Origin of the sequence: Methyloversatilis discipulorum (assembly GCF_000527135.1) — a bacterium.
In the GTDB taxonomy this organism is placed as follows: Bacteria; Pseudomonadota; Gammaproteobacteria; order Burkholderiales; family Rhodocyclaceae; genus Methyloversatilis; species Methyloversatilis discipulorum.
Genome location: NZ_AZUP01000001.1, coordinates 2,536,473 through 2,763,307, shown reverse-complemented (window position 1 = coordinate 2,763,307; position 226,835 = coordinate 2,536,473). Strand labels below are relative to the sequence as shown.

Sequence of the window (226,835 nt, the reverse complement as noted above, 5' to 3'; positions counted from 1 at the left end):
GCGCTGCAGCGTGCCCGGGCCGCCGACCTCGACCACGTGATTCACGCCTGCGCCGCCGGTGGCGGTGCGCACTTCCTGATCCCACTCCGGGTGGCTGCGGTAGTTGATCAGCGTGGTCGCGCCCAGCGACTTTGCCTTTTCCAGCTTGGCGTCGCTCGACGAGGTGGCGATCACCTCGGCGCCGGCCGCCTTCGCCAACTGCAGCGCGAACATCGACACGCCGCCGGTGCCCAGCACCAGCACACGCTCGCCGGCACGCAGCGGGGCCGGGCCTTCGAACAGGGCGTTCCACGCGGTCAGCGCGGCGCAGGGCAGGGTCGCCGCCTCCTCGAAGCTCAGGTGAGCCGGTTTGGCGACCAACGATTCCTGCGGGAACAGGCGGTACTCGGTGAGCACGCCGGGTGCGGTGCCGCCCAGGGTCTTGCCGAAATACGCCGGCTGCAGTCGACCGGCGATCCATGTTTCGAAGAAGGTGCCGATCACGTGGTCGCCAGCGGCAAAGCGGTCGACGCCCGCGCCGATCTCGACCACCTCGCCGGCGCCGTCGGACAGCGGGATCAGATCCTTCGAATCGACGCCGGGATACAGTCCCTGCAGGATGAACAGGTCGCGGTAGTTCAGCGACGCCGCACGCATCTTGACCAGCACCTGACCGGGACCGGGACGCGGGACTTCGGCGTCGATCATCGTCAGGCTGTCTGCATTGCACTGCTCACGATAGGCTTGATAACGCATTCGAGTGAACCTCCGTTGGATAGTGTCGTGGGCGCAGGGCTGGATCTGCGCCCGGATGGTGCCATGCCCGTGCGCGGACAGGTGTCTCGCAGGCGTCTGCCTATATAGACTGTCGGCCTGACCGATATGCCCTCCGGACGTCACATGCCGAAACTCCTGATCTGTCTCCGTGCCCTGCTGCTGGTTCTGTCGCTGCCTCTGGTCGAGGTGGCGCACGCGCTGGGACCGGGCGAACTGGCGGTCATCGTCAATGTGTCCGATCCGGCCAGCGTCGATGCCGGTACCTACTACCGCATCCGCCGCGGCATACCGGAAGCGAATCTGATCGAGGTACGGCTGCCGCACGACCGCGCGGCGCTGACACGCGCCGAGTTCGAAGCGCTGCAGGCGGAAGTCGAGCAGAAGCTGCCGCCCGGCATCCAGGCCTTTGCGCTGGCATGGACCAAGCCGTGGCGCGCCGGTTGCATGAGCATCACCTCGGCCTTCGCCTTCGGCTACGACGAACGCTTCTGCTCGGCCAGTTGCGGGCCGACGCAGACCAGCCGGATGTTCAATGGCGGCCGCGGCATGGCCGAGGACATGCCGATGCCGCGACCGGCCATGCTGCTGGCCGGCGATTCGGTCGAGCAGGTGCGCCAGCTGATCGACCGCGGCATCGCGGCGGACTACAGCTATCCGAAGGGCAGCGTCTATCTGGTCCGTACCGAAGACGCCGCACGCAACGTGCGCGCCGGCATGTTCGACGAAATCGTGCAGCAGGTGCGCGGCCTGCATTTCGAGACGCCGACCGCAGCCGAGGCGGGCGGGCGGCGCGACGTGATCGGCTATTTCACCGGTGCGGTCAGGGTGCCGGCGCTCGACACGCTCACCTTCCTGCCCGGCGCGCCGGCCGATCATCTGACCTCCTTCGGTGGCCAGCTGACCGGCAACCAGACGCAGATGAGCGCGCTCGAGTGGCTGCGGGCCGGCGCCACCGGCAGTTACGGCACCGTGGTCGAGCCGTGCAACCACCTCGGCAAGTTCCCGCACCCCGGCATCCTGATGACCTTCTACGCCGAGGGCGAAACGCTGATCGAAGCCTACTGGAAGAGCGTCGCCTGGCCCGGCGAAGGCGTGTTCGTCGGCGAGCCGCTGGCGCGGCCCTTCGGCATGCGCACCACGCGCGACGACAAAGGCTGGTGGCTGGAAAGCCATTCGGCCGCCGGGCGCCGCGCCGTGGTCGAAGTGGCGCCGAGCGTGGTCGGTCCGTATCGCCTGGCCGGCACCGTGCAGATTCCGGCCGGACACGGGCGACAGCGGCTGAAGGTGGAGGCGGGGGCGGTGAGGGTCAGGTAGCCTGACAGGTGAAATCCCGATAGGCGTCTGCCAGACCGCTACGCAGGGCGGTCGCGGCTCGCCAGCCCATTCCATTCAGGCGCGATACATCCATCAACTTGCGTGGCGTGCCATCGGGTTTGGTCGTGTCGAATACCAGCTCGCCGTCGAAACCAACCACATTGCCAACCAGTCCGGCCAGTTCCTTGATGGTCACGTCTTCGCCCACACCGACGTTCACCAGCGGCGGCTCGAAGCGGCCGGTCTTCGATTCGTCGCTGCCCAGCAGGCTCGTGTAGCGGTCATCCGGCAGGTTCATCAGGAAGACGCAGGCGTCAGCCATGTCGTCGCTGTACAGGAATTCGCGCCGGGGCGTGCCAGTACCCCAGATGGTGACCGTCCGGTCTCCCCGCTGCTTCGCCTCGTGAAACTTGCGCAGCAGCGCCGGAATGACGTGGCTGTTCTCCGGGTGGTAGTTGTCGCCCGGCCCGTACAGATTGGTTGGCATCACCGCCAGGTACTTGGTGCCGTACTGGCGGTTGTAGCTCCAGCACATTTCGATGCCGGCGATCTTGGCCAGCGCATACGGCCGGTTGGTCGGTTCCAGCGGCCCCGTCAGCAGACAGTCCTCGCGCATCGGCTGCGGCGCCATCTTCGGGTAGATGCAGCTCGACCCGAGGAACATCAGCCGTGTCACGCCATGCTTCCACGCGCTGTGGATCACATTGGCCTGGATCACCAGATTGTCGCGGATGAACTCAGCCGGGTAGCTGTTGTTGGCGACGATGCCGCCGACCTTGGCGGCGGCGAGGAACACGTATTCCGGCTTGTGTTCGGCGAAGAAGGCGTCGGTCGCGGCGGCATCGGTCAGATCGAGTTCGGCGTGCGTCCGCTTGAGGACGTTCGTGTAGCCCTTCGCCTCGAGATTGCGGACGATGGCCGAGCCGACCAGACCGCGATGGCCGGCGACATAGATGCGCGCGTGCTTGTCCATGGAATGGTTCGCCCGCTCACTCGTGGTAATCGTAGGCCTGGAAGCCGGCCATCTTCACCAGCGCATCGCGCTTGGCGCTGGTGTAGTCGGATTCGACCATTTCCTTGACCAGTTCCTGCAGCGTGGTCTTCGGCGTCCAGCCCAGCTTCTCGCGCGCCTTGGTCGGGTCGCCGAGCAGGGTTTCCACTTCGGTCGGGCGGTAGTAACGCGGATCGACCTTCACGATCACGTCGCCCACCTTCACCTTGGCGCGGTCACCGGTGACAGCGGCCACGATGCCCACTTCCTTCTCGCCTTCACCCTCGAAGCGCACCGTGATGCCCAGCTCGGCAGCGGCAAACTCGACGAACTGGCGCACGCTGTACTGCACGCCGGTGGCGATGACAAAGTCCTCCGCATGATCCTGCTGCAGCATGAGCCACTGCATCTCGACGTAGTCGCGGGCATGACCCCAGTCGCGCAGCGCGCTCATATTGCCGAGGTAGAGGCAGTCCTGCAGGCCGAGGGCGATGCGTGCGATGGCGCGCGTGATCTTGCGCGTGACGAAGGTTTCGCCGCGCACCGGCGACTCGTGGTTGAACAGCACGCCATTGCAGGCGTACATGCCATAGGCCTCGCGGTAATTGACGGTGATCCAGTAGGCGTAGAGCTTGGCCACCGCGTACGGGCTGCGCGGGTAGAAGGGCGTGGTTTCCTTCTGCGGGATTTCCTGCACCAGACCATAAAGCTCGGAGGTCGACGCCTGGTAGAAACGGGTCTTCTTTTCCAGACCGAGGATGCGGATGGCTTCCAGGATGCGCAGCGCGCCGATGCCGTCGGCGTTGGCGGTGTATTCCGGTTCTTCGAAGCTCACCGCCACGTGCGACTGGGCGGCCAGGTTGTAGATTTCGTCCGGCTGCACCTTCTGGATGATGCGCACCAGAGAGGTCGAATCGGTCAGGTCACCGTAGTGCAGGATGAACTTGCGGTTGTCGACGTGCGGGTCTTCGTACAGGTGGTCGATGCGGTCGGTGTTGAACAGCGACGAGCGACGCTTGATGCCGTGGACCTCGTAGCCCTTCTTGAGCAGGAATTCGGCGAGGTAAGCGCCGTCCTGGCCGGTAACGCCGGTGATGAGTGCGATTTTGGGCATGATTCTCTGGGGGCCGGAAGTCAGGGGCGAATTATCGCCCATGTGTGTCAATCGTTCCCGCTTGAGGGAAGCAGCGCTTCCAGCGCCTGCAGCGTACGTACGGTTGCTCCCCGGTGCGCGCGGGCGAATGTGTGTGCAGCGGTCGCCATGCACTGCCGCCGCTCGGGGTCGTTCAGCAGCGCGCGAGCGATGGCTGCGGCATTCGCCTCGTCAGTCGCTCTGATCGCGGCACCCGCGTCGATGGCGTCAAGGGTTGCCGTCGTAAAATTGAATGTGTGCGGCCCGATAACGACCGGGCAACCCACGGCGCACGCTTCGATCAGGTTCTGTCCGCCCAGCGGTTGCCAGCTCCCGCCGATAAGTGCGAGGTCGGCCAGCGTATACCAAGCGAACATTTCACCCATCGCGTCACCCAGCCATATGCGGGTGTTCGTGTCAGGAAACGCGCCGGAGCTGCGCCGACATAGCGTCAGGCCGCGAGAGAGGATGTCGTCGGCGACCTCGTCGAAGCGCTGCGGGTGACGCGGAACCAGAGCGATCAGAACGTCGGACGGAAGCGCCGGCAGCAGGGCGTCCAGCAGCGGCGCTTCCTCGTCCTCGCGGGTGCTTGCCAGCAGCAGTACCCGGCGCGGGCCCACGCCTGCGCGCCAAGCTCTGCCGAGGTCGAGCTGGCTGGCCGGCGGTTCGATGTCGAACTTCAGATTGCCGGCGACAGCAACTCGCGGTGCGCCGAGCGCGGACAACCGCGCCGCGTCCTCGGCGGTTTGCGCGACAAGTGCGGAGAAATCGCGCAACACCGCGTGTACGAAGCCGCCCAGCCGTGCGTAACGTGCGGCCGAGCGCGCCGACATTCGGGCGTTTGCCAGCACGGTCGGCACGCCGGCGCGGCGGCATTCGCGCACTAGATTCGGCCAGATCTCGGTTTCCATCACGATGCCCAGGGCGGGTCGCCAGCGACGCAGGAAGGCGCGCTGTGCCCAGGGCAGATCCCACGGCAGCCACGCGAACTCGGCGAAGTCGCCGTACAGCGCGCGAGCCGTGGCTCGGCCGGTGGCGGTCATTTGCGTGATCAGGATCCGATGTTCCGGATAGCGGAAACGAAGGGCGGCCAGCAGTGGTGCCGCCGCGCGGGTCTCTCCGACTGATACGGCATGCAGCCATAAGGTCGGACGCGAGGGCGGACGAGGGCCCAAGCCCAGACGCCCGCGGATGTCCTCCAGATAGCCTGGTTCGCGTTGGCCGCGCAGCCGCGTGCGCAGCAGCGCGAAGGGCAGGCCGAGCAGCCAGATCAGGGTATAGAGGGCGCGCATCATGAGGGCGCGAGCATAGCAGGCGGATGTCGGCCGAATTGACAGTGAAGGCGGCTACGTGTGTAATTCGCGCGTTCAATCAATGAACGCACGATGCTCGACGAACAGACCCGATACCGCCTGCTGAAATTGCTGGAAGCGAAGCCCGAACTGTCGCAACGACAGCTCGCGCAGGCGCTGGGTATGAGCGTCGGCAAGGTCAATTTCTGCCTCAACGCGCTGATCGAGCGTGGCTTGGTCAAGGCGCGCAACTTCCGAAACAGCCGCAACAAGCTCGCCTACATGTATTTCCTGACGCCCGCCGGCTTCGAGGAGAAGGCGCGGGTGTCGCTGCGCTATCTGAAGCACAAACTGCAGGAGTACGAAACGCTGCGTTCGGAGATCGAGGAGTTGCAGGTCGAGGCGCGCCGCATGAGCGCGCAGGCCGGCGAAGCTTTTCGGGACGAGGGGCGGCAATGAGCGAAATCAGGCCTCGGCTCTCCGTGGCGCGGAAGGTGTTCGCGGTGCTCGACCCTGACCAGCGCGGAGTTGCAGGCGGGCTGTTCCTGTTGATGCTGGTCGGCATGGCGTTGGAAACATTGGGCGTGGGTCTGGTGGTGCCGGTGATGGTGGTGCTGATGCAGGACGATCCCGCCAGCTATAGCCCCGGGCTTGCCGCCGTGCTGGAGTTCTTCGGGCATCCGTCCAGATCGATGTTGTTGCTGGGCGCAGTAATTGCAATGGCGACCATCTATTTCCTGAAGAACGTCTTTCTGGCATTTCTAGCGTGGAGGCAAGCGGCGTTCGCTTTTGCCGTGCAGGCGCGAGTCGCGAAGAAGTTGTTCTCCCGTTATCTGAACCAACCTTATATTTTTCATCTTCAGAACAACTCGGCGCAACTGATCCGGAATGTCACGACAGAAGCTTCCTTTTTCTGTAGCCATGCTCTTGTTCCTGGTCTGTTGCTCATCACCGAGACGATTGTGCTCGTTGGCATTTCCTGTCTGCTTTTCTACCTGGAGCCCTTGGGCGCATTGCTTGTGACGATGGTCACGGGAATTCCGTCACTGCTCTTCCTGCGCTACTCACGTCAGCGGGTGGCCCGCTGGGGCAAGGAGAGACAGTCTCACGATGGCAAGCGCCTGCAACTGATCCAGGAGGGGTTGTCAGGGATCAAGGACGTTCTCATGCTCGGGAGGTCGCCGACCTTTTTGCAACAGTTCGCGTTTCATAACGAAGTCATGGCGCGTGTCGGGGGGAGGCAGCTCGTCTTGCAGCAATTGCCGCGACTCTGGTTGGAGTTCGTAGGTGTGCTGGGTGTTGCCGTTCTCGTTGCTGTGCTGCTCTTACAAGGGAAGACTCCTCCGGAAATTGCGGCAGCGGTCGGCCTCTTTGCGAGCGCCGCGTTCCGGCTGATGCCTTCTGTCAATCGGGTGCTGACTTCCCTGAACGGCTTGCGTTATGGGCGTGTGGTGCTGGATCTCATGTACGCGGAACTCGCGAAAGCGGCTGTCGTCACGCGCAGCGGTGGGGATGTAGCCGATGCGTGCGTACGTTTCACAAGGTCATTTAGGCTCCGAAATCTCAGTTACAGCTATCCGGGGACTTCAACCGGTGCGCTTTCCTCCGTGAATCTGGAGGTCAGTGCCGGGGAAATGTTCGGTATTGTCGGAAGCAGTGGATCGGGAAAAAGCACGCTCGTGGATTTGCTGCTCGGACTGCTTGAACCGACCAGCGGATGGGTGGAAACGGACGGGCAGGACATCCATGCCGATCTCCAGAGTTGGCGCCGACAGATCGGCTATGTTCCGCAATCGATCTATCTGACTGACGACTCTCTGCGCCGTAACGTGGCCTTCGGGGTGCCGGAGGACGAGATCGACGACGCGGCAGTTGCGCGTGCGATAAGGTTTGCGCAACTGGACGCGCTGGTCTCTTCGCTGCCAGCAGGGCTGGAAACCTTTGTGGGTGAGCGCGGCGTGCGACTGTCCGGGGGGCAGCGGCAACGTATCGGTATCGCACGGGCGCTATACAGGGATCCACCCATCCTCGTGCTCGACGAGGCCACCAGTGCCCTGGATGTGGGTACCGAGGCGGAGGTGATGAAGGCGATTACCGCGCTGCAGGGCCAGAAGACCATCTTGATCGTCGCACATCGGCTCAGTACGGTAGAACATTGCGACCGGCTCTGCCAACTCGAACATGGCCGTGTGGTGCAGATCGGTATCCCTGCTGAAGTGCTCGCTAATCTTGTCCGTACGGCCGACGAGGCCGTCCCCTCTTTGGACTGACTCCATGTTGACCAACGCATCCATCCTGGTGACCGGCGGAACCGGTTCCTTCGCCTATACCTTCGTGCCGATGACGCTGGCTCGCTACAACCCGCGACGTCTGGTTATCTTCTCGCGTGACGAGATGAAGCAGTGGGAAATGGCCAAGCTCTATGGCGACGATCCGCGGGTGCGCTTCTTCATCGGTGACGTCCGCGACAAGGACCGCCTCTCCCGTGCGCTGCATGGTGTCGACTACGTCGTGCATGCCGCTGCCACCAAGATCGTGCCGACCGCGGAGTACAACCCCTTCGAGTGCGTCAAGACCAATGTGATCGGCGCGATGAATCTGATCGACGCCTGCATCGACCAGAACGTCAAGCGTGTCGTGGCCTTGTCGACCGACAAGGCGAGCAGCCCGGCCAACCTTTACGGCGCCACCAAGTTGGCGTCGGACAAGCTGTTCGTGGCTGGCAACTCCTACGCTGCCGGTAACGACACCCGCTTTGCGGTGGTGCGTTACGGCAATGTGATGGGTTCGCGCGGCTCGGTCATTCCCTACTTCCTGTCGATCGCCGACAAGGGTGTTCTACCGATCACCGATCCGCGCATGACGCGCTTCATGATCACGCTTGAGCAGGGCGTGGATTTGGTCTGGCATGCCTTTGACGACATGGTGGGCGGCGAGATCTACGTGAAGAAGATTCCGTCGATGAACATCACCGACATCGCGCATGCGGTCGCGCCCGAGGCGCGGCACGACATCGTGGGCATCCGCCCGGGCGAAAAGCTGCATGAACAGATGATCGGCCCCGAGGATGCGCCGCACACCTATGAGTACGACGATCATTACAAGATACTCCCCGCCATTCACAAGTGGAGCGAAGACCCGGGGCGTATCAACGATGGCGTGAAGGTGGCGCCTGATTTCACGTATTCGTCGGACAATAACGGCGATTGGATGAGCGTGGATGCCCTGCGCGCGTGGATTCATGCGAACCGGGAAAAAGTGGGGCGGATATGAGCAGCTTCATTCCGTATGGTCGGCAGGAGGTCAGTGAGGACGATATCGAAGAGGTCGTTCGAGTGCTCCGCTCCGACTTCCTGACCCAGGGGCCCGCCGTTCCGGCCTTCGAGCGGGACATGGCCGAGTACTGCGGCGTCGAGCATGCGGTGGCGGTCAACAGTGCCACGTCAGCGCTCCACATCGCCTGTCTTGCACTGGGTGTCGGTGCAGGTGATCTCGTCTGGACCAGCCCCATCAGCTTCGTGGCGAGTGCGAACTGCGCACGCTATTGCGGCGCGGACGTCGATTTCGTCGACATCGATCCCAAGACCTACAACCTTAGCGTCGACGCGCTGGCTGAGAAGCTCTCGGCCGCCGAGCGAAACGGTCGACTGCCCCAGGTCGTGATTCCGGTCCATCTGTGCGGGCAGCCCTGTGACATGGCTGCAATACGGATGCTCAGTGACCGATACGGATTCAAGGTCATCGAGGACGCATCGCACGCGGTAGGCGGAAGATACCGTGACGAGTCGATCGGGAACTGCCGGTACAGCGACATCACCGTATTCAGCTTCCACCCGGTAAAGATCATCACGACCGGTGAGGGGGGTATGGCGCTGACCGCGAATCCTGAACTGGCGGAGCGAATGCAGATGCTGCGCAGTCACGGCATCACGCGTGAGTCTGAACAGATGATCGGGGAATCCCACGGCGCGTGGTACTACCAGCAGAAAGTTCTGGGCTTCAACTACCGCATGACGGACATGCAGGCCGCACTGGGAAAGAGCCAGTTACGTCGCCTGGACGGTTTCGTCGCAGCGCGGCATCACCGCGCCCGGAGATACGATGCGATGCTTGCCGATCTGCCGGTCGTGACGCCTTGGCTGCACCCGGATGGATACTCGGCGTTCCATCTCTACGTTATTCGGATTGATCCCACGAGAACGAATGCCTCGCGCCGGTCCGTTTTTGATGGTCTGCGGGCTGCCGGAATCGGGGTCAATGTGCATTACATCCCAATCCATACTCAGCCATATTACCGGCAACTCGGTTTTGTGGACGGTGACTGCCCCTCTGCAGAGCGCTATTACGCGGAGGCGCTTTCTCTCCCGATGTTCCCGGGCCTGAAAGACGAAGAGCAGGACACCGTGGTGCGCGTCCTGCAAGAGTGTTTGACCTGATACAGAGAGGATTCACCACCATGGAAGAACGCGCTACCCGCGTAGAGATCAACGGCATGGGCATCGGCGGTGACGAGCCCTGCTTCGTGACCTTTGAAGCAGGTCCTACGCATCAGGGTCTCGAGTCGGCGAAGCGGCTGGCACGCCATGCCAAGGCCGCTGGCGGCAACGCCATCAAGTTTCAGGTCTTCGACCCCATGCGACTGGTGGCGGATCCGTCGCTGCCGTTCACTTACGATGTGCTGACCGATCGCGTCAGCGGTGCGACCGAGACGGTCACCGAACCGCTGCGCGATATCCTCATGCGCCGGGCGCTGAGTCGCGACGAGTGGCGCGCCCTGAAGCTGCACTGTGACGAACTGGGGCTCGCGTTCTTCGCCACCGCATGCTTCTACGATGATGTCGATTTCCTGGTGGAGATCGGGTGTCAGTCGATCAAGATCGCCTCGGCAGACGTGAATCATCTGCCCTTCATCCGTTATGCGGCACGCACGGGTCTGTGCATCCAGCTGGATACAGGGATGGCGTCGCTCGGAGAAATTGAGATCGCGGTTGATGCGATCCGGGCGGAGGGCAATGACCAGATCGTCATTCATCACTGTCCGTCGGGCTATCCTGCACGGGTCGAGAGCATCAATCTGCGCACCATCCCGACGATCAAGCGGCTTTTCGGCTGTCCGGTTGCCTTCTCGGATCACAGCCCCGGTTGGGATATGGACATTGCGGCGCTCACCATAGGCGCCGACATGCTCGAGAAGACCATTACCGAAGACCGGACCACGCGGTCAGTCGAGCACATCATGTCGCTGGAGCCGCAGGACATGGGGCGTTTCGTAGAGATCGTGCGGGAGATTGAGGTGGCTCTTGGAAGCACGCGTCGCATTCTGTCCGATGTGGAGAAACGCAAGCGCGATGCGATCAGGCGCAGCCTGCATCTTGCGCATGACCTGCCCGAGGGGCATGTGCTAAGCGAAGCGGATATTGACTACCGTCGCCCGGGAACCGGAATTCCTCCCGACCGCCTGGCCGAGGTGCTCTCGAGGCCGCTCGTCCGTGCCAAGGCGGCGGGGCAGCGGTTGGAATGGAGCGACCTCGGCGCATGACGTCCGCTACCGCAGCTGTCGTGGACTACGGCATGGGCAACCTGCGCTCGGTGCAAAACGCCATCGAGCACGTAGGTGGTCGTGTCGTCGTGGTCAGCGAGCCTGAAGCGCTGGCTGCGTACGACAAGATCATCCTGCCCGGCGTCGGGGCGTTCAGCGAGGCGATTGATTGCCTCCGCAATACCGGGTTGGCGGATTCATTGAATGAGTGCCGGCGGTCGGGTACGCAGATTCTCGGCATCTGTCTGGGCATGCAGCTGATGTGTGCACGCTCGAAGGAGGGTGGCGACTGGGAAGGACTTGGCTGGTTTGATGCGGAGGTACGGCCTTTCGTGCCCGCCGAAGGCTTGCCGGTGCCGCACATGGGTTGGAATGGGGTGGATTTCGGACATCAGGATCCACTGCTCACCGGGCTGGTCTCTGGAAGTGATGCGTATTTCGTACACGGCTACCACGTGCATTGCAGTGATCCCGCCGATGTTCTCGCCACGACGGAGTATGGCGTCCGCTTCCATTCGATGATCCAGCGCGACAACCTGCGTGGCATCCAATTTCATCCGGAAAAAAGTCAGGAGTTCGGACTTGCCATTCTGAAGAACTATCTGGAGATGGCATGCTGAAAAAGCGCCTGATAGCTGTTCTCATCCTGCGTGACGGTCAGGTGGTGCAGAGCGTTCGGTTCAAGCATACGAACGTCATTCACTACGATCCGGTGCATGCGATGGAAGCTTTCAACAAATGGGCGGTCGACGAGATCGTGATGATCAACGTGAGTCGCGACGCGGACAGCGTCGATCAGTTTGCGCAGATCGTCGAGCGGGTGTCACGGCAGTGCTTCGTACCTCTGACTGCGGGGGGATGGATCACGACCGAGGCATATGCGCAGCGCCTGTTGCGAAGTGGTGCCGACAAGCTCACGGTGAATACCCTGCTCGCGGATGATCCGGAACTGGTGACGCGCCTGGCGAGGCGCTACGGCAGTCAGTGCATCGTCGCCTCGATGGACGTGAAGCGGGACGAATCGGGTCGGCCTTTCGTTGCGGTTGACCGTGGCTCCCGCGTAATCCACGAGACGCCCGAAGAATGGGCGCAGAGGGCCGTAGCGCTCGGCGCCGGAGAGATACTGTTCAATTCGGTGGACCACGACGGCGCCCGCCGGGGATATGACCTCGACTCCATCAGGAAGGTCTGCGCCGCGGTCTCCGTGCCGGTCATCGCCTTTGGCGGCGTATTCACATGGGATCACCTGGTCGAGGGCATTGACGCAGGAGCGTCGGCCGTCGCCGTGGCCAATCTGTTCCATTACACCGAGCAAAGTACGCGTAAAGCCAAAACCCACCTCGCCAAGGCAGGTGTTCCGGTCCGGCAGCAGGGCCAGTCTCTGGCGACGGCAAAGACGCCTGCCCCGACCAGCCGCCCACAGGGCTGATCCCGTCGCCGGTCGTACCTGCTCCTTCCCACATTGCAATCTGAGAGAAAGCCCGTGAAATACTGCGCCCGATGTCTGTATCCCGAGAATGCACGCCCGACCATCATCTTCGACGAAGAGGGTGTGTGCAGCGGCTGTCGTTACCATGAGAGCCGCAGCAAGCAGCTGGATATCGACTGGGCCGAACGCGAGGCCATGCTGGTCCGGATTCTCGATGAAGCGAAGCGGATGGCCAGGGAACGGGGCAACAGCCACGACTGCATCATTCCCGTCTCCGGCGGCAAGGACTCGCACTATCAGGTCTGGTTGCTGAAGGAAAAGTACGGCATGAATCCCCTGCTCGTGACCTTCAACCACGCCTTCAACACGCCGGCGGGCAACCGGAATCTCTACAACCTCGTCGAGAAGTCCGGGTGCGATTTCGTCCGCTATACCGCGGGCCTGGATTCAGTCCGCCGCATTTCGCGCTACATGCTTGAGAAAGTCGGTGACCTGACCTGGCACTACCACGCCGGTATCCGGACTTACCCTTTCCAGGTTGCCGTTGAGCGCAATATTCCGCTGATCGTATGGGGTGAACACGGATTCGCGGAGCTGACGGGCATCGTGTCACTCGAGGACTTCGTCGAGTTCACGCGCTGGACCCGTAAGGAGCACGACATGCGGGGGTATGAACCGCATGATCTGGTGGGTCACGGGGGCATCACGGAACAGGATATCGCGCCGTACATCTACCCCTCTGACGAAGATATTGCGCGGGTCGAGGTGCGCGGCATCTACCTCTCGAACTTCATCTACTGGAACGCAAAGGCGCAGGCCGACATCGTGATGAAAGAGTGGGGGTTCGAACCCATCGCATACGAACGGGAGCGCTCCTTCAATCTTCACAGCAAGATCGAAGACCACGCCAATGATGTTCACGACTTTCTCAAGTATCTGAAGTTCGGGTACGGGCGCGCAACCGATGATGGGAGCATGGAAATCCGCCACGGTCGGATGACCCGTGAGGAGGGTATCGAGATGGTCAAGCGATATGACGCCAGAGAGCCCTCCACCCTCCAGACCTATTGCGACTTTCTGGGCATCACCAAGAGCCAGTTCTATGACTGGGTAGAACCCATGCGCGACGCGCGTATCTGGAAGAAGAGCGAGACCGGCGAGTGGCAGGTTCTCGACGCCGTCTCCCGGCACCCCGCTGGAGAGGCGGAAGAGAAAGCCCGCGTGGCGCCTGCACCCGAGGCGGACCGGACTTTCTCGGACGAGAACCGGCGCATGTACTACAACCCGGCCAACCCGCCGGAAAAGACCGGTGACCCGGCGCTGGATGAGCCCAGCCTGACCTTCCGGGTGATCTGACGCCGATGTCCACGGTAGCGGTCATTCCGGCGCGCGGTGGCTCGAAGCGCCTGCCCAGAAAAAACATTCTGGATCTCGCTGGCAAGCCGATGCTGGCGTATGCGATCGAGACCGCCCATGCGTCCCGGCTGTTCGACCAGGTCTGCGTATCGACCGAGGATGCTGATATCGCCCGTGTCGCACGGGAGTTCGGAGCGGCGGTCATCGAGCGTCCGGATTCGATCGCCGGCGACCGGTCGACCGTCGCGCAGGTGTGTCTGCATGCCCTGGAGGCACTTCCTTCGATCGATGTCTTCTGTTGCATCTACGCAACGGCTGTGTTGCTGAAACCGGAGACGCTGCAGGCCTCACATGCGCTGCTGGAGGCAGAACCCAAGGCGGATTACGTCATGGGCGTCTCCCGCTACGAACATCCGCCGGTTCAGGCGCTCAAGGCAGATGAAGCCGGTTATCTCACCTACATGTGGCCGGAGTGGAGGGGGGTGCAGTCGCAGTTCCAGCCTGATCTCGTGGTGAGCAACGGTACGTTTTACTGGGGGCGCCGGCAGCCGTTTCTTGCTGACCGGACTTTCTATGGGTCACGGCTCCGGGGAGCCGTGGTGCCTGACGATCAGGTTTCCGATATCGATACTGAAGCAGACTTTAGGAAGGTTTTCGATTTGATTTCCGGTGTGGAGGGGAGACTTAAGTGATGGCCCGTACAAAAACCGAGCAGGAAGATTTCTGGGCGAACAAATACGCCGAGGACTACATCAGAAACAACCAGGCGTTCGACCATGAGCTCGGAGCTCAGGCATGGCGGACCATGCTGTCGAAGGTCAGTGCTGACGTCGGCAATTATCTCGAGTGCGGCTGCAATATCGGTCGTAACGTCGATCAGCTCAAGACCGCTCTGCCGGACGCCACGCCGTCCGTCATTGAAATCAGCGAGCCGGCATTCAGCTCAGTGACGGCACGGCATCGATTTGATCATGCATTCAACGGGGCAATCCTCGATTCAGGTTTCGAGCCAGCTTCGTTCGATCTGGTCTTCACCATGGGGGTGCTGATTCACATCAACCCGGATCAGCTTCTGGATCACATGCGTCGGATGTTCCATTACTCCCGACGCTACATATTGATGGGCGAGTACTTCAACAGGACGCCTGTTTCAATTGAGTACCGCGGTCAGATGAACATGCTCTTCAAGCGTGATTTCGGAAAGCTGTTCATCGAGAACTTCGATGTGACGCTTGTTGATTATGGGTTCCTTTGGGGCCACCTGTATGACAAGGCCGGGTTCGACGACATCACTTGGTGGTTGTTTGAAAAGCGCTGACTCCTTTAGCGTCGCCTTCCGGACTGATGCATCCTTGTTGATTGGGACGGGGCACGTGATGAGATGTCTCGCGCTTGCGGATGCGCTGAGAGCACGCGGAGCACAGACCACATTCATTGCACGGCAGCAGCCGGGAGACCTCATTGATCATCTGGCCCGAGAAGGCCATGAAGTGATTCGACTTCCGGAGCTTTCACCACGGATCACGGATGACGATGGCGAGCGCACGGCTCACGCAGATTGGCTTGGAACCGGGTGGCGAAAGGATGTTTCAGACGTCAGGGTTGCGGTGGGCGTGCGGAGCTTTGACTGGCTTATAGTTGATCACTACGCGCTCGATGCGCGCTGCGAGCGCGTGTTGCGTGAGTTGGCTCCTCGCATCATGGTGATCGATGATCTGGCGGACCGCGATCACGACTGCGATCTGCTGCTCGACCAGAACCTATACCCGGACATGGCGCTCCGGTACGCGCGACGGGTGCCCGAAGTGACTCGTCAGCTGCTCGGTCCGCGTTATGCGCTGCTGCGTCCGGGGTTCGCCGCTGTGCGCGGCCGATCACGTGACGGCTCAGTGCGGCGGTTGCTGGTCTTCTTTGGTGGAGTCGATGCGGCCAACCAGACCGGCCGCGTGATCGGGCTACTTCCGCGCGCGCTGCCCGCGCGGGTAGAGGTGGATGTGGTGATCGGTGCCGCACATCCGCATCGCGCCGGCATCGAGGCGGCCTGCACGCAGGCAGGCTATAGTTGTTATGTTCAGACGGGCCGTATGGCGGAGCTGATGGCGGCGGCCGATCTGGCCATCGGCGCTGGCGGCACTGCGGTCTGGGAACGAGCCTGCACCGGGCTGCCGGCGCTAGTGTGGCCGCTGGCCGAGAACCAGCGCGAGCAGGTCGCGACCGCCGCCGATGCGGGTCTGTTGCATGCACCATCGCAGGTTAGTCACGACGACGAGGTGCTGGTGCGACACATCGCTGCGCTGTGCGACAGCCCCCATCTGCTGCGCGCGCTGTCCGCCGTCGGCGCGGCTGCGGTCGATGGTGCCGGTGTCGCAAGAGTATGCCGTGCGCTCGGTTGCTCCGGTGTCACCCTGCGTCGCGTCTCCGCAGACGATGCAGATGCTCTCTTCGCGTGGCGCAACTGCGAGACGGTGCGCAAGGTGTCACGTAACAGCGACCCGATTCCGCGGCCGGTGCATGACGCGTGGCTGGCCGACACATTGGCGCGCGCCGACCGAAGGCTGCTGGTCGGCGAGCGCAACGGTGTTTCGGTCGGTGTGGTGCGTTTCGACTTGACCGGTGACGAGGCCGAGGTGTCAATCTATCTCGCCCCAGGCGAACACGCCGCCGGGGCGGGCGGCGACTTGCTCGCCGCCGCCGAACGCTGGCTGGCGCTCGACCGGTCGGCCGGGGTGTGTAAGATTCGCGCCGAAGTGGCTGGTGACAACGCGCCGTCCCGTCACATGTTCCTGTCTGCGGGCTATCGCCCGGACGCCGCGCGCTTTCTCAAGCGAATCCATCCAGATGACTGATGCCTTCCAAATCGCCGGCCGTACCATAGGCGCCGGCGCCGCCCCTTTCGTGATCGCCGAAATGTCCGGCAATCACAACCAGTCGCTCGACCGGGCGCTGGCCATCGTCGAAGCCGCGGCAAAGTCGGGCGCGCACGCGCTGAAGATCCAGACCTATACGCCGGACACGATGACGCTGGATCTGGACGAACGCGAGTTCCACATCGCCGATCCGAACAGCCTGTGGGCCGGTACCTCGCTCTACAAGCTCTACGGCGAGGCCTACACGCCGTGGGAGTGGCATGCGCCCATCTTCGAGCGCGCGCAAGCTCTGGGCATGATTCCGTTCAGCACGCCGTTCGATGACAGCGCGGTCGATTTTCTCGAATCGCTGGATGTGCCGTGCTACAAGATCGCCTCGTTCGAGAATACAGATCTCCCGCTGATCCGTCGCGTGGCGGCCACCGGCAAGCCGCTCATCATTTCCACCGGCATGGCCACGCTGGCCGAACTGGACGAGACCGTGCGCGCCGCCCGCGAAGTCGGCTGCCGTCATCTGGTACTGCTTAAATGCACCAGCACCTATCCGGCCACGCCGGCCAATACCCATATCCGCACCATTCCGCACCTGCGCGAAATGTTCGGCTGCGAGGTGGGGCTGTCCGATCACACCATGGGTGTGGGCGTGTCGGTGGCCAGCGTCGCGCTGGGCGCAACCGTGATCGAGAAGCACTTCACGCTGGATCGCAGCGAAGGCGGCGTGGACGCCACTTTCTCGATGGAACCGCATGAAATGGCGCAGCTGGTAGTTGAGACCGAGCGCGCTTGGCAGGCGCTGGGCGAGGTGCGTTACGGGCCGACCGAAGCCGAGCGCAAGTCGCTGCAGTTCAGGCGCTCGCTCTATATCACCGCAGACCTGAAGGCGGGCGACGTCCTGACCCCGGACAACGTGCGTGCGATCCGGCCTGGACTAGGACTTCCTCCCGGAATTCTCGATCAGGTCTTGGGTAAGGCCGTGAATCGCGCGGTCGCGCGAGGCACACCGCTCTCATGGCTGTTGATAGGATGAGTTGATTTCCTTCCGTCTGTTTCGGTTCCGAATAACGGGTTCCGAGCTAGGGTCGGACCGGGTTAGATGTTGGGGACACAGAGCGGATATCTGATCGGTGAAATGATTCGCGCTCGCTGTCGCTTCGTAGGCGCGGAAGAGATCCCGCAGCTTTCCGGTCCAAGGCCGCAAAGACGTTTTTCTTTAGAGATCGCTAGGGCACTATTCTGATGCCGGTTTTCATAAAAAGAGATAAGACATGCCTTTTCATTCATATTCCGAAGGCAGGAGGATCAAGCGTCGAGGCGGGGGCTAGGCGGCTTGGCTGGAAGGAATATCTGTCTATTCGAGGAGTGAGTGCAGAAAGGCTTTCGATGTTGAAGTCGTCCCCTCAGCATTTACATGCTTCGGTGCTCGCGGGGTTCATGAATTTCGAACTGTTTGATCTGGTGCTTATGATATGCAGACACCCGCTCGAACGGTTCAAGTCCGAATACTATTGGCAGTCAAGACAGGGGATTACTGATCTCGCGCCTGCTGCTTGGGCGAATGCTGTGCTTGATCGTGTTCGAGCCGATCCATGGATGCATGACAATCACTTTCGACCACAGGTTGAATTTATTCCTGATGGAGGTGGCGAGAGAGTGTACAAGATTGAGGAAAACGGAGTCGGCAAGGCGCTTGCTGCCTTGGAGGACTTGGGTGGGAAAGGGGGGCTTGGGAATATTCTCTCCTTCTACAGCGGCCGTTTTGCAAGCAAGTCTTCAAGGAAGATCCCTTCTGTAGAGGATGCGCTAAATAGTTTTTCGACGAGGGTCTATGAGTATTATCGCGAAGATTATGAACGTTTTGGATACAGGCGATGATATCCATGGTCCAAGTTTTTCGCATTTGGTATACATCGGGCGTCGATGGTTAAGGGAATTCTTCCGCCTTCTGCTCAGGTCGATGATTCAGGCTTTTCGACGAGCACGTTCAGGTCATCGGGGGAAAGGTCGAGTATATCCCCCTCTTGCAGACTGGATGCGCGAACATTCAGGAAAGCATGTTGTGCTGCTTGGTGCATCGACCAGCGCTAGAGCGTTAGAAGCGGTGTTGAAGTCGAAGGGGAAGCCTTCCGATCTCGTGGTTATAGGGTGTAATTGGACAAATTACCTCGATATTGATCTGGATTTGTACATCTCTGCGCACTTGGTAATGTGCAGACTTGCTCAGGTGTCGAAAAGTCCGCCGTCGATGGTGATTAACCCAACCTTGGATGGTCGATCTGCCGGCTACGGGTTGGAGCCAATAATGCGCAAGAATTTTGGCGATGCGCCAGAAAAATTGTTTTCTGCGGAAGTTGGACCGAAAAAGGTGGTTCTCTATACAAACCAGAATGTCCTCTTTCTCATGATTAATGCGGCCTTGGCGATGAATCCTTGCTCTATTACTTTCTGTGGATTCGAGCGTACGTCGGACATTGCCAAGCGGATACATTTTTTCGCACGAGATATTCCTTTGATGAAACGGATCCTCGATGATTTTGTATCGATCCCTGATATGGATTTGATGGCGCATCAGAAGGGTTCTGTTGCCACTGAAATGCTCCAGGTTGTCTATGCGTATTTCTGGGCCTCACTGTTTGAGTGCCTGAGTGAAAACGATACGAGGGCATACATGGTGGTCAAACAGGATCAGGACCGATTGGCAGATAAGCGAGAAAGGTACATATCCGAGTTCGTGCGCATCGCCGAGGAGAGATCCATTCCGCTGTATCGGTTGGGTGACACGACGTTGTTTTCGGATCTTCCGGTTTCGCCAACCCTGGGCGCTCCGAGCGAGGGACTCTAAGTGGAAGCCCGTGCGGGCAAAATTTCGGTCGCTCTTGCGACTTGGAACGGCGCTGCATATCTCGGATGCCAACTGGAAAGTATTTTTTCACAGACCACGCCGCCAGATGAAGTGGTGTGTTCGGACGACGCCTCAACGGATGGGACTGTTGAGGTTATTGAGTCATTTTCAAGGGATGGGCGTTTGCTCGTCCGAATTCTGCGGAATGAAAGTAATTCTGGCTATATTGAGAATTTTTCGCGGGCCCTGGCCCACTGTTCTGGGGATTATGTTTTTCTAAGCGATCAGGATGATTGGTGGTGCCCAAATAAGATTTTGACGGTGATTGATTTTTTCGGGAGTCATCCAGAAGCGGTGCTCGTAATTCACGACCTGCTTTTCTGCGATGAAGAACTTCGTTCGAGTGGTCAAAAGAAACTTGACAGGCTTCGATCCTGCGGGATTTCGGATAAGAGCTACGTCAATGGAATGGCGACGGCCGTCCGCGGTAAATTCTTGAAGCTCTGCTTGCCGATTCCTATGCGCGAAGCGCTTACGCATGATCAATGGCTGCATTGTTGTGCGAATTTCGTTGATGGGCGTGTGGTGCTCCCGGTTGTTCTGGCGCACTATCGTCGACACGAGGGTGCCGTCACACGCGAGGGGGCATTGAACGAGACTTCAGTTTCAAGGTTCAGGTTTTTGCTCAGCATGTTCGTTCTATCGCGGAAGAGTGTTGCGCTCTCGCACTCTTATATTGAGCCTCTATTTTTCTGGGCCGAGAAAAATAGGAACGCCCTTGTAGAGGAAGGGTTTGTAACTTCCGAAGCTTTTGATCGGTCATTCTCAGATCTTTCCAAGATGGTCAAGATTGTTCGTGAGAGACGGGGTATTCTTGAGGCTCGGAGGGTTTCCAGGATTCTGAAGGTGGTGGTCTTTTATTTCCGGGGAGGGTATTCAGCGTTCAGCGGCTGGCGAAGTGCGGTCCTGGATATTGTGGCGCCGTAATCATGGTGTCTTCCGCATGCGGCAATGGGCTCCGCGCCCCGGTTGCCCTTTTCGTCTACAACCGGCCGGAGCATACAAGGCAGGCACTGGCGGCGCTCCGCGCGAACACGCTGGCGACCGAGACGCCGCTTTTTATTTTCGCCGACGCACCGCGAGACGGGGCGGCGCGGGCCGCCCATGCTGAGGTGCTGGAATGCATCCGCGACGTGCAAGGCTTCGCATCGGTCACGGTAATCCGGAGAGAGCGCAATCTCGGGCTCGCACGCTCCATCATCGATGGCGCCGGCATGCTGTGCGCGCGGCATGGCCGGGTGATCGTGCTGGAGGACGACCTGATTACCTCGCCACACTTCCTATGCTACATGAACGATGCGCTGGACCATTATGCGGACGACGAGGCGGTGGGCTGCATTTCCGCCTACATGTATCCGGTGAAGGTGCCGGCGGGCATGCCGGATACCCTGCTGCTGCCGTTTCCGATGAGTTGGGGCTGGGCGACCTGGTCGCGTGCTTGGCAACTTTTCGAGCCGGACGGCCGCAAGCTAGTGCAGAAACTGGAGGCGCGTGGCCTGACCACCGGTTTCGACCGGGTGGGGCCGGGCAATTTCATGCGCATGCTGAATGACCAGATCGCGGGCCGGAACAATTCGTGGTTCATCCGCTGGCATGCCTCACTTTTCCTTGCAGGCAAGCTGTCGCTGGCGCCGGTGCGTTCGACCATCCACAACATCGGGCTGGATGGCACCGGGGTGCACTGTTCGTCCTGGCGTTTCGATCCTTACCGCGTGCAGCCGTCGCTCGCGCCGCTCAAGGTGAGTGATGTGCCGCACCGGCCGATACCGGAGTTCGACCGCGCACTGCGCCGCTTCTTCATCAAAAGTAAAATACTGCGTTACGTCAATGCACTGGATCGGTTGCTGTCCCGCACCCTGATTCGCGTGGGCATCAGAACCGGGGAATCGAATGGCAAGCGCTGAGCCGATCAACTATCACTACGAGAAGCTCTACGGACAGGGCGAGAACGCGGCAGACATCGTACTGGCGATGGTGCCCCCGAATGCGCGCGTGCTCGAACTGGGCGCCGGGCCGGGCTCGATTACCCGCCGCCTAAAAGCCGAGCGTGCGAGCCGTGTCACCGCGGTGGAATTGGAAAGCTCCTTCCTGCCCCACCTCGCGCCTCACTGCGAGCGGGTAATGCGGGTGAACCTGAACGAAACGAATTGGGTTGGCGAGATCAGAGGCGAGAGTTTCGACGCGCTGGTCGCGGCTGATGTGCTGGAACACCTGAATCGACCGCAGGATCTGCTGCGCGCCTGCGAGGCGCTGCTGGCGCCTGAAGGTTGCGTGGTGATTTCCCTGCCCCACATCGGTCACGCGGTCATCCACGCCTGCCTGATGGACGAGGATTTCGAGTATCGCGATGCTGGCCTGCTGGACAGCACCCACATCCGCTTCTTCGGACTGAAGAATATGCAGACTCTGGTCGAGGTCGCCGGTTTCAAGGTGGTGGATGCCGGTTTTGTCAGCCGTGCGCCGGAGGACACCGAGTACGCGGATCGCTGGCGCAGGGCGCCGGACGACCTCAAGGCGGCGGTGCTGCGCAACCCGCATGCCACGGTCTATCAGTGCGTGCTGCGTGCGGTACGCATATCAGCGTCCGGCAAGGCGCTCGATCTGATGTCGCTGGCGGGACATGCGCCGCGGGTGACGCCGCTGATGCGGGTTAACCGCGTGCTCAAGCGCATGCTGCCGATGGGCCTTTATCGCCTCTGCCGCCGCGCCTACGCAGCCGTTTCGAGGACATGATTTCGGTCTGCATGGCCACCTGCAATGGCGAACCCTATCTGCAGGCACAGCTGGATTCGGTGCTGGCGCAGCTCGATGTCGGTGACGAACTGGTGATCGCCGATGACTGCTCGACCGACGGCACTCTGGCCTTGATCGAACAGCGCGACGATCCACGCATCCGCCTGCTGCCGGGCAAGCAGAGGCTCGGCGTGGTGGCCAACTTCGAACGCGCGTTGTGCGCCGCTCGGGGCGAGTACGTGTTTCTGTGCGACCAGGACGATGTCTGGCTGCCGAACAAGCGCACACTGCTGATCGAGGCGCTGGCGTCGGCGGACTTGGTCGTATCCGACTGCCTGGTTACAGATGGCATGCTGGCAGTAACCGACCCCTCCTTCTTCGCCCAGCGACGATCCGGGCCTGGCTTGTTGCGAAACCTATGGCGCAACAGCTTTCTCGGCTGCTGCATGGCGTTCCGTCGATCGCTGCTGGCCCGTGCCCTGCCATTTCCACCAGGGCTGCCGATGCACGACACCTGGCTCGGCCTTGTCGCCAGCGCGACCGGGCGGGTCCGTTTCGTCGGCACGCCAACGCTGCTATATCGTCGCCACGCCGCCAGTGCTTCGCCGACCGGTGGGCGCAGCCATTACGGGCTGATCGCGCAGATCGCGCACCGCGCCCGTTTCGCGGCGGCGCTCGGCGCACGGCTGATTTTGCTCAAGACATCGCCCAGGACCGGGCAGGCATGATGCCGCCCCCCGCTGGTTTCGCATTCCGGATGCCCGTATGAAGATTTCCATCATCACCGTCTGCTACAACTCGGTCGCCACGTTGGGCGATACCCTCGCGTCGGTGGCCGCTCAGGACCACCCGGATGTCGAGCACATCGTGGTCGATGGCGGCTCGACCGACGGCACCCAGGCCCTGGTTGAGCAGGCGGGGCAGCATGTAAAGGTGTTCGTGTCGGAGCCGGACAAGGGTATCTACGACGCGATGAACAAGGGCATACGGCGGGCGACCGGCGACGTCGTCGGCTTCATCAACGCAGACGATTTCTATCCGTCGCACGACGTACTGTCGGCGGTAGCAAAGGTGTTCGAGGACCCCGGTGTAGAGGTGTGCTACGGCGATCTGTGCTATGTCCGTCAGGACGACACGTCACGCATCGTGCGCTACTGGCAGTCGAGCGATTTCCAGCCCGGGCTCTTTCTGCGCGGCTGGTGTCCGCCGCACCCGACTTTCTTTGCGCGTCGCGAGGTCTATCTGCGGCATGGTCTGTTCGACCTGCGCTACCGCATCGCAGCTGACGTGGAAATCATGTCGCGCTTCCTCGAAGTGGTCCGCCTGCGTGCTCGCTACCTGCCCAAGCTGCTGGTCAAGATGCGTATGGGCGGCACCACCAACCGCAGCCTGCGCAACATCTGGCAACAGAACCGGGAGATCGCCGACGCGCTGAAGTCGCACGGTCTGCCCTTCTCGCTGCCGCGCTTCGCGCTTTCCAAGGTGCTGTCGCGCGGTCGCCAATTCGTGGCGCGTCCGGACTGATGGCGGGCCTTTCGGGCGGCCCGGTTGTGGTGACCGGAGCCAGCGGTTTCGTCGGTGGCGCCGTGGTCGGTCGCCTGCGCGCGGACGGCATTGCGGTGCGCGCGGTCGTGCGCACCCCGGGCAAGGGCGGGCCGGACACGGTGTGCGGTCCGACGCTGGGGCCGGAGGCCGATTGGATGCCGGTACTCGCCGACGCTGCGGCCGTCGTGCATGCGGCTGCACATGTCCACGTCGAGTCAGCAGGCAGCGACGCTGCCCAGGCGGATTTCCACCGGATCAATGTCGACGGCACCCGGCGCCTCGCCGAACAGGCCGCAGCAGCCGGCGTGCGCCGTTTCCTGTTCGTCAGCTCGATCGGCGTGAATGGACGGCGCGCCGATCGTCCGTTCACTGAGGACGACAGGCCGGCGCCGGAGGGGCCGTATGCAAACTCGAAGCTCGAGGCTGAGCGGACGCTGCGCGAGGTCTGCGGGGGCACCGGCATGGAGTGGGTCGTGATCCGACCGCCGCTGGTCTATGGCCCGCACGCGCCCGGCAACTTCGCGCGTTTGGTGCGCTGGACGGCGCGTGGCGTGCCGCTGCCGCTGGGTGCGGTGCATAACCGGCGCACGTTGGTGGCCATCGACAATCTGGTCGATCTCATCGTGACCTGCCTGCGCAGCGATGCGGCCGCCGGCCAACTCTTTCTGGCCGGCGATGGCGAAAGCCTGTCCACGCCTGAACTGCTGCACACGGTCGCGCACGCTCGCGGTCGGCACGCCCGGCTGCTGCCAGTGCCGGTCGCACTGTTGCGGGTCGCAGCGGCCCTGATCGGCCGTTCTGCCGACGCCGAGCGCCTGTGCGGCAGTCTAGAGGTCGATATCAGCAAGGCGCGACGGCTGCTCGGTTGGGAGCCGCCAGTGAGCGCATGCGATGCGCTGCGCCGCGCCGTCGCGGAGTGCGCTTCATGACTGTCGCGCTGTCTTCATGGCTGGCTGCTCTCGTGTCGGCGGCCGGGGCGGCAGGCCTGCTCTGGCTGCTGCTGCGCACCGGCTGGGCCTGGCGTCTGGCCACCGACGAACCCAATCACCGCTCGCTGCACACGCGCGCGACGCCGCGGGTGGGCGGCTGGGGCATCGTGGCCGGAAGCGTGCTCGCGCTGGCGGTCAGCTGTGTGGCGCCGCCGTGGGTGCTGCCCGCTGCCGTGCTTGTGCTGGTGTCTTTTGCCGACGACCGCCACGGCCTGCCCACCGGCCTGCGCTTCGGAATCCATTTCATGGCCGCGGCGGCGCTGGTGGTGCTGGCCGGTCTGTCCTGGCCGTTGGCGCTGACGGTGGCGGTGCTCACGGTGTGGATGACCAATCTGTACAACTTCATGGACGGTTCTGACGGGCTTGCCGGCGGCATGGCGCTGTCCGGCTTCGGTGCCTGCGCGCTGGCGGCCGCTGTCGCGGGAGAGGCCGAACTTGCCGTGCCAGCCGCGGCGCTGGCCGGCGGTGCCGCGGGCTTTCTGGTGTTCAACCTGCATCCGGCGCGGGTGTTCATGGGCGACGCCGGCTCCATCCCGCTCGGCTTCCTGGCCGCCGCGCTCGGGCTGGAAGGCGTGCTGCGCGGCGTGTGGCCGGCCTGGTTCGTGCCGGTGGTTTTCGCGCCCTTCATCGTGGACGCCAGCGTGACGCTGGCGCGTCGAATGCTGCGGGGCGAACGCTTCTGGGAGGCCCATCGCGAACATTTCTACCAACGGCTGGTACGCTCCGGATTTGGGCATGCGCGCACGGCGTGGTTCGCCTACGCGCTGATGGCGGCATGTGCCTCCTGCGCCCTGCTGGCCCGTGCGCTGGACAGCGCGTGGACGCCCGCTCTGCTGGCGCTGCCGTCGGCGGCGCTGCTGGCTGCCGGCTGCTGGATAGACCGCCGCTGGCGCGCTTGGAACGTCGCTCAGGAAACTCGATGAATCGCAATATCCGTTCGCTGATGGTGTATGCATTCGACCTGCTGGCGATGGTGATCGCCTGGGTCGGCGGCTACCTGCTGCGCTTCAACTTCGTTTGGCCGCACCAGTACACCGATCTCATCGTCAGTGGCGGCATCATCCTGCTGCCGCTGCACGCCATCATCTGCCGATGGGCCGGCCTCTATCTGGGCATGTGGGTATTCGCCAGCCTGCCGGATCTGCGCCGCGTCCTGAAGGCGGTAGGTGTGTCGACGTTGATGCTTGGGTTGATGATGCTGCTCTACAGGCCGGGACCGCTGCTGATTCCGCGCTCGCTCTTGGTGCTCTACCCGCTGCTGCTGCTCATCGTGATGGGCGGTGGGCGTGTGGCATACCGGATGTGGAAGGAGCATCGGCTGTATGGCGGGCTAATCGCGCAAGGCAAGCCCGTGGTCATCGTGGGTGCGGGACGCGGGGGGGCGATCCTGGTCAAGGAGCTCGAGCGCAGTCCTGATTGGCGCGTGGTTGGCCTGGTCGATGATGACCCACTGAAGTGGGGGCGCGAACTCGCAGGACATACTGTGCATGGTCCAGTGTCCGGCCTCCCTGATGTGCTTCAAGCCGAGAAGGCGAGGCATGTGATTCTTGCCATGCCGTCAGCTGCCCGTACCAGCATTCGGGCAGCTACCGACCTTGCAGCGTCTGCCGGCGCTGAGGTGTTTACCGTGCCTGGGATTGAGGACGTGATGTCCGGCAAGGTGTCGATCGAGGCGCTACGCAAGGTTGAGATCGAGGACTTGCTGGGTCGCGAGGCCATACAGCTGGATAACGAGGGTTTGCAGCACCTGATTGCCAGGCGCACGGTGTTCGTTAGTGGCGCCGGTGGCTCCATTGGCAGCGAGTTGTGCGTACAGATTGCACGCCTTCGACCTGCTTCGCTGGTGCTGTTCGAGGCCTCTGAATTCGCGCTTTACCGGATCGAGGAGAAGTTGCGGGCGCTGCATCCGCAGCTTGCGCTCGTGTGCCTCATCGGTGATGTGAAGGATGACGAAAGGATTCGCACTGTACTGAAGAGGTCAGCTCCGCAGGTGGTGTTCCATGCGGCCGCCTACAAGCACGTTCCGCTGATGGAGAGCGAAAATGCTGCGGAGGCGTTACGCAACAACACGATGGGCACATTGGTGATCGCGCGTGCGGCGGTTGCCGCAGGGGTCGAGCGCTTCGTCATGGTGTCCACCGATAAAGCTGTGAATCCGACCAACGTGATGGGCGCGAGCAAACGACTTGCGGAGATGGTCTGCCAAGCCATGCAAGGTGCGGGTGAAACCCACTTCGTCTGCGTGCGTTTCGGAAATGTGCTCGGTTCCTCCGGCAGCGTGATTCCGCGCTTCCAGGAACAGATCGCCCGTGGCGGTCCGGTCACGGTCACTCACCCGGACATCATCCGTTACTTCATGTCCATCCCCGAGGCGGCACAGCTGGTGCTGCAGGCGGCGCTGATGGGCGAGGGCGGGGAGATTTTCGTGCTCGACATGGGCGAGCCGGTGCGCATTGCCGACCTGGCGCGCGACATGATCCGTCTGTCCGGCGCGTCGGAATCCGAGGTGAAGATCGAGTTCACAGGGCTGCGCCCGGGCGAAAAGTTGTACGAGGAGCTGTTGGCCAGCGACGAGACGACGCGGCCGACCCATCACCCGAAGGTGCGTATCGCGCGTGCGCGGGCGATCGATGACGCGCTGTGGCTGGGCCGGCTCGAGCGCTGGCTGACCGGCCCCTTGCCGGCCGAGCCGGCCGCCGTCCGAGCCGAACTGGCGCAGTGGGTACCGGAATACATTCCGCAAGGTGACGGCCCGGCACCGTCGCCGGCTCCGTCCGCCGAAGTTCGCAGCGGTACCGGCGCATGAGCACCTGGGCGATTGGCGATCTGCAGGGCTGTTTCGACCCGCTCGAAACGCTGCTCGAGCGCTGCGGCTTCGATCGCGGTCGTGATCGGCTGTGGTTTGTCGGCGATCTGGTCAATCGTGGTCCGAAGTCGCTGGAAACCCTGCGTTTCGTGCGCGACCTCGGCGACGCCGCGGTGACCGTGCTGGGCAATCACGACCTGTCGCTGCTGATGATCGCTGCCGGTCACGGCAAGCAGCACCGGCTGGACACCTTCCACCACGTACTCGACGCGCCGGACCGCGACGAGTTGCTGGCCTGGCTGCGCGAGCGGCCGATGATGCATGTCGAGGGCGGATTCGCGATGGTGCATGCGGGCCTGCTGCCGCAGTGGGACGTGGTGCAGGCGATGCTGCTGGCGCGCGAGGTCGAGGACGCGCTGCGCGGGCCGCAGCACGACGAGTTCATGCACCGCATGTGGGGCAGCGAGCCGGCCGCCTGGAGCGACACGCTGACCGGCTGGGACCGCCTGCGCGTCATCGTCAATGCGCTCACGCGGATGCGCTTCTGCACGCCGGCCGGTCACATGGAGTTCTTCAGCAAGGGTTCGCCGGACGAGCCGCCGCCCGGACACCGGCCATGGTTCGACATCAAGGCCGCGCGCTGGCGCACGCACACCGTCGTCTGCGGCCACTGGTCCGCGCTGGGTTACCGCCGGGCGCCCAATCTGGTCGCGCTGGACTCGGGTTGCCTGTGGGGGGGCGAGCTTACCGCGGTGCGGCTTGAGGACCATGCCGTGGTGCAGGTGCCCTGCGAGCGCTGCGCCCGCTTCTGATTCGCGCTGTCCGGCAACCGGTCCCCACCGGTTGCAGCGCTTAGAATGCAGCCAAGGGAGAATTCAAACGATGATCGGCCTGTTTCTGATTACGCACAGCAGCTACGGCGAGTCGCTGATCCAGTGCGCCTGCCACGTGCTCAATACGCGGCCGGCGCAGATCGCGCAGCTCGGCGTGTCAGGGCAGGACGATCCGCTGGACCTGCTGCCGCTGGCGCGGCGGATGATGTCGGTGGTCGACAGCGGTGAAGGCGTGCTGCTGCTGACCGACATCTTCGGCGCCACGCCATCCAATCTGGCGCTCAAGCTGTGCGTGCCGGACAAGGTCGAGGCGGTGTCCGGCGTCAATCTGCCCATGCTGCTGCGCACGCTGACCTATCGCGAGCGCGAGACGTTGCACGGGCTGGTCAACAAGGCGGTCAGCGGTGGCCGCGACGGAGTGATGGCGATGAAGGTGGGGCGCGATGCCAAGACGTGAGATCGAGATCACCAACAAGCTGGGCCTGCACGCGCGCGCCTCGGCCAAGCTGACGCAGATCGCCAGCCGCCACGGCTGCGAGGTGTGGCTGGAGCGCAACGGTCGCCGCATCAATGCGAAAAGCATCATGGGCGTCATGATGCTGGCGGCTGCCAAGGGCTCGGTCATCGTCATCGAGACCGAAGGCGCCGACGCCGACGCTGCCATGGCTGCACTGGTCGCGCTGATCGAGGACAAGTTCGGCGAGGGCGAGTAAGTGACCTTCACGCTGCACGGTCTCGCCGTTTCCGGCGGCATCGCGATCGGCCACGCCTATCTGGTGTCGCACGCGACGCTCGAGGTGGCCCACTACTCGCTGCCGCCGCGCAAGGTCGATGACGAGGTGGTCCGGCTGGGCCGCGCCTTCGACGCGGTGCGCGCCGAACTGGCCGAGCTGCGCAGCGGTCTGATGAACGACGGTACCGAGGCGCGCGGCGAACTGCTCGCTTTCGTCGACCTGCACAGCATGATCCTCGACGATCCGCTGCTGCTCGACGAGGCCGGCGAGTACATCCGCAGCCGGCGCTGCAACGCCGAGTGGGCGATCAAGCGACAGATGGACCGCCTGGTCGAACAGTTCGAGCAGATCGACGACGCCTACCTGCGCAGCCGCAGCGCCGACGTGGTGCAGGTGGTCGAGCGCGTGATCAAGGCGCTGGCCGGCAAGCGCAACCGGGTGAGCACCCGCCGGCGCGACACTGACAGCATCGTCGTTGCGCACGACCTGTCGCCGGCCGACACCATACAATTCAAGGCACAGCGCATCGCCGCCTTCGTCACTGACCTCGGCGGCGCCACCTCGCACACCGCCATCGTCGCCCGCAGCCTGGCGATTCCGGCGCTGGTCGGCATGCACCAGGCGCGCCGGCTGATCCAGGACGACGACATGCTCATCGTCGACGGCGTGCGTGGCGTGCTCATCATCAATCCGGACGAGCGCATCCTCGACGAGTACCGGCTGCGCGCGCGCGAGATCGAGATCGAGCGCTCGAAGCTGAAGCGCCTGACCGGCGCCGTCGCCACTACGCTCGATGGCGAGGCGGTGCAGCTGTTCGCCAACATCGAACTGCCGCAGGACGTCGAGCAGGTGCGCGAAGTAGAGGCCGACGGCATCGGCCTGTTCCGCACCGAGTTCATGTTCCTGAACCGCGACGACCTGCCGGACGAGGACGAACAGTTCGAGGCCTACCGTAGCGTGGTGCAGGCGATGAAGGGCAAGCCGGTCACCATGCGCACGCTGGACATCGGCGCCGACAAGGCGCTGCGCGGCGCCGAGCGGAGCGAAGCCAACCCGGCGCTCGGCCTGCGCGCGATCCGCTACTGCCTGGCCGAGCCGCGCATGTTCGTCACCCAGCTGCGCGCCATCCTGCGCGCCGCGCACTACGGCAAGGTGCGCATCATGCTGCCCATGGTGGCCTTCCAGCACGAGATCGAATCGGCGTTGGCGATAATCGCGCTGGCCAAGCAGCAGTTGCGCGAGGCGAACCGCAAGTTCGACGACCGCGTCGAAGTCGGTGCCATGGTCGAAATCCCGGCGGCGGCGATGGCGCTCGGCACGCTGATGAACCACTTCAGCTTCCTGTCCATCGGCACCAACGATCTGATCCAGTACACGCTGGCGATCGACCGCGCCGACGAGGCGGTGGCGCATCTTTACGATCCACTGCATCCGGCCGTGCTGCGACTGGTGCAGCAGGTGATCGCGCAGGCGAAGCGGGCCGGCATGCCGGTCGCGGTGTGCGGCGAAATGGCGGGCGAACCGCAGTTCGCACGCCTGCTGCTGGGCATGGGCCTGCGCCAGTTCTCGATGCATCCGTCGCAGTTGCTCGAAGTGAAGCGCGAAGTACTGCGCTGCGATTGCGGCGACATCGCGCCGCGCGTGATCAAACTGCTGCGTTCTGACGACCCGATCCGCATCCGCGAGCAACTCGAGCGCATCAACGTCGGCAGCGGCATCGTGCAGTGAGCGGCATGCGCATCCTGGGCATCGATCCCGGCCTGCGCATCACCGGCTTCGGCGTGCTCGAAGCCGAGGGGGCGAAGCTGCGTTACGTCGCCAGCGGCCGCATCACCTCGAACGAACGCGAGCCCTTGCCGTCGCGCATCGCCACGCTGTTCGCCGGCATCCGCGAGGTGGTCGACACCTGGCAGCCAACGCACGCGGCGGTGGAAATCGTCTTCGTAAACGTCAATCCGCAATCGACGCTGCTGCTCGGCCAGGCGCGCGGCGCAGCGCTGTCGGCGCTGACCGCCACCGGCCTGCCGGTGGCCGAATACACCGCGCTGCAGGTGAAGCAGGCGGTGGTCGGCCACGGCAAGGCGAACAAGGAACAGGTGCAGTACATGGTGGCTCGCCTGCTGGCGCTCGCGGCAGCGCCCGGCACCGACGCCGCCGACGCGCTGGCCTGCGCCATCTGCCACGCGCACGCCGCACGCGGTATGGGCGCCATCGGCGGCCCCGGCGCGCGCCGTCGCGGCGGGCGTATCATCGCGCGTCGCCCGGCCTGAGCGCGTCCGCCGCACCACAGGCCTTTCAGTCTCCCGGAGTTTTCATGATCGGTCGCCTCACCGGCTCGCTGCTGGAAAAGAATCCGCCGCGCATCCTGCTCGATGTGCAGGGCGTGGGCTATGAAGTCGATGTGCCGATGAGCACCTTCTACAACCTGCCCGCCATCGGCGAGCGGGTGACGCTGCACACGCATTTCGTCGTGCGCGAGGACGGACATTTTCTGTTCGGTTTCGGGGCACCGGCCGAGCTGGCGGCTTTCCGCCAACTGGTGAAGATCAGCGGCATCGGCCCGCGCATGGCGCTGGCCGTGCTGTCCGGCATGTCGGTCGACGAACTTGCGCGCGTGGTGGCGATGCAGGAGGCGGGGCGGCTGACGAAGATTCCGGGCATCGGCAAGAAGACGGCCGAGCGGCTGCTGCTGGAGCTGCGCGACAAGCTGATGCCCACCGTATCGCTGGCCGCCGCGGTCGCGCCCGATGCCGGCGCCGACATCCTGAACGCGCTGATGGCGCTCGGCTACAGCGATCGCGAGGCGCAGGCGGCGCTGAAGACGCTGCCGGAAGGGGTGAGTGTGTCCGATGGCATCCGCCAGGCGCTGAAGGCGCTGTCGAAGGCCTGATACGACAGGGATTCACCCGTGGCAGTGGCGGGGCGCCCGCTTCGATCAGGGCTGCTATCGCGAGCAAGCTCGCTCCCACCGGGAAAAGACCGGCTCCGACGGCAGGTCGGCGAGTTATTGCCGGAACGCTGTCGGCCGAGCGGCCTTTGAAGCCGGAACTCAGAACTCCAGCGTGTCGGCGAACTTCAGCGCCGACAGCTGGGCGCGGTTGACGGCGTCGGCGCTGAGGCCGAGCGCGTGCGTCAGTTCCGACAGCGCGTCGGCCGAAGCGTCTTCGCAGGCGCGGGCCAGTTTCAGGAAGGGCGTATAGGCGCCGTCCTGGCCGAGCAGGGCGTCGCTGATGCGGTCCGGCAGCGACATTTCTTCCAGCACCTTGTCCATCGGCGCGCCGAGCAGGCGGTCGAGCAGCGAGAAGGCGCCGGTGATGAACAGGTTGTCGTGTTCCTCGCGCGGGAAGAACTCGGCGCCGAGCACCTCCATCAGCCGGCCGCGGGCGATCGCCGCCTGCATCAGCGCTGGCGCCGACGGGTCCTTGCCGGCGGTCACCAGCAGCAGCGACAGCCACTTGTTCAGCTTTTCGTAGCCGAGGATGACCACGGCGTGGCGGAAGGACTGCACCTGGCACATCAGGCCGAAACCGGCCGAATTGATGTAGCGCAGCAGCTTGAAGGACAGCGCCACGTCCTGCTTCATCGCGTCCTCGATCTGCTTCGGGTCGGCGTTGCGACGGACCAGATTCAGCACGCGCACGATCTGTGCGTGCGCCGGGGCGAGCTTCTTCGCCGTGGTCTGCCCAGCCTTGAAGAACCAGCCGGCGGCGCCGCCGTAACCAGCCTTGATCGCGGCATCGAAAGCGGCCGGTTCGTCGATGCCGGTGGCGATCAGGATGCCCGGCACGCGGATGGTGACCGGCTGCACGCGGGCGTCGGCCATCACGAAGCGGAAGGCGAGGCCGGCTGGAATTTCTGTCCCGGCCTTGTAATCGGACAGCACCAGCGGCAGGCCGGACTGTGCCAGCTGCGACACCGCGGCCGCGGTGACCGGGTCGGACAGCGAGGGCGCTGCGACTTCCAGCATGGCCCCTTCGGGCGCGATCCAGTCGGCCAGCGTGGCGTCGGGCCGGCAACCGGCGAGCCCGACGAAGACCGGGCGCGCCAGCGGCCAGTCATCGCCGATCGATTCGAGTGCGGCCACCGCGGCCGCGCAGTCCGGTGCGTGCACGCGCAGCCGCGTGGCGGTGATCGCCCGCTGCTTGTTGACCACCGGTTCCCGGGTGAAGAAAACGTCCTGATCCATTGCGTCGATTACGTTGAATAGGTGAAGGAGTCAGCGTGAAAGTGTTCTATCGGCAACCCGCACTGGCGGGTGAAGTCCTCCTTCGCCGCATCGATCATCGCCGGGCCGCCGCAGGCATAGACCTGGTGGCCTGACAGGTCGGGCAGATCGGCCATGACGACCTGGTGGACGAAGCCGGTGCGGCCATCCCATTCGTCGCCGGCGGCTGGCTCCGACAGTACCGGCACGTAGCGGAAGCCGGGCAGGGCACCGACCCAGCTCTGCGCCAGTTCGTGCATGTACAGGTCCTGTTTCGTGCGCGCGCCCCAGTACAGCGTGATCGGCTGCGTGTAGCCGATCTTGATCGCGTGCTCGATCACCGCCTTGATCGGAGCAAAGCCGGTGCCGCCGGCCACCATGACCACCGGCCGCTCGACGTCCTCGCGCAGGAAGAAGCTGCCGTGCGGGCCTTCGAAACGCAGGATGTCGCGCTCTTTCATCGCGCCGAACACGTGGCCGGTGAAATGGCCGCCCGGCACTTCGCGGATGTGCAGCGTGATGAATTCGTCGTCGTGCGGCGCGTTGGCGATCGAGAAGCTGCGGCGCTTGCCCTCCTTCAGCAGGAAGTCGATGTACTGGCCGGCCAGGAACTGCAGCCTTTCGTTGGCCGGCAGCTTGAGCTTGAGCAGCATCACGTCGGGCGCGAGCTTCTGCATCTCCTGCACGCGGGTGGGCAGGGTGCGGACCGCGATGTCCTTCAGGCCGCCCACTTCGCGGCATTCCAGCACCAGATCGGAACAGGCCTTGGCGACGCAGAACAGTGCGTAGCCCTGGGTCTTCTCCTGTTCGGTCAGCTTGGCGGCCTGGTACTGGCCGTAGTCGACGGTGCCGGACAGGATCTTGCCCTTGCATGAACCGCAGGCGCCGTTGCGGCAACCATAGGGCAGGTTGAAGCCGGCGGCGAGCGCGGCGTCGAGCAGGCGGGTTTCGGAATCGGTGGCGAACTGGTGCTGGCTGGGCTGGAGCGTGACCTGATAGGACATGGCTGCGTGAGACAATCCGGTAATGAAGATGACGAGCAGACCGCGACGCGCCACCCCTGCAAACTGGTGCGGCGCCCGGTCAAGACTGCTGATTGTAGGCTGTGGCGACGTTGCGCGTCGCGCCCTGCCCTGGCTCGCCCGCCGGATACGCGTGCTGGCGCTGGTGCGCAGCGACGCCGCGGCGACCGGTTTGCGCCCGCTGGGCGTGCGCTGCGTGCGCGCCGACCTTGATGACCGGCGCAGCCTGCGGCGCGTCGCGGCACTCGCCGGCTGGGTGTGGCATTTCGCGCCGCCGCCGAATGCCGGCGCGGCGACCGACCCGCGCAGTCGCGCGCTGGTCGATGCGCTGGCGCGTGCCGGCCGCGTGCGCCGGCTCTGCTACATCAGCACCAGCGGCGTGTACGGCGACTGCGGCGGCGCCCTCGTGCCGGAAAGCCGGCCGTTGCGGCCGGCCAGTGCGCGCGGCAAGCGACGGGTCGATGCCGAGCGCGCCGTGCGCACGCTGGCGCGGCGCGGCGTCGCCGTGTCCATCCTGCGCGCGCCCGGCATCTACGGCCCGGACCGCCTGCCGCTGGAACGCCTGCAGCGCGGCGACCCGGTGCTGCGCGCCGACGAGGACGTGCACACCAATCACATCGATGCCGACGACCTGGCCCGTCTGGCCTGGGCCGCGCTGCATCGCGCGCGCGGCGGCCGCACCTTCAACGCCAGCGACGACACCCGACTGAAGATGGCCGACTATTTCGACCGAGTGGCCGACGCCTTCGCGCAGCCGCGCCCGCCGCGCGTCACGCGTGCCGAGGCGGCGCAGAAGCTGTCGCCGATGACGCTTTCCTTCATGGCTGAGTCGCGCGTGCTCGACAACTGCCGCATGAAGCGCGAACTGCGCCTGCGCCTTGCGCGGCCCGACGTCGATGCCGTGCTCGCCGCCGCACTGAATCCTCCTTCCACGACCTCCTGACCCTGTCGACCATGCAAAGCAGTTACCTCTGGGCCAAGGCCCTGCACATCGTTTTCGTCACCAGCTGGTTTGCCGGCCTGTTCTATCTGCCGCGCCTCTTCGTCAATCTGGCCATGCTCGGGCCGGAGGAGGGCGCCGTGCGCGACCGCCTGCTGCTGATGTCGCGCAAGCTGCTGCGCTTCATGGGCCCGCTGGCCGGGCTGGCGGTCGGCTTTGGCCTCTGGCTGTGGCTGGGCGAAGGCATTTCCGGCGGCTGGATGCACGCCAAGCTCACGCTGGTGGTGCTGCTGGTCGGCTACCACCACTACTGCGCCCGCCTGCTGCGCGACTTCGAAGCCGGGCGCAATACGCGCAGCCACGTCTGGTACCGCTGGTTCAACGAAGCGCCGGTGCTGGTGCTGTTCCTGGTCGTCATCCTCGTCGTGCTGAAGCCTTTCTGAACCATGAACACTCCGAATTCTCCGAAGCCCGGCGTGCGCGCCGTCCGTCGCGTCGTGCGCGAAGAGCCTGAGCTGCAGTCGGGCCAGCATTTTTTCTCGCCCTGTCCGCGCGGTCTCGAACCGGTGCTGGCCGACGAACTGGCTGCGCTCGGCGCGGCAGACGTCAAGGTGGTGCCCGGCGGCGTCGGCTTCACCGGTGACTGGAAGCTGGCCTACACCGTCAATCTGGAAAGCCGCATCGCCACCCGTGTGCTGTGGCGCGTCGGCCAGGGGCCGTACCGCAAGGAAGACGACATCTTCAAGCTGGCCTACGGCCTGCCCTGGGAGCGCTGGTTCAGCCCGAAACGCACGCTGCGCGTCTACACGACCGCGGTGCGCTCGCCGCTGAAGAGCGTCGATTTCGTGACGCTGCGGGTGAAGGACGCGATCTGCGACCGCATGCGCGAACAGACCCGGCAGCGGCCCAGCATCGACACCGCCAATCCGGACGTGCGCGCCCACGTCTTCCTGACCGACCGCGAAGCCACGCTCTACCTCGATACCTCGGGCGAGCCGCTGTACAAGCGCGGCTTCAAGGTGGCCGCGGTCGAGGCGCCGATCAAGGAAAACCTCGCCGCCGGCATCATCATGCTGTCCGGCTGGGACCGGGTGGAGCCCTTCTTCGACCCGATGTGCGGCAGCGGCACCTTCCTGATCGAAGCGGCGCAGATGGCGCTCGACATCGCGCCAGGCCTCGGTCGCAGCTTCGCTTTCGAAAAGCTGACGCCGTTCAGCGCCGCGGTATGGACGACCATCCGTGACGCCGCCGCCGCGCGCGCCCAGCCACCGCGCGAGCTGCCCATCTTCGGCTCCGACATTTCCGGCCGCGAACTGGCGCGCACCAAGGAAAACCTGCAGGCGGCCAAGCTGCCCTGGGTGGTGAAGGTCGAGGGCGCCGACCTGCTGGACCGCGAACCGCCGGCCGACCACGGCGTCATGGTGACCAACCCGCCCTACGGCGTGCGGCTGGAAGACAAACCGGCGCTCGACGCTTTCTATCCGAAGCTGGGCGACCTGCTGAAGCAGCGCTACGCCGGCTGGCGCTGCCATTTCATCACCGCCGACCCGGACTTCCCCAAGCTGATCAAACTGAAGGCGAGCCGGCGCACGCCGCTGTTCAATGGCGCGCTCGAATGCCGGCTGTTCGAGTACCGCATGGTCGAGGGCAGCCTGCGCACGCGCCGCGCCGGCACCGACGACGAACCGGGCAGCGCCGGGCCGGTCTGACCGGCAAGCGGCGCGCTTGCGCCGATCCGGAGGAGAAGCCATGAAACGCATGCTGTGCGCGCTGTTCTGCGCGCTCACGCTGCCAGCCGGCGCGAATGCCGGACAGGCGCCGGCCAACACGCAGGACTGGATCGTCGCCGGCCGGCTCGGCCTGATGCAGTTCATCGTCGTGCCCGAAGCGTCGGCGCGCGATCGCGCCTACTACAACCGCGTGATCGAACAGAGTTGCGACAAGGAAGAAACCTGCTTCCTGCGCTTCTTCACCAACAGCAGCGGTGCCGTCCCGGCTGTGCCGCTGCCGGATGCCATCCTGGCTGAGCCGACGGCGATGTTCCAGCGCTCGATCAAGCAGGCGCGCGAACAGTTCCAGTGGAGCTGCCGGCTCGGCCTGGCCGAGGCGAACTGCTTCTGAACGGGTCGTTCTTTCGCGTGCGAAGCGATAGTTTTTGCATCGCAGCACGCCCTTGATGCACGTCAATCCCATACGACGAGTGGGGGATTAGCGTGGCGACATGAGATGCCGCAACGGTTTCACGAGGACCGTCACGGCACCGGACGCTTACATCCATCAGGGAGAAAGACCATGAACACCTTCCGTTACGCACTTGCAGCAGGCGCCATGTCGCTCGCGCTCGGCAGTTCCGCCGCCTTCGCCGATGCGAGCACCGACGCCGCCATGCTCAAGCTCGCCGGCAGCAGCGGCTGTACCGTCTGTCACAGCGTCGAACCAGCCAAGAATGCCGACGGCCGCACGCCGGTCGGCCCCCCGTGGCGCGACGTGGCTGCGCGCTACTACGGTGTCAAGGACGCGCAGAAGCAGCTGGTGCAGATCGTGATGAAGGGCTCCAACCCCTACGACAGCCACTGGAAGGGCAAGGCGGCAGGTCTGGCGATGCCGCCCAATGCGGTGGCGATCAACGAAGCCGACGCCAACAGGCTGGTTGGCTGGATCCTGTCGATGGACGTCCGCTGAAACTTGACTTGAACCCCGCACCCCCTTAAGGTGCGGGTCCGCGCCGATTTGAGCCTCCAGCTTGCGGGCGCGTTATAAATGCCGCTAAAGCGAGCTGCCCACGACCCGTCAGCGCGCTTTCCGCGTTCGGCGGGTTTTTCGCTTTTGTGTCCGCCATTCGATGATCACGGGTCGCCGCTCCACGGAGAGACCGATGATTCGTCCAGACTGCACCGAACAGCTCAAGGCCCTGATGGCCCGCCGCATCCTGATTCTGGATGGCGCGATGGGCACCATGGTGCAGAAGCACCGGCTGGTCGAGGCTGACTACCGCGGCACGCGCTTCGCCGATCACCCGAAGGACCTCAAGGGCAACAACGACCTGCTGCTGCTGACGCGGCCGGACGTGATCCGTGGCATCCACGCGGCCTACCTCGAGGCCGGCGCGGACATCATCGAAACCAATACCTTCAACGCGACGGTGATTTCGCAGGCCGAGTACGGCCTGGAAGCCATCGTGCACGAGCTGAACGTCGAAGGTGCGCGCATCGCGCGCGAGGCCTGCGACGAGTACACCGCGAAGAACCCGGACAAGCCGCGCTTCGTCGCCGGCGTGCTCGGCCCGACTTCGCGCACCTGTTCGCTGTCGCCGGACGTGAACGATCCGGGCTTCCGCAACGTGAGCTTCGACCAGCTGGTCGATGACTACGTCGCCGCCGCGCGCGGCCTGACCGAAGGCGGCGCCGACCTGCTGCTGATCGAGACGGTGTTCGACACGCTGAACGCGAAGGCGGCGGTGTTCGCGGTCGAGAAGTTCTTCGACGAGGTCGGCCGCCGCTGGCCGGTCATGATTTCCGGCACCATCACCGACGCCTCCGGCCGCACCTTGTCCGGCCAGACCGCCGAGGCGTTCTGGAATTCGCTGCGCCACGCCAATCCGATCTCCTTCGGCTTCAACTGCGCGCTCGGTCCGAAGGACATGCGCCAGCACGTCGAGGAACTGGCGCATCTGGCCGATACCCACGTGTCCGCCCACCCGAACGCCGGCCTGCCGAACGCCTTCGGCGAGTACGACGAAACGCCGGCCGACATGGTGAATCACCTGCGCGAATGGGCGCAGTCCGGCTTCCTGAACATCGTCGGCGGCTGTTGCGGCACCACGCCCGACCACATCCGCGCCTTCGCCGAGGCGATGGAAGGCATGCCGCCGCGTGCAGTGCCGGAGATCGAGCGCAAGCTGCGCCTGTCCGGGCTGGAAGCGTTCAATGTCGGCGCCGACTCGCTGTTCGTGAACGTTGGCGAGCGCACCAACGTGACCGGCTCGCGCGCCTTCGCGAAAATGATTCTGGAATCGCGCTTCGACGACGCGCTGGCGGTGGCCCGCCAGCAGGTCGAGAACGGCGCCCAGGTCATCGACATCAATATGGACGAGGCAATGCTGGATTCGGTCGCCGCGATGGAGCGCTTCCTCAAGCTCATCGCCTCCGAGCCGGACATTTCGCGCGTGCCCATCATGCTCGACTCGTCGAAGTGGAGCGTGATCGAAGCCGGCCTGAAGTGCATCCAGGGCAAGGGCGTCATCAACTCGATCTCGATGAAGGAAGGCGAGGCCGAATTCCTGCGCCAGGCGAAGCTCGCACGCCGCTACGGCGCGGCGGTCATCGTGATGGCTTTCGACGAGAAGGGCCAGGCCGACACCTATCAGCGCAAGACGGAAATCTGCCAGCGCGCCTACACGCTGCTGACCGAACAGGTGGGCTTCCCGCCGGAAGACATCATCTTCGATCCGAACATCTTCGCGATCGCCACCGGCATCGCCGAGCACGACAACTACGCGGTCGATTACATCGAAGCGGTGGGCTGGATACACAAGAATCTGCCGTACGCGAAGACTTCGGGCGGCGTGTCCAACGTGAGCTTCTCCTTCCGCGGCAACGACCCGGTGCGCGAGGCCATCCACACCGTGTTCCTGTACCACGCGATCCGCAACGGCCTGTCGATGGGCATCGTGAACGCCGGCCAGCTCGGCGTGTACGAAGACATCCCGCAGCCGCTGCGCGACAAGGTCGAGGACGTGGTGCTGAACCGCCACCCCGGTGCCGGCGACGCGCTGGTCGAGTTCGCGATCACGGTGAAGGGACAGGCCAAGGAATCGACGCAGGATCTGGCCTGGCGCGAATGGCCGGTCGAGAAACGACTCGAGCACGCGCTGGTCAAGGGCATCACCGAATTCGTCGTCGAGGACACCGAAGAGGTGCGCGCGCGGCTGGAAGCCGAGGGCAAGCCGCCGCTGGCGGTGATCGAAGGTCCGCTGATGGCCGGCATGAACCACGTCGGCGACCTGTTCGGCGCCGGCAAGATGTTTCTGCCGCAGGTGGTGAAGTCGGCGCGCGTGATGAAGCAGGCGGTGGCCCATCTGCAGCCCTATATCGAGGCGTCGAAGAAGGTCGGCGAAACCAAGGGCCGCGTCGTCATGGCCACGGTGAAGGGTGACGTGCACGACATCGGCAAGAACATCGTCGGCGTGGTGCTCGGCTGCAACGGCTATGACGTGATCGATCTCGGCGTCATGGTGTCGTGCGACCGCATCCTGCAGACCGCGCGCGAACAGAAGGCCGACATCATCGGTCTGTCAGGCCTGATCACGCCCTCGCTGGAAGAAATGAGCCACGTCGCGTCGGAAATGACGCGCGAGGGCTTCGACATTCCGCTGCTGATCGGCGGCGCCACCACCTCGCGTGCGCACACCGCGATCAAGATCGCGCCGCATTACGCGTCGCCGGTGGTGTACGTTCCGGACGCCTCGCGCGCGGTCGGCGTGGCGACCAGCCTGCTGTCGAAGGATCAGCGCGCGGCCTATGCCGAAGAAGTGGCGGCCGACTACGCAAAGATCCGCGAACAGCACGCCGCCAAGAAGGGGCAGAAGCTGGTGTCGCTGAACGACGCGCGCGACAACGCCTACTGCTGCGGCTGGGGCAGCGAAGTCATTCCCGAGAAGCCGGCGCACATCGGCCGTCAGGTGATCGAGGACCAGGACCTCGCGGCGCTGGTCGATTACATCGACTGGGGCCCCTTCTTCCAGACCTGGGAACTGTCGGGCCCCTACCCGGCCATTCTCGACGACGAAATCGTCGGCGAGGAGGCGCGCAAGCTGCTCGCCGACGCGCAGGCCATGCTGCAGCAGGTGATCGATGGCAAGTGGCTCACTGCGCGCGCCGTGTATGGCATCTGGCCGGCCAACAGCCGCGGCGACGACATCGAGTTCTATGCCGACGAAACGCGCCTGAACACCGCGATGACCTGGCACAACCTGCGCCAGCAGCACGAGCGCCCGGCCGGCAAGCCGCACTACTGCCTGTCCGATTTCGTTGCGCCCCGTGCCAGTGGCGTGGCCGACTGGGCGGGTGCTTTCGTGGTGACTGCCGGCATCGGCATCGAGACGAAGCTGGCCGAGTTCGAGAAGACGCACGACGACTACAGCAGCATCATGCTGAAGGCGCTGGCAGACCGTCTGGCCGAAGCTTTCGCCGAGTACCTGCACGCCAGGGTGCGGCGCGAGGACTGGGGCTATGCGCGCGACGAACAGCTCGACAACGCCGCACTGATCGCCGAGAAGTACCGCGGCATCCGTCCGGCGCCCGGTTATCCGGCCTGCCCGGACCACACCGAGAAGGGCGAGCTGTTCCGTCTGCTCGACGCGGAAGCCGCGATCGGCGTGTCGCTGACCGAGAGCTACGCCATGCTGCCGACGGCGGCGGTGAGCGGCTTCTACCTCGCCCACCCGGACGCGCAGTACTTCGCGATCACCAAGGTCGGTGCCGATCAGGTGGCCGATCTGGCCGCGCGCAAGGGTATGCCCGAGCCCATCATGAAGCGCTGGCTGGCGCCGGTGATCTGACGCGGGCGGGGCCAGCCCCCGCCTTGCGGAACCCCTGCCGTGGGCGGCTGTCGGTCCAGCATGCCGACAGAGCCGGCGCGTCTTCGCGGCGCCGCCGCCATCGGCCATTCACAGGGAGACAACAATGACGAGCTACCTCGAGCTCATGGAGGCCTTCGACCATTACCCGCCGGAGCTGCGCGCGCTGATCGGCATCGCGCTGATCGCGCTGCTGGCCTGGGTGGCCAACTGGGTGGTCAAGAAGGTACTGCTGCGCCTCCTGTCGCGCGCGCTGCGCATGCTGCCGGTGGCCGAGGGGCAGACGGCTTTCGATGACACGGTCGTGCGCCGCCTGTCCAATGTCGTGCCGGCGCTGATCGTGCACAACGGCATCGCGCTGCTGCCCGACATGCCGCCGACCGCGGTCACCGTGGTGCAGAACGTCGCCGGCGCCTTCATGGTGCTCACCGTCGCGCTCGCGATCGGTGCGCTGCTCAGCTGGCTGAACGCGCTGTACGAGCGGCGGCCCGGTGCCCACCTGAAGCCGATCAAGGGCTATATCCAGGTGGTGAAAATATTGCTGTACGCGGTCGCCGCCATCCTGATGGTGGCAGCGCTGATCGACCGCTCGCCGCTCATCCTGCTGTCCGGTCTCGGCGCGATGGCGGCCGTGCTGATGCTGGTGTTCCAGGACACGCTGCTGTCGCTGGTGGCCAGTGTGCAGATCTCGTCGAACGACATCGTGCGCGTCGGCGACTGGGTCGAAATGCCGCAGCTCAACGCCGACGGCGACGTGATCGACATCGCGCTGCACACGGTGAAGGTGCAGAACTGGGACAAGACCATCACCACGATCCCGACCAAGCGCTTCATTACCGACCCGTTCAAGAACTGGCGCGGCATGCAGGAGGCCGGCGGCCGCCGCATCAAGCGCAGTCTGCTGCTCGACCAGCAGAGCGTGCGCTTCCTGTCGGATGACGAGCGACGCGGCCTGGCGCGCTTTGCGCTGCTCGAGGACTACCTGGGCGAGAAGCAGCGCGAGATCGACGACTGGAACCGTCAGCTCGAAGCGCGTGGCAAGGCGCCGGTCAACCACCGGCGCGTCACCAACATCGGCTGTTTCCGCGCCTACGTCGAGCGCATGCTGTGCGCACATCCCGGCATACACCGCGACATGACCTTGCTGGTGCGTCAGCTCGCGCCGACGCCGGACGGCCTGCCGCTGGAGATCTACTGTTTCACCCGCACCACCGCCTGGGCGGAGTACGAGGGCATACAGTCCGACATCTTCGACCACCTGCTGGCCATCCTGCCGGAGTTCGACCTGCGCGTGAGCCAGCACCCGATCGGCGTCGACCTGCGCGAGATGGGACGTGGTCTCGCGGCCGGTCAGCGTGCCGAACTGCGCGCGGCGTCGTGACACGGCGCGCAGGTGTCACCATGCCCCAAGGTGCCGACGCGCATTTCACTTTCTGAGGCTTTGCAGCACTGATGCATCCGATCATCCGCACCATGCGCGCCGGCGATGTCGACGCCGTACTCGCGCTGCAGGCAATCGCCTATGCCGATGCGGCCTTCGCGCCCGAGCGCGCCGCGGTCTATCTGAACCGCATGAGCCTGGCGCCGGATCTTTGCCTGGTGGCGCAGTCAGCGGCCGGCGATCTGCTCGGCTATCTGGTGTCGCATCCGTGGCACGACGGCAAGCCACCGGCGCTGGACACCGAACTTGCCGCGCTGCCGGTGCCGGCGACGCGCTGGTATCTGCACGACTGTGCAGTGGCTAGGTCGGCCCGCGGCAGCGGCGTGGCGGCCGCGCTGTACGAGGCGGCGCACGATGCGGCGGTATGCCGCGGACTTCGCTGCGCCGCCCTGGTCGCGGTCGGCGATGCCGCCGGCTACTGGGTGCAGCGCGGCTATCGACCGGCGCTTGGGACTGTGCCTGTGCAGGCGCTGGCCAGCTATGGCGAAGATGCCTGCTACATGACCCGCGTGCTTGGCTGAGGCGCAGCACAGACAAGCTTCTCGGGTTTCTGTGGCAGGGGCCTTCCGGCCCCGACAGTGACCAGTGCCGGAGCCTGCGGTCCGCCGAGGCCGCATCGCGACCGGAGGTCGCTCCCACAGGGGGAGCGCCAGACTCGGGATCGGTGGCCCGAGCCGGGTTTGTGTGGGAGGGGTCTTCTGACCCCCGACTGCGGCCTGTGTCGAAGCCTGAGGACTGCAGTGGCTGTGTCGCGGCCACGGCCGCTCACACAGGGGGAAGCGCCAGACTTGCGGTCCGTGCCGGGCGGGGGGCTTTGCAGGAGCGCTCTTCCGACCGCGACAAGACCCGCTCAGCGCTCCGGCAGCAGCGCCTGTCTTTCCTGCGGCGTCAGCGTGAGCGCGAGGTATACGCGCAGCGCCGCGTAGGCGTCGTTGGCGGCATAGAGCTTCTGCGCATCGCTGAGGCGCGGCAGCGACCAGTTGGTGGTGGTCACCGATTTCGACTTGCGGAAATTGCGGTCCAGCACCAGGCCGACGGCGGCGCGCGCCCCCAGCGAGTTGTTGTAGCCGCGACGGCGGAACAGGTGGTCGAGGTCGAGTACCGCCTGCAGCGTGGCGCCGAGTTTCGCGTGGATCTGGCTGCGGTCGGCGCTGAGGCCGAAGCCGATCTTCAGAACCGCCGGATCCTCCAGCAGCAGGGACGCCGCATCGCGACTGGCGCTGTCGTGCATCTGGAACAGGAAGGCGCGGTCGGGCAGCGCGAACTGCACGAGGTGCGGCCCGCTGCTCACTTCACCCGGTTTGAAGGTCGGCTTCGATTCGGTGTCGAAGCCGGCTTCGCCGGCGGCGCGGATTTCGGCGACTGCGGCGGCGACGGCTTCCGCCGTGTCGGGAATGACGATGCGCTCCAGCGTCAACCCGTCGAACGGCGGCATCAGATCGGTTTCGGCCTTGTTCGGCCCGGTCTTTCTCATCGCGCAGGCAGGATGTCGAGCACCCGTTCAGGTGGCCGGCACAGCCGGGTACCCAGCGGGGTGGCGACGATGGGCCGGTTCAGCAGCACCGGGTGTTCGACCATTGCAGCGATCAGCGTGTCGTCGTCGAGCGTCGGGTCATCGAGGCCCAGTTCGCCGAAAACAGCTTCCTTGCTGCGCATCAGTTCGCGCACCGGCACGCCGCAGGCGGCGACCAGCGCGCGCAGCGCATCGGCCGACAGCGGGGTTTTCAGGTACTCGACGACCTGGGGCTCGAAGCCGCGTTCGCGTATCAGCTCAAGCGCGCCGCGCGAGTTGCTGCATTTCGGGTTGTGATAGACGGTGATGACGCTCATGAGACCTGCCGTGATGTCGGAGCGTCGGGACGATAGCAGACTGCGTTCCGCGGCGCGCCGCGGAACGGCGGTCGCTCAGTTCGCTGGCAGCACCACCGGCACGCCCTGCTTCTTCACCATGAACACGGCGAAGCGGGCGGGCGCCGTGCTGCTGAGGTTGCGCGCCTGCGTGTGGATGTCGTCCGGTTTCTCCTCGAATACGTCGCCCGGCTTGAGTCGGCGCTCGGGTCCGCCTGCGACCTGCATCAGCACTTCTCCCTCCAGCATGTAGACGAATGCATGCGCCTGGTGACGATGCGGCGGGCTGGCTTCGCCCGGTGCCAGCGTGACCACCAGCAGCACGCCTTCGTCCAGGCCCGGCTTGAGCGGCTGACTGAGCCGCTGCACAACGCCGCCGCCGTGACCGGCTTCGTGCGCGGGGGCAGGCGTGGTGACGAAGGCCAGCGACAGCAGCGCCGCGAGCAATGGTGCACGGCGCATCATGACGCCCTCCGTTCGATCGGCTGTTGCATCGACACGGCGATGCGGTTCCACGCGTTGATGGTGGCGACGGCGAAGGTCAGTTCGGAGATCTGAGCGTCGCTGAAATGCTGTTTCAGTGCGTCGAACTGCGCGTCTTCGGGGGCGCCTTCGCCGATGCGGGTGAGCGTTTCCGCCCAGTCCAGCGCGGCGCGTTCGGCCTCGCTGAAGAAGCTGCATTCGCGCCAGCCGGCAACGACGTCCATGCGCTGCGCATTCTCGCCGAGACCGCGCAGCGCGGTGGCGTGCATGTCCAGGCAGAAGGCGCAGCCGTTCATCTGCGACACGCGCAGATAGACCAGCTCGACCAGCTTCTTGTCGAGCGCGCCGCGGCCGATCTGGTCGGACAGTGCGTACAGGGTTTTGTAGGCTTCCGGTGCCAGGCGGAAGTAGGGCAGTCGCAGGCCGTGCATGAGGTCTTCTCCACGTGGGTGCGCAGCGGAATCGATGCGCTCATGGACAAGACGACGAGCGGCAGCCCGGTGTGACAGCCGCCTGCGTCAGTCGATGTGGAAGCTGCCCAGCTTGTCCGGGTTCAACACGCCGTACATGGCGAGCACGCGTTCGCCGTCGGTCACGATGGACAGCGTCGAGTGCAGCACGCCGTTGCGATAGCGCAGGATGGCCGGTTCGCCGTTGACCACGCCTTCGCGCCATTCGAGTGCGATGTCCTGATTGCGTGCAACGGCGTAGTAGAGCCAGGCGATGCGCGAAGCGCCGTGCAGCGGCTTGAGCGTTGCCCAGGTCTTGCCGCCGCCGTCGGATACGGCGATCGCGTCGTCCGCCAGCAGGCTTTCGATGTCGTCGCGCTTGCCCGACTGGGCGGCGGCCATGAAACGGCGCAGCACGCGCAGATGGGCCTCGCGGTCGACGGTGAAGCGTGGCTGCTGTTCACCCACCCGCGTCTTCGCACGATGCACCAGCTGGCGGCAGGCCGCCTCGCTCTTGTCCAGCGCCTGCGCAACCTCAGGGTAGTCGTAGTCGAACACTTCGCGCAGCAGGAAGGCGGCGCGCTCGTCCGGGCTCAGGCGTTCGAGTACCGCGATGAAGGCGAAGGACAGGTCGCTGGCCCGTTCCAGCTGCCATTCAGGGGTGATCGGGTCGTGCTCGGCCAGCGGTTCCGGCAGCCAGGGGCCGACGTAGTGCGCGGCTTCGGCCTTGCGCGCGCGCAGACGGTCGATGCTGAGCCGGGTCACCGTGGTCACCAGCCAGGCTTCGGCGGAACGCAGATCGGCCGGCGCCGACTCGTGCCAGCGCAGCCAGGCGTCCTGCAGCACGTCGTCGGCGTCGGCGCGCGAGCCGAGCATGCGGTAGGCGATGCCGGTCAGGCGCCGGCGGTGCTGGTCGAAGGTGTGGGTGGTCAAGGTCATGTGCAGAAGCCGCAACGGAAGTGGATACGCGTCGAAGACGCGCGGGCTCCCGCCCTTGTGACAAGCCGGCTGGAATTGTCCTCCCATCGCCTCGCGGTACTCAATCCTCTTCCGGCGGCAGCGTCCGGAGACGCCGCAGCTCAAGGCGCAGCAGCATTTCGGTGACAGAAGTTCGTCATCATTGGCGTGACACCCGGCGGCCGCATAATCGGGCGGATGAAAAGACGCAGTCGCAAGTCCGTCCTGGCGAAAAGCCTCGAACGCAGTCTGCTGGCCTTCACCCGCAGCGCGGTGAAGTCGGGCGCCCGCGCGCTGGGGCAGGCCATGAAGCCGGTGCGCGACCGCCGCGCGCCGCCGCCGGGTGACGGCGCGTGGACGCTCGGCATTGCCAGCGGTCTCGCTGGCGCCCGCCGCTTCAGGCTTTACCGTCCGCCGGGCGTCGCGATCGGCGAGCGGCTTCCGTTGATGGTGATGCTGCATGGCTGCGCGCAGGACGCGAACACCTTTGCCCGCAGTACGCGGATGAACAAGGTGGCGCTGCGCGAGCACTTCATGGTGCTCTACCCGGAACAGGACAGGCTGGCCAATGCGCAAGGGTGCTGGAACTGGTTCGACTCGACCGCAGGTCGCGCCGGCGGCGAGGCGGCGCTGATCATGAAGATGATCGACCAGGTCTGCCTGCTGCACTCCGCGGACCCGACGCGGGTGGCGATCGCCGGTCTGTCGGCCGGCGCCAGCATGGCGGCGCTGCTGGCAACCCGCCACCCGGCGCGCTTTCGTGCCGTCGTGATGCACTCGGGCGTGCCGCCGGGTACCGCTCATTCGACCCTGTCCGCGCTCGGCGCGATGCACGGCCGTCGCGCGACGAAACCGCTGGAGGCGACGCCGCTGGAAGTGGAAAGCGGCTGGCCGCCGCTGCTGGTCATCCACGGCGATGCCGACAGGGTGGTGGCGCTGCAGAACGCCCACGCCGCCGCGCAGCAGTGGGCCGAAGGCCTGGGCGCTCGCGCCCGGCCGCCTCGCAGCGTGCAGCGCGGCCAGCGCCACGCGATGACGGTGACCGACTTCCGCCGCGCCGGGCGCATCGTGTCGCGGCTGGTTCAGGTCCACGGGCTGGCGCATGCGTGGAGCGGCGGTGCTGCGCAAATGCCCTTCAGCGACCCGCTCGGGCCCGATGCATCACGGATGGTCTGGGCTTTCGTGGCGGCGCAGTTCCGGAGCTGAACCGAGACCCTTGCGGGTGGCTGCGAGCCCGATCAGCGCACGCCACGAATCGGCCGTGCGCGCTGGCGGCGCCGCCAGGTGGCGAGCGCCCAGGCGCAGATCGCCAGTTCGAGCGCGAACGACCAGTGCAGGAAGAAGTTGAGCCACCAGGGCTTGTACAGCGCGGGCACGGTGAACAGCGCGAACGGGCGGTCGACGAAGGGCGCGAACCACCAGATGTCGCCGACCACGCTGTCCAGCACCATGTGCAGCAGGCCGCCCGCGGCAAAGAGACCGAGCACGACGGCGCTGGCGCTCGATGGCCTCACCTGTCGCCACAGCAGCGCAAGCATCAGCAGCGACAGCCACAGGACAGGCCAGTGGCTGATGTACTTGTGATGGTGGGTTTGCCGCGCATCGACCAGGTAGAACCACAGCATGTCGAAGTCCGGTGCGAGACCGCCGATCACGCCGGCCGCCACGGCGAGGCTTGCCCGGACGGGCAGCGAACGCGCACGCTCGACGAAATGCGTGGCAAGAAGATAGCCCGATGGGGCATGGGCGATGAACATGGGCGGCGAGTATCGGGCGAGTCAGGGCGTGCCGATGATATCGCCGGACATGACGATGGCAGGTCATCCTTCCGGACGACCCGCCCTCCTTCCTTCGGGCTTCAGCCCTTCAGCGCGTTGTAGCTGGTGATCAGGTTGCGGTAGTCCGGGATGTGGTTGGACAGCAGCGTGGCCAGGCCTTCAACGTCGTTGCGCCAGTCGCGGTGCAGTTCGCACGCCACGCCGAACCAGTTGATCAGCTGCGCGCCGGCCTGCGACATGCGGTCCCAGGCCGAATGGCGGGCGATGTCGTTGAAGGTGCCGGAGGCGTCGGTCACGACGAACACGTCGAACCCTTCTTCGATCGCCGACAGGGCCGGGAAGGCGACGCACACTTCGGTCACCACGCCGGCGATGATGAGCTGCTTGCGGCCGGTGGCCTTGATCGCCTTGACGAAGTCCTCGTTGTCCCAGGCATTGATCTGGCCGGGGCGGGCGACGTAGGGCGCGTCCGGGAACAGTTCCTTCAGCTCCGGCATCAGCGGGCCGTTCGGGCCCTGTTCGAAGCTGGTGGTCAGGATGGCGGGCAGCTTGAAGTACTTGGCCAGATCGGCGGTGGCCAGCACGTTGTTGCGGAATTTGTCCGGATCGATGTCGCGCACCAGCGACAGCAGGCCTGCCTGGTGGTCCACCAGCAGCATCACGGCGTCGTCCTTGTTCAGCTTCTTGTAGGTCTTCGTGGTCATGGCAATTCTCCTTGCAGTTGAGGTTGGGTGCCGAGTGGGTGGCTTTGGCCTTTGTGGCGCCCGGCGGAGTGATCCCTGCGCGCCCCGGTGCGCGCAGGGGGTGAAACGGATCAGGTGGTCGCGGCTTCGAAACGCCCGCGAGGTCGTCCGAATTGCGCTTTCTTACGGTGCGCGGCAATCAGCATGCTCGCAGGGCAAGGCGCGCCGACGCTGACGGACTGGCTGTCCGTCGAGGAGGTGCAACGCAGCCATGCGAGCATGCTGATCGCCGCCCAACGGGTTGACCGTGAGCCCCCTGCGCTCTGCGTTGTACTTCTTGCAGAGACAGCCAGTCTCAGCGGCGGCGTACGCCTTGATCGCACGGGGCTCACGATCAACGCACCGCAAGAAAGCGCGATTCGGACGACCTGAAGTCGTCGATCGCCTCGCGGATTTCGTCCTTCGTGTTCATCACGAAGGGGCCGTAGCCGGCGATCGGTTCGTCTATCGGTTCGCCGGCCAGCAGCAGCACGGTGGCGTCGGTTTCGGCGGCGATCGAGAAACGGCTGCCTTCGCGATGGTAGAGCGCCATCTGCGCCTCGCGCACCGGCTGGCTGCCGTTGGCGTGGATCAGACCGTGCAGTACCACCAGCGCCAGCGTATGGCCCTCCGGCACCGTCAGTTCGAGGTCGGCACCGGCCTTCAGCTTCAGGTCCCACACATCGACCGGCGTGAAGGTGCGGGCCGGCCCACTGCGCCCAGCGTATTCGCCGGCGATGACGCGCAGATGTCCGGCGCCGCCCGGCAGGTCGACCACCGGAATGTCGGTCTTCGCCAGATGCTGGTAGCCGGGCGCTGCACGCTTGTCGCGCGCCGGCAGGTTCACCCACAGCTGCACCATTTCCAGCGGGCCGCCGCGGCGGGTGAAGTCCGGCGAATGGAATTCCTCGTGGATGATGCCCGCACCGGCGGTCATCCACTGCACGTCGCCCGGGCCGATGACGCCGCCGGCGCCGGTCGAGTCCTGGTGGGCGACTTCCCCGTCATAGACGATGGTGACCGTTTCGAAGCCACGGTGCGGGTGGCGGCCGACGCCGCGCGGCGTGTCCGACGGCTCGAAGTTCGCCGGGCCGGCATAGTCCAGCAGCAGGAAGGGGCTGACGTGGCGGCCCATCGAATCGTAGGAAAACAGCGAACGCACCGGAAAGCCGTCGCCAACCCAGTGCTGGCGAGGGGCGCTGTACAGACCTGCAATCTTTTTCATGGCGTTTCTCCTGTTCGTTCGCACCGTTCCGTCTGAACCGTGCTGCGTTGGGGTGAATACTAGATTCGCGACAATCGACGCACTAGACGGCAAAATCGCTATTCAGTGTTCTATTGATGGAACGATGGGGGCGGTGTGGCAACTGAGATGCAGGACCTGAACGACCTCTACTTCTTTGCCCGCGTGGTCGAGCACGGCGGCTTCGCGCCTGCCGCGCGCGCGCTGGACATGCACAAGTCCAAGCTCAGCCGGCGCATCGCGCTGCTGGAAGAGAATCTGGGCGTGCGGCTGATCCAGCGCTCGACTCGCCGTTTCGCGGTGACCGAGATCGGCCAGGCTTATTACGGCCACTGCGTCGCCATGCTGGTCGAAGCCGAGGCGGCGCAGGAGGCGGTCGAGCGCACGCGCGCCGAGCCGCAGGGCATCGTACGGCTGGCCTGTCCGACCGCGCTGCTCGAATACCAGGTGGCCGACATGCTGAGCCGCTACATGGCAGCCTGTCCGCGCGTGCAGATTCACCTGGAGAGCACCAACCGGCGCGTCGACGTGATCCGTGAAGGTTTCGACCTGGCGATCCGCGTGCGCTTTCCGCCGCTGGAGGACACCGACCTCGTGATGAAGGTGCTGGGCGACAGTCTGCAGCGCCTGGTCGCCCACCCGGACCTGATCACGCCGCTGGGCGAGGTGCGCGTGCCGGCCGATCTCGCAACACTGCCCAGCGTGGCCTGGGGGCCGGCGCAGCGCGACCACGCGTGGATGCTGGAAGGCCCGGACGGCGCCAGCGCGCAGGTGCGCCACGCGCCGCGACTGGTGACCGACGATCTGGCCGCCTTGCGCAGCGCGGCGCTGCACGGCGTCGGCGTCGCCCAGCTGCCGACCATGATGGTGCGCGACGACCTCGCCAGCGGCCGTCTGATCGACGTACTGCCGAACTGGGCGCCACGCTGCGGCATCGCCCACGTCGTGTTCCCGTCGCGCCGCGGCCTGCTGCCGGCGGTACGCGGGCTGGTCGATCATCTGGCAAGCGAGTTTGCGCAACTGCCGGCGTGATCGTCCGACGTCCGATACGGCGCGGGCGGGAACACGCAGACCGATGCACACTCTGCATAACACGGCCGGCGACCTGCGCCGGCCCGAACGAGGATGAATGGATGTTCCGTACCCTGAAAGACCTGTTCGACAGCTTCGCCGCACCGGCAGCCGATCCGGTCGCCAACGAACACCAATTGCAGCTGGCCACCGCCGTGCTGCTGGTCGAAGTGATGCGCGCCGACCCGGACATTGGCGACGACGAGCGCGCCGCCGCGATGCGGGCGCTGCGCGACAAGTTCGCGTTGGCCGACGACGAGATCGAACGGCTGATCGAACTGGCCACCACCGCGGCGGCCGAGGCCTACGACTACCAGCGCTTCACCGGTCAGCTGAACCGCGCCTTCGACGCCGCACGCAAGCTGCGTGTGATCGAGCTGATGTGGCAGGTGGCCTATGCCGACGGCCACCTGCACGCGCACGAGGCGCACGTGATGAAGAAGGTGGCCGACCTGCTCTACATTCCGCACGCCGACTACATCACCGCCAAGCTGGCGGCGCGCGACGGCGTCGGTGCGCGCTGACGTCGCACTGCAGGCGCACCGGCAGCGGCCACGTTGCGTGGGGGAGCAGCGGCCCGCACAATCGCCGCTGATTCCAAGGTAATGCCCATGTCCCACGCGCATCCCACGCTGCCTGCCCAGACCATCGCCTGCCACGAGTGCGATCTGCTGCAGACCGAGCCCGAACTGGCGCCCGGGCAGACGGCGCGCTGCGTGCGCTGCGGTGCCTTCCTCGCGCGCAATCCGCCGGACAGCCTGGACCGCACGCTGGCGCTGACCCTGACCGCCGCCATCCTGTACGTGATCGCCAACGTCTATCCGCTGGTCGGCCTCGAACTGCAGGGCCGGCGCGTCGAGGTGACACTGATCGGCGCGGTGCAGGTGCTGTGGCAGGACGGCATGACGCCGGTCGCCGCGCTGGTGTTCGGTACCGCGCTGCTGTTCCCGCTGCTCGAACTGCTGATGATCCTGATGGTGCTGCTGCCGCTGCGTCTGGGCCGCGTGTCGCCGCGGCTGGCGCCCTTCTTCCGGCTGGTGCGTTCGGTGCAGCCCTGGGGCATGGTCGAGGTGTTCCTGCTCGGCATGCTGGTGTCGCTGGTGAAGCTGTCGCACATGGCGACCGTGCTGCTCGGCACCGCCTTCTGGGCGATGGCGACGCTGATCGTCGCGCTGACGCTGGCCGGGCGCGCCTTCGACACGCGGCTGCTGTGGCAGGTGCCGCCCGAGGGCGCCAACGCATGAAGCGCCACCTGACCGCACGCGAAGCCGGGCTGATGAGCTGCCATGTGTGCGGCCAGCTTGCGCACATTCCGGCCGATCGCGCGGCACTGCTGCGCTGCCCGCGCTGCCGGGCGCCGATGCACCTGCGCAAGCCGGCCAGCGTATCGACCACCTGGGCACTCATCATCGCCGCCGCCGTGCTGTTCGTGCCGGCCAACCTGCTGCCGATGATGACCACCTCGTCGCTGCTCGGTCGACAGCAGGATACGATCATGAGCGGCGTCGTGTTCCTGTGGCAGAGCGGTTCGTGGCCGCTGGCGGCGGTGGTGTTCTTCGCCAGCATCATGGTGCCGCTGCTGAAGATCATCGCGCTCGCCTGGCTCACCGTGACGGTGCAGCGCCGTTCGCGCCGCAGCGTCATGCAGCGCACGCGGCTCTACCGCATCGTCGAATTCGTCGGCCGCTGGTCCATGCTCGACATCTACGTCATCACCATACTGGTGGCGCTGGTCAATTTCCGCGGCCTGGCCACCATCGAGGCCGGGCCGGCGGCGATCGCCTTCGGCGCCGTCGTCGTGCTGACGATGTTCGCAGCGATGAGCTTCGACCCGCGCCTGATCTGGGACCCCCTTACCGAATCCGGGAAACCTGCCACCCATGTCTGACCCGACTCCGCCCGCGCTGCCCACCGCAGTGGTCGACCCGCCGCGCCGCTTCCGCATCCCGCTGGTATGGGTCATCCCCATTGTTGCCGCGCTGATCGGGCTCTTCCTTGCCGGCCGCACCTGGTACGAGCAGGGGCCGGTGGTGACGCTGCAGTTCCGCACCGGCGCCGGCCTCGAGCCGGGCAAGACGCGCATCAAGTACAAGGACGTCGACGTCGGGCAGATCAGCACCGTGCGGCTGGCCAAGGACGGCAGTCATGTCGTCGCCACCGCGCAGATGGCGCGCGAGGCCGCGCCGCTGCTGGTCGAGGACACCCGCTTCTGGGTGGTCAGCGCCAAGGTGTCGGGCAGCGCGGTGTCGGGGCTCGATACGCTGCTGTCAGGCACCTATGTCGGCATGGACGCCGGCAAGTCGAGCGAGGCGCGCCGCGACTTCGTCGGTCTGGAGGACGCACCCGTGGTGTCGCTCGGCGTGCCCGGCCGCAGCTTCGCGCTGCACGCCGACACGCTGGGTTCGATCGACGTCGGTACGCCGGTCTATTTCCGGCGTATCCAGGCCGGGCAGGTCACCGCCTTCAAGCTTGACGACGCCGGCCAGCACCTCGATATCCAGGTGTTCATCAAGGCGCCCTACGACCGCTTCGTCACGATAGACACGCGCTTCTGGAACGCCAGCGGCATCGACCTCAAGTTAGGTGCCGAAGGTCTGCAGCTCAACACCGAATCGGCGACCGCGATACTGGCTGGCGGCCTCGCTTTCGAAACGCCGCCCGGCGGCGACACCGAGGCAGCGCCCGCGGGCCAGGACTTCCGTCTGTTCCCGACCCGCGCCGAGGCGCTCAAGCAGCCCAGTTCGAACGCGCAGATCTGGCAGCTGCGCTTCACCGAAACCTTGCGTGGCCTGTCGGTCGGCGCGCCGGTCGACTTCCGCGGCATCCAGATCGGCGAGGTGATCTCGATTTCGCCCGACGTCGATGTCGACGCCGCCGACGTCGGCCTGCAGGTCGACATCGCGGTGTTCCCGGAGCGCATGCAGTCGCGCAGGGACGCGACGCAGGACATGAGCGAAGCCGATTTCCGCGCCTTCGTCGACCGCCTGATCAAGCGTGGCCTGCGCGCCCAGTTGCGCAACGGCAATCTGGTTACCGGTCAGCTTTACGTGGCGATGGACTTCTTCCCCAACGCCGGCACGGCGAAGATCGACTGGGCCGGGCAGCCGCCACAGCTGCCAACGCAGCGCGGCAGCCTGGACGAGCTGCAGGCGACGCTGAGCCGCATCGCTGCCAAGCTTGATCGCCTGCCGCTGGACGACATCGCCGCCGAAACGCGCCGTGCCATCGCCGGCCTGGCCAGCGCGGTCGAGCGCACCGAGGCGCTGATGCAGCGACTGGACGGACTGGCATCGAACGAAGTGCGCGCCGCCGTCGCCGAAACGCAGCAGACCATGGCCGAGGCGCGCGCCGCCGTCGCCGACGGCCGCCGCCTGCTGGCCAGCGACGCGCCGCTGCAACAGGACCTGCGCGACAGCCTGCAGGAACTGTCGCGCGCCGCACAGTCGCTGCGCCACCTCACCGACATGCTGGAACGCAATCCGGAAGCGCTGCTGCGCGGCAAGCCCGAGGAGAAACCGTGAGCCGTCTTCGTCTGATTCCGGTCGCCATCGTCGCACTGCTGCTTGGTGGCTGCGGCAGTTCGCCCACCGTGCGTCACTACACGCTGACCACCGGACAAGCGCCGGTCGCAGCCGGTGCGCCTTCACCGACTGTCGTCGTCGGCCCGGTCAGTCTGCCGGAAGCGGTGGACCGCCTGCAGATCGTGCAGCGAGTCGCCGGTTCGCGCGCCGAGCCGGCACAGGGTCACCGCTGGGCCGGCTCGCTGAAAGCCGAACTGGCGCGCCGGATCGCTGCGTCGATCGCGCGTGAACGCGGTCTGGCGCGCGTCGTGGCTGCCCCGCAGAACAGCGTCACCCGGCCCGATCTGGCGGTGCCGATCGATGTGCTGCGCCTCGATGCCGACGGCTTCTCGTCGGTCACACTGGAAGCCGTGTGGGCCGTCCGTCGCGACGGCGCCGATATCGGCAGCGGCCGCTTCAGCCGCAGCGAGCCGGTCAGCGCGCCGACCTACGAAGCGCTGGTCGAGGCGCACGGCCGACTGGCCGATGCGCTGGCGGCGGAGATTGCAGCCGCGATTCGCTGAGTGCCTGCATGACTGGCGAGCCGAGCAGGGCTCCGCCGGCTTCGATTCATGCCGCCGTCGGGGTTAGAAGACCCCTCCCACAAAACCCCGGTCCAGGCTCCGGCCGTGGCTTGGGCGCACCACCGCTGTGGGAGCGGTCTTCTGACCGCGACGGGGCCGCTGCAGTCCGCAGGCGTCGATTCATGCTGCTGTCGGGGTCAGAAGACCCCTCCCACAGATCCCGGGCCCGGGCTCCAGTCGCCGGTCACGCGCCTCCTCCTGTGAGAGCGACCCTTGCCGCGACGCCGGGAGCCGCGCCCTACACGTGCCAACGCCTGCACACCGCCGTTGTCGGCCCGCCGCTGACGGCGATTGCTGCGACGTGGCCCGGCGGTGCCGGCAGGTCGCGGCAGTGCAGCGAAGGTAAGGAAGTGCCGGCCGGAGCGGCGACGTCGTCGTGTGCGGCCATGTGCACGCTGAACTGCTGCAGCGGGCCGTCGAGGCCGCAGCCCCAGGCTTTCAGGCAGGCTTCCTTGCGCGTCCACAGCGTGTAGAAAAGATCGGTGCGTGCGGCTGTCGGACAGGCGTCGAGTGCCGCCCTTTCGTCGGCCGAGTAGACCTGCTCCGCCACCGCGCGCAGGTCGTCGTGCGCGATCACGGCTTCGATGTCGACGCCGAGTTCGCGGTCACGGGCGATGCCGATCAGCACCGCCCGGCCGGCGTGCGCGAGATTGAAGCGCAGGTCGCAGGCGTGGCCGGGCGCGAGTCGTGGCTTGCCGTGCGCGTCGTGGTCGATCTGCACGCTGCGCGCGGCGATGCCCAGGCTGCGTGCCAGCACGTCGCGCAGCGCTGCGTGTGCGAGTGCGAACAGTGCGCGATCCTCCGCGCGCTGCAGGCGGACGAGGCGGGCGCGCTCGCTCTCGTCCAGCCAGCTGGCGAGGGTGTCGGTCGGCGGTGCGTCGTCTACCCGCGCCAGCCACAGGTGGACTTCTCCGGCCGCCAGTGCGGGTGCGCTCTCAGTCGCCGGCGGCATCGAGTTCATCCAGTCTTCGCTGCAGCATCTGTGCGATTTCGTGCACGCGCGGCGGCTTCACCATCAGACCGTGGCTGCCTTCCACCGGGTGCTGTACCAGCGGCCCGGCGACGCGGCTCGACCAGCCGAGACAGGGTGCGCTCGCCTCCAGCCGCGACGCGTCGGCGACGTACAGGTCGACGCGGCCCGGATAGGTGGTCGGCCGGTAGCTCCAGTGCGCCCACCAGTGTGCCGACGCCGCGTCGGGAAAGCGGCGCGGCGACAGACCGGTGAGCGAACAGACCAGGTGCTGCAGGCGTCGCCGGTCGGTGTAGGGACGCAGCGGCGCCATGAGGCGATCGATCAGACTCCCGTCCGGCGCGCGCAGGTAGGTGCCCGGCGCCCAGGTGTCGAGCAGGCCGAGGAAGTCGACCTGCTCGCCGGCGGCGCGCAGTTGCTGCGCCATTTCGTAGGCGACGGTTCCGCCGCTGGAGAAGCCGAGCAGGCGGTATGGACCCGCCGGCTGCGCGCAGCGCATCGCACTGACGCAGTCGGCGGCGATGTCGGCGATACGGCTGCGCGCCGGCTCGGCGCCGCCGACACCGACCGCGTTCAGTCCCATTACCGGTTGTCCGTCCGGCAGTGCCTTCGCCAGTTCGTAGTAGTGGAACAGATTGCCGCCTATCGTATGCACGCAGAACAGCGGACGGCGTGCGCTGCCAGGCCGGATCGGCACCAGCAGCGGCCAGCGCAGCGGTGTGCCGGCGCCGCGCAGCAGGCCGGCGACGTCGCGGATGGTGTTGCCGCGGAACCAGAACGTATCCAGCGGCAGGCGTACGCCGAAGGTGCGTTCGATCGCGTCCACCAGGCGCACCGCCAGCAGCGAATGGCCGCCGATGGCGAAGAAGTCGTCGTCTGTCGACAGCCCGTCGCGGCCGAACAGCGATTCCCAGATCGCCAGCAGGTGGCGTTCGGCCGCGTCGGTGGGCGCCCGCTTTGTGCGTGGCGCAGTGACCGCGTCGGGCGCGGGCAGCGCGGCGCGATCGAGCTTGCCGTTGGCGGTTACCGGCATGCGTTCGAGCGCGATCACGGCGGACGGCAGCATGAATTCCGGCAGCGTCTGCGCGAGCTGTACGCGCAGCGCAGCGCCGTCCAAGCGCTCTCCGCTCGCCCAGGCGAACAGGCGGCGCTCGCCGTCGGCTGCGGTGCGCAACATGACGGCGGCCTGATTCACGCCGGGCAGGGCGGCGAGCGCGGCTTCGATCTCGCCCGGTTCGATGCGGAAACCGCGCAGCTTGATCTGCTGGTCGGTGCGGCCGACAAAGGCGATGCTGCCATCGTGGCGCCAGCGCACGCGGTCGCCAGTGCGGTACAGGCGTGCGTCCGGGCAATCCGCGAAGGCGGGCGCGACGAAGCGCTCGGCGCTCAGCGTGGGCGCGCCGATGTAGCCGCGGGCGAGACCGGCGCCGCCGATATACAGCTCGCCTTCTAGGCCGTCCGGTACAGGCTGGCCCCGCGCGTCGAGGATGTAGACCGTGGTGTTGGCGATCGGCCGGCCGATCGGAATGGTGGCCCAGTCTTCCGGCAGCGGGTTCGGAATGCGCTGGCAGCAGGTGAAGGTGGTGCTTTCGGTCGGCCCGTAGCCGTTGATCAGCGCGACGCCCGGCAGGGCGGCCAGCGCGCGTTTCACGTGCGGCAGCGACAGCGCCTCGCCGCCGGTCAGCAGCTGGCGCAATCCGCGCAGCGCCGTCGGCCGTTCGTCGATCACCGCGTTGAACAGCGCCGCGGTAAGCCACAGCGTGCTGACGCCGTGCCGTTCGATCGTCGCTTCGAGACCGGCGGCCGTCGCCGCTGCCTCCGGATGGATGACGCAGCGCGCGCCATGCAGCAGCGCGCCCCACAGTTCGAAGGTCGATGCATCGAAGGCCATCGGCGCCAGCAGCAGGAAGGTTTCGTCCGGGCCGAAGTGCGCGTAGTCGCAACCGAACACGAGCCGCGCGACGCTGCGCTGTTCGACCATGACGCCCTTGGGCTGGCCCGTCGAACCGGAGGTGTAGATGACGTAGGCCAGGCTGCGACTGTTGCCCAGCGGCGGCGGATCGGAGGCCGGTTCGGCCTGCAATGTCGCGTCGTCGGCGTGCAGCACCTGCACCGCCAGGCCATTGAGGGGCACGCCGCCCTCGCGCCCGGCGACCACCCAGGCGGACTGTGTGTCGCCCAGCAGTCGGGCGATGCGCGCCGCGGGCCAGGCCGGGTCCAGCGGCACGTAGGCGCCGCCCGCCTTGACGATGGCCAGCGCGCCGACCACCAGATCGATGCTGCGCGCCATGCACAGACCGACGCAACAGTCCGGCCCGACGCCGAGCGCGCGCAGCCGGTGGGCGAGCCGGTTGGCGCGCGCGTTCAGTTCGCCGTAGCTCAGCACCTGTTCGCCACTGATCAGCGCCGGCGCGTCTGGCGCCAGCCTGACGCGGGCTTCGAACAGCGACGCCAGCGTGGCCTCCGCCGGGTAGTCGGTGGCGGTGTCGTTACGGTCGACCATCAGGCTCTGGCGTTCGGCCGGCGTCAGCAGTGGCAGGCGGCCGACGGCGCTGCATTCGTCGGCCACCATGGCGGTGAGCAGCTGGCGGTAATGACCGGCCATGCGCTCCAGCGTGCCGCGATCGAACAGCGCCGTCGCGTAGGCGAATTGCGCGGCGAGACCGTCAGCGGTTTCTGTCAGATCCAGCGTCAGGTCGAACTTCGCCACCGGCCGTGCCGCCGGCAGCGTATGGGTCGAGGCGCCGGCCAGCGTCAGCGTTTCGGCCGGCGCGTTCTGCAGCACGAACATGACCTGGAACAGTGGATTGCGGCCGCCTTCGCGCTGCGGTCGCAGCGCCTCGACCAGACGGTCGAAGGGCAGTTCGGCGTGCTCGAAGGCGCCGAGCGAGGTCGCCCTGACCTGCTCCAGCAGTGCGCGCACATCGGCGTCGACATCGATGCGGGTACGCAGCACCAGCGTGTCGGTGAAGAAGCCGATCAGGTGGTCGAGTTCGGGCTGGGCGCGGCCGGCGACCGGCGTGCCGACGGCGATGTCGTCCTGTCCGCTCCAGCGTGCGAGCAGCAGCTGGAAGGCGGCCAGCAGCACCATGTAGAGCGTGCAGCCGGTGCGCCGCGCGAGCGCCCGCAGGGCGGCAGTGAGTGATGCGTCGAGTGCGAAGTCGACGCTGCCGCCACGGTGATCCGCGTGCTTCGGCCGCGGCCGGTCGGTCGGCAGTTCGAGCGTGCCGAGGCCGTCCAGCTGCTGGCGCCAGTAGCCGAGCAGGCGCTCGCCGGCCGGGCCGTCCAGCAGCGCGCGTTGCCAGCGTGCGTAGTCGCTGTACTGCAGCGGCAGCGCAGGCAGCGTGGCGTGACCGCCGTGGCGCGCCGCGGCATACAGCGCACCCAGTTCGCGGTTCAGCACGGCCTGCGACCAGCCGTCGGAAATGATGTGATGGATGACTGTCTGCAGTACCTCGGCGCCCTCGCCGTCCCGCCACAGCGCTACGCGCAGCAGCGGCGGCTGCGCCAGGTTGAAGGGGCGTTCGGCGTGCGCGTCGGCGTCTGCCGCGGCGATCCGCTCGACGACGCAGCGCGCGTCGGCTTCGATGTGCAGATGCAGTCGGCCCTCGCGTTCGACGAAACCGGTGCGCAGCGCCGATTGTCGGGCAAGCAGCGCGTCGAGCGCCCGCTGCAGCGCATCGACGTCGAGTTCGCCGGCGATGCGCCAGCGGTTGACGATGTGATAAAGCCCGCCGCGTGTGCCCATCCGCTCGATGAACCACAGGCCCGCCTGCGCATGTGCGCAGGCTGTTTCGAGCCCGCTGGTCGGCGGCTGCACGATCATCTGTGCGGGCGAGGCGTCGGCGCGCAGCGCTTCGAGACGGGCGGCCATCGCCGCCACGGTGGGTGCTTCGAATAGCGCGCGCAGCGGCAGCGGCCGGTCGAGCAGCTTGCGCAGCCGGCTGACCAGACGCGTCGCCAGCAGCGAGTGGCCGCCGAGTGCGAAGAAGTCGTCGTCGATACCCACGCTGCGCCGGCCCAGCACGTCTGCCCACAGCTCGACCAGCGTCTGCTGCAGCGGTGTGCGCGCGACGGCGTGAATGCCCGCTGTGGCGTGGTCTTCGGGTGGCGGCAGCGCATCGCGATCGATCTTGCCGTTGGCGGTCAGCGGCAGCTGTTCGAGTACGACGATGGCGCTCGGCAGCATGCTGGCGGGCAGCACGCGCGCGAGTGCTGCGCGCAGTGCGGCGGCATCCAGATCGCGGCCGCCGGCCCAGGCGACCAGGCGCTGCCCTTTGTCGAGCGCCATGACCGCGGCCTGACGCACGCCGGGCAGGGCCGCCAGCGCGGCCTCGATCTCGCCTGGTTCGATGCGCACGCCATTCAGCTTGATCTGGTGATCGGCACGCCCGGTGAACAGCAGCGCGCCGTCGGCGCGCCGGCGCACACGGTCGCCGGTGCGGTACAGGCGCGCACCGGGCGTCGGGTCGAAAGGGTGCGGCAGGAAGCGTTCGGCCGTCAGTTCGGGGCGGCCGATGTAGCCGCGGGCCAGGCCGGCACCGCCGATGTAGAGCTCGCCTTCGACACCGACTGGCAGCGGACGCATGCGCGCATCGAGCACCCAGACGCTCGCGTTGGCGATCGGGTGGCCGATCGGCGGTGGTCCGTCGCCGTCGCCGTCGGTGCAGGTCCAGAAGGTGGCGTCGATGGCCGCCTCGGTCGGGCCGTACATATTGTGAAGTGCGGCACCGCATCGCGCGCGGAAGGTGCGCGCCAGCGTGGCGTCCATCGCCTCGCCGCCGCAAAAAACGTGGCGCAGCGCGCGGCATTCCGGCATCGCCGGTTCGTCGAGCAGCAGGCGCAGCAGCGCCGGTGTGAAATCCCACAGCGTCACCCGCTCATGCCGGCTCAGCTCGACCAGTGCGGCGGTATCGCTGCGCAGCGCGTCGCCGGCCAGCACGCAGCGGCCGCCGGCGATCAGACAGGCGAACAGCTGGCCGACGGACACGTCGAAGCCGATCGAGGCATGCGCCAGCATGGCGTCGTCGGCGCCGATGCCGAAGTGCCCGACCAGCCAGCGCATGCGGTTGCCGATCGCCGTGTGACCGACCATGACGCCTTTGGGCGTGCCGGTCGAGCCGGAGGTGTAGAGCACATAGGCCAGGGTGTCGGCCGTGCCGTCGTGCTCAGGGGCGTGCTCAGGGGCGTGCTCAGGGTCGTGCATGGGCTCGTCGAGCAGCCAGTCTTCGTCCTCGAGCTGGAGCGTGGTGACGCCCGGGGCTTCCGACAATGCCGCGGTGCGCGTGGTGAGCAGCACCGTCGCCCCGGCGTCGGCCAGCATCCACAGCGTGCGCGCCGGTGGGTTGCGCGTGTCCAGTGGCAGGTAGGCGCCGCCCGCCTTCAATACGCCGAGCACCGCGGCCACCAGGTCGCACGACAGTTCGAAGTGCACGCCGACCGGCGTGTCGGCGCCGACGCCGCGCCGGCGCAAGGCGTGCGCGATGCGGTTGGCGCGCGCATTCAGTTCGCCGTAACGCAGCGTGCGTCCCGCGTGCACCAGCGCCACCGCGTCCGGTGTGCGCGCGGCCTGTGCTTCGAACAGCGCGTGCAGCGTCGCCGTGTCGTTCGCTTTCACTGTGGTCCGGCCGTCCAGCCAGCGAGCCATCGCCTGCACGCTCGGTGCGTCGAGCAAGGCGCCGAGCGGCACGTCGATGCCAAAGCGGGCGCGCAGCCTCGCCGCCAGTCGCGCGGCGAGCAGCGAGTGGCCGCCCAGGTCGAAGAAGCTGTCGCGCGTGCCGACTGCGGGCAGGCTCAGTACCTCGGCCCACAGCGCCGCCAGTTCGGCCTCCAGCGGCGTGCGCGGCGCGTCGTCACCGATCGCGGCGGAGTCGGGCGCAGGCAATGCGTTACGGTCGAGCTTGCCGTGCGGTGTCAGCGGCAGCGCGTCGAGCACGACAATGGACGCCGGCACCAGATGCGCCGGCAGCGAGCGCTGCAGCCGCTGACGCAGCGCGGCGGCGTCCGGTCGCTGCGCACCGCGGGTGACGTAGGCGACCAGACGTTCCTCGCGCGCGACGACGACCGCCTGATCGACCGACGCGTCGGCGCACAGCGCCGCTTCGATCTCGCCCGGCTCGATGCGGAAGCCGCGCAGCTTGATCTGGTGATCGACGCGGCCGACGAACACCAGTGCGCCGTCGGCGCGCCGGATGACGCTGTCGCCGGTGCGGTAGAGGCGGGCACCGTCGCGCGGGTCGAAGGGATCGGTGACGAAGCGTTCGGCGGTCAGCGCCGGCTTGCTCAGGTAGGCGCGCGCGAGGCCGATGCCGCCCAGATACAGTTCGCCGGCGACACCTGCCGGCACGGGCTGCATCGCTTCGTCCAGCACGTAAGCCAGCATGTTGCTGATCGGCCGGCCGATCGGCACCTGCGCGCCGGGCGCGGCATCACAGGTCCACCAGGTGGCGTCGATGGCCGCCTCGGTCGGGCCGTACAGATTGTGCAGACGCGCCGTGCTGCGCGCGAAGAAGGCGGCGACCACCGGCGCTTCCAGCGCTTCGCCGCCGCAGAACATCTGCCGCAGCGCCGTACAGGCGGCGAAGCCGGGCTCGGCCAGCAGCGCGCGCAGCAGCGAGGGCACCACCTGCATGACGGTGATGCGCTGCGCCTGCATCTGCCGCACCAGGGCCGCCGGATCGCGTTGGCTGCCCGGCTCGGCCAGCACCATGCAGGCGCCGCAGAACAGCGGCGCGAGCAGTTCCCACACCGAGGCGTCGGCCGAAATGCCGGTCTTCTGCAGCACGCGGTCGGACGCGTCGAAGCCGAAGGTGGCGAGCATCCAGTGCATGTGATTGCAGATGGCCACGTGCTCGATCATCACGCCCTTGGGCTGGCCGGTCGAACCCGAGGTGTAGATGACGTAGGCGAGGTCGCGCGGCCCGGCCAGCGGCACCGGGTCGTGCACCGGCATGTCGGTGCAGTCGTCGCTGTCGAGGCAGATCACCGTGGCAGCGCGTGCGGCGAAGCGCGCACCCAGCGCGCGCTGGGTCAGCAGCACCGCCGCAGCGGCGTCGTCCAGCATGTAGTCGATGCGCGCGTCCGGGTAGTCAGGATCGATCGGCAGATAGGCGCCGCCCGCCTTCTGGATGGCGACCAGCGCGATCACCAGTTCGAAGCTGCGCGTCATGCAGACCGCGACGCAGCGGTCCGGCCCGATGCCGAGCGTGCGCAGCCGGTGGGCGAGGCGGTTGGCACGCGCATTCAGTTCGGCGTAGCCGAGCACCGCGTCGCCACACGCCAGCGCAATGGCGTCAGGTGTGCGCGCGACCTGCTGCGCGAACATCGACGCCAGCGTGACGTGCGCCGGGTCGTCGACGGCACTGACTTCGCCGTCGGCGTACATCGGCAGTCGGCCCGCCGGCAGGCCGTCGTCCGTCGTCATGCTTTCGAGCAGGCGACGGTAGTGGTCCGCCATGCGTGCCGCGGTGGTGGCGTCGAACAGCGCGCAGGCGTACTCGATCTGCGCGTCGATGCCGTCGTCGCGCTCGCTCAGTTCCAGTGTCAGGTCGAACTTGGCGATGTCGCTGCGCAATGCCTGCGGCTGCACGTCGACCCCCGGCAGTCGCAGATCGGCCCGCGGCGCGTTGCGCAGCGCGAACATGACCTGGAACAGCGGGTTGCGACCCGGGTCGCGCGGCGGCTTCAGTTCTTCGACCAGCTTCTCGAACGGCATCGCAGCATGGTCGAAGGCGCCGAGCGCGGTCGTGCGCACGCGGTCGAGCAGATCGGCGACGCCGGCCTGCAGGTCGAGCCGGCTGCGCAGCACCAGCGTGTTGGCGAAGAAACCGATCAGGTGGTCGAGCTCGGGCTGACCGCGGCCGGCCACCGGCGTGCCGACGACGACGTCGTCCTGACCACTCCAGCGCGCCAGCAGCAGCTTGAAGGCGGCCAGCAGCACCATGTAGAGCGAGCAGCCGTGGCGGAGGGCGAGCGTGCGCACCTTGCCGGTGAGTGCGGCGTCGAGACGGAAGTCCAGCGTGGCGCCGCGGTAGTCCGGCTGTGCCGGGCGCGGTCGGTCGGTCGACAGTGCAAGCTGAGGCAGTGCGGCCAGCGCGTCGCGCCAGTAGCCGAGCAGCGCGTCGTAGGCGCTGCCGTGCAGACGCGCGCGCTGCCAGTGCGCGAAATCGGCGTACTGCAGCGGCAGCGGTGGCAACGCAGCGTCACCTCCGCGCAGTGCGGCGGCGTACAGCGCACCCAGTTCGCGTTGCAGCACGCTCTGCGACCAGCCGTCGGACACGATGTGATGGGTCACCAGCTGCAGCAGGGTCGCGCCGTCGTCGGCGCGCCACAGCGCGGCGCGCAGCAGCGGCGGCTGTTCGAGATCGAAGGGGCGCTGTGCGTGCGCGTCGGCCTCGGCGGCGGCGATCCGTTCGAGCGGACAGTGCGCGTGTGCGGCGATGCGCTGCACCGGTTCGCCGTCGATGGCCGGGAAGCCGGTGCGCAGCGATTCATGCCGCGCCACCAGCGCGTCGAGCGCCTGCTGCAGCACCGCCTCGTCGAGTGCGCCGTCGAGTCGCCAGCGACTCACCACGTGGTAGAGCGCGCTCGACCCTTCCCACTGTTCGAGGAACCAGGCGCGCGCCTGTTCGCAGGAACAGGGTTCGCCATCGGCTGCGCGCGGATAAGCACGCAGCTGCGATGGCGCCGCCGAGGCCGCCTGCATGCGCGCACGCAAGGCTTCGAAGCGCGCGCTGTCCAGCCGCCCGACCCGCGCGAGCGGCCCGCCGGTCAGGGCGTCCTGTCTGCCGAAATCACCCACGACGCATCCTCATGCGCTCCCCCTCCCGATCAGCTTGCCAGCGGATCGACCTGTAGTTGTATGAATGCCGGTCCGGCACTGTCCAGCGCCCGCGCGAGTGCCGCCGGCAGCGTCGCCGGACCGTCCGCCTGCTCGATGCGCACGCCGAGCTGCTGTGCCATCAGGTCGTAGCGCAGACCTTCGCGGTAGGCCAGCAGCCGTTCGCCGTGGCCGGCCGGAAAGGCCTTGCGCTGACGACGCTCGCCCGACGGACCGTCGTTGTTCATCAGGATGACGACGAGGCGCAGACCGTGCCGCACCGCGGTTTCGAGTTCGAAGAAATTGAGCCCCAGTGCCATGTCGCCGGTGACCAGCACGACCGGCCGGCCATTGCCCGCACGCGCGGCGGCGATGGCGAACGGCAGGCCGCTGCCCATGCAGCCGCTGGTGCCCGGCGTCAGTCGCGACAGCGGTTGGCGGGCGACGATGTGTTTCTGCGCCGCCAGCAAGGTCACGTTGCCGTCGAGCACGGTGATCACGTCGACGGGCAGCGCCGCGGCGAGCGCGGCGGCGACCTCGTCCGGTGTCGGCCGGTCGGTGGCCGCGGCCGGCGGTGCTGCGACGAAGCCGCGGGTGCTTTCCGGCGCTGGTGCAGCAAGGGGCCGGCGCTGCCGGATCCGGTCGAGCAGGGCCGGCAGCAGCGTACCGGCTCGACCGTGCAACGTCAGCGCGCGCTGCGGGCCTTCGGCGAAAGCCGCCGCGTTGCAGTCGATCTGCACGATGGGGGTGCCGGGCTGGATCTCGGCGCCGTAGCGGAAAGTCCAGTTCAGTCGGGCGCCGACCAGCAGCACGCAGTCGGCGGCGGCCAGCGCGCGACCCTGATCGGCGGTGCGCGACAGCGGGTGATCGTCCGGCAGCAGGCCGCGGCCCATCGGCGAGGCGACGAAGGGCAGTTGCAGATGATCGACCAGCGCGCGCAGCGGGCGGTAGGCGTCGTCCCAGCGCACGCCTTTGCCGAACACCAGCAATGGTGCGCGCGCGGCGAGCAGCAGATCGGCGGCGCGATCGAGGGCAGCGGTGTCCAGCGGCATATCGGCGGGTAGTGCGCCGATGTCGACAGGCGCCGGGACGGCGAAGCCGCTCAGGCTGTCCTCCGGCAGGTCGACATGGACGGCGCCCGGTCGTCCGTCGCAGGCGACGCGGGCGGCGGCGGCGAGCGTGCGACCGATGTCGGCGGTAGTGCGCGCGCACAGACAGTCCTTGGCCAGCGGACGCATCGCGTGCATGCCGTCCAGTTCGGTGAAGGCGCCCATGCCGGCGGCGGCCTGTTCGACCGCTCCGGCGAGCAGCAGCACCGGCCAGCCATTGTCCTGCGCCACCTGCACGCCGGTCATCGCATTGGTCACCGCGACGCCGCTCGACACCATGGCCGCTGCGGCGAGGCGACCGGCGAGGTAGTTGTGGGCGGCGGCCATCATCACCGTCGCCTGCTGGTGACGGGCGACGGTGATGGTCAGGCCGGCACGGGTGCAGGCGCCTATCGTCTCGTCGATCGGCAGGCCGGGCATTGCGTACAGATGGGTGATGCCGAGTGCGGCCAGCGCCTGTGCGACCGCGTCGTGACCGCGCACGCGGCGCGCCCGCAGCGCGTCGCGCACGGCGTCGCGATGTGCCGGCGCGAGCGCGGCCAGGCGGCCGAGTACCGCGGCGGTCCGGCGATTCCGGTCAGACGGGGCGCGCATCCTGTTCGTCGCTGGCTGCGGGCAGTGGCGCCAGTTCATCGAGGATGCGTTCGATCTCGGCAATCACGGACGGGTCTAGTGTCTGCCGCACCGCGTCGGCGAGTGTCGCCACCGTCGGATGGCGGAACAGCAGCGCGGTCGGCAGTTCGACCGGCAGCACCGACACGATGCGGGCGGTCACCCGCGTGGCCTTCAGCGAATCGCCGCCGAGCGCGAAGAAGTTGTCGTGCACGCCGATTTCGCCGCCCAGCACCTCCTGCCAGGACTGGACGATGATGTCTTCGACCACGTCGCGTGGCGCAACGAAGTCCGGCGTGCGCAGCGCCTGCAGCTTGTCCGCCAGACCGATGCGCTGCACCTTGCCGGTCGGCCCCTTCGGAATCTCGGTCAGCAGCAGCACCTCGCTCGGCACCTTGAAGTCGGCCAGTCGGCCGAACAGGAATGCGCGCAGCGCCTCCGGCCCGATGGCGCTGCCGGGTCGCGGCACGACGGCGGCGGCGACGTCTTCGCCCAGCGTCGGGTGCGGCACGGCGAAGGCGACCGCCTGCGCGACGTCGGGGTGGGTCAGCAGCGCTTCGTCGATTTCGCGTGGCGTGATCTTCTCGCCACCGCGGTTGATCATTTCCTTCAGTCGTCCGGTGATGTGCAGATAGCCGTCGGCGTCGAGGTAGCCCTCGTCGCCGGTGCGGAACCAGCCCGCGGTGAAGGCGCTGCGGTTGGCCTCCGGATGGGCGTGGTAGGCACGCATCACGTTGGCGCCGCGGATGGCGATCTCGCCGCGCGCGCCGGCGGCCAGCGGCGCACCGGCGGCGTCGATGACGGCGATTTCCGGGCCGGCTGGCAGGCCGACCGAACCGGGCTTGCGCACGGCCGGTGGCAGCGGATTGCTGGCCATCTGGTGCGCCGCCTCGGTCATGCCGTAGGCCTCGATCACCGGACAGCCGAAGTGCGCTTCGAGTGCGGCCAGCGTGGGCGGCGCCAGCGCGGCCGACGACGAGCGCACGAAGCGCAGCGGGCGTTGCGGCCGGCGACCGTCGGCGGCAGCGAGCACGGCCTGGTGCATGGTTGGCACCGCCGAATACCAGGTGGCGCCGCAGGCATCGAGCCAGTCGAAGAAGTCGGGCAGGCGCAGTGCCGGTGCGCATACGGTGCGGCCGCCGGCGGCCAGCGGCGCCAGCAGGCCGGCGACCAGGCCGTGGATGTGGAACAGCGGCATCGCGTTCAGTGCGCAGTCGTCAGCGCCGAGTTGCAGCGCGGCGACGATGTGGGCCATCGACGCGGCGAGGTTGGCGTGGCTCAGCGGAACCTGCTTCGGACGCGAGGTGGTGCCCGAGGTGTGCAGCACCAGCGCGATGTCGTCGGCCGCCGGTGTCGGCGGCAGCGGCGCGTCGCCGGTCGCCCACAGCGCTTCGCCCGCCTCGATCACCGGCAGACCGCGCTGCGCCGCGATCTCGCGCGCCAGCGCCGGGCTGTCGCCGGTGACGACCAGCGCACGTGCCGCGAGGTCGTCGAGGTAAAAGGCCAGTTCGGCCGGCCCGTACTGCGGATTGAGTGGTGCGCAGGCGGCGACGCGCATTGTGCCCAGCACCGCCAGCGCCATGTCGATGCCATTGGGCGCGAGCACCGCCACCCGGTCGGTCGGCGTGATGGCGAGCGCGCGGAGCCGCTGCGCCAGCAGGCGGGTGCGTCGGGCGAGCTCGGCGCGCGACAGGCTCCTGCCGTCGCTGCGCATCAGCGCCGCGCGGTCACCGGCATCGGCCGCCAGTGCCTCGATCAGCACTGCGACGGACGGCGGTCCAGCTTCGGTGGGTGATTCGGGCATCGTGGCCTCTCTCCTCGGTACGGCGTCGACGGACCTTCGCGCTCGTATCGCCGTGATGGTAGGGGTGTGCAGCGAATTGCCGAGTAAATATTTGGGAACCCGGCGTGGTCACCGATGCCGCGAGCGGTCAGTCGTGAGGTATTGCGCGGATCGGCGCGCCTTCGGGTACGCTGCGCGGCTTGTCGCACCGCCGTATCCACCATGAGCGCGCCCGCTTCCTCGACCCCGTCGCCCCGTGTGCTGTCCGTCATTCCGCCGATGACGCAGCTGAACACGCCCTATCCGTCCACCGCCTATCTGACCGGTTTCCTGCGCTCGCGCGGCGTCGATGCGGTGCAGGAGGATCTGGCGCTGACGCTGGTGCTGGACCTGCTGTCGCGCGAGGGTCTGGTGGCGCTGCGCGAGGCCTGCGACGCGCTGCCGCAGAAGAAGCGCCCGCGCGCCGCCGCCAGTTTCGCGGCGCAGCATGCGCGCTACGCGGCGACCATGGCGCCGGTGCTCGCTTTCCTGCAGGGGCGCGATCCGACGCTGGCGCACCGCATCGTGTCGCGCGGCTTTCTGCCCGAAGGGCCGCGCTTCGAATCGCTGGAGGCCTACATCGACCCGGACGGCGGCGATCCGCTGGCCTGGGCCTTCGGCGCACTGGGCGTGCAAGACCGTGCGCGCCATTTCGCGACGCTCTACCTGAACGACGTCGCCGATGCGATACGCGAAGCCGTCGACCCGCGCTTCGAATTCGTCCGCTACGCCGAATCGCTGGCGCAGAGCCAGCCCAGCTTCGACCCGCTGGCGCAGGCGCTGGCCGCTCCGCCCACGCTGGTCGATCGCGCGCTCGACCGGCTGACGCACGAAGCGCTGGCGCGCCACACGCCGCGCGTGGTGCTGCTGTCGGTGCCTTTCCCTGGCGCGGTGTATGCGGCCTTCCGCATCGCGCAGACGATACGGGCGGTCGATCCGTCCATCGTCACCGTGCTGGGCGGCGGTTTCGTGAACACCGAACTGCGCGAGCTGGCCGAGCCGCGCGTGTTCGACTTCTTCGATTACGTCACGCTGGACGCCGGCGAGCGGCCACTGCTGGCGCTGCTCGACCTCCTCGCCGGCGGCCGTTCCCGACAGCGACTGGTGCGCACCTTCCTGCGTGAGGACGGTGTGGTGAAGTACGTGAACTTCGTCGAGCCGGACATTCCGTTCGACGAGGTCGGCACGCCGACCTGGGCCGGCCTGCCGCTGGACCGCTACCTGTCGCTGCTCGACATGCTCAATCCGATGCACCGGCTGTGGTCGGACGGGCGCTGGAACAAGCTCACCGTGGCGCACGGCTGTTACTGGAAGAAGTGCAGCTTCTGCGACGTGAGCCTGGACTACATTTCGCGCTACGACGCGGCGAGCGCGGCCACGCTGGTCGATCGCGTCGAAGCCATCGTCGCCGAGACCGGGCAGAGCGGCTTCCATCTGGTCGACGAGGCGGCGCCGCCGAAATCGCTGCGCGCCTTCGCCGCCGAACTGAAGCGGCGCGACGTGAGCATTTCGTGGTGGGGCAATATCCGCTTCGAAAAGTCGTTCACGCCGGAGCTGTGCCTGGAACTGGCCGACAGCGGCTGCATCGCCATTTCCGGCGGGCTGGAGGTCGCCAGCGACCGGCTGCTGCAGCTGATGAAGAAGGGCGTGTCGGTCGAGCAGGTGGCGCGTGTCACGCGCGGCTTCGCCGACGCCGGCATCCTGGTGCACGCCTATCTGATGTACGGCTTCCCGACACAGACCGTGCAGGACACGGTCGACGCACTGGAATACGTGCGTCAGCTGTTCGAGCACGGCTGCATCCAGAGCGGCTTCTTCCATCGCTTCGCCTGTACCGTGCATTCACCGGTCGGCATGAACCCGGAGGACTACGGCGTGACGCTGCTGCCTCTGCCGCCGGTCACTTTCGCGAAGAACGACGTCGGCTTCATCGACCCGGTCGGCACCGACCACGACGCGATGGGCGCGGCGCTGAACAAGGCGCTGTACAACTACATGCACGGCATCGGTCTGGACGAGGACGTGCGCGCGTGGTTCGGCGGCCGTGTGCCGAAGACCCGCGTGCCGCGCCATTTCATCGAGCGCGCGCTGGCCGGCTGACCCCGTCCGCACAGACACGCCGGCATCTGGACGCGTTACGGCGTGCTGGGTATGCTGATTCACGACTGCCGGCCACGAGCCGGTCCGTCCATCTGCGTAACCGGAGCAAAGCCGTGTCGTCCGCATCCTTCGCCACCATCCCCCTCAGTTCCCGCCTGCTGCGCACCATCCGTGACGTGGCTATCGACAACGCCCGCCAGCTGCTGCACGAAGCGCCGCTGCTGCTGCGTCACCATCACCACGCGCGTGCCGCGCTGCTGGCCCGGGTGGCCATCGAGGAAGTGGGGCGCGCGGTACAGGCTTTCGACGCGTTGGGCCGCAACGTGACCGACGAGGCGGTGGCGATGCGGGTGAAGCTCAACTTCGAGGACTACTCGAAACGCCTCAATGCCGCGGTGTTTCCGCTGCTGCTCGAAGAGCCGCAGCGGCGCGACGAGGTGATGGCGCAGATCGACGACCTGATCGAAGCCGGCCAGAACCCGCGCGATCCGGCGCTCTACACCGGCGTCGATTCCTTGACCGGCCGCGTCACCACGCCCAATGGTTCGATCGGCCCGGCGGCCGCGTCGCGGCGCGTTGCGCTGGCGAAAGAAATTTTCGCGCGCGGAGAGATGCTGGTGCTGTTCACGCCGCCCAAGCTGCGCACCCGCGCCGAGGACCGCGCGTTCGCGCTGCGGCCGGGCGAACTGATCGCCGCCCGCCAGGGCGTCGAGGCGTGGGAGGTCTATATCGAGAATATCCGCGCCGGCGACGCACGCTTCGATTCCGCGCTCGACGAGATGCGCCGACGCGCGACCGACGGCGACCGCTGAGCGGCGTCAGCCCTCCGGACGTTCGTCCCACAGCGAGGCGATGGCCGGCCCCGGCGCATTGAAACCGAGGTGGCGATAGATGGCTGCGGTGGCGATGCGACCACGCGGCGTGCGCTGCAGATAGCCCTGCTGGATCAGGTAGGGTTCGAGCACGTCCTCGATGGTGTCGCGCGATTCGCCGATCGCGGCGGCGAGGTTGTCGACGCCGACCGGGCCGCCGTCGAACTTGTCGATCACCGCTTCGAGCAGCTTGCGGTCCATCAGGTCGAGGCCGACGCTGTCCACGTCCAGCATGATCAGTGCGGCGTCGGCCACTTCGCGCGTGATCTCGCCGTTCGCCTTCACCTGCGCGTAGTCGCGGCAGCGGCGCAGCAGCCGGTTGGCGATGCGCGGCGTGCCGCGCGAGCGGCGGGCGATTTCGAGGCTGCCGGCGTCGTCGATCACACAGTCGAGCAGGCGCGCCGAGCGGCGCACGATGAGCGCCAGTTCGTCGGCCGAATAGAATTCCAGCCGGGCGACGATGCCGAAGCGGTCGCGCAGCGGGTTGGTGAGCATGCCGGCGCGCGTGGTGGCGCCGACCAGCGTGAAGGGCGGCAGGTCGAGCTTGATCGAGCGCGCGGCCGGGCCTTCGCCGATCATGATGTCGATCTGGAAATCCTCCAGCGCCGGGTAGAGGATTTCCTCCACCACCGGGCTCAGGCGATGGATTTCGTCGATGAACAGGACGTCGTTCGGTTCGAGGTTGCTCAGTATCGCCGCCAGGTCGCCGGCGCGCTCCAGCACCGGGCCCGAGGTCTGGCGCAGATTGACGCCCATCTCCGCGGCGACGATGTGCGCCAGCGTCGTCTTGCCCAGACCCGGCGGGCCGAACAGCAGCACGTGGTCCAGCGGCTCGCTGCGACCGCGCGCGGCGGCGACGAAGATGTCGAGCTGGTCGCGTATCTTCTGCTGGCCGATGTATTCGTCCAGCCGCTTCGGCCGCAGCGCGCGCTCCAGCGCGTCTTCCTGCGGGCTGGCGGGTGCTGCCGACACGATGCGTGGGCCGCTGGGCAGGGAATCGGTCTGGATGGCCATGCGCTCACACCTCCGACGGATCGATCCAGCGCCACTCGCCGGGCGCCAGATCGGCCGGCAGTTCGAGCTTGCCGACCGCAACCCGGTGCAGCGCCTCGCAGCGGTTGCCGGCGGCAGCCACCATGCGTTTGACTTGGTGGTACTTGCCTTCGCCTATCGTGATCGACAGGTGGTTCGCGTCGATCTGGTCGACCGCGTGCGCGGCCACCGATACGCCGGGCGCGTCGTTCAGTTCGACGCCACCGCGCAGCGCGGCGAGCTGGGCGTCGTCGACGGGGTGCTTGGTGGTCGCCACATAGCGCTTCAGCACGCCGTGCTTGGGCGAGGTGAGCTTGTGGATGAACTGGCCGTCGTCGGTCAGCAGCAAGAGGCCGGTGGTGTCCTCGTCCAGCCGTCCGACGCACTGCACCGCGCGCACCACCAGCGGTGACGGCAGCAGCGTGAACACCGCCGGGTGGTGCTTGGGCTTCTGCGAGCACTCATAGCCGGCCGGCTTGTGCAGCATCACGTAGGCCTTCTCGTGATAGCGCCAGGGCTGACCGTTCACGGTGAATTCCAGACCTTCGGGGTCGAGTTCGACGAAGGGGTCGTCGATCATTTCACCGCCGACGGTGACGCGTTCGAGGCGCACCAGCGCGCGGCATTCGCGGCGGGTGCCGAAGCCCTGGCTCTGCAGGATGCGTTCGAGTTGCATATCAGTGGTTTCCGCCCACGTAGGGGTTGTATTTGCGTTCTTCGCCGAAGGTGGACATCGGGCCGTGGCCGGGGATGAAGCGGATGTCGTCACCAAGCGGGAACAGCTTTTCGCGGATGGAACGGATCAGGTCGGCGTGGTTGCCGCGCGGAAAGTCGGTGCGGCCGATCGAGCCGGCGAACAGCACGTCGCCGACCTGGGCAAGACGGCCGGCGCGGTCGACGAACACCACGTGACCCGGCGTGTGGCCGGGGCAATGCACCACGTCCAGCGTTACCTTGCCCACCGTCACGGTGTCGCCGTCTGCCAGCCAGCGGGTCGGCACGAAGGGGCGGCAGGGCGGAAAGCCGAACATCTGCGCCTGCACCGGGAAGCCGTCTATCCAGAACCTGTCGTCCGGATGCGGGCCTTCGATCGGCAGACCGAACTGCTCCGCCAGGTCCTGCGTCGCGCCGGCGTGATCCAGGTGGCCGTGGGTGATCAGGATCTTTTCCAGCGTGATGCCGTGCCGCTTCACCTCGGCCAGCACGCGCTCTAGATCGCCGCCCGGGTCGACGACGGCGCCCTTCATCGTTTCGTCGCACCACAGCAGGGTGCAGTTCTGGGCGAACGGGGTGACCGGGATGATGGCGTGCTGGAGCATGGGCGAGGCAGTTGCGAGAAAGCGACATTGTACGTGGCGGCGGTGCGCCATCCGACACGGCGGCTTACAGCTCGGGCAGACAGAAACCGCGGCGGCAGGGTAGGCTGGACGCGACGGCATTCATTCCGAGGCAGCGCATCGTGATCGATCTTCATTTCTGGCCGACCCCGAACGGTTACAAGGTATTGATGTTCCTCGAAGAAGCGAACATCGAACACCGCATCGTGCCGGTCAATATCGGCGCCGGCGAGCAGTTCCGGCCCGAATTCCTCGCCATCTCGCCGAATAACCGGATGCCGGCCATCGTCGACCACGCGCCGGCCGACGGCGGCGCGCCGCTGTCGGTGTTCGAGTCCGGCGCCATCCTGATCTATCTCGCGGAAAAGACGGGAAAATTCATGCCGGCCGATCTGCGTGCCCGGGTTCAGGTGCTCGAATGGCTGTTCTGGCAGGTCGGCGGCCTCGGGCCGATGGCCGGGCAGAACCACCATTTCGTCCAGTACGCGCCGGAAGCGATCGCCTATGCGATCAAGCGCTACGTCGACGAAACCGGCCGTCTGTACGGCGTGTTGAACAAGCACCTGGCGAACCGCGCCTTCATCGCCGGCGACGACTACACGATTGCCGACATGGCGAGCTACCCGTGGGTGGTGCCGCACAAGCGCCAGCAGATGGATCTGGACGATTTCCCGCACCTGAAGCGCTGGTTCGAATCGATACGTGCCCGCACCGCCACCGTGCGCGCCTACGAGCGCGGCGCCCAGGTCAGCGACAAGCCGGTCGTGGACGAGCAGTCGCGCAAGCTGCTGTTCGGCCAGAACGCCGATACGGTGGCGAAGCAATGAGGCTGTGCTAGGCTGCAAAAGCCGTTCTTACCCTCGTCAGTGTTCCTTCGGGAGAAAGACAATGAGCACCGAAAAGCTGATCCACGACGCCGCCGACCAGTGCGACTGGGACCCCGACATGGTGGTCAGCGTCCTCGCCGATTTCATCGACGAGTTCTGTGACCCGGACGATTTCAAGGCCTTCCTAGAAGCCCGCGTCGCCGAAGAGGCCGACGACGAGTACGAGGAAGACGAAGAGGACGAAGTCGCGAACGACGACGACTACTGAGTCGTTTCCGAAGGGCTTCGGTGCAAGACCTTGTGGGAGTGCTCGTCCCGCGACGGCGCCCGTCATCATCTGCGGTGCCCGTTTATCCGCACTGACGCGGTCAGAGGACCGTCCCGCTGCCGGCAGCGGGGCCTCTGAAACCGAATCTCCGGCCGTCAGTCGCGCTCAGCGCGCGAAATCCCCATCGACGTAGTACCAGCGGCCGTCTTCCCGCACGAAACGGCTGTTCTCGTGCAGGCGATGTGCCCGTCCGCCCAGCTTGCTGCGGGCGACGAATTCGACCGTGCCGTGATCGGCGTCCTGCAGTGCGCTGCGCTTCACCTCCAGCCCGAGCCATTTCAGGCCCGGCTCAGGCGGCGGCAGCGCGGGCGGACGCGTCGTCGGGTGCCAGGTCGCCAGCAGGTAGTCGCGCAGATCGAGCACGAAGGCGCTGTAGCGGGAGCGCATCAGCGCTTCCGGCGTCGGCGCCGCTTCGCCGGCATGGAAGCGCGCGCAGCAGGCGTCTGCATCGCGGCCGCTGCCGCACATGCAGACGGACATCAGTAGCGGCTGACGCGCGTGTTGCCGCTGGAGCCGACCAGTTTCACGCGGTCGCCGGGATTGAACTTCTCGTCGCCTTCCTGCACCACGGCGATCACGTTGCCGCTGTCCAGACGTATCGTGATTTCCTGACCGGAACGGCGGGTCGCGCCTTCCTCGATCAATGCACCGGCGACACCGCCGACCACCGCGCCGGCGATGGCGCCTGCGGTCGAACCGCGTCCGCCGGCCAGACCGCCGATGGCGGCACCGCTGGCGGTACCGACGTGCGACTTGGTCCCTTCGATGGTGACCGCGCGCACGGCTTCGACCGTGCCCATGCGCACAGACATTTCGCGCCGCGCCTGATCGCGCGAATAGGTGTCACCGGACAGGCTGGACTGGCAGCCGGCCAGCACCAGGCCGGCCATCATCAGCGCGGCAAGCGCCAAGCGATTCATTTCATCTCTCCGTCGGATCATTGCCGGCACGATGCCGGCAAACCGTTCCATTTAACGCGCCGGCAATGAACCGGCGGTGCTGCAATCGTGAGCAGTTGTTTCCGTGCTCTCGTTCAGAAATCGAGCGCGCTGCCATAGGTGGCGCGGAAGCGGCGCTCGATCTCGGTACGCGTCGGCGCGTGGTTCTGACCGCCGCGGCTGGCGATCTTGATCGCACCCATCACCGACGCCAGGCGGGCCGACGATACGACATCGGCGCCGCGCGACAGGCCGTACAGCAGGCCGCCGCGATAGGCGTCGCCGCAGCCGGTCGGATCGAGCAACTCGTCGGCTGGCACGCAGGCCACTTCGGTCACCGAGCTGCCGTGATACACGCGTGAACCTTCCCCGCCGCGGGTGACGATCAGCGCGTCGACGCGCTCGGCGATCTGCGCTTCGCTGAGGCCGGTGCGGTCGCACAGCATGCGCGCCTCGTAATCATTGACCGTGCACCAGGTCGCCAGTTCGAGGAAGTGCAGCAGGTCGTCGCCGTTGAACATCGGCATGCCCTGACCCGGATCGAACACGAAGGGGATGCCGGCGTCGGCGAACTGCTGCGCGTGCGTCAGCATGCCGTCGCGGCCGTCGGGGGCGACGATGCCCAGTTTCACGCCCTGTGCGTCGCCGACCCGGTTCTCGTGCGAAAAGCTCATCGCACCCGGATGGAAGGCGGTGATCTGGTTGTCGTCGAGGTCGGTGGTGATGAAGCACTGCGCGGTGAAGGCGTCATCGACGCGGCGCACGTGGGTGACCGGGATGCCGAGCGCGGCGAAGCGCTCGAAATAGGGGCCGGCGTCCTGACCGACGGTGGCCATCATCAGCGGTTCGCCGCCCAGCAGCTTCAGGTTGTAGGCGATGTTGCCGGCGCAGCCGCCGAACTCGCGCCGCATGTCCGGCACCAGGAAGGACACGTTCAGGATGTGGATCTGGTCCGGCAGGATGTGGTGCTTGAAGCGGTCCGGAAAGACCATGATGTTGTCGTAGGCGATGGAGCCGCAGATGAGGACGGACATGGAGGGCGTGCCGGTAGCGGGAAAACCGCGAGTATACGGCGCCCGGAGCGGCACCGGCAGGCCTTCAGAAGGCGTCGTCGCGTGCCCGGCGCAGGGTTTCGGCGCTGCTGACGGCGTTGCGCAGCCGGCGGGCGAAGGTTTCCGCCACGCTGTTCCAGTCCAGCTGCTCGACGCTGCGTCGCGCGCCGGTCGCCATCGCCGTGCGCAGGCCGTCGTCGCGGCCGGCGCGCAGGGTTTGTTCGATGAAGGCCGCTTCGTCCGCCGGCGGCGCCAGCAGGCCGTTGCGGCCCGGTTCTATCAGTTCGGCGGCGGCCGCCTGGGCGTAGCTCACCACCGGCAGTCCGCTGGCCAGCGCCTCGGTCAGCACGTTGCCGAAGGTTTCGGTCAGGCTGCCGAACAGGAACAGATCGGCGCTGGCGTAGTGCGTGGCCAGGTCCTCGCCGCTGCGCATGCCGGCAAACAGGTGGTGCGGATACTGCTGCGCCAGCGTTTCGCGCGCCGGGCCGTCGCCGACCCACAACATGCGCGCATCCGGCCGCTCGCGGCGCAGCGCCTCGAAAGCGCGGGCGACCAGATCGAGGTTCTTTTCCGGTGCAAGGCGGCTGACGAAGGCCACCACCAGATCGTCCGGCGCGGCGCCCCAGGCGGCGCGCAGTGCCTGGCTGCGGCGTGCCGGCGAGAACAGCGCGGTATCGACGCCGCGCGACACGACTTCGATGTTGCGGTAGCCGCAGTCAGTCAGCTGCGCCTGCAGCGCCTGCGTCGGCACGAAGGTGGCGTGCCCGAGGTTGTGGAAGCGGCGCAGGTAGGCGGCGATCGGCCGTTTCAGCCAGCGGATGCCGTAGTGCGCGCTGTAGGCGTCGAAATTGGTGCGGAAGTCGCTGGTCACCGGCAGCTTGAGCTTGCGCGCCGCCGCCATCGCCGACCAGCCGAGCGGGCCTTCAGTGACCAGGTGCACGAGGTCGGGTCGCTCCAGCGTCCATAGCCGGGCCAGCTTCTGCTTGGCCGGCAGACCGACGCGCAGGCTGCCGTATTTCGGGATCGGCACGCCGCGTGCCAGCACCTCGCGCAGCGGGCCGTCGCGCAGTGGCGCGTCGGTCGCGTGCTGCTTCGGCCGGATCAGCTGCACCCGATGCCCGCGCGCGAGCAAGCCGTCCACCATGCGTTTCAGGCTCATCGCCACGCCATTGACCTCGGGCGGCCAGGTCTCGGTCACGACGGCAATGCGCAATGCCTCGTCCGCCGCCTGCAGGCGTTCGACGGTGAAGGCGATGTCGGTGCGGGGATCGTCGCGACGCATGTGGACAGTGTCATCGCCGCCCAATGCAGGCTGGTGACGGGGTGGTGACAGGGGCGTGACAGCAGGGACTGCGGTGCCCAGCGGGTGAAATGCGCGCTGGCTGCCACTACACTGCGCGCTTCGACACACCCTTCGTGCGCACATGTTCCCGTCCGTTCTGCGTGCCGGTCGCCTGGTCGCCTGCCTGCTGGCGCTGTGCTCGGCGCCGTTCTGTGCGGCCGCCTTGACGCCGGTCGAGCCGGCGGCGCTGCCTCAGGGCGGCGACGCGAACCTTGCGGCACGGCTCGCGTCTTACGCCGGTCGTCCGGTGCTGGTGAATTTCTGGGCGTCGTGGTGCGAACCCTGTCGCGAGGAAATGCCGGCGCTGCAGGCGCTCGCCGACCGCGGAGTCGCAGTGCTGACCATCGCCGTCGCCGACCGCGACGCCGATGCGCGCCGTTTCCTCGATCAGGCCGGTGTCGCGCTGCCGCTGCTGTTCGACCGCGAGCAGCGCATCAGCAAGGCTTGGGGCGCGCGCCTGCTGCCCTACACCGTGGTGCTCGACAGCCGGCATCGCGTGGTGGCGCGGGCGCAGGGTGTGGTCGACTGGAACGCATCGGCGGTGCGCGAACAGCTGCAGCGCCTGATGCGCTGATTGAATTTCGTCTGGAGAATGTCCATGGATCGTCGTCGTTTCATTCACGCCAGTGCGCTGGCCGGCCTGTCTGCCTCACTGCCCGGCGCACTGCGCGCCGCCCCGGCCGGCTTCGATCCGTCGCCGGCAAGTGGCTGGCGCACCTTTGAGGTGGTGACCCGGGTGACGCCAGCGACCAGCGATCAGGCGGTGACGGTGTGGATTCCGCTGCCGTCGCTGAACAACGACGACTGGATCCGTACGCTGGGCAACGAATGGAGCGGCAACGCCGCGCGCGCCGGTGTGGCCGAGGACACGGTCTATGGCGCACGCATGCTGGTCGCGCAGTGGAGCGCCGGGCAGGCGGCGCCGGAAATCGAGGTGGTCAGCCGCTTCGCCACCCGCGACCGCGCGATCGATTTCGCTGCGCCGGGTGCGGTACCCCCGCTCGACGCGGCCGAGCGGCGCCTGTTCACGCAGGCGACCGAACTGCTGCCGACCGACGGCATCGTGCTCGACACCGCGCAGAAGGCGACGCGCGGCGCGAAGACTGACGTCGAGCGCGCCCGTGCGCTGTACGAGTGGATCTGCGACAACACCGAACGCAATCCGAAGACGCGTGGTTGCGGGCTGGGCGACATCCGCAGCATGCTGGAAAGCGGCAACCTGTCGGGTAAGTGCGCCGACCTGAATGCGTTGTTCGTCGGCCTCGCACGTTCGGTCGGACTGCCGGCGCGCGATGTCTATGGCATCCGCGTGGCCGATTCGAAATTCGGCTACAAGAGCCTGGGCAAGAGCGGCGACATCACGAAGGCGCAGCACTGCCGCGCCGAGGTGTGGCTGGCCGGCTACGGCTGGGTGCCGGTCGATCCGGCCGACGTGCGCAAGGTGGTTCTGGAAGAGCGTCCGGGGCTGACGTTGAAGGACGACGTCGTCGTCGCCGCGCGCAAGAAGCTTTTCGGCGCGTGGGAAATGAACTGGCTGGCCTACAACGTCGCTCACGACATCGCACTGCCGGGGTCGAACGGCGCCGCCGTGCCCTTCCTGATGTACCCGCAGGGCGAAACCGCCGCCGGCCGCCTGGACAGCCTCGATCCCGCCGGCTTCAGCTACACCATTACATCAAGAGAAATCGTCGCCTGAGCTCAGAGGAGCAGGTCAGGGCGCTCTCCAGCCCCTGACCCCTAGCCTCCAGCCCCCGCCACACTCACTCATGCCCCGCTTCCGGGTAGATCGTGATCGACAGGAAGCGGATGGGCACCTTGGTCAGCTTTTCCGGGCCGTGCGGCACGTTGCCGTCGAAGGTGAGCGCGTCGCCCGGCTGCAGGTCGTACACCGTCTTGCCGTGGCGGTATTCGATGCGGCCTTCCAGCATGTAGATGAATTCCGTTCCCGGGTGTTCGAACACCGGGAAGGTTTCGCTTTCCTGCTCGATCGTGATCAGGAAAGGCTCGAACAGCTTGGTCGGGCCCTGGTGGTAGGACAGCAGGTGGTAGGTGTGACCGCTGCGCGTGCCGCGGCGGGCCACTTCCATGCTCTCGCCGGCCTTGATCAGCTGCGCGCCGCCGCCCTCCGTCTCGTAGTTCTTGAACAGCGCCGACAGTGACACGCCGAGCGCGCGTGCAATGCGTGACAGCGCGTCGAGGCTGGTCGCGGTCTGACCGTTCTCGATGCGCGACAGCATGCCGCGGCTGATGTCGGCCCGCTCCGAAATGTCGGCAATCGTCAGGCCGTGCGCCCGGCGCAGCTCCCGGATGGTGTTTCCGAGGTAGCGCTCCAGCTCGCCTTCCATGACGCTGTCTTGTGTACTCATTGCTTTTCCGCCTCCAGACTGGGCCTCTACCTGTCCCTTGTGACCGTTATCTTACACGCGGGGTTTCATAAGAAGAATTTAAGTTGACTTGGGTACAAAAAGGTTCATGATTCGAAAAAAAGTTGCTTCACCCGAAACACGCTGCATTGCAGCAGAAGCGACACCCTTTCAGTCTGGACTACAGGAAAGCACATGCCCTGGCGCCTATTGCGATTCGGTCTGTCGAAGTCCCATCCGGAACCGCGGATGTTCACGGCTCACGACAAGCTCAAGCCCTCGTACGACGTGGTGATCATCGGCGGGGGTGGCCACGGCCTCTCCAGCGCCTACTACCTCGCCCGTGATCACGGCATCACCAACGTGGCGGTGCTCGAAAAGGGCTATATCGGTGGCGGCAACACCGGCCGCAACACCACCATCATCCGCTCGAACTACCTGACGCCCGAAGGCGTCAAGTTCTACGACAAGTCGGTCCAGCTGTGGCAGGACTTGTCTACCGAGTTCGATCTCAACCTCTTCTACTCGACGCGCGGCCACTTCACGCTGGCCCACACCGACTCCGCGATGCGCACGATGCGTTGGCGTGCAGAGGTGAACAAGCACTACGGCATCGCGTCCGAAGTGGTCGGCCCGGAAGAGGTGAAGCGCCAGACCCCGCAGATCGATCTGTCCTGTGGCGGCCACGCGCCGATCCAGGGCGCGCTGTATCACGCGCCAGGTGCGGTGGCCCGTCACGACGCGGTGGCCTGGGGTTACGGCCGCGGCGCCGACATGCGCGGCGCCGAAATCCACCAGCAGACCGCAGTGACCGGCATCGAGGTCAAGGGCGGCAAGGTGGTCGGTGTACACACCACCAAGGGTTTCATCTCGACCAACAAGGTCATCTGTGCGGTCGCCGGCTTCACGCCGCGCATCACCGACATGGTGGGCTTCAAGACGCCGATCTTCGTGCATCCGCTGCAGGCCATGGTGAGCGAGCCGATGAAGCCCTGGCTCGACACCATCCTGGTGTCCGGCAGCCTGCACATCTATGTCAGCCAGAGCGCCCGCGGCGAACTGGTGATGGGCGCCTCGCTCGATCCGTACGAAGTGCAATCGACGCGGTCGACGCTGGACTTCCCGGAAGGCCTCGCCGCTCACCTGCTCGACATGTTCCCCTTCCTGTCGCACTCCAAGGTGGTGCGCCAGTGGGCCGGCATGGCCGACATGACACCGGACTTCGCGCCCATCATGGGTCTGACCCCGGTCGAAGGCTTCTACCTCGATTCCGGCTGGGGTACCTGGGGCTTCAAGGCGACGCCGGTCTGCGGCAAGACCATGGCCTGGACCGCCGTCAATGACAAGCCGCACGAGCTGATCACCGGCTTCTCGCTCGACCGCTTCCGCAACTACTCGCTGACCGGCGAGAAGGGTGCGGCGAGCGTGGGTCACTGAGCGCCGAACAGAGAGCGGAGACGACGACATGAAACTGATGACCTGTCCGATGAACGGCACGCGTCCGATTTCGGAGTTCGCCTACTGGGGCGAAATCCGTCCGGCACCCGACGCCGACACCTGCACCGACGAGCAGTGGGCCGACTACGTGTTCAACCGCAACGGCGCACCCGGCGTGAAGAAGGAGTGGTGGTGTCACACGCCGTCGAACACCTGGTTCATCGCTGAGCGCGATACCGAAAAGGACAAGGTGCTGCGCACCTATCTGCATGGAGAAGACAAGTGATGCGCCTGCCCGCAATGCCCGACGAGTGGCTCGATCGCAGCCGCACTGTCCGGTTCCGTTTTGAAGGTCGCGCCTTTGAAGGTGTCGCCGGCGACAGCATCGCCAGCGCGCTGTGGGCGGCCGGTCAGCGCAGCCAGGGCCGCAGCTTCAAGTATCACCGTGTGCGCGGCATCCTGTCCGCCGCCAACCATGACGTGAACGTGATGGTGCAGGACGGCCAGAAGCTGAACACCCGCGGCGACGTGGTCGCCGTGCGCGAAGGCATGGACCTGACCGCGGTGAACACCTTCGGCGGTCTGGCCAAGGACCGCGCGCGTCACCTGGGCATGTTCGCCCGTTTCCTGCCGGTCGGTTTCTATTACAAGGCCTTCCACAACAAGCGCCTGTTCCCGATGTGGGAGCGCGTGTTCCGCCGCATCACCGGCCTCGGCGTGGTCGACTTCTCGACGCCGCACATCCGCACTGCCAAGCGTTACGACTTTTGCGACGTGCTGGTGATCGGCGCCGGTCCGTCCGGCCTGTCCGCCGCGCTGTCGGCCGCCGATGCCGGTGCCCGCGTGGTGATCTGTGATGAAAACGCACGCGCCGGTGGCAGCGGCCTCTATCAGCTCGGCGGCGACGCCATCCGTCGTCAGCAGACCCGCGCGCTGCTCGACAAGGTGAAGGCGCACGCCAACATCCGTCTGCTCGAAGGTACCTACGCCGGTGCCTATTACGCCGACCAGTGGGTGCCGCTGATCGACGCCGACAAGATGACCAAGATGCGCGCCAAGGCGGTCATCGTTGCCAGCGGTGCCTTCGAACAGCCGGCGGTGTTCCGCAACAACGATCTGCCGGGCGTCATGAACGGCTCGGCGATGCAGCGCCTGATCTATCGTTACGCCGTCAAGCCGGCGGGCAACGCGGTGGTGCTGGCGGCCAATGCCGACGGCTACCGCGTTGCGCTCGACCTGATCGCCGCCGGCGCCAGCGTCGCTGCCGTGCTCGACATGCGCGCCAGCGTGCCGCCGTCGGCACAGGCCGACGCACTGCGCGCCAAGGGTGTCGAAATCCTCGCCGGCCACGCCGTCTATGAAGCACACGCCGACGGCAAGGGCGAACTGGCTGGCATCACCGCCTGCCGCATCGACGGCTCGGGCCGCGTGGTGTCCGGTTCGCAGCGTCGCATAGCCTGTGATGGCCTGGCCATGAGCACCGGCTGGGCGCCGGCTGCCAACCTGCTGTACCAGGCCGGCACCAAGATGCGTTTCGACGAGCTGCTGCAGCAGTTCGTGCCCGACCAGCTGCCGGAAGGCGTGTTCGCCTGTGGTCGCGTCAATGGCGTGTTCAAGCTGGAATCGCGCGTCGCCGACGGCCAGCGCGCCGGTCTGGCCGCCGCGGCGCACGCCGGTCACGGCGCAGCCGGCAGTGTCGACGTGCCGGCCGAGACCGAGTCGCCGTCGCATGCCTGGCCCATCGTCGCTCACCCGGATGGCAAGAACTTCGTCGATTTCGACGAAGACCTGCAGGTGAAGGACTTCGAGAACGCGGTGCAGGAAGGCTATGACAACATCGAGCTGCTGAAGCGCTTCTCGACCGTCGGCATGGGCCCCAGCCAGGGCAAGCACTCGAACATGACGGCGCTGCGCATCCTCGCTCGCCTGACCGGCAAGTCGCCGCAGCAGGTCGGTACCACGACCGCGCGCCCCTTCTTCCACCCGGTGCCGCTGTCGCATCTGGCCGGTCGCGGCTTCAGCCCGCAGCGTCATTCGCCGCTGCACGGCCGCCACGCCGCGCTCGGTGCGGTGTTCATGCAGGCCGGCGCGTGGGAGCGTCCGGAGTACTACGCGGTCGAGGGCAAGTCGCGCATCGACTGCATCCGCGAAGAAGCGCGCCGCGTGCGCACCGCTGTCGCGCTGATCGACGTCGGCACGCTGGGCAAGCTGGAAATCCGCGGTCCGCAGGCGGCCGAGTTCCTGAACCGCTGCTACACCGGCCGCTACGACAACATGAAGGTGGGCGCCACGCGCTACGCCGTCATGTGCGACGAGTCCGGCGTGCTGAGCGACGAAGGCGTGGTGGCCCGGGTGGCCGAGGACGTCTTCTACTTCACCACCACCAGCTCGGGTGCGGCCACTGTCTATCGCGAACTGTCGCGACTGAACATCGAGTGGAAGCTGGACTGCGGCCTGATCAACCTGACCGGCTCGTACTCGGCGATGAACCTCGCCGGCCCGGCGTCGCGCAAGGTACTGGCCCAGCTGACCGACATGGACCTGTCGTCGGCGGCCTTCCCCTACCTGGCGGTGCGCAGCGGCAGCGTCGCCGGCATTCCGGTGCGCATGATGCGGGTCGGTTTCGTCGGCGAGTGGGGCTACGAAATCCACGTGCCGGCCGAATACGGCCCGACGCTGTGGGACGCGCTGATGAAGGCCGGGGAATCGGCGGGCATCGGCCCCTTCGGTGTCGAGGCCCAGCGTCTGCTGCGCCTGGAGAAGGGCCACCTGATCGTGAGCCAGGACACCGACGGCCTGACCAATCCGTTCGAGGTCGGCATGGACTGGGCGGTCAAGCTCGACAAGCCCTTCTTCACCGGCAAGCGCTCGCTGCAGATCGTCAAGAAGATGCCGCTCAAGCGCAAGCTGGTCGGCTTCCGCCTGGCCGAGAACTACAGCGGCGAAGTGCCCAAGGAATGCCACCTGATCATCGAGAACGGTGACATCGCCGGCCGCGTGACCAGCATTTCGTGGAGCCCGCACGTCGGTCGCTACATCGGTCTGGCCTTCGTGCTGCCCAGCATGACCGAGCCGGGTACGCCGTTCTCGATCCGCATCACGGACGGCAGCATGGTCGCGGCCGAGGTCTGCAGCACGCCCTTCTTCGACCCGAAAGACGAACGCCAGAAGGAAATCGAATGAACGCCCCCTTCGCCCCTACTCGCATCAGTCCGCTGTTCGACGAACAGGCGCCGCACGCGGCGAAGTGGACCCAGGTCGAAACGATGCAGAGCGTCGCCGCCTACGGTTCGGCCGACGCTGCACGTGTGCCGCTGGCCGGCATCGGCGACCTGTCGTTCCGCCGCCGTGCCGGCGTCAAGGGACCGGGCGCCGCCGCCTGGCTCAACGCGCTCGGCATCGCCACGCCGGAACGGCCGAACAGCTATCTGCGACTCGATGACGGCACGCTGGTGCTGCGCATGGGCAATACCGAGTTCCTGGTCGAGGACGTCGCCGGCGGCAGTCGCGCCGCCACGATGCTCGCCACCGCGCCGGGCGCCGGCGTCTATCCGGTGCCGCGCTACGACGCCGCGCTGGTGATCACCGGCCGCAACGCGATCGAACTGACCCGCCAGACCTGCGCCTTCGACTTCGCCAGCCTGTCGCCGAGCGCGCAACCGCTGGTGATGACCTCGATGGTCGGCGTCGGCGTCACCGCGATCGCGCTCGACGGCGCCGACGGCACGTATTTCCGCCTGTGGTGCGACGGCACCTACGGCGGCTATCTGTGGGCCACGCTGGTCGAGGTGGCTGCGGATCTCGGAGGTGGAGCAGTCGGCCTCGATGCACTCGGGCGGATTGCACAGCAATAACAAGCAAAGAGCGCGTCATCGAAGCTGACGCAAATCAGTGGGATCAGAGCCGTTTGGACAGGGAGGGAATGTGATGTCACCCAGCGAAGCACAGCAGTTCCTGAAGGAAAACGAGGTCAAGTACATCCTCGCGCAGTTCGTGGATATCCACGGTTCGGCCAAGACGAAGTCGGTTCCGGCCGAGCACTACAAGACCGTGGTCACGGATGGCGCCGGCTTCGCCGGTTTCGCGATATGGGGCATGGGCATGACGCCCAATGTCGACGCCGACTACATGGCCGTCGGCGACGCGTCGACGCTGTCGCTGGTGCCCTGGCAGCCGGGCTACGCCCGCATCGCCTGTGACGGTCACACCCATGGCAAGCCGCACGAGTACGACACCCGCGTCGTGCTGAAGAAGCAGCTGGAGCAGATCACCGCACGCGGCTGGACCTTCTTCACCGGCATGGAGCCGGAGTTCTCGCTGCTGCGCAAGGTCGAAGGCAAGATCCTGCCGGCTGACCCGGGCGACACGCTGTCCAAGCCCTGTTACGACTACAAGGGCCTGTCGCGCGCCCGCGTCTTCCTTGAGCGCCTGTCCGAATCGCTGCGCGCGGTCGGCATCGACGTCTATCAGATCGACCACGAAGACGCGAACGGCCAGTTCGAGATCAACTACACCTTCACCGACGCGCTGACCTCCTGCGATCACTACACCTTCTTCAAGATGGGTGCCGCCGAGATCGCCGCCGAACTGGGCCTGATCTGCTCCTTCATGCCGAAGCCGTTCTCGAACCGCCCGGGCAACGGCCTGCACATGCACATGAGCATCGGCGACGGCAAGCGCAACCTGTTCGAGGACAAGTCGGACAAGAACGGCCTCGCCCTGTCCAAGCTGGCCTACCACTGGGCCGCCGGCCTGCTCAAGCACGCGCCGGCACTGGCTGCGCTGTGCTGCCCGACGGTCAATTCATACAAGCGCCTGGTAGTCGGTCGTTCGCTGACCGGCGCCACCTGGGCACCGGCCTACATCTGCTACGGCGGCAACAACCGCAGCGGCATGATCCGCAGCCCGGGCGGCCGCCTGGAACTGCGCCTGCCGGACGCTTCCTGCAACGCTTACCTCGCGACGGCCGCGGTCATCGCCGCCGGCATGGACGGGGTGATCAACGAGCTCGATCCGGGCGCGCCGCAGAACGACAACCTGTACGACTACAGCCAGGCGCAGCTCGATGCCGCCGGCATCCGCGTACTGCCGCAGAACCTGCATGAGGCGCTGGTGGCGCTCGAAAAGGACGAAGTGATCCGTGGTGCTCTGGGTCCGGTCGTCGATGAGTTCCTGCGTCTCAAGCATATGGAGTGGGTCGAGTACATGCGTCACGTTTCCGATTGGGAAGTGAACAGCTACCTCGAATTCTTCTGATCATCCCCGGAGAACTGTTATGTGTGGAATCGTGGGTTTGCTGGTCAAGACACCGGCATTGAAGGAACGCCTGGGCGAACTGATGGTGCCCATGCTGATCGGCATGACCGAGCGTGGTCCGGACTCGGCGGGTCTGGCCGTGTTCGGCGACACGCTGGCTGAGAACTCGCGCAAGCTGAGCCTGTACTCGGGTCTCACCGACGACGGTGCGGACTTCAACTGGCACGGTCTGACGCACGCGCTGAAGGAACACCTCGATGTTGATGCGCACATCGACGTCAAGCACAACCATGCCGTGCTGTCCTTCGCCGTGTCGCCGGAACTGGTCAAGCGCTGGCTGCGCGAGAACCATCCGAAGCTGCACATCCTGAGCACCGGTCGCACCATCGACCTGTACAAGGACATCGGCACGCCGGCCCAGGTGGCCGACCGCTACGACTTCAAGTCGATGAAGGGTTCGCACTTGGTGGGTCACACCCGCATGGCGACCGAATCGGCGGTGACGCCGGATCGCGCACACCCCTTCACCGCCGGCGAAGACTTCTGCCTGGTGCACAACGGTTCGCTGTCGAACCCGAACTCGATCCGCCGCAAGCTGACGCCGGCCGGCATCCACTTCGAAACCGACAACGACACCGAAGCCGCCTGCCGCTTCCTCGAATGGCGTCTGCGTGAAGGCGACGATCTGGAAGTCGCGCTGCAGAAGGGCTTCGACGAACTGGACGGTTTCTTCACCTTCCTGATGGGTACGCCGGACAAGCTCGCGCTGATCCGCGATCCCTTCGCCTGCAAGCCTGCCGTTGTGGCCGAAACCGACGACTACGTCGCGATCGCGTCGGAGTTCCGTTCGCTGGCCCACCTGCCTGGCGTCAAGCACGCCAACGTGTTCGAACCCGCGCCCGAGGAGATGTACGTATGGAACGCATGACCTTTGATCTCGCCAGCTCGTCGCTGACCGAGATGAACACCTTCCTGCACAAGGGTCTTGAGGAGGGCGACAAGCGCCACATTTCGGTGCTGAACCCGGACGGCGCGCACAACATCGCGGTCGGCCTCAACCAGCCGGTCACGGTCGAGGTGCATGGCCATGCGGGTTACTACGCTGCCGGCATGAACAAGCACGCCCGCGTCGTCATCCACGGCAGCGCCGGCACCGGTGTCGCCGAGAACATGATGAGCGGCACGGTGCACGTGAAGGGCTTCGCCTCGAACGGCGCCGGCGCCACCGCCCACGGCGGCCTGCTGGTGATCGACGGTGACGCCGGCCTGCGCTGCGGCATCTCGCTCAAGGGCGGCGACATCGTCGTCGGCGGCAGCGTCGGCAGCTTCTCGGGCTTCATGGCCCAGGCCGGCCACATGGTCATCTGTGGCGACGCCGGCGACGCGCTCGGCGACTCGCTGTACGAAGCCGTCATCTACCTGCGCGGCAACGTCAAGTCGCTCGGTGCCGATGCGCGCTTCGAGGACATGACCGACGCTGACTACGCGACGCTGGCCGAACTGCTGTCCAAGGCCGGTCTCGAGCACGACCCGAAGAGCTTCAAGCGCATCGCTTCTGCGCGTTCCCTGTACCACTGGAACGCCGACGCGAACCAGGAGTATTGACCCACACGGAGCGGCGTCGCCGCTCCGGGCCCCGAGGGGCGGCGAGGAAGCTTGGGACGACCCGGTGCTTCCTCCGGTGCAGACACGGATACATCAAGGACTCAACATGGACATCAAACCCGTATCGTTCAAGCGCGTCTCCCGCGAGGAGTCCGCCAGCTTCGACCGCAGCGTCATCGACTACATCCAGAACGCGGCGGCGCACGGCCTGTACGAAATCCGCGGCATGGGCGCCAAGCGCAAGCTGCCGCATTTCGACGACCTGGTCTTCCTCGCCGGTTCGCTGTCGCGTTACCCGCTCGAAGGCTATCGCGAGAAGTGCGTCACCAAGACCATCCTCGGCACCCGCTTCGCCAAGAAGCCGCTCGAGCTGGACATCCCGATCACCGTCGCCGGCATGAGCTTCGGCGCGCTGTCGGCCAACGTGAAGGAATCGCTGGGCCGTGCTGCCACCGAGATGGGCACCACCACGACCACCGGTGACGGCGGCATGACGCCGGAAGAGCGCAATTCGTCGAAGACGCTGGTGTACCAGTGCCTGCCGTCGCGTTACGGCTTCAACCCGGACGACGTGCGTCGCGCCGACGCCATCGAAGTGGTGATCGGCCAGGGCGCCAAGCCGGGCGGCGGCGGCATGCTTCTGGGCCAGAAGGTGAACCCGCGCGTGGCCAAGATGCGCACGCTGCCGCAGGGCGTCGATCAGCGCTCGGCCTGCCGTCACCCGGACTGGACCGGTCCTGACGATCTGGCGATCAAGATCCAGGAACTGCGTGAACTGACCGACTGGGAAAAGCCGATCTACGTGAAGGTCGGTGCCACCCGCACCTTCAACGACGTCAAGCTGGCTGTTCATGCCGGCGCCGACGTGGTGGTGGTCGACGGCATGCAGGGCGGTACCGCGGCGACGCAGACCTGCTACATCGAACACATCGGCATCCCGACGCTGGCCGCAGTCCGCCAGGCGGTCGACGCGCTGGAAGACCTGAACATGAAGGGCGAAGTGCAGCTCATCGTGTCCGGTGGTATCCGCAGCGGCGCCGATGTCGCCAAGGCGCTGGCCATGGGTGCCGACGCGGTCGCCATCGGTCAGGGCATCCTGTACGCGCTCGGCTGTAACTCGGAAACCTACATCCAGAACGGTCAGCACATGTCGGCCCTGGAAGGTTACGACGCGCTCGGCACCACGCCCGGCTTCTGCCACCACTGCCACACCGGCAAGTGCCCGGTCGGCGTGACCACGCAGGATTCCGTGCTCGAACAGCGCCTGCAGCCGGACGTCGGCGCCCGTCGCGTCAAGAACTACCTGAAGACGCTGAACATGGAACTGACCACGATCGCCCGTGCCTGCGGCAAGCAGAACGTGCATCACCTGGAGCGCGAAGACCTGGTCGCCCTGACGCTGGAAGCCGCCGCCATGGCGCGCATCCCGCTGGCGGGCACCAGCTGGATCCCGGGCCACAACGGCTACTGATCCACGCCGCCATGAGGAGTCTGCGGACGTGACCGGCTGGCTCTTCCTGTTGGGCGCCATCGTTGCAGAGGTCATTGCAACGAGTGCGCTCAAACAGGTGGAGGGTCTGTCACGTCCGCTGCCTCTGGCGTTCACGGTCGTCGGCTACGTCATCGCTTTCTCTCTGATGTCGCTGTCGCTGAGGACCATACCGATCGGCATCGCCTACGCGGTGTGGTCGGGCGTCGGCATCGTCGCGATATCAATAATCGGCCTCATCGCATTCGGTCAGCGACTCGATGCGGCCGCGCTCGCGGGCATCGCCCTTATCGTGAGCGGGGTCGCCGTGATCCAGCTTTTCTCGAAGTCGCAGGCCTGAACGACGCAACACCCACAGACGCTTTTCCGAGGAGAACCCACCACCGCACATCCGACGTTCCACATCTGCTGCTGACGATTTCATCCCATCAAAAAATGCACCCATAAAGGAGGAGAGCAAGATGGATCAAAGCAAAAGCAAACACCCCGCAAACCCCGCGCTCGAACGCCGCATCAACAGCATGTTCGGTCGCGACAAGGCCATGTCTCTGGGCGCCCTGCTCGGTCTGTGGCTTGCGCTGGGCTATGTGTACTTCGCCGTCCCGCACGGCTTCCTCGGCTCGCCCGTCGGCATCGTGCTGACCGTGGCCGGCGCGCTCGTACTGCTGTTCAACACGGCATCGGTGATCGCCATGCTTCGTCACTACGCCGAAGACCGCGAACACATCTACGGCATCGACATCCACCACCTCGACGAACACCGCGCCCGTGCCCGCAAGGCCGCACTGCGTCCGGCTCACGTCGACATCGGCTGAGGAGCGCACACATGTCCCGCAACGCCTACAAACCCCCTGTGCAGAAGGGCTTCGGTCAGTTCGTCGACGCCATGGTCGTGCTCGCGTTGGTGTATCTGAGCCTGCTCGCGCCGCTGCTGCTCGGCGGCACCGCCGCCGAATCGGAAGCGCCGGCCGAGAAGCCGGTCGCCACCTGGGAAGCGATGAAGCAGAACGAAACGATGGCCGCCCAGTGGCAGAAGCTCGGCTTCGATGCCGAGTCGGCCGAGCCCATCGTCAGCAAGAAGTTCAGCTACGAGATCGAACCGTGGTCGCTCGGCATCACGGTCGCCGTGATTGCCGTCTACTTCTTCTTCGTGCTCAAGGTGTCCGACCGCGAGTACCGCGAAGTCATCAACGAGCGCTTCGGCCCGCGCGCCGGCAAGGAGGACTGAGTCATGGATTTCTGGACGGCACTGGAATACGCGGCCTGGGGCATTTCGATCGTGCTGGTCGGCTGGATGCTGGTCGATGCGCGCTTCGTCAGCACCACCTACGGCGAAGACTTCCTGCTCAGCTCGCGCGAAGGCGACGAGTGATCGGTGGTTCGAACCACGCACAACGGCGTGCGTGAAGACGGGAGAACAAGATGGGAACTGCAACTGCAGCGGCAGGGAAGCAGGAGAAGATTTCACTGCTGAAAGTGTTGGGCCCGGTGCACGTATGGGCACTGGGCGTCGGTATCGTGCTGGTCGGCGAGTACATGGGCTGGAACTTCTCGGTGGCGAAGGGCGGCGCCTATGGCGCACTGATCGCCTGCTGGGTGATCGGCCTGCTCTACACCTGTGTGGCGATGATCGATTCCGAGGTGACCTCAACGGTCGCCGCGGCGGGCGGTCAGTACACGCAGGCCAAGCACATCATCGGGCCGCTGATGGCCTTCAACGTCGGCCTCTATCTGGTGATGGCCTACACCATGCTGGAGGCGGCCGACGCGCTGGTGGTCGGTGACCTGCTGCATGCGGTGGCCGCACAGTACGGTGCGGAACTCGACCCCAAGCCCTTCGTGGTGCTGACGATCGCCTTCCTCGCCTGGCTGAACTACCGCGGCGTGTTCATGACCTTGACGGTGAACTTCGTCATCACCGCCTTCGCCGTGCTCGCCATCCTGGTGCTGTTCTTCAGCACCACCGGCATCGCCGGCGGCGAGAGCGTGCTGCGCCACAGCGAACTGCTGACCGATCTGCCCTACGGCTGGATCGGCGTGCTCGCCTCGCTGCAGTTCGGCATGTGGTACTACCTCGGCATCGAAGGCACCTGCCAGGCGGCGGAGGAAGTGCGCTCGGCCGGCCGCTCGATTCCGCTCGGCACGATGGGCGGCATGATGACGCTGCTGATCGCGGCTTCGCTCACCTGGTACATCTGCACCGGCCTCATTCCGTGGGAGTACCTGGGCCAGGCGACGACGCCGCTGTACGACGCCGCGCGACTGACCGGCAATGTCGAGCTGGAGGTGATCCTGTTCATCGGCACCATGTTCGCGGCCATCGCGTCGGCCAACGGCTGCATCAACGATGCCTCGCGTGCCTGGTTCTCGATGTCGCGCGACCGCTACATGCCGCACTGGTTCGGTGCCGTGCATCCGCGCTACCGCACGCCTTACCGCGCCATCCTTTTCCTGATCCCGATCGCAGTGTCCTTCGCCTTTACCGGGCTGCTCGATCAGGTGATCACCTTCTCCATCCTGTCGGGGCTGCTGGGTTACACCTTCATGTCCTTCAACATCGTCCGCTTCCGCCGGCTGTGGCCGCTGGGGTCGATCGAGCGCGGTTACGTGCATCCCTACCACCCGCTGCCCTGCATCGTGCTCGGCCTGCTGTGCGGCGCGACCTACTTCGCGACCTATCTGGGCTACGGCACATCGCTGCTGTCCATCATGGCCTTCTACATCCTGGTGTCGATCTGGTTCGTCGTGCGTCGCTATCCCTACGTGAAGCGCGGCGAACAATTCACGATGCCGTGGCCGCGTCCGAAGGGCTACTGATGACGCTCGCGACGATGGCGGCGCTGCTGCTCGGCGGCGGGCTGTTCGCGTGGTGGCAACGGCGCACGCAGCAGCAGTTCCGCGACGAGCGCGCGGCGGTGTTCGACGACTGCGCCGGCATGTTCGACGCCGTCTCGGTGGTCGATTCGGGCGCCGAGTACCCGCGCCTGAGCGGCCGCTACGACGGTGCGCAGTTCGAGCTGCAGGCCATGCTCGATCACGTCGGCTACCGCAAGGTGCCGTCGCTGTGGCTGTCGGTGACGCTGCGCACGCCCTTGCCGGTGGGCGGCAGTTTCGACCTGCTGATGCGGCCGCAGAACATCGAGTTCTGGTCCGCCTCGGACAGCATGGACGAGCGCATCGATCTGCCCGCCGACTGGCCGGTTCACCAGATCGCCAAGGTGAGTCCGGCCGGCTTGCGGCTACCGCTGAATGCGTTGCGCGAAGCGGCCGGCAGCCTGATCGACGTGCCCTCGTTCAAGGAACTGCTGGTGAGCCCGCGCGGCGTGCGCATCGTGTTCCGCGTCGGCGGCGTGCAGCGTGCGCACTACCTGGTGCTGCGCTCTCTGCTGCCGGACGAAACGCGCATCGAGCCGGAACTGTTGCAGCCGCTGCTCGACGCCGCACTGCGTATCGCCTCGTCGCTGAAAGTCACGAAACTGGAGAGAGCCGCATGACATCCGCCACCGCATCGACCGCCTCGCGCCCACCGCATCCGTTCTTCGTGCTCGCTGCCGCGCTGCTGCTGCCCGGCATGGGGCAGGTGCTGAACGGCATGCTGGTGCGGGCGTGGATCATGCTGTTCTTCGCGCTCAGCCTCGGCGTCGTCAGCTGGCACATGACGACGCCCGAGCATTCCTTCGTCGGGCGCCATGCCGGCGGCTTTTTCGTCTATGCCGTCATGGTCATGGACGCCTACGTCTGGGCGCGCTACAGGCACACACTGGCCCGAGTCCGCGCGGGCCAGCGCTGAAGGGGCGGCGCACACCGTCCTCACCTTGGCCGGTACATGCGGGGCGGCTCCTCCTGCGCCGCATGTACCGGGTCTTTTTCAAGGCATCCGCATTCGAACGAACTTCCTCCGGTGCGCGGCAAGCGTTCGCGCGCACGGAGCACATTCCGAAAGGTCGACATCATGAACACAAACTTCATCCGTCTCCCGCTCGCCGCGTTGGCGCTGTGCGCAGCATCCGTCACGGTGCACGCCGAAGAAGCGGCGGCACCGGCCTATACCGTCAGCGCGAACGTAGGCCTGTTCTCGCAGTACATCTTCCGCGGCATCAGCTACACGCAGGAGAATCCGGCGGTGCAGGGCGGTTTCGACCTCGCCCACGAGAGTGGCGCCTACCTGGGCGTCTGGGGCACCAATGTGAGCGACCTGGCGCTGTCGAACGCGACCGGCGAGATCGACGTCTATGGCGGCTTCGCGAAGACAGTGGACGACTGGACCTTCGACGTCGGCTTCCTGCAGTTCATCTTCCCGGGCGGCAAGCTCGATCTGGCAGGTGGGGGCACCGAAACCCTGAACACGCTGGAACTGAACGCGGCGGTGACGTGGAAGTTCATCCAGCTGAAGTACTCGTACGCGGTGACCGACTACTTCGGTTTCAGCAAGAAGTCCTTCGGCGCGGATTCGGACGGATCGGACTACATCGAGCTGAACGCGAACTACGAGTTCATGCCGTCGTGGATCGCCAACGTTCACGTCGGTCACCAGAAGGTGAAGAACTACGACGACTACGACTTCACCGACTGGAAGGTGGGCGTGACGAAGAACTTCGAAGGGGGCTGGCAGGCGGCGGTGGCGTATGTGGACACCAACGCGGACAAGAACTTCTACACCATCTGCGACAACGGCATCCGCTGCAAGGACACCGGCGACAGCAAGTGGCTGATCTACGTGAAGCGCACCTTCTGAAGCACCGACTATGACCTCGCGGATTCCGCCTCCGGGGGAATCCTTGACGGCCGCACGCTCTCCTCGCGTCGCGGCCGTTTTTTTCAGTCCGACAATCCGGGGAAGGGCCAGTCGCCGGTGCCCGACGACCACGGCTGCGCCCGCACCTGCGGCGGTCGCTTCAGCGTGGACGACGGCGACTCGCCGAACAGCGCCTTGTAGTAGGACGAGAACATGCCCATGTGCCAGAAGCCCCATTTGCAGGCGGCGCTGCTGACCGACATGTCCGGGCCGCCATGCAGCAGGTCCTTTCGTACGCCGTGCAGGCGCACGTAACGCAGGAAGGTGACCGGGCTGATGCCCAGCACGTTCATGAAGGCATGGTGCAGGCCGCGCCGGCTCATCTTCAGATGCACGCTGAGGTCGCTGACCGATGGTGGCGCGTCGCGGTTGGCAAGGATGTACTGCCGGGCGCGTTCGACGATGGCGCGGTGGATGGCGTGGCCGCCGCGGCTGCGCTCGGGTCGCTCGGAAATCGACAGCAGCGCGGTGAGCGATGCATTGATGATGGATTCCGATACCGCCTGACAGGAGGCCGCGTGCTGCAGCACCTCGGGTGTCGACTGCACGCAGCACATCACCTCGTGCAGCACCTGCCGGTAGCGCATCGCCGCACCTGACTGCAGTGTCTGCATCTGCGTCCGCGCCACCACGCTCGCGACTTCGCGCCCGAGCACCGATTCGGCGTAGCCATCCAGCGTGTCGGCGTCGATCACGGCGACGAAGATGTCCGACATCCGCGGTGTGCGGAAGTGAAGTTCCTCGCCCGGCAGCAGCGTGAGCAGGCTGTCGCGGCGCACCTCCTGCGCCTGCCAGTAGCCGTCCGGATGCACGTTGATCGGCACGCCGAAGGTGTAGGACGACGGCCGCGGATGGCCCTTCTCGTCGATCACCTGGTCCATCGATTCGCGGAACAGCTGCACCGGGCCGGACGACATTTCGACGATGCGGCCGCGGAACTCACCGCTGGTCAGTTGCAGGTATTCCTGCGACCACTGCGGCAGGCTGTCCGCGTGCTGACAGGGATCCTCGGTGACGAAGCAGCACACCTGGGGACCGACCGGCTGTTCGTGCGACAGCATCTCGCGGGTGGATTCAACGGTATTCACGCTCACTCCCTTCGCCGCTCGTGATCGGCGCAACCCATGCTGTCTGGCAGGACGGATGACGCTTCGGAAAATGGCGGCGTTCTCTGTGTCTGCGGATCGGCGTGCGTTCCGGCGCGCAGACCGGACCCGCCCGGCTCGCCCGGACTCCTCTGAAACCCATGGTAGGCCTGCCCACATCCCCCGGCAATACACCGCCGGCCGGCGTCCGGACGAACGGGCCGATTCTTGATAGTGCGAACGGAACCTCTGGCCGGTTCGCGATAACGCCCGCGCAGACCCCACTCCTATAGTCGATCAACGGCCGGCGAGCTCCGCCTGCGCCGTGATCCACAGACGCCGCATCGCCACCGGGCGGCATTCATGGCCAACAACTCAAGAGGTACTCGATGCACAGAACAGTACTCAACAGGAGGTCGCAGCGAGCGCTCGCGCTTGCCACCGGCCTGCTCACCCAGCTTTGCGTCGCTGGCGCCTACGCGGCCGCCCCGGCGGGCGAGGCGCTGGTCAATACCAAGTGCGCGTCCTGTCACTCCGCCAAGGGCGACGGCAAGTGGGACCGCATCAGCGAAAGCCGCCGCACGCCCGAAGGCTGGGACATGACGGTCGCCCGCATGACCTTCGCGCACGGCGTCAAGCTGAGCCACGACGAGCGCGGCGCCATCGTCAAATACCTGTCGGACGCCTACGGCCTGTCGCCGGACGAGTCGGCGGCGCACCGCTACATCGTCGACCGCACGCCCAGCGTGGTCGAGCACCCGGAGAACAAGCTGATCGGCGACACCTGCGCGCGCTGCCACTCCTACGGCCGCATCGCGGTACAGCGTCGCACCGAGGCGGACTGGCGCAAGCTGGTGCACTTCCATGTCGGTCAGTTTCCGGCGATCGAGATCCAGGCTGGCGGTCGCGACCGCAACTGGTTCGACATCGCCACCGGCGAGGCCGCGGTCGAACTGGGCAAGGTGTACGGCTTCGAGTCCGACAGCTGGAACACGTGGAAGGCGCAGAAGCCGGCCGACGCGAGCGGCAGCTGGCGCCTGGTCGGCCACAAGCCGGGAACTGGTGCCTACGAAGGTACGGCCACGGTAAAGCGCACCGGCAACGACGCCTATTCGGTCAGCATGACCGTGCGCTACGAGAACGGCACGAGCGAACAGCTGACCGGATCGGCACTCGTCTACACCGGTCACGAATGGCGCGCGACGCTGAAGAGCGGCGAGCGCGAAATCAACCAGGTCATGACGCTGGCCGACGGGGGGCGTTCGCTGTCGGGTCGCTGGTTCGAGTCCGGTTACGACGCGATCGGCGGCACGCTGCGCGCCGTGCGCGCCGACGGCGCCACGCCGATGGTGCTGTCGGTGCAGCCGGCCGCGCTGAAGGCGGGTACCCGCGGCCGCCTCGTCATCAACGGCGTCGGTCTCGACGGCGACGTGAGCCTGGGCAATGGCGTGAAGGTGGTGTCGGTAGCCGAGCGCAGCGCCGAGCGCGTGGTGGTCGAGGTCGAGTCGGCGAAGGACGCGGTGACCGGACCGCGCGAGGTGAAGGTGGGTAACGCACGCAGCGGCGACGCGCTCAAGGTCTATCAGCGCATCGACTACGTGAAGATCACGCCCGACCACCCGATGGCCCGTGTCGGCGGCAACGGCGGCTCGATGAACAAGGTGCCGGCCCAGCTGGAAGCGCTGGCCTACACGGTGGGCGCCGACGGCAAGCAGGGTACGGCCGACGACGTGCAGCTCGGTGCAATGCCCGCGACCTGGTCCTTCGACAACCTGAACAAGGTGGCGGCGGAAATGAAGGACGCGAAGTTCGCCGGCCGCATCGACCAGACCGGCCTGTTCATGACCAATGACGCCGGCCCCAACCCGCAGCGCAAGTACCGAACCAATAACGCGGGCGAGCTGAAGGTGACCGCCGCGGTCAAGGACGGCACGCGCACGGTCAAGGCCACGGCGCCGCTGATCGTCACCGTGCAGCGCTTCAACGATCCCCCGATCCGCTGAGCGCGGGCCGTCACCGGAACAGCCACCATGTCCGAAGCCAACCTGCTTTACGTCGATACGCACGCCTTCCACGACGTGGATGTGAAGGGCCGGCGCGTGCTGCTGCACGTGCCGAGCACCGGCATCTTCGATCTCGACGGCGTGACCACCGAGGTGCTCGATTTCGTGCGGCCGAAGGCGACCGTCAGTTTCGAGGAGCTGCTGCAGCGCTTCTCGGGCAGCGGCTCGCCGACGCTGATCGCCGACGCGATCGAGGACCTGAAGTCGCTGGGCGTGCTGCGCGGCGACCCCGCCGTGGCCGACCGCGGCGCCGGGATCAGCGTGACCGAGTTTCCGCTCAGCACCATCGTGCTGAACGTGAACACCGGCTGCAACCTGAGCTGTACCTACTGCTACAAGGAAGACCTGACGACGCCGTCCAAGGGCGAGAAGCTCGACTTCGACAAGGCGAAGAAGAGCATCGAGCTGCTGCTGAAGGAAGGGGCGAAGCGCGACCGCGTCAACGTGGTGTTCTTCGGCGGCGAGCCGCTGTCGAACATGCGGCTGATCAAGGCGGTCACCGCCTACGCGGAAGAGCGTTGCCGCGAGGAGGGCAAGCAGGTCGACTTCTCGCTGACCACCAACGCCACGCTGCTCACCGAAGAGATCGCCGACTGGTTCAACGAACACGCCTTCGGCATCTCGATCAGCATGGATGGCCCGCAGGCGGTGCACGACCTGCGCCGCAAGACGATAGGCGGCAAGGGCACCTACGAGGTGGTGGCGAAGAAGGCGCGCATGCTGCTTTCGCGCTACACCTCGCGGGCGGTCGGTGCGCGGGTCACGCTGACCGCAGGCTATTCCGACGTGGCGGCCATCCACCATCACCTGAAAGACGACATCGGCTTCGCCGAAGTGGGCTTCGCGCCGGTCACCAGCAATCCGATCACCACCTTCAACCTGGTCGGTGACGAGTTGCGCGCGGTGTTCGACGCGATGAAAACGCTGGGCCGCGAGTACGTCGAGGCGGCAGTCGAGGGCCGCAACATCGGCTTCTCGAACATGCACCAGATGCTGTCCGACCTGTACGAGGGCCGTCGCAAGGCGCTGCCCTGCGGCGCCGGCATCGGGCTGCTGGCGGTCGATCACAAGGGCGAACTGAATCTCTGCCACCGCTTCACCGGCTCCGAGCTGCCGACCTTCGGCAACGTCGATACCGGCATCGCGAAAGCGGAGCTGGGCGCCTTCCTCGAAGGCGCGCTTGACCGCTCGGAGCGCGGCTGCTCGACCTGCCGCATCCGCAACCTGTGTTCCGGCGGCTGTTACCACGAGTCCTACGCCAACTTCAGCGACCCGCATTCGCCGGTCTATCACTACTGCGAACTGCTCAGGGAGTGGGTCGATTTCGGCATCGAGGCCTACCTCGAAATCCTCGAAAAGAACCCCGCCTTCCTCCACAAGCACGTCGCGAACAGGAGCTCTGAACTATGAACCGCTTGAAACCGCTGAACCGCAAGGCCCACCAGATCGAAGCCGCCCCGAACGACGAGGCGGTCGAGAAGGTGGTTGCGATGACCGCCGCCGTCGCCGGCTGCGCCACCACCTTCGATCCGGGCTGGGAACTGGATCCCTTCCTCGGCGTGGCCGGCCTGTGTCAGCCGATGGAAGCCGACCTGTACGGCTGTTCCGACCCTTGCTGGTGGCCGGCCCAGGTGCCGGACACGCTGCACAACTACCCGGACTGGAACACCGGCAAGGACGACGCTGCACGCGACTGGAAGGCGCTGCAGAGCGTGTTCCCGAAGTAAGCCCGCGAACGTACAAGAGGAACTGCTGACCATGAAGATCAAGACCACGGCGGCCGCACTGGCCGCCAGCTCCGGCGTCGCCCTGTTCGGCGCCCTCCCGACCGCCGCCCTCGCGGCCAAGGACTATCTGGTGACCGCCGCACGCCCCAACCTCGTGTTCGTGATGGACGCGAAGGAACGCAAGGTGGTGAAGACGCACACCATCCCGAACACCTCGATGGGCAACAGCCCGATCACGCTGGTGCATTCGCGTGACGGCAAGACCGCCTACGTCATCCACAACCGCTGGGAAACCGTGTCCGGCATCGACCTGGACAGCGGCAAGGAGGTGTTCCGCGCCGAACTGTCCGGCGGCGACATCCGTGGCAAATCGCCCTTCCCGATGGACCTGAGCCCGGACGGCAAGGAACTGGCCGTCTATGTGAACCCGACCCAGCTGCTGCCGGGCGAGTACAAGGTACTCGATCCCTACATCGCGATTTACCGCACCGACGCCGGCACCGACGCCGAGCCGGTACGCAAGCTCAAGGTGCCGCGCCGGGTGTCGACGCTGGCCTGGTCGGCCAAGGGCGACACGCTGTACGCCTTCAGCTGGGACATGCTCAAGCTCGACCCGCAGACGGGTGCAGTCAAGGGCAAGCACCCGTGGCGCAGCTGGAAGAACGGCGAACAGGGCGAGCCGGACACGCTGGCGATCTGGCCGCAGTGGGAACAGACCAATGTGTTCGCCACGCCTTACTACGTCGCTTACGCGAACAAGCCGGAAGGCGATCCGTCTGCTCTGCGCGCCGGCATCTGGACGCTGGACCTCGAAAAGGACACGGTGAAGTTCAAGGAATTCGAGAACGCCGGCGTCGTGCTGTTCTCCAGCGTGGTGAACCCGGTGCGCCGCGACGAAACCTATACCGTCTATACCCAGCTCACGAAGGTGAACACGAAGACCGGCAAGATGGACCGCGTCGATCTCGACCACACCTACTACAACGTGAATGTGTCGAGCGACGGCAAGGAGCTGTACATCGGCGGCACCCAGGGCGACATCGCGGTGTATGACAGCGCCACCTTGAAGCGCATCGGCAACATCCGCACGCCGGGCGGTGGCGATCAGGTGCTCACCTCGCTGCGCATCTTCCAGCGCTGAGCGGCATGAGGGCAGAAGCACTCCATGCGCCCGCAGGCAGCGCCGCGCCGGTCGCGGCGCTGCCTGCGGGGCAGGGCGGCCGTCGTCTCGGCGCGCTCTACCGCTGGGCCGGCGACTTCATCCGGCCGGAGTGGCCGGCGCTGGCGGCCGTGCTTCTGCTGTCGCTGCTCGCCGTGCTGGCCGGCCTGGCCCAGCCTCTGCTGACCAAGGCGCTGATTGACGACGGCATCCTCGCGCACGATCGCGCGGCGGTGCTGGCGAGCGGCGGCTGGATGGTCGGGCTGGCACTGTCCGCGCTGGCGGTCGGCTTCGCCTGCCGCCGCATTCACGTGGCGGCGTCGGCGCGCATCCTCCATCGCATGCGCGAATCGCTGTTCGCGCATGTGCTGCGGCTGTCGCCGGCCTTTTTCGCGCGCATGCGGCAGGGCGACCTGCTGACGCGGCTGGAGGGCGACCTCGGCGAGGTGCAGCGCTTCGCCGTCGACGCCGTGCTGTCGGCGATCAATTCGGTGCTCACGCTGATCGGCACCGTCGTGCTGCTCTGGATGCTCAGCCCCAAGCTGGCGCTCTTCCTCGCGCTGCTGATGGGGCTCAACAGCATCGTGCTGTCCTGGGTGCGACCGCGCATCGAGAAGCTGTCGCAGCAGTCGCGCGACGCCGGTGTCGAGGTGTCGAGCTTTCTGGTCGAGAAGGTCGGTGCGGTGCGTTGCATACAGACGCACGCCGCCGAGCGGCGCGAGCTGGAACGGCTCGCTGCCTTGCACGGCACGGTGCGCGAGCGCCTGCTGTCGCTGCAGCTGTTCGGCTATCTGGGCGGCGCTTTCCCCAACCTGCTGCTGTCGCTCGCTGTGATCGGCATCTTCGTCGGCGGCAGCCTGTCGATGCTGGCCGGCGAGCCGCTTACTCTGGGGACGCTGGTCGCCTTCGCCACCTGCGTGCAGCGCGCCAGCGCGCCGCTGCATGCGCTGATGGGGCTCTATCTGCAGTGGCAGCGCGTGAAGGTTGGCCTGAACCGTGTCGACGAACTGCGTTCGCTCGACGTGCCGGACGATGCGGCGCCGCTGCCGGCAGACGTTCTGCCGACCGGCGACCTGGTGGTGCGCGACCTCGCCTTCAGCTATCCGGGCGCGGCGCATCCGGCCTTCAGCGGCCTGAACCTGAGCATTCCCGCCGGCGCCCGCGTGTGGCTGCGTGGCGATTCAGGCAGCGGCAAATCCACCTTCACCGATCTGCTGCATCGCCACTTCGAACCGTCAGCTGGCTGGATGGCCATCGGCGGCGTGAATCTGCAGCTCATCGACCGCGCGACGCTGCGCCGGCACGTCGTCGTCGTGTCGCAGGAGGCGGTGCTGTTCACCGGCTCGCTGTTCGACAACATCCGCTACGGCCGGCCCGATGCGCGTCGCGACGAGGTCGAGCAGGCGGCGCAGGCGGCCGGCGTGAGCGACTTCCTGTCGCGTCTGCCCGGCGGGCTGGAGGCGACGGTCGGGCCGCGCGGCGCCTCGCTGTCCGGCGGCGAGCGGCAGCGGGTCGCCTTGGCGCGCGCGCTGCTGATGTCGCCAGCGGTACTGGTGATCGACGAGGGCACGTCCTCTCTCGACGGTGCGCTCGAACTGCGCACGCTGGCGGCGATCGACGCGCTGCTGCCGCAGGCGACGCGCGTCGTGGTCAGTCACCGCGATTTGTCGCAGCTCGCCTTCGACTGCGTCATCGATTTTCCGCAGGCCGCCGCATGACCGTCGTCGTTCGCGTGGGTCTGCTCGACAGTGCGCTGGACCGCGGCTTGAGCGACGCGGTGTATGCCACCTCCGGAGCCGCGCCACTGGACGCCGATGCGCGCGGCCACGGCAGCCAGATCGCGCGCTGCGTGCTTGCGCACGCGCCGCAGGCGCGGCTGGCGGTGGCACAGGTGTTCGACCGCAGCCGTGAAACCACGGTCGATGCGGTGCTCGACGGCTTCTACTGGCTGATCGGGGAGGGCGTTCAGTTGATCAACATGAGCTTCGGCATGCCCACCGCCAGCCCTCGGCTGGCGCAGGCCTGCCGCGACGCCGCCGACGCCGGCATCGCGCTGGTCGCATCGGCGCCTGCGCGCGGCGCGCCGGCGTACCCGGCCGCCTTCGCGCACTGCATCGCGGTCACCGGCGATGCGCGCTGCGCGCCGGGCGAGCTGTCGTGGCTGGCGACCGCTGCGGCCGACTTCGGCACGCACGCGCTGATCGAAGCCGGTCATCCGGAACGCGGCGGAGGTGCCAGCATCGCCACCGCGCGGATGAGCGGGCTGATCGCCGCGCTGCTTGCGCAGGGCGTTGTCCCGGGCGATCTGCGCGCGCGGCTGCAAAGCGCGGCAATCCATGTCGGACCGGAGCGTCGTCATGCGTGATCGCCTTTTGTGGGGCGTCGTGCCGCTGGCGGCGTTGGTCTGTACCGTGCTGCCGGCGCTTGGCGATGCGCTGCTCGCCGTCGCCGGCGCGGCCGCGCTGTGTGCCGGCGTGGCGAGCGCCCGCCGTGCCGCGCTGCTCCGCGCCGCAGCCGGCCTGTTGTGGGGCGCGCTGATCGCGCTCGCCGTGCTGCTGCTGGCCGACCGCTTCGACCTGCGCTATGTCTGGATCTACAGCGGAGCGGAGCTGCCGCTGCATCTGAAGCTGGCCAATCTGTGGGGTGGCGACGAAGGTACGACGCTGCTGCTGGCCGCCTTCCTCAGCACCTTGGCTGCACGCGGGGCGGCGCGGCGCAGCCAGCGCATCGACGTCGCGGCGCTGCTGGCGGCCTGGTATGCGCTGACCGCCGCCTGGCTCGGCCCGTTTGCGGCGACGCCGGTCGACTGGCTGCAGAGGTCGGCATCGCAGGGCATGAACGCGCACCTGATGAAGATCTGGATGCTGGTGCACGCGCCACTCATCCTCGCCGCCTATGCGTGGACACTGTCGCTCGCCGCACCCGCGCTGGCTGCGCTCGGCGGCCGGGAAACGCGCTGGCCGGGCGGCGCACTGACGCACGCGCGACGGGCCTGGGCACTGCTCACCGCCGGCATCGGCTTCGGCATGGTGTGGGCCTTCGAGGACGCGATGTACGGCCAGGTGTGGCACTGGGACCCGGTGCAGACCGCGGTGTTCGCCGTGTGGTGCCTGCTCGCCGCCCATCTGCACGGCGCCGGCGGCTGGCGGCCCGGGCGCACGATGTGGCGCTGGGTGCCTTTCGCCGCGCTGGCGGCGGCGGTGCTGACCGCGATCGCGATGGGTATCACGCGCAACGAGGTGCTCGCCAGTTCGCACCGCTACGTCGGCGCGTCGACCTGGGCGGCCCACATGACGCTGGCTGTCCTGCTGTCGCTGGCCGGACTGGCCGCGTGGCTGCACGGATTGCGCGCGGTGCGCCCGCTGCCGAATGCGAAACGCCTGAACCTCGCCGCCTGGGGCTTGCGCGCGACGCAGCTCATTTTCGTGTTCATCGGCCTGGCCGCATCGGCGCATCTCGCCTGGGCTTTCTACGCCAGCGCGCAAGGCCTGCCGCGGCCGGACGATCTGAAGCCCTTCTTCGAAACGCTGCGCAACTGGGCACGCGGTTCCGAACTGCCGGCGCTGCGCGCGGCCTTCGCGCAGTGGGACGTCGATGGCTACGGGCTGGCGCGTCTGCTGCTGTTGCCCATGGTCGTGACCGGGTTGATCGGCGGCTGGTTCTTCGCCCGCCGGCTGTCGGCGCGACTGGGCTGGATCACGCTGGCGGTCGCGACACTGGCCTGCGCCGCCATGTTCGAGCACGGCGGCCTGCTGGCCCGTCATTACGCCGGCAGCGGCGTGCTGTCGCAGCAGATCGCCGCCGTGCTGCCGCGCATCGACGCCGCCCTGATCGCTGGTGCCTATCTGGCGCTCGGCTGCGCCGCCTGGAGCGCACACGGCGCCTGGCGCAGCCGGCGTACCGCCGGCTACCTGCTGCCGCTCGGCCTGCTGCATCTCGGTGCGGTGGTCGCGCTGTGGGGCGGGTTGCTGGCGACGGCGCTGAATGGCTATTCGCAGCACCTGGTCGCTATCGACGGAGCGTGGCAGCGCGCGCATCAGGGCTATGCGGTGCGCGTCACCGGCCTCGACGTGGACCGCGCGCCAGACGGCGGTCGCACACAGGACAAGGGTAGCTTCCGCGCGCTGGCGCAGATCGAGATTTCGACGCCGGAGCACGGCGTGCTGCAGGGGCAGACGCTGTACCGCGACGCCCGCAGCGCGATCGCCGGCTACGCCGGGCCGGTGCGCCAGATCTGCGAAATCCTCGACTACCGCTATGCGCGTTACGCCGACCAGCCCGGCTATGTGCTGCATCCCTTCATCGACCGCGGCTGGGCGCGTGATCTGCAATTGTGGGTCGCCACCTCGTCTGCGGTGGCGGCGCTCGAAGGCGGGCCGCAGGCCGCTCAGGCCGTGGTGGTGCTGCGGGTGTTGCCCTTCGCGTCGCTGTTGTGGATCGGTCTGACGCTGACTTCGCTCGGCGCGCTGTGGCTCGCATTGCGCCCAATGCCGACACACAGGGAGGTGCAAGGATGAATCCGCTGCTCATACTCGGCGCCGGCCCGGCCGCCAGTCTGCTGGCGATCGCGCTGGCGCGACATGACATACCGGCGCAGATCATCGGGCGGCGACGCACGGCGCCGGCGGTGGAGGGGCTGTCGCAGCGTGTGGTCGAGGCGCTGAAGCTGCTCGGCTGTCACGAGGCGCTGGCCTTGCTCGGCCCGCGCTGGCATCGCGTGTCCAGCTGGAACGCGCAGGAGGTCGAGATGAACGGCGAGTTCGTTGTCGACCGCGTTGCCTTCGACGCGGCGCTGCTGCGCGACGTGAGAGCAGCAGGCGTCGACCTGCACGACGGTCTGGTGCGCGAACTGGAGCGTGGCGACGACGGCGGCTGGTGCGTGTGCTGGGAGGACGGCGAGGGCCGGCTGCAGCGCACCGAGGCCGCGCTGCTCGCCGAGTGCCGCGGCCATACGGCGCCGAAGATGGCGCCCGACCGCTGTGCCGGTCCGACGCTGGTGTCGCTGGGCCGCACCTTCGACGGCGCGCGGCCGCAGCCGCGCACGACCTTCATCGAATCCTTCCCGTCCGGCTGGGCCTGGGGCGGCGTCGATCCGCAGGGCCGTGCCCATATCCAGGTGGTCGTGCAGCCGGCCAGCGTGGCGACCGTCGGCGGTGACCTCGATCTGGCGCACGCGGCAGCGCTGGCGCAGCTCACGCGTCTGCCACGACGTTTCGGCATGCAGTTGAAGCCGGCGGGTACGACGCGGGCGCGTGGCATACAGGCGGCATTGCGCGGCGGCGTGGTCGGCGACGGCTATCTGCGCGTCGGCGATGCGGCCTACACCTGCGATCCGCTGTCCGGTCACGGCATGTTCGAAGCGGCCTCCGGTGCCATTGCCGCGGTGCCCGTCATCAACACGCTGCTGCGACGGCCGGCGCAGACGGCGGTGGCACAGCGCTATCTGCGCGAACGCATCGAGACGGTGTTCGCTTCGCGCGTCGAGGCGGCGCGGCGGCACTATGCCGCTGAGACGCACTGGTCGGACGAGCCCTTCTGGCGGCAGGTGACCCAGCCACCCGTTGCCTCGTCATTGGCGCGCGCCTCGGTCGCCGCGGCGGCGTTTGCGACGCGACCGGTGGTCGAGGACGGCTTCATCGTCGAGCGCCGTGTCGTCGTCAGTGCCGAGCATCCGCGCGGTGTGCGCTTCATCGATGGCATAGACCTTGGCCGGCTCGACGAACTGCTGCAGGCCGGCGCGCCGGCCGGGCCGAGCGACATCGGCCATCACCTGCACGCGCCGGCCGACGCAGTGGCGCGTGCGCTGCGCTGGCTGCAGGCGCAATCCCTCACTACTCGTGTCGGGCACTGACCCGGCGCTTCACCCACCGCAAGAGGAGCGTTTGAAGATGAAAAGAACACCAATGAAGGGGCTGCTGCCCGCAATGCTGGCAGGCCTGCTGCCGCTGTCGTCGTTTGCCGGAGAAGCGGCCGCACCGGCCTATACGGTCAGCGCGAACGTAGGCCTGTTCTCGCAGTACATTTTCCGCGGCATCAGCTACACGCAGGAGAAGCCGGCGGTGCAGGGCGGTTTCGACCTCGCGCATTCGAGTGGCGCCTACCTGGGCATCTGGGGCACCAATGTGAGCGACCTGGCACTGTCGAACGCTACCGGCGAGATCGACGTGTACGGTGGCTTCGCCAAGACCATCGATGACTGGACCTTCGACGTCGGCTTCCTGCAGTTCATCTTCCCGGGCGGCAAGCTCGATCTGGCAGGTGGGGGCACCGAAACCCTGAACACGCTGGAACTGAACGCGGCGGTGACGTGGAAGTTCATCCAGCTGAAGTACTCGTACGCGGTGACCGACTACTTCGGTTTCAGCAAGAAGTCCTTCGGTGCGGATTCGGACGGGTCGGACTACATCGAGCTGAACGCGAACTACGAGTTCATGCCGTCGTGGATCGCCAACGTTCACGTCGGTCACCAGAAGGTGAAGAACTACGACGACTACGACTTCACCGACTGGAAGGTGGGCGTGACGAAGAACTTCGAAGGGGGCTGGCAGGCGGCAGTGGCGTATGTCGACACCAATGCCGACAAGAACTTCTACACGATCTGCGACAACGGCATCCGCTGCAAGGACACCGGCGACAGCAAGTGGCTGCTCTACGTGAAGCGCACGTTCTGAATGACCTCGTTGGTGCCTTGCAGGCACCGTTGTACAGCGCGCAGCATTCAGCTTACCGGACGGCTGCGCGCTGTCTTTTTCAGCCCGCCATCATCTGCCTGAACTGCGGGTTCTGCAGCGCCCACACCGCCGCTTCGAGCCGGCTCTTCATGTTCAGCTTGCGCAGCAGATGCTTGATGTGCACCTTCACGGTGGCATCCGAGATGCCCAGTTCGCGGGCGATTTCCTTGTTGCTGCGGCCGTCGGCCAGCAGGCTCAGGATTTCCCGCTCGCGTTCGGTCAGGTCGCTGTGCGAGGCGGCCGGCGGTGCGTTCAGCGCGTGCGCCAGCAGGCCGGCGACGCTGGCGTCGAGCACGACATTTCCGCCGACCGACTGCTTGATGCGGGCGCACAGTTCTTCCGGTTCCATGTCCTTCAGCAGATAGCCGTCGGCACCCGCCTTCATCGCGTCGAGCACGTCGCGCTCGTCGTCGGACACGGTGAGCATGACGCAGCGCGCACGCACGCCGGAGGCCTTGAGCTGGCGCAGCGTTTCGATGCCGTTCATCGACTTCATGTTGAGGTCGATCAGGATGAGGTCGGGGTCGAGTTCGGCGGCCAGCGCGATGCCGCTGGCGCCGTCGCTGACTTCGCCCGCCAGTTCGAGTTCGTCGTCGGCGCGCACCAGCTGGGCCACGCCCTTGCGGAACAGTGGATGGTCGTCGATCAGCAGGATGCGGATGCTCATGCGGTACTTTCGTCTAGTTGGCCGACCGGCAGTTTCTGCGGCGCGAAGGTGAGCTGCACGCGCGTGCCGCCGCCGGGGCGATGCACGACCGACACTTCGCCGCCGAGAGAGCGAGCGCGTTCGCGCATGATGCTCAGGCCGTAGTGGTTGCTTTCGGCGTACGGGTTGGTGAGGCCGCGACCGTCGTCGTCGACGATCACGTTCAGCAGGTGTTCGGGGCCATAGTGCATGCTCACCCACACATGATAGGCGCGCGCGTGGCGCACGGTGTTCGACAGTGCTTCGCGGATCACCTGCATCACGTGGAATTCCTCGTTCACTTCGAGGTGGCAGCGGCCGAGGTCGTGCACGAAGCTGATGTCCAGACCGCTGCGCTGGGCGAAATCGTCGACCGCGTCCTGCACCGTCGACAGCAGACCGCCGGGGCCCATGCGCACGCGGAAGGCGGCGATCAGCTCACGCACTTCGCGGTAGGCGGCGGACAGCCCCTCGCGCAGTTCGCGCGCCGCCTGGGCGACGTCGGTCGGATGCTTCTCGCGGTCCAGTCCGCGCTGCAGCCGCGCCACCTGGATCTTCATATAGGCCAGCGACTGCGCCAGCGAGTCGTGCAGTTCGCCGGCAATGGCGCTGCGCTCCTCCATCAGCGCCACCCGTCTTTCCTCCTGGCTGCGGCTGATGCTGGAAATGGCCAGCGCGGCGAGGTGGGCGAAACTTTCGGCGAGATTGACCTGCGGGTCGTCGACGCGCGCGACTTCGGGAAATTCGATCACCAGCGTGCCGACGGATACGTCGCCGCGACACACCGGCACCACCAGCGAATGCGCGGTGCAGTCGCCCGAAGGCGGCACCACGCGCGCGCTGACTTCACGCGCGCTCTGTTCGGCGCCGAGCTGGCGCACGATGGCCGGCTCGCCGCGGGTGCACAGCAGCGGTCCGGTGCCCAGCGCCTTGTGCGCCGGCGTGTTCAGGCAGAGTGCCGCGGTCTGTGCGCCGAGCGAGGTTTCGAGCAGGGCGAGGCCATTGCGCAGACTGAACTCCGATACGTCGCCGTCGGTGAACATGCGCGCCACCTGGTGCAGCGTCTGCAGCGCCTGGCTCTTGCGGCGCAGCTGTTCTCCGCTGACCTGCTGGCGCCAGCGGCCTTCGGCCTCGAAGCCCGCCTGGCGCGCCGTCAGTTCCGCCAGACTGTCGACCAGCCGTTCGACTTCGTCGCGACCGCGGGCACGAGCGCTGTCCGGCATCAGCGACAGCGCCGATTCGGTCCGGCGCACCAGCACGCGGTGTGCGCGTTGCGCGATCAGCAGGGCGCCGGCGACGATGACGGCGAAGCACAGCCCCTGCAACAGCAGCATCACGGCAACGCGTTCGAGCAGCGTGCGTTCGACCCCGGCAAAAGCCGTGCAAACTGCCGAGTCGACGCCGTCCGTCCGTTGCGCACAGAGGTCGACCAGCGTGCCGAACACCTGCTCGAACTGACGCTCGATCTCGACGCTGCCCCAGATGCTGAGCACGGCGGCGACCGCACAGCCCGCCAGAGTGGCGACCAATCCGGTATATAAGGGATAGCGCCCGCTGGGGCCGAAGAAAGAACGGATCACCATGACTTTGTACGTGTTTTCAGCCTGGATACTGGCGCTGCTGTTCGCTGCAGTGGTCGGTTCGTGGTACGGCTCCGCGACGGCGTACGCGCTGCCGGGTGCCGTCGTGCTGAGCGGGCTGGCCATGCTCGGCCTGGCGCGCCGTCTGCCCTGGTACGTCGGTCGCCCGCATCCGCCCGAGGCCAGCGCGCAGCAGATGGAGTGGGCGGGTCAACTGTGCCACAACATTTCGTCGCCCTCGGTCACGATTCAGGGGCAGCAGATCACTTTTGCGAACCAGGCCTTTCTCGCGCTGCTGAACTACCGCGGGCGCGGCGATCAGGTGGTCGGCCTGCCCTTCACCAACCTGCTGCACCCGGTCGATCACGCGCGCTTCGCGACGCTGATGGCGATCGCCGGCGGCGAAGACGCGTCGGACGCCGAGGGCGTGCTGCGGCTGGTGCGCTCCGACGGTGGCGCGATCAAGATGCACGCCAGCATTTCGCCGCTGTCTTCTGTGCCCGGCAGCCTGCTCATCCAGTTCAGCCCGGATGCGGCGACCGCACCCGTGCGCGACGGCGTCGAGAACTCGATGTCGCTGGTGCTCGACCAGCTCGATCTGGTGCTGTTCAAGACCGACGCCGAGGGGCGCATCGCCTACGTGAACCGTGCGTGGGAACGGCTCACCGGCCGCAGCATGGCGGACAGCCGTGGCCGGCTGCTGTCTGTGGCCATCCACCCGGAGGACCGCGACGCGGTGGACCGCGGCATGCTGTCGGTCGCCGGTGGGCAGCTCGATCACCTGAATACCGAAGTGCGCATGGTGAATGGCAGCGGCACCGTGTTCTGGGTCATGTTGCGCGCGCAGACCTGCACACTGCCCGACGGCGATCTGCTCGGCGTCGTCGGCACCATGACCGAAGTGACGCGGCGCCGGCGCGGCGAAGACCTCGGTTCCAGCCGGCGCTATCTGAACACGCTGCTCGCCAACGTGCCGGGCATGGTGTATCGCGGTCGCAACGACCCGGACTGGACGATGGAATTCGTCAGCGACGGCAGCGTGGACCTGATCGGCTACGAGCCGTGGGAACTGGTGGACAATCACCGCATTGCCTTCGGCAGCCTGGTGCACCCGGAGGACCGCGAATTCCTGTGGGCACAGGTGCAGGCCAATCTGGCGCAGCACAAGCCTTACCAGATTTCGTACCGCATCGCCGACGTCAGCGGCAACTACATCTGGGTGTGGGAGCAGGGCCGCGGCGTGTTTTCGTCGCAGGGCGAGCTGCTGGCGATCGAGGGCTTCATCACCGACGTCAGCGAGCGTCGCGGTGCGGAAGAGAAGGCGCGCCGGCGCATGTGGTTCGAGGCGCGCACCGGCATGACCAGCCGCGCCATCTTCGACGCGCTGCTGGCGTGGACGCTGCATCAGTCGCAGGTGAACGAGCTTCCGTTCGCGCTGCTGTGGGTGGACGCCAGCGGCCTGGCCGAGCCGGTGATGAGCAGCAGCGCCGAGGCGGCCGAACAGATACTGGCCACGGTGGCGCGCCGCTTCCGGCCGGTGAATTACCCGGGGGCGGCGATTACCTATCTCGACAATTACCAGTTCGCCGTGCTGCTGACTGATTTCCGCGCCGGTGAGGCGGCGCGTGCGCTGTCCGGCTCGAACGAGGTGATACCGGCCGTGTCGCAGCTGGCCAGCCGGCTGGTGCAGGAGCTGTCGGCGCCGCTGAACGTCGGCGGGCGCGACATTTCGGTGCCGGTGGCGGTCGGCATCGCCATCGCCGACGCCCGCTACATCGGCGCCGAATCGATGTTCGCGGCGGCCCGTCGTGCGGCGACCCAGGCGGCCGAGCTGGGGCCCGGCCATTGCGAGTTCGCCGACGAATGAGCGCCGCCGGGTGACCTGACCGCGTCAGGGTTCGATCGCGATGCCGCGCAGCGCTTCGCCGTTGCCCACCTTGCCGATGCGCGTCGCCTTGCCGGTCTTCAGGTCGATTTCGTAGAACTGGGCGGCGGCCTCCTTGGCCGTGCCAAGTACCGCGAAGGCGGCGTTGTTCAGATCGGCGATGTCGAAGTGGGCGTCGGTGACACCGGCGACGCCGAGCGAACCCACGGTGTAGAGCTTGCCCAGATTGGGCGACACGACGGGCTGTTCGCCCTCGACCGAACCCTGACGCACCAGTGCGCCGGTGGCGGCGTCGATCGCGTAGTTGGTGGTGAGCTTCTCGTTGTCCTTGTTGTAGGTGTAGCCGGCAGCGACCACCCGTGGCGCCACCTTTTCGTTCGCGTCGCCAGCGGCGTAGTGCAGCGTGCCGTCCGCCTGCAGGCCCGGCGTATCGGGCGAGGCGTCGACCAGCGCGCCGGTGTCCGGGTGGGCGCGCAGGTTCTGCCGCGTGTCGGACACGATGCGGATGCGGTCGGCCGCCGGGTTGAAGTCGAAGCCGAACTGGCCGCCGTTCAGCGGCTGCGAAAATTTCTCGTTGCCCACCGGCGTCAGTTGCCCGCTCGCGGTATCGACCCGGAACACGCGACCGCTGCTGCCGAGCGCATACAGCTCGCCGCGGGCGACCCGGTAATCGATGCCGAGCACCGTTTCGCCCGCTGCCAGACCCTTCAGTGCGACGTCGGACAGCAGCCGGCCGGGCTGCCCGGCGTTGAAGCTGACCAGATGGTGCGACTGCGTGACCGCGCGGACGATTTCCTTGCGCGGCGTGCCGCCGGCGTCGGACAGACCGGCGCAGCCGGTGGCGAGCAGGGTGACGCCGATCACTGCAGCGGGAAAAGCGAAAGCATGTTTCATCGTGAGGATCCGTATGTCGTCGTTCGATTGCGCGGCGCCGCGGCGGTGCGATCCGCATGGTTACCGACCTGATCACGGCTGCACAGGCCCGCTCTTGAGACAGTTGTCTCGTCCCTCTCGCCCGGTCGGATGAGATGCCCGCCTCAAGGGACCGTGGCGATGTCCGTTAATCAGGCAGTCATCGATCAGAGCGAACCGCCGTGCCCTGCGCCGTCATCGTGTTTCATCATTTCCGTCGTGTCCTGCTTGTCGCCGTTGTCCTGGTGGGCACCGGCCTGCCCGCGCAGGCCGCCACGGTCACGATCAAGGCCGGCGACGGATCGGGCAATGCGCTGGACAGCGTCGTCGTGTCGCTGGTTCCGGTTGCGCGTGCCGCCCTGCCCGCCGCCAGACCGGCGCAGATCGAGCAGCGCAACAAGACCTTCCTGCCGGCGATCAGCGTTGTGCAGACCGGCACTGCGATCGAGTTTCCGAACAACGACACGGTGCGCCATCACGTCTATTCCTTCTCGGCGGCCAAGGTTTTCGAGCTGAAGCTCTACGCCGGCAAACCCGAGAAACCGGTGGTGTTCGACAAGCAGGGCGTCGTCGTGCTGGGCTGCAACATCCACGACAAGATGGCGGCTTACGTCGTCGTGGTCGATACGCCGTGGTCGGCGATCTCGCAGACTGACGGCGTGGCCCGCATCGCCGACGTGCCGACCGGCGACTATCAGCTTCAGCTGTGGCATCCGCGCCGCCTCGGCATGCCCGAAATTCCGCCGCGGCCGCTACGCATCGCCGGTGACCAGACCGAAACGGTCAAGGTCGAACTGAGGCCCTGAGTCGATGCGCTTCAGTCTCAAATGGAAGATCGCGGCCTGGTGCGCCGCGCTGCTGCTGGTCACGCAGATCGGCGGGCTGCTGCTGTTCGGTGAGATTGGCCGCGGCAGTGCGATGGCCGACGCTCAGGCGGACCTGAAGACCGGCGACCGCGTATTCGCGCGCCTGGTCGACGAACGGGCGTCGCAGCTGACCCAGGCGGCGCGCGTGCTGGCGGCGGACTACGGTTTTCGTGAGGCGCTGCTCAGCCAGGACAGAGAAACGATCGAATCGGCGCTGGCGAACCACGGCGGGCGCATCCGTGCCGACGTGATGCTGCTTCTGGCGCTGGACGAGTCCATCGTTGCCAGTTCGTCCTTCAATCCGGGACGTACGCCCGAGCGCCTGCGCCAGTTGATCGAGGGCGCGCGCAGCGGCGCACACAGCGGCGGCTTCGCCGTGGTGTCCGGCATGCTCTACCAGCTGGTCGTGGTGCCGGTGATGGCGCCGGTGCCGGTCGGCTGGGTGGTGATGGGCTTCAGCGTGGACAAGAGTCTGGCCAATGACCTTAAGAGCGTGACCGGCCTCGAAGTCAGTTTCGTGCGGCGCAGTGGCGACAAGGGATGGGTGCTGGCGTCGAGCACCTTGAACGAGCCGCTGCAGAGTGCGCTGCTCGGTGAGTTGTCGGCGAACAGCGCCCTGCGGGAGGAGGCGCTGACGCTCGGCGACCGCGATTACGTCAGCCTGATGCATCCGATCGACGCCGGCCCGCAACAGCAGGTCGGCGCCGTACTGCAACTGTCGCTGGAGCGCGCGCTGGCGCCGTGGAACCGGCTGTATCGTGACTGGACCGGGCTTACGCTGATCGGCACGCTGCTGGCGCTCGCCGTGAGTGCCTTCATGGGACGTTCGATCGCCTCGCCAGTGGTCCGGCTGGCGGAATTCGCGCGTCGTGTCGAATCCGGCGAGTACGGCGCGCCGCCGGCGGTGGCGCGCGGCGACGAGATCGGCCAGCTCGCCAACGCCTTCGTTCACATGACCGACGCCATCTCGCTGCGCGAAACGCGCATCAGCGAACTGGCCTACTACGACGTACTGACCGGCCTGCCGAATCGCGCCTACTTCACAGACAGGCTGGAAGAATCGCTGCGCGCAGCGGCCGCCGACGGCAGCGATCTGGCGGTGGTGTGCCTGGACGTGGATCGTTTCAAGATGGTGAACGACACGCTGGGGCACGAACTGGGTGACCTGCTGCTGCGCGAGGTGGCGCGACGGCTGCGCGAAACGCTGCGCGACGTGCGCGATCAGGTGGCACGACTGGGCGGCGACGAGTTCGCGGTCATGCTGCCGGGCGCCGACGCGTCAAAGGCGCTCAGCGTGGCCCACCGCATCGCCGAAGCGATGAACCGGCCGATGAACCTCGACGGCCAGATGGTCGACGTCAGCGCCAGCATGGGCGTGTCGGCCTGCCCGGCGCACGGCAGCGACGCGCAGTCGCTGCTGCGCCACGCCGACGTCGCCATGTATCTGGCCAAGCGTCACAACACGATGGCCGAAATCTACGACCCCAGGCATCACGACCAGAACGTCGAGCGGCTGTCGCTGCTGAGCGAGCTGCGGCTGGCGGTCGAGCGCGATGAACTGGTGCTCTATTACCAGCCCAAGGTGGCGACCGCGCCGGACGCGGTTCACCACGTCGAGGCGCTGGTGCGCTGGATACACCCGACGCGCGGTTTCGTGCCGCCGTTCGAGTTCATTCCTTTCGCCGAGCAGACCGGCTACATCAAGGCGATCACGCTGTGGGTGATGAACGCGGCGATCCGCCAGTGCGGGCAGTGGCTGCGGCAGGGGCTGGAGGTGAACGTGTCGCTGAACATTTCAGCACGCGACCTGCTGAACCCGGAACTGCCGGCGCTGTTCGCCGGCATGCTGGAACGCCATGGCTGTCCGGCACGCCTGATCACGCTCGAAATCACCGAGAGCGCGGTGCTCGACGATCCCCTGCGCGCGCTGGCCAATCTGCAGGTGCTGCGCGAGACCGGCTGCGCGCTGTCGATCGACGATTACGGCACCGGTTACTCGTCGCTGTCCTACCTGCGGCAGATGCCGGTCAGCGAGATGAAGATAGACCGCAGTTTCGTGATGCACCTGCTCGACAATCCGAACGACGAAATCATCGTACGTTCGACAATCGAACTGGCGCACAACATGGGTCTCAAGGTGACGGCCGAGGGCGTGGAGTCCGAAGGCGTGCTGGATCGACTGCGCCTGCTCGGCTGTGACCTCGCCCAGGGTTACCTGATCAGCAAGCCGATTCCGGCCGAAGCCCTTGAAAAATGGTTCCGCGAGTCGCGCTGGGCGAACGGCGCGGTCGGGTCCTCTCCAGTCGCCTCGACGGTGAACGAGCCGATCGGCAGAACCGCCGCCCGGACTGTCGCAGTTTGAATATTTCCGTGCCGTGGTTGCAGGCCCGATACATGCTTCAGGTTACAGTGTCGGGAACCTGCAGGAGCGAACAACAATGATGAAGCGTCACGGACCACTGGAAGTCATTACCCGCACGCCTCACGTCAGGTCGCGGCCGGTGCCGCTGCTGTTCGTGCATGGCGCCTACACGGCCGCCTGGTGCTGGGACGAACACTTCCTGCCCTGCTTTGCCGAAGCCGGCTATGAGGCGCACGCGCTGTCGCTGTCCGGCCACGGCGGCAGCCCGGGTCGCGAATACCTCGACCTGATCAGTCTCGACGACTACGTGCGCGACGTGCTCGACGTGCTGGACCAGTTCGACACCCCGCCGGTGCTGATCGGACATTCGATGGGCGGCATGGTGGTACAGAAGTGTCTCGAGGTGAGACAGGTGCCCGCTGCCGTGCTGATGGCGTCGGTGCCGCCGCAGGGGCTGTGGGCGTCGGCGGTCGGCCTGGTCATGCGCAAGCCGGATCTGATGTCCGAACTGAACAGTCTGCTGGCCGGCGGCGCGACTTCGCTCGACGCACTGCGCGAGGCGCTGTTCGCGCAGCCGGTGTCGATGGAGCGCCTGCAGCAGATGGCCAGTCGCGTGCAGCCGGAATCGGCACGCGTGATCTGGGACATGACCTTGTTCAACCTGCCTCAGCCGGCGCGCATGCATCGTCCGCCGATGCTGGTGCTGGGCGCCGAGTGCGACCCCATCATCCCGCCGGCGCTGACCGAAATGACCTCGCGCGCACTCGGTGTGCCGGCCCACGTCTTCCCGGGCATGGGGCACGGCATGATGCTGGAGGCCGACTGGCGCAAGGTGGCGCAACGCATGCTCGACTGGCTGCCCGGCGCCCTGTCGGCGGTTCAGCCAGAGGTCCAGGGCTGCAACGCCGGCGCCTGACCGGCTGACACTCGGTCCGTCACGCGGCGGACCGAGCGCCCGCAGTCACGAACCCCGGCGCCCCGGTGCGGCGTGCCGCTGCAGATAGGCCAGGATGTCGGGCAGGCGCAGCTGCGGTTCGCCCGGCATCGCCCGCGAGCCGACCACGCGGTTCATCCACGCCATATTCCTCTCCATCCGCGCGACCACATGTCGCCATTCGCCAGCGGTGCGGCTCGACGGCTCCGGCAGCACGTGACACTGGTCGCAGGCGTCGCGAAAGCTGCGACCGCGCGTGTCGAGGTCCGGATAGCGCGCTGCATCGATCGGTTTCTGTGCATTACGTCGCAGGTAGCCGATCAGCATGTGTACTTCTTCCTCGTCTGGCGCCTTGACGCCGCCCATCATGTCTTTCATCAGCGCCCCACGGTTTCCGTGTCCGCGCATGCGCACCACCATGCGGTCGACGATCTTCGGCCACTTGTCGGGGTGATGCATGGCCGGATTCGGAACGTGGTGGCACTGAACACAGTAGCGCGCCAGCAACGCGGCGCCGCGCGATCCGGGTTCCGGCAGCGAGGCGGCGTCGAGTGAGGGCGGCAGGATGCGCGCGAGCCAGCTGGCCTGCGGCGAACCTTGCCAGCGCGCACGTGCGGCGTCGATCGCTGCCTGGTTCGCCAGCGGACCGTCGCCGGCTGTAACGGTGCCGTAAGCAAACAGTGCGATCAGTAGCACGATGCCGTGATGAAACATGTGTGCGGGGAGGAGGTCAGACCTCTCCAGAGTAGTCCAGCAAGACGGCCGACAAAAGCTTGTCACGAGGCCGCGAACGCAGGTGCTGTGGCATGGGTTTGTGAAGTTTCGATGCATGTCCGCGTCGGCCCTTCGGATGATTCAAGCTGGCAGTGCTGTCCGCCGTTAGCCATGGTGTCGGGTACGGGAAGAGAAAGATGGATCTGTTCGATTTCATGACCGGGAAGTCGCTGGGCCGCGCCCAGGACTACGGAGACGAAGTGCTCAACGCGGGCTGGTTGCCGCAGCTCGACGCCGCCGTGGCCGGCCGTCGTGTGCAGGCGGTACGCCAGCGCAGCGCGGTGGCCGACCCCGACGCCTTCCTGCGTGACATCTACCGCAGCCAGGAGTAATCGGCGCTGACCGGATGAGGCGCGAGACACTTGCCCGTGGGCACGTGTCTTCTTTCGCGTCGATGCGCCGGTTCGCATTCCGATCCTGCATATTGCGCAGCCGGCGCGGGTAATATCGCGCTCATGGCCTGCACCCCTGTTCCAGTTTCCCGTCCGATGCTTGCCGCGCGCTGCGGCCGCCGCCCTGTGGAGCGGTCCGCATGAGCGATGCCGTGCGCAAGCTGGGGCGTTACGTGCTCGGCCGCGAAATCGGTCGCGGCGAGCGCGGCGCCGTATTCGAAGCCACCGAAGCCGGCAGCGGCCGCTTGCTGGCAATCAAGACCTTCCGTACCGATCTCGCCGCCGACCCCGCGCACTACGTGCGCAAACTCGGTGAGAGTCTGCTTGCCACGTCCTCGCTGCAGCACCCGGGCATCGTCCGCATCATCGAACAGGGTGTGGCCGACGACGGGCAGCCCTGGGCGGCGGTCGAGCGGCTGGACGCGCGCTCGCTGCGTCAGTTGCTCGACGCGCTGCCGCGCATGGCCTTCGACTGGGTACGCAGCATAGGCAGCCAGGCGGCCGATGCACTGGCCCATGCGCACGCCGCCGGCATCGTGCATGGCGGGCTGAAGGCGTCGAACATCCTGGTCGATGGCGACGGACGCGTGTTCGTCACCGATTTCGCGCTGCCCTCGCCGTCGCCGGATGCGTTGCCGGCGATGCCGCAGTATCTGTCGCCGGAGCAGGTGCAGGGCTTGCCGCCGGATGCGCGCTCTGACGTGTTCTCGCTCGGCGCCATCCTGTTCGAAATGCTGGCTGGTCGTCCGCCTTTCGGTTCGCCGCTGACCGGCTCGCTATCTACCGTGCTGGAGAACATCGCCTATGCGCCGACGCCGACGCCCAGTGCGATCGATCCCGACGTGCCGCCGGATCTGGACATGGTCGTGATGAAGGCGCTGGCCAAGTCGCCGATCGAGCGCTACGCCGACGCGTCGGCGCTGGCAGAGGCGCTGCGCGGCGTGCGACCTGCCCCGGTTGTACGCGACGCAGACCCGCTGCCCGAGGTGCTGCCGACTGATACCGGGCCGGCGCCCATCCTGCGTCGCGGGCAGTCGGGCAGACCGAAGGCGCCGGTCGAGGACGTGCTGGCCGAATTGGCGGCCGACATCGACGCCTTCGCCGCGCGCGGCGCACCGCAACCGTCGATCGGGCAGGCGGCGTCCGCCTCGGCGCAGCGGCCGCTGCGCGAACAGGCAGCGCCGGCCGTCGCCTTCCCCACGCTGCACGAAATGCCGGCGCCGCCGCAAGCGCCCCCGCCGCCGGCGCCGGCCGTGCAGCGCGCAGCGCTGTCGCCTGCCGATCCGCCGGCTGCGTCGTCGCTGCTCGCCGACCTTGCCGGCGAGGCGCAGCGCATCCGTGCGCACACGGCGCAGATGCAGCGTGGCGAGCGTGCGGTCCGCACCGAAGCGGAACAGGCACTGTCCAACCGCCTGTTGCTGGTGCGCGACTACTTCACCCAGTTGAGCGCCCAGCTCAACGTGATCAAGCCGCAGGTGGCGCGCGACTATCCGCTGCTCGGGCTCGGCGTCCTGCGTGGCCTGGCCTGGCAGGCGTCCGATGTGAACACCCGCAACCGCGGCGCCGAGGCACCGGACCAGCTGGTGCGCGTGTCCTTGTCCTGGCTGCTGCGCGGGCAGTCGGTGCTGCGCTGTGAGCGCGATCCGCTGGCGGCCGACACGCTGCGTCTGGCGCTGCGCGAGCACGGCCTGCGTTTCGAGGAACAGCCGGCGCGCGACGAACTGAACCGGCTGCGTGCGCAGATATTCGACGTCGCGCCCGAGGTGCGCGGCCGGGTTGAACTGAATGCCGACTACCGGACGCTGACGCTGCGCTTGACGCTGCAGAACGTCGAACGCTTCGGTCTGGTCGATTACGTGCCGCCGGCCGAAGACCGCGGCAGCGAATGGCTGGACGAGCTGGTGCGACTGCTGCTCGGCCAGCCCAGCCGTTTCCCGACGCTGGCCAAGCTCATCGTGCCGTCACCGATGTGACGTGGCGCGGATGATGCTTCGTTTCAGTGGGGTGTGTGCCGGCCGTTCAGTTTCCGGTCGGACGAGACGTTGAATCATGTTCGGACAGCAGGAGGCAAGCCATCATGGACGGGGCGGACATTCGGATTCCTCTGGCGGAATGCCGCGAAATCTACGACGTGGGTGATGTGGACCGGGCGATGGAGTCCGGCAGCGGGGCGCGCAACGAGGCGCTGACCGCCTTCTACGGCAAGATGAAGACGCTGGGCGGCGTGCGCTACGTGGTCAAGCCGTCCTCGTTCGACGGTCTCGACCCGCTGTACGCCCGCTGCCCCAATTTCACGCCGGTGCTGGACGACCTGAAGCGCTATCTGGCGCTGGCGGTGGCCGGCAACGAGCCGATGAACTTCACGCCCATCCTGCTGCTCGGCGAGCCGGGCATCGGTAAGACCCATTTCGCGCGCCAGCTGGCCAATGTGCTCGGCACCGGCTTCGAATTCGTGTCGATGTCCTCGCTCACCGCCGGCTGGATATTGAGCGGCGCCTCGTCGCAGTGGTCGCATGCCAAGCCGGGCAAGGTGGCGCAGGCGCTGGTGTGCGGCGACTACGCCAACCCGCTGGTGGTGCTTGACGAAGTCGACAAGGCGGGCGGCGACGCGCGCTACGATCCGATGGGTGCGCTGTACGGGCTGCTGGAGCAGGACACCGCGCGCCAGTTCAAGGACGAATTCGTCGAGGTCGACATCGACGCCAGCCACATCATGTGGGTGTCCACCGCCAACGACGAGCGTTCGATTCCCGAACCCATCCTGAGCCGGATGAACGTGTACACCGTGCCGCGGCCGGACCACGATCAGGCCTGCATCATCGCGCGCACGCTGTACGAGGAACTGGTCGCCGCGCACGACTGGGGATTCGCGCCGGAGGCACCGGAAGACGTGATCGACCGCCTGGCCGGCGTGCCGCCGCGCGACATGCGCAAGGTGCTGCTGGCCGCTTTCGGCAACGCCAAGCTGGCGCACCGCGACCATCTGCTGCCGGCCGACCTCGAAGCGGGCCGCGCGACGCGGCAGAAGAAGATCGGCTTCTGAGAGGCGCTACAGCGTGTGGCTGCGGTCGCCGCGCGAGAAGCCGGTCAGCGGCGCATCGATGTCGCGGGTCAGGCAGATCACCTTGAACAGCTCGCCCATCTCGGCCGGCGAGGTGAGCTGGTTCAGCGCCGCATTCTGCTTCGCCCGGCTCAGCGCGTCGGCGTCGCGGTCCAGCAGTTCGAGCACGCCGCAGTTCAGCAGGAAGTTCGCCTGGCTGGTGTAGCCGGCCAGCGACATGCCGGCGTCGAAGGCGGCCTGGGCGACGGCGGTGAAATCGACGTGTGCGGTCAGGTCGTTGAGTCCGGGCATCCACAGCGGGTCGGTGTGCGCGTGATGGCGGTAGTGGCACATCAGCGTGCCGCTGCGGCGGTCCGGGTGGTAGTACTCGGCCTGCGGGAAGCCGTAGTCGATCAGCAGCAGCGCGCCGCGGCCGATGCGACGCGCCCACTCGGCCACCCAGGCGCGGGCGGCGAGATTGATTTCGCTGTCGTAGCCCTCGGTAAAGCCGAGCGTACGTGCCTCGTCGGCCAGTGCGTCCGGCGCCGGGCGCCAGTCCAGTACCGGCAGGCCGGACGGGTCGAGCGCCAGTCCGGCCTGCTCGATGTGGCCAGCCGCGTTGCGCAGGCGTTCGACCGGCATCGCGTCGAGCACCTCGTTGCCGATCACGACGCCGTCAAACGCGTCGGGCAGACTGTCCAGCCAGCTCACGCGTGCGCTCAGATGCGGCAGTTCGGCGGCGATCAGCGCCTGCTGGCGGGCGCGCAGGTCGGCCGACAGTTCGAGTATGCGATAGCTCTGCGGTGCGGCGCCCAGCCAGTCGAGCTCGGCCAGCACATCGACCGCCAGGCGGCCGCTGCCGGCGCCCGCCTCGATCAGGTGCGGCGCGCTCAGCGCCATCAGTTCCGCCAACTGGCGGGCGAGGCTGCGGCCGAACAGCGGCGTCAGCTCCGGCGCGGTGACGAAATCGCCGTCGTCGCCGAACTTTTGCAGCGCGCCGCTGTAATAGCCGAGCCCCGGCGCGTACAGCGCGCACTCCATGTAGCGGCTGAAAGGCATCCAGCCGCTTCGGGTGATCTCGTCGCGGATCTGACCGAGCAGGCGCTGGCTGTGCTCGACGGCGTCTGAATCGGGCTGGGGCAGTGACATGGCACGGGTGTCCGGTCGCGGGGTCCGCGATAATGCGGCATCGCGTCGCGACAGACAAACAGGCGGACAGGGAAGCGATGGAAAACGGCAAGGTTGCACTGATCACCGGCGCGGCGCGGCGCCTTGGCGCGCAGATGGCGCGCACGCTGCACGACGCCGGCTGGCGGGTGGCCATCCACTACCGGCAGTCGGCCGAAGAGGCACTGCTGCTGCTCGACGAATTCAATGCGCGCCGCGCGAAAAGCGCCTGCTGCCTGTCGGCCGACCTGCTCGATACCGCCCGCCTGCCCGAACTGGTCGACAAGACGCTGGCGAAATTCGGCCGGCTGGACGCACTGATCAATAACGCCTCTTCCTTCTACCCGACGCCGATCGGCACCATCACCGTCCGCGACTGGGACGACCTGACCGGCAGCAACTTCCGCGCGCCGCTCTTCCTGTCGCAGGCGGCCGCGCCGGCGCTGCGCGACAGCGGCGGCTGCATCGTCAATATCGCCGACATCCACGCCGAACGACCGCTGCCGGGCTATGCGCTGTACAGCGCCTCGAAAGGCGCGCTGGCGACGCTGACCCGGGCGCTGGCCATCGACCTGGCGCCGCGGGTGCGTGTCAATGGCGTGGCACCGGGCCCGATCCAGTGGCCGGAAAACGACCTGTTCGACCCGGAAGAACGTGCGCGCATCGTGCGGCATACCCTGTTGCAGCGCGAAGGCGACCCACAGGACATCGCACGTACGGTACGCTTCCTGATCGAGGATGCGCCCTACATCACCGGCCAGATCATTGCCGTGGACGGCGGGCGCAGCGTGCACCTGTGACGCATCCGTCAGACCTTCGTCGGATTGCCGGCGCGACGCCGCACGTATATCGTCGGTAATTGTAAAATGGCGTAAATGCCTGACGTTGCAGCACTGACCTCGGGCCCTGACGTTGAAGCCCTATGCCACCCGGCCTGCCATGAGTTCCCAACCTAAATCTGTGTGCGTGCTGTTCGCCGACGTCTCCGGCAGTACCCGGCTCTACGAGAAGCTGGGCGACGCCGAAGCGCTGCGCGCCGTGGAACGCTGCCTCAACCGCATGCGGCGCGTGGTCGACGGACATGGCGGCAAGGTGATCAAGACCATCGGCGACGAGGTCATGACCACCTTCCCCAATGCCGATGCCGGCATCCAGGCCGCCTGCGAGATGCAGCACCGGGTGACCGACCTGCCGCCGGTGTCGGGCGTCAAGCTGGCGATCCGCGTCGGCTTCCACTTCGGGCCGGCGATCGAGGAGAACGACGACGTGTTCGGCGACACCGTCAACACTGCGGCGCGCATGGCCGGTCTGGCCAAGGCAGGGCAGATCATCACCACCGCCGAAACGCTGGCTGCGGTGACGCTGTCGATGGGCCCCGAGGTGCGCGAAATCGACGCGCTGACGGTGAAGGGCAAGGCCGAGGACGTGCGCGTCTGTGAGGTGCTGTGGCAGGAGGGCGCCGACCTGACGATGAAGGCGTCGAGCATCGTCGCCAGCTATCACGTGGCGCGGCTGCTGGTGCGCTACCGCGACACCGAACTGACGGTGGACAACGCGCACGGCCCGCTCACGCTGGGCCGCGACATGAGCAACGAGGTCGTGATCAAGGACCAGCGCGCATCGCGCAATCACGCGCGCATCGAGCGCCGGCGCGACAAGTTCGTGCTGGTCGACCAGAGCACCAACGGCACCTTCCTGCGCATCGAGGGCGAGAACGAGGTGGTGCTCAAGCGCGAAGAAATCATCCTGCGCGGTCAGGGCACCATCGGCTTCGGCCACAGCGCTCTGGAGCAGGGCATAGACCTGATGAGCTTCGAAGTGCTGGAGTGAGCCGGGCGGCCGTCATTGCTGCCTGAAGCGCAGAACCGCCATCACCGCCGCCAGCAGCAGCGCGCTGGCGCTGACCAGCACGGCAGTCGCACGCAGCCTGCCGACCGCGAATTCCCCGAAATAGCGTTGTACCGGCGTCGAGGGCGGCAGTGCCGTCACGTCACTCTGCGGCATCGGGCCGGCTGTGGCGGGCACGGCCGGCAGTGCGTAGGCGCCGGCAGCCTGCTCGTGCTGCAGTGCCCCCTCGAAGCCCCAGCGGGTCATCATCACCGACGAGGTCCAGCGCATCGGCGGTGACAGCTTGTCCAGCGGCATGATGAGGCCGGACAGGATGACCTGCGGGATGAGCAGCAGCGGCACCAGCCCGATCGCCGCTTCCGACGAGCGCACCAGCGCCGACAGCAGCAGTCCCATGCCGACACCGGATGCCGCGCACGCCCACAGCAGCGCGAAATGGCCGGCCCAGCTGCCCTGCAGCCCGGTGGCCACGCCAACGATGCCGAGCAGCAGCGCGCACTGGATCGCGCACAGCGCGCCGAGCACGACGAATTTGCTCATCACATAGCTCGGTATCTTCAGGTTCACCATGCGCTCGCGGCGGTAGATCGCCTGCTCGGACACGATTTCGCGCGCCGCGTTGGAGCAGCCGAACCAGACGGCCGACACCGCCATCAGGAACAGCGCGAATGCGCCGTAGGCATTGCGGCCGGCCGCCGTGTCCAGTTCGCCAGCGAACACCAGGGCGATGACGGCGGCGATGACCGGCGCCTGTACCAGCAGGATGAGTGTGCTGACGCGATCGCGCAGCTTGATGGTGGCGTAGCGGCGCGTCAGCACCGCCCACTGGCGCAGGCCGAAGCCGCGCGTGCGACCGCCTTCGTTCGCGCGCTCGCCGGTCATCGTCGCGGTGTCGGCGCCGCGTCGTTCGCCGACGTAGCGCGCGTGCAGCGGCGAGGCGCGGAAAGCGGCGGCGCGCTCGCCCATGTCGCGCCCGCGTCGTTTGTCCTCGGCCAGCGGCTTCAGCGCGTGCCCCGGTTCCGACACCAGCTTGTCGTACTCCGGCGCGCCCGGTTCGACGCCCGGGTTGAAGTAGGTGATGGAATCCGGCCAGGCCGGTCCGTAGTACACGAGCTGCCCGTCGGCCAGATAGACGATGTTGTCCATGCAGCGGTAGGCCTCCAGCGAGGGCTGGTGGATGGTGAGCAGGATGGAGCGGCCCTGATCGGCCAGGCGGCGCAGCAGGCGCATCACGTTCAGCGTGTCCTCGCTGGCCAGGCCCGAGGTCGGTTCGTCGAGGAAGAGCAGGCGCGGCTGGGTGATCAGTTCCTGCGCCAGATTGACGCGCTTGCGCTGGCCGCCGGAAATGCCCTTGCGCTCGGGCGAGCCGATAGCCACGTCGCGCGTCTGGCTTATTTCGAGCTGGGCCAGCACGTCGGTGATGCGTGCCTCGATCTCGGCGCGCGAGGTGTCGGGCGGCAGGCGCAGGCGGGCGGTGAAATACAGCGCCTCGAACACCGTCAGTTCAGGATGGATGATGTCGTCCTGCGGCACGTAGCCGATGGCGCCCCGCCAGGCGTCGAAGTTGCGGTAGAGATCCTGGCCGTTGATCAGCGAACGTCCGGACTGCGGTTTGAGGTAACCGTTGAGCGCCATCATCAGCGTGGTCTTGCCGGCGCCGGACGGCCCCATCAGGCCGACGAACTCGGTCGGGAACACGGTGAAGGACACGTCGTGCAGCAGCGTCTTGCGGCCGCCGTCCACGCTGACCGTGATGCCTTCGGCCTGCAGCACCACGTCGCCGCGGTAGGCGCGCGCCAGATTGCCGGCTTCACCGAGATCGACCACCACGCTGCCCAGGCTGAGCACGTCGTCGTGCCCCAGCGGCGTCGCTTGCCTGACCGGCTGCCCGTTGATGTAAGTGCCATTGGCCGACCCCAGGTCCTCGACCAGCCAGCCGCCGCCACTGCGCAGCAGCCGGGCGTGGCGGCGCGACACCTGGGGTGAATCGATGCGCAGGTCGGCCGACGGATCGCGGCCGACCACCACTTCCTGCTTGTCTTCGGGCAGCGCTGCGCCGGCGGCATGCGCGCTTGCGGCGTCGCGCTCGAGCGCGTGCAGCCGCGACAGCGGAAAGCGGCAGGAGCCAAAATAAAGCACGTCCTGCGCGCTGACCACGGTTTCGCAGTCTATCGGCGCGCCCGGCGCGTTGATCGATGTGCCGTTGGTGGAGCCGAGGTCGCGCACGTGCCAGTGCCGGCCGTCACTGCGCAGCTCGCACTGGCGCTTCGACACTGACGGCGCCTGCAGCACGATGTCGTTCACGCCGGGCGTGGCGTCGCGGCCTATCCGTATCGTCACGCTGGGCGGTGGTGCGACCGCCATCATGCGCGTGGCGTCGGCGTCCTCGTCCAGACGATGGAACAGTGCGGTCACCGCCGGGCCTATGAGGAGCGGATGACTGCCCAGCCCTATCGTGTCGCCTTCCGCCAGTTCGGCCTCGCGTACGCGCCCACCTGCGACATGGGTGCCGGCGTCCGAACCGGCGTCCTCGACGACGAGTTGGCCGTCGCGCAGCCACAGCGTGCAGTGGCGCGGCGACACCTGCGGGAGCGGCACGACGATGTCGTTGTCCGCGGCGGAGCCGATGGTCAGCGACAGTCCGCTGTGCGCGGCCGGTGCAGGTGCGGTTTGTGCCACCACGGTTTCGTCGCCGGCGCTGAAATCGATGTCGAGCGCGACGGTCTGCGCCGGCGGGGCGGACAGGCGTCCGGCCAGCGCCGCGTCATCGAGTACGAACTCGAAGCCATTCAGGTCGATGCGGTCGCCGATGCGTACCTCGCCGTGTTCGAGCGGCGTGCCATTCACGCGCAGTGGCGCGGCGCCGGTGGCGCTCAGCGCCAGTTCGTCACCGCTGCACAGCAGGGTCGCGTGATGCGCGGCGACGCGCGTGTCGTTGGCGCGCAAGGCGCACTCCGGCGCCGAACCGATGCGCAGCACGCGCAAACCGTGGTCGCTCCTGTCTGCCACCGTGCGGCTCTCCGAGGCGAGTGCGTGGCGTGTCGTCCTGCGCCACGCGGAGGGTCAGATGCTGATGCGTTTGCGCAGTTCGGGGCTGTGCACCACCGCTTCACGCCGCGACGGCGCGGCTTCCATCAGCCCGGCGGGCGGCAGCGTCTGCAGCTTTGCCACCATTTCGGGGGCGGCGCAGGCCGGATCGAAATTGAGCGTTACGGCGTCGGGCGTGCTCGACGCGACGCTGAGGCAGTTGCGGCCCAGCTTGCGCGACAGCGGCATCAGGATGCCGGCCTGCACGTTCTGGCCGGCGTCGGCGAGGCCGCCCGACATGTCGACCACGAACTCGGCGCGCTCGCTGCCCAGCGATTTCACTTCGGTGGCGAGCACTGCGCGCAGCGACGCGATTTCACGCAACAGCGAACCGGCGACTTCCTCGCCGGGCAGGCCGGTGAGCTGCAGCGCCACCTTGCGGGCGGTGAAATGGAAGTGGCTGAGGAAGAACTCGCGGCTGAACTGCTCGCCGACGCGCTTGCCGATGTCGGCCAGCGCCTTCTCTTCGGACGTCCAGCTGGTGCCTTCCGGCACCTCGGTGTTCAGATAGACCTCTTCGCCCGACTTGCGGTCGGTGCAGCGCACCGTCCATGAAGTCAGCACGACCTTGTCGATCACCAGACCGGATGCCGCCAGCCGGACGCTCAGCCGCTTGAAGCGCACTTCTCCGTCGATCGCGAAGTCGGCGTTCTGGCCGGTGCCCGCCTCGTCGTTCCAGGTGCGGAAGCCGAAGCCCTGGATGTGCTGCTTCAACGTGTTCTCGGCCAGTTGCGAACGCAGCGGTGGTGCGGTCGGATCGCCGTCCGGCCACAACGACGACACGGCGACCGCGATCTTCGGGTCGCCGTTGTTGCGGATGAAATCGACCCGTTCCTCCTGCGACATCTGGTTCAGCGACTTCTGCACCTGACGCACGCGTACCGCGGCGCGCACTTCGCCGGACATCAGCCCGTCCTTGCCCAGCTGCGGCGGACCTTCTTCCAGCACCGCCTGTATGAAGTCGCCACTGCGGTCGAGCAGGCGCGACTGCAGCACGTCGTAGTGCGCATTGACCGACTTCGGGTCGACGAACAGCGCAACCGCTTTCTCGAGTATCTGGCGGCGCGCGTCGTCGCGCATGGCCTGGTTCAGCGCGTTGCGGTCATTGGCCAGCCTGGGGTCACCGGGATCGGCCAGTCCGATGGCGCTGATGATGGCGACACCCGGATCCAGCGCTGCCGTCGGTGCCGGCGGCGGTGGCGCGACGGCGACGGGGGCCGCGTCCGCTTCGGCGGCGAGCGGGGCGGGCGTGGACGGGGCCGGCTCGGAGCCGCCACCGACGTACATCCAGGCGCCGCCGGCGATCAGCAGCACAGCGACGCCGGCGGCGATGAGCATCGGGGTGCGTTTCGCGGCGACGGGTGGCGCGGCTGGGGACGGCGTTTCGGGCGCCGTGCGTGCCGGTGCTGCCGCGGGCGGCGGCGCGGGCTCGACCGCCGGCGGCGCCGGCATGCGGGAAGTCTGCAGTGTCGCGTCCGGCGTCGCCGACAGCACGGTGGCGTCGCCGTCGTCGAGGTTCACGACGGTGGCGTCGTCGTCGGCAACCGGCGCCGACAACGCCGCGTCGAGTGCGCGGCGGAATTCGGAGGCGCTCTGGAAACGGTCCTCCGGCCGTTTGGCCATCGCCCGCTTGACCACCGCGTCAATGCGCGGCGACACATGGACGTTGAGCACCGACGGCCAGGGCGGATCTTCCTTCAGCACCTTGTGCATGATGGTGGTGAGCGCGCCGGTGAAGGGCTTCTCGCCAGTCAGCAACTGGTACAGCACGACGCCGGCCGAAAACAGGTCGCTGCGCCCGTCCACCGTCTGCCCCATGAACTGTTCCGGCGACATGTAGGACGGCGTGCCCATCACGGTGCCGGCCTGGGTCAGGTTCGACGATTCGATGCGGGCCACGCCGAAGTCGGCCACCTTCACCGTGCCGTCGGCGAGCAGGATGATGTTGGCCGGCTTGATGTCGCGGTGCGTGACGCCGTTGCGATGGGCGTGCTCAAGCGCGTCGAGCAGCTGGTCCATGACGCGGCCGACCATCTGCAGAGGAATGCGCTCGTCGGAGTCGAAGGCATCCTTCAGTTCGCGTCCCTGCACGAATTCCATCGCGATGAAGGCGGTACCGTCCGCTTCTTCGCCATACTCGTAGATTGCCACCACGTTCGGGTGGTTGAGCCGGCCGGCCGCCTGTGCCTCGCGCTTGAAGCGGGCGATCACCTCGTCCGCCTCGCTGCGCTCCAGCTGTTCGCGCTTGAGCGTCTTGATGGCGACCCGGCGATCGATCACCGGGTCACGCCCCTCATAGACAATGCCCATCGCGCCCTGGCCCAGTTCGCGCAGGATGTCGTACTTGCCCAGCTTTGCGGGAATGCTCACGAGGCGTGCTCCGGCGGCGTTGGCGGGGAATTACTTGTACTTGGCGTCGATTTCCCAGACCGACTTCTGCACCAGACGCTGCACCATGCCGTCGAGCGTGATGCCGCCTTCCTGGCTGCTGGATACGCCGAGGATGGACGAGCCCTTGGCGCCCACTTCCATTTTTTCTTCGGTATAGCCCTGCGCCAGCTGTTCGGTGGTGTTGGCGTCCATGATCTTGTAGCGCATGCCGATGATCCAGACGCCGGCGGCGGCACCCGTCTCGACCGAGCCGACCGCCTCGCCGGCGGCGTAGCTGCCGCGGCTGCCGCCGAGGATGCCGATGATGTTGCCGAGCGTGCGGCCGCTGACGCCCTCCTTCGCGGCGGCGACCTGCTCGGCCTTCAGGATGTCGAACTTGACCACGTACTTGGTCGTCTTGAACTTGCCCTTCTGCAGCATCTTGCGCGCGGAGCCGGGGTCGCCCATCGAGTAGGCGAGCTGGAACTCGTTCAGCAGCGGACCCATGTCCGAACGTTCGAGCACCTTGAAGTTGGCCTGCGACAGTTCCAGTTCGCCGAAATCAGCGATGTTGTTCGACGCGAACTTCTGCGTGAACGTCGCGTTGTTGCTCTTGATCTCGCCCGGCACGACGACCACCGTGGGGCCCGGCTTGTTCTTGTTGCTGTATTCGACAGCCTTGTACATCGCCTTGTCGGCGCTCTCGTTGGCCTTCTGCGACACGCTGTCGCCAGCGGTCGGCGAAGCGCTTTCGAAGGTGGGCTGGGCGTACGCGAGCGGCAGCAGGCTGCCGACGGCGGCGGCGAATGCCGCGGATTTCAGTGCGCGATGCAAGGTGATGTTCATGGAGGTCCCTTTCTCTGAAGATTGCTGGGACGCCTGCGCCCCGTTATGTGTCCGCGCGGTCGGGCCGCGCGGTGCCTATTTGCTTTTCTTCTTGCCGCTTGCGGGCGGATTGGCCGCGCAGTAGCCGCCGAGCAGCGAACTGACGACGGCGTCGGCCTGTTCCTCGATCAGCGTGCTGGCCATGCCGAGCGTGTCGCTGCCGGAATACGATTCGGCTTTCGCGCTGGCTTCGGAAATCATCTTTCCGCCGGGGGTCATCAGTACGTACGCAATCGAAACATAGACCTCGGGAATGCGCAGCACAGGATTGATCGTCGAACGGGAGTCGATCGTGCCGCGCATCACCAGTTGTGCGCCCATCTTCTTCGACGCCGCGAGCGCTGCGTCCGGGTCGTTGCGGAAATAGGCATCGACCTCGGCCTGCGCGATCTGCGCGCGGATTTCCTGCTGGGAATAGGTGCGGATGCCGTGCTTGAGCAGGCGCTTGTTGATCGAGTTGAAGTGCGGGCTGAAACGGGCCTGCTCGGCAGTGACCCCTTCGCCGGTGCGCTCGCCCATCACGATCATGATCTTCCGGCGCCGCAGTTCGTCAAGGCAGGCCGGCGGCAGCGACAGCACGTGCGCGGCAGCGGCGGCACGGGCTTCCTCGTCCGCGGCGGCGTCCTTCTTCGCGTCCTCGGAGAAACTGAAGGCAAGGACGCCGGGGGCCGCGATGGCGAGGGCGGTGGCAAGCAGTGCGGGGCGCAGGAATCGGTCGCGCAACATCGGGCAGCTCCGACGTTCGAAGACGATCGACTATACCAAAAGGTTTTTGCCTGTCCGGCAGGCCCGGCGCGCCTTTCGGGGACGTCTTGTTGCATAGCGCACGAAAGCAGGTGCGACCCGCCACCGCGGGCGGGCCGATGCTGCCGCGTTCAGGTCTTCGAGCACTCGCTGATGAAGGCCTTGCGCTCGTCACCCTTCAGCGATTTGGCGCTGGCTTCGGCGCGACACTGCTTCTTGCGCGCTGCAGCATCGTCGGATGCGTCTGCAGTGGTCGTCGCCTCGCTCTTTCCGGACGACAGGCAGCTGCTCATGAAGGACTTGCGCTCGTCGCCCTTCAGCGACTTTTCCTTCGCCTCCTTGTTGCAGGCACGCATCCTGTCCTGCTGTGGGCCGGCGACGGCGGCATGCGGGAAGGAGGCGAGCAGGGTGATGCTGACGAGTGTGCAGCTGAGCGTAAGGCGGGTATTCGGCATGACTGAGCTCCTGGCTGTGCAGCATGAAATGACAATACCGGCGGCGGCCCGGGCGGGCTGCCGTCGTGCATGTTATGCATATGTCATCATCATGTACAGTCGCCGGGTCAGCCATCCTCCCCGCCGAGGGCGCGGCGCTGGCGTTCGACGAATTCGAGCGTCGAATCGATGCCGCGGAAACTCAGTATCGTGGTACGCACGGCGGCCTCGACCAGCACCGCCAGGTTGCGGCCAGCTGCAACCGGAATGACCACCTTGCGTATCTTCACGCCGAGGATGTCCATCACCTCGTTGTCCAGCGGCATGCGCGTGGCTTCGGGCAGGCCGGTCACCTGCTTCTGCAGATGCACCACCAGTTGCAGCTTCATCTTGCGCCGACAGGCGGTTTCGCCGAATACGGTGCGGATGTTCAGTACGCCCAGCCCGCGCACTTCGAGGAAATCCTTCAGCAGTTCCGGGCAGCGTCCTTCGAGCACATTGGGTGCGATGCGCGAAATGTCGACGCAGTCGTCGGCCACCAGGCCGTGACCGCGCGAAATCAGTTCCAGCGCCAGTTCGCTCTTGCCGACGCCGGAGTCACCGGTGATCAGCACACCCATGCCCAGCACGTCCATCGACACGCCGTGCAGCGTGGTCTGGTCCGCCAGTTCGCGCGCCAGATAGGCGCGCAGCTGGTCGATCACCGAGGCAGCGCTGCGCTGCGTGGTCATCAGCGGGATGCCGCGGCTGGCGCAGCCGCTGCGGATGGTGGGCGGCGGATCGGCACCGTCGGCAACGATGAAGGCGGGCGGACGGGCGTCGAGCAGGGTATCGACGATGTCTTCGACCTTGCGTGTCGAGACGCTTTCGGCCCACAGGATTTCCGGCACGCCGACGACCTGTATGCGTCGGGTGTGGATGGTGTTCAGGTGGCCGACGAGGTCGGCCGGTGACAGACCGATCTGGTCGGCGACGATCAGCGTTTCACCACTGCCGCACTGCCATTGCAGGCGCAGCCGGTCGCGATTGTCCTCAAACAGCCGCGCGACGCTGAGTTTCCGCATGCGCGGGCTGCCAGGCTGTGAACAGGGTGTGGATGGCGGGTACGTCGGCGGCCTGCATCAGCTGTTCGCGGAAGGCCTTGTCGGCAAACATCTGCGCCAGCTCGGACAGGATCTGCAGATGCAGTTCGGTCGCCTGCTCCGGGACCAGCAGCACGAACAGGAGATTGACCGGGCGGCCGTCCGGCGCGTCGAAGGCAACCGGGTTTTCCAGTCGCACGAAGCCGCCGATGGCTTCCTTCAGGCCCTTGATGCGGCCATGCGGAATGGCCACACCCTGGCCGAGGCCGGTCGAACCGAGCTTTTCGCGCGCGAACAGGCTGTCGAACACCTGGCTGCGGGCGATGCCCTGGTTGTTTTCGAAAAGCAGGCCGGCTTGTTCGAACACACGCTTCTTGCTGCTGGCGTCGAGGCCGAGGCAGATGTTCGAAATGGGCAACAGCTTTGCGATAAGCGTCATGTCAGGGGCTACTCCGAACACGCGGCGGGCGCGGTACCGAGGTTAACGGTCGCCGCGCCGGAAAAGTTGATTGCACTGCAACAAGGCCGCGGATTATACGCCCCTGGCAGCGGGCAATCGTTTCATTCTGCCGCCTGGTGCTTCAGTGCTTCACGGGTGTGTTCGCCGGACTTCTCCTTGTGCTTGAGCACCTGGCGATCGAGCTTGTCGATCAGGTTGTCGAGCGTCGCGTACATGTCCTCGCTTTCGGCTTCCACGAAGATGTCCTTGCCGCGGACGTGCAGCGTAACTTCCGCCTTCTGTCGCAGCTTTTCCACCGACAGGATGACGGAAACGCTGGTCACGTGGTCGAAATGGCGGATCACGCGGTCGAGTTTCGTTTCGACGTATTCGCGGATGGCCGGGGTGACTTCGAGGTGATGGCCGGTGATGGTGAGGTTCATGCTGCCTCCTTTCGTTACGGGACGAAAAATGCGTGGCGATCGGGTCGGTCGATGTGATCCGTCTCAGATCGCCTTGCGCACGCTGACCGGCGGGATGTTCAGGGACTCACGGTACTTGGCGATGGTGCGCCGCGCAACGACGATGCCCTGCTGGCCCAGTATCTCCGCGATGCGCGAGTCCGACAGCGGACGCTTGGCATCCTCGGCGCCCACCAACTGGCGGATGAGCGCGCGGATCGCGGTGGCCGAACAGGCCCCGCCACTTTCGGTCGCCACATGGCTTCCGAAGAAATACTTCAGTTCGAACAGGCCGCGTGTCGTCGCCATGTACTTCTGCGAGGTGACACGCGAAATGGTGGATTCGTGCAATTCGAGCGTTTCGGCGATCTCGCGCAGCGTCAGCGGTCGCATCGCCACCTCGCCGAACTCGAAGAACTGGCGCTGCCGTTCGACGATGGCCTGCGACACGCGCAGGATGGTGTCGAAGCGCTGCTGCACGTTCTTGATCAGCCACTTGGCTTCCTGCAGCTGACCGGACAGGCCGCTGCCGCGCTGGCCCTGCAGGATTTCGGCGTACAGACGGTTGATGCGCAGCCGCGGCATCGCGTCCGGGTTGAGCAGGGCCGTCCATTGACCGCGCACCTTGCGTACCACCACGTCGGGCACGATGTAGCGCGCGTCGATCGGTGCGAACTGCGCGCCCGGGCGCGGGTTCAGCGAGCGGATGAGTGTCTGCGCGGCGCGCAGAAGCTCTTCGTCGCAGCCGACGGCGCGGCGGATCTTGGCGAAGTCACGCGCGGCCAGCAGGTCGATGTGCTGGTCGATGATGGTGCGAGCCAGTGTCGACACTTCGTCGGTGGGCAGCGCATTGAGCTGCAGCAGCAGGCATTCGCGCGGGTCGCGGGCACCGACGCCAACCGGGTCGAAGTTCTGCAGCTGGCGCAGCGCGATCGACAGGTCGTCGAGGTCGATGTCGGCTTCTTCCGGCAGCAGCTCGACCAGTTCGGTCAGTTCCTGGTTCAGGTAGCCGTCGTCGTCCAGCGCCTCGATCAGCAGGCGGATCAGGTAGCGGTCGCGCTCGCTCATCTGCGACAGCGCAAGCTGACCACACAGGTGGTCGCGCAGCGAGGTACCGGCGGCCTGTACGTCCTGGTAGTCGCCGTCCTCGTCGTCGCCGCCGCTGCGTGAGCCGTAGCTGCCGCTTTCGCCGGACCAGTCGTCCATGTCGGCGCTGCTGGCGCTCTCCTGGGCGCGCTGCTCCTCCTGCTGGGCGTCCGCGCTCTCCTGCGGCGTGCTGTCGCGCGTCTCGCCCATGCTGTCCTGCGGCGGCTGGTAGTTCGCGACCGGCTCGCTGTCGTCGCGCTCGAGCATCGGGTTCTCGTCCAGGAAGCGTTCGATCTCCTGGTTGAACTCGATGGTCGACAGCTGCAGCAGCCGGATGGACTGCTGCAGTTGCGGCGTGAGCGCAAGATGCTGGGAAAGTTTGAGTTGCAGCGACTGCTTCATGGTGTGCAAATTTCGGCGGTCTAGAGGCGGAAGTGTTCGCCGAGATAGACCTTCCTGACGCTCTCGTTATACACGATTTCTTCAGGCCGGCCGCTCGCCAGTACCTCACCGGCGTTGATGATGTAGGCGCGATCGCAGATGCCCAGTGTCTCGCGCACGTTGTGGTCGGTGATCAGTACGCCGATGCCGCGCTCCTTCAGGAAACGGATGGTTTTCTGGATGTCGATGACGGCGATCGGGTCCACGCCGGCGAATGGTTCGTCGAGCAGGATGAAGCGCGGCGACGTCGCCAGCGCGCGGGCGATCTCGACGCGGCGACGCTCGCCGCCCGACAGCGCCGCGGCCGGGCTCTTGCGCAGGTGGCCGATGCCCAGCTCTTCCAGCAGCTCGTCCAGCCGCGCGGCGCGCCGGGTCGCATCCTTCTCGTTCAGCTCGAGGATGGCGAGGATGTTCTCCTCGACGTCCAGCTTGCGGAACACCGAATTCTCCTGCGGCAGGTAGGACAGCCCCTCGAGCGCCCGCCGGTGGATGGGCAGGTGGGTGAGCCGCTCGCCGTCGAGATGGATCTCGCCGCCGTCGGCGCTGACCAGGCCGACGATCATGTAGAAACAGGTGGTCTTGCCGGCGCCGTTCGGGCCCAGCAGTCCGATCACCTCGCCACTGCCGACCTCGAAGGACACGTCCTTCACCACCGGGCGCGACTTGTACTTTTTGCGCAGCCGTTCGACCTTGAGCCGGCTGACAGTCCGGGAATCACTCATCTTGTTCGGGTTGTTCGCGCAATACCTTGTGAATGCTATCGGCGGAAAAACCGCGAGATTGCAAAAATCTTGCCTGTTTCGCCCAGCTTTTGGCATCCGACGGGCGGGCGTCGAACTTGCGGGCCCACACGGCACGGGCGCGGACCGCCTCGTCGTCGCCGACGCTGGCCAGCGCATCCGCGACGTCGGCCTCGGCCACGCCGCGCTGTTTCAGGTCGTACTGCAGCCGGCGCGTGCCGAAGCGCGCCGCGCGTGAGGTTACGAACTGCCCGGCGAAACGGCTATCGGACAGCAGCCCGCACTCCTCGAAACGGACGAGCAGGGCGGCAATCTCGTCCTCGTCGCCGTCCTCGCGCAGCTTGCGCGCCAGTTCCGCCCGGCTGTGGTCGCGCCGCGCGAGCAGGCGCAAAGCCTTCTCGCGCAGCGCGGCGTTCACGCGGCGTCCGCCTTGCTGTCCGGCGCGATCACCGCCAGTTCGGGCATGCCGCAGGCGACACGCACCTTGTTCTCGATTTCGCGGGCCATCGCCGGATTGGCGCGCAGGAATTCGCGCACATTGTCCTTGCCCTGGCCGATGCGGTCGCCGCTGTAGGAATACCAGGCGCCGGACTTCTCGACGAACTTGTGCAGCACGCCCAGTTCGATGATTTCGCCTTCGCGCGAAATGCCCTCGCCGTACAGGATGTCGAATTCGGCCTGCTTGAACGGCGGCGCCACCTTGTTCTTGACCACCTTGACCCGGGTTTCCGAACCGACCACCTCTTCGCCCTTCTTGATCGCGCCGGTGCGGCGGATGTCCAGGCGGACCGAGGCGTAGAACTTCAGCGCATTGCCGCCGGTGGTGGTTTCCGGGTTGCCGAACATGACGCCGATCTTCATCCGGATCTGGTTGATGAAGATGACCAGCGTATTGGTGCGCTTGATGTTGGCGGTCAGCTTGCGCAGCGCCTGGCTCATCAGGCGGGCCTGCAGGCCGGGCAGCGAATCGCCCATTTCGCCCTCGATTTCAGCCTTCGGCGTCAGCGCGGCGACCGAGTCGATGACGATGATGTCGACGCCGCCCGAGCGCACCAGCATGTCGGCGATTTCCAGCGCCTGTTCGCCGGTGTCCGGCTGCGAGATGAGCAGGTCGTCGATGCGCACGCCCAGCTTGCCGGCGTACTGCACGTCGAGCGCGTGTTCGGCGTCGATGAAGGCCGCGGTGCCGCCGAGCTTCTGCATTTCGGCGATCACCTGCAGCGTCAGCGTGGTCTTGCCGGACGATTCCGGACCGTAGATCTCGACCACGCGGCCGCGCGGCAGGCCGCCGATGCCGAGCGCGATGTCCAGACCGAGCGAACCGGTCGACACCGCCTGGATGTCGTTTTCGAGCTGGCCGTCGCTCATGCGCATGATCGAGCCCTTGCCGAACTGCTTCTCGATCTGCGCGAGCGCTGCGGCGAGCGCCTTGGCCTTGCTATCGTCCATGCTGAATCCTTTCCTGGGTATGCGGTCGATTATGGCACAGTTCTTGCCACAGGGTCTTTTGGCGTGCCTCCCAGCAAAGCCAGGAGCACGGCCAGTGTATGACATGCGGATTGACGGCGGACCGCCTCGCGGTCGCCGTCGAAATGCCGGGTTTCGCTGCGGCTGCGGCCGTCGGCCAGCGCCCAGCCGAAGCACACGGTGCCCACCGGCTTGCCCGGTACTGCGCCGCCCGGGCCGGCGATGCCGGTGATCGACAGCGCGGCGGTGGCGTCCGAATGCGCCAGCGCGCCGCGCGCCATCGCCAGCGCCACCGGCTCGCTGACCGCGCCGTGCGCTTTCAGCGTGGCCTCGGGCACGCCGAGCATGCGCTGCTTGGCGGCGTTCGAGTAGGTGACGAAACCGCAGTCGAACCAGGCCGAACTGCCGGCGGTGGCGGTGACGATCTCGGCCACCCAGCCGCCGGTGCAGGATTCGGCGGTGGCCAGCACGGCACCGGCGGCTTTCAGTGCGGCGCCCACCTCTTTCGACAGGGTCTGCAGGTCGGCGTCCATCAGAAGAAGCGTCCGATCAGCAGATGCAGCGCGGCGATGGATGCCGCGGCAAAGAGCGCCGCGATCACGTCGTCGAGCATGACGCCGAAGCCGTTCTTCATGTTCACGTCCACCCAGCGCGCCGGGGGCGGCTTGAAGATATCGAAGAAGCGGAAAGCGAAGAAGGCCGCGAGCTGCCACCAGAAATCGACCGGCGTCACCCACAGCACCAGCCAGAAGGCGACGATTTCGTCCCACACGATGGCGCCGTGGTCGGCCACGCCGAGCGCGCGGCCGGTGCGCTGGCAGCAGGCGCTGCCGAGCGCAAAGGCGATCAGCAGGAACAGCGCGAAAGCGCCGTCGGAGAACGAGGGCTTGATCAGCAGGTAGAGCGGCCAGGCGGCCAGCGTGCCCCAGGTGCCGGAGGCGAACGGGATCAGGCCGCTGCCGAAGCCGCAGGCCAGCATGTGGGCCGGGTGGACGAGGAAGCCGGGTCCGGGATAGGGCGCTCTGGTTTTCATGATTCAGGCGAAATGATCGTAACCGCGGCGGCCGACCGGCAGTTCCGCGCCGGCGGCATCGACCAGGCGCACGCCGTCGCCGGACTGCATCGCGCCGATGCGGGTGAGGGGCAGTGCCAGCCGGGCCGACAGCGCGGCGAGCGCGTCATCGGCTTCGCGCGGTGCGCAGAACAGCAGTTCGTAATCGTCGCCGCCGGCCAGCAGTGCGTCGCGGACTGCGGTGGTGTCAGCGCAGGCGGCGTGCAGTCCCGCCCAGGGCAGCGCCGCGTCATCGACCACGGCGCCCAGACCGCTGGCGCTGGCGATATGGCCCAGATCGGCCAGCAGACCGTCGGACACATCAATCATCGCGCTTGCCAAGCCCTGCAGCGCGGCGCCGAGCGCGACGCGCGGCTGCGGCTGTTCCAGCGCCGCGATGCAGTCGTCGTGTGCGCTGCCGTGCAGCCGGACCTTGCCCTGCAGGTCAGCCAGGCCGAGCGCGGCGCGGCCGGGCTGGCCGGACACCCAGATGCCGTCGCCGGCGCGGGCGCCGCCACGACGTATCGCGCGGCCGGCGGCGACCTCGCCGAAGGCGGTCACGCACAGATTGAGCGGGCCGCGCGTCGTGTCACCGCCGATCAGATCCACGCCGAAGGTATCGGCACAGTCGAAGAAGCCGGCGGCAAAGGCGGCCAGCCAGTCGTGATCGACCTGCGGCAGCGACAGCGCCAGCGTGACCCAGCGCGGCACGGCGCCCATCGCGGCGACGTCGGACAGATTCACCGCCAGCGCTTTCCAGCCGAGGCGCCGCGGGTCGGTGTCCGGCAGGAAGTGGGTGCCGGCGACCAGCATGTCGCTGGTGATGGCCAGTTCGTGGCCGGGCGACGGTGCGACCAGCGCACAGTCGTCGCCCGGGCCGAGCGCGGCCGCGCGCATCGGCCGCACGAAGTGGCGGCGGATCAGGTCGAACTCGGGCGTCATCCGGCGTCGGTACTCATGCAGCAAGTGCCATGCACGCCGTGCGCATATATATATGCAGCGTGCGAACGGCGCTCAGCCGCGCGGACGGTTGCGTGCCGCCTCGACCTCGACCGCGCGCAGCTGCGGCGCCAGCTTGTCGAGCACGCCGTTGACGAACTTGTGGCCGTCGGCGCCGCCGAATTCCTTGGTCAGCTCGATCGCCTCGTTGATCACGACGCGGTAGGGCGTCTCGATCATGTTGGCCAGTTCGAAGGTGGCCACCAGCAGGATGGCGTGTTCGACCGGCGACAGTTCCTCCACCTTGCGGTCGAGGTGGGTGCCGAACTGCGCACGCAGCGCCTCGGCATTGTCGAGCGCGCCGCGCAGCAGCGTGCGGAACAGCTTGTGGTCGACCTTGGAGAAGCCGGCGTCTTCGCTCAAGTGGGCGATGATGTCCGGCGCCTCGTTGCCCGACAGCAGCGACTGGTAGATGCCCTGCACCGCGTATTCACGGGCGAGGCGGCGGCTGGATTTGCGCGGGGCTTCGGGCTTGGCGTCCATGTTCAATCCGTCAGTTTGGCGAGCAGACGCGCCATTTCGACCGCGGCGCGACCGCAGTCGGCGCCCTTCTCGTGCATGCGGGCGATGGCCTGGTCATCGTCTTCGGTGGTCAGCACGCCATTGGCGATCGGCACGCCGGTCTTCAGCTGGATGTCGGCCACGCCGCGCGCCATTTCGTTCGACACGATCTCGAAATGGTAGGTCTCGCCGCGGATGACCGCGCCGAGCGCGACCAGCGCGTCGTACTTGCCGGACAGCGCCAGGCGCTGCAGCGTCAGCGGCAGTTCGAGCGCGCCGGGTACGGTGACGATCAGCGTGTCGGACGGTGCGACGCCCAGCTTGCGCAGTTCGGCGCAGCAGGCCGACAGCAGGCCGTTGCCGATGTCCGGGTTGAAGCGGGCCATCGCGATGGCGACGCGCAGGCCTTTGCCGTCGAGGTTTTCCTCGATTTCGGGGATGTCGTTGAAGCGGGGCATGTCGATGTCCGTGTCAGTTGTTCATTGCGCTGGATGAGGGCGCCGCGCCATCCGCCGGGCCGCCCCAAGGATGGGCGCAGCCCCCTCGGGGGGCAGCGAACGGAGTGAGCGTGGGGGCCAACATCTCAGTGCTGCAGGTAGCCGGTCAGTTCGAGGTCGAAGCCGGCCATGCTCGGAATCTTGCGCGGGCTGGCGAGCAGCCGCATCTTGCGCACGTTCAGCGTACGCAGGATCTGCGCGCCGACGCCGAAGGTGCGGGCATCCCAGCGCGCCGCCGGCGCGTCGGCTGGGTCGATCAGCAGCGCGCGCATGCTGGCGTCGGTTTCGGTCCGGCGCAGCATGACGATGACGCCGCTGCCGGCGTCGTTGATGATCTGCATCGCGCGGTCGATGCTGAAACTGTGGCGCGGATTGTCGGCGTCGACAAAGTCGAGCACCGAAATCGGCTCATGTACGCGCACCAGCGTTTCGCTCTCAGGGTCGATCTCGCCCTTCACCAGCGCCAGGTGGATTTCACCGGTCGTGGTGTCCTCGAAGCCGTGCAGCGTGAACTGGCCGTAGGCGTTGCGCACCTCGCGCTTCGATACCTCGCGCACCAGTGCTTCGGTGGCGGCGCGATAGGCGATCAGGTCGCGGATGGCGCCGATCTTCAGGCCGTGTTCCTTGGCGAACTCGATCAGGTCCGGCAGGCGCGCCATCGTGCCGTCGTCCTTCAGGATTTCGCAGATCACCGCCGCCGGCTCCAGGCCGGCCAGCTGGGCGAGGTCGCAACCGGCTTCGGTATGACCGGCACGGATCAGCACGCCGCCCTTCTGCGCGGTCAGCGGAAAGATGTGGCCGGGCATCACGATGTCGTCGGGCTTCGCGTTGCGCGCCACCGCCACCTGGATGGTGCGCGCGCGGTCGTGCGCCGAAATGCCGGTGGTCACGCCGGTGGCCGCTTCGATCGACGCGGTGAAGGCGGTGCCGTGCGGCGTGCGGTTGTGACGCACCATCTGCTCCAGCCCGAGCTGGCGGCAGCGCTCGTCGGTCAGCGTCAGGCAGACCAGGCCACGGCAGTGCTTCACCATGAAATTGATCGCCTCGGGCGTCACGAATTCGGCGGCCAGCACCACGTCGCCCTCGTTTTCGCGATCTTCCTCGTCAACAAGGATGACCATGCGGCCGGCCTTGATGTCGGCGATGATGTCCTTGACCGGCGCCAGTGCGCTCATTGCTTATCCTCTGCAGCCATCATGCGCTCCGCGTAGCGGGCGATGAGGTCGATTTCAAGATTGACCCGGCTGCCTGCTTTCAGGCTGCCGAGCGTGGTGACCTGTACCGTGTGCGGAATCAGGTTGATCGAAAATTCGCAGCCATCCTCGACGTCGGCCACGCGATTCACGGTGAGGCTGACGCCCTGTACCGTGATCGAGCCCTTGCGCGCGATGTAGCGGGCCAGCGGCTTGGGCGCGACGATGACCAGCTCGTGCGATTCGCCGACGCGTTCGAAGCTGCGTACCGAGCCGACGCCGTCGACGTGGCCGCTGACCAGATGGCCACCCAGCCGGTCGGACAGGCGCAACGCCTTTTCCAGGTTCACCTCGCCCGGCGCGTCGAGGCCGGCGGTGCAGTTCAGCGTTTCCTTCGATACGTCGAACTGCGCGTTGCGGCCGTCGATGCCGATCACCGTCAGACAGACGCCGTTGTGGGCGATCGAGTCGCCGAGCGCGACGTCGTCCAGGCCGAGACCGGCGGTATCGACGGTCAGGCGGACGCCCTGTTCGAGCGGATCAATGCGGGTGATGCGGCCGACGGCGGCCACGATGCCGGAAAACATGGGGAAGGGTGCGCAGCGGAAAGATGCGCGATTTTACGCGATCAGCGCGCGCTGCTGGCAGCGATTACGCGATCAAGGCTCGCGGCGAAGGCGTCGGCCGGCACGAAACCGACGGTGCGCGCGCTGTCGATCTCGCGCCCGTCGAGGCCGAAGAACAGGATGCCCGGCGGTCCGAACAGGCCGAAACGTTTCAGCAACGCCTGATGTTCGGCGTCGTTCGCCGTGACATCGGCCTTCAGCAGCGTGAAGCCGGCAAGGCGCGTTGCCACCTTGGGGTCGGCGAAGGTGAAGCGTTCCATTTCCTTGCAGCTGACGCACCAGTCGGCGTAGAAGTCGAGCATGACCGGGCGCGTGGCGGTTCCGAGACGGGCGTCCAGTTCGGCCACGCTGCGCACCGGTTCGAACACCGGTTTCGCCTCGGCCGCCGCCGCACCGCCGCGCAGCACCGACAGCGGCTGCAGCGGGTCGCGCGAGCCGGCCGCGGCGCCGATCAGGATGCTGGCGCCGGCCAGCAGCGCGATCACGCCGACGCCCTTCCACAGCTTGTGCAAACCCTTGGCGTGCGCCGGCAGCGGGTCGAGCGCGTGCAGATAGATGCTGCTGGCGATCAGCAGCGCCGCCCAGGCCAGCATCACCACCAGCGCCGGCAACACGGGTTGTGCAATCCAGATCGCGGTCGCCAGCAGCAGCACGCCGAAGAAGCGTTTGACGCCCTCCATCCACGGACCGGTGTGCGGCAGCAGCGAGCGCGACGCGACGCCGACTGCGATCAGCGGCGCACCCATGCCCAGCGCCAGTGCGAACAGCGCCAGACCGCCGAGCGCGGCGTCGCCGGTCTGCGCGATGTAGAGCAGCGCACCGGCCAGCGGGGCGGCGACGCAGGGACCGACGATGAGCGCCGACAGCGCGCCCATCGCGACGATGCCGCCGTAGGAGCCACGCCGGTGGTTGGCCGTGTCGGACAGGCGCGACTGCAGCGCGGTCGGCAGTTGCAGTTCGTAGAAGCCGAACATCGACAGCGCGAGCACGACGAACAGCAGCGCGAAGCCGCCCAGCACCCAGGCGTTCTGCAGCGCCGCCGACAGCAGCGTGCCGGACAGTCCGGCCGCCACCCCGGCGATGGCGTAGGTCACCGCCATGCCCAGCACGTAGGCCAGCGACAGCGCAAACGCACGGCCGCGCGAAATGTGCGCACCGTGGCCGACGATGATGCCGGACAGGATGGGCACCATGGGCAGCACGCAGGGCGTGAAGCTCAATGCCAGGCCGAAGCCGAAGAAGGTGATGGCGACCAGCCACAGATTGCCGCCGCGCAGCAGGCCGGCGGCGAAGGAGCCGTCGTCCGGCTGCGAAGCGCCGGTCGCCGTCGTGTCGGTCGCCGCCGGAGTGTCGGTTGCCGGCGACGAGGTGGCTGCAGCGGCGCGGCCGCGCAGCCGGTCGAGCAGTCCGCCGCCTGCGCTGTCGCCGTCGAGGCCGGCCGGCCACACGCGTACGCCGGGCTGTGCCGGGTCGAGCAGCACCGTCTGTTCGCTCGGCGGATAGCACACGCCGGCGTCGGCGCAGCCTTGCGACGCCACCTTCAGCGTCACCGTCTCGCCGCTGGCGCTCAGCGGCAGGCGGATCGGCAACTGGCCGCGATGCACTTCGACGTCGCCGAAGATTTCGTCCTTCTTCATCTTGCCCGGCGGGATGTCGGGTGTGCCGAGCGCCGCCTGTTCGGCGGCGAAGCCCAGCTTGTCGCGGTACAGGTAGTAGCCGTCGGCGATGTCGAAGCGCACCTCGACCGTATTGCGGTCCACCACCTGGGCCGACAGGCGGAAAGCCTGTTCCAGCGGCAGCAGTTCGGGTTCGGCGCGCACGGGTGCTACGGCCAGCAGCGCCAGCCAGGCCAGCGCGGCAATGAGGGTGCGGATCATCGGCTTTCCGTATGCGTCGTCATGTCGCCCACCCACTGCAGATAGGCCGGCAGACCGCGGTCCACCGGCAGCGCAATGATTTCGGGCAGTTCGTAGGGATGCAGCGCACGCAGCGCGGATTCGAGCGCGTCGTAGGCGGCGACGGTAGTCTTGATCGCCAGCGGCACCTCGACCGCCTCCTCGATCGCGCCCTGCCAGGTATAGACGGACCGGACCGGCGCGCCGATGCTGACACAGGCGGCGTGTCCGGCCTCGACCAGCGAGCGCGCGATGCCTTGCGCGGTCGCCGCGTCCGGCAGCGTCGTCAGCACCAGCAGCACGTCGGTCATTGTCCGGCCGGGGCGGTGGCCCGCCACCAGCGTTCTATCAGCAGGCGCAGCACGTGCAACTTGCCGTGGAAGAAGTGGCCGCTGTCGCCGAGCACCGCGACCGGCAGGTTCTGCGGCGCCGCCCAGGCCAGCACATTGGCCAGCGGCACGACCTGGTCGCGCTCGCCGTGGATCACCAGCGCGTCGTCGCGCACCGGGCCCGGCTCGTAATGCCGTATGCCCTCGACGCTGCCAGCGGCCAGGCCGACCAGCACCATGCCGGCCACCGGGCGACCGTTCTCGGCCAGCCGGTCGGCGACGCGGGTGGCGACGAAGGCGCCGAAGGAAAAACCGGCGACGATGACCGGCAGGTCGCCATAGGCATTCAGACCGTGTTCGATCACGGCCAGCTGGTCGTCGGTCTCGCCGCGGCCCTCGTCGTGCGTGCCTTCGGTCGCACCGACGCCGCGGAACTGCGAGCGCAGCGTGACGCAGCCCAGTTCGCGCAGTGCGCGCGCGACGGTCACCACCACCTTGTTTTCCATGGTGCCGCCGAACAGCGGGTGCGGGTGGCCGATCAGCGCCAGTGCGCGCGGTGCGTGGTCAGGGCGTTCGGCCAGCACCTCGATGCCGCCGACCGGGCCGGCGATCACCGTGCGTTCCGACTGGATGCGCGTATTCATCAGACCTTCAGCCGTTCGACGACGCGGCCGTGCACCAGGTGCTCGTCGATGATTTCGTCGATGTCCTCGCGGTCCACATAGGTGTACCAGACCGCTTCCGGGTAGATCACCATGACCGGACCTTCGCCGCAGCGGTCCAGACAGCCGGCCATGTTGACCCGGGTCTTGCCTTCGCCGGACAGGCCCAGTGCCTTGACGCGCTGCTTCGCGTAGTCGCGCAGCGCGGCGGCGCCCAGCGCGGCACAGCATTGCTCGCCTTCGGCGCGCTGGTTGCAGCAGAAGAATACGTGGTGCTTGAAGTGGCTCATGCGAGGTTCGGGTTCGGACAAAGACGTGATTATCGGTGATCGTGGGCGGCATGGCGGCCGCGGCTTTCGCGCAGTTGCAGCGCCATCAGGTAAGGCAGCGCGAAATACGGCCACAGCGCGGACGCCAGTCGGGTCAGACCGCTGAAATTGAAAAAGTGCCCGGCCCGCCAGGCATCGGACACCGCCGACGGGTAGGGGTTGTCCGGCGCCAGATTCACCAGCGCCACGCCGGCCAGCAGGGCCAGTGCGGCTGCGCCGAAGCGCAGCGTGACCGGCAGCCACAGCGCGACGCGCAGCGCGATGGCGCCGCCCGCCAGCCCGGCCAGCGCGCCCGGTGTGGCCCACAGCCAGGCACCGCCGGCCGGCACCAGCACGGCGCCGGAGCCAGCCTTGATCGCCAGCGCGACGACGAAAGTCGAGCCGAGCAGCCAGAAGCTGCGCGCGCGCATGCTGTGCCAGCCGATCACGCCGACGCTCACCATGGCGCAGATGCAGGCACCGATCTCGACCGCGCGGTAGCGCCGCGCGGTGAAATCGACCGGTGCTTCGAGGCCGAACACCCAGCGCAGGTCGCCGAGACCGAACAAGGGCGTGTCCGGATCGATCTGCGCCAGCCACCACAGCACCAGCAGCACCAGCGCGAATTCGCCGGTGTGGCCGCGCACGATGCGGCGCGCGCGCCAGCGCGCCAGCGCGCCGCCGTCGCCCAGCATGCCACCCCAGCGCGCACCGAGCAGTGCGCCGCAGGCGGCGCCCAGGGCATTCGAAGCCACGTCGAGATTGGACGGCACGCGGGTCGGCAGATAGTGCTGCAGCACCTCCAGCCCGATGGACAGTCCGGTCGCCAGCAGGCAGGCGACGAACAGCGCCGGCACGCGGCGCAACCAGGGCGACGCGGCCGGCACCAGCAGGAAGCCCAGCGGCAGGTAGCCGAGCGCATTGGCGATCACGTCGAAACGCGTCCAGTAGCGCGGCCACGGCGCGCTCAGGAAGCCGAGCAGATCGCCGCCCCCCTCGCGGAAGTCGCTCAGCGGATGCAGACTGGCGTAGGCGATCAGCAGTGCCCACAGCAGCGCGAGGTGGCGGGCGAGGTGGGTGGCGTGATGGCTGGTCTTCATGCCATCAGTCCGGCAATGGCGAGATAGCGTGCGCCCTTGCCGATCGCCATCATGACGCCGCTGCGCAGCGGCGGCAGGCGCAGCCAGCCGGCGGCGATGCACAGCGCGTCGCCGATCAGCGGCACCCAGGACAGCAGCAGCGCCGTCGTGCCGTGCTTCTGTACCAGCGCCAGCCGGCCCGGCAGTTCCTTGCGCGGGATGAAGCGGCCCATGGCATAGCTCACCATGCCGCCAGCCGTGTTTCCGGCGGTGGCCAGCAGCAGCGCCGCGTCGCGCTGTTCCGGGTGGGTGGCGAGTACGGCCAGCAGCGCCGCCTCCGAGCCGCCCGGCAGCACGGTGGCCGACAGGAAGCTGGCCAGCGCCAGCCCGGCCAGGCTGGCTTCGGCGCCGGGCATGAAATCCATGCTCAGCGCGCGTCCATGGCGGGCGCGATTTGCTCCCGGCCGCTGCGCGCTGCTAGGCTTGCGGGCTTGCGCATCGGCCATTCCGGCGCCGGTGCGGGCTGCGCTGTGTGCTCATCATGCAAACCGACTACCTCGAAAGAATCCTCAACGCGCAAGTGTACGACGTCGCGGTCGAAACGCCGCTCGACGCCGCACCGAACCTGTCGCGGCGCATCGGCAACACCGTGCTGTTCAAGCGCGAGGACATGCAGCCGGTGTTCTCGTTCAAGCTGCGCGGCGCCTACAACAAGATCGCCCAGCTGTCGGACGAGGCGCGGGCGCGTGGCGTCATCTGCGCCTCGGCCGGCAACCACGCCCAGGGCGTGGCGCTGTCGGCGGCCAAGGTGGGCTGCCGTGCAGTCATCGTGATGCCGACCACGACGCCGCGCATCAAGGTCGATGCGGTCGCGGCGCGCGGCGGCGAGGTGGTGCTGGCCGGCGAGTCCTACGACGAGGCCTACGCCCACGCACGCAAGCTGGAAGCCGAACAGGGCCTCACCTTCGTGCATCCCTTCGACGATCCGGACGTGATCGCCGGCCAGGGCACGATAGGCGTCGAAATCCTGCGCCAGCATCCAAAGCCGATCGACGCCGTGTTCTGCTGCGTCGGCGGCGGCGGGCTGATCGCCGGTGTCGCGGCCTACATCAAGCGGCTGCGCCCGAACACCCGCATCATCGGCGTCGAGGCGTCGGACGCCGACGCGATGGCGCAGTCGCTGAAGGCGGGCAAGCGCATACAGCTGGACAGCGTCGGGCTGTTCGCTGACGGCGCCGCGGTCAAGCTGGTCGGCGAGGAAACCTTCCGCCTGGCGCAGCAGTACGTCGACGAAATGGTGCTGGTCGATACCGACGCCATCTGCGCCGCGATCAAGGACGTGTTCGAGGACACCCGCTCGATTCTGGAGCCGGCCGGCGCGCTGGCAGTGGCCGGTGCCAAGGCCTGGGCGGCGCGCAACAACGTCAAGGGCAAGACCCTGGTCGCCGTGGCCAGCGGTGCCAACATGAATTTCGACCGCCTGCGCTTCGTTGCCGAACGCGCCGAGATCGGCGAGTCGCGCGAAGCGGTGCTGGCGGTGACGCTGCCGGAGCGTCCGGGCGCATACCGCGAGCTGGTGTCGCTGTTCGGCCGGCGCAACATCACCGAACTGAATTACCGCTACAAGGACGCCAGCGAGGCGCACGCCTTCGTCGGTGTGCAGGTGTCGGGGCGTGACGAGGCGGCCGAACTGGTGCGTCATCTCGATGCCAACGGCTATCCGGCGCTCGACCTGACCGACGACGAAATGGCCAAACTGCACGTGCGCTACATGGTCGGCGGCCGCAGCCCGGCGGTCGGCCACGAACAGGTGTTCCGCTTCGAATTCCCGGAACGTCCGGGCGCGCTGATGAAATTCCTCGACTCGATGAGCCGCGACTGGAACATCAGCCTGTTCCACTACCGCAACCACGGCGCCGACTACGGCCGCGTGTTGGTCGGCATGCAGGTGCCGCCGGGCGATGCCGAGGCGCTGCAGCGCTTCCTCGATACGCTGGGCTATTCCTGGCGCGAGGAAACCGCGAATCCGGCATACAAGCTCTTCCTCGGATGAGGCGCTTCGCTGTCCTGCTGGCGCTGTGCGCCGCCGCGACCTGTGCTTCGGCCGGGCCGCTGGCCTACATCACGAACCAGGGCTCGCACGAAGTGACGGTGGTCGATGTCGATGCCTCGACCATCATCGCCCGGCTGCCAGCTGGCAAGTCGCCGGCCGGGGTCTGGGTCAGCGAGGCGGCCGGCAAGGCTTTCGTCAGCGCGCCGGACAGTGCCACGATCACGGTGATCGACCTCGCAAGCCGCGCGGTGGTCGGTGAAATGAAGGCCGGTCGCAGCCCGGTCGGCATCACCGTCACGCCGGACGGCCGTCGCGTGCTGGTGGCCGACTGGTTCTCGCACCGCGTGCTGGTGTTCGACGCGGCGAGCCACGCTGCGCTCGGCGAGATCGCGGTCGGCAATGCGCCGGCCGGGCTGGTCGCGTCGCCGGACAGCCGCACTGCCTACGTCGCCAACCGCGACGACAATGCGGTCGGTGTGCTCGACCTCGACGCGATGAAGCAGACCGCCGTCATTGCCGTCGGCAAGCATCCGTTCGCGCTCGAACTGTCGGCCGACGGCCGCACGCTGTACGCGCTGAACGTGTGGAGCGACGACGTGTCGGTGGTCGACCTCACACAGTCACGCACGGTCGCTACACTGCCGGTCGGCAAGGCGCCGTACGGCATCGCTTTCTCGGACGACGGCGCGCGCGCTTACGTGACCAACCAGAAGGGCGACAGCGTGTCGGTCATTGACACCGCTGAACGGCGCGTCATCGCGACCTGGCCTTCGGTCGTTTATCCCGAGGGCGTCGCGGTGGCCGGCACTAAACTGCTGGTCGTGAGCTGGATGGACGATCTGGTCGGCGTGTACGACGCGCGGACCGGACAGTCGCTGGGCAGCATCGAACTCGGGCGCAACCCGCGCGGATTCGGGCGCTTCATGCACAAGCCTGCGGCGGCACGTTGATCGCCACCGTACTTGCCGCTATCTTCACCGCCTTTTTTCGTCGCCGACTTTTCAACCCAACCATTCTGACAACGAGGAGATTCAACCCATGCGTTTTGTATCGGCATTCGTCATGATGCTGGCCGCGTCGCTGGCGGCATCGTTCGCCCACGCGCACGGCCCGACCCGCCAGAAGGCGTTCGAAACCATCACCATCAAGGCCAGCCCGGATGCGGTGTGGGCCAAGGTGAGCGATTTCACCCAGCTGCAGGGCTGGCATCCGGCGGTCGAGAGCAGCACCGCCACCAACGGCAGCAACGTCGGCTCGGTGCGTACGCTGAAGCTCAAGGGCGGCGGCGAACTGGTCGAGACGCTCGAGTCCATCGACCCGGCGGCCAAGAAGTTCTCCTATCGCGCGAAGGATGGTGGCGCACTGCCGGTGACCAACTACAGCTCCAACATCACGGTGAAGGCCGGCGACGGCGGCACCTCGGTGGTCGAATGGCGCGGCGCCTTCTACCGCAAGTACATGAACAACGACCCCCCGAAGGGTGAGGACGACGAAGCCGCGCTGACCGCGGTGACCGGCGTGTACAAGAGCGGTCTGGAAAACCTGAAGAAGGTGATGGAGAAGTAAGCGTCCGCACGACGCAGCGAACCGGGCCATGCGGCCCGGTTTTTTTTCGCCTACGGAAACACCGGAATGTCCGGGTCGGCGCCGTGCGGCTGCACCTGCGGATGCAGGGCGCGCACCCGTTCGGTGATTTCGTCGACCCGTGCGCGCGGTACGTCGAGCATGACCAGCATCTGGCCCTGTTCGATCGCCTCTTCGAAGGCCTTCAGGTGCGTGTTGCCTGCGGTCAGCCCGACCATGCCGCCAACCCAGGCGCCGGCACCGGCGCCGCCCAGACCCGACGCGAGCAGGATTCCGCCGGCGATGACCGCAGCGCCGGGCGACAGCGCCAGCCCGATCAGCCCACCCAGTATGCCGACGCTGCCGCCCATGGCCAGCCCGCGCTGCACGGCCGGCGAAAAGTCCGATTTCTGCAGCATGGTCGCCTCCGGCAACTCCTCCAGCGGCGTCCCGCGCCGCGCCAGGATGTGGATGTGCTTCTCGGGAATGCGCGCGACCAGCATGTCGTTCACCACGGTGCGCGCCGTTTCGATGCCGGGTACCAGGAAATAGATGCGTTTCATGCCGTCCTCCTCCGTGCAGGGCCTTGCAGGCACGCACCCCCGCTGCAGGCAGGCGCGCGATCAGGTCGGGACTGCTTCCAGCATAGACGGCCGGCGGCGCGCTGCCCGGCCGCTCAGCGGCGCGACGGGAAGGTGTCGGCTTCGGTGACGATCCAGTCCATCGGCAGGTCGTGCGGCTGCGGCTGCAGGTCGTCGAGGCGACCGTCCTCGATCGCCACGCCGACCGCCAGCGGCGTCGGTTCGAGCGCGGCCAGCGTGCGGTCGTAGTGGCCGGCGCCGTAGCCCAGCCGGTAGCCGCGCGCGTCGAAACCGTTGCACGGAATCAGCAGCAGTTCGGGTACCACCGGCCCGCCTTCTGCCGGAAAGGGAATGCCGTAGCGGTCGGTCGCCATCACGCTGTCCGGCGCCCAGCGGCGGAAGCTCATCGGCTGGCCCTTTTCGCCGACCACCGGCAGCGCGGCCCAGCGTGCCGGGTCGGCGGCCAGCCAGCGACGCATCAGCGGCAGCGCGTCGAATTCGCCACGATAGGGCCAGGTGAAGCCGATCGAGCGCGGCGCCAGACGGGTCAGCAGCGCCTCCAGCCTTTCGTTCAGCGCGGCGTGCAGCGGCGCGAGGGTGGCCGGTTCCATGGCCTGGCGGCGGCCGACCAGTTCGAGTCGCAGCGCCTTGCGGCGTGCGCGATCATCGGGAACATTCATGTGCGGGCGGTATCATTCGTGCAAACCCGGAAACACTAGCAGATGCCCACACGATTCCCGCTTCACACCGTCCGCACGCTGTTCATCGGCGCCTGCGTGACTGTCGCTGCCGCCGCGCACGCCAATGACGACGCGGCCTTCCTCGCCGCGCGCGACGCCTTTGCCGCTGGCAACCGCCAGGCCTTCGAACGCCACGCTGCCGGCCTGCAGTCTCACCCGCTGGCGTCCTACATCGATTACTACCGGCTGCGCATGGACATCGACCGCGCTTCGCCGGACAGCATTGCGGTGTTCCTCGAACGCAATGCCGACACGGTGGTTGCGCAACGCCTGCGCAGCGACTGGCTGCGCCAGCTGGCGAAGACCGAACAGTGGGCGGCCTACCGCACCGAGTACGCGAAGCTGCCGCAGAAGAATCCGTCGCCCGAGAACGACCTGCGCTGCCACGCCGCACGCGCGGGCATGGTGATGGGCGACGCGGCGGCGGTCGATGAGGCGCGCGCGCTGTGGGACACGCTGGACGACGCCCCCTCTGCCTGCAATCCGGTGTTCGCCGCGCTGTTCGACGCCGGCCGCCTGAGCGAGGACGAGGTGTGGGCGCGTGCGCGCCGGCAGATGGAGGCGAAGCGGCCAGGTCAGGCCAGCAGCGTGCTGGATCTGCTGCCGGCGGCCGAACGGCCGGGCCGGGTGCTCGACGACATCGTCGCCAATCCGGCGCGCTGGCTGGTCCGGCAACCGGCCAATTTCTCGATTACCCGGCGTGGCCGCGAGCTGGCGCTGATGGCCGTTGCACGCATGGCGCGCAACGACGTGCGCGCGGCGGAGCGCAGCCTTGAAGTGATCGCCGCCCGCCTGAGCCCGCAGGAGCGCGCTTACGCTTTTGGCCAGCTTGGCTGGCAGGGCGCCATGCGGCACGACCCGCGGGCGCTGCAATGGTGCCGCTCGGCCGACGACGCGATGGATGGCGACGAGGTGTTCGCCTGGTGCGCGCGCGCCGCGATGCGCGACGGCAAGTGGAAGGTGTTGCGCGACATTGTCGAGCGCATGCCCGAAGCGCTGGCGTCGAAGCCGGAATGGATCTACTGGGGCGGCCGCGCGCGCGGCGCCACCGGTCACGTCGATCAGGCGCGCGAACACTACCGCCGCATTGCCGACCAGCCGAACTTCTATGGACTTCTGGCGCGCGAGGAACTGGGCCAGCCCTACCAGCTGCCGCCACAGGCGGCCGCGCCGTCGCCGGAGGACATCCGTCGCGCCGAACTGACACCGGCCATCCAGCGCGCGCTCAAGCTGTTTGCGCTCGATCTGCGGACCGAAGCGCTGCGCGAATGGAACTGGGCCATCCGCGAGGCGGACGACCGCACACTGCTGGCGGTCGCCCATTTCGCGGTGAAGAAGTCGTTGTGGGACCGTGCCATCGCCAGCGCCGACCGCACGGTGGCCGAGCACGACTACGCGCTGCGCTATCTGGCGCCGATGCGTAGCGAAGTCGAGCCGCACGTGCAGGCGCGCGCGCTCGATCTGAGCTGGGTGTATGGCCTGATGCGGCAGGAAAGCCGCTTCATCATGAACGCGAAGTCGTCGGCTGGCGCCCAGGGCCTGATGCAGGTGATGCCGGCGACGGCCAAGTGGGTAGCGAAGAAGATCGGTCTGAACGGCTACCAGCCCTCGCAGATCGCCGACACCGACACCAATCTGCTGCTCGGCACCAGCTATATGCGGCTGGTGCTGGACAGCCTGGACGACCATCCGGTGCTGGCCAGTGCCGGCTACAACGCCGGGCCCGGCCGCGCCAAGAAGTGGCGTGCTGCCAAGCCGCTGGAAGGCGCCATCTACGCCGAAACCATTCCGTTCACCGAAACGCGCGACTACGTGAAGAAAGTGATGGCCAACGCCGTCATGTACAACCTCGTGTTCGGTCGCAAGGAGGTGGGGCTGAAGCAGCGACTCGGCACCATACAGCCCGGTCCCGGCGCGCTGCCTGACGATCCGATCTGATCCACAAACAGAGTCTCGAACAACAGACCCGGAGTGCATCCATGTTTCCGAAAACCGTCCTTCTGATTGGTGGCGCCGGCTTCATCGGCAGCCACGTCGCCAGCCAGCTTGCCGCCCGCGACGTGCGCGTCATCGTGCCGACGCGCCGCCGCGACCGCGCCAAGCACCTCATCCTGCTGCCGATGATCGACGTGGTCGAGGCCGACGTGCACGACCCGGCCGTGCTGGCGCGCCTGATGAGCGGCGTGGACGCGGTGGTCAATTTCGTCGGCATCCTGCACTCGCGCGGCGGCAGTCCCTGGGGCCGCGATTTCGAGCGTGCGCACGTGGCGCTGCCCAGGGCCATCGCCGCCGCGGCGAAGGCGGCCGGCGTGCGGCAGCTCATCCAGGTCAGCGCGCTCGGCGCGTCCGAGGGGGCGCCGTCGGAGTACCTGCGCTCCAAGGCGGCCGGTGAGGCGGCCATCCGTGCGGGGGGCGTGGACTGGACGATATTCCGTCCGTCGCTGGTGTATGGCGACGGCAAGTGCTTCCTGTCGATGTTCGCCGGTCTGCTGAAGATGTTCCCGGTGTTCCCGCTGGCCGGTGCCGACACCCGCTACCAGCCGGTCGCGGCGCGCGACGTCGCGCGCTGCATCGTGCATGCGCTGGGCGACGAGACGGCGGTCGGTCAGACCTATGCGCTGTGCGGCCCCAAGGTCTACACGATGCGCGAACTGGTGAAGATGACCGGCCGTGCCATCGGCGCCGAGCGCTGCGTCATCGGCCTGCCCGGTCCGCTGGCGTCGCTGCAGGCGCTGGCGCTGGAGCTGGCGCCGGGGCCGACTCTGATGTCGCGCGACAACCTGCGCTCGATGCAGGTCGACAGCGTGTGCGACGCCGGCTGCGCGCTGCCTTTCGGTTTCGTGCCGCTGACACTGGAGAGCGAGATCGACGCCTGCCTGGCCGATTTTCGCCCGACCGACCGCTTCGAGCACGCCCGCTCGAAAGCGCACAGATAGATGAAGATCTACCGCGTCGGCGGCTCGGTCCGTGACGAGCTGATGGGGCTGCCGGCCGGCGACCGCGACTGGGTGGTCGTCGGCGCCACGCCGGAAGACATGGTGGCCGCCGGCTACACGCCGGTCGGCCGCGACTTTCCGGTCTTCCTGCATCCGCAGACGCACGAGGAACACGCGCTGGCGCGCACCGAACGCAAGACCGCGCCCGGCTACCGCGGCTTCGTGTTCCACGCCGACCGCACGGTGACGCTGGAGCAGGATCTGCAGCGGCGCGACCTCACCATCAACGCGATCGCGCGCGCCGACGACGGCACGCTCATCGACCCGTGCAATGGCCGCGCCGACATCGCCGCGCGCGTGCTGCGCCACGTCAGCGCGGCCTTCGCGGAAGACCCGGTACGCATACTCAGGCTGGCCCGCTTCGCCGCGCGCTTCCACGACTTCACGGTGGCGCCGGCAACGATGGCGCTGATGCGCGACATGGTGGATTGCGGCGAGGTCGACGCACTGGTGGCCGAACGCGTGTGGCAGGAGCTGTCGCGCGGGCTGATGGAGGCCAAGCCCTCGCGCATGATCGAAGTGCTGCGCGAGTGCGGCGCGCTGCGTGCCGTGCTGCCGGAGGTGGACGCGCTGTTCGGCGTGCCGCAGCCGCCGCAGCACCATCCGGAGATCGATACCGGCGTCCACCTGATGCAGTGCCTGGACTGGGCCGCCGCGCACGGCGCTTCGCTGGCGGCACGGTGGGCGCTGGTGGCGCACGACCTCGGCAAGGGCACGACGCCGAAGGAGGACTGGCCGCGCCACATCGCGCACGAGGCGCGCAGCGCGAAGCTGGCGCGCGAGCTGGCCGAGCGCCTGCGCGTGCCGGTCGATATCGCCGACATCGCGCGGCTGGTGGCGCAGGAACACACCAATGTGCACCGCGCAGCCGAACTGCGCGCCGACACGATGGTGAAGCTGCTGGAGCGGCTGGACGTGATGCGTAAGCCGGAACGGCTGGCCGACATCCTGCTCGCCTGCGAAGCGGATGCACGCAGCCGCCCGGGTTTCGATGAGCGCGGTTATCCGCAGGCCGGACTTGTACGCGCGGCCGCCGAGGCGTTCAGATCGGTCGATGCCGGCGCCATCGCGAAGCAGCTGGCCGAATCCGGCAAGACGTCCGGCCCGGCGATCGCACAGGCGGTGCATGCCGCGCGCGTACAGGCGGTGGCAGCGCGCTAGATCACCGCCGGCGGGTGGTCACCACCAGCGCGATGCCGCCCAGCGTCGCGACCGAGGCCAGCAGCAGGCGCAGCGTCAGCGCTTCGGACAGCAGCAGGGCGCCACCGATGGCCGCGATCACCGGCACCGACAGCTGCACGCTGGCCGCCTGCGTTGCGCTGAGACCGCGCAGCGCGCTGTACCAGATGGCATAGCCGACGCCGGACGCCAGTGCGCCGGACAGCGCCGCATAGACGAAGCCCAGCGCATCGATGCGCGCATCGGCAGCAGCAATCATCGACAGACCGATCGCCATCGGCACCGCGCGCACGAAGTTGCCGGCGGTCATCGCCAGCGGCGTGGCGCGGGCGCGCCGGCCGCGCAGTGAGTAGACGCCCCAGGCAATACCCGCCAGCGCCATCAGGATGGCGGCTTCGGCCGGCGGCGCTCTGACGCCGGGTGCCAGCAGCACGCCCAGCCCGGCCAGCGCCAGCAGCAGACCGACGGTCTGCAGCGCGCGCAGCCGTTCGCCTTTCAGCAGACCGGTACCGATCATCGTCACCTGCACGGTGCCGAACAGCAGCAGCGCGCCGGTGCCGGCGGCCAGTTCGCGGTAGGCGTAGGAGAAGGCGGCGGCATAGACGAACAGCGCGGCTGCGCCCGCCCAGTCGCCGGCCAGTCGACCATCCTGCTGGCGACGCACCAGCGCCCACAGCACCAGCGCGCCGGCGGCGATGCGCACCAGCGTGAAGCTGGCGGCGTCGATCGCGGTGTCGGCCAGGGCCAGCCGGTTCAGCACCGAATTGGCGGCGAAGGCCAGCATCGCCGCCGCGGTCAGCGCGGCGATGCGGCCCGGCGTCGGGCCTGCGCTCAAGAGCGGCGCAGCTGGCTCAGGTCGCGCACGGCGCCGGTGTCGGCGCTGGTGGTCATCAGCGCGTAGGCCTGCAGCGCAGCCGACACGACGCGCTCGCGCGCATGCGGCGTGTACGCGGCGGCGCCGCGATCCTCTTCCGCTTCGCGGCGGTGCGCCAGTTCGGCGTCATCGACCGCGAGGTGGATGGTGCGGTTCGGGATGTCGATCTCGATCACGTCGCCGTCCTTGACCAGCGCGATCAGGCCGCCCTGGGCCGCTTCCGGCGAGGCGTGGCCGATGGACAGGCCGGAGGTGCCGCCGGAGAAGCGACCGTCGGTCAGCAGTGCGCAGGCCTTGCCCAGACCTTTGGACTTCAGATAGGTGGTCGGATACAGCATTTCCTGCATGCCCGGGCCGCCCTTCGGACCTTCGTAGCGGATCACCACCACTTCGCCCGGCTTGACCTGGTCGCCGAGGATGCCGGCGACCGCATCGTCCTGGCTTTCGAACACCTTGGCGGTGCCGGAGAACTTCAGGATGGAATCATCGACGCCGGCCGTCTTCACGATGCAGCCACGCTCGGCGATGTTGCCGTACAGCACGGCCAGCCCGCCGTCCTGGCTGAAGGCGTGTTCCTTGTTTCGGATGACGCCGTTCTCGCGGTCGAGATCCAGCTCCGGGTAGCGGCGGTCCTGCGAGAACGCGACCTGGGTCGGGATGCCGCCGGGCGCGGCGCGGTAGAAGGTGCGGACGGCCTCGTCTTGGGTGCGCATGATGTCGTACTTGTCGAGCGCCTCGCCCAGCGTGGCGCTGTGCACGGTCGGCAGGTCGCGGTGGATCAGGCCGGCGCGGTCCAGTTCGCCGAGGATGGCCATGATGCCGCCGGCGCGGTGCACGTCTTCCATATGCACGTCCGACTTGGCCGGCGCCACCTTGGACAGGCAGGGCACGTGGCGCGAGATGCGGTCGATGTCGGCCATCGTGAAATGCACGCCGGCTTCCTTGGCGGCGGCCAGCAGGTGCAGCACGGTATTGGTCGAGCCGCCCATCGACACGTCGAGCGTCATCGCGTTCTCGAAGGCCTTGAAGCTGGCGATCGAGCGCGGCAGCACCGAGGCGTCGTCGCCTTCGTAGTACTTGCGGCACAGTTCCACCGCCAGCTGACCGGCGCGCAGGAACAGCGCCTTGCGGTCGGCGTGCGTCGCCAGCACCGAGCCGTTGCCCGGCAGGCTGAGGCCCAGCGCCTCGGTCAGGCAGTTCATCGAATTGGCGGTGAACATGCCGGAGCAGGAGCCGCAGGTCGGACAGGCGCTGCGTTCGTAGGCTTCCGCCTCTTCGTCCGAGCAGTTGCTGTCGGCGCCCTTGACCATCGCATCGACCAGATCGACGGCGATGATTTTCTGGCCCCAGTTCACTTTGCCCGCTTCCATCGGGCCGCCCGACACGAACACGGTCGGGATGTTCAGGCGCATTGCCGCCATCAGCATGCCCGGGGTGATCTTGTCGCAGTTGGAGATGCACACCAGTGCGTCGGCGCAGTGGGCATTCACCATGTATTCGACGCTGTCGGCGATCAGGTCGCGCGACGGCAGCGAATACAGCATGCCGCCGTGGCCCATCGCGATGCCGTCGTCGACGGCGATGGTGTTGAATTCTTTGGCCACGCCGCCGGCCTTCTCGATTTCGCGGGCGACCATCTGGCCGAGGTCCTTCAGGTGCACGTGGCCCGGCACGAACTGGGTGAAGCTGTTCGCGATGGCGATGATGGGCTTGCCGAAATCGCCGTCCTTCATGCCAGTGGCGCGCCACAGCGCGCGGGCGCCGGCCATGTTGCGGCCGTGGGTCGAGGTACGGGAACGGTAGGCGGGCATGGAAGCTCCTGCAGAATCGGGTAAAAGCGGAATTCTATCCGTCCCTTCACCTTCCGTCCTTCCATCTTCCCCGATGCGCCCTCGATGAGCCGACCGAAACTGATATTCGTCACCCGCAGTCGCTACTGGCGCCCCGGCAACGGCGAAGCGGCGCGCACCGCGGCGCTGATCGATGCGCTGGCCGAGGTGTGCGACCTCACCGTGTTCTTCCCCGAGCAGCCGGACGCAGCCACGCGGCCCTTCGTCGAGCGCAGCCGGCATCGCTACCGCCTCGCGGTCGGCGACACCGCGAGGCCGGAACGCGCAGCGCTGGTGAGCGGGCTGCGCGCGATGTGCCAGCAGATCGCGCCGGACTGCGTGTTGCTGTCGCGGCTGCAGCTCGATTTCCTGCGGCTGGCGGTGCCAGCCGGCATCCGGCTGGTGATGGACACGCACGACCTGGTCAGCGACAACGCCGCGTCGCGTGCGCGCGCCGGCGTGGCAGTCGAGGAGGCGCTGGATTTCGAGCGCGAGCTGGGCTTTCTGCGTCACTACGACCGCGTGCTGCTGATCCAGCCGGACGATCATGCCCGCGTCGCCGCCGTGCTCGGCGAGCGTGCGCTGTGCGTGCCGCACCCGGTGGTGCTGCCGGCGCAGCCGGTGAGGCCGGATTCGCGCGTGGTCGGTTACGCGGCCAGCCAGTGGATCGCCAACCGGCACGGCCTGCAGTGGTTCATCGACGACGTATGGCCGGCGCTGTCCGCCGACCGTGCCGAGCTGCAGGTGGCCGGGCACATCGCCGCGCTGCTGCCGCAGCCGTTGCCGGAGGGCATCCGCGCGCGCGGCTTCGTTCCCGACATCGAGGCGCTGTGGAGCGGTGTCGATGTCGCGATCAATCCGGTGCGCTGGGGCTCGGGGCTGAAGATCAAGACGGTCGAGGCGCTGGCCGCCGGTCTGCCCCTGGTCACCACGCGCGAAGGCGCGCGCGGCCTGGAAGACGGCGCGGGCGAGGCCTTCCTGCTGGCCGACGATGCCGCTGCCTTTGCCGACGCCTGTCGCGCGCTGCTCGACGATCTGCCGCTGCGCCGGCGCCACGCGCACGCCGCCTACGCCTACGCCCGGGAGCGCTTTTCGCATGCAGCCTGCTATGGCGGACTGATGGCCTGGCTGCGCCGCTGAACGCGCTTCGAGTCCCCACGGCGCTCCGGAAAAATCATTGTTAAACAGTGTGTTGTGAGGATGTTGTGGTGCAGCAGCCGTTCAAGGGGTGGCGGCGCGTTCCGTTAACGCCGAGGTGTCCATTGCCGTCTCGTCTGCCCGGATGTTCCTCGCCTTCACCCGTTTCCTGCTGTCTTTCGCCTGTCTCTTGCCCGCCCTTGCCGTCGCGCAGGACGCGCCGCTGTTCCGCATCGGCGTCGCGCCGCACACCAGTTCGCGCGTCATCATCGAAATGTACCAACCGCTGCGGCAGCATCTGCAGAAGACGCTCGGCACGCCTGTTGCCATCATCACCGCGCCGGACTTCACCGAGTTCGCGCGTCGGGCGCTGAACCAGGAGTACGCGCTGGTCATCACGACCGGACATCAGGCCGAACTGCTGCGCGCTGATGCGCGTTACCGGCCGCTGCTGACCTACCGCGCGCCCTTCCATGCGGTCGTCGCCGTCGCTGCGGGCAGTCGGGCGAAGTCGGCGCGCGATCTGGCCGGAAGTGCCGTTGCCGGGCTCAGTCCGTCGTCGCTGGTGACGCTGTGGGGCCTGCGCTGGATGAACGAGCACGGTGCGGCCGGCGTCACCGTTCGCTACGTCAGCGCCGCCGACAGCGTGGCGCAACTGCTGCTCAATGGCGAAGTCAGCGCCGGCACGATGTCGCTTGCCAACTTTCAGGGGCTGGCACCGGAGGTGCGTGCGCGACTGCGGCTGTTGACCGAAAGTCCGGCCATGGTCGGCCGCGTCTATCTGCTCAATCACGTCGAGGCGGCACGCGCGGCCGTGATCGAGGCGGCGTTGTGGTCGTTCGCCGAAACGCCGGCCGGCGTCGATTACTTCGCCCGCTACAAGCTGGACGGCTACCGTCCGCTGCGCGCTGACGAACTCGATGCGATGGCGCCATACGCCGCCGAGGTGCGCGAACAGTTGAAGAAGTCCGCACTGTGAGCCGGCTGTTCGATTTCCGGCTGCGGCGCTCGGTGCGCGGCCGCCTGCTGATCGCGGCCATCGTCGTCGAGGCGGTCATGCTGACGCTGCTGGTGAGCAACAGCGTGCGCCTGCAGCGCACCCACATGACCGAGCAGGCGGAGCGGCACGCGCAGCAGATCGTGCCCATCCTGAACGCGGCGCTGGTGGCGCCGATGGCGCAGGGCGACTACGCGACGATGCAGGCGGTGCTGGACGAAAGCCGGTCGAGTCAGGGCATCGACTATCTCATCCTGCGCGACAGCGGCGGCCATGTCGTCGCGCACAGCGGCTGGTCGCGCGACAGACCGATGCCTCAGGCAGACGCGCGCTTCGACCTGTCGGTGGAGGACGATCCACCGATCTATGACCTTGTCACGCCGGTCGCACTGGCCGGGCAGCCGCTCGGTCAGCTGCATTTCGGACTCGACATGTCGGCGCTGCGCAGCGCCAACAGCCAGTTGCTGCTGCAGGGCGTCGGCATTGCCAGCGGCGAGCTGCTGCTTTCGATCGCGTTGCTGACCGGGCTCGGTCTGTGGCTGACACGCCAGTTGCTGCGGCTCACGCATGCGGCGGAGGAGGTCGCGCACGGCGCCCTGACGCCGGCGCCGGTCGTCGAGGGCGAGGACGAGGTCGGCCAGCTCGGTCGCGCCTTCAACGCGATGTCGGCGGCGATACGGGAGCGCATCGGCGAGCTGCAGGCGCTGCACGAGAAGGAGCACGGTCTGGCGCGCATCGCGTCCGAGGCGAACGGCCGGCTCGAAGCGCTGCTCGACGCGATGGACATCGGCGTGCTGCTGGCCGATCACGACAACCGCGTGCTGTACGCGAACGACAAGCTGGCGCAGGTGTGGGCGCTCGATGCCGGCCGCCCGCCGGATGGCTGCCCGCTGCAGGTGGTCGAAGCGATGTGCGCCGCGCGGCTGTCGCCCGACGCCGTCCTGCCGGTGTTCTGCCCCGGTCGCGGCGAGCGGGAAATCCTGCTGGCCGATGGCCGCACGCTGACGCAGCGCAGCTTCGCCGTGCGCGACGGCGACGGCCGCGAGATCGGCTGCATGTGGCTGAGCGAGGACGTGTCGGCGGCGCGGGCGGCGGCCGACGAACTGCGCCGCGCGCGCGACGAGGCCGAGGCGGCCAGTCGCGCCAAGGCGGCCTTCCTCGCCACCATGAGCCACGAAATCCGCACGCCGATGAACGGCATCATCGGCATGACCGACATGGTGCTGTCCGAATCGCTCAGCGACGAGCAGCGCGAGCACCTCGGCTGGGTGAAATCGTCGGCCGACAGCTTGATGGGCATCCTGAACGACATTCTCGACTACTCGAAGGTCGACGCCGGCCAATTGCAGCTGGAAGCGGTCGACTTCAGCCTGGAGGCGCTGGTCGCCGAAACACTGGCCATCTTCTCGTCGCAAGCAGCAGGCAAGGACATTTCGCTGCGCTGGCAGGTGGCGCCGGGGCTGCCCGCCATCGTCACCGGCGATCCGCTGCGCCTGCGGCAGATCCTGTCCAATCTGGTGTCGAACGCGCTGAAGTTCACCACCCGCGGCGGCGTGACGGTGAGCGTCGACAGGGCGGACGAGGGACGGATCGCGCTGTCGGTCGCCGACACCGGCATCGGCATCCCGTCCGACAAGCAGGCGTTGGTGTTCATGCCCTTCTCGCAGGCGGACTCGTCGACCACGCGCAACTACGGCGGCACCGGGCTCGGCCTGTCCATCGTGTCGCGACTGGTGGCGCTGATGCACGGCACGATCACGCTGGACAGCGCGCCGGGCCGTGGCAGTACCTTCCGCGTCGAACTGCCGCTGCCCGCGGCGGCGACGCTGGACGCCGCCGCGCAACCGGACGTGGCGAAAGCGATCTGCGAAGCGGCGCTGCGCGATGCCGAGGTGCTGATCGCCGAGGACACGCCGGTCAATCAGGTGCTGCTCGGCCGCCTGCTGTTGCGCTACGGCGTGCGCATCACCGAGGCGGCCGACGGCGGGCAGGCACTGGCGGCCTGCCGCGAGCGCCATTTCGATCTGGTGCTGATGGACATGCAGATGCCGGGGATGGACGGGCTGGAGGCGACGCGCCGCATTCGCGCGCTGGCCGATCCGCACTGGTGGCAGGTGCCCATCGTTGCGATAACCGCCAACGCGCTGGATGAGGACCGCGCCCGCTGCCGCGACGCCGGCATGGACGATTTCATCAGCAAGCCCTTCCAGACCGGGGAACTGGTGGCGACGCTGGCGCGTCATCTGTCCTGTCGTCGCGCACCGGAAGCGGGATAACCACAGGTTATCGAAACATTGTTATTTGGTTTGTTGAGTTATGGTGCGCTGCGGCGCTATAAATGCACCATCGCCTTTCAACCGGATCACTGCCATGGCCAGCGTCGCGCCCGAAAAAGTCCTCAGCGTCCATCACTGGAACGATTCGCTGTTCAGCTTCAAGACCACGCGCGACCCCGGTCTGCGCTTCCGCAACGGTCATTTCGTCATGATCGGTCTGGAGACCGGCGGCAAGCCGCTGCTGCGCGCCTACAGCATCGCCAGTGCCAATTACGAGGAGCACCTGGAGTTCTTCAGCATCAAGGTGCCGGACGGCCCGCTGACCTCCAAGCTGCAGCACCTGCAGCCGGGCGATGAAATCCTGGTCGGCCGCAAGCCCACCGGCACGCTGGTGCTGGACGACCTGAAGCCGGGCAAGCACCTCTACCTGTTCGGCACCGGTACCGGTCTGGCGCCCTTCCTCAGCCTGATCCGCGACCCGGAAGCCTACGAGCGCTTCGACAAGGTGATCCTGTTCCACGGCGTGCGTCACGTGAATGAACTGGCCTACCAGGACTACATCGAGAACGAGCTGCCGAACGACGAGTTCCTCGGCGAGCTCGTGCGCGACAAGCTGCTGTACTACCCCAGCGTGACGCGCGAGCCCTACCGCAACCGCGGCCGTCTGACCGATCTGATCGTCAGCAACAAGATGACCGACGACCTCGGCCTGCCGCCGCTCAATCCGGAAACCGACCGCGCGATGATCTGCGGCAGCCCGAGCATGAACAAGGACACCGCCGATCTGCTCGACGCGCGCGGCTTCGTCATCTCTCCGGGGGTGGGCGAACCGGGCGATTACGTGATCGAGCGGGCCTTCGTCGAGCGCTGATCGCCTCCGGGCGTTGGAAACAAAAAAGCACCGCATGCGGTGCTTTTTTGTTGTCGGTGCCGACGTGCGACTCAGTCGCGCTTCTTCCGTCGTCGTGCGACGCCGGCCGCGCCCGCGGCGAGCGCCAGCAGGGCGAGGCTGCCCGGCTCAGGCACGGCGCGCGTGGTGACGCGCAGGCTGTTCGGGTCGGCGTTGACCGGATTCGCTTCGACCTCGAACGGATCGCCGTAGAAGGCCGAGGCATTGCCCTTGCTCTGCGTGCACACCGAGGTGCTCTGCAGCACCGGGCCATAGCCGCCATACCCGCCGTAGCCGCCGTAACCTTCGTAACCGCCGCCACAGTCGTAGGCATAGACGCCGAGGTTGCTGGCGGCGCTGTCCGACAGCTCGGCCAGCACGTCGAGCGACTCGTTCGGGTCGAGCACGCCGAGGTCGATGGTGACGTAACGGCTTCCCCAGCTGTAATAGCCGTCGCTGCCGTCGTCGTTGCTGTTCAGGTCGGTGCCCGCCTTGTCGTGCGTGATGACGCCGCCGTTGTTCTGGATGCTGCCCGACGAGTACCAGACCTGATTGCCGTCGATCTTGATCGACGCGAGGTAGTCCGCGCTGAGGTATTCGTCCGCATCCAGCGCGTAGTAGTTCGTTGCACTGATCGAACCGCCGTAGATCTTGAACGTCAGGCTGAAGTTCTGCGCCACGTTCGAGGCGTTGGTGACGGTGGCGAGGATGCTGGCCATCGCGCTGGCACTGCCGTTGTAGCCGTAGGCCGAGGAGGACACGGCATAGGCGCCGGTCGCGGACGAGAAGGCGTAGCCGTTGGCCGAGTTGTTGTCGCCCGACCAGATGTAGCTGTTGCTGTTGCGGTATTCCGGCGACACCGATTCCAGGGGTGTGGCGGTGCTGCCGTTGCTGCTGGCCGCGGACGAAGCGCCGAGAACCGGCAGCGCGTGGGCGAGCGGCACCTGACTGAACCAGGCGAACAGCGAAACCGCGATCAGTGTCGGGCGCGAGGGCAGTGAGAAGGTCATGGTTTTCTTATCCTGTACGATTGACACGCCCGCGGCCCCAAACAAGAACTGTGCCCACTTGCCTCATTCAATCGGATCAATGACTTGCATGTCCTCTTTGTGCCTTGACAGAGCAATGTGTAAAGCCGCTCGACAGGAGCGCCAGCAATGAGCCGCGTACTGATGGCGTGGGAACTGGGCGCCAACATGGGCCACATCGACCGCATGCTGATCACCGCGCGCGCGTTGCGCGAACGCGGTCACGCGGTCACCTTCGCGCTGAAGGATCTGGCGCGCGCGCACGGCCGCATCGTCGCCGACGGTTTTCCGGTGCTGCAGTCGCCGCTGTGGCTGCCGCGCATGGTGAACCCGCCCAAGCTGGTCAATTTCTCGGCGGTGCTGGCGGCGGCCGGATGGCTGGACCCGGGCGGGCTGGCTGGACTGCTGTCGGCCTGGCGCGGGCTGTTCGAACTGCACCGCCCCGATCTTCTGGTCTGCGACCACGCGCCGACCGCCATGCTGGCGATGCGCGGCCGCGGCACGCCGATCGCGGCGATCGGCAACTGTTTCGAGATTCCACCGCATCGCGACGTGTTTCCGGCGATGAACTACTGGGACAAGGGCGACGTTGCCCAGTGCGCACGCAGCGATGCGCTGCTGCTGGCGCCGGTCAACCAGGCGCTGGCGCTGCTCGGCGATAGCGCCCTGCCGCGCCTGACCGAACTGTTCGGCGGCGTGCGCTGCATCGCTGCCAGTCTGCCGGAGCTGGCGCACTATCCCGACTACGACGAGCGCGTGCGGATGGTCGGCCCGAGCTACGTCGGCGACAGCGGCGTGGCGCCGCAGTGGCCGGCGGGCGAGGGCGCGCGCGTATTCGTCTATCTGTCGCCCGAACACGCCGATTTCAATGCGCTGATGGAGGCGCTGCGGCAGTCCGGCATGCGCACGCTGGTGCATGCCAAAGGGCTGTCGCCGGACGCCGCGCGACGGCTCGGTGGGCCGTCCATCCGTTTCGAATCGGCGCCGGTGCAGATGGACCCGGCCGTGCGCGCAGCCGATCTGGTCGTTTCGCACGCCAGCATCGGCACCGTGAGCGCCGCTGCGCTCGCCGGATGCCCGCAACTGGTGCTGCCGAATCACATGGAGCAGTACATGGTGGCACGCCGCATCGTCGATGGCGGCTTCGGTCTGGCCGTGCCGCCGGGCAGCCGGAACACCGATTACCCGGCGCTGCTGCGTCGGCTGCTCGACGAACCGCGCTTCGCCGCTGCGGCACGCGCGCTGGCACAGCGCCACGCCGGCGCCGACCCGACGAAGACCGGCGCCTGCATCGCCGAAGAGCTCGAAGCGCTGCTGCGCTGAGCGGGAACCTCCTGCCGTGGGCGCGCTCTGCGCAACATGAATTCCGCGCTGCGCCGACTGCTGTTGCACCTGCCGCTGCTGGCGGTGCTGCCTGCCCGCGCGGACGAGACCGCCTACGATCCGGTGCTGCCCGCCGCGCCGCGCAGCCTGCCGCGCGACCACGGTGCGCACCCCGGCCACCGCATCGAGTGGTGGTACATCACCGGCTGGCTGGAGCGCGACGCCGCGGCGGCGGTCGGCTTCCAGCTCACCTTCTTCCGCGTGCGCCAGCCGGCGCACGACGCCAACCCGAGCCGCTTCGCGCCGCGCCAGCTGCTGTTCGCGCACGCTGCGGTGTCCGACCCTGCGCGTGCCCGCCTGCTGCACGCGCAGAAGATCGCGCGCGCCGGCTTCGGTCTGGCCGAGGCGGCGGTCGACGACCTCGACGTCCGCATCGACGACTGGCATCTGGCGCGCCAACCGTCGCCCGAGCGTCTGCTCGCGCGCATCGCGGCGGACGAGTTCGACTACGCGCTGACCTTCGCGCCGTCGCAGCCGGTGCTGTGGCAGGGCGACCAGGGCTTCAGCCGCAAGGGGCCCGATCCTGCGCATGCCAGCCACTACCTGAGCTGGCCGCAACTGGACGTGAGCGGCCGCCTGCGCATCGCGGCGGCAAGCAGTGCGGTGCGCGGACGCGCCTGGCTCGATCACGAATGGTCGAGCGCGCTGATGCCGGAGGGCGCGCAGGGCTGGGACTGGCTGGGCATCAATCTGGACGACGGCGGTGCGCTGATGGCCTTCCGCATGCGCGACGCCGATGGCCATGCACTGTGGGCGGCAGCGACCTTGCGCGATGCGGCAGGCGATCGCCGCTATGCGCCGAATGAAGTGGGTTTCGCAGTCCGGCGCGTCTGGCGCAGCCCGCGCAGCGGCGGCGCCTATCCGGTCGAACTCGATGTCAGCGTCGGCGGGCGGCGCTTTCTTGTGAAGCCGCTGTTCGACGACCAGGAACTGGACAGTCGCGCCAGCAGCGGTGCCATCTACTGGGAAGGCGCGGTGACCGTGTTCGAAGGTGCGCGCCGGGTCGGCCGTGGCTATCTCGAACTGACCGGCTACGCCTCCGCGCTGAAGATCTGAGCCGGTCTTACTCGCTGCCGCCCAGCTGCGAGTTGTAGAGACCCGCGTACATGCCGCCCGCCGCCAGCAGGTCGGCGTGCTTGCCGATCTCGGCGATGCGGCCCCGGTCCATCACGACGATGCGGTCGGCGCGCTCGATCGTGGACAGCCGGTGCGCGATCACCAGCGTCGTGCGGTTCTTCATCAGCACTTCCAGCGCCGCCTGCACCTGACGCTCGGATTCGGTGTCCAGCGCCGAGGTGGCTTCGTCCAGTATCAGCACCGGCGCGTCCTTCAGCAGCGCGCGTGCGATCGCCAGCCGTTGCCGCTGGCCGCCCGACAGCTTGACGCCGTTCTCGCCGATCATCGTGTCGAAGCCTTCCGGCATCGCCTGGATGAAATCCAGCGCGTACGCGGCGCGCGCCGCCGCCTCGATGTCGGCGCGGTCGGTGCCGCGCAGCGCGCCGTAGGCGATGTTGGCCGCCACCGTGTCGTTGAACAGCACCACGTCCTGGCTCACCAGCGCCATATTGGCGCGCAGGCTGGCCAGCTTCACGTTCTGGATGTCGTGCCCGTCGAGCAGGATGCGGCCCGAGGTCGGCGTGTAGAAGCGGGCCAGCAGATGCGCCAGCGTGGTCTTGCCGGAGCCGGATGCGCCAACCAGCGCCACCGTCTCGCCCGGCGCGATCGACAGATCGAAGTGCTGCAGCACGCGCAGTTCGCGGCCGGGGTAGCCGAAGCCGAGCTGATCGAAATCGATGCGGCCGCGCGCGCGCTCCAGTTCCACCGTGCCGCTGTCGCGTTCGGCCTGCTGGTCGATCAGCTGGAACACGCTTTCAGCGGCCGCCAGCCCGCGCTGCAGCGGCGCGTTCACGTCGGTCAGACGCTTCAGCGGCGCCAGCAGCATCAGCATGGCGGTGACGAAGCCCATGAAGCCGCCGACCGTGGTGCGGTTGGCCGCCGAGTCGGCCAGCGCGACCGCGATCACGATGCCGAGCGCCACCGCGGTGAGCACCTGGGTCATCGGCGACACCAGCGAGGCGGCGACGATGTTGCGCATGTTCTGCCGGCGCTGCTTGCGACAGGCCGCATCGAAGCGGCCCATTTCGTAGTCCTGTCCGCCGAAGATCTTCACCACCTTGTGCGCCTCGATGGTCTCTTCCAGCGTGTGCGCGATGCTGCCCATCGCCGTCTGTGCGCCGCGCGCCGATTCGCGGATGCGACGCGAACTGAGGCGCACGATGAGCGCGATCAGCGGCAGCATGCCGAGCACGATCAGCGTGAGCTTCCAGTTCAGCCACAGCAGCCAGGCCAGCAGGCCGGCCACGGTGAGCGTGTCGCGCACGAACACGGTGATCACGTTGGTCGCCGCCTGCGTCACGCCCTGTACGTCGTAGGCCACCTTGGAAATCAGCGCGCCGGACGAGTTGTTGTCGAAGAAGTCGGTCGGCAGTGCCAGCAGGCGGCCGAACATCGCGCGGCGCAGATCGAGCACCACGTTGTTGGCGGCCCAGGCGAATGCGTAGTCGGCGATGAAGCCGAACACGCCGCGCACGGCGAACAGCAGCACGATGGCCAGCGGGTAGAACCAGACTGCCTGCGGGTCCTGACCGCCGAAGCCGCCGTCCAGCAGCGACTTCATCAGCGCCGGAAAGACCGGTTCCGCCGCCGCGGTCAGCGCCATGCAGACGATGGAGACGGCGAAGGCGATCCAGTACGGGCGCACGTAGCCGAGCAGACGCATATACAGCGCGCGGCTTGAAACCTGGGGTGAATTCATGGCGGGCGTCAGGCGGAGAAGCGCGGATTATCCTTGATCCGGCCTGGCTCTGTTCATCCGTGCTTGCTCTGCACGCCGACGTCAGCGATTGAAGCTGCGCAGCTTGGGCCCGAGCGGGCCGATGGCCAGATGGGTGACGCGGCCGAACTCGAACTCCAGATTGAGCCAGCGGCTCGGCGGCAGGCCGAGCAGGGTGCCGGTCAGCGCCCGCATCGGCCCGTTGTGCGCGACCACGACCAGCGCGCTGGCACCCGCGCGCTGCGCCTCGAAAGCGTCCCAGACGCGCGCTGCCATGTCCGCATACAGCTCGCCGCCGGGCGCGCGGAAGTCGATCAGCGTACTGCCCCACACCTCGAAACCTTCCGCCGGAATGTCGGCGAAGGGCTTCAGTTCCCAGTCACCGAAATCAAGCTCGCGCAGGCGCGCGTCGAGGTGCACCGTCGGCGACATCGCTTCGGCCAGCAGACGGGCTCGCGTAAGCGGGCTGCTGACGACACGCGCGTCGGTTGGCAGCAGCGGCGCAAGCCGTGCAGCGCAGGCGGCCACGTCCTCGGCCACCGGCAGATCAGCAGCGCCGTAGCACAGCGCCGGGTCGACGGCCGGCTTCGGGTGACGGACCAGATACAGGTCAAGTGGATCAGTCAGACGGAACAGTTCGTTCATCGTGTTGCATTCATGCAATGACATCGGATTCGGCCAAACGGAGCCGGTGACCCGTTTGGAACACAGTGTGGTGCACTCACGTCACTGTGCTGCGCCGCAAAAAATGATTACGTATTACGTCACAAACAAGCGCGTATGCGGGCTTGAAAGGTTTGTTGCGGTGCACTACATTGAACTCAACGACAGCTTTTTAACTTGCAAGGAGCATCACCATGAAAACCACTGCAATCCGCATCGCTCTCGCGACCAGTCTTGCGATCGCCACGCTTGGCGCATCGGCCGCCACCGAAGCTTCGGTGTCGTCCGCTGCCGTCGGACACCCCGAAGACTACAAGGTGTTCATCGACGCGCCCACTGGCTACGCCTTCGTTAAGACGCCGTCGCGCTGGGTGTTCACCCGCAAGGTGGACAGCGCCCGCGTCGCCGAATCGTCCGCCGAGAAGCGCGTCGAGAAGGCTGAAGCGACCCGCTGATCGAAGTTTCAGTGCCGCACCGGAAAAGCCACCCGCAAGGGTGGCTTTTTCATTTTGTAGTCTCGCTGCGACGCCAGCTACCGTCCGCGGCCGATTCCAGCTTGATGCACGCACCCTGCGGACAGGCGATGTCGAGCCAGTCGTTCTGCGGCAGGCCGAGCAGCCGGCCGGCCATCACCCGGAGCGGACCGCCGTGCGCGACCACCACGAGGTCGCCGCTCACCGCAGCGCCCCATTCCTCCCAGGCGGCCCAGGCGCGCGCCGCCATGTCCGCTGCCGATTCGCCGCCCGGAATGCGGAAGTCCCACACGTTGGCGGACCAGAGATCGATGTCGGCGCGCGGCAGCGTGTCGTAGCGCCGCATTTCCCAGTCGCCGAAATCCATCTCCTGCAGGCGATGGTCGAAGATCACCGTATCCGACAGCGCCCGCGCGAGCTCGGCGCAGCGGCGCAGCGGACTGCTCAGGATCGTCGCACCGACCGGCAACTCGCCACGCAGCGTCGCTGCGGCAGCGGCAACCGGTGCTGCCAGCGCCACGTCGGACCGCCCGTAACAGATGTCGCGTTCCACTGCGACCGGCGGATGCCGCACCAGCCAGAGTCGGCGCGCGCTCACGGCCGCTTCAACGCCAGCGGAAGCCCGGCGGTGACCAGCGTCACCCGCGGACAGAGGCGGGCCAGCGCCTGATGCAGGCGGCCGGCTTCGTCGACGAACACGCGCGACAGCCGCCCCATCGGCACCACGCCGCTGCCGACCTCGTTCGATACCAGTGCGATCCGGCCGGGCAGCGCGGGCAGTGTGTCGAGCAGCGCCGCGCGCTCGCGCACGAAGATTCCGGGCAGCGCTGCGCCCGGCGCATCGTCCATATCCATCAGCAGGTTGGACAGCCAGAGCGTCAGGCAGTCGACGACGATGAAGCGGTCAGCCAAGGCGGCTTCGCGCAGCGCTGCCGCCAGGTGCAGCGGCGCTTCGACCACCGGCCAGTGCGCCGGCCGGTTGGCGCGGTGGCGTTCGATGCGCGTCGCCATCTCACCGTCGCCGGCGTGCGCGGTGACCACCATGGTCACTGCCAGACCGCTTTCGGCGGCTTGCGCTTCGGCATAGGCACTCTTGCCGCTGCGGGCGCCGCCCAGAATCAGTTCGTGCACTGCGTATCGCTCCATTACTTGCTGGCCGAAGATTGTAGGTCGGCCGCGTGGCGGGCGCTGAGCTGTCTTGACCGGCCCGGCGGCGCCCACCTATAGTTCGCCGATGGATCATGACATCAACCAGCTCGGCGACCGGCTCGACATCCTGCTCGGTCGCTTCCGCGCGCTGCATGACGAAAACATCGTCCTGCGCAACCGCGTCGCGGCGCTCGAAGGCGAGAACAAGGTGCTCGGCGACAAGGTCGCGGCAGCGCGTGACAAGGTGAGCGGTCTGCTCGAAAGGCTGCCCCAGGAATGAGCGAATCGAATCTCGTCGAAATCACCATACTCGGTCGCGAGTATCGGGTGCAGTGCCGCGAGGGCGAACGCGATGCGCTGAACGCATCGGTCGAGCTGGTCGAGCGGCGCATGCGCGATCTTGCCGAGGCCACGCGCGCCTCCGGCGAACGCCTCGCCGTCATGTGCGCGCTGAACCTGGCACACGAAATTTTTCAGATGCAGGCGACGGGCGGTGTTGATTTGGTACCGCTGCGGCGTAGAATCAACGCCATGCAGTCGCGCATCGATGAAGCGCTTTCCGCACAGGAAAAGCTCTTCTAGAGGCGGTTGCAGCAAGGTGAAAGACCTTGCGTATCAATCCCCTGCGGTGTTCGCCAAGGTCATAGATTCCTTGAACCAATGTCTCATTGGCATAAGGTCGCGAACCATGGACGCCGCTGTTGTGCGCACCTCTCGGGGATGCGCCTGATGCGGCAGGGACGCGGCCGCTCTGAACCCTCGGTTCAGGATGCCGGCCTAGCGACATGCGCGGGGGTCCCCTACAAGGCTGTACCGTAGAACGTTGCAAGCCCTACGCCCACTACCCCGGGTACGGGCCGGTCACCAGAAGTGGCCTCCCTCCTCCGGCCGCGGCCATACAAGCCGCGGTCTTTGCTGTGTAACGCATCTGTTACACATTGCTCCGTCGTAGAGATCTGCTGCGTCAGCTTTGCTGTGCGCGGCTGTTTTGCGGCAGCGCGTCTTGAACACCCGTTCGATCTGGGAAAGACTCAGCTGCCGTTCGTCCCGTGCGTCCATACGATGCACGTGGCTCCGTCGCGGAAGCGGATGCACCCATCCATTCCTTTGTTTCCTGAGTTTTTCGGAGTTCGTATGTCCGGTATTTCCACGCTTGCCGAGCTGTTTTCCACCGGTGCCGATTCGGCAGTGGCGCTGTCCGCGCCTGCGCGCACCGATCTGAGTTTCGGCAATCTGCGCGCACTGATGACGCGCACCGTCGCACGTCTGAATGAACTGGGTGTGGGTCGCAACGACCGCGTCGCCATCGTCCTGCCGAACGGACCGGACATGGCCAGCGCCTTCATCAGCATCGCGTCCGGTGCCACCGCTGCGCCGCTGAACCCGGGCTATCGCGCCGAGGAATTCGAGTTCTACCTGTCCGACCTGAATGCCAAGGCCCTGGTGGTCGAGCGCGGCAGCGTGTCGCCGGCGATCGAGGTCGCGAAGAAGCTGGGCGTGCGCGTGATCGACCTGGTGGCGAACGAAGCCGCCGGCGATTTCTCGCTGGAGCCGCGTGAAGCCGCGGCCGTCGCCCCGGCCGCGAACGGCGGTACCGCCCAGGCCGACGACGTTGCGCTGGTGCTGCACACCTCGGGCACGACCTCGCGGCCGAAGATCGTTCCGCTGACCCAGCGCAACGTGTCCGCCTCGGCGCAGAACATCCGCGCCACGCTGGCCTTCACCGAGAAGGATCGCGGCCTCAACATCATGCCGCTGTTCCATATTCATGGCCTGATCGCCGGCATCATGGCGCCGCTGTCGGCCGGTTCGTCGGTGTTCTGCACGCCGGGCTTCGACGCCCTGAAGTTCTTCTCGCTGATGGATGAAGCGCACCCGACCTGGTACACGGCGGTGCCCACCATGCATCAGGCCATCCTGTCGCGCGCTTCGCGCAACAAGGAAATCATCGAACGCAACCCGCTGCGCTTCATGCGCTCGTCGTCGTCGTCGATTCCGCCGCAGGTGATCCGCGAGCTGGAGGAAACCTTCGGCGCGCCGCTGATCGAAGCCTACGGCATGACCGAAGCGTCGCACCAGATGGCGTCCAACCCGTTGCCGCCGCGCGCCCGCAAGCCGGGTTCGGTCGGTCTGGCCGCCGGTCCGGAAGTCGAGATCATGGACGACGACGGCAACATCCTGCCGGCCGGCGAGATCGGCGAAATCGTCATCCGCGGCGCCAACGTCACGCCGGGTTACGAGAACAACGAAAAGGCCAACAAGGAAGGCTTCACCAACGGCTGGTTCCGCACCGGCGACCAGGGCAGCAAGGATGCCGAGGGCTATCTGTCGCTGACCGGCCGCCTGAAGGAAATCATCAACCGCGGCGGCGAGAAGATTTCGCCGCGCGAAGTCGACGAAGTGCTGATGGATCACCCGGCTGTGGCGCAAGTCGTCACCTTCGGCATCCCCCACCCCAAGCTGGGCGAGGAAGTGGGTGCCGTGGTCGTGCTGCGTGAAGGTCAGCAGGCCACCGACAAGGAAATTACCGCCTTCGCCGCGACGCGGCTGGCCGACTTCAAGGTTCCGCGCAAGATCCTGTTCATGGATGAAATCCCCAAGGGTGCGACCGGCAAGCTGCAACGCATCGGTCTCGCCCAGAAGCTGGGTCTGGGTGGCTGAGCCATCCCCTTCCGCGCACTACCGCATCAACAATAAAGGAGACTTGCACATGACCAAACTCGGAAAGTGGGCCGGCCGTGCCCTCGTGACCGCGATCGCGACCATCGGTCTGACCGGTGCCGCGCATGCCTGGGAACCGACCAAGCCGGTCGAGTTCGTCGTGCCGGCCGGTACCGGCGGTGGCGCCGACCAGATGGCCCGTTTCATCCAGGGCGTCGTGGCCAAGAACAAGCTGATGGCCCAACCGCTGGTCGTCGTGAACAAGTCGGGCGGCGCAGGCGCGGAAGGTTTCCTCGAAGTGAAGGGCGCCAAGGGCGACCCGCACAAGATCATCATCACTCTGTCGAACCTGTTCACCACGCCGCTGGCGACCGGTGTCCCGTTCAACTGGCGTGACCTGACCCCGGGCGCGATGCTGGCGCTCGACCAGTTCGTGCTGTGGGTGAATGCCGATGCGCCGTACAAGACGGCCAAGGAATACATCGACGACATCAAGGCCAAGCCCGCCAACACCTTCAAGATGGCCGGCACCGGGTCGAAGCAGGAAGACCAGATCATCACCGCGATGATCGACAAGGCGACCGGCAAGAAGATGACCTACGTGCCGTTCAAGGGCGGTGGCGACGTGGCGGTGCAACTGGTCGGCGGTCACGTCAATTCGACGGTGAACAACCCGATCGAGGCGGAAGCCCATTGGCGTGGCGGCAAGCTGCGCCCGCTGTGCATCATGGACAGCGAAAAGCTGCCGTACAACGAGAAGGTGACCGCGACCCAGGCCTGGGGCGACATCCCGACCTGCAAGAGCGCCGGCGTGCCGATCGAGTACCTGATGCTGCGCGGCGTCTTCCTGGCGCCAGGCGTCACGCAGGAGCAGGTCGACTTCTACGTCAATCTGTTCAAGAAGGTGCGCGAGACGCCGGAGTGGGCCGACTTCATGAAGAAGGGCGCGTTCAAGCAGACCTTCATGAGCGGCAAGGAATTTGCCGACTGGGTCGGTAAGTCGGAAGCGATGCACTACGGCCTGATGAAGGACGCAGGCTTCCTCGCCAAGTAATCAGCCTGTAGCAGTGTGCGAATACGGGCGGGTCATCCCGCCCGTATTCGTTTCGATGTGCCGCGAAGATGTTCACTTCCTGTTTTTAGTTTCTGGAGATTCATGATGGAGCGATCCGAGGACGCCGCTGAAGCCGGCATGTCCAACCGCTGGCCGGAAATCCTGGTCGCGCTCTTCCTGTTCGCCATCGGCATCATCGTGGTGAACGACAGCATCCGAGTCGGCATCGGCTGGGAAGAGGGCGAAGGCCCGCGCGCCGGCTATTTCCCCTTCTACATCGGCTGCATCCTGCTCATATCCAGCGGCTGGATCCTGTTCGGCGCGCTGACACGCTTCAAGAAGGCACAGCCGCAGTTCGCGTCCTGGGTCGAGCTGAAGTCGGTGATGCAGATGCTGGTGCCGCTCACCATCTACATCGTGGCTGTCGTCTATCTTGGCATCTACGTGTCGTCGCTGGTGCTGATCGCCTTCTTCATGAAGGTGCACGGCAAGTTCGGCCTCATCGCCACCACCCTGACCGCAGTCGGCGTGCCGCTCGCAGCTTTCATGCTGTTCGAGCGCTGGTTCCTCGTGCCGCTGCCCAAAGGTCCGATCGAGCTGATGCTCGGTTTCTGACATAACGCGAAATTCCCGAGACCGAGATGGAAGAACTCAACAACCTCATGCACGGGTTCAGCGTTGCGCTGACCCTGCCCAATCTGGGCTTCATGGTGCTCGGCATCACGCTGGGCATCTTGATCGGCGTGCTGCCGGGCCTGGGCGGTGCCAACGGCATCGCCATCCTGCTGCCGCTGACCTTTTCGATGGACCAGACCTCGGCCATCATCATGCTGTCCTGCATCTACTGGGGCGCGCTGTTCGGCGGGGCGATCACGTCCATCCTGTTCAACATTCCGGGCGAACCGTGGTCGGTGGCCACCACCTTCGACGGCTTCCCGCTGGCGCAGCAGGGCCGGGCGGGTGCCGCACTGACGGCGGCGTTCACCTCGTCCTTCGTCGGCGCCTTCTTCGCCGTGCTGCTGATCACCTTCCTCGCGCCGCTGGTCGCGAAGTTCGCGCTGAAGTTCGGGGCGGCGGAAATGTTCGCGGTGCAGATGCTCACCTTCTGCTCCTTCGTCGGCATGAGCAAGGAGCCGCCGGCCAAGACGCTGGCCGTGATGGCGCTCGGCTTCGCGCTGGCGGCGGTCGGCATGGACACGGTGACCGGCACGCTGCGCATGACTTTCGGCACCACCGAACTGCTCAAGGGCTTCGATTTCCTGATCGCGGTGATCGGCCTGTTCGGCATCGGCGAAATCCTGCTGACGATGGAAGAAGGCCTGGCGTTCAAGGGCAAGAGCGCGAAGATCCAGCTCAACGTCGTGCTGCAGACCTGGAAGGAACTGCTGCGCTACTGGAAGACCTCGATCCGCTCGGTGCTGGTGGGCTGCTGGATGGGCGTCACCCCGGGTGGCGCGACGCCGGCCTCCTTCATGGCCTACGGTTTGGCCCGCCGGGGCGCGAAGGACAAGGACTCGTTCGGCAAGGGCAATGTCGAAGGCGTGGTGGCGCCGGAAACCGCGGCTCACGCGGCCGGCACCTCGGCATTGCTGCCGATGCTGACGCTGGGCATTCCCGGTTCGCCGACCGCCGCCGTGCTGCTGGGCGGCCTGCTGATCTGGGGTCTGCAGCCCGGTCCGCTGCTGTTCACCGAGAAGCCCGATTTCGTCTGGGGCCTGATCGCGTCGATGTACCTCGGCAACATCGTCGGCCTCATCGTCGTGCTGACCACGGTGCCCTGGTGGGCGGCCATCCTGCGCATCCCGTTCTCGGTGATCGGCCCGGTCATCATCGTGATCTGCGCGATTGGCGCCTACACGGTGCACAGCTCGATCTTCGACGTGGTGATGATGCTGGTGTTCGGCGTGTTCGGTTACCTGTTCAAGAAGCTGCGCTACCCGCTCGCGCCGCTGGTGCTGGCGCTGGTGCTCGGCGACATGGCCGAATCGAGCTTCCGCCAGTCCATGCTGCTGTCGCAGGGCAGTCTCGACATCTTCTGGGCCAACCCGCTGGTGGCCGGTCTGATGCTGCTGTCCTTCACCATGCTGCTGTGGCCCATCGTGCCGGCGCTGAAGCACTATCTGCGCGGCCGTTCGTGACATGAACTGATTCCGTCCGCCACACGATGGCGGACGGAGCCGACGGCGGGCCGGCGCGTGAGCGCCGTCCCGCCGCGCCATTGAAGGAGATGAAAAGATGAAGATCGCAGTCGTTGGCGCGGGCGCCATCGGTGGTTACCTGGCGGTGAAGCTGTCGCGTGCCGGCAATGAAGTGACCTGCATCGCGCGTGGCCCCAACCTCGCCGCCATCCAGGCCAAGGGCATGTCGCTCATCCTGGAGGACGGCACGGTCGAGGACGCCCCGAACATCCGCGGCGTGCAGAAGATGAGCGAAGCCGGCGTGCAGGACGTCATCCTGCTGACGCTGAAGGCGCACCAGGTAAAGGACGTGGCGGCCGATATGCGCGCGCTGTTCGGTCCGGACACCATGGTGGTGACCATGCAGAACGGCATCCCCTGGTGGTATTTCCACAAGCTGGGCGGCGAGTACGAAGGCACGCCGGTCACCTCGGTCGATCCGGACGGCATCGTCGCCGCCAACATCGAGGTCGAGCGCGTGATCGGCTCGGTCGTCTATCCGGCGTCCGAACTGGTCGAGCCGGGCGTGATCAAGCTGATCGAAGGCAACCGCTTCACGCTGGGCGAACTGGACGGTTCGCGCTCGCCGCGTATCGAGGCGCTGTCGCAGGCGATGATCGCCGCCGGCTTCAAGTCGCCGGTGTCGAAGGACATCCGCTCCGAAATGTGGGTGAAGCTGTGGGGCAACCTGAGCTTCAATCCGATCTCGGCGCTGACCCACGCCACGCTGGAAGACATCTGCCGCTTCCCGCTGACGCGCGAGCTGGCCGCCAACATGATGCGCGAGGCGCAGGCGGTCGGCGAGAAGCTGGGCGTCGAGTTCAAGATCGGCCTCGACAAGCGCATCGCCGGTGCCGAGGCGGTCGGCGCGCACAAAACCTCGATGCTGCAGGACGTCGAAGCCGGTCGCCCGCTGGAGTTCGAGGCGCTGGTCGGTTCGGTGCGCGAACTGGGCCGCATTACAGGCATCCCGACGCCGAACATCGACGCCGTCTACGCGCTGGTTTCGCTGCTGGCGCGCACGTTGTCGGACAAGAAGGGCAAGCTGGCCATCGCCGGCTGAACTTCCGCGACCGCATGACAGAACGGGGCGCCTTCGGGCGCCCCGTTCTGTTTTCACGCCACGCCGCTTTTGCAGCAAGGGCACGTGCTGTGTTCAGATAGCGCCTTTTGCGCTGCACCATGATGTTGATACCGGACTTCTTCCCCAGCTTCGACTTCGTCCTCGCCTGTCTCGCGCTCGGTGCTCTCGCCGGCTTCTTCGCCGGCATGCTGGGGATCGGCGGCGGCACGTTGCTGGTCCCGATACTGGTGATGCTGTTCGAGCAGCAGCAGGTCACGCCGGATCACATCCTGCATCTGGCGCTCGGCACCTCGATGGCCGCCATCGTCGTGTCCGCCTTCGTCAGCCTGCGTACCCATCACGCACACGGTGCGGTCGACTGGCCGGTGGTCCGTCTGATGACGGTCGGCGTGCTGATTGGTACGGCGCTCGGTACCTTCATCGCTCGTCTGGTCTCGACCCAGACGCTGTCGGTGTTCTTCGCGGTGTTCATCGCCTACATCGCCATCAACATGCTGGTCGGCCTGAAGCCCAAGCCCTCGCGGCAACTGCCCGGACCGGCGGGTCTCATTGCGGTGGGTGGCGGCATCGGTACCGTTTCTGCACTGGTGGCGGTCGGTGGCGGCGCGATGACGGTGCCCTTCCTGACTTGGTGCAACCGCGACATCCGCAACGCCATCGGTACATCCGCCGCGCTCGGACTGCCGATCGCGCTCGGCGGCACGGTCGGCTACATCGTCAATGGCTGGGGTGTGCAGGGCATGCCGGCGCAGGTGCTGGGCTATATACACCTGCCATCGCTGGCGGCCATCCTGTGCACCAGCGTGTTCACGACGCCGTGGGGCGCGCGCGCGGCGCACCGCCTGCCGGCGACGCTGCTCAAGCGCGTGTTCGCGGCGCTGCTGGTCGTGCTGTGCGCGCGCATGCTGTGGAAGCTGTGGGCGGCCTGAGCCGCCGCTTCACGGACGGTGGCGCGCCGCCGATAGCCGTTCGACCGCAATCTGCTGGTCGCCCGCGCGAGCTTCGGCGCTCATCGCGGTAAAGCTCACCGTCAGTTCGCCGACGCGCAGCATGCCCTGGCGCAGCCGGGTATAGGGTTCCGGCGTGATGCTGCCGCCCGCGTCGAAGTAGAAACCGGTCGCCGTCGCCTGCAGCGGGGCCGCCGCGGCGCCCACCGTTTCGGCGGTGCGGCGGACGCGGGCGCGGATTTCGTCCGGTGTCGCCGGGGGTTTGCGGTCGGCGGCCTTCCACACCGCGGTCACCACCCACTGCGCCTGACCGTCCGGCGCGGCGACGGTCACGGTCGGCGGCATGCGGGCGTCGTGCCGGCTGATGTCCACCGCCCAGTCCTCGGGGACGTCGAATTCAAGCGTGCCGGCCTCGGCGCAGGGCACGGTAACGATGCGGTCCGCCGCTTCGGCGCAGGCGCCGGCGATCATCATCGCGAGGCCGAAGGCGAACAGGCGCATCTGCATGGCAATTCCTTCAGATCAGGAACAGGGTGGCCAGCCCGAGGAAGATGAAGAAGCCGCCGGAGTCGGTCACCGCGGTGATCAGCACCGAAGAGCCCACAGCCGGGTCGCGTCCGTAGCGTGCCAGCAGCATCGGTACCGATACACCGACAAAGGCGGCGAGCAGAAGGTTCAGCGTCATCGCGCCGGTCATCACCATGCCCAGCGCCCACGAATCGTACAGCCACCATGCAAGCAGGCCGAGCAGACCGCCCCAGACGATGCCATTGATCAACGACACGCCCATTTCCTTGCGGTAGAGGCGACGCGCCGCTTCCGGCTGCAGCTGGCCGAGCGCGATCGCGCGCACGATCATCGTGATGGTCTGGTTGCCCGAATTGCCGCCGATGCCGGCGACGATGGGCATCAGCGCGGCCAGCGCCACCAGCTTCTCGATCGAGCCTTCGAAGGCGCCGATCACGCGTGAGGCGAAGAAGGCGGTGACCAGATTGATCGCCAGCCAGGCCCAGCGGTTCTTCACCGAGTCCATGATCGGCGCGAAGATGTCCTCTTCCTCGCGCAGACCGGCGTGCGCCAGCAATTCCTCTTCCGACTGTTCGCGGATGAAGTCCATCACCTCGTTCACCGTCAGCCGGCCGATCAACTGGTCGTGGTGATCGACCACCGGCGCCGACACCAGATCGTAGCGCTCGAAGGCCTGGGCGGCCGATTCGGCGCTGTCCGAGGCGCGCAGCACCAGCGGGTGGTCGTGCATCACGCTGGCCACATCGACATCGACGTCATTCACCAGCAGCGTGTTCAGCGACAGCGAGCCGCGCAGCTTGTCGTCGCGGTCGATGACGAAGATCTGGTCGGTGTGGTCCGGCAGTTCGTCGAACAGGCGCAGGTAGCGCAGCACGACTTCCAGCGTCACGTCCTCGCGCACCGTGACCATGTCGAAATCCATCAGCGCGCCGACCGAATCCTCCGGGTAGGACATCGCCGCACGCAGCTGTTCGCGCTCCTCGTGGTCGAGCGAGCTGAACACGTCCTGCATGACCTCGGTCGGCAGGTCGGGCGCGAGGTCGGCCAGTTCGTCGGCGTCGAGCTGTTCAACCGCCGCCACCAGCTCCTTCGGCTCCATCGCGTCGATCAGCGTCTCGCGGACCGCGTCCGACACTTCGAGCAGGATTTCGCCGTCGCGCTCGGCGCGCACCAGGTCCCACACCAGCAGGCGGTCGTCCGGCGGCAGCGCTTCGAGGATGTAGGCGATGTCGGCCGGGTGCATCGCGTCGAGCTTCTTGGTCAGCTCGTTGTGATGCTGCTTGGCGACCAGCGTCTCGACCAGCTCGTGGCGCGGCATCTCCTGCCGATGCACCAGGCTTTCGACCCGCTTCTGGCGGTCGAGCAGCGTCCTCACCTCTTGCAGGCGCTCTTGCATCGCGTCGTGGTGAAGGATTTCGTCGGCGTCGGCCACGTGCAGCACATCCGGGTCGGGCCTGCCGGGCGGCGGGCTGGCAGGCGATTGTAGCCGCCCCCGATGACCGGCCCGAGGCTTTTTGCCGCGATGCGACAGCGGCTGCGCGCTTTCAACGATAATCACGGGCCGTATCCCTGCCGACCCGTTTCATGAATGTTCTTTTCGAAGAGGACGGCCACTTCCGCGCCGGCTCCGTGATGACCGACAGCGTGTCCTCGCTGCAGGTCGAACTGCCGAGCGGCAAGCGCTCAAAGGTGAAGGCGGCCAATGTGCTGCTGCGCTTCGCCAACCCCGAGCCGTCTGCGCTGCTGGCGGCCGCCGAAACGCAGGCGGCCGATCTCGACGCGCCCTTTCTGTGGGAAGTGTGCGGCGACGACGAATTCGCCTTCGAGGAACTGGCCCGCGAATACCACGGCGCCGCACCGGACGCGGTGCAATCCACCGCCATCCTGCTGTGCCTGCACGCCGCCCCGATCTACTTCCATCGCAAGGGCCGCGGCCGCTTCCGCAAGGCGCCTCCGGACATCCTGAAAGCCGCGCTCGCCGGGCTGGAAAAGAAGCGCCTGCAGCAGGAGCAGATCGAGCACTGGAGCGCCGAGCTGCTGGCCGGCCGTACGCCGCCGGAGATCGCGGCCTGCGCGACGCAGATCCTGTACAAGCCGGACCGCAATCGCCTCGAAACCAAGGCGGTCGAAGCCGCCGCCGCGGCCGCCGGCCTGTCGGTGGTGGGGCTGATGGCGAAGGCTGGCGCCTTCGCGTCCAGTCACGACTACCACCTCGGACGCTTCCTGTTCGAGTACTTCCCGAAGGGCACCGATTTCCCGACGCACGAGGTGCCGCCGGTCGGTGAACTGCCGGACGCAGGCGTGCGCGCCTTCTCGATCGACGACGCCACCACGACCGAAATCGACGACGCCTTTTCGGTGCGTCCGAAAGCGGGCGGCGGGTGGCGCATCGGTATACATATTGCGGCGCCGTCGCTGGCGATACAGCCCGGCAGCGCGCTGGCCGACATCGCGCGCAGCCGTCTGTCCACCGTCTATTTCCCGGGTCGCAAGATCACCATGCTGCCGGACGAGGCGGTCGACGCCTACACGCTGGCCGCCGGGCGCGACTGCCCGGCGCTGTCGCTCTATCTCGACGTCGAGACCGATCTGCGGGTGACGGCGAAGGAAACCCGCATCGAACGCGTTGCCGTGGTCGCCAACCTGCGTCACCACGAGATCGAGCCGCTGTTCAACGACGACACGCTGGCCGCTGGCGATCTGCCTGAGTTCGAGTGGCGAGACGAACTGCTGCTGCTGTGGCGTCTGGCCGAGGTGCTCGAGGCCGGTCGCGGCAAGCCGTCGGCCAACGGCGGGCAGATGGATTTCAACTTCTATGTCGACTGGGAACAGACGACCGAAGACGGCGAGGGCCGCGTCGACATCCTGCGCCGTGCGCGCGGCAGCCCGCTGGACAAGCTGGTGGCCGAACTGATGATCGTCGCCAACAACACCTGGGGCGCCGATCTACGCGACGCCGGCATCCCGGCGCTGTACCGCGCCCAGGGTGCCGGCAAGGTGCGCATGACCACGGTGGCGGCCCCGCACGAAGGTCTGGGCGTCGACTGCTACGCCTGGTCGACCTCGCCGCTGCGCCGCTATGTCGACTTGGTAAACCAGTGGCAGATGATCACGCTGCTGCGTGGCGAGCCGCCGGTGTTCCCGCCGAAGTCTGAAGCGCTGCTGGCGGCGCTGCGCGACTTCGAACTGGTGTACGCCGCCTACGCCGATTTCCAGCGCGCGATGGAGCGCTACTGGTGCCTGCGCTGGCTGCGCCAGCGGGCGGCGGCAGGCGACACTTCGCCGCTGCCGGCCATCGTGCTGCGCGAGTCACTCATCCGTCTCGAGCAGATTCCGCTGGTACTGCGCTGCCCCAGCCTGCCGGCACGCGATCCGCGTTCGCGCGTCGAGGTCGAGGTGGAGCACATCCATCTGCTCGACAACGACGCGCGCGCCCGCTGGGTTGGCGACCTGGCGGCGCTGGCCGGTGCGGCCGCGGTGTCGGAAGAGGAGCTGGCGGAGGAAATCGCCGAAGCCGAACTGCCGCCGGAGACGCCGGCCGCCGAGGCGCCGGTGCCTGAGCTGCCGGTGACCCCGCCGGAGAGTGGCGAGGCGGACTGAGCGCGCGGCGGTCGCCGCGTCGCCGCCGCTTGACTCCGATCAAGGGTGTGGCGGATTGCATTGATTCATTCGGTGTCCTGTGCTCAAGCCCGAGGGGCGGGCGACGTTAAGTCGGGGGTAGGCCGACTTTCGAGGACCCCGAATCATGCCCAGCCCAGCCCCCGCTCGCGTAACGTCCATCGCCGCCCCCGTTGCGGCTCGCCCGCCGCTGCCGCTGACCCGGCTGACAGCCGGTCTCCTGCTGATCGCCGGGGTCTGGTACTGCGCCCAGGCGACCGCTGCCGATCTGCCGACCGGCGGCCAGATCGTGTCGGGAAGCGGCGCCGTCACGCAGTCGGGCAGCACGATGACCGTGCAGCAGGACAGCGCGCGACTGGCCATCGACTGGTCGGGTTTCTCGATCGGCGCCGGCCATACCGTCAATTTCGTGCAGCCGTCGCCAGCGTCGGTCGCGGTGAACCGCGTGACCGGCGGCGAGGTGTCGGTGATCCAGGGCGCCTTGAACGCCAATGGTCAGGTGTTCCTGATCAATCCGAACGGCGTGCTGTTCTCGCCCAGTGCCCAGGTGAACGTCGGCGGCATCGTCGCCTCGACGCTGGACATGAGCGAAGAGGGACCGGACCGCTACCGCCTCTCCGGCAACAGTGCGAATGCAGTCATCAACCAGGGCAACATCCGCGCCGCGGACGGCGGCACGATCGCGCTGGTTGCTGCGCGGGTGATTAATGAAGGCACGCTGACCGCCAACGCCGGCCGCGTGCTGCTCGGTGCCGGCGCGACCGTCACGCTGGATCTGGGCGGTCCGGTCAAGCTGGAAGTGAACGAGGCCGCGCTGGATGCGCTCGTCGTCAATGGCGGCGCCATCCGCGCCGACGGCGGGCAGGTCATGCTGACCGCCCGCGCCGCCGGCGACCTGGTGTCCACGGTGATCAACCACAGCGGCATCATCGAAGCCCGCACGCTGGCGACCGGCGAATCCGGCGAAATCGTGCTGCTCGGCGACATGCAGAACGGCCGCATCGCGGTGTCCGGCCGGCTCGACGCCAGCGCGCCGGACGGTGGCGACGGCGGCTTCATCGAAACCAGCGCCGCACAGATCGATCTGGCGCCCGACCTCGTCGTCACCGCGGCGGCGCCCTCCGGCGCATCCGGCCTGTGGCTGATCGATCCGACCGACATCACGATTGCGGCCAGCACATGCACCGGCACCAACTGCATTGCCGCCGACACGATAGCGACCACGCTGAACGGCGGCACCGATGTCAGCATTGCCACCGCAGCGGCCGGCGGTCAGGCCGGCAACATCACGGTCAATGCGCCGATCAGCTGGAGTTCGAACAAGCTGTCGCTGAGCGCACACAACAACATCCTGATCAACGCCACACTGGAAGCGACCGGCACCGGTTCTCTGCACTTCGCCTACGGACAGGCCAGCAGCGACGGCGCCGGCAGCAGCTACCAGGTGGCGAGCGGCTCGCAGGTGCTGATTCCGGCCGCCTCCGCGTTCACCTGGCAGAAGGGTTCCGCCGGGGCCGTTCGCAACCTGGTGTTCGACAACGGACTGCTGCGTTTCGGCAACGGCACGCAGGCGTCGATCAACGACGAGGGGCAGTTGCTGCAGCCCTGGTATTTCGACAATACCTCGGTGGTCAGCGGCGTCACCCGCAACGGCTGGTTCAAGCTCACGTTCAGCAGCTATCCGCTCAATCTCGAACTGGGCGTCGGCGGCGACGGCACGTCGAGCTGGAACCGCAACGGCGAGATACTCGGCTCCAACAACAACCTGCTGCCGGCGGTCACCACGCACAGCCTGGACATCAGCGGCTACCGCGAAGGCAGCGGTGTCATCGTGTCGGCGATCGACATCCTGTACCCGGGTGGCGGCAGTACGGTGCGCGTGACCAACACCTACACGCTGGGTGCAACCGCCTCCTTCCTGAAGGCCGATACCGCGGTCACCAATCTCGACATGGTCGGTTCGCTGGGTAATGTGCGGCTGTGGGTGGGCACGCAGGACGATTACATCGCCACCCGCGACAGCCAGTTCAAGTTCAAGGGCAACCTGACCGCCGATGGCTTCGAGCAGATCGCCACGCAGAACACCCAGTCCAAGGCGCTGAAGATCACCGAATTCAACGACGGCCTCACCGGTGCCGCCGTGCTGTTCTACTCGACCTCCGACGGCGCCGATACGTCGATCTCGACCTGCTGCAGTTTCTCCAATGCGACCGGCATCGATCCGCGTACCTCGCTGATCGCCCGCGGCGTCGATGGCAGCGGCAATCCACGCGCAGAGGACGGTTCGTACGCGCTGTTCATCCGCTTGCAGGACCTCGCGCCGGGGCAGAGCAACGGCATGACCTGGTATTACGCGGCCGGCCCGGTCGCACTGCTCGACGACATCGTGAGCCAGGTATCGACCTCGGCCGGCGTGCGTCCGCCGGCGCCGACGCCGCCCGGCAATACGCGCCCGCCGCTCGAGGCCGCAGTGCAGAACGCCCAGCAGCAGACCGTGACCGCGCTGCCCTCGGCAACACCGGTGCTGCCGGCCGTCGCTGCCAGCAACGTGCCGGCAGCGGGCAACCGCGTCGGCTCCATCGGCAGTCTGCAGGTGACGGAAATCCGTTCGCAGCAGACCGGCAGCGATACGCAGGGGGGCGGCACATCGCAGAGCGGAGAGGTGCAGGAGCAGGACGGCGGCGACAGCGCGCTGCTGGCCCAGGTGTCGCAGTCTGTCGACGCGCTCGGCATGCTGAAGGTCTTTGTCGTCGATGGTGGTGTGCTGCTGCCCGATGCGGCCGGGGGCGAGCGCGAATAGAGCGCACACCGCCGAGGCAGGCGAACGAAGCCGGCACGCGGGTCGAATGCGAGCCGGTATCGCAGTACACTGACATCGTCATTTGCAATCTGACCGGACCGACCCATGGCTTTGATCCGTACCACAGCGCTCGCCAGCGCGCTTGTGCTCTCCTTTCCGCTCCATGCCCAGGTCGCGCCTGACGCCGGCCGCACGCTGCAGGAAACCGTGCCGCCGGTGCAGCCGCCCCGGCCCTCACCCGAGATCACGATAGAACCGCCGTCGGACGCCGCCGTCGCGCCCGAGGGCGGCGTCCGCGTCACGCTGCAGTCGGTCGGTTTCAGCGGCAATACCGTGTTCGACGAGGCGACCCTGCAGGCCGCGCTCGGCGATGTCGTCGGCCGCGAGTTCGATCTTGCAGGCCTGCGCGAGCTGGCCGCTCGCGTGTCGGCCTTCTACCGCGGTGCGGGCTACCCGTTCGCGCGCGCCTTCCTGCCGGCGCAGGCGATGCGCGACGGCGCGTTGCGCATCGAGGTCATCGAAGGGCGTTACGGCCAGGTGCGCGCCGACGGCGAAGCCGATCTGGCCGCCGGGGCGCAGCGTTTCCTGGGGTCGCTGCAGGCCGGCGACGTGATCGAAGGCGGGGCGCTCGAACGCACCGCCCTGCTGCTCGACGATCTGCCCGGTGTCCGCGCGGTGCCCATCATCCGTCCGGGGCAGGAACTCGGCACCGGCGACATGATCGTGCGCGTCGAGCGCGAGCGTCGCTATGCACTCGAAGTGGGTGCCGACAACCACGGCAACCGCTACACCGGACAGGGCCGCGCGCGCGTCAATCTGGGCGTCGACAGCCCCTTCATGCTGGGTGACCAGTTTCTGCTGCGCGGCCTGCTGACGCAGGAGGGCATGTGGTTCGGTCACGCCGGCTACAGCCTGCCGGTCGGCGTGTCCGGCCTGCGCGCGCAGTTCGCCTACGCACACACCTACTATCAGCTCGAACGCGATTTCGCGGCGCTCGATGCCAGCGGCACGGCGAAGACCACCAGCGCCGGGCTGAGCTATCCGCTGCTGCGCTCGCAGCGCGCCAACGTCAATCTGTCGGTCAGCCTGCAGTACAAGGACCTGAACGACAGGCAGGGCGCCACGCAGAGCAGCAGCGACAAGTCCAGCCACGCGCTGCCGGTCACGCTGGGTTTCGATCTGCGCGACGGTCTGGGTGGCGGTGGCATGACCTACGGCGCGCTGGCCTGGACGCCCGGCCGGCTCGATCTCGACAGCGGCCTCGCCGCGTTTGATCGCACCACCGCGCGTACCGAGGGCGGTTTCAGCCGCTACAACCTCGATGTCGCCCGCCTGCAGCTGCTGCCGGCCGGCTTCAACCTGTTCGGCCGGCTGTCGGCGCAGTGGGCCAGCCGCAATCTCGACTCGTCGGAAGGCTTCGGCCTCGGCGGGCCGAATGGCGTGCGCGCCTACCCGGTGGGCGAGGGCTACGGCGACGAAGGCGCGCTGGCGCAGGTCGAACTGCGCTGGACGCATGGCGCGCTGAGCCCCTACGGCTTCTATGACATCGGCCGCGTCCGCACCGACGCCCGCCGCTGGCAGGCCATCGACAACAGCCGGTCGATCAGCGGCGCCGGTTTCGGCTTGCGCGCCCAGGACAGCGGCTGGACCTTCGATGCCTCGTTCGCCTGGCGTCTGTCCGGTGGCGCGCCGCAGTCCGACACCAAGGACCGCCTGCCGCGCGTCTGGGTCAGCGCCGGCTACAACTTCTGACCGACGCCCCGCTCAGGGGCGCGTGCGCGCGCGGTCGTTGCGACGCCGGCCGGCGGCGCTGCTGCGCGGTCGCCAGATGCGCAGGAAGGCGCGCACCTTCTGTCGCGGCGTCAGCGTGTCGTCCGACACCGCGTCGAAGAACTCCGACAGCGCGCTCGATTTCTTCAGCGTATAGAAGGTGAGCACCAGCGTCGGGATCGCCACCACGACGACGGCGCCAATCTTGCCGAGCAGCGTGGCCGGCGGGCCGTCGAAAATGTTCATGCCGAGGAAACCGGTGACGATAGTGCCGACCAGACCGAAGATGGTCACCACGGTCAGCCGCAGCAGCGTCTCGTTCTGGCGGCGGCTGTCGTCCGCTTCCAGGTAGTTGTCCATGTCGAGTATTTCGGCGCGCAGCTCGTTGTACAGCGCCTCGTTGCCGAGGTTGCGGCTCCACATGTCGAACAGGTCCTTGGCCATCGACTGCTTCGATACCTCGCCGAACCAGTAGCGGTGGTTGAAGCGCAGGAAAATTTCCATGGTCTGGCGGATGCCGCGCTTGAATCGCCGGCGCGAGTCCGCGTCGTCGGCGTCGAGCAGGCTCACCGCCACCACCAGACGGTCCATCAGCATCAGCAGCGAGGCGCGGTGGAAGTGGGCGATCAGGCCGATCAGGAAATACTGGTGACGGAACTCGGCCAGCAGGCCGTTCTGCGGATCTGAATAGCCGCTCAGTCCGTGCATGCCCACCATCACCATCGACGGCCCGGTGCAGATGACGCGCGTGCTCGCGTTCTCGCTGCGCCGCCCGGGCACCCAGAAGCGGTCGTAGCAGGCGGTGCGTTCGAACTCCGACATCACCTCTTCCGAATACGGCAGCGGCCGGCCGTCGTCCGGCTGCGTCGCCTGGCCGAGACGGACGAAGTCCTCGCGCGTCAGCGCGAACGGATCGTCGAAGGACAGGAAGGTCATCTTCGGCTGACGGTGATACTCGAGCTGGCGGTAGCGGATGTCGCCGTCGGCTTCCGAGTGGTGCAGCACCATCGGGCTGAGCAGGTATTCCCAGTGCTTGCCGATGGCCGACGCGCGGTGTTCCCACACATGGCGCAGATAGCGCTCGCGATCGCCGTAGTCGGATTCGGCCAGCACCTGGCCGTCGCGGCCCAGCCACTGCACGCTGCGCATGCACTGCGCGGCGCGCCCGTCCTCGCTCCCGCCGTTCGTCCACTTCGCCGGAAAGGCGCGGCCGAAACGGAACAGCAGTTCCTGCACCCGCGGCAGCGGCAGGTCGTCGGCATACACCTCAAGCACCAGCAGCACCACATCGACGTCATAGAAGAAATAGAGGTCGATGTGCTGCACCGTCAGATCCAGCGTGCTGCCGTCCTCACAACCGAGGCGGACGGCGGCGATGTCGTGCCGGCGGAACACGCGGATCGGCGATTCGCCGTAGCCGCGCAAGGTGGCGCTGGAACGCCCCTGGCCGTAGAGGAAGCGCTGCACGTGCGGCAGAAAGGTGACGAACTCGCGGTAATGGCGCTCGTGGAAGTCAGTCGGCGCGCCGGTGAATTCGTCGCGCTGTTCGCGCCAGGGGTTGTTCTCGGTGATCGCCGCCAGCGCTTCGGAATGCCGCTGCACCTCGTCGCCGGCGCGCATCGGCATCAGCCGCAGCGGCCACATCAGGATCTGGCGGAAATGACGGGCAACGGGTGGGGTGGATGCACTCATGACGATGGCGCCGGTTGCGGGTGGCCGAGTGTAGCGCCGTGCTCAGCGCAGCGGGCGGCGCAGTTCAGGCGGCAGCGCGCGGCGGTCCTTTACCACGGTCAGCGTCAGTCCTGCGCGCTCGACGCGCGCGATCTCGTCGCCGCGCAGCACTTCGTCGCAGCGCATGTGCGTGGTCGAGATGAAAAAGTCGGCGCGCACCCAGTCGCGGGTGACGAGGTAGCGGTCGGTCGGCAGCCAGGCCTGCGCCTGCAGCGATTCGGCGCACACCGCCACCTGCCACGGTTCGGCCGGTGCCGGCTCGGCGTCGATGCGCGCGCGCAGCAGAGCCGCCGCTTCGCGTACGCCGTCCGACCAGTAATCGGTTTCCCAGCGGTCCGGTGCGCCGGCGAAGCCGCCGGCCAGCCTGTTGTAGTTCACGTAGTGATAGGGGGCGAGCCGCGCCATGTCGTACAGCGGCACGGCGACGCCGGCCGCGCACAGCAGCGCGAAGACGGTGGCTGTGGCGGGTCGCGCGCGCGCGGCCCGCCCGGCGGCGCACAGGCCGGCGGCCGAGATCACCGCCAGCGGCGGCAGCAGGAAGGTGAAGTGGCGGATGCCGTTGTACAGCGTCGGCCGGGTGGCCAGCGCGAGCGCCAGCGGCAGCAGTGCGGCCAGCAGCACCGGCAGCCAGCGCAGCCAGTCGATGCGTCGCCCGGCTGTCAGCGCACCGACGGCGGCGAACAGCAGGCCGGCCAGCGCCAGCTCGGGCAGCCGGGCGCCGAGGTAGAGCGGCAGATAGTGACGCGGCACGTCGCCTATCTTCATCACCTCGCCGTCGAGCACCGTGTACAGGTCGAAGGTGAAGTGCGAGAAGGTGGTGAGCGCCTTGAACAGATTGCCCGGCGCCTGCATCGACCAGGGCCAGAACAGCGCCATCAGTGCCAGCGCGACCGGTACGGCCGGCAGCAGGCTGGCGATCGAGCGCAGCAGGTAAGCCGCCCGCGTGCGCAGATCACCGGCCGACAGCGCGCTGACCGCGAACACGGTCAGTCCCAGCGTCATCACCGCGAACACCGCGCCGACGCGCAACCCGAACGCACAGCCGATGGCCGCACCCAGTTGCAGCACGAGCGCCAGCGGCGGGCGCGGCATCAACGGCACCAGCCGCATGATGCACAGCGTCGCCCACGCCATGCAGGCGGCGAAGGGGATGTCCTTGGTATGCGTGAACAGCGCGCCGCCCCAGGCGCCGGTCAGCATCAGCAGCCCGACCGCGCTCAGCGCCGCCGCCTCACCGGCCAGCAGTCGCGCCGTGCGATACACCGCGAACAGACCGCCGAGACCGAACAGCGCGGTCAGCAGATGCCGCAGATCCCACACATTCATCGTCGGCAGCAGCCGTTCGGCCGACGCGGCGAGCAGGTCGAACAGACCGCCGTAGAGGTAGAGGTTCTTGTACTGGAAGGCCGAAAGATCGGTCAGTCCGGAGCGGTAGTAATCGAGCAGCAGCCGGCCATAGACGTGCTGCACCTCCTCGTCGTTGCTCAGGCCGTGCTGGTCGAAGCACAGCAGCAGATAGACGGTGATCAGGGCGAACAGCAGGAGGGCAGGGGCGTTGCGGCGGAGGGCGGCAGAGGTCACGACAGTTGCGGGCTGTGGGCGGCCGCCGGATAACGCGCGACCGCCTGCTGCGCTGACAGCGCGCGCAAAAGAAAACGCCCCGCGTTTGCGGGGCGTCGGTTTCGTTCAAGACCGCAATTGCGAGCAAGCTCCCACAGAATCCCGGCTCCAGCAGAGGATCGGTCGCACGCCCTGTGGGAGCGGTCTTGGCCGCGACACAGCCGTCGCCGTATGCCGGCTTCGATACAGGCTGCAGTCGGGGTCAGAAGACCCCTCCCACAGAATTCCGGTCCGGGCTCGGGTCGTCGATCGAGTGCACCACCCCTGTGGGAGCGGTCTTCTGACCGCGACGCGGCCGCTGCCGCCCGCAGGCCTCGATGCAGGACGCTGTCGGGTGACAAGAATCCTTCCAAAGGGGCATCAGCGTGCAAGGCGTTTGATGTCAGGTGCTGATGCGTCGGGCACCGACTTGGGACTTAGGCGCCCAGCGCGCCCAGCTCCACGGCATTGGCGGCAAGCAGAGCCGGCAGGGTGTCGGATGCCAGCACGCCGTACTCGCGCACACGCGCGGCGCCGATCGGATCGCCGGGCAGCGCTTGCGTGGCCGGGTGCACCATCACCGCGTCGCCGTCGGCGGCGTTGCCGAGCCAGCCGGACAGTCGCTGACGGTAGCCGGTGGCGTCGCCGTCGAAAACATAGGCGCCGAGCAGTCGCGGTGTCGTGCGGATGCGTGCGGCGAAGGCCAGGCGTTCCAGTGCGGCAGCGCCGAGCGCGGCGATGAACAGAGGCTTGGCGCCGTCGCCGATGCGCGCGCCGCTGATGCGCAGCCAGGGCAGGCGGCCGGCGTAGCGGGCGACCAGCACGTCGACCAGCGCTTCGCGGATCTGCGGCAGCTGGTGCACGTGCTGGTGGCCGTCCACATAGGCCGGCGCACGGCCGGTCGCGTCCTCGAACAGCGCGCACTGGGTGGCGATTTCGTCGCGCAGTGCGGTCGCGTCGAGCCGGCGCGCGAGGGCGGCGCCGATCAGCGGCCAAAGGCCGCGACGCGGAGGGCTGAATTCGGTGAAGTCGAGATGCAGGCCGAAGCGGCCCGCGGCACCGATGCGCGACGCCGCCGCCGGCCAGCCGGGTGCGCGCGTCATGCAGCCGGCGCCGGACAGCCGGCCGTTGGCCATCAGCGCCAGGATGGCGTCGTCGACCGCGGCGTTGTAGCCGTAGTCGTCGGCGGTGAGATACACCGTCTTCACGCTGCGCTCATGCGGGAGTGTGCGCGAACGCCCAGTAGCGGCCGAGCAGCCAGGTACTGAGTGCGACGAACACCAGCACGATGGCCAGCGCGACCCACAGCGGCAGCGGCGTGAAGCGCAGCAACGCGGCGAGCATCAGCTGGTTGCCGACGAAGGCGGTACAGGACACCGCCAGCAGTCGCGGCAGCGCCTGCCGGTGCGGCGCCTGCGTGCCGGCGAAGGACAGATTGCGGTGGCCGAGATAGCTGATCGGGAAGGCGCACAGGAAGCCGACCAGATTGGACCACGCGGGATCGATGCCGGTCGCCCAGTCCACGCCCAGCGTGACCAGATAATGCGTCGCCGCCGCACAGCCGCCGACGATCAGGAACAGCAGCACCGACGCCCGCATCAGCGCTTGTCCCCGTTGCGCACGATTTCGGCAACCACATAGGGTGGCCGGCCTTTCACCTCCTCGTACACGCGGGCGAGGTATTCGCCGAGGACGCCGATGAACAGCAACTGCACGCCGGAGAAGAACATGATGCTGACCACCACGGTCGGCCAGCCCGGCACGTCGATGCCGAGCAGCATCTTCTCGACCACGATGTACAGGCCGTAGGCGAAGGCGATCGACGACAGCAGCAGCCCGATCAGGCTGGCCATGCGCAGCGGCAGCACGGAAAAGCTGGTCAGCCCGGTCCACGCCAGACGCATCAGGTTGAGCCGGTTGAAGGTGGTTTCGCCGGCGGCGCGCGGCAGCGGCGTGTAGGGAATGCCGATCGAGCGGAAACCGACCCAGGCGTACATGCCCTTCATGAAGCGCTGGCGTTCGGGCAGCGCGAGCAGGGCGTCGACGACGCGCCGGTCCATCAGCCGGAAGTCGCCGGCGTTGGGCGGAATGTCCAGCCGGCCACCCATATTCATCATGCGGTAGAACAGTTTTGAACCGATCTGGTTGAACAGCCCTTGCTGCGCGCGGTCGGCGCGCACCGCATAGACCATGTCCCAGCCCTCGCGCCAGTGCGCCAGCATGGTGCCCAGCAGGTCGGCCGAGTGCTGGCCGTCGGCGTCCATGCACACCACCACGTCGCCGCGCGCGTGCTGCAGGCCGGCGGAGATCGCCGCCTCCTTGCCGAAATTTCGCGAGAAGCGCACCAGCGTCACCGGCAGACGCTGTGCGCAGTCGGCAGCGATCTGCGCCGTGGCATCGCGGCTGCCGTCGTCGACGACGACGATCTCATAGTGCGGCACCAGCGCAGCCAGGTGGCGCGCAATCATGTCCAGCGTGCTGGCGAGCGCGCCGGCCTCGTTATAGGCCGGCACCACGACGCTGAGTACGGGTGGGGTGTTGCGCGCGGCAGCAGGCGGAGTCGGGGCGGTCTGGTTCATCGTGAGGTGGGCGTTCCGGCGCTCGGCGCCTGCCTGTGTGCGGCGCAGGGCCGGAAACGGCGAGCAGTTTATCGGTTGACGTGCATGTCGGTGCGCTTTACAGCATGAGCGCAAATCGTTCGCGCACACATCGTGACAATCACAAGATATTGAAATGAAAGCGTTTCGCGGCTTCTGGCACAGCGGTTGCTGAAAGGGCCGTCACGCGCCGAAGGGCGCACATGCAGGCCGGAAACGTACGAGCGCATCCGCCTGCCGACACGACAACACTGAACGAGACAAGCGATGACCTTCCCGACTCATTTCCTGAATCTGATTGCACGCTCAGCCGCGGCTCTGTCACTGGCGCTTGTTGCGTCGCATGCCGGCGCCGCAGTGATTGCCCAGGACGGCTTCCAGTCCTATTCGACCGGCGCGCTGAACGGCGCCAACGGCGGTTCGGGCTGGGGTGGCGCGTGGAGCGCGACCGGCAACGCCAACGTCGTCGATCCGGCCGCCGATCTGTCCGGCAACCGTGCACTGGCCCTGACCGGCAACGCAAGCAACGCGGCCGTGCGCACGCTGGCGTCGTCCTTCAGCGGCAACAGCCTGTTCGTCAGTTTCCTGGTCCAGGCCGACCGCGGCAGCGCGATCGACCGCAACGACTTCATGGGCCTGTGGCTGGATCTGGGCGCCAACAACGGTGGCAGCAATCGTCCGAACATCGGCATCAAGGGCAATCAGGACAGCACCAGCGCCACCAACGACATCTTCGCCCGCACCACCGGCACCAACGGCAGCTATGCGCCGGGCAGCAATCTCGACGTGCTCGACACCTATCTCGTGGTCGGTCACCTGTACCGCAATGCCGCCGGCAACTACACGAACTTCGATCTGTGGCTGAACCCGACCGTTGACGACTTCCTGTCGCCGGACGCGAGCTTCACCGGCAACGCCGGCATTTCGGCCATCGATCGTGTGGGCATCCGTCTGGCCAACATCGACAGCGGCGATCGCATCCTGATCGACAACCTGCGTCTGTCGACCACCTTCCAAGAAGCGACGGCCGTTCCGGAACCGGGCGTGCTCGGCCTGCTGGGTCTCGGCCTGGCCGGTCTGGCGTTCGCGCGCCGTCGCAACACCTGAGCGCTCCGGCGCTCGCTTCAGGGGGCTGCCGCGGCAGCCCCTTTTTCGTTCACGCACGGATCGCGGCGGTGCGGAGACGGCACTGCGCTGACGACTTGGGCGGGAGACTCGAGGCTGAACGGGGTACTGCTGCGCCGCCGACCTCAGTGGTCGCGGTTCTTCAGCGCCTCGGCGGCGCGGGTGAAGTGCTGCATCAGCCGGACGCCGACGTCGGTCGGGATGTCGGTCGCCTCGATCGCATGCACCATGCAGCGCAGCCAGGACACGACCTCCGCCTGGCCGATGGCGATGTGTGCGTGCATCTGCCGCAGGTTGGAGTGGCCCATGCGTTCGGCGTAGTAGCGCGGGCCGCCGAGGAAGCCGCACAGGAACTCGAACTGCGCCTCGCGCAGGTGGGCGACGCCGAAACCTTCCTGGTGCAGCTTGTGTACCGGCTCACCGTCCGGGTGGGTTTCGACGATGTCGTAGAAGGCATTGACCAGCCGGCGCAGCGGCTCTTCGCCGCCGATCTGCTGGAACATGCTGGGCGGCTTCATCGACGGGGCGTTCATCTTCTTCCCATGTACGGATGTCGTTGCGGGTCGTGGACGCAGCGTCGCGAAGCACCGCGTTGCCGCATGGAGGTCAGTGCAGTTTTCCCTCTGACGGCACAGTCGGAACACCGCGTCCACGGACCGAAGGATTGCGCCGCGGCGGTGCCGGCGCAATACCGCATAGGGGGTAGTCGGCGCTGTCCACAGGAACTATGCCGGCGCCGGAGCATGTGCATGGAATGACCCGTCGCCGGTCAGCCGGCCGGCGTCCATCGTGAGCACGCGCCCCATGCGCTCGAAGGCGCGCGGGCGGTGCGCGATCAGGATGACGGTGCGGCCGGGCGCGTGCTCGCTCATCAGTGCGTCGATCACCCGTGCTTCGGTGTCGGCGTCGAGGGCCGACGTGGCTTCGTCGAGCAGCAGCACCGGCGCGTCGCGCAGCACTGCGCGCGCGATGCCCACGCGCTGGCGCTGGCCGCCGGACAGGCTGTGCCCCTTCTCGCCGACCGGGCTCTCCAGCCCCTCGGGCAGCAGCGCGATCACGTCGTCGAGCTGGGCGATGCGGCAGGCGCGCAGCACATCGACCATGCTCACCTCGCGGCCCAGGGTCAGGTTTTCCAGCAGCGACAGGCTGAACAGTTCGGTTTCCTGCGGCACCACCGCGATCTGGTGCAACAGCGCCTCGTGCCGGATGTCGGCCAACGGTACGCCATCGACGGTGAGCCGGCCCGATTCCGGTGGGTAGAGCGCCAGCAGCAGCTTCACCAGCGTGCTCTTGCCGGAACCGGAGCGGCCGGCGATGCCGACGTGCTCGCCGCGCGCGATGCGGAAGTCCAGCGGCCCGAGTACGCGCCGGCCGTCGTGCGCGAAGGTGAGCGCTTCCGCCTGCAGCGCGCGCCAGTCTGCCGGCCAGTCCAGCGTGCCGTGCTGGCTGGGCTGCGGCGCGAACAGCGGCATCATGCGGCCGAGGTTGGAGGTGCGCTCTATCATCGTCTGCACGCGGTCGGTCATGTCCATCGACGCCTCGCGCAGCGTATTGAAGTAGGCGCTGTAGGTGAGCACCAGCCCGACCGACAGCCCGCCCTCCATCACGCCCCAGGCCACGCCGAAGATGTAGATCGCCCAGGCCAGCGCGGTGTGCAGCTGGAACAGCATCCACTTCGTATTGGTAAGGCGCAGCCGGCGGTAGGCGAAATCGCGCGCCGCGCGCTCGCGGTCGGCCACGCGGGCGGTCATGTCGGCGCCGGCATTCATCGCCTTCACCGACAGGATGTTGGCCGCGCTCTCGACGAAGCTGCCGCTGGCGTTCTCCATCGACGCGTTGATCTGGTCGGACAGCCGCGCGATGCGGCGGTAGAAATACCACTCGATGAAACCGAGCACGCCGCAGTAGTAGAGGAAGAACAGCACCGTCGCCGGGTGCAGCAGCATGCAGGCGATCAGCGCGCCGAAGAAGGCGCCGCTGGCGGTGAGCAGCGCATTGACCAGTTCGCTGGTCCAGTCGCGCACTGCGTCCGCCCCGGTGATCACCCGCTGCGCCTTGTTGCCGGTGCTCTCCTTCTGATGCCAGGCCAGCGAGAAATCGAGCAGGCGCTCGAAGCCCCACACCTTGGCGCGCATCCGCGCATCAATCGCCATGCGCCCGATCACCCGCTTGGTCGACAGCCGCACCAGCGCCACGCAGGCATGCGCCACACCCAGCGTGATCACCAGCGTGTACAGCGGCGCGAGGCTGTCGCCGCGTTGCCAGCCGAGCAGGAAATCCGCCACCCGCCCGATCAGATAGGGCGGCAGCATCGGATAGAACTGCACTACGCCCAGCACGGAGATGAAGAACAGGTAGCGGCGGCGGTCGGCTTCAAGAAAGAAGGCGATCGCGCGCGGGACGTCGGTCAGGCGGAAGGTGGACGGGGCGGACATGGCGGGGTGGCGAAGGTGAGCCGCACATTATCGCGGGTCGCTGGGGCGGTGGCGTACAGCGATCCGCGTCGGTCGAAAGGTCGATTGCCGTGTAATACCGCAGATGAGAGGCTCTGATAAACGGACGGCGGCAGTAACGCGATGAAAAAATTAAGGAATCAGCTGCGTTGTCCGCTGGAATATCACGCAGGTGTCTGGAATATCCATCAATCTTGATGTCTACATCAGGTTAGATTGCTTACCTACCCGGAGCCCTCCGATGATTCAACGTGTAACTCTCGTGTCAGTCATATGCCTGCTAGTTGGCTGTGCCTCGCAGCAGTCTTCTCAGCAGTCGTCCTCGCAACCACAAACCTCTGCATCCGCATGTGGCGTGACGGTGATACAAGACGGAACAACAATTCAGAGCAAACAAAACGGGCGCGTTCGGTTCTATGAGCTGAAGGGCGCTCCGTTCCGCTTCGAGGTTCCGTCGGCTCAATGCAATCCAAGTGTTGGAGTCTTTCTTTCGCTCCCCGACTTTCATTACGTCGCTGACAGTCCGTTGGTAGCAACTACGACCGGCTTCAGCATGGCGGGTGGAAATGAGATCAGAGACGTTCTATTCCTGCGGTCCGAAAATCCGAGACTCGTTAACGGCTACGAGGGAATCTTTGACTCCGTGAAAAAGGAATATGAGGCCCTCTGCACTGAGTTGGGGAAATGTCCGCTAAAGGTGCGGGCATATAGAAGCTATTGGAATTTTGTCGGTGAGAAGGACGACACCACCACGACACGCGCGGACTTCAAGCGTCTCACCTTGGAGAAGCCGCTCCAAGGGTATCGCGGCGACATCCCTGTCGTGGTTTACACAAAGGTAAAGGATGTGTCCGGTGGATATCTGAGTGCAATGGAAACACACCCCATTGTCCTGCGCTTCAAGTAGCTATGCGCCATAAGCAATCTAACCCTGCGGTCCACACGGACCTTGCGCATAGAGCCGCGCAAGGCCGGTGACCTCCACGCTAGGCGGCCCAAACATGCGCTGCATCTTCTGCAAGACGGAGTCAACGTCCAGTCGCGCTGTCGAGCACATCATTCCGGAGTCCATGGGCAACACGAATCACGTGCTGCCAGTCGGCGCTGTCTGCGACTGGTGCAATCAGTACTTCGCTCGCAAGGTTGAACGGCAAGTGCTTGAGTCGCCCACCTTTCGGCTTATCCGAGCGAGCATGGAGGTGCAAAGCAAACGCGGTCGGGTTCCCCAATGGGAGCCAAGCGACGGCACCTCAAAGCCTGACTACCGTTTGATGGGGCGCTTCCTAGCCAAGGTCGGCCTAGAAGTTCTCTCATTCAAAACCCTAGATGTCGACGGCTGGAACGACGAAGTAGTGGACAAGGTTGAACTTGACGAGCTACGAAACTACGCACGGTTCAACATCGGGAGCGACTGGCCGTTTACCACGAGAACACTGCACCCAGTGAATGCACAGTTTGTGGAAGACGATCAAACTTTTCACTTGCTGCATGAGTTCGATATTCTCCTTACCAGTAGGTCAGAAGCATTTCTTGTCCTCTCGCTGTTCGGCGTTGAGCTTGGAATTAACCTCGGCGGTAGGTCGCTGGAGGGCTACCGTGAGTGGCTCGAGGGTCATCGCTATGGCAGCCCGCTGTACGCCGGCAAGAACGCCTAACCCTTCCATCGAGGGGATGCCCAACCGGCTGCGCCGGTCGGTCACCCCTCATGTCAAACGTAACGCGCAATGAAGCTGGTGCCTCATCACTCATTTGACGACCGGCAGCAAGCGCTCACGGTGGCGATCCTGGAGGCCATCGCCGCCGAATTGAGGAAGGTGGACGCGCCGAGCGAATTGATCGAGCAACTTACTGGGTCTATTGCGTTTGCAGTTACTGCTTTGCTTGACGATTCAACGTCTGTGGACTTTGCGGACGGAGAAATATCGCCGATGCTCACTTTCCAAGTTGGTAATGAAGAACTCGCTTACGCAGGCGGGAACACTTGGATGCACGAGTATGTGTACCGGCTTCTCCCGAGCGTTCTTCAGCGAATGAGTGACACGGACGATGTGTAGTCTGCGCTATAACACGACAGTCAACCGGACCGCCTTCGGCGTCCGGTCACTTCTACGTTAGACCTCTATGCCACTTCCCTTTCGCGTGACAGACAAAGGCATTCAGGCGCTTGAAGAAAAGATTGGCGTCTCTGCTGGCTTCTTCGAGGCGCTGTACGACGAGGATGACTGGTCATTCGTCATCAAGCTGCACGCCCTTTTAGAGGCCGCGTGCACGCACCTCCTCATGTTTCACTTTAAAGAGCCTGACCTTGCTGACGTCTTCAGTCGACTGGAACTGAGTGGCAAGACGGTTGGCAAGATCGTCTTTCTGGGAAAGATCGGACTCCTTGGAAAAGAGCATCGGCGCTTCGTTTCGGCGCTATCCGAGCTCCGGAACGATCTTGTTCACGACATCCGGAACTCCCAGTTCGACCTCCAACAGTATGTTGAGGTGCTGGACGCCACCGCCCTAAAGAACTTCGCTCTTTCGTTCAGTCCGTACGAATCAATCATTCGCGGTCTACCGGATCTACCCCTGAAAACGGAAGAAGAGCGCCTACGCATGAAGGAGGCTACGAGCATCACGGAGATGCTGGAGCGAGCGAAAGCGACTCCCAAGTTCCATATCTGGGTCGGAGCACATGCCACGCTGGTTCAAATCGTCGACATGCAGGGCTACAGCGACTACAAGCAATGGGTGAAAGCAAAGCACAGTTTTGGCGCCGGCGATGAAGAGGTCTAACCCTTTCATCGAGGGGTCGTCCTCCAGCAGGCTTCGCCTGCCTCCGGCCGCCCCTCATGTCAAACGTCAGGCGTTTCAAGCCATGCCCGAAGACTTCAAGCGCGAGGGAAACCGGAAACATCTGTACATCCGGTCAACCAAGCTTGATCGATCAAAGCAGTTTGGAATCGACTACTCGCGGGTCATCGAGGTTCAGGTTTGAAACAAGCGCATGAAGCAAGCGTGAAAGCTTCCGTCCGAACAAATGTCCTGTTTGTTTGCAGCCGAAACCAGTGGCGAAGCCCGACGGCGGAGCAGGTGTGGCGTAAGCATCCATCGCTCTTGGTCAGGTCTGGCGGAACAAGTCCGAATGCGAGGCACGCCGTCACCACTGCCGACCTTTCATGGGCTCATGTGGTCTTCGTAATGGAAGAGAAGCACAAGTCCCGGCTAATGACTGAGTACAGGCGAGTTCTCGAAAACAAGCCGATTCACGTCCTGGATATTCCGGACGAGTACCGGTACATGGACGCCGAGTTGGTCGAGCTGATTGAAAAGTCGGTGGGGGCGATTCTTGGGCTCGAATAGCGGACGCTCTGTCCCGGTGTGCCCGCAAACGCCTTTGGGCGGCGGAGTTCGGCGTGCTGTGCACGAAGCAGCGAGTGCAACGGTCAGCGAGATTGAAGTTGACTGCACTCCGCGCTTGCGTGGCGTCGGGACATCCTCCAAATCAGTAAAGAGGGGGCCGGACAGAGTCCATGCAGTCAATGGGGACCGAACACTGATTGAACGAGGAAGCATGAAAGCGTGACCACTAGGTTGCTCCTGTTTCGCCTGACCGTCGCGCGATGAGGCAGCGCGGTCGCCGCCCGTCCCACGTTGAGATCATTCATGTCTGCGCGCTGCCCACACTGCAATGCACGACTGTCCTGGCTGAGCTTGAAGCGCGCTTTCCGTTGCTCCTCGTGTGGCTCCGATCTCGCCGCGAGGACGTTCTGGCCCTGGCTTGCGACCATCGGGCTCTGGTCGCTTGCGGATATCCCGCTCCGGATGGCGATGCCGGTGGCCGAGGGCGCTGGGGCGCTTCTCGGTGTTGCCGTGAGGGCGAGTGCGAGCCTCGGCATCGGCTATACCATCGCTTGTGTTGTCGTGGGCACTTTCAGCACCGTTTCGATGGCGAACAAGGCACATGAGCGCACCGCGTCCTGAGCACGGTGCACGCCGTTCGATCGTGTCTGCAACGGGCGTGATGCTCGGCATTGCGCGGTGCGCAGCGCTGCTTGGCCTCGGTCTGGTTGGCCTGCTGTATCTGAACGACGCCGTCTTCAGTGCCTGGGTCGCGGGCGGACCGCCGGGGCCTCACAAGCTGGGCTGGGAACGACGTTCCCTCGCTTCGTTCCTCTGGTCGCTCGCCGCCTTTGTGGCGGCGGTCGGCATGTTTCGGGCGCTGGGTCGCCTTCCGCGGATCGGCACGCTGGCCTGTCTTCTGCTCGCGGTGGCGGCCGGTCTGGCGCTTGCCCCCTTGGTTGCGCGCGAGATCATGATCGATGCCTGTGTCGACAGGGGTGGCCGCTGGGTGCATACGGCGCTCGAGTGTGAGCACTAGCCCGGCGTATGCTTGACCGGCGCGCTGCGGGACGCAGCAGCCGTTTGAGAGGAGCGTTCCATGGGATTTCCTGGCATGAATCACGGGCTGTTCTTCCTGCCCTTTCTGGTGATCTTCGTCATTCCGGCCTGGCGCATCGTCAGCAAGGCCGGGTACAACGGAGCGTTCTCACTGCTGCTGCTCGTGCCCTTCGTCAACGTGATCGCGTTGTGGGTGTTCGCCTTTGCGGAGTGGCCGGCGCGGGGGCGCAGCGAATAGTCTGCAATGCCGCGCGGGTCGCCTGCGCACCGCCGTTGCTTGATAGGGCCGTCAAGCACGATCCGCCCGACCGCAGGGTTCAACCGAATCAGTTTTTTTGAAATGCAGATACGTGAAGCGCTTGAATCCGACCTCGATGCGCTGATGGCGGTGTTTGCCGCGGCGGTTCACGATCTTGCGGGTCGCGCGTACACCCGCGAACAGTGTTGCGCCTGGGCACCGCTGCCGCCGGATCCGGAAGTCTGGCGCGCCCGCCTGGCGCGTCTGCATGCCCGGCTCGCGTGCGACGGCGATGAGGTGGCCGGTTTTATCGGCTACACGCAACAGGGTCACGTCGATCTGCTGTTCACGGCGCCGCAGCATGCGCGCCGGGGTGTGGCGTCCGCACTCTTCCGTGCGGCTTGTACGGACCTCCGCCGCGCCGGCGCCGAGCGCGTCTTTGCCGAGTCCAGTCTGGCGGCGCGCCCATTCTTCGAGCGCCACGGGCTGGCCGTCGTTGCCGAGGAGGTCGTGCTGCGTCAGGGCGAGGCATTGCGCCGCTTCCGCATGGAGGGCGCACTGCCATCTCCGCATGTTCCGACGGCGCCTTGAAGCGGTCTGTACCGAGCACGGCAGAACGGCCTCGGACCCTGAATGCGGGCGCACGATGAGCCGAGCCGTTCGCGCTATCCTCGGCGATGACAAGAAACGCAGAACGCGCCCGCGGGGGCGCGGTCTACGACGCCACAGGAGGACGCATGAAGACCTATACGAAATCACCCGAGGCGATCGCTCGCCTCACGCCTGAGCAGTACCGGGTTACGCAGCAGAACGGCACCGAATACCCGGGCACCGGCGAATACCTGCACAACCACGAACCGGGCATCTACGTCGACATCGTGTCCGGCGAGCCGCTGTTCGCGTCGAGCGACAAGTTCGAGTCCGGCTGCGGCTGGCCGAGCTTCACCAAGCCGATCGAGCCGGCGCACGTGACCGAGTTGCGCGATGCCTCGCTCGGCATGATCCGCACCGAAGTGCGCTCGGCGCACGGCGACAGCCATCTTGGCCACGTCTTCCCGGACGGCCCGCGCGACCGCGGCGGGCTGCGTTACTGCATCAACTCGGCGTCGCTACGCTTCGTGCATCGCGACGACATGGTGGCCGAGGGTTACGGCGACTATCTGGATCAGGTGGAGGACGTGCGATGAGCACCGAACGCGCTGTGCTTGCCGGCGGCTGTTTCTGGGGCATGCAGCAGCTGGTCCGCCGCCTGCCCGGCGTGCTGTCGACGCGCGTGGGCTACAGCGGCGGCGACGTGCCGAACGCGACCTACCGCAATCACGGCACGCACGCCGAGGCGATCGAGATCCTGTTCGATCCGGCGGTGCTGAGCTATCGCCGGCTGCTGGAATTCTTCTTCCAGATCCACGACCCGAGCACGCCGAACCGCCAGGGCAACGACCGTGGGCCGTCCTACCGCTCGGCCATCTACTGGACCAGCGAAGCGCAGCGCGACGAGGCACTGAATACCATCGCCGACGTCGATGCGTCCGGCATCTGGCCGGGCAAGGTGGTCACCGAGGTCGAGCCAGTCGGCGATTTCTGGGAAGCGGAACCGGAGCACCAGGACTATCTGGAGCATTTCCCGAACGGCTACACCTGCCACTTTCCGCGGCCGAACTGGGTGCTGCCGCGCAAGGCTGGTCAGTAAGCGCTGCGGGGCCGGTCAGACGCCGGCGTTGCAGAAGGGCAATACATCCCAGAGCATGTGCGCGAACACCGGCGGCCACAATTGGCCGCTGCGTGCGAAGTGCAATGCGAAGGTCAGTCCGATGATGGCGACGCCCAGCATGCCGACCGGGCCCTGGTAAAGGTGATACGAGGTGCGCAGCAGCAGCGGAAGGCCGATCGCGACCGACAGGCCGAATCCGCGCAGGCCGCGCGTCAGTACGCCCAGCAGGAATACCTCTTCGAAAGTGCCATTGACCATGGCGGTCAGCACGATGACGGCCGACGACGGTTGCGACGCAAGCATCATCTGCTGAACGTGACCCGCGCCAGAGCTTCCGGCAAAGGGCTCGGTGGCGAACACGGCCACAAGCCATGCCACGAAGGCCAGCAAGAGGCCGACAAGGCTGCCGCGCACGGTCGGACGAGGCAGTGCGGGTTGCAGGTCCTGCTGCTGCCACCGAAGGTAGGTGAAGGCGGCGATTGCGGCCGAGATCTCGAACATGCACGTCCAGAGCATGCCCGAGTCGTTGAAGCTCTCGACCGGAAAATTCCTGGCGGCGGATTGCAGTGACAGCGTGATCGGCAGGCCGAAGCAGAGGAGGGAAACAACCCCTGCTTCCCGCAGAGTGAGTGTGGTGCGCAAAGAGGGAGGGTCCGGACCGTGTGTGAAAGGGGCGCCGGATGTCGTTCACGACATGCCGGCGATCCGCAGTCTAGCCATATCGCATCGGTCCTGCATCACTTTGGCATGATGCGCCGCCGCCGGTTCGCGCGCACCGGCGGCAGCTGCCGTATCTCGATCAGGTGGTGCGGCGGCGCGCAATGGCGCCCAGCACCGCCAGACCGGCGGCCATCAGGCCCCAGGTGGCGGGTTCGGGCACCGGCGGTGCGACGGCGGCCGTCAGCAGGCCGGTATTGCCTTCGAGCGTGTAGCCCTGCGGCAGCAGGATGCTCAGGCGGCCGGTGTTGAAACCATCGACCGCGCCCCAGGACTGGCTGTAGTCGAACGGCGGGCCGGCTTCGGGATGGATGGGTTCGGGCGTGACCTGGGTGCTGAGGTTGTTCACCAGCACGAAGTTCTGGCCTGGCGCCATCGTGACGGTGAGCCGGATTTCGCCGATCAGGTCGTCCATGTCGTCGTTGATGACGCTGCTGGTGGCGCCGGCGTAGGGCTCATCCACATAGACGAAGCCCGGTTCGAAATAGGTGACGTTGCCCTTGCTTTCGGTGCGCACGGCCGTGTCGTCCAGCAGGTCGGTGCGGAACACCAGTTGCGACTGGTAGTTCACATTGGTGAAGGCCACGGTGCTCGACGGCACGCCCAGCGTCAGCGTGCCGACCAGCTGGTGGAACACGTTGCCGCTGTAGGTGTGGAAGCTGCCGTCGAAGGTGAATACGAAGGTGACGTCCACCGGACCGCTGCCCGGCGTGCCGACCAGCACGCCGCTGCTCGTGTTCTGGGCGAAAGCCGAGCCGATCAGCAGATCGGGGACACCGCCGACGCCGCGGCTGTCGATCTCGCTGAACACGCGCACCGTGCCGGTCGCATCGTCGCCCTGTGCCTTGCCGACGAAGGTGACGCCACCCGCCGACACGTAAGGCGTTTCATCGAGGTTCACCGACTGCAGACCGCCGCCGCTGACGATCTGGCTTTCCGATGGCGTCACCCATTGCACCTGGGTCAGTGCGTGGGCCTGGAGCGGCAGCGTGGCGAACAGGGTGAGCACGGAAAGACGGGCAAGGGCGCGCGGCATGGTGACCTCCTGGGGCGGTTGAAGAATGAGTCCCGTCCCGCAGCAAGATGCGCACCACCTGAGTGCTGTTCGCATTCAAATCAATCGTTTGCATGCGAACGGAAGTGTACGGCCTGTGCGCTGTTAGGCATGTCGACACCCTCAAATAGAGGGGGCGCGTCGCACGATGACAATGTGGGAGCGGTCCTCTGACCGCGACGGGGCCGCAGATCAGCCGCTGCCGTCAATCTTCGAGGCGCGATGTCGGTCTGATTCGGACACTGCGGCTCGCCGAAGCCGCATCGCGGCCAAGGCCGCTCCCACAAGAGCACGCCAGATTCGCTGCCGCAGATTTTGTGGGAGCGAGCTTGCTCGCGATTATGCGGGCCGACGCGCTGCTGGACAGATTGAGGCGGCGCTGCGGCCCGTGAACGAAAACGGCGGACACGGGCACCCCCCATGTCCGCCGCGAGCGCGCTGAGGCGCTGCTTACTCCGGTTGCGTACCGGCCGGCAGCACTTCGCCGTCGTCGAACTTCGACAGCCAGTCCAGCGTGGTCGGCTTGTAGCGCACCAGACCCTTGTACTCGGCCAGCTCGTTCGGCAGCGTGCTCAGCACGCGATGCAGACGCTTGGCCCAGCGCGGATAGGTGGCCAGCTCGTTCATGCTGGCCAGATAGCCGCGGATCGAGAACAGCATGCCGTTGCTGCGCGGCAGGCGGAACAGGGCCTGCAGTTCGACCCGCAGGTGCACCTTGTCGCCGACGTTGTCCGGCGTCACGCTGGCGCGGTCCGGACCCCACTCGGGATAGGTTTCCGGCGAGGTGTCGAGGCGCGGGTTGATGGTCATGGTCCAGTTCAGGCGGCGCACCGGGCGGCCCTGCTGCAGCATCAGCAGGTACTTCAGCGCGCGCTCGAACACGCCCAGCTCATGCGCCAGCGGCACCGGGCCGTGCCATTCCATGAAGCTCATGCCGGCGTCGAACATCAGCGACCAGTCGGCCTGCGAGGTGATCATGCCGGCGTCGGCGAACAGGTCGTTGTCACGCTGGTCCATGATGACGAAGTCACCCTGGGTCTGCCGCGTGATGTACTCGAAGGGCGGGCAGGGCAGCGTGGCGGCGTCGCCGAAGGTGAAGGCCTGCTCGATGCCCAGCGGCTTGTTGGTCCAGGTCCAGCGCGTGCCGTCCCGGGCCAGCGTGAACATGTCCGGGTAGTCGCGCGACAGCGATTCCATGATCAGTTCGAGCGTGTCCCACTCCGCGTCCATCATGTGCGGCAGCGACACGCAGCGGCCCGGGTCGCGCTCCAGCGTGATCGCGCGGTCGCGCATTTCGGCGATGTAGTGCTCGTCGATGTCGAAGGCGTTCTCGAACACCGAACCGGCCGGCCCCTTGGTGTGCGGTTCCATGTTGACCGAGTACATGTACTGGTCCTGATGGAAGGGGAAGGGGAAGCGGCGGATGGCCGCCAGCGAGTTGCGGTAGGTGTAGTCGTCGCGGAAGGTTTCGTCCGGCTTGAATGCGATGCTCATGTCGTCTTCCTCACAGGTTCAGGGTCAGGCAACCGCCCTTCAGGCGCGACACGCAGGGCATGATCTTCTTGCCCGACGCGCGCTCGTCGGCGCTCAGATACAGGTCGTGATGGATCAGCTCGCCTTCGGCGCCGAGCACTTCCAGTTCGCACTGGCCGCAGGCGCCGCCGCGACAGAGGTAGGGCGCGTCGACGCCCTGCTGCTCGATCGCTTCCAGCAGCGACAGATCGCTCGGCACGGTGAAGGCCTTGCCGCTCAGCGCCAGCTTCACGTCGAACGGTTCGCCACCGGTCGGCGCCAGGAACTGTTCGCTGTGCAGATGGCTTTCCGGCCAGCCCAGCGACTTGCCGGCGTTCATGCTGGCGGCCACCATGCCGGCCGGACCGCAGATGTAGAAGTGGGTGCCCAGCGGGCGACCGGCCAGCAGCGAGCCGAACTCGATCTGTTCGCGGCGCGACTGCACGTAGTGATGCACGCGGCCCGGCGCCAGCGCCTCCAGCTCGTTGGAGAACACGCCGAATTCGGGGCCGCGGTAGGCGTAATGCACTTCGAAGTCCGCGCCCAGGCGGGCCAGTTCGCGCGCCTGCGAAAGAATCGGCGTGATGCCGATGCCGCCCGCGACCAGGATGTGGCGACGGCCGGTGCGGATCAGCGGGAACAGGTTCACCGGCGCCGAAATGTCGATGCGCATGCCTTCGCGCGCCTGCTCGTGCAGCCAGCGCGAACCGCCGCGCGACTCTTCCTGCTTGCGCACCGCCACGCGCCAGGTGTCACGCACCGTCGGGTCGCCCAGCAGCGAGTACGGGTTGCGGTGCGGGCGATCGCCCAGCGGCAGCGACAGCACGATGTGGCTGCCGCCGGAGTAGACCGGAAAGTCCTCGCCGTCGGTGCGCGACAGGCTGAATTCGCGGATGCCCGGCGCCAGTTCGCGGATGCGGCGGATTTCTACATTGAGGGATGCACTGCTCATGGGTAGACCACCTCCGCAGCGGGGACCTCGCCCGGCACTTCGGCGTCGATCTGGAAGCCCATGTAGGCTCCCAGCCGGCGCGAGAAGTGGTCGCGCACGAACAGCGATCGTCCGCAGCCGCTGCATGAAACGATGTTGGTGTGCACGCCGCGCGTGATGGTGCGGCAATGCACGCAGAACACCGGGCGTGCCTTGCTGCCCAGTTGTGCGTAGCGAACTTCGTCGCGTCCGACGCCGAAGCCGTCGGCCACGCGCGACGCCTGCCACACCGCGTCCTCGGGGCCGGCGAGATAGATGCGCGTGCCCATCTGCGCGACGTAGAGCGCGTCACGCAGCACTTCCAGCGCCTCGGCCAGCGAGTGCGTTTCGAGATAGAGCGCGCTGTCGGGCAGACCCTGCGACCAGCAGCTGCGCGTCTCGGCCGACGTGCTGCCCAGGTGGATCAGCGTGATGGTGCCGGCGGGCGGGTTGGAGAGCAGGCGCTGCGCCAGAGCGGCGTCCTCGGCGGCAACGAACAGGATGTGATGCGTACCGGCGCGATCCCATTCGAGCTCTGCGTAAACCGGCTGGCTTTTGATGGCTGGGGTGCTCATGCGGCGTCTCGATGCGAGTTGCAGACATGCCGCGCGCCGGAGCGCGCGGCGGGTCGGGTTCGATGCGCGATCAGCGCTTCTTGTCCGGATGGGTACGTTGACGCAGCGGGTCGTAGAACGGCGTCGGCACCACCAGCGCGGCCAGCTTGCCGGCCTTGCTGGCAATGGTCAGGCGGGTGCCGATGTTCGAGTACGACGGCTTCAGGTGCACCATGGCCAGCGACTGCATCAGCAGGCGGCTGTACGAAGCCGAGGTGACCACGCCGACTTCCTTCTCGCCGTCATAGATCTTGGCGCCGGCTTCCACCGCTTCGTGGTGCAGCACGGTCATGCCGGCCTGCTTGGCGCGTTCGCGACCCTTCAGTGCGAGCACGGCAGCCTTGCCGATGTAGTCGCCCTTCTTGTCGAGGTCGACCGCCCAGTCCATGTTCACTTCCCACGGCGTGGTGTCGCCTTCCGGCATTTCGAACGGGAAGAACAGCAGCGCGCCTTCGACGCGCGTCAGGTCCAGAGCCGTCCACGAGCAGGGGATGACGCCCTGCGGCTTGCCGGCTTCCAGGATGGTGTCCCACAGGAACACGGCGTCGGCCGCGCTGCAGTACACCTCGTAGCCGCGCTCGCCGGAATAGCCGCCGCGGCCCAGCGTCACCTTCTTGCCGAACAGCGTGGTTTCGACGTGGTTGAAGTAGGGCAGCGCGGCCAGGTCGGTCGGCGTATGCGGGGCCAGCACGTCGAGCGACACCGGGCCCTGCAGCGACAGGATGTGCACGTCGAGGTCGGCCTCGATCTTCACGTTCTTGCCGGCAGCCAGTGCGGCCAGCGTCTTCGGCGTGGCGCCGCTGCCGTGCGAAATGCGGAATTTGTCGGCGCTGTCGCGGATGATCATGATGTCGTCGACCAGCGCGCCGGCTTCGTTCACTTCGCCGCCGAGGCGGGCGGTGCCCGGCTTCAGCTTGGTCACGTCGATGGTGACCAGGCGGTCGATCACGGCTTCGGCGTCCGGGCCGGACACGTTGACGATGTTCAGCGCCGACACGTCGTACAGGCCGGCGCGGGTGCGCGTGGCGACGACTTCGTCGTGCGGGCAGCTGTTGTAGCTCCACGGGATCGGCATGTTGTTCCACGTATCGCCGTCGAGCTTAGAACCGAGCTGGCGGTGCCGCTCGTTCAGTACCGAATTCCTCTGCATTCCCGGATCTCCTTGTCGTGGGCGTCGCCGCGCTGCGCGGTCGATCTGGGACTGATTCTGTTGTCCGGGGGAGGTCGGGACAATTCTCAAGAGGGGTTACCCCCTAGGTGGTATGTGCTCAGTGGCGCCTGCTGCGTACGCTGCGCGCATCACGAACAGGGGAGGCGAGCGATGGCGAAGGCCGGTGGAGGTGAAGGTGCGTGTCTGTGCGGTGCCGTGCGCTACCGCGTGCGGGGAGCGCTGAGCGCACCGGTGGCGTGCCATTGCAGCCAGTGCGCCCGCACCAGTGGACACCACGCGGTGATGGCGAGCTGCGCCGACGCCGACCTCGACATCATGGCGGGCGACACCCTGCGCTGGTACGCCTCGTCGCCCAGCGTGAAACGCGGCTTCTGCGCCCGGTGCGGCGGCAACCTGTTCTGGAAGGACGCCGGATCCGACGTTACCTACGTGACCGCCGGCACGCTGGATAGGCCGACCGGACTGAAGCTGTCGGCCCACATCTTCGCCGGCTCGCGCGCCGACTACTACGACATCGACGACGAGCTGCCGCGCAGCGACGCCTGGTAGGGGCGAACGGTCACCGCGCGACTGAGGCGGTGCGGACTGCATTCCGGAAATGAAAAGGCGCGGAACGGCTTTCGCCGCTCCGCGCCCCGCTGCCTGCGTACGGCGATCAGGCGCGCACGCGCGCCTTGGTCGGGTCGTAGTGCGAGGTCTTCACCTGGGTGGCCTTGATGCGTTTCTGGTGGCCGTCCAGCTTGCCGATCTCGACTGTGGCGCCCAGCTCGACCGCCGACACGTCCAGTCGCGCCAGCGCGATGGTCTTGCCGAGGATGGGCGAACGGGTGGTGCTGGTGATCTGGCCGATCTGCGCGCGACCGTTGAAGATCGGGTCGCCGTGCGCCACCAGTTCGGTGCCTTCGATGTCGAGGCCGACCATGACGCGCGCCGGGTGGGCCTTGCGGCGTTCCAGCGCGGCCTTGCCGACGTAGTCATCCTCCTTGTCGGCCGCCACGGCGAAGCCGATGCCGGCTTCGAACGGGTCGGTCTGATCGCAGAAGTCGTACTCGGCGAAGATGAGCGCCGCTTCGATGCGCAGCATGTCGAGCGCCGCCAGACCCATCGGCGCGATGCCGTGCGGCTCGCCGGCCTTGGCGATGGCGTCCCACACCTGCACCGCGTGCTTCGGGTGGCACCACACCTCGTAGCCCAGCTCGCCGGTGTAGCCGGTGCGCGACACGACGACCGGCAGGCCCTCGATCTTGCCCACGGTCAGGCGGAACCACTTCAGTTCGTCCATCGACGCATTGCCCGGCGGCGTGACGACGATTTCGCGCAGGATGTCGCGCGACTTCGGGCCCTGCACCGACAGGTTGTGCAGCTGGTCGGTGGACGACTTCACCCACACGCGCAGGTTGTGCTTGGCCGCCAGTTCGCGCAGCCAGACGCCGCAGTAGTCGTCGCCGCACACCAGACGGAAATTGTTCTGGCAGAGCCGGAACACGGTGCCGTCGTCGATCATGCCGCCATGCTCGTAGCAGAGCGCGGTGTAGACGATCTGGCCGACGGCCAGCTTGCGGATGTTGCGGGTCGTCGCCAGCTGCAGCAGCTGTTCGGCGTCCGGGCCGGTGATTTCGAACTTGCGCAGCGCGGACAGATCGATCATCACCGCGCGCTCGCGGCAGGCCCAGTATTCGTCGATCGGGCCGTTGGACGAGAACGAGTCCTGCAGCCAGAAGCCGCGGTACTCGACCATGCGGCGGGTGAGCGCGGAGGTACGGGCGTGGAAGCCGGTCTCGCGGGTCAGTTTGGGGGCGGCGTCGGGCGTCATGCGGTGTGCGATCCCTTTGGAGAAGTTGTTCGAGGCGTCATAGACCCGCACGTGGATATCCGTCGGGTTCCAGCCGTTGGCCGGGTCGATGTCGTCGGTGCAGGACGAAGAGGCGCAGACCAGATCGGTCATCGCGCGCAGCAGCACGTAGTCGCCGGCACGCGACCACGGTTCGTCCAGGCTGATGCTGTCGTCGTGGTTGACGATGGTGTTGTAGAAGAAGTTGATCGCCGGCCAGCCCGCGCGACGCGCCACGCCGTGCGGTTCGAGCGCGTTGTTGAAGTTGTCGCTGCAGTTGGCGTGACCGGGGTAGCCCATGTCGTCGTAGTACTTCGCGCTGCACGCCAGCATGAAGGTGTCGTGGCGGCCGACGGTGTCGCGGACCACCTCGACCAGCGGCACCTGGCGCTCGTCGTAGTACTTGTTCAGCAGGCCGGGGCCGGGGCTGGCCGAACCCATCAGCGTGCGCGTGGTGGTCGGGTCGAGGTCGTACTCCTGGCCCTGCGCCAGTGCGGCGGCGTCGAAGGCGAGGAAGTCGGAGCACTGGCGGCCGTCGACGTCGATCACCTGTATGTAGTCGCCGGCCCTCACGCGGTAGGCCTGCGCGGTGCCGGCCGCGATGCGCAGGTCGAGCACCGGCGGTGCCAGCGGCGGCGGCGCGACGCCGGCCACCGGTTCGGCGCACTCGATGTCGGCGATCAGTTCGGTCGGTGCGTTCTGCGCGTCCGGTTGCATGTCCTCGCCCGGTGCGTGCAGCGCGCAGCGCACGGTGCCCGGTGCGGTGACGACGCGCTGGCTGCCCGGCAGCCCGTCGCTGCCGAACACTTCGGCACAGACCAGGCTCCAGCCGGCCGGTGCGCCGCTGAGCAGCGCGCGGGCGAAGGCCGGCACGTCGGCCGGCGTGGTGACGGGCAGGCCAGGCAGCATGGCCGCGGCGATGCCGGTCGGGCCGGCGACGTAGAGCAGCCCCGGCTGCAGGCCTTCGGGGTCGGTCAGCGTGAGGCGGTCGCCAGCGGCGAGGTCGAAGGACACCGCCGCGCCGCCGGGGGCGACGTGACGGACGTGGCGCGCACGCGTTCGCGCGGCAGTCGCCGGATTCAGCGAAGGTTCGACGATCGTGTTCATGTCATGGAAGCACCCGCGACCCGACGTGCCCGGTGGTGGCCGGGCACGTCGGGTCGCATCAGGGTTGGTCGGTCACGGGCGTGTCACCCGTGGGCACCGGGCCGTCAGGCCTGCTCGGTCGAGGCCGGCTCGTTCAGGTAGGCCTCGAGCGAGTCGTCCAGCGCCTCCAGCCACGAGGTGTGGTGCGGCGTGGCCATGGTGCCGGTCATCAGCGAGCGGTAGCACTTGTTGCGGTAGCCCATGATGTCCTCGTACTTGTCCTTCTTCCATTCGAGGAAGGTCTGGTTGACCTCAGGAATCGGGAAGCTCGGGTAGTCGGTGGCGTCGATCAGGTGCTGGATGTACTTGCCCTGGAATTCGAACATCTGCTGCGCGTCTTCCAGCGTCAGTTCCTCTTCGCGCCACTTCATGTCCTCGGCGTGCATCTCTTCGTACGACGGCACCGGCAGACGGCCGAGGATGACGTCGCGCGCATACCAGGCCTGGGCGTCGAACATGTTGAAGCTGTACCACTGGTCCTGCATGCCGAGGTACATCAGCTGCGGGTTCTCCTCCCACATGATGCCCTTGTACAGATTGAGCGGCCACAGACGGTTGTCGGTCTTCAGGCGCAGCTCTTCCGACAGGAAGGGGAAGTGGTGCTTGTAGCCGGTGCACAGGATGACGGCGTCGATGTGTTTGCTGGTGCCGTCGGCGAAGTGGGCGGTCTTGCCCTCGACGCGCAGCAGCTGCGGCTTCTCTTCCCAGTTGTCGGGCCACTTGTAGCCCATCGGGTTGGTGCGGTAGCAGCTGGTGATCGAGCGGGCGCCGTACTTGTAGCACTGCGAGCCGATGTCTTCCGCCGAGTAGCTGGCGCCGACGATGAGCACGTCCTTGCCCTTGAATTCGAGCGCGTCACGGAAGTCGTGCGCGTGCAGCACGCGGCCGCCGAAGGTTTCGAAGCCCGGGAAGTAGGGCACGTTCGGCGTAGAGAAGTGGCCGCTGGCGACGATGACGTAGTCGAACTCTTCCGAGTAGGTCACGTCCTGGTCGTAGTTGTGCACGGTGACCGTGAACTTCTTCGTCTTGTCGTCGAAGGTGACGTTGCGGGCGGCGGTGTTGAAGCGGATGTACTTGCGCACACCGGCCTTTTCGACACGGCCCTTGATGTAGTCCCACAGCACTTCACGCGGGGGGTAGGAACCCATCGGGCGACCGAAGTGCTCGTCGAAGGTGTAGTCGGCGAATTCCAGGCATTCCTTCGGACCGTTGGACCAGAGGTAGCGGTACATGCTGCCGTGCACCGGCTCGCCGTGCTCGTCCAGGCCGGTGCGCCAGGTGTAGTTCCACATGCCGCCCCAGTCCGACTGCTTTTCGTAGCACACGATTTCCGGAATGTCGGCGCCCTTGGCCTGGGCGGACTGGAAGGCCCGGAGCTGGGCCAGGCCGCTGGGGCCGGCGCCGATGATGGCAACGCGCTTCTTCATGATCTGTATCCCTCTTGTGTGGTCCGTTCTGGATACGACCGCGGCATGCTCTCGGCCGCCCGGTCGGTCGCTGGACGTCGTGCATTCGCCGCGTCTCAGGTGCGGCGAATGATGCGAAGGCGGATCAATGCCCACAATTCTCAAGAGGGATTACCTCTTAAGGAGTAAGCAGGGGCCAGGGGTTAGGGGCTGGGGGCTAGAGGGCCGCGCCCTGACCTCGTGTGGCGCAGCCACACCTGTTCCCTAGCCCCTGATCCCTAGTCCCTAGCTCCTCGACTCACCCGCCCCTTACCCCCAAAGAGGTAATCCCTTGTGAGAATTGTTCCGACGGCGGCCCGCTTCCAATAATCGGACCCACATCGAGACGACCGCGCAACGTTCGCCGGTCGCGAAGTGCGGGGAGATCAGGGTGACGCAGTGCAGCTGCCGTTTTGACGCCGATCACGGACACGCCTCTCCGGACCCCTTCCGCACTTCTTCCTTCAGCACTCCCGCCAGTCGCAGCGTTGCGGCCGGTGCAGATTCTTCGCCACACCCGTTTCCGAGTATCAGGGTCGCATCCGGCAACGACGCCAGGTCGCGCGCCGACTCACAACCGGACAGCTATGGGCAGGCCGTCCGCTTTTTCAGATCGCCCGAAACCGTGGATCAACAGAGGGAGAACACCGTGCTTAACCACCGACGTCATCGCAACACCCTGAGCGCCGTATTGCTGGGCCTGCTCGCCGTACCGTTCTGTGCCCAGGCAGAAGAAGCCGCCGCACCGGCCTACACGATCAGCGCGAACGTGGGCCTGTTCTCGCAGTACATCTTCCGCGGCATCAGCTACACGCAGGAAAATCCGGCGGTGCAGGGCGGTTTCGACCTCGCGCATTCGAGTGGCGCTTACCTGGGCATCTGGGGTACCAATGTGAGCGACCTGGCGCTGTCGAACGCGACCGGCGAGATCGACGTCTATGGCGGCTTTGCCAAGACCATCGATGACTGGACCTTCGACGTCGGCTTCCTGCAGTTCATTTTCCCGGGCGGCAAGTACGATCCGTCCGGCGAGAGCCTGAACACGCTGGAACTGAACGCGGCGGTGACGTGGAAGTTCATCCAGCTGAAGTACTCGTACGCGGTGACCGACTACTTCGGTTTCAGCAAGAAGTCCTTCGGTGCGGATTCGGACGGATCGGACTACATCGAGCTGAACGCGAACTACGAGTTCATGCCGTCGTGGATCGCCAACGTTCACGTCGGTCACCAGAAGGTGAAGAACTACGACGATTACGACTTCACCGACTGGAAGGTGGGCGTGACGAAGAACTTCGAAGGGGGCTGGCAGGCGGCGGTGGCGTATGTGGACACCAACGCGGACAAGAACTTCTACACGATCTGCGATACGGCGGGCGGGGTGTCCACACGCTGCAAGGACACCGGCGACAGCAAGTGGCTGATCTACGTGAAGCGCACGTTCTGATGACCAGGGGGCCGCAGCAATGCGGCCCCCTGCGCACAAGGGGGATATGACATGAGCAGCAATGCGGATGTGATCGGAGCGGCGCCGGTACGGTCGGCCAGCCGCGCCGAAAATGCTTCACTGCACCGGAAGATCGACTGGACCGGTGCGTTCTGGGTGGCCAGCGGCGTACCTGCGCTGGTGCTGTTTTCCATCGGCGCCATCGCCGCCACGGTCGGCAAGCCGTCGTGGATGGTGTGGGCGCTGTCGATCGGCTTCGGCTTCATACAGGCCTTCACCTATGCCGAAATCGCCGGCCTGTTCCCGCACAAGTCGGGTGGCGCTTCGGTGTATGGCGCGGTCGCCTGGGTGCGTTACAGCAAGATCATCGCGCCGGTGTCGGTGTGGTGTAACTGGTTCGCCTGGTCGCCGGTGCTCGCCATCGGTTCCGGTCTGGCGGCCGGCTACATCCTCGGTGCGCTGTTCCCGGCCGATGCGGCGATCAACACCTGGCAGCTGACGCTGCTCGACCTGAGCTTCATCAAGTCCGGGCTCGAACTGCGCATCAACGCGACCTTCCTGGTCGGCGTCGTGCTGCTGCTGGCGGTGTTCGGCATCCAGCACGGCGGCATCCTGCGCTCGGCTCGCACGACCATGGTGCTCGGCGTCACGGCGCTGATTCCGCTGATGCTGATCGCGCTGGTGCCGCTGCTGTCCGGCGACATGCCGTCGACCCACTTCTCGCCGATGGTGCCCATCGCCTACGAGAACGGTCTGGTGGTCGATGGCACCTGGAACATGGCGGGCGTCACGCTGATGGCAGGCGGCCTGTTCATCGCGGCGTGGTCGACCTACGGTTTCGAGACCGCGGTCTGCTACACGCGCGAGTTCAAGGATCCGAAGAAGGACACCTTCAAGGCCATCTTCTACTCGGGTCTGCTGTGCATCGTCGTGTTCACGCTGGTGCCGCTCGCCTTCCAAGGCCATCTCGGCCTGGGTGAGGTGGTGACGCCGCCGGTGGTCGAAGCGGACGGAACGGTCAGCTCGCCGGCGGTCTACAGCGGCATGCTGGCACCCGATGTCTACAGCGGCATGGGCGTGGCCAACGTGATGTCGCACATGGTCGGCGGCGGCGAAGTGGTGGCCAATGTGCTGGTCGTCATGCTGGTGCTGGCGGTGCTGCTGTCCATCATGACCTCGATGGCAGGCTCGTCGCGCACGCTGTACCAGGCTTCGGTCGATGGCTGGCTTCCGCGCTACCTGTCGCACGTCAATGAGCATGGCGCGCCGACCCGCGCGATGTGGACGGATCTGGGCTTCAACCTGATCCTGCTGCTGATGTCGGACTACGTGTTCGTACTGGCCTGCTCCAACGTCGGCTACATCATGTTCAACTTCCTGAACCTGAATTCCGGCTGGATCCATCGCATCGACCGTCCGGACTGGGAGCGTCCGTTCAAGGCGCCGAAGATCATTCTCGCCATCGGCGTCGTGCTCGGCTTCGTCAACCTCGCGCTGATGGGCCTCGGTGCAGACATCTACGGCGCCGGTACGCTGACCGCCGGTCTGGTGTTCGCGTCGCTGATCATCCCGGTCTTCCTGTACCGCCACTACGTGCAGGACAAGGGCAAGTTCCCGGACGCGATGCTGGAGGACATGCACCTGAACGACCAGCTGGCGGAGGGCGGCAAGCGTGCTGGCGTCCTGCCCTACATCACGCTGGCTGCTGGCGTCGCGGTGGTGATCATCGCGCACAACATGGCGGTGTATTGATGCAGCAGAGCCGTCGCGCGCTCGCGTGACGGCCGCGGAACGATGTCCGCACTTGCCGGCATCGGCCACTCCTGCGGGAGTTGTCGGTGCCGGTTTTCTTTTGGCGTCGCGGCCTCGGCGCCGTCGGCGCGCGCCTACCCAGAATGGCTTACTCCCTCTTGAGAATTGTCCGGCCGATGGCGCTTGCAGATAATCGCTCTGCCCTGCCTGAATCGTTGAATGACGCACTCAGGCGGAGCAAGCGGGAATGCGGGGTGCATTCCTGCCGGATGCGCAGGTCCCGGCGTGAGCGTCGGGACCACCAACTCTCCTCACCTTCACCGGCACGTGCAGCCAGCTCCTCCTGGTCAGCACCTGCCGGTTTCTTTTTTCAGGTCTGCGCTCAGGTCTGCGGGGTGGCCGGGTTGAAACAGCTCAGGCACAGCAGCTCTTCCGGGCGCACCGGTCGGCTGAACAGATAGCCCTGCAGGCGGTGGCAGCCGAGCTCGGTCAGCTGCGCCAGCTGCCCCGGCGTTTCCACACCTTCCGCGACGATTTCCAGTCCCATGCTGTCGGCCAGCGAGGTGATGGCGCGCACGATGGTTACGGCGTCGGAACTGCTGCGCAGCTGGCTGACGAAGCTGCGATCGATCTTCAGCGTGCGCACGGCGAAGCGCATCAGGTAAGCGAGCGACGAGTAGCCGGTGCCGAAGTCGTCGATGGCGAGGCTGATACCCATCGTGTCCAGCGCACCGAGAATGTCGGTGGTGCGCGGGATGTCCTCCATCAGCGTGCTTTCGGTGATTTCCAGTTCCAGCATGCGTGGGTCGACGCCGGCTTCCTGCAGCGCGCCGGCGATGTCGCTGACCAGGTCGTCGTCGCGCAGTTGTCTGCCCGACAGGTTGAAGGCCAGGTGCACCTGCGGCTGTGTCGCCTGCAGCATACGCAGATCGCGCAGTGCTTCGCGCAGCGACCAGCGGCTGACCGGCACGATGAGTCCGGTTTCCTCCAGCAGCGGAATGAAGCGGTCCGGCGGCACCACGCCCTCGGTCGGGCTGTTCCAGCGCAACAGCGCCTCCACCGTTGCCACGCGGCCGGTGCGGGTGTCGATGATGGGTTGATAGACGAGAAAGAACTCACGCCGTTCGAGCGCGCCGTGCAGCGCGATCTCCGCCGACAGTTCTGTGTGCGCGTGCGCGTCCATGCTCTGGTCGTAGAAGCGCAGCGTGTTGCGGCCGGCAGCCTTGGCGCGGTACATCGACAGGTCGGCCCGGCTGAGCAGTTCGTCGACCGAGTGGCCGTTCTCCGGGTAGAGCGCGATGCCGACGCTGGCGCTGACGAAGAATTCGCGCCCCTGCACGCGCACGCCGTCGGCAAGGGCCGCCAGTATTTTCTCGGCGATCTCGGTGACGGCGGCGCGGTCGCCGGTCTCTTCCAGCAGCACGGTGAACTCGTCGCCGCCCAGTCGCGCCACCGTGTCGGAGGCGCGCACGCAGCCGCGCAGCCGTGCCGCCACCTCGGTCAGCAATGCGTCGCCGACGCTGTGGCCCAGCGTGTCGTTGATCACCTTGAAGCGGTCGAGGTCGATGAACAGCACGGCCAGCGGGCACTCGGTGCGCATGGCGCGGCGCATGGCCTGGCGCAGACGGTCGGTGAACAGCCGGCGGTTGGGCAGGTCGGTCAGCACGTCCATGCCGGCCAGATACTCCAGCTGGTCCTGTGCGCGGATGCGCTCGCTGACGTCGCGCGAGGTGGCGACGTAATGGCTGATCTTCTGCTGCGCGTCGCGGATCGGGCTGATCGTCTTCTCTTCGTGATAGAGCTCGCCGCTCTTGCGCCGGTTGGTGAACACCATGCGGAACACCTCGCCGCTGCGCAGCGTGCGCCACAGCCGAGCATAGACGTCCGGCCCGTGCACGCCCGACTTCAACAGACCGGGCGAGCGACCCAGTACCTCTTCGGCGGTGTAGCCGGTGCTGCGTTCGAAGGCGGGGTTCACGTACTCGATCAGGCCGCCGGCACAGGTGATCATGACCGCATCGCCGGCCTGGTGCGCCGCGCGCGCCAGCAGGCGCAGCTCGCGCTGCACGGCGTCCTCGGGCGTGCCGTGGCTGACGCGCAGCAGCCAGTGACCGCTCGCGTCGCCGGGCAGCGGGGCGCACTCGACACAGACCGGACGACCTCCTTCATGCAGATGCCAGATCTGCCGGCTCACCGCGTTGCCGCAACCCGCCCGGAAGGTCGGCCAGCCCGACTGGCCGTCGTTGTCGAGTTCGCGGAACACACGGTGCACCGGCTGCCCACGGACTTCGGTCAGGGTGTCGGGCCAGCCGGTGTGGTCGATGATCCGGCCATCGTGGGAAAGCCTGAGCAATGCCGTCGTTGCAGCCTGCGGCGCGTCGCCGACGGCGACGCTGAAGGCATCAGGGAAGGAAACGTGCTGCGTGCATGGCATGTCCATGGCGCTGCAGCTGAACAGTGCGGAAACGACGGCCATCGTGCATCCCCCGGTCTACATGGCAGCGTCCCGTATCCGGATGTCGGGATCAGGCCGCGTTGAGTATCGGGCGGGGATCAGGCCCTGGTACGCGCTCTGTGGCGCGCCTTCTTCTGCTGCTTACGGTTCGTGCACAGGGCTGCTTGAGGCCTATCGTCACGATCCTCTCCCGAGAGATCGAGGGCTACTGACCGGCGCCAGCTCGCGGCGTACCGCCGCCGAGCGGCTGCATCATGTCCTTGGCCACGTCCTCGATGCGCCGGCGCTGGGCGCGCGCCGTCTTGCGCAGCATTTCGAAGGCAGGCTGGCGGTCGATGCGCAGACGCTCCATCAGGATGCCGACGGCGATGCTGATTTCGCGCCGCTCGTCGAGTGCGCGCTGCAGGTGCTGGCCGGTGCTGCGCAGCTGCCGCAGTTCCTCCGATCGTGCGAGGGCGGTGCGCAGCGTGGGCAGCAGCTGTTCGACGTCCAGCGGCTTGACCAGATAGGCCAGCGCGCCGCGCTCGATGGCGCTGCGCACGCGACCCGGGTCGCCGAAGGCGGTCAGGAAGATCAGCGGCAGGCCATGATGCTCGCGCAGTACCGCCGCGAACTCCAGCCCGGTCATGCCCGGCAGCTTTTCGTCGAGGATGACCAGATCGATGCGCGTCGTCCCGAGCAGCGCCAGCGCCTCTTCGGCCGAGCGCGCCACATGGACGCCGTAGCCGTGAGCCCGGAGCCCGTCGCCCAGCGTGGCTGCGTTCAGCCTGTCGTCCTCAACCAGCAGAAGTTGCGGGCTGGTGTCGTCGTATGTGTGCATGGTCGCGGGTCTCGTCAAACGTAATGATGGGCGGCCGCAGCGCGAGGCGCGTCAGTACGCGTCCCGGCTGCTGGCGAAAATCCAGTGTGGCGTGCTCGGTCGGCAGCAGCGCGGCCAGCAGTTCGAGGCCCTGGCCGAGGCCGCGGCGTGCGGCGAAATCGAAGCCGGGCGGCAGCTCGCCGCTGTTGCCGATGACGATGAGTGCGCCGTCGTCGTCCGTCGACAGCTCGACGTCCACGCCGGCGTCGCGGTCGATCTGCCGGTGCTTCACCGCATTCATCAGCAGTTCGTTGAGCACGATGGCCAGTGGCACCGCTTCGCTGTCGGCCAGACGCAGTTCGAAGGCGCTGAGGTCACGCACATCGAGCTTCACCCGGGCATCGAACAGGCCTTCGATGCTGCCGGCAATCATGCGCAGGAATTCGCCGAGCTGGACCGGTGCGCCGGACTGACTGCCCTGCAGTTCGTGGATGACGGCGATCGATCGAACCTGGCTGATGGCGCCGGTCAGCGCGTGGGCGAGCGCCGGGTGTTGTCCGGCGCAGCGGCGCAGCAGTCCGACCACGCCCTGCAGGCTGTTCTTGATGCGGTGGTGCGCCTCACGCACCAGCGTTTCGCGCTGCCGTTCGGCCTGCGCCAGCCGGTGCGCCTCGGCTTCCTTGCGCGCCGTGATGTCCTCGGCGACACCGGCCACGCGGGCATGGCCGTCCTGCGCCTGCCACGGGAAGGCGCGGCAGTGCAGCCAGCGCAGGCCGCCGTTGCGGTCGGCGACGCGCACCTCGACTTGCGCCACCTTGCCCTGCGCCTGGGCAGCGAGAAATGCTTCGAAACGCGGTCGGTCGGGTGGTGCCACCGCCAGTGCCCAACTGTTCAGATCGCCGGGCTGTTCGCCGTTCGGCAGTGCGCTGATGTCCGAAAAGGCGGGGCTGGCGTAATACAGCGCTCGCGTGTGCGGGTCGCTGACCCAGAAGATTTCGCGGATGTGCTCTGCCAGCAGATAGAAGCGCTCCTGCGCGGCGCGCAGTTCCGCTTCGGCCTGCTTGCGTTCGCGGATGTCGCGTACCACCGCGATGACCGCCGGTTCGCCAGCGAACTCGATGCGCGAACCGACGACGTCCACCGCCACCGTCCGGCCGTCACGGGTCAGCGCCACGCCGTCGAGGTGGCGCGTGCTGCGCCTGACCGCCAGTTCGTCGAAACAGGCCTGTACGCGTGCCTCTTCAGACGGCGGGTAAAGCATGGAAACGTGCTTGCCGGCGAGTTCGTCGGGGCGGTAGCCCAGCAGTTCGCTCGCGGCACCGTTCATGTGCATGATCACGCCGCTCGGCGTCACCAGGAACAGCGCGTCGGCAATGCCTTCGAACAGGTCGGGGAAGGCGGGGATGCCCATGGCATCGGCTGCGCGTTCGCTCTTCCCCTTTGGCGTGCTTGCGCCTTCGCCGCCGGGTGAGCCCGGTGCGGGTACTGCTGGGAATGCAAATTCGCGAACCATGGTGGTGCGCCCCCCTTGCTGCGCCTGTGTTGCCGTGTTCGAAAGCTTCGCGCTGGGGCCGGGCGCTGGGCGTGGGCAGATCTGATGCCACGTGATGCGTGGCAGTTCTCAATTCAAGTTTAGCGCAAGCGCGTCGGCGGATTCAGGCCACGAAATGCTTTGCTGCGGCCATTTGTAACGGAGTGGCACCGAAGGACAGGCGTCGTGACACGGGCGCCGCGCCGGCCTTCGCGATGGACCCGGCGGGTCGTCGCCCGGGGTCGTTCTGTCGGTGTCAGTCCCCGGGCGGCAATCCGGCGACGGTGAGGGCGCCGCGATGCGATCGGGGCCTGAGGCCGCACCGGCACCCCGTCCGCTGCAATGGTATGAACTTTGCACAAGTATTCATACGCGGTCGACGTGAGGCGACCGTCGAGAACTGAAGAGGCCTCATCTGCACACGCGGGTGAAAGGATCCAAGTGATTGATCGGGAAGGAAGAGTTATGAGGAAAAGAGAGGCACGGACGGAGCGCGGCGGGGTGCGGTGGGCCACCGCCTCCGATTGTCCGGAGTGGTTGCAAGCTATCCGAAGTGGTGCATCGAAGTGGAAGGCGTGCTGCCGCATGGTGCTTGCGCCGACGGCGCAGGGCGCCTTGCTGGTGAGTGGTGTGCTTGCACCGGCGATGGCACAGGAGCGTGTTGCCGTCGTGCTCGACGCCATCCAGGTGTCGGCTGACGGCGTCACGGGCAAGCGTGGCCTGTCGACTGGCAGCGAGGCACTGCCGGCGGCGGTGACGGTGATCGGCCAGGACGAGATCGCGCGCACCAACGTCAAGGACTTCACCGACCTGCTGCGCCGGGTGCCCGGCGTGAACGCCTTCACCTACGGCCAGGGCGACATCGGCAGTCCGATACGGATGCGCGGCTTTTCCGGCAACGCGCATGGTGGCGACGTCGCCATCTACGTCGATGGTGTGCCGCAGAACTTCCCGTCGGCGTCGCAGGGCGGTTCGGGCATGAGCGACCTGTCCTGGCTGACGCCGGACATGATCGAGCGCATCGAGGTGATCAAGGGCCCCTTCTCGGCACTGTACGGCGACCAGGCCCGCTCGGGCGCCATCAACATCACGACGCGTACCGGTGGCGCTTCGTCGCTGTCGGCGACGCTTGGGCGCTACGGCTACGGCAAGCTGAATGGCGTGCTGGTGAAAGAGGGTACGCACGGCACCTTGTTCGCGGCCGGCGAAGTGCTCACCAGCGAAGGTTTCCGCGACAACTCGGACATGACGCGTGGCAACCTGTTCGCCAAGTACACGGTGCCGCTGTCGGACGGTCTGCTGTCGCTGCGCGGTCACTACTACAAGGTCAGTTTCGATTCGCCGGGCTATCTGACGCTGGCCGACCTGCGCGCCGGCATCGTCGATCCTCGTGACGCCAATCCGTACGCGGTGCCGCTGTTCGGTGACGCCGAGCGCTATGGCGCGGTGCTGAACTACGCACCGCGTGGCGAGGCGGGATGGAACGCCACCGCCTACGTCGAGCACTACGAGAAGAACCGCACCAATGGAGGCACCGCGCCGAGCACGAATCTGCAGTCGGACGACCGCAACCTGTTCGGCGGCCGCCTGCTGCACACCAGCCGCTTCGGCGACCTTGCGCTGCTCAGCGCCGGTGCCGAAATGCGTTACGACCGTGGCGATGCCTGGAACCAGCGTTACACCAACGGTCAGGCGAGCGGGCTCTACACCAATGCCTACCGGCTCGAACTGCTGACCTACGCCGCCTTCGTCCAGGGGCAGCTGAAGATTGCCGAGCCGCTCAAGCTGGTGGCCGGTCTGCGTCACGACCGTTTCGACTACGACATCGACAACCTGAAGCGCCCGGCCGCCTCGACCACCTACGAAGCGTCGGTCACCACGCCGCGCATCGGCCTGGTCTACACGCCGGTCGACGCGCTCGAACTGTATGCCAACTATGGCGAGGGCTTCCGTTCGGCCGGCGCGCCGGAAATTTCGCCCCAGGGCCCCGGGGTGATACCGCTCGGTTCGGCGGGCGGCGTGGCGAGCGGCGATCTGCGTCCGCCCAAGGCGGAATCCTACGACGTCGGTTTCAATGCGCGATTGGGGCCGGCCTGGCGTGTGGGGGCCAGTCTCTACACCACGAAGAACAGCAGCGAAATCCGCGAGACCTTCTCCGGCAGTGGTGTGTTCGTGCCGATCGGCGACACCGAGCGTGAGGGGTATGAGGTCGATGTCGACTTCGTTCCCGATCCGGCCTGGCGGCTTTATGGCTCCTACGGCTATGTGCGTGCGCGCATAAAGAATCCGCCCGTAGCCGGTCGCGATCTGATCGCCGGTCTGCCGGACCGGGTGGCCGGCCTCGGTGTGGAGTACACGACCCCCTTCGCCGACGGCATGGTGCGGGCGAACGCGAACTACCAGTATCTGTCCGCACCCCCCTTCTACCTCGCCGGCAACACACCCGAGTACGCACCCGCCTGGCTGCGCTACGACCTGCGGCTGAGTTACCAGCGCGGGCCATCGACGTGGACGCTGTACGCCATCCTGCAGCCGAAGCGCTTCGCCTCGGAAATGACCGGCACCAGCGTCGATCCGCGGCCGCGCGTCGATGGCGGCGCCACCTACACCTATACCTTTTGATCCGGGAGCGATGACGATGAAGAACACCGTACTGATGATGTGCATGCTGGGCTGGATGAGCGCCGCGTCGGCGCACGACGCCTGGGTGGACGAACGCGGGCCGGCGCACGCCGTGCGCTACGGCCATGCCGACAAGGTGGAGGCCTACGACACGAAGAAGGTGGTCGCGGTGAAAGCCTGGGACGCCAGAGGCGTCGAGGTGACGACAAGTACGCGCGTCGGCGACGACGGCGTGCAGATCGAGGCGCCCGCTGCCGCGCTGATCGCGCTCGATTTCGACAATGGCTACTGGTGCAAGGTCGATGGCAAGTCGCGCAACGTGCCGAAGACCGAGGTGCCGGGTGCCACCGACGGTTCGCGTTCGCTCAAGTTCGGCAAGACGGTGCTGGCTTGGAATGCCGCCCTGACCCGTCCGCTCGGTCGCACGCTCGAGGTCGTGCCGGTATCGGCGGCCGCGCCGGTGGCCGGTCAGCCGCTGACCCTCGTCGTGCTGTTCGAAGGCAAGCCGCTTGCCGGCGCCAAGGTGAACACCGGCGGCACGCACTACGACAAACCCTTGCTTACCGACGACAAGGGGCAGGTGACGGTGCCGGTTCAGCCCGGGCTGAACATCGTCGGCGTGGGGCACAGCCTGCCTCATGACGGCCCGCAGGCCGACAAGCTGAACATGGCGGCCAATCTGCGCTTCACGGTACGCTGACGGGCATGTTCAGACAGATCATCCTCGTGCTGGCGCTGATCGCGTCGCCCGCCGTCCATGCACACGGAATGCGCATCAGCGTGACGCCGGCACAGGACGGCGTGGCGGGTCGGGTGTGGTACTCCGACGAAACGCCGGGTGCCGGCAACGCGGTGTCGCTGGTCGACGC

General features: G+C 66.7%; 210 protein-coding genes, 1 other RNA gene and 1 riboswitch (2 of these 212 cut by a window edge). Of the genes, 125 read left to right on the top strand and 86 right to left on the bottom strand.

Features of this window, described 5'->3' with window-relative positions; genetic code table 11:
• Positions 1-735: the 5' portion of a zinc-dependent alcohol dehydrogenase family protein gene (locus tag METFAM1_RS0112880; RefSeq protein ID WP_019915719.1), read on the bottom strand. The gene continues 276 nt to the left of window position 1, outside the view; only the first 735 of its 1,011 coding nucleotides appear in the window; its start codon is at positions 733-735; its stop codon lies off the left edge, out of view.
• A gap of 144 nt (positions 736-879) precedes the next feature.
• Between METFAM1_RS0112880 and METFAM1_RS0112875 the strand changes: the two genes are divergently transcribed.
• Positions 880-2,070: a TIGR03790 family protein gene (locus METFAM1_RS0112875; protein ID WP_019915718.1), complete on the top strand. Its 1,191-nt coding sequence runs from the start codon at positions 880-882 to the stop codon at positions 2,068-2,070.
• Here METFAM1_RS0112875 and METFAM1_RS0112870 read toward each other — a convergent pair.
• From METFAM1_RS0112870 to waaA, 3 genes are read right to left on the bottom strand one after another with little or no spacing between them, the layout of a single operon-like run.
• Positions 2,063-3,043 carry a GDP-L-fucose synthase family protein gene (locus tag METFAM1_RS0112870; protein ID WP_019915717.1) on the bottom strand — a complete coding sequence of 327 codons (981 nt, stop codon included), beginning with the start codon at positions 3,041-3,043 and terminating at the stop codon, positions 2,063-2,065. The genes METFAM1_RS0112875 and METFAM1_RS0112870 overlap by 8 nt on opposite strands.
• A gap of 16 nt (positions 3,044-3,059) precedes the next feature.
• Entirely contained in the window at positions 3,060-4,175 is a 1,116-nt protein-coding gene (gene gmd, locus METFAM1_RS0112865; protein WP_019915716.1) for a GDP-mannose 4,6-dehydratase, read from the bottom strand.
• A gap of 47 nt (positions 4,176-4,222) precedes the next feature.
• Positions 4,223-5,488: a lipid IV(A) 3-deoxy-D-manno-octulosonic acid transferase gene (waaA, locus tag METFAM1_RS0112860; RefSeq protein WP_019915715.1), complete on the bottom strand. Its 1,266-nt coding sequence runs from the start codon at positions 5,486-5,488 to the stop codon at positions 4,223-4,225.
• 90 nt (positions 5,489-5,578) lie between these two features.
• Between waaA and METFAM1_RS0112855 the strand changes: the two genes are divergently transcribed.
• From METFAM1_RS0112855 to ruvA, 28 genes are all read left to right on the top strand, one after another.
• Positions 5,579-5,944: a MarR family EPS-associated transcriptional regulator gene (locus tag METFAM1_RS0112855; protein ID WP_019915714.1), complete on the top strand. Its 366-nt coding sequence runs from the start codon at positions 5,579-5,581 to the stop codon at positions 5,942-5,944.
• A complete protein-coding gene (locus tag METFAM1_RS0112850) occupies positions 5,941-7,755 on the top strand; it encodes an ABC transporter ATP-binding protein (protein WP_019915711.1) in 1,815 nt (604 codons plus the stop codon). Before METFAM1_RS0112855 ends, METFAM1_RS0112850 begins: the two co-directional genes overlap by 4 nt.
• A gap of 4 nt (positions 7,756-7,759) precedes the next feature.
• A complete protein-coding gene (gene pseB, locus METFAM1_RS0112845; RefSeq protein ID WP_019915710.1) occupies positions 7,760-8,758 on the top strand; it encodes a UDP-N-acetylglucosamine 4,6-dehydratase (inverting) in 999 nt (332 codons plus the stop codon).
• A complete protein-coding gene (gene pseC, locus METFAM1_RS0112840) occupies positions 8,755-9,921 on the top strand; it encodes a UDP-4-amino-4,6-dideoxy-N-acetyl-beta-L-altrosamine transaminase (protein WP_019915709.1) in 1,167 nt (388 codons plus the stop codon). Before pseB ends, pseC begins: the two co-directional genes overlap by 4 nt.
• Positions 9,922-9,941: 20 nt before the next feature.
• Positions 9,942-11,024, top strand: a complete 1,083-nt coding sequence (locus tag METFAM1_RS0112835) for an N-acetylneuraminate synthase family protein (protein WP_019915708.1) — start codon at positions 9,942-9,944, stop codon at positions 11,022-11,024.
• Positions 11,021-11,644, top strand: a complete 624-nt coding sequence (gene hisH / locus METFAM1_RS0112830) for an imidazole glycerol phosphate synthase subunit HisH (protein ID WP_019915707.1) — start codon at positions 11,021-11,023, stop codon at positions 11,642-11,644. Before METFAM1_RS0112835 ends, hisH begins: the two co-directional genes overlap by 4 nt.
• On the top strand, positions 11,638-12,453 hold the full coding sequence (hisF, locus tag METFAM1_RS0112825; RefSeq protein WP_019915706.1) for an imidazole glycerol phosphate synthase subunit HisF: 816 nt from the start codon (positions 11,638-11,640) through the stop codon (positions 12,451-12,453). Before hisH ends, hisF begins: the two co-directional genes overlap by 7 nt.
• A gap of 54 nt (positions 12,454-12,507) precedes the next feature.
• Positions 12,508-13,809, top strand: coding sequence for an N-acetyl sugar amidotransferase (locus METFAM1_RS0112820; RefSeq protein ID WP_019915705.1), 1,302 nt, complete (start codon positions 12,508-12,510; stop codon positions 13,807-13,809).
• 5 nt (positions 13,810-13,814) lie between these two features.
• The gene (locus tag METFAM1_RS0112815) at positions 13,815-14,501 is read left to right on the top strand and encodes an acylneuraminate cytidylyltransferase family protein (protein WP_019915704.1); all 687 of its coding nucleotides are present in this window, start codon (positions 13,815-13,817) and stop codon (positions 14,499-14,501) included.
• Entirely contained in the window at positions 14,501-15,127 is a 627-nt protein-coding gene (locus tag METFAM1_RS0112810) for a pseudaminic acid biosynthesis-associated methylase (protein WP_019915703.1), read from the top strand. Before METFAM1_RS0112815 ends, METFAM1_RS0112810 begins: the two co-directional genes overlap by 1 nt.
• Positions 15,114-16,655: a UDP-2,4-diacetamido-2,4,6-trideoxy-beta-L-altropyranose hydrolase gene (gene pseG, locus METFAM1_RS0112805; RefSeq protein WP_027490917.1), complete on the top strand. Its 1,542-nt coding sequence runs from the start codon at positions 15,114-15,116 to the stop codon at positions 16,653-16,655. Before METFAM1_RS0112810 ends, pseG begins: the two co-directional genes overlap by 14 nt.
• The gene (gene pseI / locus METFAM1_RS0112800) at positions 16,648-17,703 is read left to right on the top strand and encodes a pseudaminic acid synthase (RefSeq protein ID WP_019915701.1); all 1,056 of its coding nucleotides are present in this window, start codon (positions 16,648-16,650) and stop codon (positions 17,701-17,703) included. Before pseG ends, pseI begins: the two co-directional genes overlap by 8 nt.
• 209 nt (positions 17,704-17,912) lie before the next feature.
• A complete protein-coding gene (locus METFAM1_RS20900) occupies positions 17,913-18,548 on the top strand; it encodes a sulfotransferase family 2 domain-containing protein (RefSeq protein ID WP_232419755.1) in 636 nt (211 codons plus the stop codon).
• Positions 18,502-19,515 carry a hypothetical protein gene (locus METFAM1_RS20895; RefSeq protein ID WP_198291404.1) on the top strand — a complete coding sequence of 338 codons (1,014 nt, stop codon included), beginning with the start codon at positions 18,502-18,504 and terminating at the stop codon, positions 19,513-19,515. The genes METFAM1_RS20900 and METFAM1_RS20895 overlap by 47 nt, the downstream gene beginning before the upstream one ends.
• Positions 19,516-20,502 carry a glycosyltransferase gene (locus tag METFAM1_RS20650; protein ID WP_081627157.1) on the top strand — a complete coding sequence of 329 codons (987 nt, stop codon included), beginning with the start codon at positions 19,516-19,518 and terminating at the stop codon, positions 20,500-20,502.
• A 2-nt stretch (positions 20,503-20,504) separates the two neighbouring features.
• The gene (locus METFAM1_RS20200) at positions 20,505-21,479 is read left to right on the top strand and encodes a glycosyltransferase family 2 protein (protein ID WP_019915699.1); all 975 of its coding nucleotides are present in this window, start codon (positions 20,505-20,507) and stop codon (positions 21,477-21,479) included.
• Positions 21,466-22,308 carry a class I SAM-dependent methyltransferase gene (locus METFAM1_RS0112785; RefSeq protein WP_019915698.1) on the top strand — a complete coding sequence of 281 codons (843 nt, stop codon included), beginning with the start codon at positions 21,466-21,468 and terminating at the stop codon, positions 22,306-22,308. The genes METFAM1_RS20200 and METFAM1_RS0112785 overlap by 14 nt, the downstream gene beginning before the upstream one ends.
• 11 nt (positions 22,309-22,319) lie before the next feature.
• Positions 22,320-23,036 carry a glycosyltransferase family 2 protein gene (locus METFAM1_RS0112780; RefSeq protein ID WP_198291402.1) on the top strand — a complete coding sequence of 239 codons (717 nt, stop codon included), beginning with the start codon at positions 22,320-22,322 and terminating at the stop codon, positions 23,034-23,036.
• 37 nt (positions 23,037-23,073) lie between these two features.
• Positions 23,074-23,832, top strand: coding sequence for a glycosyltransferase family 2 protein (locus METFAM1_RS0112775; protein WP_019915696.1), 759 nt, complete (start codon positions 23,074-23,076; stop codon positions 23,830-23,832).
• Positions 23,832-24,782, top strand: coding sequence for an NAD-dependent epimerase/dehydratase family protein (locus tag METFAM1_RS0112770; protein WP_019915695.1), 951 nt, complete (start codon positions 23,832-23,834; stop codon positions 24,780-24,782). The genes METFAM1_RS0112775 and METFAM1_RS0112770 overlap by 1 nt, the downstream gene beginning before the upstream one ends.
• A complete protein-coding gene (locus METFAM1_RS0112765) occupies positions 24,779-25,765 on the top strand; it encodes an MraY family glycosyltransferase (RefSeq protein WP_024300683.1) in 987 nt (328 codons plus the stop codon). Before METFAM1_RS0112770 ends, METFAM1_RS0112765 begins: the two co-directional genes overlap by 4 nt.
• Positions 25,762-27,648: a polysaccharide biosynthesis protein gene (locus METFAM1_RS0112760; protein ID WP_024300682.1), complete on the top strand. Its 1,887-nt coding sequence runs from the start codon at positions 25,762-25,764 to the stop codon at positions 27,646-27,648. The genes METFAM1_RS0112765 and METFAM1_RS0112760 overlap by 4 nt, the downstream gene beginning before the upstream one ends.
• Positions 27,645-28,460, top strand: coding sequence for a symmetrical bis(5'-nucleosyl)-tetraphosphatase (locus tag METFAM1_RS0112755; RefSeq protein WP_019915690.1), 816 nt, complete (start codon positions 27,645-27,647; stop codon positions 28,458-28,460). The genes METFAM1_RS0112760 and METFAM1_RS0112755 overlap by 4 nt, the downstream gene beginning before the upstream one ends.
• A gap of 70 nt (positions 28,461-28,530) precedes the next feature.
• Positions 28,531-28,938 carry a PTS sugar transporter subunit IIA gene (locus METFAM1_RS0112750; RefSeq protein WP_019915689.1) on the top strand — a complete coding sequence of 136 codons (408 nt, stop codon included), beginning with the start codon at positions 28,531-28,533 and terminating at the stop codon, positions 28,936-28,938.
• Complete coding sequence (locus METFAM1_RS0112745) at positions 28,925-29,194, top strand: HPr family phosphocarrier protein (protein WP_019915688.1); 270 nt, start codon at positions 28,925-28,927, stop codon at positions 29,192-29,194. The genes METFAM1_RS0112750 and METFAM1_RS0112745 overlap by 14 nt, the downstream gene beginning before the upstream one ends.
• Positions 29,195-30,943: a phosphoenolpyruvate--protein phosphotransferase gene (gene ptsP / locus METFAM1_RS0112740; RefSeq protein WP_019915687.1), complete on the top strand. Its 1,749-nt coding sequence runs from the start codon at positions 29,195-29,197 to the stop codon at positions 30,941-30,943.
• Positions 30,944-30,948: 5 nt separating this feature from the next.
• Positions 30,949-31,485, top strand: a complete 537-nt coding sequence (ruvC, locus tag METFAM1_RS0112735) for a crossover junction endodeoxyribonuclease RuvC (protein ID WP_029644358.1) — start codon at positions 30,949-30,951, stop codon at positions 31,483-31,485.
• Between the two features lie 44 nt (positions 31,486-31,529).
• On the top strand, positions 31,530-32,105 hold the full coding sequence (gene ruvA, locus METFAM1_RS0112730; RefSeq protein WP_019915684.1) for a Holliday junction branch migration protein RuvA: 576 nt from the start codon (positions 31,530-31,532) through the stop codon (positions 32,103-32,105).
• A gap of 159 nt (positions 32,106-32,264) precedes the next feature.
• Here the strand turns inward: ruvA and METFAM1_RS0112725 are convergent, their stop codons facing one another.
• Both METFAM1_RS0112725 and METFAM1_RS0112720 read right to left on the bottom strand, forming a co-directional pair.
• Positions 32,265-33,401 (bottom strand): EAL and HDOD domain-containing protein, encoded by a 1,137-nt coding sequence (locus METFAM1_RS0112725; protein WP_019915683.1) that lies wholly within the window; start codon positions 33,399-33,401, stop codon positions 32,265-32,267.
• 8 nt (positions 33,402-33,409) lie between these two features.
• Positions 33,410-34,423, bottom strand: a complete 1,014-nt coding sequence (locus tag METFAM1_RS0112720) for a CDP-6-deoxy-delta-3,4-glucoseen reductase (protein WP_019915682.1) — start codon at positions 34,421-34,423, stop codon at positions 33,410-33,412.
• A 22-nt stretch (positions 34,424-34,445) separates the two neighbouring features.
• Here METFAM1_RS0112720 and METFAM1_RS0112715 point away from each other — a divergent pair, with 22 nt between their 5' ends.
• The 8 genes from METFAM1_RS0112715 to METFAM1_RS0112680 all read left to right on the top strand — a co-directional run bounded on the left by METFAM1_RS0112715 (position 34,446) and on the right by METFAM1_RS0112680 (position 43,920).
• A complete protein-coding gene (locus METFAM1_RS0112715; protein ID WP_408630418.1) occupies positions 34,446-35,384 on the top strand; it encodes an SDR family oxidoreductase in 939 nt (312 codons plus the stop codon).
• Between the two features lie 11 nt (positions 35,385-35,395).
• A complete protein-coding gene (locus tag METFAM1_RS0112710) occupies positions 35,396-35,824 on the top strand; it encodes a CopD family protein (protein WP_019915679.1) in 429 nt (142 codons plus the stop codon).
• 3 nt (positions 35,825-35,827) lie between these two features.
• Entirely contained in the window at positions 35,828-37,090 is a 1,263-nt protein-coding gene (locus tag METFAM1_RS0112705) for a THUMP domain-containing class I SAM-dependent RNA methyltransferase (protein WP_019915678.1), read from the top strand.
• A gap of 40 nt (positions 37,091-37,130) precedes the next feature.
• Positions 37,131-37,502 (top strand): hypothetical protein, encoded by a 372-nt coding sequence (locus METFAM1_RS0112700; RefSeq protein WP_019915677.1) that lies wholly within the window; start codon positions 37,131-37,133, stop codon positions 37,500-37,502.
• Between the two features lie 171 nt (positions 37,503-37,673).
• Entirely contained in the window at positions 37,674-38,063 is a 390-nt protein-coding gene (locus METFAM1_RS0112695) for a c-type cytochrome (protein WP_019915676.1), read from the top strand.
• 30 nt (positions 38,064-38,093) lie between these two features.
• Positions 38,094-38,172, top strand: a riboswitch (SAM riboswitch).
• A gap of 84 nt (positions 38,173-38,256) precedes the next feature.
• Positions 38,257-41,940 carry a methionine synthase gene (gene metH / locus METFAM1_RS0112690; protein WP_019915675.1) on the top strand — a complete coding sequence of 1,228 codons (3,684 nt, stop codon included), beginning with the start codon at positions 38,257-38,259 and terminating at the stop codon, positions 41,938-41,940.
• A gap of 124 nt (positions 41,941-42,064) precedes the next feature.
• The gene (locus METFAM1_RS0112685) at positions 42,065-43,339 is read left to right on the top strand and encodes a mechanosensitive ion channel family protein (RefSeq protein ID WP_019915674.1); all 1,275 of its coding nucleotides are present in this window, start codon (positions 42,065-42,067) and stop codon (positions 43,337-43,339) included.
• 71 nt (positions 43,340-43,410) lie between these two features.
• Entirely contained in the window at positions 43,411-43,920 is a 510-nt protein-coding gene (locus tag METFAM1_RS0112680; RefSeq protein WP_019915673.1) for a GNAT family N-acetyltransferase, read from the top strand.
• Positions 43,921-44,249: 329 nt separating this feature from the next.
• Here the strand turns inward: METFAM1_RS0112680 and METFAM1_RS0112675 are convergent, their stop codons facing one another.
• The 5 genes from METFAM1_RS0112675 to sigJ form a co-directional block, all read right to left on the bottom strand.
• On the bottom strand, positions 44,250-44,873 hold the full coding sequence (locus METFAM1_RS0112675; RefSeq protein WP_019915672.1) for a 3'-5' exonuclease: 624 nt from the start codon (positions 44,871-44,873) through the stop codon (positions 44,250-44,252).
• The gene (arsC, locus tag METFAM1_RS0112670; RefSeq protein ID WP_019915671.1) at positions 44,870-45,229 is read right to left on the bottom strand and encodes an arsenate reductase (glutaredoxin); all 360 of its coding nucleotides are present in this window, start codon (positions 45,227-45,229) and stop codon (positions 44,870-44,872) included. The genes METFAM1_RS0112675 and arsC overlap by 4 nt, the downstream gene beginning before the upstream one ends.
• A 75-nt stretch (positions 45,230-45,304) precedes the next feature.
• Positions 45,305-45,712: a cupin domain-containing protein gene (locus METFAM1_RS0112665; RefSeq protein WP_019915670.1), complete on the bottom strand. Its 408-nt coding sequence runs from the start codon at positions 45,710-45,712 to the stop codon at positions 45,305-45,307.
• Positions 45,709-46,161, bottom strand: coding sequence for a carboxymuconolactone decarboxylase family protein (locus tag METFAM1_RS0112660; protein ID WP_019915669.1), 453 nt, complete (start codon positions 46,159-46,161; stop codon positions 45,709-45,711). Before METFAM1_RS0112660 ends, METFAM1_RS0112665 begins: the two co-directional genes overlap by 4 nt.
• Before the next feature lie 87 nt (positions 46,162-46,248).
• Positions 46,249-47,118 (bottom strand): RNA polymerase sigma factor SigJ, encoded by an 870-nt coding sequence (gene sigJ / locus METFAM1_RS0112655; RefSeq protein ID WP_019915668.1) that lies wholly within the window; start codon positions 47,116-47,118, stop codon positions 46,249-46,251.
• 216 nt (positions 47,119-47,334) lie between these two features.
• On the opposite strand from sigJ, the gene METFAM1_RS0112650 reads away from it, so the two are divergent.
• Positions 47,335-48,342 (top strand): extracellular catalytic domain type 1 short-chain-length polyhydroxyalkanoate depolymerase, encoded by a 1,008-nt coding sequence (locus tag METFAM1_RS0112650; protein ID WP_019915667.1) that lies wholly within the window; start codon positions 47,335-47,337, stop codon positions 48,340-48,342.
• Positions 48,343-48,374: 32 nt separating this feature from the next.
• Here METFAM1_RS0112650 and METFAM1_RS0112645 read toward each other — a convergent pair whose 3' ends face one another.
• From METFAM1_RS0112645 to METFAM1_RS0112635, 3 genes are all read right to left on the bottom strand, one after another.
• Positions 48,375-48,893, bottom strand: coding sequence for a metal-dependent hydrolase (locus tag METFAM1_RS0112645; RefSeq protein WP_019915666.1), 519 nt, complete (start codon positions 48,891-48,893; stop codon positions 48,375-48,377).
• 101 nt (positions 48,894-48,994) lie between these two features.
• Positions 48,995-49,618, bottom strand: coding sequence for an isochorismate family cysteine hydrolase YcaC (gene ycaC / locus METFAM1_RS0112640; RefSeq protein WP_019915665.1), 624 nt, complete (start codon positions 49,616-49,618; stop codon positions 48,995-48,997).
• Between the two features lie 373 nt (positions 49,619-49,991).
• The gene (locus METFAM1_RS0112635) at positions 49,992-50,861 is read right to left on the bottom strand and encodes a pirin family protein (RefSeq protein WP_019915663.1); all 870 of its coding nucleotides are present in this window, start codon (positions 50,859-50,861) and stop codon (positions 49,992-49,994) included.
• Between the two features lie 147 nt (positions 50,862-51,008).
• Between METFAM1_RS0112635 and METFAM1_RS0112630 the strand changes: the two genes are divergently transcribed.
• The 6 genes from METFAM1_RS0112630 to METFAM1_RS0112605 all read left to right on the top strand — a co-directional run bounded on the left by METFAM1_RS0112630 (position 51,009) and on the right by METFAM1_RS0112605 (position 56,034).
• Positions 51,009-51,911: a LysR family transcriptional regulator gene (locus METFAM1_RS0112630; RefSeq protein ID WP_019915662.1), complete on the top strand. Its 903-nt coding sequence runs from the start codon at positions 51,009-51,011 to the stop codon at positions 51,909-51,911.
• A gap of 101 nt (positions 51,912-52,012) precedes the next feature.
• Entirely contained in the window at positions 52,013-52,474 is a 462-nt protein-coding gene (locus tag METFAM1_RS0112625; protein ID WP_019915661.1) for a tellurite resistance TerB family protein, read from the top strand.
• A gap of 87 nt (positions 52,475-52,561) precedes the next feature.
• Positions 52,562-53,194, top strand: coding sequence for a paraquat-inducible protein A (locus tag METFAM1_RS0112620; RefSeq protein WP_019915660.1), 633 nt, complete (start codon positions 52,562-52,564; stop codon positions 53,192-53,194).
• Positions 53,191-53,838 (top strand): paraquat-inducible protein A, encoded by a 648-nt coding sequence (locus METFAM1_RS0112615; RefSeq protein ID WP_019915659.1) that lies wholly within the window; start codon positions 53,191-53,193, stop codon positions 53,836-53,838. The genes METFAM1_RS0112620 and METFAM1_RS0112615 overlap by 4 nt, the downstream gene beginning before the upstream one ends.
• Positions 53,831-55,471 (top strand): PqiB family protein, encoded by a 1,641-nt coding sequence (locus METFAM1_RS0112610; protein WP_019915658.1) that lies wholly within the window; start codon positions 53,831-53,833, stop codon positions 55,469-55,471. The genes METFAM1_RS0112615 and METFAM1_RS0112610 overlap by 8 nt, the downstream gene beginning before the upstream one ends.
• On the top strand, positions 55,468-56,034 hold the full coding sequence (locus tag METFAM1_RS0112605) for a PqiC family protein (protein WP_019915657.1): 567 nt from the start codon (positions 55,468-55,470) through the stop codon (positions 56,032-56,034). The genes METFAM1_RS0112610 and METFAM1_RS0112605 overlap by 4 nt, the downstream gene beginning before the upstream one ends.
• A gap of 298 nt (positions 56,035-56,332) precedes the next feature.
• On the opposite strand, the gene METFAM1_RS0112600 is transcribed toward METFAM1_RS0112605, so the two are convergent.
• From METFAM1_RS0112600 to METFAM1_RS0112585, 4 genes are read right to left on the bottom strand one after another with little or no spacing between them, the layout of a single operon-like run.
• Positions 56,333-57,055 carry a 4'-phosphopantetheinyl transferase family protein gene (locus METFAM1_RS0112600; protein WP_232419753.1) on the bottom strand — a complete coding sequence of 241 codons (723 nt, stop codon included), beginning with the start codon at positions 57,053-57,055 and terminating at the stop codon, positions 56,333-56,335.
• A complete protein-coding gene (locus METFAM1_RS0112595) occupies positions 57,030-65,864 on the bottom strand; it encodes a non-ribosomal peptide synthetase (protein ID WP_019915654.1) in 8,835 nt (2,944 codons plus the stop codon). The genes METFAM1_RS0112600 and METFAM1_RS0112595 overlap by 26 nt, the downstream gene beginning before the upstream one ends.
• A gap of 29 nt (positions 65,865-65,893) precedes the next feature.
• Positions 65,894-67,585, bottom strand: a complete 1,692-nt coding sequence (locus tag METFAM1_RS0112590) for a thiamine pyrophosphate-binding protein (RefSeq protein ID WP_019915653.1) — start codon at positions 67,583-67,585, stop codon at positions 65,894-65,896.
• The gene (locus tag METFAM1_RS0112585; protein WP_024300677.1) at positions 67,569-69,407 is read right to left on the bottom strand and encodes a non-ribosomal peptide synthetase; all 1,839 of its coding nucleotides are present in this window, start codon (positions 69,405-69,407) and stop codon (positions 67,569-67,571) included. Before METFAM1_RS0112585 ends, METFAM1_RS0112590 begins: the two co-directional genes overlap by 17 nt.
• Positions 69,408-69,644: 237 nt before the next feature.
• Here METFAM1_RS0112585 and METFAM1_RS0112580 point away from each other — a divergent pair, with 237 nt between their 5' ends.
• Positions 69,645-71,525 (top strand): B12-binding domain-containing radical SAM protein, encoded by a 1,881-nt coding sequence (locus METFAM1_RS0112580; protein ID WP_019915651.1) that lies wholly within the window; start codon positions 69,645-69,647, stop codon positions 71,523-71,525.
• A 113-nt stretch (positions 71,526-71,638) separates the two neighbouring features.
• A complete protein-coding gene (locus tag METFAM1_RS0112575) occupies positions 71,639-72,337 on the top strand; it encodes an AbiV family abortive infection protein (RefSeq protein WP_019915650.1) in 699 nt (232 codons plus the stop codon).
• Positions 72,338-72,343: 6 nt separating this feature from the next.
• On the opposite strand, the gene ruvB is transcribed toward METFAM1_RS0112575, so the two are convergent.
• From ruvB to METFAM1_RS0112560, 3 genes are read right to left on the bottom strand one after another with little or no spacing between them, the layout of a single operon-like run.
• A complete protein-coding gene (gene ruvB / locus METFAM1_RS0112570; RefSeq protein ID WP_019915649.1) occupies positions 72,344-73,411 on the bottom strand; it encodes a Holliday junction branch migration DNA helicase RuvB in 1,068 nt (355 codons plus the stop codon).
• Between the two features lie 4 nt (positions 73,412-73,415).
• Entirely contained in the window at positions 73,416-74,105 is a 690-nt protein-coding gene (locus METFAM1_RS0112565) for a pseudouridine synthase (RefSeq protein WP_019915648.1), read from the bottom strand.
• 1 nt (position 74,106) lies between these two features.
• Complete coding sequence (locus METFAM1_RS0112560) at positions 74,107-74,748, bottom strand: MBL fold metallo-hydrolase (protein ID WP_019915647.1); 642 nt, start codon at positions 74,746-74,748, stop codon at positions 74,107-74,109.
• Positions 74,749-74,888: 140 nt separating this feature from the next.
• On the opposite strand from METFAM1_RS0112560, the gene METFAM1_RS0112555 reads away from it, so the two are divergent.
• Both METFAM1_RS0112555 and METFAM1_RS0112550 read left to right on the top strand, forming a co-directional pair.
• Positions 74,889-75,593: a glutathione binding-like protein gene (locus tag METFAM1_RS0112555; protein ID WP_019915646.1), complete on the top strand. Its 705-nt coding sequence runs from the start codon at positions 74,889-74,891 to the stop codon at positions 75,591-75,593.
• A 61-nt stretch (positions 75,594-75,654) separates the two neighbouring features.
• Positions 75,655-75,861 (top strand): hypothetical protein, encoded by a 207-nt coding sequence (locus METFAM1_RS0112550; protein ID WP_019915645.1) that lies wholly within the window; start codon positions 75,655-75,657, stop codon positions 75,859-75,861.
• Positions 75,862-76,026: 165 nt separating this feature from the next.
• Here the strand turns inward: METFAM1_RS0112550 and METFAM1_RS0112545 are convergent, their stop codons facing one another.
• The 4 genes from METFAM1_RS0112545 to METFAM1_RS0112530 all read right to left on the bottom strand — a co-directional run bounded on the left by METFAM1_RS0112545 (position 76,027) and on the right by METFAM1_RS0112530 (position 79,193).
• A complete protein-coding gene (locus tag METFAM1_RS0112545) occupies positions 76,027-76,401 on the bottom strand; it encodes a YchJ family protein (protein WP_019915644.1) in 375 nt (124 codons plus the stop codon).
• Positions 76,401-76,841, bottom strand: a complete 441-nt coding sequence (locus tag METFAM1_RS0112540) for an outer membrane lipoprotein (protein WP_019915641.1) — start codon at positions 76,839-76,841, stop codon at positions 76,401-76,403. The genes METFAM1_RS0112545 and METFAM1_RS0112540 overlap by 1 nt, the downstream gene beginning before the upstream one ends.
• A gap of 113 nt (positions 76,842-76,954) precedes the next feature.
• Positions 76,955-77,893, bottom strand: coding sequence for a carbohydrate kinase family protein (locus METFAM1_RS0112535; protein WP_019915640.1), 939 nt, complete (start codon positions 77,891-77,893; stop codon positions 76,955-76,957).
• A gap of 64 nt (positions 77,894-77,957) precedes the next feature.
• Positions 77,958-79,193, bottom strand: coding sequence for a glycosyltransferase family 4 protein (locus METFAM1_RS0112530; protein ID WP_019915636.1), 1,236 nt, complete (start codon positions 79,191-79,193; stop codon positions 77,958-77,960).
• A gap of 142 nt (positions 79,194-79,335) precedes the next feature.
• Here METFAM1_RS0112530 and METFAM1_RS0112525 point away from each other — a divergent pair, with 142 nt between their 5' ends.
• Together METFAM1_RS0112525 and METFAM1_RS0112520 are read left to right on the top strand one after the other, a co-directional pair.
• Positions 79,336-79,827, top strand: a complete 492-nt coding sequence (locus METFAM1_RS0112525; protein ID WP_019915633.1) for a TlpA family protein disulfide reductase — start codon at positions 79,336-79,338, stop codon at positions 79,825-79,827.
• Positions 79,828-79,851: 24 nt separating this feature from the next.
• Positions 79,852-80,949: a transglutaminase-like domain-containing protein gene (locus tag METFAM1_RS0112520; RefSeq protein WP_019915632.1), complete on the top strand. Its 1,098-nt coding sequence runs from the start codon at positions 79,852-79,854 to the stop codon at positions 80,947-80,949.
• A 64-nt stretch (positions 80,950-81,013) separates the two neighbouring features.
• Here METFAM1_RS0112520 and METFAM1_RS0112515 read toward each other — a convergent pair whose 3' ends face one another.
• Positions 81,014-81,598: a type II toxin-antitoxin system RelB family anti-toxin gene (locus METFAM1_RS0112515; protein WP_019915631.1), complete on the bottom strand. Its 585-nt coding sequence runs from the start codon at positions 81,596-81,598 to the stop codon at positions 81,014-81,016.
• 213 nt (positions 81,599-81,811) lie between these two features.
• Here METFAM1_RS0112515 and METFAM1_RS0112510 point away from each other — a divergent pair, with 213 nt between their 5' ends.
• The 16 genes from METFAM1_RS0112510 (at position 81,812) to METFAM1_RS0112435 (ending at position 96,138) form a co-directional block, all read left to right on the top strand.
• The gene (locus METFAM1_RS0112510; RefSeq protein WP_024300675.1) at positions 81,812-83,053 is read left to right on the top strand and encodes an FAD-dependent oxidoreductase; all 1,242 of its coding nucleotides are present in this window, start codon (positions 81,812-81,814) and stop codon (positions 83,051-83,053) included.
• 28 nt (positions 83,054-83,081) lie between these two features.
• On the top strand, positions 83,082-83,339 hold the full coding sequence (locus tag METFAM1_RS0112505) for a sarcosine oxidase subunit delta (protein WP_019915629.1): 258 nt from the start codon (positions 83,082-83,084) through the stop codon (positions 83,337-83,339).
• Positions 83,339-86,236 carry a 2Fe-2S iron-sulfur cluster-binding protein gene (locus METFAM1_RS0112500; protein ID WP_019915628.1) on the top strand — a complete coding sequence of 966 codons (2,898 nt, stop codon included), beginning with the start codon at positions 83,339-83,341 and terminating at the stop codon, positions 86,234-86,236. Before METFAM1_RS0112505 ends, METFAM1_RS0112500 begins: the two co-directional genes overlap by 1 nt.
• Positions 86,233-86,907 carry a hypothetical protein gene (locus tag METFAM1_RS0112495; RefSeq protein WP_019915627.1) on the top strand — a complete coding sequence of 225 codons (675 nt, stop codon included), beginning with the start codon at positions 86,233-86,235 and terminating at the stop codon, positions 86,905-86,907. The genes METFAM1_RS0112500 and METFAM1_RS0112495 overlap by 4 nt, the downstream gene beginning before the upstream one ends.
• Positions 86,908-86,980: 73 nt before the next feature.
• Positions 86,981-88,309 (top strand): type III glutamate--ammonia ligase, encoded by a 1,329-nt coding sequence (gene glnT / locus METFAM1_RS0112490; RefSeq protein WP_019915625.1) that lies wholly within the window; start codon positions 86,981-86,983, stop codon positions 88,307-88,309.
• Positions 88,310-88,328: 19 nt separating this feature from the next.
• On the top strand, positions 88,329-89,237 hold the full coding sequence (locus tag METFAM1_RS0112485) for a class II glutamine amidotransferase (RefSeq protein WP_020163141.1): 909 nt from the start codon (positions 88,329-88,331) through the stop codon (positions 89,235-89,237).
• Positions 89,225-89,914 carry a protein glxC gene (locus METFAM1_RS0112480; protein WP_019915621.1) on the top strand — a complete coding sequence of 230 codons (690 nt, stop codon included), beginning with the start codon at positions 89,225-89,227 and terminating at the stop codon, positions 89,912-89,914. Before METFAM1_RS0112485 ends, METFAM1_RS0112480 begins: the two co-directional genes overlap by 13 nt.
• Before the next feature lie 106 nt (positions 89,915-90,020).
• Entirely contained in the window at positions 90,021-91,385 is a 1,365-nt protein-coding gene (locus METFAM1_RS0112475; RefSeq protein ID WP_019915620.1) for an FMN-binding glutamate synthase family protein, read from the top strand.
• 28 nt (positions 91,386-91,413) lie between these two features.
• Positions 91,414-91,743: a DMT family transporter gene (locus METFAM1_RS0112470; RefSeq protein WP_019915619.1), complete on the top strand. Its 330-nt coding sequence runs from the start codon at positions 91,414-91,416 to the stop codon at positions 91,741-91,743.
• Between the two features lie 121 nt (positions 91,744-91,864).
• Positions 91,865-92,218, top strand: a complete 354-nt coding sequence (locus tag METFAM1_RS0112465; protein ID WP_019915618.1) for a hypothetical protein — start codon at positions 91,865-91,867, stop codon at positions 92,216-92,218.
• 11 nt (positions 92,219-92,229) lie between these two features.
• Positions 92,230-92,631 (top strand): hypothetical protein, encoded by a 402-nt coding sequence (locus METFAM1_RS0112460; RefSeq protein WP_019915617.1) that lies wholly within the window; start codon positions 92,230-92,232, stop codon positions 92,629-92,631.
• A gap of 3 nt (positions 92,632-92,634) precedes the next feature.
• Positions 92,635-92,775: a hypothetical protein gene (locus tag METFAM1_RS21050; protein ID WP_019915616.1), complete on the top strand. Its 141-nt coding sequence runs from the start codon at positions 92,635-92,637 to the stop codon at positions 92,773-92,775.
• A gap of 50 nt (positions 92,776-92,825) precedes the next feature.
• Positions 92,826-94,220, top strand: a complete 1,395-nt coding sequence (locus tag METFAM1_RS0112450; RefSeq protein ID WP_024300674.1) for an APC family permease — start codon at positions 92,826-92,828, stop codon at positions 94,218-94,220.
• A complete protein-coding gene (locus METFAM1_RS0112445; protein ID WP_019915614.1) occupies positions 94,220-94,897 on the top strand; it encodes a hypothetical protein in 678 nt (225 codons plus the stop codon). The genes METFAM1_RS0112450 and METFAM1_RS0112445 overlap by 1 nt, the downstream gene beginning before the upstream one ends.
• Complete coding sequence (locus METFAM1_RS0112440) at positions 94,894-95,193, top strand: hypothetical protein (protein WP_019915613.1); 300 nt, start codon at positions 94,894-94,896, stop codon at positions 95,191-95,193. The genes METFAM1_RS0112445 and METFAM1_RS0112440 overlap by 4 nt, the downstream gene beginning before the upstream one ends.
• 162 nt (positions 95,194-95,355) lie before the next feature.
• Entirely contained in the window at positions 95,356-96,138 is a 783-nt protein-coding gene (locus tag METFAM1_RS0112435) for a TorF family putative porin (RefSeq protein ID WP_024300673.1), read from the top strand.
• Positions 96,139-96,221: 83 nt separating this feature from the next.
• On the opposite strand, the gene METFAM1_RS0112430 is transcribed toward METFAM1_RS0112435, so the two are convergent.
• Positions 96,222-97,286: a helix-turn-helix domain-containing protein gene (locus METFAM1_RS0112430; protein ID WP_232419751.1), complete on the bottom strand. Its 1,065-nt coding sequence runs from the start codon at positions 97,284-97,286 to the stop codon at positions 96,222-96,224.
• Positions 97,287-97,672: 386 nt separating this feature from the next.
• On the opposite strand from METFAM1_RS0112430, the gene peaA reads away from it, so the two are divergent.
• Genes peaA through METFAM1_RS0112385 form a run of 9 tightly spaced genes read left to right on the top strand, consistent with a single transcriptional unit; the run spans position 97,673 to position 108,903 of the window.
• A complete protein-coding gene (peaA, locus tag METFAM1_RS0112425; RefSeq protein ID WP_019915610.1) occupies positions 97,673-99,286 on the top strand; it encodes a quinohemoprotein amine dehydrogenase subunit alpha in 1,614 nt (537 codons plus the stop codon).
• Positions 99,287-99,313: 27 nt separating this feature from the next.
• Positions 99,314-100,756, top strand: a complete 1,443-nt coding sequence (peaB, locus tag METFAM1_RS0112420; protein WP_019915609.1) for a quinohemoprotein amine dehydrogenase maturation protein — start codon at positions 99,314-99,316, stop codon at positions 100,754-100,756.
• Positions 100,753-101,073: a quinohemoprotein amine dehydrogenase subunit gamma gene (gene qhpC / locus METFAM1_RS0112415; RefSeq protein WP_019915608.1), complete on the top strand. Its 321-nt coding sequence runs from the start codon at positions 100,753-100,755 to the stop codon at positions 101,071-101,073. The genes peaB and qhpC overlap by 4 nt, the downstream gene beginning before the upstream one ends.
• Positions 101,074-101,104: 31 nt before the next feature.
• The gene (gene peaD, locus METFAM1_RS0112410; protein ID WP_019915607.1) at positions 101,105-102,214 is read left to right on the top strand and encodes a quinohemoprotein amine dehydrogenase subunit beta; all 1,110 of its coding nucleotides are present in this window, start codon (positions 101,105-101,107) and stop codon (positions 102,212-102,214) included.
• A gap of 5 nt (positions 102,215-102,219) precedes the next feature.
• On the top strand, positions 102,220-103,950 hold the full coding sequence (locus tag METFAM1_RS0112405) for an ABC transporter ATP-binding protein (protein ID WP_019915606.1): 1,731 nt from the start codon (positions 102,220-102,222) through the stop codon (positions 103,948-103,950).
• The gene (qhpE, locus tag METFAM1_RS0112400) at positions 103,947-104,597 is read left to right on the top strand and encodes a subtilisin-like serine protease QhpE (RefSeq protein WP_019915605.1); all 651 of its coding nucleotides are present in this window, start codon (positions 103,947-103,949) and stop codon (positions 104,595-104,597) included. The genes METFAM1_RS0112405 and qhpE overlap by 4 nt, the downstream gene beginning before the upstream one ends.
• Positions 104,590-106,749: a cytochrome c biogenesis protein CcsA gene (ccsA, locus tag METFAM1_RS0112395; RefSeq protein ID WP_019915604.1), complete on the top strand. Its 2,160-nt coding sequence runs from the start codon at positions 104,590-104,592 to the stop codon at positions 106,747-106,749. Before qhpE ends, ccsA begins: the two co-directional genes overlap by 8 nt.
• Positions 106,746-108,083, top strand: coding sequence for a flavin-dependent monooxygenase QhpG (qhpG, locus tag METFAM1_RS0112390; protein ID WP_019915603.1), 1,338 nt, complete (start codon positions 106,746-106,748; stop codon positions 108,081-108,083). Before ccsA ends, qhpG begins: the two co-directional genes overlap by 4 nt.
• Positions 108,084-108,135: 52 nt before the next feature.
• Positions 108,136-108,903 (top strand): TorF family putative porin, encoded by a 768-nt coding sequence (locus METFAM1_RS0112385; RefSeq protein WP_019915602.1) that lies wholly within the window; start codon positions 108,136-108,138, stop codon positions 108,901-108,903.
• Positions 108,904-108,982: 79 nt separating this feature from the next.
• On the opposite strand, the gene narL is transcribed toward METFAM1_RS0112385, so the two are convergent.
• Positions 108,983-109,630, bottom strand: coding sequence for a two-component system response regulator NarL (gene narL / locus METFAM1_RS0112380; RefSeq protein WP_019915601.1), 648 nt, complete (start codon positions 109,628-109,630; stop codon positions 108,983-108,985).
• Complete coding sequence (locus METFAM1_RS0112375) at positions 109,627-111,231, bottom strand: ATP-binding protein (protein WP_027490915.1); 1,605 nt, start codon at positions 111,229-111,231, stop codon at positions 109,627-109,629. The genes narL and METFAM1_RS0112375 overlap by 4 nt, the downstream gene beginning before the upstream one ends.
• On the opposite strand from METFAM1_RS0112375, the gene METFAM1_RS0112370 reads away from it, so the two are divergent.
• On the top strand, positions 111,230-113,095 hold the full coding sequence (locus METFAM1_RS0112370; RefSeq protein WP_019915598.1) for a sensor domain-containing diguanylate cyclase: 1,866 nt from the start codon (positions 111,230-111,232) through the stop codon (positions 113,093-113,095). The two genes, METFAM1_RS0112375 and METFAM1_RS0112370, sit on opposite strands and share 2 nt — an antisense overlap.
• A gap of 24 nt (positions 113,096-113,119) precedes the next feature.
• On the opposite strand, the gene METFAM1_RS0112365 is transcribed toward METFAM1_RS0112370, so the two are convergent.
• Entirely contained in the window at positions 113,120-114,007 is an 888-nt protein-coding gene (locus tag METFAM1_RS0112365) for a DUF4394 domain-containing protein (protein ID WP_024300671.1), read from the bottom strand.
• A 218-nt stretch (positions 114,008-114,225) separates the two neighbouring features.
• On the opposite strand from METFAM1_RS0112365, the gene METFAM1_RS0112360 reads away from it, so the two are divergent.
• From METFAM1_RS0112360 to METFAM1_RS0112350, 3 genes are all read left to right on the top strand, one after another.
• The gene (locus METFAM1_RS0112360; RefSeq protein WP_408630417.1) at positions 114,226-114,831 is read left to right on the top strand and encodes a methylamine utilization protein; all 606 of its coding nucleotides are present in this window, start codon (positions 114,226-114,228) and stop codon (positions 114,829-114,831) included.
• Between the two features lie 4 nt (positions 114,832-114,835).
• Positions 114,836-117,253, top strand: a complete 2,418-nt coding sequence (locus tag METFAM1_RS0112355) for a putative bifunctional diguanylate cyclase/phosphodiesterase (protein ID WP_019915594.1) — start codon at positions 114,836-114,838, stop codon at positions 117,251-117,253.
• A 76-nt stretch (positions 117,254-117,329) separates the two neighbouring features.
• Positions 117,330-118,169, top strand: coding sequence for an alpha/beta hydrolase (locus tag METFAM1_RS0112350; protein ID WP_024300670.1), 840 nt, complete (start codon positions 117,330-117,332; stop codon positions 118,167-118,169).
• Positions 118,170-118,214: 45 nt separating this feature from the next.
• Here METFAM1_RS0112350 and METFAM1_RS0112345 read toward each other — a convergent pair whose 3' ends face one another.
• Complete coding sequence (locus METFAM1_RS0112345; protein ID WP_019915592.1) at positions 118,215-118,901, bottom strand: hypothetical protein; 687 nt, start codon at positions 118,899-118,901, stop codon at positions 118,215-118,217.
• A gap of 197 nt (positions 118,902-119,098) precedes the next feature.
• On the opposite strand from METFAM1_RS0112345, the gene METFAM1_RS0112340 reads away from it, so the two are divergent.
• The 3 genes from METFAM1_RS0112340 to METFAM1_RS0112330 all read left to right on the top strand — a co-directional run bounded on the left by METFAM1_RS0112340 (position 119,099) and on the right by METFAM1_RS0112330 (position 122,396).
• Complete coding sequence (locus METFAM1_RS0112340; protein ID WP_019915591.1) at positions 119,099-119,293, top strand: hypothetical protein; 195 nt, start codon at positions 119,099-119,101, stop codon at positions 119,291-119,293.
• Between the two features lie 200 nt (positions 119,294-119,493).
• Entirely contained in the window at positions 119,494-121,326 is a 1,833-nt protein-coding gene (locus tag METFAM1_RS0112335; RefSeq protein WP_024300669.1) for a serine/threonine protein kinase, read from the top strand.
• A 104-nt stretch (positions 121,327-121,430) separates the two neighbouring features.
• Positions 121,431-122,396, top strand: coding sequence for an AAA family ATPase (locus METFAM1_RS0112330; RefSeq protein ID WP_019915590.1), 966 nt, complete (start codon positions 121,431-121,433; stop codon positions 122,394-122,396).
• Between the two features lie 6 nt (positions 122,397-122,402).
• On the opposite strand, the gene METFAM1_RS0112325 is transcribed toward METFAM1_RS0112330, so the two are convergent.
• A complete protein-coding gene (locus METFAM1_RS0112325; RefSeq protein ID WP_019915588.1) occupies positions 122,403-123,542 on the bottom strand; it encodes a class I SAM-dependent methyltransferase in 1,140 nt (379 codons plus the stop codon).
• Between the two features lie 77 nt (positions 123,543-123,619).
• Between METFAM1_RS0112325 and METFAM1_RS0112320 the strand changes: the two genes are divergently transcribed.
• Together METFAM1_RS0112320 and METFAM1_RS0112315 are read left to right on the top strand one after the other, a co-directional pair.
• A complete protein-coding gene (locus METFAM1_RS0112320; protein WP_019915586.1) occupies positions 123,620-124,360 on the top strand; it encodes a pteridine reductase in 741 nt (246 codons plus the stop codon).
• 139 nt (positions 124,361-124,499) lie between these two features.
• Complete coding sequence (locus tag METFAM1_RS0112315; RefSeq protein WP_232419749.1) at positions 124,500-125,390, top strand: adenylate/guanylate cyclase domain-containing protein; 891 nt, start codon at positions 124,500-124,502, stop codon at positions 125,388-125,390.
• 12 nt (positions 125,391-125,402) lie between these two features.
• Here the strand turns inward: METFAM1_RS0112315 and METFAM1_RS20195 are convergent, their stop codons facing one another.
• From METFAM1_RS20195 to METFAM1_RS0112190, 25 genes are all read right to left on the bottom strand, one after another.
• A complete protein-coding gene (locus tag METFAM1_RS20195) occupies positions 125,403-128,417 on the bottom strand; it encodes an FHA domain-containing protein (RefSeq protein WP_081627156.1) in 3,015 nt (1,004 codons plus the stop codon).
• A 54-nt stretch (positions 128,418-128,471) separates the two neighbouring features.
• On the bottom strand, positions 128,472-130,865 hold the full coding sequence (locus METFAM1_RS0112305) for a serine/threonine-protein kinase (protein WP_019915583.1): 2,394 nt from the start codon (positions 130,863-130,865) through the stop codon (positions 128,472-128,474).
• A 30-nt stretch (positions 130,866-130,895) separates the two neighbouring features.
• Complete coding sequence (locus tag METFAM1_RS0112300) at positions 130,896-131,711, bottom strand: hypothetical protein (RefSeq protein WP_019915582.1); 816 nt, start codon at positions 131,709-131,711, stop codon at positions 130,896-130,898.
• A gap of 75 nt (positions 131,712-131,786) precedes the next feature.
• Complete coding sequence (locus METFAM1_RS0112295) at positions 131,787-132,476, bottom strand: hypothetical protein (protein ID WP_019915581.1); 690 nt, start codon at positions 132,474-132,476, stop codon at positions 131,787-131,789.
• Positions 132,477-132,625: 149 nt separating this feature from the next.
• The gene (locus METFAM1_RS0112290) at positions 132,626-132,949 is read right to left on the bottom strand and encodes a PsiF family protein (protein WP_019915580.1); all 324 of its coding nucleotides are present in this window, start codon (positions 132,947-132,949) and stop codon (positions 132,626-132,628) included.
• Between the two features lie 107 nt (positions 132,950-133,056).
• Positions 133,057-133,992 (bottom strand): HPr(Ser) kinase/phosphatase, encoded by a 936-nt coding sequence (gene hprK, locus METFAM1_RS0112285; protein WP_019915579.1) that lies wholly within the window; start codon positions 133,990-133,992, stop codon positions 133,057-133,059.
• Positions 133,961-134,449 (bottom strand): PTS IIA-like nitrogen regulatory protein PtsN, encoded by a 489-nt coding sequence (gene ptsN / locus METFAM1_RS0112280; RefSeq protein WP_019915578.1) that lies wholly within the window; start codon positions 134,447-134,449, stop codon positions 133,961-133,963. The genes hprK and ptsN overlap by 32 nt, the downstream gene beginning before the upstream one ends.
• Positions 134,450-134,571: 122 nt before the next feature.
• Positions 134,572-134,892: a ribosome hibernation-promoting factor, HPF/YfiA family gene (gene hpf, locus METFAM1_RS0112275; RefSeq protein ID WP_019915577.1), complete on the bottom strand. Its 321-nt coding sequence runs from the start codon at positions 134,890-134,892 to the stop codon at positions 134,572-134,574.
• 63 nt (positions 134,893-134,955) lie between these two features.
• Complete coding sequence (locus tag METFAM1_RS0112270) at positions 134,956-136,398, bottom strand: RNA polymerase factor sigma-54 (protein WP_019915576.1); 1,443 nt, start codon at positions 136,396-136,398, stop codon at positions 134,956-134,958.
• A 20-nt stretch (positions 136,399-136,418) separates the two neighbouring features.
• The gene (gene lptB / locus METFAM1_RS0112265) at positions 136,419-137,159 is read right to left on the bottom strand and encodes an LPS export ABC transporter ATP-binding protein (RefSeq protein ID WP_019915575.1); all 741 of its coding nucleotides are present in this window, start codon (positions 137,157-137,159) and stop codon (positions 136,419-136,421) included.
• A complete protein-coding gene (gene recX, locus METFAM1_RS0112260) occupies positions 137,152-137,595 on the bottom strand; it encodes a recombination regulator RecX (RefSeq protein WP_019915574.1) in 444 nt (147 codons plus the stop codon). The genes lptB and recX overlap by 8 nt, the downstream gene beginning before the upstream one ends.
• Positions 137,592-138,626 carry a recombinase RecA gene (recA, locus tag METFAM1_RS0112255; RefSeq protein WP_019915573.1) on the bottom strand — a complete coding sequence of 345 codons (1,035 nt, stop codon included), beginning with the start codon at positions 138,624-138,626 and terminating at the stop codon, positions 137,592-137,594. The genes recX and recA overlap by 4 nt, the downstream gene beginning before the upstream one ends.
• A gap of 29 nt (positions 138,627-138,655) precedes the next feature.
• Positions 138,656-139,177 (bottom strand): CinA family protein, encoded by a 522-nt coding sequence (locus tag METFAM1_RS0112250; RefSeq protein WP_019915572.1) that lies wholly within the window; start codon positions 139,175-139,177, stop codon positions 138,656-138,658.
• A complete protein-coding gene (locus METFAM1_RS0112245) occupies positions 139,177-139,623 on the bottom strand; it encodes a phosphatidylglycerophosphatase A family protein (protein WP_019915570.1) in 447 nt (148 codons plus the stop codon). The genes METFAM1_RS0112250 and METFAM1_RS0112245 overlap by 1 nt, the downstream gene beginning before the upstream one ends.
• A gap of 57 nt (positions 139,624-139,680) precedes the next feature.
• On the bottom strand, positions 139,681-140,637 hold the full coding sequence (gene thiL / locus METFAM1_RS0112240) for a thiamine-phosphate kinase (protein ID WP_019915569.1): 957 nt from the start codon (positions 140,635-140,637) through the stop codon (positions 139,681-139,683).
• 72 nt (positions 140,638-140,709) lie between these two features.
• Entirely contained in the window at positions 140,710-141,177 is a 468-nt protein-coding gene (gene nusB, locus METFAM1_RS0112235; RefSeq protein WP_019915567.1) for a transcription antitermination factor NusB, read from the bottom strand.
• A gap of 2 nt (positions 141,178-141,179) precedes the next feature.
• A complete protein-coding gene (gene ribH, locus METFAM1_RS0112230; protein WP_019915566.1) occupies positions 141,180-141,653 on the bottom strand; it encodes a 6,7-dimethyl-8-ribityllumazine synthase in 474 nt (157 codons plus the stop codon).
• Between the two features lie 125 nt (positions 141,654-141,778).
• Entirely contained in the window at positions 141,779-142,867 is a 1,089-nt protein-coding gene (gene ribBA, locus METFAM1_RS0112225; protein WP_019915565.1) for a bifunctional 3,4-dihydroxy-2-butanone-4-phosphate synthase/GTP cyclohydrolase II, read from the bottom strand.
• Positions 142,864-143,472: a riboflavin synthase gene (locus tag METFAM1_RS0112220; RefSeq protein ID WP_019915564.1), complete on the bottom strand. Its 609-nt coding sequence runs from the start codon at positions 143,470-143,472 to the stop codon at positions 142,864-142,866. The genes ribBA and METFAM1_RS0112220 overlap by 4 nt, the downstream gene beginning before the upstream one ends.
• Positions 143,473-143,513: 41 nt before the next feature.
• A complete protein-coding gene (gene dsbD / locus METFAM1_RS0112215; RefSeq protein ID WP_019915563.1) occupies positions 143,514-145,388 on the bottom strand; it encodes a protein-disulfide reductase DsbD in 1,875 nt (624 codons plus the stop codon).
• A complete protein-coding gene (gene cutA / locus METFAM1_RS0112210; protein WP_019915562.1) occupies positions 145,385-145,717 on the bottom strand; it encodes a divalent-cation tolerance protein CutA in 333 nt (110 codons plus the stop codon). Before cutA ends, dsbD begins: the two co-directional genes overlap by 4 nt.
• Positions 145,714-146,379 carry an alpha/beta hydrolase gene (locus METFAM1_RS0112205; protein ID WP_019915561.1) on the bottom strand — a complete coding sequence of 222 codons (666 nt, stop codon included), beginning with the start codon at positions 146,377-146,379 and terminating at the stop codon, positions 145,714-145,716. The genes cutA and METFAM1_RS0112205 overlap by 4 nt, the downstream gene beginning before the upstream one ends.
• Positions 146,379-146,687: a (2Fe-2S) ferredoxin domain-containing protein gene (locus METFAM1_RS0112200; protein ID WP_019915560.1), complete on the bottom strand. Its 309-nt coding sequence runs from the start codon at positions 146,685-146,687 to the stop codon at positions 146,379-146,381. The genes METFAM1_RS0112205 and METFAM1_RS0112200 overlap by 1 nt, the downstream gene beginning before the upstream one ends.
• Positions 146,688-146,716: 29 nt before the next feature.
• A complete protein-coding gene (locus METFAM1_RS0112195; protein ID WP_019915559.1) occupies positions 146,717-147,805 on the bottom strand; it encodes a VanZ family protein in 1,089 nt (362 codons plus the stop codon).
• Positions 147,802-148,209, bottom strand: a complete 408-nt coding sequence (locus METFAM1_RS0112190; protein WP_019915558.1) for a YqaA family protein — start codon at positions 148,207-148,209, stop codon at positions 147,802-147,804. The genes METFAM1_RS0112195 and METFAM1_RS0112190 overlap by 4 nt, the downstream gene beginning before the upstream one ends.
• Positions 148,210-148,325: 116 nt before the next feature.
• Between METFAM1_RS0112190 and ilvA the strand changes: the two genes are divergently transcribed.
• The 3 genes from ilvA (at position 148,326) to METFAM1_RS0112170 (ending at position 151,403) form a co-directional block, all read left to right on the top strand.
• On the top strand, positions 148,326-149,837 hold the full coding sequence (gene ilvA, locus METFAM1_RS0112180) for a threonine ammonia-lyase, biosynthetic (protein ID WP_027490912.1): 1,512 nt from the start codon (positions 148,326-148,328) through the stop codon (positions 149,835-149,837).
• Positions 149,834-150,787 carry a YVTN family beta-propeller repeat protein gene (locus tag METFAM1_RS0112175; protein ID WP_019915555.1) on the top strand — a complete coding sequence of 318 codons (954 nt, stop codon included), beginning with the start codon at positions 149,834-149,836 and terminating at the stop codon, positions 150,785-150,787. Before ilvA ends, METFAM1_RS0112175 begins: the two co-directional genes overlap by 4 nt.
• A gap of 88 nt (positions 150,788-150,875) precedes the next feature.
• Entirely contained in the window at positions 150,876-151,403 is a 528-nt protein-coding gene (locus METFAM1_RS0112170) for an SRPBCC family protein (protein ID WP_019915554.1), read from the top strand.
• Between the two features lie 50 nt (positions 151,404-151,453).
• Here the strand turns inward: METFAM1_RS0112170 and METFAM1_RS0112165 are convergent, their stop codons facing one another.
• Positions 151,454-151,963: a hypothetical protein gene (locus METFAM1_RS0112165; RefSeq protein WP_019915553.1), complete on the bottom strand. Its 510-nt coding sequence runs from the start codon at positions 151,961-151,963 to the stop codon at positions 151,454-151,456.
• Between the two features lie 113 nt (positions 151,964-152,076).
• On the bottom strand, positions 152,077-152,661 hold the full coding sequence (locus METFAM1_RS0112160; RefSeq protein WP_019915552.1) for a 5-formyltetrahydrofolate cyclo-ligase: 585 nt from the start codon (positions 152,659-152,661) through the stop codon (positions 152,077-152,079).
• Between the two features lie 42 nt (positions 152,662-152,703).
• Here METFAM1_RS0112160 and METFAM1_RS0112155 point away from each other — a divergent pair, with 42 nt between their 5' ends.
• Genes METFAM1_RS0112155 through METFAM1_RS0112145 form a run of 3 tightly spaced genes read left to right on the top strand, consistent with a single transcriptional unit; the run spans position 152,704 to position 156,878 of the window.
• The gene (locus tag METFAM1_RS0112155; RefSeq protein WP_019915551.1) at positions 152,704-154,659 is read left to right on the top strand and encodes a lytic transglycosylase domain-containing protein; all 1,956 of its coding nucleotides are present in this window, start codon (positions 152,704-152,706) and stop codon (positions 154,657-154,659) included.
• A 41-nt stretch (positions 154,660-154,700) separates the two neighbouring features.
• Positions 154,701-155,657 (top strand): complex I NDUFA9 subunit family protein, encoded by a 957-nt coding sequence (locus METFAM1_RS0112150; RefSeq protein WP_019915550.1) that lies wholly within the window; start codon positions 154,701-154,703, stop codon positions 155,655-155,657.
• Positions 155,658-156,878, top strand: coding sequence for a multifunctional CCA addition/repair protein (locus METFAM1_RS0112145; RefSeq protein ID WP_019915549.1), 1,221 nt, complete (start codon positions 155,658-155,660; stop codon positions 156,876-156,878). It abuts the gene before it with no gap.
• Position 156,879: 1 nt separating this feature from the next.
• Here METFAM1_RS0112145 and METFAM1_RS0112140 read toward each other — a convergent pair whose 3' ends face one another.
• Entirely contained in the window at positions 156,880-157,731 is an 852-nt protein-coding gene (locus tag METFAM1_RS0112140) for a DMT family transporter (RefSeq protein ID WP_019915548.1), read from the bottom strand.
• Positions 157,728-159,581 carry a dihydroxy-acid dehydratase gene (gene ilvD / locus METFAM1_RS0112135; RefSeq protein ID WP_019915547.1) on the bottom strand — a complete coding sequence of 618 codons (1,854 nt, stop codon included), beginning with the start codon at positions 159,579-159,581 and terminating at the stop codon, positions 157,728-157,730. The genes METFAM1_RS0112140 and ilvD overlap by 4 nt, the downstream gene beginning before the upstream one ends.
• Before the next feature lie 84 nt (positions 159,582-159,665).
• Between ilvD and METFAM1_RS0112130 the strand changes: the two genes are divergently transcribed.
• From METFAM1_RS0112130 to METFAM1_RS0112115, 4 genes are all read left to right on the top strand, one after another.
• The gene (locus METFAM1_RS0112130) at positions 159,666-160,739 is read left to right on the top strand and encodes a glycosyltransferase (RefSeq protein WP_019915546.1); all 1,074 of its coding nucleotides are present in this window, start codon (positions 159,666-159,668) and stop codon (positions 160,737-160,739) included.
• A gap of 142 nt (positions 160,740-160,881) precedes the next feature.
• Positions 160,882-161,715 carry a PhnD/SsuA/transferrin family substrate-binding protein gene (locus METFAM1_RS0112125; protein ID WP_019915545.1) on the top strand — a complete coding sequence of 278 codons (834 nt, stop codon included), beginning with the start codon at positions 160,882-160,884 and terminating at the stop codon, positions 161,713-161,715.
• Complete coding sequence (locus tag METFAM1_RS0112120; RefSeq protein ID WP_019915544.1) at positions 161,712-164,009, top strand: ATP-binding protein; 2,298 nt, start codon at positions 161,712-161,714, stop codon at positions 164,007-164,009. The genes METFAM1_RS0112125 and METFAM1_RS0112120 overlap by 4 nt, the downstream gene beginning before the upstream one ends.
• Positions 164,010-164,103: 94 nt before the next feature.
• On the top strand, positions 164,104-164,880 hold the full coding sequence (locus tag METFAM1_RS0112115; RefSeq protein WP_019915543.1) for a ferredoxin--NADP reductase: 777 nt from the start codon (positions 164,104-164,106) through the stop codon (positions 164,878-164,880).
• 71 nt (positions 164,881-164,951) lie between these two features.
• Here the strand turns inward: METFAM1_RS0112115 and METFAM1_RS0112110 are convergent, their stop codons facing one another.
• Complete coding sequence (locus METFAM1_RS0112110; protein WP_019915542.1) at positions 164,952-165,908, bottom strand: PEP-CTERM sorting domain-containing protein; 957 nt, start codon at positions 165,906-165,908, stop codon at positions 164,952-164,954.
• Between the two features lie 147 nt (positions 165,909-166,055).
• Here METFAM1_RS0112110 and METFAM1_RS0112105 point away from each other — a divergent pair, with 147 nt between their 5' ends.
• Positions 166,056-167,249 carry a glycosyltransferase gene (locus tag METFAM1_RS0112105; RefSeq protein WP_019915541.1) on the top strand — a complete coding sequence of 398 codons (1,194 nt, stop codon included), beginning with the start codon at positions 166,056-166,058 and terminating at the stop codon, positions 167,247-167,249.
• A gap of 36 nt (positions 167,250-167,285) precedes the next feature.
• On the top strand, positions 167,286-168,365 hold the full coding sequence (locus tag METFAM1_RS0112100; RefSeq protein WP_019915540.1) for a lipocalin-like domain-containing protein: 1,080 nt from the start codon (positions 167,286-167,288) through the stop codon (positions 168,363-168,365).
• A 7-nt stretch (positions 168,366-168,372) separates the two neighbouring features.
• On the opposite strand, the gene msbA is transcribed toward METFAM1_RS0112100, so the two are convergent.
• Together msbA and METFAM1_RS0112090 are read right to left on the bottom strand one after the other, a co-directional pair.
• On the bottom strand, positions 168,373-170,088 hold the full coding sequence (gene msbA, locus METFAM1_RS0112095) for a lipid A export permease/ATP-binding protein MsbA (RefSeq protein WP_019915539.1): 1,716 nt from the start codon (positions 170,086-170,088) through the stop codon (positions 168,373-168,375).
• 117 nt (positions 170,089-170,205) lie between these two features.
• Positions 170,206-170,787, bottom strand: a complete 582-nt coding sequence (locus tag METFAM1_RS0112090) for a histidine phosphatase family protein (protein ID WP_019915538.1) — start codon at positions 170,785-170,787, stop codon at positions 170,206-170,208.
• A gap of 212 nt (positions 170,788-170,999) precedes the next feature.
• Here METFAM1_RS0112090 and METFAM1_RS0112085 point away from each other — a divergent pair, with 212 nt between their 5' ends.
• A complete protein-coding gene (locus METFAM1_RS0112085; RefSeq protein ID WP_019915537.1) occupies positions 171,000-171,260 on the top strand; it encodes a hypothetical protein in 261 nt (86 codons plus the stop codon).
• A 49-nt stretch (positions 171,261-171,309) separates the two neighbouring features.
• Here the strand turns inward: METFAM1_RS0112085 and METFAM1_RS0112080 are convergent, their stop codons facing one another.
• Together METFAM1_RS0112080 and cobU are read right to left on the bottom strand one after the other, a co-directional pair.
• The gene (locus METFAM1_RS0112080; protein ID WP_019915536.1) at positions 171,310-171,876 is read right to left on the bottom strand and encodes a histidine phosphatase family protein; all 567 of its coding nucleotides are present in this window, start codon (positions 171,874-171,876) and stop codon (positions 171,310-171,312) included.
• Positions 171,873-172,409 (bottom strand): bifunctional adenosylcobinamide kinase/adenosylcobinamide-phosphate guanylyltransferase, encoded by a 537-nt coding sequence (gene cobU, locus METFAM1_RS0112075; protein WP_024300665.1) that lies wholly within the window; start codon positions 172,407-172,409, stop codon positions 171,873-171,875. Before cobU ends, METFAM1_RS0112080 begins: the two co-directional genes overlap by 4 nt.
• Positions 172,410-172,512: 103 nt before the next feature.
• Between cobU and METFAM1_RS0112070 the strand changes: the two genes are divergently transcribed.
• The 9 genes from METFAM1_RS0112070 (at position 172,513) to METFAM1_RS0112035 (ending at position 180,332) form a co-directional block, all read left to right on the top strand.
• On the top strand, positions 172,513-172,707 hold the full coding sequence (locus tag METFAM1_RS0112070; RefSeq protein WP_019915534.1) for a hypothetical protein: 195 nt from the start codon (positions 172,513-172,515) through the stop codon (positions 172,705-172,707).
• Positions 172,704-173,009 (top strand): cell division protein ZapA, encoded by a 306-nt coding sequence (locus tag METFAM1_RS0112065; protein ID WP_019915533.1) that lies wholly within the window; start codon positions 172,704-172,706, stop codon positions 173,007-173,009. Before METFAM1_RS0112070 ends, METFAM1_RS0112065 begins: the two co-directional genes overlap by 4 nt.
• 35 nt (positions 173,010-173,044) lie before the next feature.
• Positions 173,045-173,227: non-coding RNA, 6S RNA (gene ssrS / locus METFAM1_RS20645), on the top strand.
• A gap of 334 nt (positions 173,228-173,561) precedes the next feature.
• Positions 173,562-175,088, top strand: coding sequence for an acyl--CoA ligase (locus METFAM1_RS0112060; RefSeq protein WP_019915532.1), 1,527 nt, complete (start codon positions 173,562-173,564; stop codon positions 175,086-175,088).
• A gap of 49 nt (positions 175,089-175,137) precedes the next feature.
• Positions 175,138-176,142 carry a Bug family tripartite tricarboxylate transporter substrate binding protein gene (locus METFAM1_RS0112055; protein WP_019915530.1) on the top strand — a complete coding sequence of 335 codons (1,005 nt, stop codon included), beginning with the start codon at positions 175,138-175,140 and terminating at the stop codon, positions 176,140-176,142.
• A gap of 102 nt (positions 176,143-176,244) precedes the next feature.
• Positions 176,245-176,757, top strand: coding sequence for a tripartite tricarboxylate transporter TctB family protein (locus tag METFAM1_RS0112050; protein ID WP_019915529.1), 513 nt, complete (start codon positions 176,245-176,247; stop codon positions 176,755-176,757).
• Positions 176,758-176,783: 26 nt separating this feature from the next.
• Positions 176,784-178,280, top strand: coding sequence for a tripartite tricarboxylate transporter permease (locus METFAM1_RS0112045; protein WP_019915528.1), 1,497 nt, complete (start codon positions 176,784-176,786; stop codon positions 178,278-178,280).
• 97 nt (positions 178,281-178,377) lie between these two features.
• Positions 178,378-179,382, top strand: a complete 1,005-nt coding sequence (locus METFAM1_RS0112040) for a 2-dehydropantoate 2-reductase (protein WP_019915527.1) — start codon at positions 178,378-178,380, stop codon at positions 179,380-179,382.
• Between the two features lie 119 nt (positions 179,383-179,501).
• A complete protein-coding gene (locus METFAM1_RS0112035) occupies positions 179,502-180,332 on the top strand; it encodes a sulfite exporter TauE/SafE family protein (protein ID WP_019915526.1) in 831 nt (276 codons plus the stop codon).
• 9 nt (positions 180,333-180,341) lie between these two features.
• Here METFAM1_RS0112035 and METFAM1_RS0112030 read toward each other — a convergent pair whose 3' ends face one another.
• On the bottom strand, positions 180,342-180,857 hold the full coding sequence (locus METFAM1_RS0112030; protein ID WP_019915525.1) for a hypothetical protein: 516 nt from the start codon (positions 180,855-180,857) through the stop codon (positions 180,342-180,344).
• 10 nt (positions 180,858-180,867) lie between these two features.
• A complete protein-coding gene (gene mgtE / locus METFAM1_RS0112025; protein ID WP_024300664.1) occupies positions 180,868-182,310 on the bottom strand; it encodes a magnesium transporter in 1,443 nt (480 codons plus the stop codon).
• A 152-nt stretch (positions 182,311-182,462) separates the two neighbouring features.
• Between mgtE and METFAM1_RS0112020 the strand changes: the two genes are divergently transcribed.
• From METFAM1_RS0112020 to METFAM1_RS0112010, 3 genes are all read left to right on the top strand, one after another.
• Complete coding sequence (locus METFAM1_RS0112020; protein ID WP_019915523.1) at positions 182,463-184,478, top strand: ribonuclease catalytic domain-containing protein; 2,016 nt, start codon at positions 182,463-182,465, stop codon at positions 184,476-184,478.
• Positions 184,479-184,623: 145 nt separating this feature from the next.
• Complete coding sequence (locus tag METFAM1_RS20395; RefSeq protein WP_019915522.1) at positions 184,624-187,296, top strand: two-partner secretion domain-containing protein; 2,673 nt, start codon at positions 184,624-184,626, stop codon at positions 187,294-187,296.
• Positions 187,297-187,401: 105 nt separating this feature from the next.
• Entirely contained in the window at positions 187,402-189,048 is a 1,647-nt protein-coding gene (locus tag METFAM1_RS0112010) for a ShlB/FhaC/HecB family hemolysin secretion/activation protein (protein ID WP_019915521.1), read from the top strand.
• A 12-nt stretch (positions 189,049-189,060) separates the two neighbouring features.
• On the opposite strand, the gene METFAM1_RS0112005 is transcribed toward METFAM1_RS0112010, so the two are convergent.
• The 5 genes from METFAM1_RS0112005 to METFAM1_RS0111985 all read right to left on the bottom strand — a co-directional run bounded on the left by METFAM1_RS0112005 (position 189,061) and on the right by METFAM1_RS0111985 (position 194,975).
• Entirely contained in the window at positions 189,061-190,710 is a 1,650-nt protein-coding gene (locus METFAM1_RS0112005; protein ID WP_019915520.1) for a CorA family divalent cation transporter, read from the bottom strand.
• A gap of 90 nt (positions 190,711-190,800) precedes the next feature.
• Positions 190,801-192,378, bottom strand: a complete 1,578-nt coding sequence (locus METFAM1_RS0112000; RefSeq protein WP_019915518.1) for an ArnT family glycosyltransferase — start codon at positions 192,376-192,378, stop codon at positions 190,801-190,803.
• Positions 192,379-192,833: 455 nt separating this feature from the next.
• Positions 192,834-193,604 carry a ChbG/HpnK family deacetylase gene (locus METFAM1_RS0111995; RefSeq protein WP_019915517.1) on the bottom strand — a complete coding sequence of 257 codons (771 nt, stop codon included), beginning with the start codon at positions 193,602-193,604 and terminating at the stop codon, positions 192,834-192,836.
• A 7-nt stretch (positions 193,605-193,611) separates the two neighbouring features.
• Positions 193,612-193,995, bottom strand: a complete 384-nt coding sequence (locus tag METFAM1_RS0111990; protein ID WP_019915516.1) for a GtrA family protein — start codon at positions 193,993-193,995, stop codon at positions 193,612-193,614.
• Positions 193,995-194,975, bottom strand: coding sequence for a glycosyltransferase family 2 protein (locus tag METFAM1_RS0111985; RefSeq protein ID WP_024300662.1), 981 nt, complete (start codon positions 194,973-194,975; stop codon positions 193,995-193,997). The genes METFAM1_RS0111990 and METFAM1_RS0111985 overlap by 1 nt, the downstream gene beginning before the upstream one ends.
• A gap of 285 nt (positions 194,976-195,260) precedes the next feature.
• On the opposite strand from METFAM1_RS0111985, the gene METFAM1_RS0111980 reads away from it, so the two are divergent.
• Complete coding sequence (locus METFAM1_RS0111980; protein WP_019915514.1) at positions 195,261-196,100, top strand: PEP-CTERM sorting domain-containing protein; 840 nt, start codon at positions 195,261-195,263, stop codon at positions 196,098-196,100.
• Between the two features lie 143 nt (positions 196,101-196,243).
• On the opposite strand, the gene METFAM1_RS0111975 is transcribed toward METFAM1_RS0111980, so the two are convergent.
• Positions 196,244-196,651, bottom strand: a complete 408-nt coding sequence (locus tag METFAM1_RS0111975; RefSeq protein ID WP_019915513.1) for a group II truncated hemoglobin — start codon at positions 196,649-196,651, stop codon at positions 196,244-196,246.
• Between the two features lie 192 nt (positions 196,652-196,843).
• On the bottom strand, positions 196,844-198,553 hold the full coding sequence (locus tag METFAM1_RS0111970; protein WP_019915512.1) for an ABC transporter ATP-binding protein: 1,710 nt from the start codon (positions 198,551-198,553) through the stop codon (positions 196,844-196,846).
• Positions 198,554-198,926: 373 nt separating this feature from the next.
• On the opposite strand from METFAM1_RS0111970, the gene METFAM1_RS20890 reads away from it, so the two are divergent.
• The 9 genes from METFAM1_RS20890 to msrA all read left to right on the top strand — a co-directional run bounded on the left by METFAM1_RS20890 (position 198,927) and on the right by msrA (position 204,882).
• The gene (locus METFAM1_RS20890; protein ID WP_157256621.1) at positions 198,927-199,478 is read left to right on the top strand and encodes a hypothetical protein; all 552 of its coding nucleotides are present in this window, start codon (positions 198,927-198,929) and stop codon (positions 199,476-199,478) included.
• A gap of 94 nt (positions 199,479-199,572) precedes the next feature.
• A complete protein-coding gene (locus tag METFAM1_RS0111960; protein WP_020647591.1) occupies positions 199,573-200,226 on the top strand; it encodes an HNH endonuclease in 654 nt (217 codons plus the stop codon).
• A gap of 69 nt (positions 200,227-200,295) precedes the next feature.
• On the top strand, positions 200,296-200,625 hold the full coding sequence (locus METFAM1_RS0111955; RefSeq protein ID WP_019915509.1) for a hypothetical protein: 330 nt from the start codon (positions 200,296-200,298) through the stop codon (positions 200,623-200,625).
• Positions 200,626-200,692: 67 nt separating this feature from the next.
• Positions 200,693-201,349: a hypothetical protein gene (locus tag METFAM1_RS0111950; protein WP_019915508.1), complete on the top strand. Its 657-nt coding sequence runs from the start codon at positions 200,693-200,695 to the stop codon at positions 201,347-201,349.
• Positions 201,350-202,517: 1,168 nt separating this feature from the next.
• Positions 202,518-202,934, top strand: a complete 417-nt coding sequence (locus METFAM1_RS0111930; protein ID WP_019915503.1) for a hypothetical protein — start codon at positions 202,518-202,520, stop codon at positions 202,932-202,934.
• Between the two features lie 60 nt (positions 202,935-202,994).
• A complete protein-coding gene (locus tag METFAM1_RS0111925; RefSeq protein WP_027490910.1) occupies positions 202,995-203,192 on the top strand; it encodes a hypothetical protein in 198 nt (65 codons plus the stop codon).
• Positions 203,193-203,294: 102 nt separating this feature from the next.
• Positions 203,295-203,783, top strand: coding sequence for a GNAT family N-acetyltransferase (locus METFAM1_RS0111920; protein WP_019915501.1), 489 nt, complete (start codon positions 203,295-203,297; stop codon positions 203,781-203,783).
• Positions 203,784-203,929: 146 nt separating this feature from the next.
• Positions 203,930-204,379, top strand: a complete 450-nt coding sequence (msrB, locus tag METFAM1_RS0111915) for a peptide-methionine (R)-S-oxide reductase MsrB (RefSeq protein WP_019915500.1) — start codon at positions 203,930-203,932, stop codon at positions 204,377-204,379.
• Positions 204,376-204,882, top strand: coding sequence for a peptide-methionine (S)-S-oxide reductase MsrA (gene msrA / locus METFAM1_RS0111910; RefSeq protein ID WP_019915499.1), 507 nt, complete (start codon positions 204,376-204,378; stop codon positions 204,880-204,882). Before msrB ends, msrA begins: the two co-directional genes overlap by 4 nt.
• Positions 204,883-204,897: 15 nt before the next feature.
• Here the strand turns inward: msrA and METFAM1_RS0111905 are convergent, their stop codons facing one another.
• The 6 genes from METFAM1_RS0111905 to METFAM1_RS0111880 all read right to left on the bottom strand — a co-directional run bounded on the left by METFAM1_RS0111905 (position 204,898) and on the right by METFAM1_RS0111880 (position 210,920).
• Positions 204,898-205,545 (bottom strand): CPBP family intramembrane glutamic endopeptidase, encoded by a 648-nt coding sequence (locus METFAM1_RS0111905; RefSeq protein ID WP_027490909.1) that lies wholly within the window; start codon positions 205,543-205,545, stop codon positions 204,898-204,900.
• A gap of 157 nt (positions 205,546-205,702) precedes the next feature.
• Positions 205,703-206,656, bottom strand: coding sequence for a PEP-CTERM sorting domain-containing protein (locus METFAM1_RS0111900; protein WP_019915497.1), 954 nt, complete (start codon positions 206,654-206,656; stop codon positions 205,703-205,705).
• 468 nt (positions 206,657-207,124) lie between these two features.
• On the bottom strand, positions 207,125-208,168 hold the full coding sequence (locus METFAM1_RS0111895) for a heme-dependent oxidative N-demethylase family protein (protein WP_019915496.1): 1,044 nt from the start codon (positions 208,166-208,168) through the stop codon (positions 207,125-207,127).
• A 10-nt stretch (positions 208,169-208,178) separates the two neighbouring features.
• Entirely contained in the window at positions 208,179-209,138 is a 960-nt protein-coding gene (locus METFAM1_RS0111890) for a PDR/VanB family oxidoreductase (RefSeq protein WP_019915495.1), read from the bottom strand.
• Entirely contained in the window at positions 209,135-209,731 is a 597-nt protein-coding gene (locus METFAM1_RS0111885; RefSeq protein WP_019915494.1) for a dimethylamine monooxygenase subunit DmmA family protein, read from the bottom strand. Before METFAM1_RS0111885 ends, METFAM1_RS0111890 begins: the two co-directional genes overlap by 4 nt.
• Before the next feature lie 70 nt (positions 209,732-209,801).
• Positions 209,802-210,920, bottom strand: coding sequence for an aminomethyl transferase family protein (locus tag METFAM1_RS0111880; protein WP_019915493.1), 1,119 nt, complete (start codon positions 210,918-210,920; stop codon positions 209,802-209,804).
• A 171-nt stretch (positions 210,921-211,091) separates the two neighbouring features.
• On the opposite strand from METFAM1_RS0111880, the gene METFAM1_RS0111875 reads away from it, so the two are divergent.
• On the top strand, positions 211,092-211,490 hold the full coding sequence (locus tag METFAM1_RS0111875) for a GFA family protein (protein WP_024300660.1): 399 nt from the start codon (positions 211,092-211,094) through the stop codon (positions 211,488-211,490).
• A 106-nt stretch (positions 211,491-211,596) separates the two neighbouring features.
• Here METFAM1_RS0111875 and METFAM1_RS0111870 read toward each other — a convergent pair whose 3' ends face one another.
• Positions 211,597-213,879 carry a trimethylamine N-oxide demethylase gene (locus METFAM1_RS0111870; protein ID WP_019915490.1) on the bottom strand — a complete coding sequence of 761 codons (2,283 nt, stop codon included), beginning with the start codon at positions 213,877-213,879 and terminating at the stop codon, positions 211,597-211,599.
• 104 nt (positions 213,880-213,983) lie between these two features.
• On the bottom strand, positions 213,984-215,345 hold the full coding sequence (locus METFAM1_RS0111865; protein ID WP_019915489.1) for a trimethylamine monooxygenase: 1,362 nt from the start codon (positions 215,343-215,345) through the stop codon (positions 213,984-213,986).
• Between the two features lie 667 nt (positions 215,346-216,012).
• Here METFAM1_RS0111865 and METFAM1_RS0111860 point away from each other — a divergent pair.
• Both METFAM1_RS0111860 and METFAM1_RS0111855 read left to right on the top strand, forming a co-directional pair.
• Positions 216,013-216,807, top strand: a complete 795-nt coding sequence (locus METFAM1_RS0111860; protein ID WP_408630416.1) for a TorF family putative porin — start codon at positions 216,013-216,015, stop codon at positions 216,805-216,807.
• A 51-nt stretch (positions 216,808-216,858) separates the two neighbouring features.
• Positions 216,859-218,559, top strand: coding sequence for an APC family permease (locus METFAM1_RS0111855; RefSeq protein ID WP_019915487.1), 1,701 nt, complete (start codon positions 216,859-216,861; stop codon positions 218,557-218,559).
• A 382-nt stretch (positions 218,560-218,941) separates the two neighbouring features.
• On the opposite strand, the gene METFAM1_RS0111850 is transcribed toward METFAM1_RS0111855, so the two are convergent.
• The 3 genes from METFAM1_RS0111850 to METFAM1_RS0111840 form a co-directional block, all read right to left on the bottom strand.
• Positions 218,942-221,035, bottom strand: coding sequence for a putative bifunctional diguanylate cyclase/phosphodiesterase (locus METFAM1_RS0111850; RefSeq protein WP_019915485.1), 2,094 nt, complete (start codon positions 221,033-221,035; stop codon positions 218,942-218,944).
• 184 nt (positions 221,036-221,219) lie between these two features.
• Positions 221,220-221,834, bottom strand: a complete 615-nt coding sequence (locus tag METFAM1_RS0111845; RefSeq protein WP_019915483.1) for an ANTAR domain-containing response regulator — start codon at positions 221,832-221,834, stop codon at positions 221,220-221,222.
• The gene (locus METFAM1_RS0111840; protein ID WP_019915482.1) at positions 221,791-223,224 is read right to left on the bottom strand and encodes a sensor histidine kinase; all 1,434 of its coding nucleotides are present in this window, start codon (positions 223,222-223,224) and stop codon (positions 221,791-221,793) included. The genes METFAM1_RS0111845 and METFAM1_RS0111840 overlap by 44 nt, the downstream gene beginning before the upstream one ends.
• Positions 223,225-223,929: 705 nt before the next feature.
• On the opposite strand from METFAM1_RS0111840, the gene METFAM1_RS0111835 reads away from it, so the two are divergent.
• The 3 genes in view from METFAM1_RS0111835 to METFAM1_RS0111825 are tightly spaced (at most 16 nt apart) and all read left to right on the top strand, a layout consistent with a single transcriptional unit that may run on beyond the window.
• A complete protein-coding gene (locus METFAM1_RS0111835; protein ID WP_019915481.1) occupies positions 223,930-225,966 on the top strand; it encodes a TonB-dependent receptor in 2,037 nt (678 codons plus the stop codon).
• A 16-nt stretch (positions 225,967-225,982) separates the two neighbouring features.
• Positions 225,983-226,666, top strand: a complete 684-nt coding sequence (locus METFAM1_RS0111830) for a DUF4198 domain-containing protein (protein ID WP_051462232.1) — start codon at positions 225,983-225,985, stop codon at positions 226,664-226,666.
• A 5-nt stretch (positions 226,667-226,671) separates the two neighbouring features.
• Positions 226,672-226,835, top strand: the 5' end (the start) of a protein-coding gene (locus METFAM1_RS0111825) for a NikL family nickel/cobalt ECF transporter subunit (RefSeq protein ID WP_019915479.1). 337 nt of this gene lie beyond the right edge of the window; only the first 164 of its 501 coding nucleotides appear in the window; it begins with the start codon at positions 226,672-226,674; its stop codon lies off the right edge, out of view.

Bases quoted from the DNA above. Each gene is read 5' to 3' on its own strand.
- sigJ (WP_019915668.1), bottom strand. From the start codon at position 47,118: ATGACCTTGACCACCCACACCTTCGACCAGCACCGCCGGCGCCTGACC.
- METFAM1_RS0112870 (WP_019915717.1), bottom strand. From the start codon at position 3,043: ATGGACAAGCACGCGCGCATCTATGTCGCCGGCCATCGCGGTCTGGTC.
- METFAM1_RS0111855 (WP_019915487.1), top strand. From the start codon at position 216,859: ATGAGCAGCAATGCGGATGTGATCGGAGCGGCGCCGGTACGGTCGGCC.
- METFAM1_RS20895 (WP_198291404.1), top strand. From the start codon at position 18,502: ATGAGTATTATCGCGAAGATTATGAACGTTTTGGATACAGGCGATGAT.
- METFAM1_RS0111850 (WP_019915485.1), bottom strand. From the start codon at position 221,035: ATGGCCGTCGTTTCCGCACTGTTCAGCTGCAGCGCCATGGACATGCCA.
- METFAM1_RS0112685 (WP_019915674.1), top strand. From the start codon at position 42,065: ATGACGAGCTACCTCGAGCTCATGGAGGCCTTCGACCATTACCCGCCG.
- METFAM1_RS0111955 (WP_019915509.1), top strand. From the start codon at position 200,296: ATGAAGCTGGTGCCTCATCACTCATTTGACGACCGGCAGCAAGCGCTC.
- METFAM1_RS0111980 (WP_019915514.1), top strand. From the start codon at position 195,261: ATGACCTTCCCGACTCATTTCCTGAATCTGATTGCACGCTCAGCCGCG.
- METFAM1_RS0112445 (WP_019915614.1), top strand. From the start codon at position 94,220: ATGACGCTCGCGACGATGGCGGCGCTGCTGCTCGGCGGCGGGCTGTTC.
- METFAM1_RS0112440 (WP_019915613.1), top strand. From the start codon at position 94,894: ATGACATCCGCCACCGCATCGACCGCCTCGCGCCCACCGCATCCGTTC.
- ruvC (WP_029644358.1), top strand. From the start codon at position 30,949: ATGCGCATCCTGGGCATCGATCCCGGCCTGCGCATCACCGGCTTCGGC.
- nusB (WP_019915567.1), bottom strand. From the start codon at position 141,177: ATGGACGCCAAGCCCGAAGCCCCGCGCAAATCCAGCCGCCGCCTCGCC.
- peaB (WP_019915609.1), top strand. From the start codon at position 99,314: ATGTCCGAAGCCAACCTGCTTTACGTCGATACGCACGCCTTCCACGAC.
- METFAM1_RS0112190 (WP_019915558.1), bottom strand. From the start codon at position 148,209: ATGGATTTCATGCCCGGCGCCGAAGCCAGCCTGGCCGGGCTGGCGCTG.
- METFAM1_RS0112780 (WP_198291402.1), top strand. From the start codon at position 22,320: ATGGCCACCTGCAATGGCGAACCCTATCTGCAGGCACAGCTGGATTCG.
- METFAM1_RS0112610 (WP_019915658.1), top strand. From the start codon at position 53,831: ATGTCTGACCCGACTCCGCCCGCGCTGCCCACCGCAGTGGTCGACCCG.
- hisH (WP_019915707.1), top strand. From the start codon at position 11,021: ATGACGTCCGCTACCGCAGCTGTCGTGGACTACGGCATGGGCAACCTG.
- METFAM1_RS0112695 (WP_019915676.1), top strand. From the start codon at position 37,674: ATGAACACCTTCCGTTACGCACTTGCAGCAGGCGCCATGTCGCTCGCG.
- dsbD (WP_019915563.1), bottom strand. From the start codon at position 145,388: ATGATCCGCACCCTCATTGCCGCGCTGGCCTGGCTGGCGCTGCTGGCC.
- METFAM1_RS0112245 (WP_019915570.1), bottom strand. From the start codon at position 139,623: ATGCTGGCCTGCGGCTTCGGCAGCGGCCTGATCCCGTTCGCCTCCGGC.
- METFAM1_RS0112635 (WP_019915663.1), bottom strand. From the start codon at position 50,861: ATGAAAAAGATTGCAGGTCTGTACAGCGCCCCTCGCCAGCACTGGGTT.
- METFAM1_RS0112745 (WP_019915688.1), top strand. From the start codon at position 28,925: ATGCCAAGACGTGAGATCGAGATCACCAACAAGCTGGGCCTGCACGCG.
- METFAM1_RS0111895 (WP_019915496.1), bottom strand. From the start codon at position 208,168: ATGAGCATCGCATTCAAGCCGGACGAAACCTTCCGCGACGACTACACC.
- hisF (WP_019915706.1), top strand. From the start codon at position 11,638: ATGCTGAAAAAGCGCCTGATAGCTGTTCTCATCCTGCGTGACGGTCAG.
- recA (WP_019915573.1), bottom strand. From the start codon at position 138,626: ATGGACGATAGCAAGGCCAAGGCGCTCGCCGCAGCGCTCGCGCAGATC.
- METFAM1_RS0111950 (WP_019915508.1), top strand. From the start codon at position 200,693: ATGCCACTTCCCTTTCGCGTGACAGACAAAGGCATTCAGGCGCTTGAA.
- METFAM1_RS0112525 (WP_019915633.1), top strand. From the start codon at position 79,336: ATGTTCCCGTCCGTTCTGCGTGCCGGTCGCCTGGTCGCCTGCCTGCTG.
- msbA (WP_019915539.1), bottom strand. From the start codon at position 170,088: ATGCGTCTGCTCGGCTACGTGCGCCCGTACTGGATCGCCTTCGCCGTC.
- METFAM1_RS0112775 (WP_019915696.1), top strand. From the start codon at position 23,074: ATGAAGATTTCCATCATCACCGTCTGCTACAACTCGGTCGCCACGTTG.
- glnT (WP_019915625.1), top strand. From the start codon at position 86,981: ATGTCACCCAGCGAAGCACAGCAGTTCCTGAAGGAAAACGAGGTCAAG.
- METFAM1_RS0112600 (WP_232419753.1), bottom strand. From the start codon at position 57,055: ATGAACTCGATGCCGCCGGCGACTGAGAGCGCACCCGCACTGGCGGCC.
- METFAM1_RS0112770 (WP_019915695.1), top strand. From the start codon at position 23,832: ATGGCGGGCCTTTCGGGCGGCCCGGTTGTGGTGACCGGAGCCAGCGGT.
- METFAM1_RS0112585 (WP_024300677.1), bottom strand. From the start codon at position 69,407: ATGCCCGAATCACCCACCGAAGCTGGACCGCCGTCCGTCGCAGTGCTG.
- METFAM1_RS0112370 (WP_019915598.1), top strand. From the start codon at position 111,230: ATGACTTTGTACGTGTTTTCAGCCTGGATACTGGCGCTGCTGTTCGCT.
- METFAM1_RS0112065 (WP_019915533.1), top strand. From the start codon at position 172,704: ATGAGCGAATCGAATCTCGTCGAAATCACCATACTCGGTCGCGAGTAT.
- METFAM1_RS0112035 (WP_019915526.1), top strand. From the start codon at position 179,502: ATGATGTTGATACCGGACTTCTTCCCCAGCTTCGACTTCGTCCTCGCC.
- ilvA (WP_027490912.1), top strand. From the start codon at position 148,326: ATGCAAACCGACTACCTCGAAAGAATCCTCAACGCGCAAGTGTACGAC.
- METFAM1_RS0112250 (WP_019915572.1), bottom strand. From the start codon at position 139,177: ATGGACGCCGACCTGCAGACCCTGTCGAAAGAGGTGGGCGCCGCACTG.
- METFAM1_RS0111835 (WP_019915481.1), top strand. From the start codon at position 223,930: ATGGTGCTTGCGCCGACGGCGCAGGGCGCCTTGCTGGTGAGTGGTGTG.
- METFAM1_RS0112220 (WP_019915564.1), bottom strand. From the start codon at position 143,472: ATGTTTTCCGGCATCGTGGCCGCCGTCGGCCGCATCACCCGCATTGAT.
- METFAM1_RS0112625 (WP_019915661.1), top strand. From the start codon at position 52,013: ATGTTCCGTACCCTGAAAGACCTGTTCGACAGCTTCGCCGCACCGGCA.
- ilvD (WP_019915547.1), bottom strand. From the start codon at position 159,581: ATGCCCGCCTACCGTTCCCGTACCTCGACCCACGGCCGCAACATGGCC.
- METFAM1_RS0112540 (WP_019915641.1), bottom strand. From the start codon at position 76,841: ATGAATCGCTTGGCGCTTGCCGCGCTGATGATGGCCGGCCTGGTGCTG.
- METFAM1_RS0112335 (WP_024300669.1), top strand. From the start codon at position 119,494: ATGAGCGATGCCGTGCGCAAGCTGGGGCGTTACGTGCTCGGCCGCGAA.
- METFAM1_RS0112720 (WP_019915682.1), bottom strand. From the start codon at position 34,423: ATGTCCTATCAGGTCACGCTCCAGCCCAGCCAGCACCAGTTCGCCACC.
- METFAM1_RS0112485 (WP_020163141.1), top strand. From the start codon at position 88,329: ATGTGTGGAATCGTGGGTTTGCTGGTCAAGACACCGGCATTGAAGGAA.
- narL (WP_019915601.1), bottom strand. From the start codon at position 109,630: ATGAGCATCCGCATCCTGCTGATCGACGACCATCCACTGTTCCGCAAG.
- METFAM1_RS0112385 (WP_019915602.1), top strand. From the start codon at position 108,136: ATGAAGGGGCTGCTGCCCGCAATGCTGGCAGGCCTGCTGCCGCTGTCG.
- METFAM1_RS0112850 (WP_019915711.1), top strand. From the start codon at position 5,941: ATGAGCGAAATCAGGCCTCGGCTCTCCGTGGCGCGGAAGGTGTTCGCG.
- pseC (WP_019915709.1), top strand. From the start codon at position 8,755: ATGAGCAGCTTCATTCCGTATGGTCGGCAGGAGGTCAGTGAGGACGAT.
- METFAM1_RS0112785 (WP_019915698.1), top strand. From the start codon at position 21,466: ATGGCAAGCGCTGAGCCGATCAACTATCACTACGAGAAGCTCTACGGA.
- cutA (WP_019915562.1), bottom strand. From the start codon at position 145,717: ATGACCGACGTGCTGCTGGTGCTGACGACGCTGCCGGACGCGGCGACC.
- METFAM1_RS0112815 (WP_019915704.1), top strand. From the start codon at position 13,815: ATGTCCACGGTAGCGGTCATTCCGGCGCGCGGTGGCTCGAAGCGCCTG.
- qhpG (WP_019915603.1), top strand. From the start codon at position 106,746: ATGAATCCGCTGCTCATACTCGGCGCCGGCCCGGCCGCCAGTCTGCTG.
- METFAM1_RS0111960 (WP_020647591.1), top strand. From the start codon at position 199,573: ATGCGCTGCATCTTCTGCAAGACGGAGTCAACGTCCAGTCGCGCTGTC.
- METFAM1_RS0111845 (WP_019915483.1), bottom strand. From the start codon at position 221,834: ATGCACACATACGACGACACCAGCCCGCAACTTCTGCTGGTTGAGGAC.
- METFAM1_RS0112630 (WP_019915662.1), top strand. From the start codon at position 51,009: ATGCAGGACCTGAACGACCTCTACTTCTTTGCCCGCGTGGTCGAGCAC.
- METFAM1_RS0112295 (WP_019915581.1), bottom strand. From the start codon at position 132,476: ATGTTGCGCGACCGATTCCTGCGCCCCGCACTGCTTGCCACCGCCCTC.
- ccsA (WP_019915604.1), top strand. From the start codon at position 104,590: ATGCGTGATCGCCTTTTGTGGGGCGTCGTGCCGCTGGCGGCGTTGGTC.
- METFAM1_RS0112750 (WP_019915689.1), top strand. From the start codon at position 28,531: ATGATCGGCCTGTTTCTGATTACGCACAGCAGCTACGGCGAGTCGCTG.
- METFAM1_RS0111865 (WP_019915489.1), bottom strand. From the start codon at position 215,345: ATGAAGAAGCGCGTTGCCATCATCGGCGCCGGCCCCAGCGGCCTGGCC.
- METFAM1_RS0112665 (WP_019915670.1), bottom strand. From the start codon at position 45,712: ATGATGCGCCGTGCACCATTGCTCGCGGCGCTGCTGTCGCTGGCCTTC.
- METFAM1_RS0112660 (WP_019915669.1), bottom strand. From the start codon at position 46,161: ATGCACGGCCTGCGACTGCCCTACTTCCGCCTGGCACCGGAAGCCTAC.
- METFAM1_RS20395 (WP_019915522.1), top strand. From the start codon at position 184,624: ATGCCCAGCCCAGCCCCCGCTCGCGTAACGTCCATCGCCGCCCCCGTT.
- METFAM1_RS0112315 (WP_232419749.1), top strand. From the start codon at position 124,500: ATGAGTTCCCAACCTAAATCTGTGTGCGTGCTGTTCGCCGACGTCTCC.
- METFAM1_RS0112195 (WP_019915559.1), bottom strand. From the start codon at position 147,805: ATGAAGACCAGCCATCACGCCACCCACCTCGCCCGCCACCTCGCGCTG.
- METFAM1_RS0112495 (WP_019915627.1), top strand. From the start codon at position 86,233: ATGAACGCCCCCTTCGCCCCTACTCGCATCAGTCCGCTGTTCGACGAA.
- METFAM1_RS0112290 (WP_019915580.1), bottom strand. From the start codon at position 132,949: ATGCCGAATACCCGCCTTACGCTCAGCTGCACACTCGTCAGCATCACC.
- METFAM1_RS0112050 (WP_019915529.1), top strand. From the start codon at position 176,245: ATGATGGAGCGATCCGAGGACGCCGCTGAAGCCGGCATGTCCAACCGC.
- METFAM1_RS0112205 (WP_019915561.1), bottom strand. From the start codon at position 146,379: ATGAATACGCGCATCCAGTCGGAACGCACGGTGATCGCCGGCCCGGTC.
- METFAM1_RS0112020 (WP_019915523.1), top strand. From the start codon at position 182,463: ATGAATGTTCTTTTCGAAGAGGACGGCCACTTCCGCGCCGGCTCCGTG.
- metH (WP_019915675.1), top strand. From the start codon at position 38,257: ATGATTCGTCCAGACTGCACCGAACAGCTCAAGGCCCTGATGGCCCGC.
- METFAM1_RS0112705 (WP_019915678.1), top strand. From the start codon at position 35,828: ATGAACACTCCGAATTCTCCGAAGCCCGGCGTGCGCGCCGTCCGTCGC.
- pseI (WP_019915701.1), top strand. From the start codon at position 16,648: ATGACTGATGCCTTCCAAATCGCCGGCCGTACCATAGGCGCCGGCGCC.
- METFAM1_RS0112320 (WP_019915586.1), top strand. From the start codon at position 123,620: ATGGAAAACGGCAAGGTTGCACTGATCACCGGCGCGGCGCGGCGCCTT.
- pseB (WP_019915710.1), top strand. From the start codon at position 7,760: ATGTTGACCAACGCATCCATCCTGGTGACCGGCGGAACCGGTTCCTTC.
- METFAM1_RS0111985 (WP_024300662.1), bottom strand. From the start codon at position 194,975: ATGAACCAGACCGCCCCGACTCCGCCTGCTGCCGCGCGCAACACCCCA.
- METFAM1_RS0111900 (WP_019915497.1), bottom strand. From the start codon at position 206,656: ATGCCGCGCGCCCTTGCCCGTCTTTCCGTGCTCACCCTGTTCGCCACG.
- ycaC (WP_019915665.1), bottom strand. From the start codon at position 49,618: ATGACCACGAAGACCTACAAGAAGCTGAACAAGGACGACGCCGTGATG.
- ptsN (WP_019915578.1), bottom strand. From the start codon at position 134,449: ATGACGCTTATCGCAAAGCTGTTGCCCATTTCGAACATCTGCCTCGGC.
- METFAM1_RS0112560 (WP_019915647.1), bottom strand. From the start codon at position 74,748: ATGCTCCAGCACGCCATCATCCCGGTCACCCCGTTCGCCCAGAACTGC.
- METFAM1_RS0112645 (WP_019915666.1), bottom strand. From the start codon at position 48,893: ATGTTCATCGCCCATGCCCCATCGGGCTATCTTCTTGCCACGCATTTC.
- METFAM1_RS0111840 (WP_019915482.1), bottom strand. From the start codon at position 223,224: ATGGGCATCCCCGCCTTCCCCGACCTGTTCGAAGGCATTGCCGACGCG.
- METFAM1_RS0112340 (WP_019915591.1), top strand. From the start codon at position 119,099: ATGGATCTGTTCGATTTCATGACCGGGAAGTCGCTGGGCCGCGCCCAG.
- peaA (WP_019915610.1), top strand. From the start codon at position 97,673: ATGCACAGAACAGTACTCAACAGGAGGTCGCAGCGAGCGCTCGCGCTT.
- METFAM1_RS0112520 (WP_019915632.1), top strand. From the start codon at position 79,852: ATGGATCGTCGTCGTTTCATTCACGCCAGTGCGCTGGCCGGCCTGTCT.
- ribH (WP_019915566.1), bottom strand. From the start codon at position 141,653: ATGCCCCGCTTCAACGACATCCCCGAAATCGAGGAAAACCTCGACGGC.
- METFAM1_RS0112615 (WP_019915659.1), top strand. From the start codon at position 53,191: ATGAAGCGCCACCTGACCGCACGCGAAGCCGGGCTGATGAGCTGCCAT.
- METFAM1_RS0111990 (WP_019915516.1), bottom strand. From the start codon at position 193,995: ATGCGGGCGTCGGTGCTGCTGTTCCTGATCGTCGGCGGCTGTGCGGCG.
- METFAM1_RS0112680 (WP_019915673.1), top strand. From the start codon at position 43,411: ATGCATCCGATCATCCGCACCATGCGCGCCGGCGATGTCGACGCCGTA.
- METFAM1_RS0112435 (WP_024300673.1), top strand. From the start codon at position 95,356: ATGAACACAAACTTCATCCGTCTCCCGCTCGCCGCGTTGGCGCTGTGC.
- METFAM1_RS0112070 (WP_019915534.1), top strand. From the start codon at position 172,513: ATGGATCATGACATCAACCAGCTCGGCGACCGGCTCGACATCCTGCTC.
- METFAM1_RS0112475 (WP_019915620.1), top strand. From the start codon at position 90,021: ATGGACATCAAACCCGTATCGTTCAAGCGCGTCTCCCGCGAGGAGTCC.
- METFAM1_RS0112450 (WP_024300674.1), top strand. From the start codon at position 92,826: ATGGGAACTGCAACTGCAGCGGCAGGGAAGCAGGAGAAGATTTCACTG.
- METFAM1_RS0112875 (WP_019915718.1), top strand. From the start codon at position 880: ATGCCGAAACTCCTGATCTGTCTCCGTGCCCTGCTGCTGGTTCTGTCG.
- METFAM1_RS0112170 (WP_019915554.1), top strand. From the start codon at position 150,876: ATGCGTTTTGTATCGGCATTCGTCATGATGCTGGCCGCGTCGCTGGCG.
- peaD (WP_019915607.1), top strand. From the start codon at position 101,105: ATGAAGATCAAGACCACGGCGGCCGCACTGGCCGCCAGCTCCGGCGTC.
- METFAM1_RS0112510 (WP_024300675.1), top strand. From the start codon at position 81,812: ATGCCCTGGCGCCTATTGCGATTCGGTCTGTCGAAGTCCCATCCGGAA.
- waaA (WP_019915715.1), bottom strand. From the start codon at position 5,488: ATGATGCGCGCCCTCTATACCCTGATCTGGCTGCTCGGCCTGCCCTTC.
- ribBA (WP_019915565.1), bottom strand. From the start codon at position 142,867: ATGAGCGCACTGGCGCCGGTCAAGGACATCATCGCCGACATCAAGGCC.
- METFAM1_RS20200 (WP_019915699.1), top strand. From the start codon at position 20,505: ATGGTGTCTTCCGCATGCGGCAATGGGCTCCGCGCCCCGGTTGCCCTT.
- METFAM1_RS0112055 (WP_019915530.1), top strand. From the start codon at position 175,138: ATGACCAAACTCGGAAAGTGGGCCGGCCGTGCCCTCGTGACCGCGATC.
- thiL (WP_019915569.1), bottom strand. From the start codon at position 140,637: ATGACGCCCGAGTTCGACCTGATCCGCCGCCACTTCGTGCGGCCGATG.
- METFAM1_RS0112175 (WP_019915555.1), top strand. From the start codon at position 149,834: ATGAGGCGCTTCGCTGTCCTGCTGGCGCTGTGCGCCGCCGCGACCTGT.
- METFAM1_RS0112700 (WP_019915677.1), top strand. From the start codon at position 37,131: ATGAAACGCATGCTGTGCGCGCTGTTCTGCGCGCTCACGCTGCCAGCC.
- METFAM1_RS0112145 (WP_019915549.1), top strand. From the start codon at position 155,658: ATGAAGATCTACCGCGTCGGCGGCTCGGTCCGTGACGAGCTGATGGGG.
- gmd (WP_019915716.1), bottom strand. From the start codon at position 4,175: ATGCCCAAAATCGCACTCATCACCGGCGTTACCGGCCAGGACGGCGCT.
- METFAM1_RS0111830 (WP_051462232.1), top strand. From the start codon at position 225,983: ATGAAGAACACCGTACTGATGATGTGCATGCTGGGCTGGATGAGCGCC.
- METFAM1_RS0112130 (WP_019915546.1), top strand. From the start codon at position 159,666: ATGAGCCGACCGAAACTGATATTCGTCACCCGCAGTCGCTACTGGCGC.
- METFAM1_RS0112010 (WP_019915521.1), top strand. From the start codon at position 187,402: ATGGCTTTGATCCGTACCACAGCGCTCGCCAGCGCGCTTGTGCTCTCC.
- METFAM1_RS0112160 (WP_019915552.1), bottom strand. From the start codon at position 152,661: ATGAATGTTCCCGATGATCGCGCACGCCGCAAGGCGCTGCGACTCGAA.
- METFAM1_RS0112675 (WP_019915672.1), bottom strand. From the start codon at position 44,873: ATGAGAAAGACCGGGCCGAACAAGGCCGAAACCGATCTGATGCCGCCG.
- METFAM1_RS0112365 (WP_024300671.1), bottom strand. From the start codon at position 114,007: ATGAAACATGCTTTCGCTTTTCCCGCTGCAGTGATCGGCGTCACCCTG.
- METFAM1_RS0111920 (WP_019915501.1), top strand. From the start codon at position 203,295: ATGCAGATACGTGAAGCGCTTGAATCCGACCTCGATGCGCTGATGGCG.
- METFAM1_RS0112355 (WP_019915594.1), top strand. From the start codon at position 114,836: ATGCGCTTCAGTCTCAAATGGAAGATCGCGGCCTGGTGCGCCGCGCTG.
- METFAM1_RS0112045 (WP_019915528.1), top strand. From the start codon at position 176,784: ATGGAAGAACTCAACAACCTCATGCACGGGTTCAGCGTTGCGCTGACC.
- METFAM1_RS20900 (WP_232419755.1), top strand. From the start codon at position 17,913: ATGCCGGTTTTCATAAAAAGAGATAAGACATGCCTTTTCATTCATATT.
- METFAM1_RS0112710 (WP_019915679.1), top strand. From the start codon at position 35,396: ATGCAAAGCAGTTACCTCTGGGCCAAGGCCCTGCACATCGTTTTCGTC.
- hprK (WP_019915579.1), bottom strand. From the start codon at position 133,992: ATGCGGAAACTCAGCGTCGCGCGGCTGTTTGAGGACAATCGCGACCGG.
- ruvA (WP_019915684.1), top strand. From the start codon at position 31,530: ATGATCGGTCGCCTCACCGGCTCGCTGCTGGAAAAGAATCCGCCGCGC.
- METFAM1_RS0112090 (WP_019915538.1), bottom strand. From the start codon at position 170,787: ATGAACGAACTGTTCCGTCTGACTGATCCACTTGACCTGTATCTGGTC.
- METFAM1_RS0111885 (WP_019915494.1), bottom strand. From the start codon at position 209,731: ATGAGCACCCCAGCCATCAAAAGCCAGCCGGTTTACGCAGAGCTCGAA.
- msrA (WP_019915499.1), top strand. From the start codon at position 204,376: ATGAGCACCGAACGCGCTGTGCTTGCCGGCGGCTGTTTCTGGGGCATG.
- METFAM1_RS21050 (WP_019915616.1), top strand. From the start codon at position 92,635: ATGGATTTCTGGACGGCACTGGAATACGCGGCCTGGGGCATTTCGATC.
- METFAM1_RS0112100 (WP_019915540.1), top strand. From the start codon at position 167,286: ATGAATTCCGCGCTGCGCCGACTGCTGTTGCACCTGCCGCTGCTGGCG.
- msrB (WP_019915500.1), top strand. From the start codon at position 203,930: ATGAAGACCTATACGAAATCACCCGAGGCGATCGCTCGCCTCACGCCT.
- METFAM1_RS0112755 (WP_019915690.1), top strand. From the start codon at position 27,645: ATGAGCACCTGGGCGATTGGCGATCTGCAGGGCTGTTTCGACCCGCTC.
- METFAM1_RS0112150 (WP_019915550.1), top strand. From the start codon at position 154,701: ATGTTTCCGAAAACCGTCCTTCTGATTGGTGGCGCCGGCTTCATCGGC.
- METFAM1_RS0112105 (WP_019915541.1), top strand. From the start codon at position 166,056: ATGAGCCGCGTACTGATGGCGTGGGAACTGGGCGCCAACATGGGCCAC.
- METFAM1_RS0112620 (WP_019915660.1), top strand. From the start codon at position 52,562: ATGTCCCACGCGCATCCCACGCTGCCTGCCCAGACCATCGCCTGCCAC.
- METFAM1_RS0112855 (WP_019915714.1), top strand. From the start codon at position 5,579: ATGCTCGACGAACAGACCCGATACCGCCTGCTGAAATTGCTGGAAGCG.
- METFAM1_RS0112760 (WP_024300682.1), top strand. From the start codon at position 25,762: ATGAATCGCAATATCCGTTCGCTGATGGTGTATGCATTCGACCTGCTG.
- METFAM1_RS0112460 (WP_019915617.1), top strand. From the start codon at position 92,230: ATGTCCCGCAACGCCTACAAACCCCCTGTGCAGAAGGGCTTCGGTCAG.
- METFAM1_RS0112345 (WP_019915592.1), bottom strand. From the start codon at position 118,901: ATGTTTCATCACGGCATCGTGCTACTGATCGCACTGTTTGCTTACGGC.
- arsC (WP_019915671.1), bottom strand. From the start codon at position 45,229: ATGAGCGTCATCACCGTCTATCACAACCCGAAATGCAGCAACTCGCGC.
- METFAM1_RS0112535 (WP_019915640.1), bottom strand. From the start codon at position 77,893: ATGTCCGTCCTCATCTGCGGCTCCATCGCCTACGACAACATCATGGTC.
- METFAM1_RS0111970 (WP_019915512.1), bottom strand. From the start codon at position 198,553: ATGTCCGCCCCGTCCACCTTCCGCCTGACCGACGTCCCGCGCGCGATC.
- METFAM1_RS0112810 (WP_019915703.1), top strand. From the start codon at position 14,501: ATGGCCCGTACAAAAACCGAGCAGGAAGATTTCTGGGCGAACAAATAC.
- METFAM1_RS0112165 (WP_019915553.1), bottom strand. From the start codon at position 151,963: ATGAAACGCATCTATTTCCTGGTACCCGGCATCGAAACGGCGCGCACC.
- METFAM1_RS0112515 (WP_019915631.1), bottom strand. From the start codon at position 81,598: ATGGAAGGCGAGCTGGAGCGCTACCTCGGAAACACCATCCGGGAGCTG.
- METFAM1_RS0112500 (WP_019915628.1), top strand. From the start codon at position 83,339: ATGCGCCTGCCCGCAATGCCCGACGAGTGGCTCGATCGCAGCCGCACT.
- lptB (WP_019915575.1), bottom strand. From the start codon at position 137,159: ATGAGTGATTCCCGGACTGTCAGCCGGCTCAAGGTCGAACGGCTGCGC.
- ruvB (WP_019915649.1), bottom strand. From the start codon at position 73,411: ATGGCCATCCAGACCGATTCCCTGCCCAGCGGCCCACGCATCGTGTCG.
- METFAM1_RS0112530 (WP_019915636.1), bottom strand. From the start codon at position 79,193: ATGCGTCGCGACGATCCCCGCACCGACATCGCCTTCACCGTCGAACGC.
- METFAM1_RS0111925 (WP_027490910.1), top strand. From the start codon at position 202,995: ATGGGATTTCCTGGCATGAATCACGGGCTGTTCTTCCTGCCCTTTCTG.
- METFAM1_RS0112115 (WP_019915543.1), top strand. From the start codon at position 164,104: ATGGCCAGCGTCGCGCCCGAAAAAGTCCTCAGCGTCCATCACTGGAAC.
- METFAM1_RS0112085 (WP_019915537.1), top strand. From the start codon at position 171,000: ATGAAAACCACTGCAATCCGCATCGCTCTCGCGACCAGTCTTGCGATC.
- METFAM1_RS0112405 (WP_019915606.1), top strand. From the start codon at position 102,220: ATGAGGGCAGAAGCACTCCATGCGCCCGCAGGCAGCGCCGCGCCGGTC.
- METFAM1_RS0112125 (WP_019915545.1), top strand. From the start codon at position 160,882: ATGTTCCTCGCCTTCACCCGTTTCCTGCTGTCTTTCGCCTGTCTCTTG.
- METFAM1_RS0112545 (WP_019915644.1), bottom strand. From the start codon at position 76,401: ATGTCCGTCTGCATGTGCGGCAGCGGCCGCGATGCAGACGCCTGCTGC.
- METFAM1_RS0111930 (WP_019915503.1), top strand. From the start codon at position 202,518: ATGAGCGCACCGCGTCCTGAGCACGGTGCACGCCGTTCGATCGTGTCT.
- METFAM1_RS0112725 (WP_019915683.1), bottom strand. From the start codon at position 33,401: ATGGATCAGGACGTTTTCTTCACCCGGGAACCGGTGGTCAACAAGCAG.
- METFAM1_RS0112300 (WP_019915582.1), bottom strand. From the start codon at position 131,711: ATGAACATCACCTTGCATCGCGCACTGAAATCCGCGGCATTCGCCGCC.
- METFAM1_RS0112200 (WP_019915560.1), bottom strand. From the start codon at position 146,687: ATGAGCCACTTCAAGCACCACGTATTCTTCTGCTGCAACCAGCGCGCC.
- METFAM1_RS0112350 (WP_024300670.1), top strand. From the start codon at position 117,330: ATGATGAAGCGTCACGGACCACTGGAAGTCATTACCCGCACGCCTCAC.
- METFAM1_RS0112480 (WP_019915621.1), top strand. From the start codon at position 89,225: ATGGAACGCATGACCTTTGATCTCGCCAGCTCGTCGCTGACCGAGATG.
- METFAM1_RS0112550 (WP_019915645.1), top strand. From the start codon at position 75,655: ATGAGCACCGAAAAGCTGATCCACGACGCCGCCGACCAGTGCGACTGG.
- METFAM1_RS0112005 (WP_019915520.1), bottom strand. From the start codon at position 190,710: ATGTGGCCGCTGCGGCTGATGCCGATGCGCGCCGGCGACGAGGTGCAG.
- METFAM1_RS0112765 (WP_024300683.1), top strand. From the start codon at position 24,779: ATGACTGTCGCGCTGTCTTCATGGCTGGCTGCTCTCGTGTCGGCGGCC.
- METFAM1_RS0112650 (WP_019915667.1), top strand. From the start codon at position 47,335: ATGAAAAGACGCAGTCGCAAGTCCGTCCTGGCGAAAAGCCTCGAACGC.
- METFAM1_RS0111880 (WP_019915493.1), bottom strand. From the start codon at position 210,920: ATGCAGAGGAATTCGGTACTGAACGAGCGGCACCGCCAGCTCGGTTCT.
- METFAM1_RS0112040 (WP_019915527.1), top strand. From the start codon at position 178,378: ATGAAGATCGCAGTCGTTGGCGCGGGCGCCATCGGTGGTTACCTGGCG.
- qhpC (WP_019915608.1), top strand. From the start codon at position 100,753: ATGAACCGCTTGAAACCGCTGAACCGCAAGGCCCACCAGATCGAAGCC.
- METFAM1_RS0112330 (WP_019915590.1), top strand. From the start codon at position 121,431: ATGGACGGGGCGGACATTCGGATTCCTCTGGCGGAATGCCGCGAAATC.
- qhpE (WP_019915605.1), top strand. From the start codon at position 103,947: ATGACCGTCGTCGTTCGCGTGGGTCTGCTCGACAGTGCGCTGGACCGC.
- METFAM1_RS0112375 (WP_027490915.1), bottom strand. From the start codon at position 111,231: ATGGTGATCCGTTCTTTCTTCGGCCCCAGCGGGCGCTATCCCTTATAT.
- hpf (WP_019915577.1), bottom strand. From the start codon at position 134,892: ATGAACCTCACCATCACCGGCCATCACCTCGAAGTCACCCCGGCCATC.
- METFAM1_RS0112590 (WP_019915653.1), bottom strand. From the start codon at position 67,585: ATGCGCGCCCCGTCTGACCGGAATCGCCGGACCGCCGCGGTACTCGGC.
- METFAM1_RS0111890 (WP_019915495.1), bottom strand. From the start codon at position 209,138: ATGAGCAGTGCATCCCTCAATGTAGAAATCCGCCGCATCCGCGAACTG.
- METFAM1_RS0112030 (WP_019915525.1), bottom strand. From the start codon at position 180,857: ATGCAGATGCGCCTGTTCGCCTTCGGCCTCGCGATGATGATCGCCGGC.
- METFAM1_RS0112110 (WP_019915542.1), bottom strand. From the start codon at position 165,908: ATGACCTTCTCACTGCCCTCGCGCCCGACACTGATCGCGGTTTCGCTG.
- METFAM1_RS0111870 (WP_019915490.1), bottom strand. From the start codon at position 213,879: ATGAACACGATCGTCGAACCTTCGCTGAATCCGGCGACTGCCGCGCGA.
- METFAM1_RS0112270 (WP_019915576.1), bottom strand. From the start codon at position 136,398: ATGAAGCAGTCGCTGCAACTCAAACTTTCCCAGCATCTTGCGCTCACG.
- METFAM1_RS0112155 (WP_019915551.1), top strand. From the start codon at position 152,704: ATGCCCACACGATTCCCGCTTCACACCGTCCGCACGCTGTTCATCGGC.
- METFAM1_RS0112060 (WP_019915532.1), top strand. From the start codon at position 173,562: ATGTCCGGTATTTCCACGCTTGCCGAGCTGTTTTCCACCGGTGCCGAT.
- METFAM1_RS0111975 (WP_019915513.1), bottom strand. From the start codon at position 196,651: ATGAACGCCCCGTCGATGAAGCCGCCCAGCATGTTCCAGCAGATCGGC.
- METFAM1_RS0112325 (WP_019915588.1), bottom strand. From the start codon at position 123,542: ATGTCACTGCCCCAGCCCGATTCAGACGCCGTCGAGCACAGCCAGCGC.
- METFAM1_RS0111875 (WP_024300660.1), top strand. From the start codon at position 211,092: ATGGCGAAGGCCGGTGGAGGTGAAGGTGCGTGTCTGTGCGGTGCCGTG.
- METFAM1_RS0112465 (WP_019915618.1), top strand. From the start codon at position 91,865: ATGGATCAAAGCAAAAGCAAACACCCCGCAAACCCCGCGCTCGAACGC.
- METFAM1_RS0112505 (WP_019915629.1), top strand. From the start codon at position 83,082: ATGAAACTGATGACCTGTCCGATGAACGGCACGCGTCCGATTTCGGAG.
- METFAM1_RS0112715 (WP_408630418.1), top strand. From the start codon at position 34,446: ATGAAGATGACGAGCAGACCGCGACGCGCCACCCCTGCAAACTGGTGC.
- METFAM1_RS0112835 (WP_019915708.1), top strand. From the start codon at position 9,942: ATGGAAGAACGCGCTACCCGCGTAGAGATCAACGGCATGGGCATCGGC.
- METFAM1_RS0112565 (WP_019915648.1), bottom strand. From the start codon at position 74,105: ATGCAACTCGAACGCATCCTGCAGAGCCAGGGCTTCGGCACCCGCCGC.